161 protein-coding genes and 3 pseudogenes (1 of these 164 cut by a window edge) are annotated in these 230,686 nt (G+C 70.3%); 93 read left to right on the top strand and 71 right to left on the bottom strand.

Annotated features, from left to right (window positions below):
- Positions 1–5 precede the first annotated feature (5 nt).
- From ABZV77_RS12505 to ABZV77_RS12575, 15 genes are all read left to right on the top strand, one after another.
- On the top strand, positions 6–3,122 hold the full coding sequence (locus ABZV77_RS12505) for an amino acid adenylation domain-containing protein (RefSeq protein WP_356256011.1): 3,117 nt from the start codon (positions 6–8) through the stop codon (positions 3,120–3,122).
- Positions 3,119–7,765, top strand: a complete 4,647-nt coding sequence (locus tag ABZV77_RS12510) for an amino acid adenylation domain-containing protein (RefSeq protein ID WP_356254359.1) — start codon at positions 3,119–3,121, stop codon at positions 7,763–7,765. Before ABZV77_RS12505 ends, ABZV77_RS12510 begins: the two co-directional genes overlap by 4 nt.
- A 124-nt stretch (positions 7,766–7,889) precedes the next feature.
- Positions 7,890–21,743 (top strand): amino acid adenylation domain-containing protein, encoded by a 13,854-nt coding sequence (locus ABZV77_RS12515; RefSeq protein ID WP_356254362.1) that lies wholly within the window; start codon positions 7,890–7,892, stop codon positions 21,741–21,743.
- 52 nt (positions 21,744–21,795) lie between these two features.
- A complete protein-coding gene (locus ABZV77_RS12520; RefSeq protein WP_356254365.1) occupies positions 21,796–33,141 on the top strand; it encodes an amino acid adenylation domain-containing protein in 11,346 nt (3,781 codons plus the stop codon).
- A 143-nt stretch (positions 33,142–33,284) separates the two neighbouring features.
- Positions 33,285–34,490, top strand: a complete 1,206-nt coding sequence (locus ABZV77_RS12525) for a cytochrome P450 (protein ID WP_356254368.1) — start codon at positions 33,285–33,287, stop codon at positions 34,488–34,490.
- A 78-nt stretch (positions 34,491–34,568) separates the two neighbouring features.
- A complete protein-coding gene (locus ABZV77_RS12530) occupies positions 34,569–35,684 on the top strand; it encodes a cytochrome P450 (RefSeq protein WP_356254371.1) in 1,116 nt (371 codons plus the stop codon).
- A 9-nt stretch (positions 35,685–35,693) separates the two neighbouring features.
- Positions 35,694–36,899: a cytochrome P450 gene (locus ABZV77_RS12535; RefSeq protein ID WP_356254374.1), complete on the top strand. Its 1,206-nt coding sequence runs from the start codon at positions 35,694–35,696 to the stop codon at positions 36,897–36,899.
- A 44-nt stretch (positions 36,900–36,943) separates the two neighbouring features.
- Complete coding sequence (locus tag ABZV77_RS12540) at positions 36,944–37,156, top strand: ferredoxin (RefSeq protein WP_356254377.1); 213 nt, start codon at positions 36,944–36,946, stop codon at positions 37,154–37,156.
- Between the two features lie 69 nt (positions 37,157–37,225).
- A complete protein-coding gene (locus ABZV77_RS12545; RefSeq protein ID WP_356254379.1) occupies positions 37,226–38,788 on the top strand; it encodes a tryptophan halogenase family protein in 1,563 nt (520 codons plus the stop codon).
- 9 nt (positions 38,789–38,797) lie between these two features.
- Positions 38,798–39,355 carry a flavin reductase family protein gene (locus tag ABZV77_RS12550; RefSeq protein WP_356254382.1) on the top strand — a complete coding sequence of 186 codons (558 nt, stop codon included), beginning with the start codon at positions 38,798–38,800 and terminating at the stop codon, positions 39,353–39,355.
- A 5-nt stretch (positions 39,356–39,360) separates the two neighbouring features.
- Positions 39,361–40,725: a cation:proton antiporter gene (locus tag ABZV77_RS12555; protein WP_356254385.1), complete on the top strand. Its 1,365-nt coding sequence runs from the start codon at positions 39,361–39,363 to the stop codon at positions 40,723–40,725.
- Between the two features lie 169 nt (positions 40,726–40,894).
- A complete protein-coding gene (locus ABZV77_RS12560) occupies positions 40,895–41,488 on the top strand; it encodes a hypothetical protein (RefSeq protein ID WP_356254388.1) in 594 nt (197 codons plus the stop codon).
- The gene (locus tag ABZV77_RS12565; RefSeq protein ID WP_356254391.1) at positions 41,485–42,945 is read left to right on the top strand and encodes a peptidoglycan-binding protein; all 1,461 of its coding nucleotides are present in this window, start codon (positions 41,485–41,487) and stop codon (positions 42,943–42,945) included. Before ABZV77_RS12560 ends, ABZV77_RS12565 begins: the two co-directional genes overlap by 4 nt.
- Positions 42,942–43,736 (top strand): ABC transporter ATP-binding protein, encoded by a 795-nt coding sequence (locus tag ABZV77_RS12570; protein ID WP_356254394.1) that lies wholly within the window; start codon positions 42,942–42,944, stop codon positions 43,734–43,736. The genes ABZV77_RS12565 and ABZV77_RS12570 overlap by 4 nt, the downstream gene beginning before the upstream one ends.
- The gene (locus ABZV77_RS12575; protein ID WP_356254397.1) at positions 43,733–44,974 is read left to right on the top strand and encodes an ABC transporter permease; all 1,242 of its coding nucleotides are present in this window, start codon (positions 43,733–43,735) and stop codon (positions 44,972–44,974) included. The genes ABZV77_RS12570 and ABZV77_RS12575 overlap by 4 nt, the downstream gene beginning before the upstream one ends.
- A gap of 202 nt (positions 44,975–45,176) precedes the next feature.
- Here ABZV77_RS12575 and ABZV77_RS12580 read toward each other — a convergent pair whose 3' ends face one another.
- Positions 45,177–46,181 carry an LLM class flavin-dependent oxidoreductase gene (locus ABZV77_RS12580; protein WP_356254400.1) on the bottom strand — a complete coding sequence of 335 codons (1,005 nt, stop codon included), beginning with the start codon at positions 46,179–46,181 and terminating at the stop codon, positions 45,177–45,179.
- Positions 46,182–46,260: 79 nt separating this feature from the next.
- Here ABZV77_RS12580 and ABZV77_RS12585 point away from each other — a divergent pair, with 79 nt between their 5' ends.
- Positions 46,261–46,770 carry an HAD family acid phosphatase gene (locus tag ABZV77_RS12585; protein WP_356254404.1) on the top strand — a complete coding sequence of 170 codons (510 nt, stop codon included), beginning with the start codon at positions 46,261–46,263 and terminating at the stop codon, positions 46,768–46,770.
- A gap of 24 nt (positions 46,771–46,794) precedes the next feature.
- Here ABZV77_RS12585 and ABZV77_RS12590 read toward each other — a convergent pair whose 3' ends face one another.
- Positions 46,795–47,016 carry a dodecin gene (locus tag ABZV77_RS12590; protein WP_356254407.1) on the bottom strand — a complete coding sequence of 74 codons (222 nt, stop codon included), beginning with the start codon at positions 47,014–47,016 and terminating at the stop codon, positions 46,795–46,797.
- 305 nt (positions 47,017–47,321) lie between these two features.
- On the opposite strand from ABZV77_RS12590, the gene ABZV77_RS12595 reads away from it, so the two are divergent.
- Positions 47,322–48,527, top strand: coding sequence for an extracellular solute-binding protein (locus tag ABZV77_RS12595; RefSeq protein ID WP_356256013.1), 1,206 nt, complete (start codon positions 47,322–47,324; stop codon positions 48,525–48,527).
- Positions 48,528–48,551: 24 nt separating this feature from the next.
- Here the strand turns inward: ABZV77_RS12595 and egtD are convergent, their stop codons facing one another.
- From egtD to ABZV77_RS12620, 5 genes are all read right to left on the bottom strand, one after another.
- Positions 48,552–49,514: an L-histidine N(alpha)-methyltransferase gene (gene egtD / locus ABZV77_RS12600; RefSeq protein WP_356254410.1), complete on the bottom strand. Its 963-nt coding sequence runs from the start codon at positions 49,512–49,514 to the stop codon at positions 48,552–48,554.
- Positions 49,511–50,266 (bottom strand): ergothioneine biosynthesis protein EgtC, encoded by a 756-nt coding sequence (gene egtC, locus ABZV77_RS12605; protein ID WP_356254413.1) that lies wholly within the window; start codon positions 50,264–50,266, stop codon positions 49,511–49,513. The genes egtD and egtC overlap by 4 nt, the downstream gene beginning before the upstream one ends.
- Entirely contained in the window at positions 50,266–51,624 is a 1,359-nt protein-coding gene (gene egtB / locus ABZV77_RS12610; protein ID WP_356254416.1) for an ergothioneine biosynthesis protein EgtB, read from the bottom strand. The genes egtC and egtB overlap by 1 nt, the downstream gene beginning before the upstream one ends.
- Entirely contained in the window at positions 51,621–52,973 is a 1,353-nt protein-coding gene (gene egtA, locus ABZV77_RS12615; protein ID WP_356254419.1) for an ergothioneine biosynthesis glutamate--cysteine ligase EgtA, read from the bottom strand. The genes egtB and egtA overlap by 4 nt, the downstream gene beginning before the upstream one ends.
- A gap of 314 nt (positions 52,974–53,287) precedes the next feature.
- Entirely contained in the window at positions 53,288–53,764 is a 477-nt protein-coding gene (locus tag ABZV77_RS12620; protein WP_356254422.1) for a type II toxin-antitoxin system PemK/MazF family toxin, read from the bottom strand.
- A gap of 71 nt (positions 53,765–53,835) precedes the next feature.
- Between ABZV77_RS12620 and ABZV77_RS12625 the strand changes: the two genes are divergently transcribed.
- A complete protein-coding gene (locus ABZV77_RS12625) occupies positions 53,836–54,903 on the top strand; it encodes a glycosyl hydrolase family 18 protein (protein WP_356254425.1) in 1,068 nt (355 codons plus the stop codon).
- A 45-nt stretch (positions 54,904–54,948) separates the two neighbouring features.
- Here ABZV77_RS12625 and ABZV77_RS12630 read toward each other — a convergent pair whose 3' ends face one another.
- Positions 54,949–56,376: an amidase gene (locus tag ABZV77_RS12630; protein WP_356254428.1), complete on the bottom strand. Its 1,428-nt coding sequence runs from the start codon at positions 56,374–56,376 to the stop codon at positions 54,949–54,951.
- A gap of 171 nt (positions 56,377–56,547) precedes the next feature.
- Here ABZV77_RS12630 and ABZV77_RS12635 point away from each other — a divergent pair, with 171 nt between their 5' ends.
- Positions 56,548–57,582 (top strand): LacI family DNA-binding transcriptional regulator, encoded by a 1,035-nt coding sequence (locus ABZV77_RS12635; protein WP_356254431.1) that lies wholly within the window; start codon positions 56,548–56,550, stop codon positions 57,580–57,582.
- A 49-nt stretch (positions 57,583–57,631) separates the two neighbouring features.
- On the opposite strand, the gene trxA is transcribed toward ABZV77_RS12635, so the two are convergent.
- Complete coding sequence (gene trxA, locus ABZV77_RS12640) at positions 57,632–58,015, bottom strand: thioredoxin (protein ID WP_356254434.1); 384 nt, start codon at positions 58,013–58,015, stop codon at positions 57,632–57,634.
- A gap of 169 nt (positions 58,016–58,184) precedes the next feature.
- On the opposite strand from trxA, the gene ABZV77_RS12645 reads away from it, so the two are divergent.
- A complete protein-coding gene (locus ABZV77_RS12645; RefSeq protein ID WP_356254437.1) occupies positions 58,185–59,609 on the top strand; it encodes an NAD(P)/FAD-dependent oxidoreductase in 1,425 nt (474 codons plus the stop codon).
- A 247-nt stretch (positions 59,610–59,856) separates the two neighbouring features.
- Positions 59,857–60,059, top strand: a pseudogene (locus tag ABZV77_RS12650) (ATP-binding cassette domain-containing protein); the annotation flags it as partial.
- Between the two features lie 67 nt (positions 60,060–60,126).
- Here the strand turns inward: ABZV77_RS12650 and ABZV77_RS12655 are convergent.
- Positions 60,127–60,393, bottom strand: coding sequence for a hypothetical protein (locus ABZV77_RS12655; protein ID WP_356254440.1), 267 nt, complete (start codon positions 60,391–60,393; stop codon positions 60,127–60,129).
- A gap of 531 nt (positions 60,394–60,924) precedes the next feature.
- On the opposite strand from ABZV77_RS12655, the gene ABZV77_RS12660 reads away from it, so the two are divergent.
- Together ABZV77_RS12660 and ABZV77_RS12665 are read left to right on the top strand one after the other, a co-directional pair.
- On the top strand, positions 60,925–61,794 hold the full coding sequence (locus tag ABZV77_RS12660) for a hypothetical protein (RefSeq protein WP_356254443.1): 870 nt from the start codon (positions 60,925–60,927) through the stop codon (positions 61,792–61,794).
- Positions 61,795–62,032: 238 nt separating this feature from the next.
- A complete protein-coding gene (locus ABZV77_RS12665; RefSeq protein ID WP_356254446.1) occupies positions 62,033–65,221 on the top strand; it encodes a DEAD/DEAH box helicase in 3,189 nt (1,062 codons plus the stop codon).
- A 264-nt stretch (positions 65,222–65,485) separates the two neighbouring features.
- On the opposite strand, the gene ABZV77_RS12670 is transcribed toward ABZV77_RS12665, so the two are convergent.
- The 4 genes from ABZV77_RS12670 to ABZV77_RS12685 form a co-directional block, all read right to left on the bottom strand.
- Positions 65,486–66,514 carry an HNH endonuclease gene (locus tag ABZV77_RS12670; RefSeq protein WP_356254449.1) on the bottom strand — a complete coding sequence of 343 codons (1,029 nt, stop codon included), beginning with the start codon at positions 66,512–66,514 and terminating at the stop codon, positions 65,486–65,488.
- Positions 66,511–67,110, bottom strand: coding sequence for a class I SAM-dependent methyltransferase (locus ABZV77_RS12675; RefSeq protein ID WP_356254452.1), 600 nt, complete (start codon positions 67,108–67,110; stop codon positions 66,511–66,513). The genes ABZV77_RS12670 and ABZV77_RS12675 overlap by 4 nt, the downstream gene beginning before the upstream one ends.
- Before the next feature lie 276 nt (positions 67,111–67,386).
- On the bottom strand, positions 67,387–70,065 hold the full coding sequence (gene rph / locus ABZV77_RS12680; RefSeq protein ID WP_356254455.1) for a rifamycin-inactivating phosphotransferase: 2,679 nt from the start codon (positions 70,063–70,065) through the stop codon (positions 67,387–67,389).
- 339 nt (positions 70,066–70,404) lie between these two features.
- Positions 70,405–73,683, bottom strand: coding sequence for a cytochrome P450 (locus tag ABZV77_RS12685; RefSeq protein ID WP_356254457.1), 3,279 nt, complete (start codon positions 73,681–73,683; stop codon positions 70,405–70,407).
- Between the two features lie 217 nt (positions 73,684–73,900).
- On the opposite strand from ABZV77_RS12685, the gene ABZV77_RS12690 reads away from it, so the two are divergent.
- The 5 genes from ABZV77_RS12690 (at position 73,901) to crcB (ABZV77_RS12710) (ending at position 77,950) form a co-directional block, all read left to right on the top strand.
- The gene (locus tag ABZV77_RS12690) at positions 73,901–74,665 is read left to right on the top strand and encodes a PAS domain-containing protein (protein ID WP_356254460.1); all 765 of its coding nucleotides are present in this window, start codon (positions 73,901–73,903) and stop codon (positions 74,663–74,665) included.
- Positions 74,666–74,687: 22 nt separating this feature from the next.
- Complete coding sequence (locus ABZV77_RS12695) at positions 74,688–75,800, top strand: M20 family metallopeptidase (protein WP_356254463.1); 1,113 nt, start codon at positions 74,688–74,690, stop codon at positions 75,798–75,800.
- A 67-nt stretch (positions 75,801–75,867) separates the two neighbouring features.
- Entirely contained in the window at positions 75,868–76,980 is a 1,113-nt protein-coding gene (locus ABZV77_RS12700) for a glutamate--cysteine ligase (RefSeq protein WP_356254466.1), read from the top strand.
- A 179-nt stretch (positions 76,981–77,159) separates the two neighbouring features.
- Positions 77,160–77,579 carry a fluoride efflux transporter CrcB gene (crcB, locus tag ABZV77_RS12705; protein WP_356254469.1) on the top strand — a complete coding sequence of 140 codons (420 nt, stop codon included), beginning with the start codon at positions 77,160–77,162 and terminating at the stop codon, positions 77,577–77,579.
- Positions 77,576–77,950, top strand: a complete 375-nt coding sequence (crcB, locus tag ABZV77_RS12710) for a fluoride efflux transporter CrcB (RefSeq protein WP_356254472.1) — start codon at positions 77,576–77,578, stop codon at positions 77,948–77,950. Before crcB (ABZV77_RS12705) ends, crcB (ABZV77_RS12710) begins: the two co-directional genes overlap by 4 nt.
- A gap of 30 nt (positions 77,951–77,980) precedes the next feature.
- Here the strand turns inward: crcB (ABZV77_RS12710) and ABZV77_RS12715 are convergent, their stop codons facing one another.
- From ABZV77_RS12715 to ABZV77_RS12725, 3 genes are all read right to left on the bottom strand, one after another.
- A complete protein-coding gene (locus ABZV77_RS12715; RefSeq protein ID WP_356254475.1) occupies positions 77,981–78,910 on the bottom strand; it encodes a glycosyl hydrolase family 18 protein in 930 nt (309 codons plus the stop codon).
- 85 nt (positions 78,911–78,995) lie between these two features.
- Positions 78,996–79,559, bottom strand: a complete 564-nt coding sequence (locus tag ABZV77_RS12720) for a dihydrofolate reductase family protein (RefSeq protein ID WP_356254478.1) — start codon at positions 79,557–79,559, stop codon at positions 78,996–78,998.
- Between the two features lie 101 nt (positions 79,560–79,660).
- On the bottom strand, positions 79,661–80,080 hold the full coding sequence (locus ABZV77_RS12725; protein ID WP_356254481.1) for a tetratricopeptide repeat protein: 420 nt from the start codon (positions 80,078–80,080) through the stop codon (positions 79,661–79,663).
- A gap of 131 nt (positions 80,081–80,211) precedes the next feature.
- Between ABZV77_RS12725 and ABZV77_RS12730 the strand changes: the two genes are divergently transcribed.
- From ABZV77_RS12730 to ABZV77_RS12740, 3 genes are all read left to right on the top strand, one after another.
- Positions 80,212–81,177, top strand: a complete 966-nt coding sequence (locus tag ABZV77_RS12730; protein ID WP_356254484.1) for a pirin family protein — start codon at positions 80,212–80,214, stop codon at positions 81,175–81,177.
- A 181-nt stretch (positions 81,178–81,358) separates the two neighbouring features.
- Complete coding sequence (locus tag ABZV77_RS12735; protein ID WP_356254487.1) at positions 81,359–82,063, top strand: response regulator transcription factor; 705 nt, start codon at positions 81,359–81,361, stop codon at positions 82,061–82,063.
- On the top strand, positions 82,060–83,463 hold the full coding sequence (locus ABZV77_RS12740) for a HAMP domain-containing sensor histidine kinase (RefSeq protein WP_356254489.1): 1,404 nt from the start codon (positions 82,060–82,062) through the stop codon (positions 83,461–83,463). Before ABZV77_RS12735 ends, ABZV77_RS12740 begins: the two co-directional genes overlap by 4 nt.
- 21 nt (positions 83,464–83,484) lie before the next feature.
- On the opposite strand, the gene ABZV77_RS12745 is transcribed toward ABZV77_RS12740, so the two are convergent.
- A complete protein-coding gene (locus tag ABZV77_RS12745; protein WP_356254492.1) occupies positions 83,485–85,002 on the bottom strand; it encodes a sulfatase-like hydrolase/transferase in 1,518 nt (505 codons plus the stop codon).
- A gap of 170 nt (positions 85,003–85,172) precedes the next feature.
- Here ABZV77_RS12745 and ABZV77_RS12750 point away from each other — a divergent pair, with 170 nt between their 5' ends.
- Together ABZV77_RS12750 and ABZV77_RS12755 are read left to right on the top strand one after the other, a co-directional pair.
- Positions 85,173–85,862: a DUF4232 domain-containing protein gene (locus ABZV77_RS12750; protein WP_356254495.1), complete on the top strand. Its 690-nt coding sequence runs from the start codon at positions 85,173–85,175 to the stop codon at positions 85,860–85,862.
- A gap of 100 nt (positions 85,863–85,962) precedes the next feature.
- Positions 85,963–86,916 carry a hypothetical protein gene (locus tag ABZV77_RS12755; RefSeq protein WP_356254498.1) on the top strand — a complete coding sequence of 318 codons (954 nt, stop codon included), beginning with the start codon at positions 85,963–85,965 and terminating at the stop codon, positions 86,914–86,916.
- Positions 86,917–87,254: 338 nt separating this feature from the next.
- Here the strand turns inward: ABZV77_RS12755 and ABZV77_RS12760 are convergent.
- Positions 87,255–88,532: pseudogene (locus ABZV77_RS12760) on the bottom strand (class I tRNA ligase family protein); the annotation flags it as partial.
- Between the two features lie 596 nt (positions 88,533–89,128).
- Positions 89,129–95,503 carry an RHS repeat-associated core domain-containing protein gene (locus ABZV77_RS12765; protein WP_356254501.1) on the bottom strand — a complete coding sequence of 2,125 codons (6,375 nt, stop codon included), beginning with the start codon at positions 95,501–95,503 and terminating at the stop codon, positions 89,129–89,131.
- 491 nt (positions 95,504–95,994) lie between these two features.
- Between ABZV77_RS12765 and ABZV77_RS12770 the strand changes: the two genes are divergently transcribed.
- The gene (locus ABZV77_RS12770) at positions 95,995–99,033 is read left to right on the top strand and encodes an FG-GAP-like repeat-containing protein (RefSeq protein WP_356254503.1); all 3,039 of its coding nucleotides are present in this window, start codon (positions 95,995–95,997) and stop codon (positions 99,031–99,033) included.
- Between the two features lie 186 nt (positions 99,034–99,219).
- On the opposite strand, the gene ABZV77_RS12775 is transcribed toward ABZV77_RS12770, so the two are convergent.
- The gene (locus ABZV77_RS12775) at positions 99,220–99,402 is read right to left on the bottom strand and encodes a hypothetical protein (RefSeq protein ID WP_356254506.1); all 183 of its coding nucleotides are present in this window, start codon (positions 99,400–99,402) and stop codon (positions 99,220–99,222) included.
- Between the two features lie 51 nt (positions 99,403–99,453).
- On the opposite strand from ABZV77_RS12775, the gene ABZV77_RS12780 reads away from it, so the two are divergent.
- Positions 99,454–99,852 (top strand): hypothetical protein, encoded by a 399-nt coding sequence (locus ABZV77_RS12780; protein WP_356254508.1) that lies wholly within the window; start codon positions 99,454–99,456, stop codon positions 99,850–99,852.
- Positions 99,853–99,942: 90 nt separating this feature from the next.
- On the opposite strand, the gene ABZV77_RS12785 is transcribed toward ABZV77_RS12780, so the two are convergent.
- Both ABZV77_RS12785 and ABZV77_RS12790 read right to left on the bottom strand, forming a co-directional pair.
- Positions 99,943–100,410, bottom strand: a complete 468-nt coding sequence (locus tag ABZV77_RS12785) for a DUF4279 domain-containing protein (protein ID WP_356254511.1) — start codon at positions 100,408–100,410, stop codon at positions 99,943–99,945.
- Between the two features lie 129 nt (positions 100,411–100,539).
- Positions 100,540–102,510, bottom strand: coding sequence for a potassium transporter Kup (locus tag ABZV77_RS12790; protein ID WP_356254513.1), 1,971 nt, complete (start codon positions 102,508–102,510; stop codon positions 100,540–100,542).
- Between the two features lie 648 nt (positions 102,511–103,158).
- Between ABZV77_RS12790 and ABZV77_RS12795 the strand changes: the two genes are divergently transcribed.
- Positions 103,159–103,773, top strand: a complete 615-nt coding sequence (locus tag ABZV77_RS12795) for a DUF4331 family protein (RefSeq protein WP_356254516.1) — start codon at positions 103,159–103,161, stop codon at positions 103,771–103,773.
- Positions 103,774–103,863: 90 nt separating this feature from the next.
- Here the strand turns inward: ABZV77_RS12795 and ABZV77_RS12800 are convergent, their stop codons facing one another.
- The gene (locus ABZV77_RS12800; protein WP_356254519.1) at positions 103,864–104,208 is read right to left on the bottom strand and encodes an EthD domain-containing protein; all 345 of its coding nucleotides are present in this window, start codon (positions 104,206–104,208) and stop codon (positions 103,864–103,866) included.
- 331 nt (positions 104,209–104,539) lie between these two features.
- Here ABZV77_RS12800 and ABZV77_RS12805 point away from each other — a divergent pair, with 331 nt between their 5' ends.
- The 3 genes from ABZV77_RS12805 (at position 104,540) to ABZV77_RS12815 (ending at position 106,503) form a co-directional block, all read left to right on the top strand.
- Positions 104,540–104,935, top strand: a complete 396-nt coding sequence (locus tag ABZV77_RS12805; RefSeq protein WP_356254522.1) for a luciferase family protein — start codon at positions 104,540–104,542, stop codon at positions 104,933–104,935.
- A gap of 40 nt (positions 104,936–104,975) precedes the next feature.
- The gene (locus tag ABZV77_RS12810) at positions 104,976–105,170 is read left to right on the top strand and encodes a three-helix bundle dimerization domain-containing protein (protein ID WP_356254525.1); all 195 of its coding nucleotides are present in this window, start codon (positions 104,976–104,978) and stop codon (positions 105,168–105,170) included.
- Between the two features lie 313 nt (positions 105,171–105,483).
- Positions 105,484–106,503 (top strand): nitronate monooxygenase, encoded by a 1,020-nt coding sequence (locus ABZV77_RS12815; protein ID WP_356254527.1) that lies wholly within the window; start codon positions 105,484–105,486, stop codon positions 106,501–106,503.
- Positions 106,504–106,627: 124 nt separating this feature from the next.
- Here the strand turns inward: ABZV77_RS12815 and ABZV77_RS12820 are convergent, their stop codons facing one another.
- Positions 106,628–107,281, bottom strand: a complete 654-nt coding sequence (locus ABZV77_RS12820) for a hypothetical protein (RefSeq protein ID WP_356254529.1) — start codon at positions 107,279–107,281, stop codon at positions 106,628–106,630.
- 13 nt (positions 107,282–107,294) lie between these two features.
- Positions 107,295–108,809 carry an alpha/beta hydrolase gene (locus ABZV77_RS12825; protein WP_356254532.1) on the bottom strand — a complete coding sequence of 505 codons (1,515 nt, stop codon included), beginning with the start codon at positions 108,807–108,809 and terminating at the stop codon, positions 107,295–107,297.
- A gap of 226 nt (positions 108,810–109,035) precedes the next feature.
- Between ABZV77_RS12825 and ABZV77_RS12830 the strand changes: the two genes are divergently transcribed.
- The 9 genes from ABZV77_RS12830 to ABZV77_RS12870 all read left to right on the top strand — a co-directional run bounded on the left by ABZV77_RS12830 (position 109,036) and on the right by ABZV77_RS12870 (position 118,352).
- Positions 109,036–110,235, top strand: a complete 1,200-nt coding sequence (locus ABZV77_RS12830; protein ID WP_356254535.1) for a histidine kinase — start codon at positions 109,036–109,038, stop codon at positions 110,233–110,235.
- Positions 110,236–110,913 (top strand): response regulator transcription factor, encoded by a 678-nt coding sequence (locus tag ABZV77_RS12835; RefSeq protein ID WP_356254537.1) that lies wholly within the window; start codon positions 110,236–110,238, stop codon positions 110,911–110,913.
- Between the two features lie 326 nt (positions 110,914–111,239).
- Positions 111,240–112,601 carry an alpha/beta fold hydrolase gene (locus tag ABZV77_RS12840; RefSeq protein ID WP_356254540.1) on the top strand — a complete coding sequence of 454 codons (1,362 nt, stop codon included), beginning with the start codon at positions 111,240–111,242 and terminating at the stop codon, positions 112,599–112,601.
- Positions 112,602–112,939: 338 nt separating this feature from the next.
- Positions 112,940–113,248, top strand: a complete 309-nt coding sequence (locus tag ABZV77_RS12845) for a hypothetical protein (RefSeq protein WP_356254543.1) — start codon at positions 112,940–112,942, stop codon at positions 113,246–113,248.
- A 19-nt stretch (positions 113,249–113,267) separates the two neighbouring features.
- Entirely contained in the window at positions 113,268–113,897 is a 630-nt protein-coding gene (locus ABZV77_RS12850; protein ID WP_356254546.1) for a nitroreductase, read from the top strand.
- A 129-nt stretch (positions 113,898–114,026) separates the two neighbouring features.
- Positions 114,027–115,403 carry an aspartate aminotransferase family protein gene (locus tag ABZV77_RS12855; RefSeq protein WP_356254549.1) on the top strand — a complete coding sequence of 459 codons (1,377 nt, stop codon included), beginning with the start codon at positions 114,027–114,029 and terminating at the stop codon, positions 115,401–115,403.
- A 72-nt stretch (positions 115,404–115,475) separates the two neighbouring features.
- Positions 115,476–116,120 carry a nitroreductase family protein gene (locus ABZV77_RS12860; protein WP_356254551.1) on the top strand — a complete coding sequence of 215 codons (645 nt, stop codon included), beginning with the start codon at positions 115,476–115,478 and terminating at the stop codon, positions 116,118–116,120.
- Between the two features lie 16 nt (positions 116,121–116,136).
- Positions 116,137–117,144, top strand: a complete 1,008-nt coding sequence (locus ABZV77_RS12865) for an aldo/keto reductase (protein ID WP_356254554.1) — start codon at positions 116,137–116,139, stop codon at positions 117,142–117,144.
- A gap of 32 nt (positions 117,145–117,176) precedes the next feature.
- On the top strand, positions 117,177–118,352 hold the full coding sequence (locus ABZV77_RS12870; RefSeq protein WP_356254557.1) for an acyl-CoA dehydrogenase family protein: 1,176 nt from the start codon (positions 117,177–117,179) through the stop codon (positions 118,350–118,352).
- Between the two features lie 77 nt (positions 118,353–118,429).
- On the opposite strand, the gene cs1 is transcribed toward ABZV77_RS12870, so the two are convergent.
- From cs1 to ABZV77_RS12890, 4 genes are all read right to left on the bottom strand, one after another.
- Complete coding sequence (cs1, locus tag ABZV77_RS12875) at positions 118,430–119,404, bottom strand: clavaminate synthase Cs1 (protein ID WP_356254560.1); 975 nt, start codon at positions 119,402–119,404, stop codon at positions 118,430–118,432.
- On the bottom strand, positions 119,401–120,351 hold the full coding sequence (gene speB / locus ABZV77_RS12880) for an agmatinase (protein ID WP_356254563.1): 951 nt from the start codon (positions 120,349–120,351) through the stop codon (positions 119,401–119,403). The genes cs1 and speB overlap by 4 nt, the downstream gene beginning before the upstream one ends.
- Positions 120,352–120,434: 83 nt before the next feature.
- Positions 120,435–121,982, bottom strand: a complete 1,548-nt coding sequence (locus ABZV77_RS12885) for an asparagine synthase-related protein (RefSeq protein ID WP_356254566.1) — start codon at positions 121,980–121,982, stop codon at positions 120,435–120,437.
- Between the two features lie 3 nt (positions 121,983–121,985).
- On the bottom strand, positions 121,986–123,701 hold the full coding sequence (locus tag ABZV77_RS12890) for a thiamine pyrophosphate-binding protein (RefSeq protein ID WP_356254569.1): 1,716 nt from the start codon (positions 123,699–123,701) through the stop codon (positions 121,986–121,988).
- A gap of 538 nt (positions 123,702–124,239) precedes the next feature.
- Here ABZV77_RS12890 and ABZV77_RS12895 point away from each other — a divergent pair.
- From ABZV77_RS12895 to ABZV77_RS12905, 3 genes are all read left to right on the top strand, one after another.
- Positions 124,240–126,294 carry a BTAD domain-containing putative transcriptional regulator gene (locus ABZV77_RS12895; protein ID WP_356254572.1) on the top strand — a complete coding sequence of 685 codons (2,055 nt, stop codon included), beginning with the start codon at positions 124,240–124,242 and terminating at the stop codon, positions 126,292–126,294.
- A gap of 163 nt (positions 126,295–126,457) precedes the next feature.
- The gene (argJ, locus tag ABZV77_RS12900) at positions 126,458–127,621 is read left to right on the top strand and encodes a bifunctional glutamate N-acetyltransferase/amino-acid acetyltransferase ArgJ (protein ID WP_356254575.1); all 1,164 of its coding nucleotides are present in this window, start codon (positions 126,458–126,460) and stop codon (positions 127,619–127,621) included.
- 21 nt (positions 127,622–127,642) lie between these two features.
- Positions 127,643–128,218 carry a flavin reductase family protein gene (locus tag ABZV77_RS12905; RefSeq protein ID WP_356254578.1) on the top strand — a complete coding sequence of 192 codons (576 nt, stop codon included), beginning with the start codon at positions 127,643–127,645 and terminating at the stop codon, positions 128,216–128,218.
- On the opposite strand, the gene ABZV77_RS12910 is transcribed toward ABZV77_RS12905, so the two are convergent.
- Positions 128,173–131,073, bottom strand: coding sequence for a BTAD domain-containing putative transcriptional regulator (locus ABZV77_RS12910; RefSeq protein ID WP_356254581.1), 2,901 nt, complete (start codon positions 131,071–131,073; stop codon positions 128,173–128,175). The genes ABZV77_RS12905 and ABZV77_RS12910 overlap by 46 nt on opposite strands.
- A gap of 262 nt (positions 131,074–131,335) precedes the next feature.
- Between ABZV77_RS12910 and ABZV77_RS12915 the strand changes: the two genes are divergently transcribed.
- Complete coding sequence (locus ABZV77_RS12915) at positions 131,336–132,130, top strand: DeoR/GlpR family DNA-binding transcription regulator (RefSeq protein WP_356254583.1); 795 nt, start codon at positions 131,336–131,338, stop codon at positions 132,128–132,130.
- Positions 132,131–132,270: 140 nt separating this feature from the next.
- On the opposite strand, the gene ABZV77_RS12920 is transcribed toward ABZV77_RS12915, so the two are convergent.
- A complete protein-coding gene (locus tag ABZV77_RS12920; protein ID WP_356254585.1) occupies positions 132,271–132,831 on the bottom strand; it encodes a DoxX family protein in 561 nt (186 codons plus the stop codon).
- 738 nt (positions 132,832–133,569) lie between these two features.
- Here ABZV77_RS12920 and ABZV77_RS12925 point away from each other — a divergent pair.
- From ABZV77_RS12925 to ABZV77_RS12935, 3 genes are all read left to right on the top strand, one after another.
- The gene (locus ABZV77_RS12925; RefSeq protein WP_356254588.1) at positions 133,570–133,944 is read left to right on the top strand and encodes a hypothetical protein; all 375 of its coding nucleotides are present in this window, start codon (positions 133,570–133,572) and stop codon (positions 133,942–133,944) included.
- A 188-nt stretch (positions 133,945–134,132) separates the two neighbouring features.
- Entirely contained in the window at positions 134,133–134,498 is a 366-nt protein-coding gene (locus ABZV77_RS12930; protein WP_356254591.1) for a metalloregulator ArsR/SmtB family transcription factor, read from the top strand.
- A 312-nt stretch (positions 134,499–134,810) separates the two neighbouring features.
- A complete protein-coding gene (locus tag ABZV77_RS12935) occupies positions 134,811–136,442 on the top strand; it encodes a M4 family metallopeptidase (RefSeq protein WP_356254593.1) in 1,632 nt (543 codons plus the stop codon).
- An 80-nt stretch (positions 136,443–136,522) separates the two neighbouring features.
- Here the strand turns inward: ABZV77_RS12935 and ABZV77_RS12940 are convergent, their stop codons facing one another.
- Positions 136,523–136,861 (bottom strand): thioredoxin domain-containing protein, encoded by a 339-nt coding sequence (locus ABZV77_RS12940; RefSeq protein WP_356254596.1) that lies wholly within the window; start codon positions 136,859–136,861, stop codon positions 136,523–136,525.
- Between the two features lie 67 nt (positions 136,862–136,928).
- A complete protein-coding gene (locus tag ABZV77_RS12945) occupies positions 136,929–138,068 on the bottom strand; it encodes a helix-turn-helix domain-containing protein (protein ID WP_356254599.1) in 1,140 nt (379 codons plus the stop codon).
- Between the two features lie 87 nt (positions 138,069–138,155).
- On the opposite strand from ABZV77_RS12945, the gene ABZV77_RS12950 reads away from it, so the two are divergent.
- The 4 genes from ABZV77_RS12950 to ABZV77_RS12965 all read left to right on the top strand — a co-directional run bounded on the left by ABZV77_RS12950 (position 138,156) and on the right by ABZV77_RS12965 (position 141,849).
- On the top strand, positions 138,156–139,211 hold the full coding sequence (locus ABZV77_RS12950; protein WP_356254602.1) for a ferredoxin reductase: 1,056 nt from the start codon (positions 138,156–138,158) through the stop codon (positions 139,209–139,211).
- A gap of 7 nt (positions 139,212–139,218) precedes the next feature.
- Positions 139,219–140,349 carry an acyl-CoA desaturase gene (locus ABZV77_RS12955; RefSeq protein ID WP_356254605.1) on the top strand — a complete coding sequence of 377 codons (1,131 nt, stop codon included), beginning with the start codon at positions 139,219–139,221 and terminating at the stop codon, positions 140,347–140,349.
- 126 nt (positions 140,350–140,475) lie between these two features.
- Positions 140,476–141,168, top strand: coding sequence for a VOC family protein (locus tag ABZV77_RS12960; RefSeq protein WP_356254607.1), 693 nt, complete (start codon positions 140,476–140,478; stop codon positions 141,166–141,168).
- A 276-nt stretch (positions 141,169–141,444) separates the two neighbouring features.
- Positions 141,445–141,849 carry a hypothetical protein gene (locus ABZV77_RS12965; RefSeq protein WP_356254610.1) on the top strand — a complete coding sequence of 135 codons (405 nt, stop codon included), beginning with the start codon at positions 141,445–141,447 and terminating at the stop codon, positions 141,847–141,849.
- Between the two features lie 7 nt (positions 141,850–141,856).
- Here ABZV77_RS12965 and ABZV77_RS12970 read toward each other — a convergent pair whose 3' ends face one another.
- Complete coding sequence (locus ABZV77_RS12970) at positions 141,857–142,828, bottom strand: helix-turn-helix domain-containing protein (protein WP_356254613.1); 972 nt, start codon at positions 142,826–142,828, stop codon at positions 141,857–141,859.
- 127 nt (positions 142,829–142,955) lie between these two features.
- On the opposite strand from ABZV77_RS12970, the gene ABZV77_RS12975 reads away from it, so the two are divergent.
- The 3 genes from ABZV77_RS12975 to ABZV77_RS12985 all read left to right on the top strand — a co-directional run bounded on the left by ABZV77_RS12975 (position 142,956) and on the right by ABZV77_RS12985 (position 146,555).
- Complete coding sequence (locus tag ABZV77_RS12975; RefSeq protein ID WP_356254616.1) at positions 142,956–143,942, top strand: NADP-dependent oxidoreductase; 987 nt, start codon at positions 142,956–142,958, stop codon at positions 143,940–143,942.
- A 518-nt stretch (positions 143,943–144,460) separates the two neighbouring features.
- The gene (locus tag ABZV77_RS12980; RefSeq protein ID WP_356254619.1) at positions 144,461–145,999 is read left to right on the top strand and encodes an MFS transporter; all 1,539 of its coding nucleotides are present in this window, start codon (positions 144,461–144,463) and stop codon (positions 145,997–145,999) included.
- 58 nt (positions 146,000–146,057) lie between these two features.
- Positions 146,058–146,555, top strand: coding sequence for an FBP domain-containing protein (locus tag ABZV77_RS12985; RefSeq protein ID WP_356254622.1), 498 nt, complete (start codon positions 146,058–146,060; stop codon positions 146,553–146,555).
- Between the two features lie 27 nt (positions 146,556–146,582).
- On the opposite strand, the gene ABZV77_RS12990 is transcribed toward ABZV77_RS12985, so the two are convergent.
- The 8 genes from ABZV77_RS12990 to ABZV77_RS13025 all read right to left on the bottom strand — a co-directional run bounded on the left by ABZV77_RS12990 (position 146,583) and on the right by ABZV77_RS13025 (position 167,348).
- Positions 146,583–148,397 (bottom strand): hypothetical protein, encoded by a 1,815-nt coding sequence (locus tag ABZV77_RS12990; RefSeq protein WP_356254625.1) that lies wholly within the window; start codon positions 148,395–148,397, stop codon positions 146,583–146,585.
- Positions 148,390–153,651, bottom strand: a complete 5,262-nt coding sequence (locus tag ABZV77_RS12995; protein WP_356254628.1) for a hypothetical protein — start codon at positions 153,649–153,651, stop codon at positions 148,390–148,392. Before ABZV77_RS12995 ends, ABZV77_RS12990 begins: the two co-directional genes overlap by 8 nt.
- A complete protein-coding gene (locus tag ABZV77_RS13000) occupies positions 153,648–156,863 on the bottom strand; it encodes a hypothetical protein (protein WP_356254631.1) in 3,216 nt (1,071 codons plus the stop codon). The genes ABZV77_RS12995 and ABZV77_RS13000 overlap by 4 nt, the downstream gene beginning before the upstream one ends.
- Positions 156,860–158,029 (bottom strand): kelch repeat-containing protein, encoded by a 1,170-nt coding sequence (locus ABZV77_RS13005; RefSeq protein ID WP_356254633.1) that lies wholly within the window; start codon positions 158,027–158,029, stop codon positions 156,860–156,862. The genes ABZV77_RS13000 and ABZV77_RS13005 overlap by 4 nt, the downstream gene beginning before the upstream one ends.
- An 82-nt stretch (positions 158,030–158,111) precedes the next feature.
- Complete coding sequence (locus tag ABZV77_RS13010) at positions 158,112–162,881, bottom strand: DUF6603 domain-containing protein (protein ID WP_356254636.1); 4,770 nt, start codon at positions 162,879–162,881, stop codon at positions 158,112–158,114.
- 1 nt (position 162,882) lies between these two features.
- Positions 162,883–165,270, bottom strand: coding sequence for a hypothetical protein (locus tag ABZV77_RS13015; protein WP_356254639.1), 2,388 nt, complete (start codon positions 165,268–165,270; stop codon positions 162,883–162,885).
- A 433-nt stretch (positions 165,271–165,703) separates the two neighbouring features.
- The gene (locus tag ABZV77_RS13020) at positions 165,704–166,450 is read right to left on the bottom strand and encodes a phosphotransferase (protein WP_356254642.1); all 747 of its coding nucleotides are present in this window, start codon (positions 166,448–166,450) and stop codon (positions 165,704–165,706) included.
- 49 nt (positions 166,451–166,499) lie between these two features.
- Positions 166,500–167,348, bottom strand: coding sequence for a LysR family transcriptional regulator (locus ABZV77_RS13025; RefSeq protein ID WP_356254645.1), 849 nt, complete (start codon positions 167,346–167,348; stop codon positions 166,500–166,502).
- A gap of 70 nt (positions 167,349–167,418) precedes the next feature.
- On the opposite strand from ABZV77_RS13025, the gene ABZV77_RS13030 reads away from it, so the two are divergent.
- Positions 167,419–167,736: a hypothetical protein gene (locus ABZV77_RS13030; RefSeq protein ID WP_356254648.1), complete on the top strand. Its 318-nt coding sequence runs from the start codon at positions 167,419–167,421 to the stop codon at positions 167,734–167,736.
- 96 nt (positions 167,737–167,832) lie between these two features.
- On the top strand, positions 167,833–168,249 hold the full coding sequence (locus ABZV77_RS13035) for a hypothetical protein (RefSeq protein ID WP_356254651.1): 417 nt from the start codon (positions 167,833–167,835) through the stop codon (positions 168,247–168,249).
- 3 nt (positions 168,250–168,252) lie between these two features.
- Here ABZV77_RS13035 and ABZV77_RS13040 read toward each other — a convergent pair whose 3' ends face one another.
- Genes ABZV77_RS13040 through ABZV77_RS13050 form a run of 3 tightly spaced genes read right to left on the bottom strand, consistent with a single transcriptional unit; the run spans position 168,253 to position 171,526 of the window.
- Complete coding sequence (locus ABZV77_RS13040; RefSeq protein ID WP_356254654.1) at positions 168,253–168,708, bottom strand: HIT domain-containing protein; 456 nt, start codon at positions 168,706–168,708, stop codon at positions 168,253–168,255.
- Between the two features lie 35 nt (positions 168,709–168,743).
- Entirely contained in the window at positions 168,744–170,441 is a 1,698-nt protein-coding gene (locus ABZV77_RS13045) for a hypothetical protein (protein ID WP_356254657.1), read from the bottom strand.
- Complete coding sequence (locus tag ABZV77_RS13050; protein WP_356254660.1) at positions 170,438–171,526, bottom strand: TIR domain-containing protein; 1,089 nt, start codon at positions 171,524–171,526, stop codon at positions 170,438–170,440. Before ABZV77_RS13050 ends, ABZV77_RS13045 begins: the two co-directional genes overlap by 4 nt.
- A gap of 532 nt (positions 171,527–172,058) precedes the next feature.
- Between ABZV77_RS13050 and ABZV77_RS13055 the strand changes: the two genes are divergently transcribed.
- The 6 genes from ABZV77_RS13055 (at position 172,059) to ABZV77_RS13080 (ending at position 181,174) form a co-directional block, all read left to right on the top strand.
- Positions 172,059–173,270, top strand: coding sequence for an FxsB family cyclophane-forming radical SAM/SPASM peptide maturase (locus ABZV77_RS13055; RefSeq protein ID WP_356254663.1), 1,212 nt, complete (start codon positions 172,059–172,061; stop codon positions 173,268–173,270).
- Entirely contained in the window at positions 173,267–174,046 is a 780-nt protein-coding gene (locus ABZV77_RS13060; RefSeq protein ID WP_356254666.1) for a hypothetical protein, read from the top strand. The genes ABZV77_RS13055 and ABZV77_RS13060 overlap by 4 nt, the downstream gene beginning before the upstream one ends.
- A gap of 24 nt (positions 174,047–174,070) precedes the next feature.
- Complete coding sequence (gene fxsT, locus ABZV77_RS13065) at positions 174,071–177,994, top strand: FxSxx-COOH system tetratricopeptide repeat protein (RefSeq protein WP_356254669.1); 3,924 nt, start codon at positions 174,071–174,073, stop codon at positions 177,992–177,994.
- 28 nt (positions 177,995–178,022) lie between these two features.
- Positions 178,023–178,850, top strand: coding sequence for a hypothetical protein (locus ABZV77_RS13070; RefSeq protein ID WP_356254672.1), 828 nt, complete (start codon positions 178,023–178,025; stop codon positions 178,848–178,850).
- Positions 178,847–179,857, top strand: coding sequence for a hypothetical protein (locus tag ABZV77_RS13075; RefSeq protein WP_356254674.1), 1,011 nt, complete (start codon positions 178,847–178,849; stop codon positions 179,855–179,857). The genes ABZV77_RS13070 and ABZV77_RS13075 overlap by 4 nt, the downstream gene beginning before the upstream one ends.
- Before the next feature lie 114 nt (positions 179,858–179,971).
- A complete protein-coding gene (locus tag ABZV77_RS13080; protein ID WP_356254677.1) occupies positions 179,972–181,174 on the top strand; it encodes a hypothetical protein in 1,203 nt (400 codons plus the stop codon).
- On the opposite strand, the gene ABZV77_RS13085 is transcribed toward ABZV77_RS13080, so the two are convergent.
- The 4 genes from ABZV77_RS13085 to ABZV77_RS13100 all read right to left on the bottom strand — a co-directional run bounded on the left by ABZV77_RS13085 (position 181,146) and on the right by ABZV77_RS13100 (position 185,020).
- Positions 181,146–181,379 carry a helix-turn-helix transcriptional regulator gene (locus tag ABZV77_RS13085; protein ID WP_356254679.1) on the bottom strand — a complete coding sequence of 78 codons (234 nt, stop codon included), beginning with the start codon at positions 181,377–181,379 and terminating at the stop codon, positions 181,146–181,148. The two genes, ABZV77_RS13080 and ABZV77_RS13085, sit on opposite strands and share 29 nt — an antisense overlap.
- Positions 181,379–181,969 carry a DUF2975 domain-containing protein gene (locus ABZV77_RS13090; protein ID WP_356254682.1) on the bottom strand — a complete coding sequence of 197 codons (591 nt, stop codon included), beginning with the start codon at positions 181,967–181,969 and terminating at the stop codon, positions 181,379–181,381. The genes ABZV77_RS13085 and ABZV77_RS13090 overlap by 1 nt, the downstream gene beginning before the upstream one ends.
- A gap of 126 nt (positions 181,970–182,095) precedes the next feature.
- Positions 182,096–182,989: a hypothetical protein gene (locus tag ABZV77_RS13095; RefSeq protein WP_356254685.1), complete on the bottom strand. Its 894-nt coding sequence runs from the start codon at positions 182,987–182,989 to the stop codon at positions 182,096–182,098.
- Positions 182,990–183,445: 456 nt separating this feature from the next.
- Positions 183,446–185,020 carry an amidase family protein gene (locus tag ABZV77_RS13100; protein WP_356254688.1) on the bottom strand — a complete coding sequence of 525 codons (1,575 nt, stop codon included), beginning with the start codon at positions 185,018–185,020 and terminating at the stop codon, positions 183,446–183,448.
- Positions 185,021–185,522: 502 nt separating this feature from the next.
- On the opposite strand from ABZV77_RS13100, the gene ABZV77_RS13105 reads away from it, so the two are divergent.
- Positions 185,523–187,130: an AMP-binding protein gene (locus tag ABZV77_RS13105; protein WP_356254691.1), complete on the top strand. Its 1,608-nt coding sequence runs from the start codon at positions 185,523–185,525 to the stop codon at positions 187,128–187,130.
- 94 nt (positions 187,131–187,224) lie between these two features.
- Here ABZV77_RS13105 and ABZV77_RS13110 read toward each other — a convergent pair whose 3' ends face one another.
- Positions 187,225–187,875 (bottom strand): hypothetical protein, encoded by a 651-nt coding sequence (locus ABZV77_RS13110; protein ID WP_356254694.1) that lies wholly within the window; start codon positions 187,873–187,875, stop codon positions 187,225–187,227.
- Positions 187,876–188,132: 257 nt separating this feature from the next.
- Positions 188,133–189,653, bottom strand: coding sequence for an MFS transporter (locus tag ABZV77_RS13115; protein WP_356254697.1), 1,521 nt, complete (start codon positions 189,651–189,653; stop codon positions 188,133–188,135).
- Positions 189,654–189,815: 162 nt separating this feature from the next.
- Between ABZV77_RS13115 and ABZV77_RS13120 the strand changes: the two genes are divergently transcribed.
- The gene (locus tag ABZV77_RS13120) at positions 189,816–190,583 is read left to right on the top strand and encodes a TetR/AcrR family transcriptional regulator (RefSeq protein ID WP_356254699.1); all 768 of its coding nucleotides are present in this window, start codon (positions 189,816–189,818) and stop codon (positions 190,581–190,583) included.
- A gap of 165 nt (positions 190,584–190,748) precedes the next feature.
- Here ABZV77_RS13120 and ABZV77_RS13125 read toward each other — a convergent pair whose 3' ends face one another.
- Positions 190,749–191,921, bottom strand: a complete 1,173-nt coding sequence (locus ABZV77_RS13125) for an epoxide hydrolase family protein (protein WP_356254702.1) — start codon at positions 191,919–191,921, stop codon at positions 190,749–190,751.
- A gap of 103 nt (positions 191,922–192,024) precedes the next feature.
- On the opposite strand from ABZV77_RS13125, the gene ABZV77_RS13130 reads away from it, so the two are divergent.
- The gene (locus tag ABZV77_RS13130; RefSeq protein ID WP_356254705.1) at positions 192,025–192,600 is read left to right on the top strand and encodes a CGNR zinc finger domain-containing protein; all 576 of its coding nucleotides are present in this window, start codon (positions 192,025–192,027) and stop codon (positions 192,598–192,600) included.
- A gap of 44 nt (positions 192,601–192,644) precedes the next feature.
- On the opposite strand, the gene ABZV77_RS13135 is transcribed toward ABZV77_RS13130, so the two are convergent.
- Positions 192,645–193,574, bottom strand: coding sequence for an NADP-dependent oxidoreductase (locus ABZV77_RS13135; RefSeq protein WP_356254708.1), 930 nt, complete (start codon positions 193,572–193,574; stop codon positions 192,645–192,647).
- A 112-nt stretch (positions 193,575–193,686) separates the two neighbouring features.
- Here ABZV77_RS13135 and ABZV77_RS13140 point away from each other — a divergent pair, with 112 nt between their 5' ends.
- Complete coding sequence (locus ABZV77_RS13140) at positions 193,687–194,067, top strand: helix-turn-helix domain-containing protein (RefSeq protein WP_356254710.1); 381 nt, start codon at positions 193,687–193,689, stop codon at positions 194,065–194,067.
- An 82-nt stretch (positions 194,068–194,149) separates the two neighbouring features.
- Positions 194,150–194,665 carry a hypothetical protein gene (locus ABZV77_RS13145; protein WP_356254713.1) on the top strand — a complete coding sequence of 172 codons (516 nt, stop codon included), beginning with the start codon at positions 194,150–194,152 and terminating at the stop codon, positions 194,663–194,665.
- 111 nt (positions 194,666–194,776) lie between these two features.
- Here ABZV77_RS13145 and ABZV77_RS13150 read toward each other — a convergent pair whose 3' ends face one another.
- The 4 genes from ABZV77_RS13150 to ABZV77_RS13165 all read right to left on the bottom strand — a co-directional run bounded on the left by ABZV77_RS13150 (position 194,777) and on the right by ABZV77_RS13165 (position 198,212).
- The gene (locus ABZV77_RS13150) at positions 194,777–195,427 is read right to left on the bottom strand and encodes a BlaI/MecI/CopY family transcriptional regulator (protein WP_356254715.1); all 651 of its coding nucleotides are present in this window, start codon (positions 195,425–195,427) and stop codon (positions 194,777–194,779) included.
- Between the two features lie 255 nt (positions 195,428–195,682).
- Positions 195,683–196,063 carry a hypothetical protein gene (locus ABZV77_RS13155; RefSeq protein ID WP_356254718.1) on the bottom strand — a complete coding sequence of 127 codons (381 nt, stop codon included), beginning with the start codon at positions 196,061–196,063 and terminating at the stop codon, positions 195,683–195,685.
- 208 nt (positions 196,064–196,271) lie between these two features.
- Complete coding sequence (locus tag ABZV77_RS13160) at positions 196,272–197,216, bottom strand: threonine/serine dehydratase (RefSeq protein ID WP_356256016.1); 945 nt, start codon at positions 197,214–197,216, stop codon at positions 196,272–196,274.
- Positions 197,217–197,417: 201 nt separating this feature from the next.
- A complete protein-coding gene (locus ABZV77_RS13165; protein ID WP_356254721.1) occupies positions 197,418–198,212 on the bottom strand; it encodes an SDR family oxidoreductase in 795 nt (264 codons plus the stop codon).
- A 273-nt stretch (positions 198,213–198,485) separates the two neighbouring features.
- Here ABZV77_RS13165 and ABZV77_RS13170 point away from each other — a divergent pair, with 273 nt between their 5' ends.
- Together ABZV77_RS13170 and ABZV77_RS13175 are read left to right on the top strand one after the other, a co-directional pair.
- Positions 198,486–199,040: a hypothetical protein gene (locus ABZV77_RS13170; protein ID WP_356254724.1), complete on the top strand. Its 555-nt coding sequence runs from the start codon at positions 198,486–198,488 to the stop codon at positions 199,038–199,040.
- A 67-nt stretch (positions 199,041–199,107) separates the two neighbouring features.
- Positions 199,108–199,608, top strand: coding sequence for a MaoC family dehydratase (locus ABZV77_RS13175; protein ID WP_356254727.1), 501 nt, complete (start codon positions 199,108–199,110; stop codon positions 199,606–199,608).
- A 114-nt stretch (positions 199,609–199,722) separates the two neighbouring features.
- Here the strand turns inward: ABZV77_RS13175 and ABZV77_RS13180 are convergent, their stop codons facing one another.
- Positions 199,723–200,331: a TetR/AcrR family transcriptional regulator gene (locus ABZV77_RS13180; RefSeq protein ID WP_356254730.1), complete on the bottom strand. Its 609-nt coding sequence runs from the start codon at positions 200,329–200,331 to the stop codon at positions 199,723–199,725.
- Positions 200,332–200,460: 129 nt separating this feature from the next.
- Here ABZV77_RS13180 and ABZV77_RS13185 point away from each other — a divergent pair, with 129 nt between their 5' ends.
- From ABZV77_RS13185 to ABZV77_RS13195, 3 genes are all read left to right on the top strand, one after another.
- On the top strand, positions 200,461–201,108 hold the full coding sequence (locus tag ABZV77_RS13185) for a peroxiredoxin-like family protein (RefSeq protein WP_356254733.1): 648 nt from the start codon (positions 200,461–200,463) through the stop codon (positions 201,106–201,108).
- Between the two features lie 118 nt (positions 201,109–201,226).
- Entirely contained in the window at positions 201,227–202,069 is an 843-nt protein-coding gene (locus tag ABZV77_RS13190) for an alpha/beta fold hydrolase (protein WP_356254736.1), read from the top strand.
- 150 nt (positions 202,070–202,219) lie between these two features.
- A complete protein-coding gene (locus tag ABZV77_RS13195) occupies positions 202,220–203,533 on the top strand; it encodes a hypothetical protein (protein ID WP_356254739.1) in 1,314 nt (437 codons plus the stop codon).
- Positions 203,534–203,587: 54 nt separating this feature from the next.
- On the opposite strand, the gene ABZV77_RS13200 is transcribed toward ABZV77_RS13195, so the two are convergent.
- A complete protein-coding gene (locus ABZV77_RS13200) occupies positions 203,588–204,970 on the bottom strand; it encodes an SLC13 family permease (protein WP_356254742.1) in 1,383 nt (460 codons plus the stop codon).
- Between the two features lie 247 nt (positions 204,971–205,217).
- Positions 205,218–206,000 (bottom strand): IclR family transcriptional regulator, encoded by a 783-nt coding sequence (locus tag ABZV77_RS13205; RefSeq protein WP_356254745.1) that lies wholly within the window; start codon positions 205,998–206,000, stop codon positions 205,218–205,220.
- A 96-nt stretch (positions 206,001–206,096) separates the two neighbouring features.
- Here ABZV77_RS13205 and ABZV77_RS13210 point away from each other — a divergent pair, with 96 nt between their 5' ends.
- Together ABZV77_RS13210 and ABZV77_RS13215 are read left to right on the top strand one after the other, a co-directional pair.
- The gene (locus ABZV77_RS13210) at positions 206,097–207,263 is read left to right on the top strand and encodes an aminotransferase class V-fold PLP-dependent enzyme (RefSeq protein WP_356254748.1); all 1,167 of its coding nucleotides are present in this window, start codon (positions 206,097–206,099) and stop codon (positions 207,261–207,263) included.
- Positions 207,264–207,315: 52 nt separating this feature from the next.
- On the top strand, positions 207,316–210,348 hold the full coding sequence (locus ABZV77_RS13215; protein WP_356254751.1) for an FAD-linked oxidase C-terminal domain-containing protein: 3,033 nt from the start codon (positions 207,316–207,318) through the stop codon (positions 210,346–210,348).
- An 8-nt stretch (positions 210,349–210,356) separates the two neighbouring features.
- On the opposite strand, the gene ABZV77_RS13220 is transcribed toward ABZV77_RS13215, so the two are convergent.
- Complete coding sequence (locus ABZV77_RS13220) at positions 210,357–210,818, bottom strand: GNAT family N-acetyltransferase (protein WP_356254754.1); 462 nt, start codon at positions 210,816–210,818, stop codon at positions 210,357–210,359.
- 226 nt (positions 210,819–211,044) lie between these two features.
- Here ABZV77_RS13220 and ABZV77_RS13225 point away from each other — a divergent pair, with 226 nt between their 5' ends.
- The 3 genes from ABZV77_RS13225 (at position 211,045) to ABZV77_RS13235 (ending at position 215,375) form a co-directional block, all read left to right on the top strand.
- On the top strand, positions 211,045–211,878 hold the full coding sequence (locus ABZV77_RS13225) for a PIG-L family deacetylase (RefSeq protein WP_356254757.1): 834 nt from the start codon (positions 211,045–211,047) through the stop codon (positions 211,876–211,878).
- 187 nt (positions 211,879–212,065) lie between these two features.
- Positions 212,066–214,705 carry a serine/threonine-protein kinase gene (locus ABZV77_RS13230; protein WP_356254760.1) on the top strand — a complete coding sequence of 880 codons (2,640 nt, stop codon included), beginning with the start codon at positions 212,066–212,068 and terminating at the stop codon, positions 214,703–214,705.
- A gap of 100 nt (positions 214,706–214,805) precedes the next feature.
- A complete protein-coding gene (locus tag ABZV77_RS13235; protein ID WP_356254762.1) occupies positions 214,806–215,375 on the top strand; it encodes a hypothetical protein in 570 nt (189 codons plus the stop codon).
- 136 nt (positions 215,376–215,511) lie between these two features.
- Here ABZV77_RS13235 and ABZV77_RS13240 read toward each other — a convergent pair whose 3' ends face one another.
- A complete protein-coding gene (locus ABZV77_RS13240) occupies positions 215,512–216,426 on the bottom strand; it encodes a hypothetical protein (RefSeq protein WP_356254765.1) in 915 nt (304 codons plus the stop codon).
- Between the two features lie 32 nt (positions 216,427–216,458).
- Positions 216,459–216,893, bottom strand: a complete 435-nt coding sequence (locus tag ABZV77_RS13245; protein WP_356254767.1) for a peptidase inhibitor family I36 protein — start codon at positions 216,891–216,893, stop codon at positions 216,459–216,461.
- Positions 216,894–217,282: 389 nt separating this feature from the next.
- Here ABZV77_RS13245 and ABZV77_RS13250 point away from each other — a divergent pair, with 389 nt between their 5' ends.
- Positions 217,283–218,248, top strand: a complete 966-nt coding sequence (locus ABZV77_RS13250) for a winged helix-turn-helix domain-containing protein (protein ID WP_356254770.1) — start codon at positions 217,283–217,285, stop codon at positions 218,246–218,248.
- A gap of 81 nt (positions 218,249–218,329) precedes the next feature.
- Here the strand turns inward: ABZV77_RS13250 and ABZV77_RS13255 are convergent, their stop codons facing one another.
- Positions 218,330–219,775 carry an MFS transporter gene (locus ABZV77_RS13255; protein WP_356256018.1) on the bottom strand — a complete coding sequence of 482 codons (1,446 nt, stop codon included), beginning with the start codon at positions 219,773–219,775 and terminating at the stop codon, positions 218,330–218,332.
- 221 nt (positions 219,776–219,996) lie between these two features.
- Here ABZV77_RS13255 and ABZV77_RS13260 point away from each other — a divergent pair, with 221 nt between their 5' ends.
- The 3 genes from ABZV77_RS13260 to ABZV77_RS13270 all read left to right on the top strand — a co-directional run bounded on the left by ABZV77_RS13260 (position 219,997) and on the right by ABZV77_RS13270 (position 222,581).
- The gene (locus tag ABZV77_RS13260; protein ID WP_356254773.1) at positions 219,997–220,596 is read left to right on the top strand and encodes an XRE family transcriptional regulator; all 600 of its coding nucleotides are present in this window, start codon (positions 219,997–219,999) and stop codon (positions 220,594–220,596) included.
- Between the two features lie 145 nt (positions 220,597–220,741).
- Positions 220,742–221,620, top strand: a complete 879-nt coding sequence (locus ABZV77_RS13265) for a class I SAM-dependent methyltransferase (protein ID WP_356254776.1) — start codon at positions 220,742–220,744, stop codon at positions 221,618–221,620.
- Between the two features lie 148 nt (positions 221,621–221,768).
- Positions 221,769–222,581, top strand: a complete 813-nt coding sequence (locus tag ABZV77_RS13270; RefSeq protein WP_356254779.1) for an SAM-dependent methyltransferase — start codon at positions 221,769–221,771, stop codon at positions 222,579–222,581.
- A 46-nt stretch (positions 222,582–222,627) separates the two neighbouring features.
- Here the strand turns inward: ABZV77_RS13270 and ABZV77_RS13275 are convergent, their stop codons facing one another.
- Both ABZV77_RS13275 and ABZV77_RS13280 read right to left on the bottom strand, forming a co-directional pair.
- The gene (locus tag ABZV77_RS13275; protein WP_356254782.1) at positions 222,628–223,905 is read right to left on the bottom strand and encodes an alpha/beta hydrolase; all 1,278 of its coding nucleotides are present in this window, start codon (positions 223,903–223,905) and stop codon (positions 222,628–222,630) included.
- A gap of 97 nt (positions 223,906–224,002) precedes the next feature.
- Positions 224,003–224,938 carry an alpha/beta fold hydrolase gene (locus tag ABZV77_RS13280; RefSeq protein ID WP_356254785.1) on the bottom strand — a complete coding sequence of 312 codons (936 nt, stop codon included), beginning with the start codon at positions 224,936–224,938 and terminating at the stop codon, positions 224,003–224,005.
- 239 nt (positions 224,939–225,177) lie between these two features.
- Between ABZV77_RS13280 and ABZV77_RS13285 the strand changes: the two genes are divergently transcribed.
- Together ABZV77_RS13285 and ABZV77_RS13290 are read left to right on the top strand one after the other, a co-directional pair.
- Positions 225,178–225,783 (top strand): SigE family RNA polymerase sigma factor, encoded by a 606-nt coding sequence (locus tag ABZV77_RS13285; protein WP_356254787.1) that lies wholly within the window; start codon positions 225,178–225,180, stop codon positions 225,781–225,783.
- 326 nt (positions 225,784–226,109) lie between these two features.
- Entirely contained in the window at positions 226,110–226,664 is a 555-nt protein-coding gene (locus ABZV77_RS13290) for a GNAT family N-acetyltransferase (RefSeq protein WP_356254789.1), read from the top strand.
- Positions 226,665–226,683: 19 nt separating this feature from the next.
- On the opposite strand, the pseudogene ABZV77_RS13295 reads toward ABZV77_RS13290, so the two are convergent.
- Together ABZV77_RS13295 and eno are read right to left on the bottom strand one after the other, a co-directional pair.
- Positions 226,684–226,785: pseudogene (locus ABZV77_RS13295) on the bottom strand (metallophosphoesterase); the annotation flags it as partial.
- A 12-nt stretch (positions 226,786–226,797) separates the two neighbouring features.
- Positions 226,798–228,114: a phosphopyruvate hydratase gene (gene eno / locus ABZV77_RS13300; RefSeq protein WP_356254791.1), complete on the bottom strand. Its 1,317-nt coding sequence runs from the start codon at positions 228,112–228,114 to the stop codon at positions 226,798–226,800.
- Between the two features lie 216 nt (positions 228,115–228,330).
- Between eno and ABZV77_RS13305 the strand changes: the two genes are divergently transcribed.
- Complete coding sequence (locus ABZV77_RS13305; RefSeq protein WP_356254793.1) at positions 228,331–228,753, top strand: MarR family transcriptional regulator; 423 nt, start codon at positions 228,331–228,333, stop codon at positions 228,751–228,753.
- A 24-nt stretch (positions 228,754–228,777) separates the two neighbouring features.
- On the opposite strand, the gene ABZV77_RS13310 is transcribed toward ABZV77_RS13305, so the two are convergent.
- Positions 228,778–229,404 (bottom strand): helix-turn-helix domain-containing protein, encoded by a 627-nt coding sequence (locus ABZV77_RS13310; RefSeq protein WP_356254795.1) that lies wholly within the window; start codon positions 229,402–229,404, stop codon positions 228,778–228,780.
- 87 nt (positions 229,405–229,491) lie between these two features.
- Between ABZV77_RS13310 and ABZV77_RS13315 the strand changes: the two genes are divergently transcribed.
- Positions 229,492–230,385, top strand: coding sequence for an NADP-dependent oxidoreductase (locus tag ABZV77_RS13315; RefSeq protein WP_356254797.1), 894 nt, complete (start codon positions 229,492–229,494; stop codon positions 230,383–230,385).
- 11 nt (positions 230,386–230,396) lie between these two features.
- On the opposite strand, the gene ABZV77_RS13320 is transcribed toward ABZV77_RS13315, so the two are convergent.
- On the bottom strand, positions 230,397–230,686 hold the end of the coding sequence (locus tag ABZV77_RS13320; protein ID WP_356254799.1) for an Asp/Glu racemase. 355 nt of this gene lie beyond the right edge of the window; 290 of the gene's 645 nt are visible here — the last part of the coding sequence; its start codon lies off the right edge, out of view — the gene reads right to left on this strand; it ends in the stop codon at positions 230,397–230,399.

The raw sequence follows: 230,686 nt of genomic DNA on the forward strand, positions 1-230,686 counted from the left end.
CTGTGGTGGGTGAGCGGTCTGTGTCTTTGGTGGTGTGGTTGTTGGCTGTGTCGTTGGCGGGTGGTGTGTTCGTTCCGGTGGATGTGGGTTATCCGGTGGAGCGGGTGGGGTTTGTGTTGGGTGATGTGGGTGCGTCGGTGGTGGTGTGTTCGCGTGTGTGGAGGGGGTTGGTGCCTGGGGGGTTTGGGGGTCGGGTTGTGGTGGTGGATGACCCGGTGGTGGCTGGGGAGATCGGGGCGTGTGCGGCTGGTCCGTTGGGGGATGAGGAGCGGCTGGGGGTGTTGAGGGCTGCGCATGCGGCGTACGTGATTTACACCTCGGGTTCCACCGGCACCCCCAAGGGCGTCGCGGTCTCGCACCAGGGGCTGCGCAACCTCGTCGCGGAGAACGTGCGGCGCTACGCCATCGACCCCGACAGCCGCGTACTCCAACTGGTCTCGCCGAGCTTCGACGTCTCCCTCGCGGACATCTGGCCCACCCTGTGCGCGGGCGGCCGACTCGTGCTCGCCCCGACCCGCCTGGACATCTCCGGCGAGGAACTGTCCGGCCTCCTGCGCACCCGGCGCGTCACCCACGCCGCGATACCCCCGACCTTCCTCTCGCAGATGTCCCCGGAGGAACTGCCTGACCTGCGCCTGCTCATCACAGGAGGCGAGGCCATGCCCGTGGAGGTGCGCCGCCGCTGGTCGGCCGGGCGCGCCATGTACAACCAGTACGGGGTCACCGAGTCGACGATCATCTCCACGACCGCCCTGATCCGGGACAGCGAGGGCCCGCCCCCGATCGGGCGCCCGGTCGCCAACACCCAGACCTACGTACTGGACGCGTCCCTGCGGCCCGTGCCCGCGGGCGTGGCAGGGGAGCTGTACGTCGCAGGTGCCGGACTCGCGCGCGGCTACCTGGGGCGCGCGGCCCTCTCCGCGCAGCGTTTCGTGGCGAACCCGTTCGGGCCCGGCGAGCGGATGTACCGCACCGGTGACGTGGTCCGCTGGACCAGCGAGGGCGAGCTCGTCTTCGCGGGCCGCGCCGACGACCAGATCAAGATCCACGGACACCGCATCGAACCCGGCGAGATCGAGGCCGCCCTCGCGGGCTGCCCCGGAGTACGGCACGCCGCCGTGACGATCAGGGAGGACCGGCCCGGCGAGCGGCGCCTCGTCGGCTACGTCGCCGCGGACACGGAGGCGGTCGACGCGCGGACGATCCGGGAGTACGTCACCGACGTACTCCCGGAGTACATGGTTCCGGCGGCCTTGCTCGTCCTCGACGCCCTGCCGCGCACTGCCAACGGCAAGGTGGACCGGGCCGCGCTGCCCGCCCCCGACTTCGCAGGAAGCGCCACGAGCCGGGAGCCGCGGACCGCGGCCGAGAGCATCCTCTGCGATCTGTTCGCCGACATGCTGGGGCTCGACCGGGTCGGCGCCGAGGACAGCTTCTTCGAGCTGGGCGGCGACTCGATCAGCTCGATGCAACTGGTGTCCCGCGCCCGTCGTGCGGGCCTGGTCGTGACACCCCGGCAGGTCTTCGAGGAGAAGACCCCCGAACGCCTCGCGGAAGTGGCGGAGCCCGCCGGGCACGAGACCGCGGCGGCCGACGACGGCATCGGCGAGGTGCCGTGGACGCCGGTGATGCGGGCCTTCGGGGAGAAGGTCGCGGGCCCGGACTTCACCCAGTGGATGACGTTGGGCGTACCGGCCGGGCTCGGCCTCGACGTCCTCACTGCAGGCCTCGCCGCCCTCCTGGACGCCCACGACATGCTGCGGGCCCGCACCGTGCCCGGCGAGCCGAAGCTGATCGTGGGGGAACGGGGATCGGTCGACGCGGCGGCGTCGGTGTCCCGCGTCGACGCGACCGCGAACACTCCCGGAGCGAACACCCCCGGAACCCTGGACGAGATCGCGGGCAGGGCGGCAGAGGAAGCGGCGCGGCAGCTCGATCCCGCGGCCGGAGTGATGGTGCGGGCCGTGTGGGTCGACGCCGGACCCGAACGTACCGGCCGCGTCGTCCTCGTGGTGCACCACCTGGTGGTCGACGGCGTGTCCTGGCGCGTACTGGTCCCGGATCTGCGGGCCGCGTGCGAGGCGGTGGCCGCGGGGCGCACACCGCGGCTCGACCCGGTGGGGACGTCGTTCCGCCGCTGGTCAGAACTGCTGGCCGCGCAGGCGACCGACGCGTCACGGCTGGCCGAGCTGACGGACTGGCTGACCCTGCTGGGCGAGCGCCGACAGCCCCTGGCGTGGCGCGCGCCGGACCCGGCCGTCGACACCGCACGCACCCTGCGCCGCCGCTCGTGGACCGTTCCCCCGGAGCAGGTCGAGACGCTGGTCGCCCGCACCCCGGCCGCGTTCCACTGCGGGGTGCACGAGGTGCTCCTCGCCGCCCTCGCGGGCGCGGTGGCGCACTGGCGCCCCGACACCGCCACCGGGCTGCTGCTCGACATCGAGGGGCACGGGCGCGAGCCGATGGACGGGACCGACCTGTTACGGACAGTGGGCTGGTTCACGAGCGCGCACCCGGTGCGGCTGGAGGTGACCGGCGCCGACCTGGACGACGCTATGGCCGGTGGCAGGGCTGCCGGTACGTTGGTGAAGGCCGTCAAGGAGCAAGTGAGGGCGGTGCCCGGCGACGGACTCGGTTACGGCCTGTTGCGTCATCTCAACCCCGTTACGGCCCCGGTTCTCCGGACCGCACCGGCGGCGGAGATCGGCTTCAACTACCTCGGCCGGTTCGCGGCGGCGGCAGCGGCAGCGCCGGACACGGCTGGTGACGTCGGCGAGGTCGGCGCCTGGCAACTGGCGGGACCGGCGGGAGCGGGCGGCACGGACGGCTCGGACACACCGGCCCCGCACGCCATGGAGGGGATCGCGGTCGTCCGGGACACACCGGAAGGCCCCGAACTCACCGTCACGCTCAGCTGGCCGGGACGGCTCCTCGCCGAGGCCGACGTGGAACGGCTCGGCAGGACCTGGGTCCGCATGCTGGCCGGTCTTGCCGCCCACACCGACGACCCGACCGCGGGCGGACACACCCCGTCCGACTTCCACCTCCTCGACCTGGAACAGGACGAGGTCGACCAGTTCCAAGCGATAGCAGCGAAGCTCGAGGGAGGCCTGTCCCGGTGAAGTCTTCAACCGCCGCCCACGGCTCGGCCCTGGCCGAAGTGTGGCCCCTGTCGCCACTGCAGGAAGGGCTGCTGTTCCACGCGGACTTCGACGACCGGGGCCCCGACGTCTACGCCGTCCAGTTCCTGCTGGACGTGGCAGGCCCCCTGGACGCGGACCGGTTGCGCGTCTCCTGGGAAGCGCTGCTCGACCGGCACGCGGCACTGCGGGCCAGCTTCCACCGCAGGAAGTCGGGCGAGGCGGTGCAGCTCATCACCCGGAACGTGACGCTGCCCTGGCGCGAGGTCGACCTCTCGCCCCTCACCGACCCGGACATGACCGACCAGGCCGAGAAACTGGCGGCGCAGGAACGCGCCCAGCGCCTCGACCTGACGGCGCCCCCACTGCTGCGCCTGCTGCTCGTACGACTCGGCGCGGACCGGCACCGCCTCGTAGTGACGTCCCATCACCTCCTGATGGACGGCTGGTCGATGCCGGTCCTCCTGAACGAACTCTCACAGGTGTACGAGGCGGGCGGCGGCCCGTCCGTACTGAAGCGCGCGGCCTCCTTCGGTGCATATCTGGCGTGGCTGGGACGCCAGGACAAGGAGGCCGCGCGCACGGCCTGGCGGGCGGAGCTGGCCGGGGCCGACGAGCCGACGCTCGTGGCGCCCGCGGACCCGAGCGGCGCCCTCGTCCTGCCGGAGGAGACGCCCCTGAGCCTCTCCGAAGAGGACACACGAGCCCTGACGGAGGCGGGCCGCGCCCACGGCCTGACGGTGAACACGCTGGTGCAGGGCGCGTGGGCGCTGGTTCTCGCCCGTCTCGCCGGACGCACGGACGTCGTCTTCGGCGCGACCGTCGCGGGCCGCCCGGCCGAACTGCCGGGCGTGGAATCGATGATCGGCCTGCTCATCAACACGCTCCCGGTGCGCGTACGCCTCGACGGCGCGCAGCCCGTGGCCGGGATGCTCGCCGGGCTCCAGGAGCGCCAGTCCGCCCTCATCTCCCACCAGCACCTGGGCCTCGCGGAGATCCAGAAGCTCGCGGGCCCCGGAGCGGTCTTCGACACCCTCGTCGTCTACGAGAACTACCCGGCCCCTCCCGCCCGGCCGACGACCGCCGACCTCCCCACGTTCACCGCCTCCGCGGGACACCAGGCGACCAACTACCCGGTGACACTCGGCATCCTCGCCACCGACCACCACCTCCACATACGCGTCACCTCCCGCCCGGACCTGATCCCCCAGGAGCAGGCCGCCGAAATGGGCCGACGGCTCATGCGCGTCCTCCGGCAGATCGCGACCGACCCCTCGACACCGACGGCCCGTATCGACGTGCTGGGCGCCCCGGAGCGCGCACGCGTCGTGCACGAGTGGAACGACACCGAACGCCCGATGGCGCCCGGATCCGCTCTGCACGACTTCGAGCTGTGGGCGGCCCGTACGCCGGGTGCGGTGGCGGTGCGGTGTGGTGAGGAGGCCTTGTCGTACGGGGAGTTGGGGGCGCGGGCGAATCGTCTGGCCCGGTATTTGGTGGGGCTGGGGGTGGGGCCTGAGGTCCGGGTGGGGCTGTGTCTGCCGCGTGGGGTGGACATGGTTGTGGGGGAGTTGGCTGTGTGGAAGGCGGGCGGTGCGTTCGTTCCGCTGGATCCGGAGTATCCGGCTGATCGGTTGTCGTTCATGGTGGCCGACAGTGGTGCGCGGGTTGTGGTGGGTGTTGGCGAGTGCCTGGCCGGGGTTTCGGTGGGCGGTGCGCGGATCGTGCTGTTGGACGGGGACGCCCCGGTCGATGCGGAGTCCGACGCCTCGCTTGGCGTGCGGCTGTCCCCGGAGCAGCTCGCGTACGTGATCTATACGTCCGGCTCGACGGGCCGCCCCAAGGGAGTAGCCGTTGCGCATGGCGGCGTGGTGAATCTGGCGGCGGCGATGCGTCCGGTGCTGGGTGTGGAGGCGGGTGTCACGGTCCTGCAGTTCGCGTCGTTCAGCTTCGACGCGGCCGTGCTGGACGTGGCAGTGACGCTGTCCGGTGGCGGCACGCTGGCGATTGCTTCGGCGGCTGAGCGTGCGGAGCCCGCGGCGTTGGCGGAGATGATCGAGTCGGCGGGGGTGAGCACGGCCAGTGTCGTGCCGTCATTGCTGGGCGTGTTGGACCCGGCCATGGTTCCGGGCGTACGCAACTGGGTGCTCGGCGCCGAGCTGCTGACGGGAGAGCTGGCCGGACGGTGGGCGGCGCGGGCGCGGGTGTGGAACACCTACGGGCCCACCGAAGCCACCGTGATGGCCACCGCCGACCGGGTGGACGTCACGGCTGGTCCAGCGGACGCCCCGCCGCCGATCGGGCGTCCGCTGGACAACGTAAGGACGTATGTCCTGGACGGTTTCCTGCGTCCGGTTCCGGTGGGGGCGACGGGGGAGTTGTACGTCGCTGGGCCGGGGGTGGCTCGCGGGTATGTGGGGCGGCCGGATCTGACGGCGGAGCGTTTTGTGGCGTGCCCGTTCGCGGGTGGTGGCGGTGGCGGCCTCGGCGAGCGGATGTATCGGACTGGGGACCTGGCTCGCTGGACGGCCGAGGGGCAGTTGTTGTTCGTCGGGCGTGCGGATGAGCAGGTGAAGGTCCGTGGGTTCCGGGTGGAGCCGGGCGAGGTCGAGGCGGTGTTGGCGGCGCATCCCGAGGTGCGGCAGGCCGTGGTGGTCGCCCGTGAGGACCGGCCCGGCGACAAACGCCTCGTCGGTTATGTCGTGCCGGATGCGGGGCGGGTGGCGGATGCCGAGCTGCTGCGCGCGTATGTGGCCGGGGCGCTGCCGGAGTACATGGTGCCGACGGCAGTGGTGGTCTTGGACGTGCTGCCGTTGACGGTGAACGGGAAGGTGGATCGGGCTGCTCTGCCCGCGCCGGACTTCACCGCGCGGGTTGCGGGGCGTGAGCCGCGTACTGAGGTTGAGCGTGTGTTGTGTGGGTTGTTCGCCGAGGTGTTGGGGTTGGAGCGGGTCGGGGTCGAGGACGGGTTCTTCGAGCTGGGCGGGGACTCGATCAGCTCGATGCAGTTGGCTTCGCGTGCGCGCCGTGCGGGGTTCGTGGTCACGCCCCGGCAGGTGTTCGAGGAGAGGACGCCGGAACGCCTGGCTGCCGTGGTGCGGACACCCGACGAGGCGCGGCCGACGGTCGACGTCGGTACGGGTGTGGTGCCGTGGACGCCGGTCATGCGGGCGCTGGGCGAGCGGGCGGCGTGGCCTGGGTTTGCGCAGTGGGTGGTACTGGGGGTTCCGGGCGGGCTGGGGCTCGATGTCGTGGTGGCGGGCCTGGGCGCCGTGCTGGATGCGCACGACATGTTGCGGTCCCGTTCTGTGCCCGGCGAGGTGAGGCTCGTGGTGGGGGAGCGGGGCTCGGTGGATGCGGCTTCGCTGGTGTCACGTGTGGATGGCGTGGGTGCCGGACCCGGGGCGTTGGGGGAGCTGGCGGCCGGTGCCGCGCGGGAGGCGGCGGGGCGGCTGGATCCGGCGTCCGGGGTGATGGTTCGGGTGGTGTGGGTGGACGCGGGACCTGACTGCCTCGGTCAACTGGTCTTCGTAGCGCATCACTTGGTGGTGGATGGTGTGTCCTGGCGGGTGCTGGTGCCGGATCTGCGGGCGGCGTGCGAAGCGGTCGCGGAGGGGCGGGAGCCGAAGCCGGACCCGGTCGGTACGTCGTTCCGTCGCTGGGCGGAGTTGTTGGTGGCGGAGGCCGCCGGGCAGGCGCGGATCGCGGAACTCGACGGCTGGCTTGACCTCCTCGGGGAGCACCGAAACCCCCTCGCCCGACGTGAGTTGGACTCGTACATCGACACCGTGGGCACCTTGCGGCAGCAGGCATGGGTGGTGCCGCCGGAGCGGGCCGAGGTGCTGCTGAGCCGGACGCCGACCGCCTTCCACTGCGGCGTGGACGACATCCTGCTCGCCGCCCTGACCGGGGCGATCACACGCTGGCGGCCGGAGACGGCGTCCGGGCTCCTGGTCGACGTGGAGGGGCACGGCCGCGAGCCGATCAGTGGCGGGGACGACGTGGACCTGTCCCGCACGGTCGGCTGGTTCGCCAGCACGCATCCGGTCCGGTTGGACACGGCCGGGATCGATCTCACCCAAGCCCTGGCGGGCGGACCGGCAGCGGGCGAACTGCTGAAGACGGTCAAGGAGCAGCTGCGTGCGGTTCCGGGCGGTGACGGGCTCGGATACGAGCTGCTGCGCCACCTGAACCCGGAGACCGGCCCGGTCCTGCGGGCCCGGCCCGCTCCCGAGGTCGGCTTCAACTACATGGGCCGGTTCGCCGCCGCTGACGTACGTGACGTGGGTGACTCTGTTTGGCAGTTGAAGGGGGAGACGGCCATCGGTGGCTCGTCCGATCCCGACATGCCTCTGCACCATCTTCTGGACGCGGGCGCGATGGTCCGGGACACCGTGGCAGGTCCGGAAATGACGGTGACCTTGAGCTGGCCCGGGCACCTCGTGGCGGATGCCGAGGCGGAGTGCCTCGGCCGGACCTGGGTGGAACTCCTGGGCGGCCTGGCCGACCACACCGATGCCCCCGCCTCGGGCGGTCACACGCCGTCCGACTTCCCGCTTCTCGACCTTGCACAGGACGAAGTCGACGAATTCGAGGGGACCGGCCCCGCCGGATCCCCCTTCTGACCCACCGAATAGCTGACCCACCGAATATCTGACCCTGACCCGCTTGCGCCGTGAGCCGCCGCTGTCGCGCGGCCGACGGCGGGGCCCCGCACATCGCCGTTGCCGCTGTGAGGAGACAGAGACGATGACCCGATCCGTAGTCGAGGATGTCTGGCCGCTGTCGCCGTTGCAGGAAGGGCTCCTGTTCCACGCCGCCTTCGACGACCAGGGACCGGACGTCTACCAGGGGCAGCGGATGCTGGAGCTGGTCGGCCCCCTGGACGTGGACCGGCTGCGCAGGACGTGGGAGGCGCTGCTGGCCCGGCACGGCGCACTGCGGGCCAGCTTCCGCGGCCGCAAGTCCGGTGAGGCCGTGCAGGTCATCGCGCGCGAGGCGGCCCTGCCGTGGCGACTGGTGGACGTCTCCGGCCTCACGGAGAGCGAAGCCCTCGCCGAGACCGACCGGCTCGCCGCGGTCGAGCGTTCGCGGCGCTTCGACCCGGCGGTCGCCCCCTTGCTGCGGCTGCTCCTGGTCCGGCTCGGCGACAAGCGCCACCGGCTGGTCGTCACCAGCCACCACGTCGTCATGGACGGCTGGTCCATGGCGGTGCTGTTCAACGAGCTGCCCGCCGTCTACGCGGAGGGCGGCCACACGCGTGACCTGCCCCGTGTCACGTCCTACCGGGAGTACCTGGCCTGGCTGAACCGGCAGGACAAGGCGGCCGCGCGCGAGGCCTGGCGGGCGGAGCTGGCCGGGGCCGACGAACCGACACTCGTGGCACCGGCGGACCCCGGACGGACCCCCATCACCCCAGAGAGCCTGATCACCCACATCTCCGCGGAGCTGACGGAAGGCCTCGCGAAGGTGGCGCGCAGCCACGGAATCACGGTGAACACCGTGATCCAGGGCGCGTGGGCGCTGGTCCTTGCCCGCCTCGCCGGACGCACGGACGTCGTGTTCGGCGCGACAGCGGCGGGCCGCCCGGCCGAACTACCGGGCGTGGAATCGATGATCGGCCTGTTCATCAACACGCTCCCGGTCCGCGTACGCCTCGACGGCACGCAGCCGGTGTCGGAGATGCTCGCCGCCCTGCAGAGCCGACAGGCCGCGCTCATGGCGCACCAGCACCTCGGACTGCCCGAGATCCAGAAGCTCGCCGGTCCCGGATCGGTCTTCGACACGATCGTCGTGTACGAGAACTACCCGCGCCCCCCGGAGCGGGAGCCCGCCCCCGGCACCTTCGCCATCCGGTTCCTCGGCGGCGAAGAGGCGGCGCACTACCCGCTCACCCTGGTCGTCGCACCCGAGGGCGACCGCATGGGCTTCAAGCTCGACCACCGCCCCGACCTGTACGACCGGGCGGCCGCCCAGTCGGTCGTCGACCGACTGACGCGGGTCCTCGAACAGGTGGTGGCAGATCCCACGGTGCCGGTGGGGCGGGTCGACGTGGCGGGAGCGGCCGAGCGGTCGCTGGTCGTGGAGGAGTGGAACGCGACGCGGCAGCCGGTGGCGGCCGATTCGGTACCCGAACTGATCGTCATGCAGGCGGAACGCACCCCTGACGCGGTGGCGGTCTCGGCCGCGGACGGCGAACGGTCCCTCTCCTACCAGGAGTTGCAATCCGAGTCGGCACGCCTCGCCCTGCATCTGACGGCCGTCGGAGTGCGCCGCGGGGACCGCGTCGCCGTGGCGATGGAACGCTCCGTCGACTTGATCGTTGCGCTGCTTGCGGTGTGGCGGGCGGGGGCGGCGTTCGTGCCGGTGGATGTGGAGTATCCGGCGGAGCGGGTGGAGTTCCTGCTGAAGGACTCGGCGCCGGTGGCGGTGGTGTGCACCCGGAACACGAGCCGGTTTGTCCCGGAGCATGCGGCGGGTGGTCGGCGTGTGGTGGTGGATGACGTGGAGACCGCCTCGGCTGTTGCTGCTTGTCGGGTGGATGGTCCTGGGGTGGTGGTGGGTGGGGGTGATGTGGCGTATGTGATGTATACGTCGGGTTCGTCGGGGGTGCCGAAGGGTGTGGCGGTGCCGCATGGTGCGGTGGCGGGTTTGGTTGGGGTTTCTGGTTGGTCGGTGGGTGTGGGGGATGCGGTGTTGATGCATGCGCCGCATGCGTTTGATGTGTCGTTGTTTGAGGTGTGGGTGCCGTTGGTGGTGGGTGCTCGGGTGGTGGTTGCGGGGCCGGGTGTGGTGGATGCCGTTCGGGTCCGGGCTGCTGTTGTGGGTGGTGTGTCGGCGGTGCATGTGACGGCGGGGATGTTCCGGGTGCTGGCGGAGGAGTCCCCGGGATGCTTCGCGGGTCTGCGGGAGGTGTTGACGGGCGGGGATGTGGTGCCTGCTGCTGCGGTGACGCGGGTGCGGGAGGTGTGTCCGGAGGTGGTTGTGCGGCATCTTTACGGGCCGACGGAGATCACCCTCTGCGCCACATGGCACGTGCTCCCGGCGGGCGCGCCGATGGACAGGGCCCTGCCGATCGGCCGACCCCTGGCCAACCGCCACGCGTACGTCCTGGACGCCTTCTTGCGCCCGGTCCCGCCCGGAGTGACGGGCGAGCTCTACATCGCCGGGTCCGGTCTGGCGCGCGGGTACCTCGGTCGACCGGGGCTTTCGGCGGAGCGGTTCGTGGCGTGCCCGTTCGGTGAGGGCGGGCGGCGGATGTACCGGACCGGTGACCTGGTGCGGTGGACGGCGGAGGGTGAGCTGTTGTTCGTGGGGCGTGCGGATGAGCAGGTGAAGGTCCGTGGGTTCCGGGTGGAGCTGGGTGAGGTGGAGACAGTGCTCGCCGGGCACGAGGCCGTGGGGCAGGCGGTGGTGGTGGCTCGCCAGGATGTGTCGGGCGGGGAGAAGCGGCTCGTTGGTTATGTCGTGCCGGATGCGGGGCGGGTGGCGGATGCCGAGCTGTTGCGGGCGTATGTGGCCGGGGCGCTGCCGGAGTACATGGTGCCGGCAGCCGTGGTGGTCTTGGACGTGCTGCCGTTGACGGTGAACGGGAAGGTGGATCGGGCCGCGCTGCCTGCGCCGGACTTCGCCGCGCGGGCTACTGACCGCGGGCCGCGTACTGAGGTCGAGCGTGTGTTGTGTGGGTTGTTCGCCGAGGTGTTGGGGTTGGAGCGGGTCGGGGTCGAGGACGGGTTCTTCGAGCTGGGCGGGGACTCGATCAGCTCGATGCAGTTGGCTTCGCGTGCGCGCCGTGCGGGGCTCGTGATCACGCCCCGGCAGGTGTTCACCGAGAAGAGCGTGGAGCGGCTGGCGCTGGTCGTGGAGCCGGTGGGGCGCGAGGCTGCGGTGCCTGATGTCGGTACAGGTGTGGTGCCGTGGACTCCGGTCATGCGGGCGTTGGGTGAGCGGGCGGCGTGGCCTGGGTTTGCGCAGTGGGTGGTGCTGGGGGTTCCGGGCGGGCTGGGGCTGGACGTTCTGGCGGCGGGGTTGGGTGCTGTGCTCGACCGGCACGACATGCTGCGGGCCCGTGCGGTTCCGGGTGAGTCGAAGTTGGTGGTGGGTGAGCCGGGGTCGGTGGATGTCGGGGTTCTGATCGACCGCGTGGATGTGTCGGACGGCGGCCTGGATCTGGGTGAGCTGGCGCGGGGCGCTGCGGGGCGGCTCGATCCGGTGCGTGGTGCGATGGTGCGGGCTGTGTGGGCGGACTGCGGTCCTGATCGGCCCGGTCAACTCATCCTCGTGGCACATCACTTGGTTGTGGATGGTGTGTCCTGGCGGGTGCTGGTGCCGGATCTGCGGGTGGCGTGTGAGGCGGTGGCGGAGGGGCGGGTGCCGGAGTTGGATCCGGCCGAAACGTCGTTCCGTCGTTGGGCGGAGCTGCTGACCGCAGAGGCCACCGGGGAGGCGCGGGTCGCGGAACTCGACGGCTGGCTGAACCTCCTCGGAGAGCCTCAACAACCGCTCGGTGTACGGGGATTGCGGGCGGACGTTGACACAGTCCGGACCCTGCGCCAGCGGGCATGGGTGATACCGGCGGAGCGGGCCGAGGCGCTGCTGGGCCGGACGCCTACTGCCTTCCACTGCGGCGTGGACGACATCCTGCTAGCCGCCTTGACCGGGGCGATCACCCACTGGAAGCCGGAAACGACTGCGGGACTTCTGATCGACGTGGAGGGACACGGCCGCGAGCCGATCAGCGGCGCGGACGACGTGGACCTGTCCCGCACGGTCGGCTGGTTCACCAGCGCGCATCCGGTACGGACGAGTACGTCAGGGATCGATCTCGCCCAGGTCCTCGACGGAGGCCCCGCCGCGGGCACCCTGCTGAAAGCGGTCAAGGAGCAGGTACGTTCGGTCCCGGGCGGCGACGGACTCGGCTACGAACTGCTGCGCCACCTGAACCCGGAGACCGGCCCCGTCTTGAGCGCCCGGCCCGCCCCCGAAATCGGCTTCAACTACATGGGCCGCTTCACCACCGACACCCGCAACACGACCACCACCGCCTGGCAGTTGACCGGCGAAACCGCCATCGGCGGCACAGTCCCCCCGGACATGCCGCTCCAGCACACCCTCGAGGCGAACGTCACCGTCCGGGACACCCCCGGCGGGCCCGAGCTGGAGCTCCGGCTGAGCTGGCCGGACGGTGTGCTGGCGCAGGACGATGCGGAGCAGCTCGGCAGTACCTGGGCCGCCATGCTGGCCGGGCTGGCCGCCCACGCGACGACCGGCCCCGACGCGGGCGGACACACCCCCTCCGACTTCCCGCTCCTCGGCGCCGCCGCACTGACACAGGGCGACGTCGAAAGGGTGGAGGCGGCGGTGCCGGAGCCCGCCGACGTATGGCCGCTGTCACCGCTGCAGGAAGGGATGCTCTTCCACGCCACCTACGACGCGGACGGGCCGGACGCCTACCAGAGTCAACGCGTGCTCGCCATCGACGGACCGCTGGACGCCCGGCGGCTGCGGACGGCATGGGAGTCACTGGTCGCTAGGCACGAGGCGCTGCGCGCGAGCTTCCACCGCCTTGCCTCAGGCGAAGCCGTGCAGGTCGTTGCCGGGGCCGGAGTCGTACAACTGCCTTGGCGTGACGTCGACGTGTCGGGCCTCGATCCGGCCGACGCGCTCGCCGAGGCCGACCGCCGCGCCGAGAGCGAAGCGGCGGAACGGCTGGACCTGACGACCGCACCGCTGCTGCGCCTGCTGCTGATCCGCCTTGGCGCGGAGCAGCATCGGCTCGTCGTCACCAGCCACCACATCGTGGCCGACGGCTGGTCGACGCCGGTCATGCTCAACGAGGTGTCGGCGATCTACGCGGCGGACGGTGCCGCCCCCGCGCCCGTCAGGTCGGCCTCGTACGGGGACTACCTCGCGTGGCTGGACCGCCAGGGCAAAGAGGCCGCGCGGGAGGCCTGGCGGGCTGAGCTGGCCGGGGCCGACGAGCCGACGCTCGTGGCACCGGCGGACCTCCCCGGTGGCCTCGTCCTGTCCGAGGAACGCTCCGTCCGGCTGTCCGGCAGGGCGACGCGAGCCGTCACCGCACTGGCCCGCTCCCAGGGGCTGACCGTCAACACCCTCGTCCAGGGCGCGTGGGCACTGGTCCTCGCACGGCTCGCCCGGCGCACGGACGTCGTCTTCGGCACGACCGTGGCCGGGCGGCCACCGGAGATCCCCGGCATCGAATCGATGATCGGCCTGTTCATCAACACCCTGCCGGTACGCGTACGGCTCGACGCCCGACAGCCGGTACTCACCCTTCTCACGCAACTGCAGGAGCGTCAGGCAATACTGATGCCCCATCAGCACACAGGACTTGCCGAGATCCAGGCGCTCGGCGGACCCGGCGCGGTCTTCGACACGATGCTGATGGTCGAGAACTACCCACGGAACACCTCCCGGCTCTCCGGCCCCGCCCCCGTCACACTCACCCAGCTCAGCAGTCAGGCGGGAACGCATTACCCCTTGGCCATCGGCGTCGTCCCGGACGACGACCGCATCGAGGTCCGCGTGACGCATCGGCCCGACGTGTTCGACGGGCAGCGCGCCCTCCACGTGGGCCGTCAACTGACGCGAGTCCTCGAACAGTTCGCGGCCGACCCGGCGCTGCGGGTCGGCGACATCGACGTACTGGGCACGGCGGAGCGCACCGCGGTCGTGGAGCGCTGGAACGACACCGACCGGCCGGTCGGGGCCGGAACGCTCGGGGAGCTGTTCGAGGCGCAGGTGCGCCGAACGCCCGACGCATCCGCCGTGATCGGTGCGGACAGGAAGTGGACGTACACCGAACTGGGCCGGGCCGCCGACCGCGTGGCACACGACCTGCTGACGCGCGGTGTGCAAAGGGGAGACCTCGTCGGCGTGGTCATGGAACGCTCCGTGGACGTGGTCGCCGTGCTGCTCGGCGTGGCACGGGCCGGAGCGGCGTTCGTACCGGTCGACCCGGCCCACCCGGCGGAGCGGATCGCACACGTACTCGCCGACGCGAACCCCGCACTCGTGGTGTGCACGACCACGACCGAGCCGGTGCTCCCCGCGGAAACCGGACGCTGGGTGTTCGACGCCCCCGAGACGGTCTCCCCCCTCGTCAGCCGTTCACCCCGGCCGGGTGGGCCTGCCTGCCGCGTGTCGGACCCCGCGTATGTGATCTACACGTCCGGCTCGACAGGTACGCCCAAGGGCGTGGTCGTCACGCACGGCGGCATCGGCAACCTCGCCACCGGCCAGATCGAACGCTTCGCCGTACGCCCCGACTCACGCGTCCTGCAACTCGCCTCCTGGAGTTTCGACGCCGCGGTCTCCGAGATGTGCATGGCCCTGCTCTCCGGAGCGGCGCTCGTCGTGGTCGACGGCGACAGGCTGCCGCCGCACGGCTCGCTGGAGGAGCTCGCCGCCGAGTTCGGGATCACGCACATGACCGTGCCCCCGTCCGTCCTGGGGACCGTGGACGAGCTGCCGGACACCGTCGGGACACTGGTGGTGGCGGGCGAGGAGTGCCCGCCCCGGCTGGCGCGGCGGTGGTCGGACCGCCGCCTCGTCAACGCCTACGGCCCCACCGAGGTGACCGTCTGCGCGGCGATGAGCGAGCCACTGCGACCGATGCAGGATGACGGTCCTGTGCCGGTCGGCCGCCCCCTGGTCAACACCCGGGCATACGTCCTCGACGACTTCCTGAAACCGGTCGGCCCGGGAACCGTGGGCGAGCTGTACGTCAAGGGCCCGGGCCTGGCGCGCGGATACCTGCGGCGACCCGGCCTGTCGGCAGAGCGGTTCGTGGCGTGCCCGTTCGGTGAGGGCGGGCGGCGGATGTACCGCACCGGTGACTTGGTCCGCTGGACGGCGGAGGGCGAGCTGCTGTTCGTGGGGCGTGCGGATGAGCAGGTGAAGGTCCGTGGGTTCCGGGTGGAGCTGGGCGAGGTGGAGACAGCGCTCGCCGGGCACGAATCGGTCGGTCAGGCCGTGGTGGTGGCTCGCCAGGACGTGCTGGGCGGGGAGAAGCGGCTCGTTGGTTATGTCGTGCCGGATGCGGGGCGGGTGGCGGATGCCGAGCTCCTGCGCTCGTACGTGGCCGGGGCGCTGCCGGAGTACATGGTTCCGGCGGCTGTGGTGGTCTTGGACGTGCTGCCGTTGACGGTGAACGGCAAGGTGGACCGGGCCGCGCTGCCCGCGCCGGACTTCGCCGGGCGGGCTACCGGCCGCGGGCCGCGTACTGAGGTCGAGCGTGTGTTGTGTGGGTTGTTCGCCGAGGTGTTGGGGTTGGAGCGGGTCGGGGTCGAGGACGGGTTCTTCGAGCTGGGCGGCGACTCGATCAGCTCCATGCAGTTGGCCTCACGGGCTCGTCAGGCCGGGGTGGTCCTCACGCCACGCCAGGTGTTCGAGGAGAAGACCGTGGAGCGGCTGGCGCTGGTCGTGGAGACGGCGGGCCGTGAGGCTGCGGTGCCTGATGTCGGTACGGGTGTGGTGCCGTGGACTCCGGTCATGCGGGCGTTGGGCGAGCGCGTCACGAGCGCGCAATTCGCCCAGTGGGTGGTGCTGGGCACCCCGGCAGGGCTGCGCCCGGACGTCCTGACGGCGGGCTTGGGTGCTGTGCTCGACCGGCACGACATGCTGCGGGCCCGTACGGTTCCGGGTGAGTCGAAGCTGATCGTCGACGAGCCGGGGGCGGTCGACGTCGGGAGTCTGATCGACCGCGTGGATGTGTCTGATGGTGGCTTGGATCTGGGTGAGCTGGCGCGGGAGGCTGCGGGGCGACTGGATCCGGTTCGTGGTGCGATGGTGCGGGCTGTGTGGGTGGACTCCGGTCCTGATCGACCCGGTCAACTCATCCTCGTAGTGCATCACTTGGTTGTGGATGGTGTGTCCTGGCGGGTGCTGGTGCCGGATCTGCGGGTGGCGTGTGAGGCGGTGGCGGAGGGGCGGGTGCCGGAGTTGGATCCGGCCGGGACGTCGTTCCGTCGTTGGGCGGAGCTGCTGACCGCAGAGGCCACCGGGGAGGCGCGGGTCGCGGAACTCGACGGCTGGCTCGACCTGCTGGGTGAGGACGAACAGCCCTTGGCACAGCGGGCGCTGGACCCGTCCGTCGACACTGCCCGCACTCTGCGCCGAAGTTCCTGGGTGGTGCCACCGGAGCGGGCCGAGGCGCTGCTGGGCCGGACGCCGATCGCCTTCCACTGCGGTGTGGACGACATCCTGCTGGCCACCCTGACCGGGGCGATCACGCACTGGCGGCCGGACACGACACCAGGACTCCTGATCGACGTAGAAGGGCATGGTCGCGAGCCGATCGGCGGAGGCGATGTGGATCTGTCGCGCACGGTCGGCTGGTTCACCAGCGCACACCCGGTACGGACCAGCACGTCAGGGATCGATCTCGCCCAGGTCCTCGACGGAGGCCCCGCCGCGGGCGCCCTGCTGAAAGCGGTCAAGGAACAGGTACGCGCGGTCCCGGGCGGCGACGGACTCGGCTACGAACTCCTGCGCCACCTCAATCCGGAGACCGGCCCGGTCCTGAGCGCCCGGCCCGCCCCCGAAATCGGCTTCAACTACATGGGCCGCTTCACCACCGACACCAGCAACACTCCCACCACCGCCTGGCAGTTGACCGGCAACACCGCCATCGGCAGCACAGTCCCCCCGGACATGCCACTGCACCACGTCCTGGAAGCGGGAGCCGCGGTGCGCGACACCCCGGACGGCCCGGAGCTGACGCTCACCCTGAGCTGGGCGGGCGATCTCGTGCCGGAAGCGGAGGCCGAGCGGCTCGGCAGCACCTGGGCGGCCATGCTGGGCGGCCTTGCCGGGCACACCCTCGCCGACGTCACCGCGGGCGGACACACCCCCTCCGACTTCCCTCTCCTCGGCTCCGCACTGACGCAGACCGACGTGGAGGAGCTGGAGACCGCGGTGCCGGAACCGGCCGACGTATGGCCGCTGTCACCGCTGCAGAAAGGCATGCTGTTCCACGCCACGTACGACGAGAGCGGCCCCGACGTCTACGAAGGCCAGCGGGCACTGGAGCTGGAAGGACCGCTGGACGCGGCCCGGCTGCGCGCCGCGTGGCAGGCGTTGCTGCGCCGACACCCGACCCTGCGCGCGAGCTTCCACCGCCTCACCTCGGGCGAGGCCGTGCAGGTCGTCGGGAGCGACGTCGAGCTGCCGTGGCGCGAGGTCGACATATCGATCCACACCCCAGCCGATGCCCTCGCCGAGTCGGAACGCCTTGCCGAGTCCGAACGCCTCGCCGAGACCGAGCGGGCGCAACGCATCGACGTCACGAAGGCGCCGCTGATGCGGCTGCTCCTGATCCGCCTCGCCGAGGACCGGCACCACCTGGTCATCACCAGCCACCACCTCATCATGGACGGCTGGTCCCTGCCGGTCCTGATCGCCGATCTGTCCGCCGTGTACGAGGCGCTGGCGACGGGCGGCGACGAACGGGGCCTCCCGGCGGTGACGTCCTACCGCGAGTACCTCGCCTGGCTCGGTCGGCAGGACGGCGAAGTGGCGCGGCAGGCCTGGCGCGCCGAACTGGCCGGACTGGACGAGCCGACCCGCGTCGTGCCCGCGGACTCGGTGCGCGTGCCGGTCGTGCCGGAGCGGGTGCGGTTCGCGTTCCCCGAGGAGTTGTCGCGGGATGTCGCCGCGCTGGCCCGCGACCGCGGGCTGACCGTGAACACGTTGGTGCAGGGCGCGTGGGCGCTACTCCTCGCTCGCCTCGCCGGACGCGCCGACGTGGTGTTCGGCGCGACCGTGGCGGGGCGGCCCACCGATCTGCCGGGCGCCGAGTCGGCGATCGGCCTCTTCATCAACACCCTGCCGGTGCGGGTACGTCTCGACGCCCGGCAGCCCGTCGCCGAGATGCTGGCGGAACTCCAGGAACGACAGGTCGCACTGATGGCCCATCAGCACATGGGGCTTTCGGAGATCCGTCGGCTCGCGGGCCCCGGCGCGGAGTTCGACACCCTCGTGGTCTACGAGAACTACCCCCACCCGCCCGCCGGGCCCGAGGCGCCCAACTCCCTCACCATCCGTCCCACGGGCGCGCCGCAGGACATGGGCCACTACCCGCTGACCTTCGTCGTGTCGCCGGGCACGCCCATGCAGGGCGACTTCGTCCACCGGCCGGACGTGTGCGACCGCGCCGGTGCCGAGCGCATGATCGCGTCGCTGATCCGGATCCTCGAACAGCTGGTCACCGACCCGCAGGCCCCCGTGGGGCAGTTGGACGTGGCGGACGCCGACGTGCGCGAGACGGTCGTGCACGCGTGGAACGACACGGAGTCGCCGATGACCGGGGCGCCGCTTCCCGAGCTGTTCGGTCGGCGGGTGGGGTTGTCGGCGGGTGCGGTGGCGTTGGTGGCGGGTGATTGCCGGGTGACGTATGGGGAGTTGGGGGGTGAGGTGGGGCGGTTGGCTCGGTATTTGGTAAGTGTGGGTGTGGGGCCTGAGGTGCGGGTTGCTGTGGTGGGTGAGCGGTCTGTGTCTTTGGTGGTGTGGTTGTTGGCTGTGTCGTTGGCGGGTGGTGTGTTCGTTCCGGTGGATGTGGGTTATCCGCCTGAGCGGGTGGGGTTTGTGTTGGGTGATGTGGGTGCGTCGGTGGTGGTGTGTTCGCGTGTGTGGAGGGGGTTGGTGCCTGGGGGGTTTGGGGGTCGGGTTGTGGTGGTGGATGACCCGGTGGTGGCTGGGGAGATCGGGGCGTGTGCGGCTGGTCCGTTGGGGGATGAGGAGCGGCTGGGGGTGTTGCGGGCTGCGCATGCGGCGTACGTCATTTACACCTCGGGTTCCACCGGCACCCCCAAGGGCGTCGTCGTCACCCACGCCGGGCTGCACAACCTCGCGCGGGCCCAGATCGACCGCTTCGGTGTGCGGGAGGACTCGCGCGTCCTGCAGTTCGCGTCACTCGGCTTCGACGCGGCCGTCTCCGAGCTGTGCATGGCGCTGCTTTCGGGCGGCACGCTGGTCCTCGCCACGGCGGACGAACTGCCGCCGCAGGTCTCGCTGGACGCCGCCCTGCGGGCATCGCGGGCGACCCACGTGACCGTGCCGCCGAGCGTCCTCGCGGCCGAGGACAGCCTGCCGGACGGCCTCGAAACCCTCGTGGTGGCCGGTGAGGCCTGCCCGCCGGGTCTTGTCGACCGGTGGGCGTCCGGCCGACGCATGGTCAACGCGTACGGGCCGACGGAGACGACGGTCTGCGCCGCGATGAGCGAGCCGTTGACGCCGGGACGCGACATCGTTCCGCTGGGGCGACCCATGGCGAACCTGCGGGCCTACGTCCTGGACGAGTTCCTGCTGCCCGTGCCGCCCGGCGTGACCGGCGAGCTGTACGTGACCGGAGCGGGGCTCGCCCGCGGCTACCTGGCGCGGCCCGGGCTGTCCGCGCAGCGGTTCGTCGCCTGCCCGTTCGGCGCGGGAGAGCGGATGTACCGCACCGGCGACGTGGCGCGGTGGACCGACGACGGCGAGCTGGTCTTCGTGGGCCGCGCCGACGACCAGGTCAAGATCCACGGGTACCGGATCGAGCCGGGCGAGATCGAGGCCGTGCTCGCCGCGCACCCGGACGTCACGCAGGCCGTGGTCGTCGCACGCCGCGACGGCCCCGACGACGCCCACCGCCTGATCGCGTACGTCGTCACGGGCAACGGTGCGCTGCCCGGCGAGGCGGAGTCCCCGGGACTCCCCGCGTACGTACGCGACCGGCTGCCGGAGTACATGGTCCCGGCGGCGTTCGTCCCGCTGGAGCGGCTGCCGCTGAACCCCAACGGGAAGGTGGACCGGGCGGCCCTGCCCGCCCCCGACTTCGCCGAACGGGTCACGGGACGCGCGCCGCGGACCCCGGCCGAGCGCACCCTGTGCGAGCTGTTCGCCGAGGTGCTCGGGCTGGAGCGGGTCGGCGTCGGAGACAGCTTCTTCGAGCTGGGCGGCGACTCGATCATGTCGATGCAGCTTGCTTCGCGGGCCCGCAGGGCCGGGCTCCTGCTGACCTCGCGGCAGGTGTTCGAGGAGAAGACCCCCGAACGCCTCGCGGAGGTCGCGGAGACCGCCGAACCGGAGACCGCGCCCGACGACGTCGGCGTCGGTGAGGTGCCGTGGACCCCCGTGATGCACGCGCTGGGGGAGCGGGCCACCAGCCCCGGGTTCGCGCAATGGGTGGTGGTCGGCGCCCCGGCCGGGCTCGGCCTCGACGTCCTGGCCACGGGCCTCGCCGCCGTCCTCGACACGCACGACATGCTGCGCGCCCGCACCGTCCCCGGACAGCCCAAGCTCGTCGTCGGCGAACAGGGCTCGGTGGACGCGACGACGCTGGTGTCCCGCGTCGACGCGACGACCACCACCAACCCCTCAGCCCCCGCGGCCCGAACACTCGACGAGATCGCGAGCGAGGCCGCACGGGAAGCGGCGTGCCGGCTCGACCCGGCGGCCGGGACACTGGCCCGCGCGGTGTGGGTCGACGCAGGACCGGGGCGCACCGGGCGCATCGTGCTGGTGGTGCACCACCTCGTGGTGGACGGCGTGTCGTGGCGCGTCCTCGTCCCCGACCTGCGGGCGGCATGCGAAGCGGCGGCCGCGGGACGCGCACCCGACCTGGAGGCCGTCGGAACGTCGTTCCGCCGCTGGGCGGAGCTGCTGGCCGCGCAGGCGGTCGACGCCCACCGCGTCGAGGAGGCCGACGACTGGCTGGCCCTGCTGGGCAAGGAGCAACAGGCCGTCGCGGAGCGCGTGTTGGACCCCGCCGTCGATACCGTACGCACCCTGCGGCACCGCTCCTGGACCGTGCCGCCCGAGCACGCGGCCATCCTTGTGGGCCGCACTCCGACCGCCTACCACTGCGGTGTCGACGACGTGCTCCTCGCGGCCCTCGCGGGGGCCGTCGCGCACTGGCGGCCCGACACCGCGTCCGGGCTGCTCGTCGACATCGAGAGTCACGGACGTCAACCGCTCGACGGCGTCGACCTGTTGCGGACGGTGGGCTGGTTCACCAGCGTGCGCCCGGTGCGGCTGGAGGTGACCGGCGCCGACCTGGACGGCGCTATGGCCGGTGGCAGGGCTGCCGGTACGTTGGTGAAGGCCGTCAAGGAGCAGGCGCGGGCGGTGCCCGGCGACGGACTCGGCCATGAACTGCTGCGCCACCTCAACCCCGCGACACGGACCGGGTTCGAGGCCGCACCGGCGGCACAGATCGGCTTCAACTACCTGGGCCGGTTCGCCACCGGCGGAGGCCGTGCCGCGGGCCCGCCCGGCCCGTGGGAGATGGCCGGAGACACCGCGATCGGCGGCTCGGTCGACCCGGACATGCCCGCCACCCACGCACTGGACGCCGGTGCGGTGGTCAGGGACACCGCCGAAGGGCCCGCACTGACGATCACTCTGAGCTGGGCGAGTCGGCTGCTGGAGGAAGCCGACGCCGACCGGCTCGGCAGGACCTGGCTGGACATGCTGGCAGGCCTGGCGGACCACACCGCCGATCCCACGGCAGGCGGACACACCCCATCCGACTTCCACCTCCTCAACCTCGCACAACACCAGATCGAGGAACTCGAAGCCGGATTCTCCGGCGAGCAGCCATGACCGACAGGCACAAGCCGTTGTACAGGCACAGCCGTTGTGAGGAGACAGAGCGATGACGACCCGATCCCGATCCCTCGTCGAGGACGTGTGGCCCCTCTCGCCGCTGCAGGAGGGGATGCTCTTCCACGCCTCCTACGACGACCAGGGCCCGGACGTCTACACCGTGCAGTCGACGCTCGACGTGGCAGGACCCGTGGACACGGATCGGCTGCGGGCATCGTGGGAGGCCCTGCTGACCCGGCACGCGGCGCTGCGCGCCTGCTTCCGCCCGGTGACCGGCGCCCGGATGGTCCAGGTGATCCCGCGTGAGGTCACGCTGCCCTGGGGCGAGGCGGACGTCAGCGGGCTCGTGGAGCCCGAGGCGCTCGCCGAGATCGACCGGCTCGCGGCACGGGAACGCTCGCGGCGGTTCGACCTCGCCGTCCCACCGCTGCTGCGGCTCCTGCTCGTGCGCCTCGGCGAGCGGCGGCACCGGCTCGTCGTGACGTTCCATCACATCCTCATGGACGGCTGGTCGATGCCGGTCCTCCTGAACGAGCTCTCCCAGGTGTACGCGGCGGGCGGCGGCGCCTCCGTGCTGGGGCGCGTGGCGCCCTACGGCGAGTACGTGGCGTGGCTCGGCCGCCAGGACAAGGACGCGGCACGCGAAGCCTGGCGCGAACAGCTGGCCGGGGCCGACGGATCGACGCTCGTCGCGCCGAAGGACCCGGGCCGCGCCCCGGTGCTGCCCGACCACGTCCTCACCGAGCTCCCGGCCGAACTGACGGCCTCGCTGGCCGAGTTGGCGCGCACCCGCGGGCTGACGGTGAACACGGTGGTGCAGGGCGCGTGGGCGCTGGTGCTCGCCCGTCTCGCCGGACGCACGGACGTCGTGTTCGGCGCGACCGTCGCGGGCCGCCCGGCCGAGCTGCCGGGCGTGGAGTCGATGATCGGCCTGTTCATCAACACGCTGCCGGTGCGCGTGCGCCTCGACGGGGCGCAGCCCGTCGCCGAGCTCCTCGCGCGGCTGCAGGAGGCCCAGTCGGGGCTGATCGCCCACCAGCACGTGGGGCTCGCCGAGGTGCAGAAGCTCGCCGGGCCCGCCGCGGTCTTCGACACGCTCGTCCTGTACGAGAACTATCCGCTCCCGCCCATGGGCCCCGAGCCCGGCCCCGACGCCGTGACGATCAGGCCCGCGGGGGCGTCGCGCGACGCCTCGCACTATCCGCTCACCCTCGTCGCCGTCCCGGGCGGCGACCGCATGCGCTTCAAGCTGGACTACCGGCCCGACCTGTTCGACCGGGCCGCGGCGGAGTCCGTCGTCCAGCGGTTCGTGCGCGTCCTCGAACAGGTCACGGCCGACCCGTCGGCCCGCGTGGGCGACATCGACGTACTGGAACAGGCGGAGCGGACCGCGGTGACCGAGCGCTGGAACGCGACCGGACAGCCGCTGTCGGCCGGATCGGTCGTCGAGGCGTTCGAGGCACGGGCCCGCAGGGCACCGGACACGGCCGCCGTCCGCTGCGGCGAGAACACCCTCACGTACGGCCAGCTCGAACAGCGGGCGAACCGGCTCGCCCGCCATCTCGCCGGACTCGGCGTCGGCCGGGAACGCCGGGTGGGCCTGTGCCTGCCGCGCGGCACCGACATGATCGTGGCGGAGCTCGCGGTGTGGAAGGCGGGCGGCGCCTTCGTCCCCCTCGACCCCGACCACCCGGCCGACCGGCTGGGCTACATGATCGCCGACAGCGGCGCCGACGTCGTCCTGGCCACCGGCGGCACCCTCGCCGCAGTACCCGTGGGCGCCGCCCGCGTGCTCCTCCTCGACGAGCCGGAGACCGCCCGGACGATATCGGGGCAGTCCGGCGAGCCGCTGGGCCTCGCGGTCGGCGGCGACCAACTCGCGTACGTCATCTACACATCGGGCTCGACGGGCCGCCCCAAGGGCGTCGCCCTCGCCCACCGCGGCGTGCTGAACCTGGCCGATGCGATGAGGCCCGCGCTGGACCTGCGCGACGGCGTCGTGATGCTGCAGTTCGCCTCCTTCAGCTTCGACGGGGCGGTCCTGGACGTGGCCGTCACCCTGGCGGCCGGTGGCACCCTCGCCATCGCCTCCGCCGAGGAACGCACGGAACCCGAGGCGCTCGCGGGCATGATCCGCTCGACCGGCGTCGAGGCGGCAAGCGTCGTGCCGTCGGTGCTGCGGACGCTGGACCCCGAGACGGTCGCGGGCGTACGGAACTGGGTCCTCGGCGGCGAGTGGCTGACCGCCGACCTCGCGAGCCGCTGGACCGGGCGGGCCCAGGTGTGGAACACCTACGGCCCCACCGAGGCCACCGTCATGGCGACGGTGGGCCGCGTCGACGAGGGCATCAAGCCGGTGGACGCCCCGCCCGCCATCGGGCGCCCGCTCGGCAACATGCGGACCTACGTCTTGGACGGCTTCCTGCGCCCCGTGCCGCCGGGCGTGAGCGGCGAACTGTACGTCGCGGGGCCCGGCGTGGCGCGCGGCTACGTGGGGCGGCCCGATCTGACGGCGGAGCGGTTCGTGGCGTGCCCGTTCGGCGCGGGCGGGCGCATGTACCGCACCGGAGACCTGGCCCGCTGGACCGCGGAGGGACAGCTGTCGTTCGCGGGCCGCGCGGACGAGCAGGTGAAGCTGCGCGGCTTCCGCATCGAACCCGGCGAGATCGAGGCCGTCCTGGCTGCGCACCCGTCCGTCAGCCAGACCGCGGTGATCGCCCGCGAGGACCTGCCGGGCGACAAGCGCCTCGTGGCGTACGTCGTCCCGGCGACGGAGGGTGAGACGGACGCGGAGGCGCGGCGCGACACCGAAGCCTCGCACCGCCTCGACACCGAAGCCCTCCGCGCCTTCGCCGCCACGCGGCTCCCCGAATACATGGTCCCGGCGACGACCGTCGTCCTCGACGCCCTGCCGCTCACCGTCAACGGAAAGCTCGACCGCGCCGCGCTGCCCGCCCCCGAGCTGGCCGTGCGCGGCGGCCGCGACCCGCGGACCCCCGTCGAGGCCACCCTGTGCGACCTGTTCGCTGAGGTGCTCGGCATCGAACGGGCGGGCGCCGAGGACTCGTTCTTCGCGCTCGGCGGCGACTCGATCTCGTCGATGATGCTGGTGTCCGGCGCCCGCCGCGCGGGCCTCGCGATCACCGCGCGCCAGGTCTTCGAGTACCGGACCCCGGCAGCCCTCGCGCTCGTCGCCGTCCCCGCGCAGGCCGCCATTGCGGGGGGCGGTGACTCCGGCACCGGAGAGGTGCCGCTCACACCGGTGATGCACGAACTGCTCGACCGGGTCGGCGCCGATGCGGCGGGCCGGGTCGTCCAGACCGCCGTGGTCGAGGCCCCTGCGGGCCTGCGCACCGACACCCTGGCCGACGCGGTGCGTGCGGTGGTCGACCACCACGACGTGCTGCGGGCCCGCCTGGAGACCGAACCGGCGCGGCGCCTCGTGGTGTCCGGGCCCGGCACCGTACCCGCCGGATCGTTCGTACGCCGCTTCGACGCGACCGGCACGTCCCCCGAGGACCTGCCGCGGACCATCGCGGAGGAGACCCGCGCCGCGGTAGCGAGGCTCGACCCGCGGGCCGGAGTCATGCTCCAGGTGGTCTGGCTCGACCTCGGCCCCGACACCGCGGGGCGGCTCGTCCTGGTCGTCGACCACCTCGTCATGGACGCCGTGTCGTGGCGGATCCTGCTGCCCGACCTGGAGCAGGCCTGCGCCGCGACGGCGGCGGGCCGCACACCCGAACCGGAGCCGGTGCCCACGTCGTTCCGGCACTGGGCCCGCGCCCTCGCCGAACAGGCGGCGAGCGCGGAACGGACGGCGGAGCTCGACGCGTGGACACAGCTGCTCCAGGGACCCGACCCGCAGTTCACCGCACTGCCCCCGGACCCGGCGCTCGACCTCGCCGACACGGTGCGGCGGGCATCGGTGACCGTCCCCGCCCACGTCACGACCGCACTCCTGACCGGCGTACCGGAGGCGTTCCACGCGGGCGTCGACGACGTACTCCTGACCGGACTCGCCGCGGCCGTCGCCGAGTGGTGCGACGGCGGCGCGCCCGACGGCGGCTTCCTCGTGGACGTGGAGGGCCACGGCCGGGTCGCGCTGTCCGAGACCATGGACCTCTCGCGCACGGTCGGCTGGTTCACCGGCACCCATCCCGTGCGGCTCGACGCGGGAAGGCCCGACTTCGAGGACTTCCGGGAAGGCGGCCCGGACGCGGGGCTCGCCGTCAAGCGCGTGAAGGAACAGGTGCGCGCGGTACCCGGCGACGGCCTCGGCCACGGCCTGCTGCGCCACCTCAACCCCGAGACCGCCGGGGAACTCGCCGCCCTCCCCGCCGCCCGGATCGGCTTCACCTACCTCGGCCGGATCCCGCTCGGCCCGTCGGCCGGAGGCACCGACGCGCCGCCGAGCGACGACGAGAGCCCGGCGAGCGCCCCCGCGGACGGCAGGTTCCCGGTCGCCCACCCGCTGGAGCTCGCCTGCGTCGTCCACGAAGGACCCGGCGGGCCCCGGCTCACCCTGAGCCTGGACTGGCCCCAGCGTCTGCTCGACGAGACGGCGGCCCGAGCCCTGGTCGACGGCTGGGCCGCCATGCTGACCGGCCTTGCCGCACACGTCGACGAGCCCACCGCGGGCGGCCACACCCCCTCCGACTTCCCGCTGGTCGCCCTCGACCAGCCGCAGATCGACAAGCTGGAGACCGCGGCCCCGGACCTGGTCGACATCTGGCCGCTGTCACCCCTGCAGGAAGGCCTCCTCTTCCACGCCCTGTTCGACCGGCAGAGCACCGACGTGTACGTCGAGCAGATGATCGTCGGCCTGGAAGGGCCGCTGGACGCGGCGCGCCTGCGCGCCTCCTGGCAGGCGCTCCTGAACCGGCACGCCAGCCTGCGGGTGGGATTCCGCCAGGTGGCGGGCTCCGGACAGTCCGTGCAGGTCGTCGCGGACCGGGCGACGCTGCCGTGGCGCGAGGAGGACCTTTCCGAACTCGACGAGGACGCCGCGTGGGAGGAGTCCGAGCGGCTCGGCAGGGAGGACCGCGCCAAGGGCTTCGACCTGGCGAAACCGCCGCTGGTGAAGGTGCTCCTGGCCAAGACGGGCGAGGACCGCCACCGCATGATGGTGACGCTCCATCACATTGTCCTGGACGGCTGGTCGTTGCCCGTCCTCCGGCGCGAACTGTGGGCCTGCTACGAAGCCGGCGGCACCGCGGCCGGACTGCCCCCGGTCACCCCCTACCGCGACTACCTCTCCTGGCTCGCACGGCAGGACAAGGACGCGGCGCAGGAGGCCTGGCGCGCGGAGCTGGCCGGGGCGGACGAGGCGACACAGGTCGTGCCCATGGCCCCGGGCGCGGTCGCCGCGCCGGACCCGGACGCCGCGTCCGGCGAGGTCTTCGCCGTGGCGGGCCCTGCGCTCGACCGCAGGCTCGGCGAGCTGGCCCGAGCCCAGGGCGTCACCCTGAACACCGTCGTGCAGACCGCCTGGGCCCTGGTCGTCGGACAGCTGGCCGGACGCCAGGACGTCGTGTTCGGCGCCTCCGTGGCCGGTCGTCCCGCGGACCTGCCCGGCATGGAGAACATGCTCGGCCTGTTCATCAACACCGTCCCGGTACGGGTGCAGTTCGCCCCCGCACGGACCGTCGCCGAGGTCCTCGCGGACGTCCAGGGCCGCCAGTCCGCCCTGATGGACCACCAGTACCTGAGCCTGGGCGACATCCAGCGGGTGGCGGGCCGCGGCGCGACGTTCGACACCCTCATGGCGTTCGAGAGCTTCCCCACCGGGACCGACCCGTCCACGGAGAACGACGGGGACACCCGCGAGCCGGGGCCTGCCGGTGTCGAACTCACCGAGGCAGGCATGCGCGAGTCCATCAACTACCCGCTCGGCCTGGTGGTGGACCCCCTCAACGGCCTGCGGATGCGGCTGACCTACCGCCCGGACGCCTTCGACGAGCAGGCCGCCCAGGCACTCCTTGACCGGCTCCTGCGGGCGCTGCGACAGATGACCGCGGATCCCGGGGCGCCCGTCGGCAGGCTGCAGCTCTCCGACGCCGCGGACCGCTCCCGCGTCCTTGAGGAGTGGAACGCCACGGCCGTGTCCCACCCGGACACCCTGGTCCCCGAGCTGTTCGCCGCGCACGCGCAGAGCTCGCCCGATGTGGTGGCGGTGCGGTGTGGTGAGGAGGTTTTGTCGTACGGGGAGTTGGAGGTACGGGCGAATCGGCTGGCGCGGCTGTTGGTGCGGGCCGGGGTTGGCTTTGAGTCCCGGGTGGGGCTGTGTCTGCCGCGTGGCGTCGACATGGTCGTGGGGGAGTTGGCCGTGTGGAAGGCGGGCGGCGCGTTCGTTCCGCTGGACCCCGAATATCCGGCTGATCGGTTGTCGTTCATGGTGGCCGACAGTGGTGCGCGGGTTGTGGTGGGTGTGGGCGAGAGTCTGGCGGAGGTGGCGGTCGGCGGTGCGCGGGTCGTGCTGCTGGACGGGGACGCCCCGGTCGATGCGGAGTCCGACGCCTCGCTTGGCGTACGGCTTTCCCCGGATCAGCTCGCGTACGTGATCTATACGTCCGGCTCGACGGGCCGCCCCAAGGGAGTGGCCGTTGCGCATGGCGGCGTGGCGAATCTGGCGGCGGCGATGCGACCGGTGCTGGGTGTGGACGCGGGCGTCACGGCACTGCAGTTCGCGTCGTTCAGCTTCGACGCGGCCGTGCTGGACGTGGCCGTGACGCTCTCCGGCGGCGGCACGTTGGCGATCGCTTCCGCGGACGAGCGGGCGGAGCCCTCCGCGCTGGCTGACATGATCGAGTCGGCCGGTGTCACCACGGCCAGCGTCGTGCCCTCCCTGCTCACCATGCTCGACCCCGCCTCCGTGCCCGGAGTCGGAAACTGGGTCCTCGGCGCGGAACTCATGACCGCCGCCCTCGCGAGCCGTTGGACGACACAGGCCCGGGTGTGGAACACCTACGGCCCCACCGAAGCCACGGTCATGGCCACCGCAGGGCCTGTCGACGAGAACATCAGGTCGCAGGACAGGCCGCCCGCCATCGGGCGTCCGCTGGACAACGTATGGACGTATGTCCTGGACGGTTTCCTGCATCCGGTTCCGGTGGGGGCTACCGGGGAGCTGTACGTTGCCGGGCCCGGCGTGGCCCGCGGGTATGTGGGGCGGCCGGATCTGACGGCGGAGCGCTTTGTGGCGTGCCCGTTCGCGGGTGGCGGCTTCGGCGAGCGGATGTACCGCACAGGTGACCTGGCTCGCTGGACGGCCGACGGGGAGTTGTTGTTCGTCGGGCGTGCGGATGAGCAGGTGAAGGTGCGGGGGTTCCGGGTGGAGCCGGGTGAGGTCGAGGCGGCGTTGGCGGCGCATCCCGAGGTGCGGCAGGCCGTGGTGATCGCCCGTGAGGACCGGCCCGGCGACAAACGCCTCGTCGGTTACGTCGTGCCCGAGACCGAGGACCTGGAGATCCAGTCCGTGCACGACCACCTGGCGAAGGCGCTGCCCGACTACATGCGGCCCGCCTCCGTCGTGATCCTGGAGACCTTGCCGCTGACGAGCAACGGCAAGGTCGACCGCGGGGCCCTGCCGCGCCCCGACTTCGCCGGGCGCATCTCGGGCCGTGAGCCGGAGACCGAGCTCGAAGCGACCCTTTGCGCGCTGTTCGCCGAAGTCCTCGGCCTGGAACGGGTGGGCGTCGACAACAACTTCTTCGACCTGGGCGGCGACTCGGGCCTGGCGATGCGGCTCGCCGCGCGGATCCGCGAGGAGCTCGGCAGTGAGCTGAGCATGCGCCGGTTCTTCGGCGAGTCCACGCCGCTCGGCGTGGCCCGGATGCTGACGTCCAAGGAGCTTCCGGAGCTGCGGCCCGTCGACCATCCCGACGAAATACCCGTCACCGCGGGCCAGTTGAGCACCTGGCGGCTCGCCAGGGCCAACCCCGGTTCCGCGGCCCAGCGGGTGTCGATCGCGCTGCGCCTGGGCGGCAGGCTCGACCGGGAGGCGCTGGCGGCGGCGCTGGGAGACGTCGCGGCACGGCACGACATCCTGCGCACGGTCTTTGTCGGTACGGACACGGGAACCGGCAGCACTGACACGGGCACCGGCACGGACACCCGCGCCGAAGCCGCCACTCGCACCGAAGCCGACACCGCCGACGTGCGCCAATGCGTCCTGGAGCCCGACGCCGAAGCAGCCCGCCCCGCCCTCCCCGTGACCACGGCGACCGAGCAGGAGCTTCCGCGGCTGCTCGCCGACCACGCGGGGCACGAGTTCGACCTCACCCGTGAGACGCCGTGGACGGCACGCCTGTTCGCGGTCACGGAGACCGAACACGTACTGCTCCTCGTCGTGCACCGCATCGCCACGGATGACGCGTCGCTGATCGTCCTGCTCCGTGACCTGGCGGCCGCGTACGGCGCACGCAGGGAGGGGCGCGCACCCGAACGGGCGCCACTGCCGCTGCAGTTCGCCGACTACGCCCTCTGGGAGCAGGAGATGCTCCGGGACGAGGAGGACCGCGACAGCCTCATCGGCGAGCAGTTCGCCTACTGGAAGAAGGCCCTCGCGGACGCCGACGCCGAGCAGGAACTCCCGGCCGACAGGCCCCGGCCCCCGCTGCCGTCCCACCGCGCCGACGAGGTGCCGCTGGTCCTCGACAGTGCCACGCACGTCCGGCTGACCGAGATCGCCGAGGCCGACGGCGCGACCTTCTTCATGGTGGTGCAGGCCGCGCTCGCGCTCCTCCTCTCGGGGCTCGGCGCGGGCACCGACCTCAGCCTCGGCACGGTGCTGCCGCGCCGGGACGAGGAAGGCGACCTGGACGGCGTCGTCGGCCCGTTCGCCGATCCGCTGGTCCTGCGTACGGATGCCTCGGGCGACCCCACGTACCGCGAACTGCTCCACCGCGCGCGGGACACGTATCAGCGCGCGGTCCAGAACCCGGACGTCCCCTTCGGGCGGCTCGTCGACGCGCTGGGGCTGCCCGTGGAGCAGCGGCACCCCGTGTTCCAGGTGGTCCTCGAGATCCTCAGCGACTCCGCCGAGATGTGGGAGTCGCCGGAACTGCCGGGCCTGCGCACCACCCGGCTGTCCGTGGGCACCCCGGCCGCCAGGACCGACCTCGTGGTCGGCCTCACCGAGCGGCACGGATCCGACAGCGGTCCGGACGGAGTCGACGGCGCGATCCGCTACGCCGCCGAACTGTTCGACCGCTCCACCGCATCCGCGCTCGCCCGACGGCTCGTCCGTGTCCTCCAGCAGGTGGCGGACGACCCCGAACTGCGGCTGAGCCAGGTGGAAATCCTCCTGGACGAGGCCGAGCGCCGACAGGCCCTGGAGATCCGCGGCGCCGCGGAGGCGCCGATCCCGGACGGCACCGTCGTCGAGCTGCTCGCCGAACAGGCGGCGCTGGCCCCCGACGCCGTCGCCGTCATGGACCACGAGGGGCTGCTCACCCACGGCGCGCTGGACGCCGCGTCCGCCCGGCTCGCCCGGCGCCTCGCCGATCACGGCATCGGCGCCGAGGACGTGGTGGTCCTCGCCCTGCCGCCCGCCTCGGGCCTCGTCGTCGCGCTGCTCGGCGTGCTCAGGTCCGGCGCCGCCTGCCTGATCGCCGACCCGAACCGGCCCATGGAGGACGTGGCGTCCTGCCTCCGGCAGGTCACGCCCGCCGCCCTCGTCTGTGCGACGGCCATGGCCCCGCTCCTCGGCGACGGCGTGACGGTGCCCGTCCTGCTGCTCGACGACCCTCGGCTCACCGCCACCAACGGCGCCTCGCCGCAAGGGGGTTCGCCGCTCGCGGCGCCTCTGCCCCGGCAGGCGGCGCTCGTCCTCGGCGCCTCGGCTTCGGACAGTGCCGACGGCACCGTCACGGGCGCCGTCGTCGAGCACCGGACGCTCGTCGACCACGCGGTGCACCACCAGCACGCCGCCCCCACGCACCACGGGGTGACGTTCCTCGACGTACGGGCCCCGGTCTCCGACCTGGTGACACCGCTGCTCTCCGCCCTGTGCGCGGGCGGCGGCGTCCGGCTCGGCACACCCGGGGAGGACGCGATACCGGCCGCAGGGCCGGGCGGAGCACAACGACTGGTCACCGCACGCGAGTTGCTGCCCGAGGTGATCGAACGCGCCGCCGGGGAAGCGCCGTTCGCCGAGGTGACGGTCGTCGACCACGAGGGAACCGCGGACGTCGACGACACCCGGGCCTGGCTGGCCGCCCATCCGCGGGCCACCCTGGTCAGCGCCCTCGGCGCGGCCGAGACCGGGGGACCCTGGCTCGACCACAGGACCGGTCCCGGCGAGACCCTGCCCGACCGGGCCCCCACCGGCACACCCGTGCCCAACACGTACGCCTACGTCCTGGACGACTACCTGCGCCCGGTCCCGCCGGGCGGCACGGGCGACCTGTACGTCGCAGGCTCATCGCTCGCGCGCGGCTACGCCGAAGCCCCCGGGCTCACCGGCGAACGCTTCGTCGCCTGCCCCTTCGGCGTCGACGGCGAGCGGATGCTGCGCACGGGCGAACGCGCGAGGCGGACCGCCGACGGTCTGCTCACCCTGCACGGCAGGGGGCGGAGCGGAACCCGCGCGGCCGGGCGTCGCGCGGGCGGCGACCACGGCGACCTGGAGATGCTGCTGCCGCTGCGGCCCAAGGGCAGCCTCCCGCCGCTGTTCTGCATGCACACCGGCACGGGCCTGAGCTGGGCGTACGCGGCGCTGCTTCGGCACCTGCCGCAGGACCGTCCCGTGTACGGCGTGCAGGCCCGCGGACTCGCCGAACCGGAGCCGCTGCCGCAGAGCCTGCAGGAGATGGCGGCCGACTACGCGCGGCAGATCAAGACCGTCCAGCCCGAAGGCCCCTACCACCTGCTCGGCTGGTCACTCGGCGGCCTGATCGCCCAGGCGGTCGCCACCCACCTGGCGGAACAGGGCGAACAGGTCCAACTCCTCGCGGTGATCGACGGCTACCCGGAGGGCTTCGGCGGCGCCCAGTACAGCAACGTCCAGCCCGAGGCGGGCCAGGACGACGACGCCTCCGCGCCCAGGGCCAGTGACTTGGGGCTGCCGCCCGACGAAGACATCGGCCAGGACATGGACGAGGGACTCAGGGCGAACATGCGTCAGGTCATCGACAACGTGGGACGGCTCACCCCGCGCCACACCCCGCGCCGCTTCGAGGGCGATCTGCTGCTCTTCGTCGCGGCCGAGGACCGGCCCGCGGACACCCCGGCAGCGGTCTCGGCCGAGAGCTGGCGGCCCTACATCACCGGCGACATCGAGTCCCACGAAATCGCCGCGGGCCACTACACGATGCTGCAGCCCGCGCCTTCGGCACGGATCGGAGGCGTCATCGCGGACAAGCTCCGGTCCGCGGCCGACACCGGAAAGGAGTGAGGCGAACGGAATGCCTGGCACAGCGGATCGCAGCGCTCCAGGAATCGTGAATTGAATCGTGAATTGCTACGGATTTCGCGGACGGGGACGGAAAGGGGTGCTCTGTCGTCCCCGTCGCGCGGAAAGGGCGAAAGGGCCCCTGAATGTCGAAGGCAGTGAGCACGTCCGCGCACACCCGTAGGGACGGGGTGGAACCCGTGCCGGAACTCGTCGAACTCGGCACGCACACCCCACTCGTCGAACTGGACACGGGTGGGCGCTCCCCGAGCCGTCACTGGCTCGCGACCGGCTACGACGAGGTCCGGGCCATCCTCGGCGACGACAGGTTCAGCATGCTGCCGCCCGACGACGGCAGGGGCGGCGGGAAGCCCCCGATCGAGGTCGGCAACCTGCGCCAGTACGACCCGCCGGACCACACGCGGCTGCGCAGGATGCTCACCCCCGAGTTCACCCTGCGGCGGATCCGCAGGCTGGAACCCTTCATCGAAGAGATCGTCGAGCACTGCCTCGACGCGCTGGAGGGGGCGGGCCGCCCCGCCGACCTCGTCCGGCACTTCGCCTGGCCCATCCCCGGCCTGGTCGGCTGCGCACTCCTCGGCGTGCCCCGCGACGACGCGGCCGAGATCGCCCGCAACCTGAACATCAGCAGGACCGGCACCGGCTTCGGCCGGTACACCAGCCGCGAGGAGCGGGAGCGCCAGCGGGCCGCCGTGAACGCGTACATGACCTACATGGGCAGGCTCATCCGGCAGAAGCGCCGCGACCCGGGCGACGACCTGCTCGGCATGCTGATCCGACGGCACGGCGCGGACCTCACCGACGAAGAGCTGACGGGCATGGCCGCCGCCATCATGGGCTCCGGCCTGGAGGACATCGGCGGCATGCTGGGGCTCGGCCCGCTGGTTCTCCTCGACCACCCCGACCAGCTCGCCCTGTTCCAGGAGCGGCCCGACCTGCTCGACTCGGCGGTGGAGGAACTCATCCGCTACGTCTCGTCGGTGCAGAACGCCACGCCCCGCACCGCCCTGGTGGACGTGACCGTCGGCGGACACCTGATCAGGGCGGGCGAGTCCGTGATCTGCTCCCTGCTCGGAGTGAGCCGCAATCCGATGAACGGGACGCCGCAGGACACGCTCGACATCACCCGCGACAACTCCGGACACCTGTCCTTCGGCCACGGCGTGCACCACTGCATCGGCGCGGTGCTGGCCCGTGTGGAGCTGCGCATCGCGATATCTGCCCTGCTTCGCCGGTTCCCCAAGCTGTCCGTCGCGGTCCCGGCCGAGGAAATCCGCTTCCGCACCTGGACACCCAATTACGGCGTCGACGAACTCCTCGTGAACTGGTGAGCACGGCTATTTGGACATCCTTGACGGGTGTGCCGAGCCAAATTCAGACTCGTGACATAGCGCGAAAGGATTCCGAGAATGCCCAAGCCACTGGACGAAACCGAGCAGTCGCCGCTCGTCGAGACCACCCCTCCCGGGACGCTGGACCGTGCCTGGCTCGCCACCGGATACGACGAGGTGCGGGCGATCCTCGGCGACACGGACCGGTTCACCACACTGCCGCCCGCGGACAACATCGAGGACTCCCGGCGCCTCGTGCAGCCCGGCAACCTGCTGCACTACGACCCGCCCGAGCACACCCGGCTGCGGAAGATGCTCACGGGCGAGTTCACCCTGCGGCGGGTGCGCACCCTGGAACCCCTCGTCGAGGGCATCGTGACCGAGCGTCTGGACGCCATGGAGGGCGCCGGGCAGCCGATCGACCTCGTGCCGCACTTCGTGTGGCCCACCACCAGCCTGATCGGCTGCGCGCTGCTCGGCATACCCCGTGACGACCAGGCCGAGCTGGCCCGCCACCTCGACACCAACCGCGTCGACAACCCCGACAGGGACCAGCGGGACGCGGCAGGCAACTCCTACCTGGTCTACCTCAGCAAGTTCACGGCACAGAAGCGCCGCAACCCCGGCGAGGACCTGCTCGGCCGCCTCATCCAGCGGCACGGCGCCGACCTCACCCCCGCGGAACTGACGGGGACCGCCGCGACGCTCCTCGCCTCCTTCATCCAGAACGTGGGCGGAACGCTGGGGCTCGGCATCCTCGCCCTGCTGGAGCACCCGGACCAGCTCGCCCTGCTCAAGGAGCGCCCGGAACTCATCGACCACGCGGTGGAGGAGCTGATCAGGAGCGTCTCGATCATCTCGCACGCCTCGCCCCGCACCGCCCGGGAGGACGTCAGCCTCGCGGGCAAGGTGGTCAAGGCGGGGGAGCCCGTGGCCTGTTCCCTGCTCGGCGCCAACAACACCCACTCGCCGGGGGAGCCCACGGAGCCCATCGACATCACCCGCGACAACAGCAGGCACATGGCGTTCGGGCACGGCATCCACTACTGCCTCGGCGCACCGCTGACCAGGATGGAACTGCGTATCGCGATAGCGGAGCTGCTGCGCAGGTTTCCCGAGGTGCGGCTCGCCGCGCCGCGCGATGCACTCCGTTTCACGTCCAAGGCCGTGGAGACGCTGCCGGTGGCCTGGTAGGGGGGCGACATGCCGCACGAGACCGCACCGGTGCCGCTGCACACCCGCCGCACGCACTTCGACCCCGCCGACGACCTGCGCCACCTCGCCGCCGACGGGCCCGTCACCCGCGTCAGCCTGGCGCCTGGCGCGGGCGGCGAGCCCCTGTGGCTGGTCACCGGCCACGACGAAGTGCGCCGGGTCCTCGGCGACCACGTCCGGTTCTCCACCCGCCGCCGCTTCGGCTCGCGGGAGGCGGCCGACGGGGACGGCCCGCGGCCCGACGAAGGGGTCGGGCTCCTGATGGACTACGACCCGCCCGAGCACACCCGGCTGCGGAAGATGCTGACGCCGGAGTTCACCGTGCGGCGGATGCGCAGACTCCAGCCGCGCATCGAGGCCATCGTCGCCGAGCGCCTCGACGCCATGGAACGGGCCGGACAACCCGCCGACCTGGCCGAGCTGTTCGCGTCGGCGATCCCGGGCCCGGTGCTGTGCGAGCTCATCGGCGTGCCCCGCGACGACCGCGACGACTTCCTGCGCCGCTGCCACGCGCACCTGGCCACGGGGCGCGACCGCCAGGAGCGCACGGCCGCAGGGTCCTCGTTCACCCGCTACCTCGCCGCACTGGTGGCCCGGCAGCGCAAGAACCCCGACGACGGCTTCCTCGGCATGCTGGTGCGCGACCACGGATCCGAGTTCACCGACAAGGAGCTGCGGGGCATCTGCATCCTGCTGATGCTCGCGGGCCTCGACAACATCTCCGGGATGCTGGGCCTCGGCGCCCTCGCCCTCCTGGAGAACCCCGACCAACTCGCCCTGGTACGCGACGATCCCGCGGCCCTGGACCGTGCCGTCGAGGAGCTGCTCCGCTACCTGTCGGTGCCGCACGCCCCCACGCCCCGGACCGCCGTCGAGGACATCACGCTCGGCGGCAGGCTGATCAGGGCGGGGGACACCGTCGTCTGCTCGATCCCGCTGGCCAACCGCGACCCGGCACTGACCGCGGAGCCCGACCGGCTCGACCTGACCAGGGAACCCGTGCCGCACGTCGCCTTCGGGCACGGCATCCACCACTGCATCGGCGCGGCGCTGGCCCGGATGGAGCTGCGCATCGCGTACACGGCGCTGCTGCGGCGCCTGCCCGGGCTGCGCCTCGCGGTGCCCGCCCGGGACGTGGAGTTCCGTATCCGCTCGACCGCCTACGGGGTGGAACGGCTGCCGGTCACCTGGTGAGACCGGGGAGCCCGGCCAGCGAGGAGAAGGGAGAGGGCAGAGAGATGGAGGTACAAGTCGACCGCGGCAGGTGTGCGGGCTCCGGCCTGTGCATGAGTTACGTGCCCGCCGTGTTCGACCAGTCGGAGGACGACGGGAAAGTACTGCTCAAATCGGCGCGGCCCGGGGCCGGTTCGGCCGCGGCGGTGCGCGGCGCGGCCGCCAGATGCCCGTCCGGCGCGATCACGCTGAGCGGCCAGGACGCAAGCGGCCGGTAGACCGCCGCCGGTGCGTCGGCGCGCTCAATCATCACGATCGGTGCTCAATCATCAATGTGGGGTGGGGAAATGACGCATGCTCCCGTACGCGACGTCGTCATCGTCGGCGGCGGCACGGCCGGCTGGATGACCGCCGCGTATCTGACGGCGGCCTTCGGCGACCGGATCAACATCACGCTCGTGGAGTCGGCGGACGTCGGGACCATCGGGGTCGGCGAGGCCACGTTCAGCGACATCAGGCACTTCTTCGAGTTCCTTGGCCTGGCCGAGCGGGACTGGATGCCCGCCTGCAACGCCACGTACAAACTCGCGGTCCGCTTCGAGAACTGGCGCGAGCCCGGGCACCACTTCTACCACCCCTTCGAACAGCTGAGGTCGGTCAAGGGCTTCCCGCTGACCGACTGGTGGCTGCGCTATCCCACCAGCGACCGGTTCGACGTGGACTGCTTCGTGATGGCCTCACTGATCGACGGCAACCGCTGCCCCCGCTACCTCGACAACCGGCTCCTGGAACAGGACTTCGTCGAAGGGGAGGCGGCGCCGAACACGATCGCCGAGTACCAGGGCGCGCAGTTCCCTTACGCCTACCACTTCGAGGCGCACCTGCTGGCCAAGTACCTGACGAAGTACGCCACACAGCGCGGGGTGCGGCACGTCGTCGACAACGTCGTGGACGTCGGCCTCGACGAGCGCGGCTGGCTCTCGCACGTGCGGACCGCCGAGCACGGGGACCTGGACGGCGACCTCTTCGTCGACTGCACGGGCTTTCGCGGACTGCTCCTCAACAAGGCGCTCGAGGAACCGTTCGTGTCGTACCAGGACACCCTGCCCAACGACAGCGCGGTCGCCCTGCAGGTCCCCATGGACATGGACAAGGATCCGATCCGCCCCTGCACGACGGCCACCGCCCAGGACGCCGGATGGATCTGGACCATCCCGCTGGTCAGCAGGATCGGCACCGGCTACGTCTACGCACGCGACTACATGGACCCCGAGGAGGCCGAGCGCACCCTGCGCGAGTTCGTCGGCCCCGCCGCGGCCGACGTGCCCGCCAACCACATCCGGATGCGGATCGGCCGCAGCCGCCGCTCCTGGGTCAACAACTGCGTGGCCATCGGCCTGTCCAGCGGCTTCGTCGAGCCGCTGGAGTCGACCGGGATCTTCTTCATCCACTACGCGATCGAGCAGCTGGTCAAGTACTACCCGGCGGCCGACTGGGACCTGCCCCTGCGCGAGCAGTACAACAGCGCGGTGATGAACGTGATGGACGGCGTACGGGAATTCCTCGTTCTGCACTACCGCGGCGCGAAGCGGGCGGACAACCAGTACTGGCGGGACACCAAGACCCGCGCCGTGCCCGACGCGCTCGCCGAGCGCCTGGAGCTGTGGGAGAGCAAGGTCCCCGACACCGGCACGGTCTATCCCCGCTACCACGGCCTGCCTCCCTACTCGTACAACTGCATCCTGCTCGGCACCGGCGGCATCCCCGTCAAGCCGTCGCCCGCCCTCGACCTCGTCGACGAGAAGGCCGCGCTCGCCGAGTTCCAGGCGATCAAGGACAAGGCGCGGTCGCTGGTCCGCACGCTGCCGACGCAGAACGCCTACTTCAAACGCATGCGCGACGGGGTGTGACCGAGGCACATGGACATCGAGTTCCGCGACATGATGGCGTCTTTCCCGACCGGTGTGTCGGTCGTGACGGCCCGGGGCGGCAACGCGGAGCCCCGGGGGATGACGTGCTCATCGCTGTGCAGCCTCAGCGTGAACCCGCCGACGCTCCTGACGTGTCTGCGCAGCGGCAGCCCGACGCTCGGCGCGGTGACCGACAGCGGCGCATTCGCGGTCAACCTGCTGCACGGCGGGGCCGACTGGGTCGCGGCGCTCTTCGCATCGGGGGCGCCCGACCGGTGGGAGCGCGTCGCCTGGCGGCCGTTCGGCCGCACGCGCAGCCCCGCGCTCGTCGAGGCCGCGCACGCCGTCGCCGAGTGCACCGTGGAGCGCACCCACCCCTCCGGCGACCATGTGATCGTCGTCGGAGCGGTGCGGTCCGTCGAGCGCTACCGCCACGGGAGCGCCCTGCTCTACGGCTTCCGGCGGTACGGGGAACTCGCCCCGGGTGTGCCCGCCGTGGTGGGTGAAGGTGCGGTCGGCGCACGGGGCGTCGGTGTGCGCGGGGCCCTCTCCGAACGAGGCAGGTGACCTCCGTGCACAGTGCAGGCCCGCCCACGGCCGCCGACGTGCTGGCGGCCGCTCCCGTGCCGCCGATCGCGGCACACCCCCTGCTCCTCTTCCTGCTGCAGGTCGGCGTGCTGCTGCTCCTCGCCATCATGCTCGGCAGGCTGGCCTCACGGTGCGGACTCCCCGCCATCGTGGGGGAGTTGAGCGCGGGCGTGCTCCTCGGTCCTTCCCTTTTCGGCTGGGTGGCACCGGGCGCAGCGGCCTGGCTCCTGCCGTCGGACCCGGCCCAGGTGCACCTGCTCGACGCGGTCGGACAGATCGCGGTCCTCCTCCTCGTCGGGCTCACCGGCATCGAGATGGACCTGCGGATGATCCGCCGCCGGGGTGGCACGGCCCTGCGCGTCAGCCTCGCCGGGCTGCTCGTGCCCCTGGCCCTCGGGGTCGCCCTGGGCTATCCGCTGGCGCGCATGCTCGACATCGGCGCCTCCGACCGGCAGATGTTCGCGCTCTTCCTGGGCGTCGCCATGTGCGTCAGTGCCATTCCCGTCATCGCCAAGACGCTGATGGACATGAACCTCATCCACCGTGACGTGGGCCAACTGACCCTGGCCGCGGGGATGATCGACGACACCTTCGGCTGGCTCATGCTCTCCGTGGTCTCCGCGATGACCGTGGGCGGCCTGACCGCGGGCGTGTTCGCCGAGGCCATCGGTTCGCTCCTGCTGGTCCTGCTGATCGCGCTGCTGATCGGCCGCCCGGTCGTGCGCGTCGCCCTGCGGCTGTGCAAGGGGTCGGACGAGCGGACGGTCTCCGCGGCCGCCGCGATGATCCTGCTCGCGGCGGCAGGCACCCAGTCCCTCGGCCTGGAGGCGGTCTTCGGGGCGTACCTGTGCGGCATGCTCATCGGCTCCAGCGGGGAGTTCGACCGGGCCCGCACCGTGTCCCTGCGCATGGTCGTCCTCGCCGTCCTCGCCCCCGTCTTCTTCGCGACCGCGGGGCTCCGCATCGACCTGCGGGCGCTCACCGAACCCGCGGTGCTCGGGGCCGCGCTCATCGTGCTCGCGATCGCCGTACTCGGGAAGTTCGCGGGCGCCTACATCGGCGCGCGGCTCAGCAGACTGAGCCGCTGGGAGGCGCTCGCGCTCGGCGCGGGCATGAACGCGCGCGGTGTCATCGAAGTGATCGTCGCGATGGTCGGGCTCCGGCTCGGCATCCTCGACACCAGGACGTACACGATCATTGTGCTCGTCGCCGTGGTCACCTCCGTCATGGCGCCGCCGCTGCTCAAGGCGGCCATGAAGCGCATCGACTGCACGCCGGAGGAGCGGCGCAGGCTCACCGCGTGGCGCGGGGCACCGGCGCGGGGGAGCCCCGAGCGGGCCGAGACCTGACGGGTTTCCCCGGCCGGGTGTCCCACGGGGAAACCGGAACGGCCGCACACCTCGGGTGGGCGGCCGTTCCGGCCTGCCCCGGCGCGCATCCCCGCACCCTTCAGGGCACTGTGCGGACGCCCTGCTTTGTGTCCGCCGTGTGACCGCCCGCCGCGTAGAAGTTGGACCCATGTTCACCTCACACAAGCGAGCATTCGCACGCAAGCGAGCCATTGCACCCGCTCTCCTCGCCGCATCCGCCCTGGTGACCGGAACCCTCCTCACGGGCTGCTCGGGAGACTCCTCCGCGGCCTCGCCGGGGAAGGATTCGTCCGCGTCCCCGACCAGCCCCTTCGACCAGGGCCTCGCGTACTCCAAGTGCATGCGCGAGAACGGCGCGCCCGACTACCCCGATCCGCAGCAGGACACGGGCGGCGTCAGGCTCACCCCCGGCGAAGGGGCCGATCCGAACTCCCAGTCGTTCAAGAAGGCCGAGGAGGCCTGCCGGGACAAGGCCCCGCAGGGCCTGGGCGGCGGTGGGGGCGGTGGCGCCGCCCTCGACTCCGAGAAGGTGTCGGCCTGGGCGAAGTGCCTGCGCAAGAACGGGCTCCCCAAGTTCCCCGACCCGGAGATCGAGGGCAGCAACATGAAGATCGACATCAACGGCACCGGCATCACCCCGGGCGGCGCGGAGTTCACCAAGGCCATGGGCGCCTGCCAGAGCAAGTACCCCGGCGGCGGCATGATGATGAACAACGGTCAAGGGGGAGGCGTCCCGCAGTGACCAGCCGCGACGAGACCGAAGCGCTGCCCGTGGCCGGTGAGCCGTCCGGCGCGCTGGAACGCCACAGCTCCGGCGAGGTGTCGACGAAGCGGGCCGGAGCCGTCGACACGGCCGAGGAGCCGTCCCCCGACCCGGGACCGGCGACGCGCGACCTCGAAACCGCCCTGGCACCGGAGGCCGCCACACCGGACACCGCATCGGCCGAGGACCCGGACGAGGACGAGGCGCCGCCCGGCACCAGCCGCAGGCGCCGCCCGCTGCGCACCTCGCTCATCGCGCTCGCCGCGATCACGGTGACCGCGGCGGCGGGCGTCGCCGCCACCGGCATCATCGGCGGCGACGGCAGTGACTCGGCGGGCTCCGCTCCCTCGGGCCCGCCGGCCACGGCGAAGGTGGCACGGACGACGCTGACCAACACCGAGACCGTCGACGGCAACCTCGGCTACGGCGACGCGACCACCGTGCAGGCACCGGCCTCGTCGTCGGGCACGGGCGACGGACAGTCCGCGCAGAACGGCCAGTCCGGTCAGTCGGGCCAGTCAGGTCAGTCCGGTCAGTCCGGCTCCTCCGGGGCGACCGGGAGCGACGGCATCGTGACCTGGGTGCCCAAGGAAGGCAAGATCATCGAACGCGGCGACACCGTCTACCGCGTCGACCAGCAGCGGATCCCGCTCCTGTACGGCTCGTTCCCGCTGTACCGCACCCTCGCTTCGGGCAGCGAGGGCGACGACGTCACGATGCTGGAGAAGAACCTCCGCGCCCTCGGCTACAAGGGGTTCACGGTCGACGACACGTACGACTCCGCAACCGCCGCGGCCGTGAAGGAGTGGCAGGACGACCTGAACCGCAAGGAGACCGGCACCGTGGACGCCGGGGACGCCGTGGTCGCCTCGGGCGCGCGGCGCGTCGCGGACGTGAAGGCCTCGCCCGGCGCCGCACCGAGCGGCAGCATCCTCTCCTGGACCGGCACCGAGCGGATCGTCGCCGTCGACCTCGACGTGCAGTTCGAGGACCTGGTCGAGAAGGGCACCGAGGTCACCGTCGAACTCCCCGACAACACCACGGTCAAGGCCGAAGTGACGGACATCGGGACGCCCTCCACCTCCAAGAGCGGCGACTCCGCGGACAGTTCGGGCTCCGGGGACTCCGGCTCCGGCTCCGGCTCCGACGAGAAGGCGACCCTGCCCCTCGAGCTGACGGTGAAGGACCAGAAGGGCCTCGGCCGCTACCAGGCCGCCGCCGTCCAGGTCACGCTGAAGGCCGAGTCCCGCAAGGACGTCCTCGTCGTCCCGGTGAGCGCCCTGGTCGCCCAGCGCGGCGGAGGCTACGCGGTGGAGGTCGTCACCGCGGACGGCACCGAGTACCGCCCGGTCAAGCTCGGCATGTTCGCGGACAGCCAGGTCGAGGTGTCCGGGAAGGGCATCAAGGAAGGCACCGTCGTGGGGGTCCCCAAGTGACCCCGTCCACCCCCGAGCTCCCCGCCGCCCCCAGCACGGACCGGCCCGTGGTCGAGCTGACGGGCGTCTCCAAGGCGTACCAGGACGTCGTCGCCCTGCGCGGCGCCGACCTCGTCATCCGGCGCGGTGAACTCCTCGCCATCGTCGGCCCCTCGGGGTCCGGCAAGTCCACGATGCTCAACATCATGGGCACCCTGGACCGCCCGTCGGCAGGCCGGGTCCGCATCGACGGGCACGACGTGGCCGACCTGACCGACCGTGAACTGTCCGCGCTGCGGGCCGAGACCATCGGCTTCGTCTTCCAGCAGTTCCACCTGGCGTTCGGCGTACCGGCGCTGGACAGCGTGGCGGACGGGCTGCTCTACAGCGGCAGGCCGCGCGGCGAGCGCCGCCGCCTCGCCGAACGGGCGCTGCGCCGGGTCGGCCTCGGCCACCGGCTCTACCACGAGCCGCACCAGCTGTCCGGCGGCGAGAAGCAGCGCGTGGCCATCGCCCGCGCGGTGCTCGGCGATCCGCCGCTGCTGCTCGCCGACGAACCGACCGGCGCGCTGGACTCGCGGTCGGGAGCGGTCGTGATCGAACTGCTCCACGAGCTGCACGAGGCCGGGACGACCGTCGTGGTCATCACCCACGACCGGGACATCGCGGCGAACCTGCCCCGCGAGGTGCGTCTCAAGGACGGCCGTATCGAGCACGACTCGGTCGCCGCCGACGGGAGCGCTTCCTTCCCCGATTCCCGGGGCGCCCTCGTTTCCCGGGACGCCCTCGCCCCCCAGGAGGCCGTGCGATGACCGCGATCAAGGAGCTGGAGCCCGCCACGGCCCCCGAGCCCCCGCGGCGGCCCAGGCCCGCCCGGATGAACCCGGCGGACGTGCTGCGGGTCGGCGGCTCCGGGCTGCGCTCCCGCCCTATGCGGGTGTTCCTCTCGGCGCTCGGCATCGCCATCGGCATCGCCGCGATGGTCGGTGTGGTCGGCATCTCCACCTCCTCCACCGAGGACCTCAACCGCAGGCTGCAGGAGCTGGGCACCAACCTCCTGACGGTGACGCCCGGCCAGAACTTCAGCGGCGGCGAGGCCCATCTGCCCGCCGAATCGGTCGACATGATCGGGGCGATGGACCACGTCGAGTCGGTCTCGGCCCTCGGCAAGACCGACGCCAAGGTGTACCGCAGCGACCACACGCCCGTGCAGGAGACCGGCGGCCTCAACGTTTCGGCGGCCCGGACGGACCTGCCGAAGTCGGTCGGCGCCAAGATCGTCGACGGTCGCTGGCTGAACGCGGCCAACAGCCGCTACCCGGCCGTCGTGCTCGGCCCCAAGGCCGCTGAGCAACTCGGCGTGCACCAGGCGGGGGAGGACGTGAAGGTCTGGATCGGCGGGCGCTGGTTCACCGTCGTCGGCCTGCTCGCCGCCAATGAACTCGTGCCCTCGCTGGACTCGTCGGCCCTGGTGGGCTGGTCCGTGGCGGAGCGCGAACTGGCCTTCGACGGCTCGCCGACCACCATCTACACGCGGGCCGACGAATCGTCCGTCAACGACGTGCAGGAAGTCCTCGGCGCCACCACCAACCCCGAGAGCCCCAACGAGGCCAACGTCTCCCGGCCCTCGGACGCCCTGGCGGCCAAGGAGGCCACCGACGACACCCTCAGCGGACTGCTGCTCGGCCTCGGCGGAGTGGCCCTGCTCGTGGGCGGCGTCGGAGTCGCGAACACCATGGTCATCTCCGTCCTGGAACGCCGCTCCGAGATCGGCCTGCGCCGCTCGCTCGGCGCCACCCGGGGCCAGATCCGCACCCAGTTCCTGGCCGAGGCACTGCTCCTGTCCGCACTCGGCGGCCTCGGCGGCGTCCTGCTCGGCATCGCCGTCACCGGAGGCTATGCCTCCTACCAGGGCTGGCCCTCGGTCGTCCCGGTCTGGGCGATGGCGGGCGGTGTCGGCGCCACGCTCGTCATCGGCGGCCTGGCCGGCTTCTATCCGGCCGTACGCGCGGCACGGCTGCCCCCGACCGAGGCGTTGGCGACCACCTGAGGCCCCACGCCTCCGCCCCGCCGCCCGCGCCTGCCCGTCGACGTCGCAAGACCTTCTGAGAGGTACCCGCAAGGGCCTCCGGGACCGCGGTGCTTCCGCTGGAACCATCCCCCGTGCCACGGGGGCACCGCGCCCGTCCGCGCCGCATCCGGGCCGATCCCGGAACGCGACGCGGGCGGGGCCCAGGTCCGTCCCGACGGCGTCAGGCCGTCAGCCCCGCCACGTGGGCCAGCCGCCGGAAGGAGTCGAGGAGCCCGACGCGGTCGTACGAACTGGTCGTGACCAGCACCTCCTGTGCCCCGCTCTCCTTGATCACCCGCTCCAGCTCGTCGGCCACCTGCTCCTCCGTGCCGTGCACATGGCCGGTCAGCCCCGACTCGTAGAAGCCGCGCTCCTTCTCCGTCATGGCCAGGGACTCCACGCGCTCGGCAGGCGGCAGCGGCGGGAACGTGCCGTGCGTGCGGGAGTACGCCATCGACCAGGCCTCCGGCACGAGCAGCCGCCGGGCCGCCTCCTCGCTCTCCGCCACCGCGATGGAGCCCGCAATCATGACGTACGGCTCGGACAGCCAGGGGGAGGGGCGGAACGCGCCGCGGTACTGCTCGATGCCGCGCAGCATCTTCTCGCGGCCCCGGATGTCCCCGATGACCAGCGGCAGGCCCGCGTCGGCGGCGATCGCCGCGCCCTCGCCCACTGCCAGGACGTACGGCGGGACGGTCAGGCCCTCGGCGGGCCGGGCCCGCACCCCCGTGCCGGACGTGCCGCGGAACCAGTCGAGCAGTTCACCGAGCTGGGCCGCGAAATCCTCGGCGTCGTGCTTGTCGCGCCCCAGCGCCTTGCGCACCCCGTCGGTGAAGCCGACCGAGCGGCCGAGCCCCATGTCGATCCGGCCGGGAAAGAGCGATTCGAGCACCCCGAACTGCTCGGCCACGACCAGCGACTGATGGTTCGGCAGCATGACGCCGCCCGTGCCGACCCGGATGGTGCGGGTGGCCGCTGCGACGGCCGATGCGAGGACCGTGGGCGCCGAGCCCGCGACGCCGGGCACGCCGTGGTGCTCGGAGACCCAGAAGCGGTGGTACCCGAGCGCTTCGAGGTCCTGGGCCAGGCGCACGGTGTCGCGCAGGGCCGACGGACCGTCGTGCCCCTCACGGGTGCGCGATCGGTCGAGGACGGAGAACCGGGTTGCCGCGATCACTGAGCTCACACAGGGTTCAACGCACGGGGGCCGCCAGGATTCCCGGGCCGCCTCGCGGATCCCGTACGGCCGCTTCTACGCTGTCGACGTGACGGAAGACAGCAGATCTCTGACGGCGGACGACAGGCCCCTGGCCGTGTTCGACCTGGACGGCACCCTCGCGGACACCGCGCACCGGCAGCGTTTCCTGGAGGGCAAGCCCCGGGACTGGGACGCGTTCTTCGCCGCGGCCCCCCAGGACCCGCCGCTGGCCCGCGGCGTCGAGCTGGCCCTGGCGAGCGCGCAGGAGTGCCAGGTCGTCTATCTCACCGGCCGCCCCGAGCGCTGCCGCGCCGACACGGTGGACTGGCTGGCGCGCCAGGGACTGCCGAGCGGACGGATCTGGATGCGGCGCAACGACGACCGGCGCCCCGCACGCCGCACCAAGCTGGAGATCCTCCAGGACATCGCCCGCAAGCGGACGATCCGCATGCTGGTGGACGACGACGAGCTGGTCTGTGCCGAGGCGGAACGCGCGGGCTTCACCGTCGTCCGGGTGACCTGGGCGAACACGTCCGAGACCCTGAAGGACGCCCAGGAGCGCGAGGGCCGCACCTGAGCGCCCGCCGACCCCACGCCGCGGCTAGACCTCGGTGTCGTCCTCCAGGCGGAAGCCCACCTTCAGGCCGACCTGGTAGTGCTGGATCTCGCCGTCCTCGATGTGGCCGCGCACCTGCGTGACCTCGAACCAGTCGAGCGATCGGAGCGTCTGCGAGGCCCGTGCGACGCCGTTGCGGATCGCCTGGTCGACGCCCTCGTGAGAGGTGCCGACGATCTCGGTGACGCGGTACGTGTGGTTCGACATGAGGATGTTCCTCCGGGCCGTCGGATGAGGCCGTGCGGCGTGCTGCCGCACGGCGCCGAGAAGTGCCGTCACTCCACCGTGCCCCAGCCGCCCCGGTGGCGCGAGATGGCGTACCCCCTTGACCAGCTCATTGGTACGGACCAAAATCCAGCCAGTAACCCGTACGAGCCACGTGCTCACCCCCCGCGTCGGGCTGACCTTCCCCTGTCCGCAGGCAGAAAGTGACCCACGTGAAGCCGCACCACCGCGCCGCCGTGTCCCTGGCGCTCGCCCTCTCCTCCACCGTCCTGGTCGCCGGGTGCGGCATGCTGCCGGGCGGTGACGACTCGAAGACCGTCACGGTCTGGCTCATGAAGGGCAGCGCTTCGCCCGCCTTCGTCGAGCGCTTCAAGGCGGACTTCGAGAAGGAGCACGACGGCATCGACCTGGACATCCGCGTCCAGGAATGGACCGGCATCGGCACCAAGGTGAAGAAGGCGCTCAAGGAGGAGGGCGGCGACGGTCCCGACGTCATCGAGGTCGGCAACACTCAGGTCGCGCAGTACGTCGACGAGGGCGGCCTGTACGACCTGACCCTGGAGTCCGCACGCGACCTCGGCATGGACGACTGGCTGCCCGGCCTCGCCGAGCCGGGGCGCTACCGCGGAGCGCAGTACGGCATCCCCTGGTACGCCGCCAACCGCGTCGTCATCTACAACAAGGACCTCTTCGCGCAGGCGGGCATCAAGAGCCCGCCGCGGACCCGCGAGGAGTGGATCACGGCGACGGAGAAGCTCAACACCGGGGGCAAGCAGGGCATCTACCTCGCGGGCCAGGACTGGTACACCCTCGCGGGATTCATCTGGGACGAGGGCGGCGACCTGGCCAAGGAGACCAAGGAGTCCTCCGGCGACTGGCGCGGCAGCCTGCACACGGCCGCGGCGCTGCGCGGCATGGAGTTCTACCAGCAGCTGCAGGCGCTCGGCGAGGGCCCGCGCGACGCCGACGAGGAGCATCCTTCGCAGGCCGGGGTGTTCGCCGGCGGCGACGTCGCACAGATCGTCGCGGTGCCCGGCGCGGCCCGCGCCATCGAGGAGAAGAACCCCGAGCTGAAGGGCAAACTCGGCTACTTCCCGATCCCGGGGCTGAAGGCGGGCAAGCCCGCCGCGGTCTTCACCGGTGGCTCCGACCTCGTCGTGCCCGAGCACAGCAACGACCACAAGGGCGCGGTCGAGGTGATCGAGGCGCTGGCGGGCAAGAAGTGGCAGACCGACCTGGCGCGGACCATGAACTACGTCCCGAACAAGGCGAAGCTGGCCCCGGCGGTCGCCGACGAGGAGGGCTCCGCGGCGATGGCCGTCGGGGCGGCGAACGGCCGGGCGACCCCGAACTCCCCCCGCTGGGCGGAGGTCGAGGCGGACAACCCGATCAAGGGATACATGACGAAGGTCCTGACGGGCGGCGACCCGGCGACCGAGGCCCGCAAGGCCTCGGCCCGGATCACCAGAGCACTGGACGTCGGCGGGCTGTGACGGACGCCCGGTAGCGCCGGGGCGCTACGCGACCGTGCTCAGCGACAGCGCGAAGCGCCCCCTCTCGTCCGTCCACCAGTGCGTCAGCTTCAGTCCTGCGGCGTCCAGTTCGGCACGTACGCCGTCCTCCCTGAACTTCGCCGAGATCTCCGTGCGCAGCTCCTCGCCCGCGACGAAGTCGACCGCCAGGTCGAGCGCGGGGATCTTCACGGTCTGGTCGGCCGTGGAGCGCAGCCGCATCTCGATCCACTCGTGCTCGCGGTCCCAGACGGCCACGTGCTCGAAGGCGTCCGGGTCGAAGTCGCCGCCCAGCTCGCGGTTGATGACCGCCAGGACGTTCTTGTTGAACGCGGCGGTCACGCCCGTCCCGTCGTCGTACGCGGAGACGAGGACCGACTCGTCCTTGACCAGGTCCGTGCCGAGGAGCAGCGCGTCACCGGGGGAAAGGAGGTCGTGCACCGAGGAGAGGAACGCGGCGCGTTCGGCGGGCAGCAGATTGCCGATCGTGCCGCCGAGGAAGGCGATCAGGCGCGGCCCCGGCGTGCCGGGCAGCGCGAGGCCGCGGGTGAAGTCGGCGATCAGGGCGTGCACGTTCAGCGAGGGCCGCTGCGCGAGCAGGGTGTTCGCGGCGCCGGTCAGCGCGCTCTCGCTCACGTCCACGGGGACGTAGGTGTGCAGGGACGCCATGGCGTCGATGAGGTGGCGGGTCTTCTCCGAGGAGCCCGAGCCCAGCTCGATCAGCGTCCGGGCGCCCGTGACCTCGGCGATCCGGTCGGCGCGGGCGACGAGGATCTCGCGCTCGGCGCGGGTGGGGTAGTACTCGGGCAGGGTGGTGATCTCCTCGAAGAGGGCGCTGCCGCGCGCGTCGTAGAACCACTTGGGCGGCAGCGTCTTCGGGGTGGCGGTGAGGCCGTGCAGGACGTCGGCGCGCAGCGCGGCGCCCGTGGTGTCCTCGGGCAGGGTGCGGGTCAGCAGGAACGGGCTCACGCGGGGGGCTCCTTGAGCGGGGTCAGCAGTACGTCGGTGCGGCTGGCGGCGAGCAGGGTGCGGTCGGGCACCTCGCGCCAGTGCGGGTCGTCGTCGTAGGGCTCGGAGGCCACGACGGTGCGGCGGCCGGGCACCGCGAGATACCAGAGGGTGTCGCCCCAGGCGGTCGCGGCGATCGTGTCGCCGTTGGTGAGCAGGAGGTTCAGGCGCGACCCTGGCGCCGCCTCCGCGACCTCCAGGACGGTGTCCGCCAGGGCCTGCCCCTCCTCGTCGCCGCGGCGCAGCCGGTTCAGGACGAGCGCCCACACCAGCGCGGAGTCGCAGCGCGCCTCCATCGAGAGCAGCTCGGCGGGCGGCAGGCCGTGCGCGAGCGGGGCGAGCGAGCGGGGCCAGCCGGAGATCGCCCCGTTGTGGCTGAACAGCCAGGGCCCGGAGGCGAAGGGCGCCGCCGCGGCCTCGCCGTCCGCCCCTGAAAGGGTTGCGTCGCGCACCGCGCCGAGCACTGCCCCGGAGCGTACGACCCGCGCCAGATCGGCGAACGAGGCGTCGCCCCAGATCGGCCCTGCGCGGCGGTAGCGGGCGGGCGCCGGGTCACCCTCGGCGTACCAGCCCACCCCGAAGCCGTCGGCGTTGACCGTCCCGTGGCGCTGCATCCGCGGCGCCCACGACTGGCGGAACAGGCTGTGCGCGGGCGTCACGAGGAGGCTTCCCAGTGGCTCCGGCGGGCCCAGGAAGGCGAGATGACGGCACATCAGGCGGTCCCCGGAGCAGGCGTCTCGGTGGGTCCGGCGTCCCGCGCCGTGCGGAACCCGGAGAAGATCTGCCGCCGCACCGGGTGGTCCCAGTTGCGGAACGTGCCGCGGCAGGCCACCTCGTCGACGGAGAACGCCCCGCCGCGCAGCACCTTGTAGTCGCCGCCGAAGAACACGTCCGAGTACTCGCGGTACGGGAAGGCGGCGAAGCCCGGGTAGGGCAGGAAGTCGCTGGACGTCCACTCCCACACGTCGCCGATCAACTGCCGCACACCGAGCGGCGACTCGCCCGCGGGATAGCTCCCCGCGGGCGCGGGACGCAGATGCCGCTGGCCCAGGTTGGCGCGCTCCGGTGTGGGGTCCGCGTCGCCCCACGGATAGCGCGTCGACCGGTCGGTCACCGGGTCGTACCGTGCGGCCTTCTCCCACTCCTCCTCGCTCGGCAGGCGCCGGCCCGCCCAGCGCGCGTACGCGTCGGCCTCGTACCAGCTGACGTGCAGCACCGGCTCGTCGGCGGGCACCGGCTCGACCGTCCCGAAGCGCCGCCGCAGCCACTGGCCGCCCTCGCGCCACCAGAACAGCGGCGCGCACAGGTTGTTCCTGCGGACCATCGCCCATCCTGCCGGGTCCCACCAGCGCATCCGCTCGTAGCCGCCGTCCTCGATGAAGCGCTGGTACGCGGCGTTCGTCACCGGAGTCGTGTCGATGAAGAACGGCGGGACGAGCCGGTGGTGCGCCGGGCGTTCGTTGTCGAGGGCCCACGGCTCCGTGGACGTCCCCATCGTGAAGGGACCGCCGGGGACCAGGACTTCGGCGGGCCCCGTGAAGGGTTCGCCGGACGGCGGGTCCGGGGCGGTGAGGGCGGTCTGCCCCGACCGCAGCTGGTGCGTGATCAGCATCGTCTCGTCGTGCTGCTGCTCATGCTGCGCGATCATCCCGAAGGCGAAGCCCGCGTCGGTGAGCGGCGTGCCGCGGAACGGCGTCTTCTCCAGCACGTCGAGCGCGCGGCCCCGCACCTCGGCCGCGTAACCGCGGGCCTCGGCGGGCGCGAGCAGCGGCAGGCTCGGGCGCTCGGCGCGGGGATGCTCGAAGGCGTCGTACAGCGGATCGATCTCGGGGCGCATCGCATCGCGCCCCGCGACCGCGCGCAGCAGCCACTGCTCCTCCTGGTTGCCGATGTGCGCGAGATCCCAGACCAGTGGCGACATCAACGGAGAGTGCTGCGCGGTCAGTTCGGCCTCCTCCACACAGGAGGTGAGGAGGGTCGTGCGCTCCCGGGCTGCGAGGAGCGCGGCCAGCGCGCGCGCCCGCAGGGCCTCCGGGTCGGTGGCTTCCGGGTCGGTGGTGGAGCCGGTCATCGGCGGACATCCTTCCCAGGCGTGTTCCCAGGTGTGTCGTGGAGTGCGGGGTCGTCGCGCACCGCCTCCAGCAGGTCGTCGGCGGGGCAGCGGCCGTGCGCCACGTACTGGGCGGCGTACGTCGTCACGGCGTCCCGCACGGACGCGTCGGCGCCGAGCCGGGGCAGCGCGTCGACGGCGGCGGCGAAGCACGTGGCGGCCGCCTCGCGCAGTTCGGGGTCGGCGAGGCCGTGGCGTGCCGCGTCCAGCCAGAGCGGATTGTGGGGCGCCGCGGTCGATCCCGGCGGCCCGTACCGCTCGGCCAGCGGCTTCACGGCGCGGTAGGCGGTCTCGGCCGCCTCCGGATCGTCGAACAGGGCGCTCGTGACGGCGAGCGGCACGATCCAGCCGTCCTCGCCGGGCTGTGCGTCGACCATGCGCAGTTCCAGGTGGCCACGCGGGCGCACCGGCGGAAACAGCGTGGTCAGGTGGTAGGCGAGGTCCTCCTGGGTGGGTCTGCGCGACGCCCCGGCGCGGGCCCACGCCCGGAAGCTCATCCCCTCCGGAACGCTCCAGGGGCCCTCGCCAGGCTCTCTCTTGACGCACATGACCGGCGCGTCCAGGGCATGTCTGGTCCACGTCTCGCGCGGCTCCCCGTCCAGGGGCGGCGCGCCGGATCTGCCGGGTTCGATGCCCGCCCACACGGCCTGCCGGGTCGAGCGCCAGCCGGTCGGACGGCCGTCCTGGAGCGGTGAGTTGGCGAACGCGGCGACCAGAACGGGCCCGAGCAGGTGCGCAAGGCGCCAGCGGCGCGCGTAGCCGAGCGGGCCCGGCTCCTCGTAACCGGCGTCGAGGCAGATCTGCACGGACGCCGTCGAGCACATCATGCGGCGTCCGGCCGGACCCCCGCGGTCGAGGCACGACTCCAGCGCGTCGTAGCGGGGCTCGCGCAGGATCCGTGACGGCGGGCGCCACGGGTCGGCGCCGATCCCGCTGAGGGTGAGGCGGTGGGGGTGCAATGCGTCGCGTACGACGCCGAGATCGGCCTGCATGGCCGAGATGCACTCCGTCAGCGAGGCGGCGGGCAGCGAGCTGAGCTCCAGCTGGCCGCCGGGTTCGACGGTGACGGACGAGTGCAGGGGCAGGGCCCGCAGTGCGGCATAGGCCGCTTCGAGGCGGGCGGCGGGTACGGGCAGGTGGGGCAGGCCTGGCTCATGGACGAGCCATTCCAGTTCGACCCCGATGGTGCGGGGTGGGCCGGTCTTGAAGCAGATGCCTCGGACCAGCGCTTCCACTTCGGCTTCAGACACCGTGTCGCGCGCCGTTGTGCGGTGCGTCGTGCGGTGTTTCGTACAGTCTCCCTCAGGCATGCGGGGATCCTTCCATCCGGTGCTGCTCGTCACACCCAAAACCCTCGCGGGCGTTCGCACAAGAGTGCCCCTCAGGCCGTTCACGTACCGGGAATTTCTGTTGCGCCGCCCGACGCACGCGGCTCACCATGCGTTCATGAACGACACGGGGGTGTGGACATGAGCGCCCGGCTGCGCGGACCGGCGCGGGAGCGCTTCGAGGGTACGGACTTCGAGAGAACGCACTCCAATAGCATGCACGCCATCGGCACGCGCTGCGACAGCAAGCGCTTCGAGGTCACCGGGGAGAGCCGCAGGCTCCGCGCACGACGAGCTCAGCGCCAGCCGTAACGCTCCCTGAGGCGGAGTACGACCAGGTTGAACCGCATGCGGTCGAGCGCGCACGCCTCACGCCGCATCCCGCCATCGTGCACCCGCAGCACCCGGTCGATGAGCACCCAGGAATCTCGCCCCTCCCGGTCCCACGGCCCGCTCCCGATCGGCACCCGCCCGCGAGCGGCGGCCCCGTCCCGGTCGCCGTCGTGCCGCTTGCTCGACAACTGCACGGCGAGCAGCGTCCCCGAAGCCTCGCGGGCGACCACGAGCACCGGCCGGTCCTTGCCGCGCCCGTCGTTCTCCTCGTAGGGCACCCACGTCCAGACGATCTCCCCCGGGTCGGGATCGCCGTCGCGGTCGGGCGCGTACTCCGTGTGGACCCGGCCCACTTCGCGCGGCTCGACCTCGGCGGTCGCGGTGGTGCCCGAGCGGCCGGGCGATTCGGACAGGTGCGGGTCATCGGTGAAGGCAGTCACACGGGTCACCGTAGAACCTGACCGGCTCAATCCGCTGAGCGGGTCCGCGGGATGACCCGCAGGCTCGGTCCATGCCGCCACGAAACATGCGCAACGCCCGCTCCCTCGCCGTGCTCGCCGCCGTGGGCGCGGTGCTGGCCACGGTGCCCGCCGCGTCGAACCCCGGCGTCCCCGCCGTCCCCGCGCCACCGCCCCGCACGGTCTCCGCCTGGCTGCCGTACTGGGACCAGGACGCCGCGTACAAGAACGCCCTGCGCCACGCCGACCAGCTGCACACCGTCAGCCCGTTCTGGTACCGGATGCGGTCCGCCGGGCGTGTCGACCCGCACACCGGCGCGGGGGAGCGGCGGATCGTCGACGGGCTGCACCGGGCCGGGATCAAAGTCGTGCCGACCGTCATGGAGACCCTGCAGCCCGACGCGCTCGCGGGCGTCGTGACCGACCCCGGCCGCCGCGCCACACACATCGAGGCCCTGCTCCGCATCGCCCGCAGCCGCGCCTACGACGGCCTCGACCTCGACTACGAAAGCATCGCTCCGACCGGCGACGCCACGTACGAGAAGGTCCGCGACGGCTACGCGACGCTGGTCACCGACCTCTGCCGCAGGCTCCACGCCCTGCGCAAGCAGTGCATCGTCACCGTCTCCCCGAAGACCGCGGGCACCGGACGCGTCTGGGACTACAAGCGGCTCGGCGCGGCCGCCGACCGGCTGCGCGTCATGGCCTACAACCTGCACTGGGCCGAAGGCGCGCCGGGCCCGCTCTCCACCCCTGCCTGGTACGACGAGATCCTGCGCCGCGCCACCGCTGAGGTGCCCCGGAACAAGCTGGAGACGGGGCTGCCCGCCTACGGCTGGGACTGGGCCGTCGGCAAGCGCGAAAGGGCCCGGCACGTGACCTCGCGGGAGGCCGAGGCGCTGCGCCGCAAGGTCGGCGCCCCCTACCGCATCGACCCCCGCTCCAGCACGCCCCACTTCACGTACAAGGACGGGCGGACGAGCCGGACGGTCTGGTACCAGGACGCCCGCGGAACCGCCGCGCACCTGCCCGTGCTGCGGCGGCACGGGGTGCGCCACACCGTGCTGTGGGCGCTCGGCTTCGAGGACCCCGCGCTGTGGCGGGAGTTGGCACGTACATGAGCCCGCCACCATCGACAGCCCACCACCGTCGACAGCGCGCCGACCTCACGAGACCGCCACGTCCGGGAGGGGCGTCGGCCACTGCTCGTACCACCGCCGGTCCGCCTCCAACTGCGCCGCCAGGGAGACCAGAAGCGGTTCGCTCCCCGCGGGCCCGAGCAGCTGCGCGCCGACGGGCAGCCCGCCAGGGGTGCGCCCCGCGGGCACGTTGACGCCCGGCCAGCCGAGGACGTTCCACGGCCACGCGTAGGGGCAGGCGGCGATCATGGCCCGGTCGGTCCGCCAGCCGCTCATCGTGGCGAGCGTGCCGACGCGCGGCGGCGGAGCGGCCGTCGTCGGGGCGATCACGGCGTCGTACGTCGAGAAGACCGCCCCGACCCGGCGGTGCAGCGCGGCCTCCGCACGGCGCGCGAGCCGCAGCGGGGCGCCGCCCAACAGCCGCCCCATGCGCGCCGCTTCCTGCGTCCGCCGGTCCAGGAGGGAGACGTCGGGCACCTGCCGGGTCCACTCGGCGATGCCCGCCGTCGCGCGCGGCACGAACGCAAGGCCGATCTGCCCGTAGCGCGGGTCGGCCTCCTCGACGTCGTGACCGAGCGCGGCGAGCCGGTCGGCGAGCGCCACCACCCGGTCCCGCACCACGGGGTGCAGCTGCTTGGGCGTCGCCGTGAACGGCATCCGCAACGACAGGGCGATCCGCAGCCGCCCCGGATCACGGGTCGCCGCCTCCGCCGCCCGCACGGGCGCCGGTCGGTGCAGGTCACCCTCGTGGCTGCCGCTCGCCGCGTCGAGGAGCAGCGCGGCGTCCGCGACCGTCCTCGCGAGCGGGCCGTTGACGGTGATGCCCTGGAACGCCTCGGGCCAGGGCCAGGTCGATATCCGCCCGCGCTGCGGCTTGATCCCGACCAGATGGGTCCAGGCGGCGGGGATCCGCACCGAGCCCGCGCCGTCCGAGCCCAGCGCCGCGGGGACAAGACCCGCCGCGACGGCGGCCGCCGAACCGCCCGACGACCCCCCGGGCGTGTGTCCGGTGTTCCACGGGTTGCGGGTGTCGCCGAAGCCGGGCCCCTCCGTGAACGGCCACTGCCCCAGCTCGCACGTGTTGGTCTTGCCGACGATCACGGCCCCGGCCGCCCGGAGCCTGCGTACGGCCTCGGAGTCCGCCGATTTCGGCGGGAAGTCGCCCCTGCACCCGAACGCGGTCGGCTCACCCGCCACGTCCATGTCGTCCTTCACCGCCAGCGGCACCCCGAGCAGCGGCCGCCCGGCGGTGGCCGCACCCGCCGCCAGCTCCCGGTCGGCGGCGTCCGCCTCGGTGAGCGCGGCCTCGGCCCGCACCAGCTTGAAGGCGTTGAGCACGGGCTGAGCGGCCTCGATCCTGGCCAGCGTCCGCTCGGTCAGCGCACGCGAGGTCACCTCTCCCTCGGCCAGCGCGCGGGCGGTGCGCGCCAGGCCTTCGGCACGGTCGGCAGTCATGTGGGGGACACCTTCGTTCGACGACGGGTGCCCGAACGTTAACCGGCGAGTAGCTCGCCACGGAACGGGACCAACGCCGAACGACGGCAGGGAAGTTCACGCCACGGGCACGGCCCGGCTCCACCGCCCGCCTCAGGCGCCTCCGGCGCCGTCTGCAAAGATGCCCCTGTCATGGTGCAGATACCGAAGCAGCAGCCCACGCAGCGCTCCGTGCCGACGAGCGCCGACGTCGCCCGCCTGGCGGGGGTCTCCCGCGCGACCGTCTCGTACGTCCTCAACAACACCAGCGCCGTCCGGATCAGCGAACCCACCCGCCGCCGCGTCCACGAAGCGGCCAGGGAACTCGGCTACGTCCCGCACGCCGCCGCCCGCAGCCTCCGCGCCGGGCACAGCCGCATGGTCCTCATGCCCACGTCGGAGATCCCGATGGGCCCGCTCTTCAGCCGGTTCTTCAACGAACTGCAGTGGGCACTGAGCAGCTTCGACTACACCGTCGTCCAGTACGCGAGCCTCGGCCTGACCGGCGAGGACGCGGCCCGCGCCTGGGCCGAGCTGCGCCCCGTGGCGGTCCTGGCGCCCGACGCCTCCGCGCTCAACCCGCGCGGCGTGACGGTCCTGAAGCGGTCCGGCGCCAGGGCCGTCTTCACGCTCGGCCCGCACCGCGTCGAGGGCGCGCACGCCCTGCTCATGGACGGCCGCAGGGTCGGCGAGGCCGCGGCGCTGCACTTCCTGGCCCGCGGCCGACGGGCCATCGGCGTCGTCGTGCCCGAGGAAGGGGGCCTGGAGCACTTCTCGCAGCCCCGCCTCGAAGGGGTCCACCAGGCGGTGGAGAGGGCGCGCACCACCGGCGCCTCGGTCACCGAGCTGCCGCTCGCCTACGACGAGGAGTCCGCCGCCCGGCTCGCCGCACGCTGCCGCGCCGAGGGCATCGACGCCGTCTTCGCCTACAACGACGAGTACGCGATGCTCCTGATGCGCGCGCTCCAGGACGAGGGGATCGACGTCCCCGCAGAGATCGCCGTGATCGGCTCGGACGACCTGATGCTGGGCAGGCTGCTGCGCCCCCGCCTCAGTACCGTCCGCATAGAGCTGCCGTCCGGCCGCGGCCTCGCCGAACTGGTCGACCGCGTGGTGCGCGACCCGGGTGCGGAACCCGAGGTGCACGACGTGCTCGGGGCGGACGTCGTGCACCGCGAGTCCAGCTAGCTCACAGCCCCTGATACTCGTACTGCTCGTACTGCCGGAGCTCTCTGTCCTACTGCTCCTGCTGCTTGGCCTGCTCCTCGGCGACCTGGCGACGGACCTCGTCCATGTCCAGGTTCCTGGCCTGGCCGATGACGTCGGTGAGAGCGGCCTCGGGCAGCGCGCCCGGCTGGGAGAACACCGCCACCTGGTCGCGGACGATCATCAGCGTCGGGATGGACTGGATGTTGAAGGCCTGGGCCAGCTCCGGCTGGGCCTCCGTGTCGACCTTGGCGAAGACCAGGTCGGGATTGGCCTCGGCCGCCTTCTCGTAGACGGGGGCGAACTGCTTGCAGGGCCCGCACCACTCCGCCCAGAAGTCGATCAGGACGAATCCGTTGTCCGTGACCGTCTGGTCGAAGTTCTCCTTGGTGAGCTCCACGGTGGCGCTGCTCATGGTGTGTCCCTACTTCCTGTCCTGTATGGGGCGTGGCCGCTGTGCACAACGGCCGATCGTGCGGACGTATTCCGCCTGGTCGCACGCGGAACGGTGCCCCGCGCACATCGGCCTGTCTCGCGCGCGTACCCGTGTGGCCACGGCGCACACCTGCCGACACACTGTCCTCATGACGGATGCCATCACGTACGACGTTGTAGTCATCGGAGCGGGCCCCGTGGGGGAGAACGTGGCGGACCGCGCACGCGCCGCGGGACTGAGTGCCGCGATCGTGGAGAGCGAGCTCGTCGGGGGTGAGTGCTCCTACTGGGCCTGCATGCCCAGCAAGGCCCTGCTGCGCCCCGTCATCGCCCGCGCCGACGCCCGCCACGTCCCGGGCCTGCGCGACGCCGTGCGGGGCCCACTGGACGTCGCCGCGGTCCTCGCACACCGTGACGACTACACCTCGCACTGGAAGGACGACGGCCAGGTCGGCTGGCTGGAGGGGGTCGGCGTCGACCTCTACCGCGGCCACGGCCGCATCGCGGGCCCCCGCGAGGTCACGGTCACCGGGACGGACGGCACCGCGCACACGCTCCGGGCCCGCCACGCGGTGGCCGTCTGCACCGGCACCCGCGCGGCCCTGCCCGACCTGCCGGGCCTCGCCGACGTCAAGCCGTGGACCAGCCGCGAGGCCACCAGCGCCGACCACGCCCCCGACCGCCTCCTCGTCGTGGGCGGCGGCGTCGTCGCCGTCGAGATGGCGACCGCCTGGCAGGCGCTGGGGTCGCAGGTCACGGTCCTGGTACGCGGCGGGGGCCTGCTGCCCCGCATGGAGCCGTTCGCCGGAGAGCTGGTGCAGGAGGCCCTCACCGAGGCGGGCGCCGAGGTCCGCTCGGGCGTCTCGGTCACCGCGGTGCGCCGCGAGAACGGCACCGTGACGGCGACCCTGGACGACGGCTCCACACTCCAGGCCGACGAGATCCTCTTCGCCACCGGCCGCGCCCCGCGCACCGACGACATCGGCCTGGAGACCGTCGGCCTGCAGCCCGGCTCCTACCTCCAGGTCGACGAGAGCCTCCGCGTCGAGGGCAGCGACTGGCTCTACGCGGTCGGCGACGCGAACCGCCGCGCACTCCTCACCCACCAGGGCAAGTACCAGGCCCGCATCGCGGGCGCCGCCATCGCGGCCCGCGCCCAGGGGGTCCCGCTCCTGGAGACGGACCGCTGGGGCGCCCACTCCGCCACCGCCGACCACGACGCGGTCCCGCAGGTCGTCTTCACCGACCCCGAGGCGGCCTCCGCGGGCCTGACCCTCGCGGAGGCGGAAGCGGCGGGCCACCGCGTCCGGGCCGTCGACTACGACATGTCCGGAGTCGCGGGCGCGGGCCTCTACGCCGACGGCTACCGCGGCCGCGCCCGCATGATCGTCGACCTGGACCGCGAGATCCTCCTCGGCGTGACGTTCGTCGGCCCCGGCGTCGGCGAGCTCATCCACTCGGCGACGATGGCGATCGCGGGCGAGATCCCCCTGAGCCGCCTGTGGCACGCGGTCCCGGCGTATCCGACGATCAGCGAGGTGTGGCTGCGGCTGCTGGAGACCTATCGCGGTTAAGTGCAATCGGTGGGACTGCGGACGCATGGTCTGGCTCGCAGCATGATCGGACGTTCCCATGGCGGCTGTGCTCGATACCTCGTCGGCGTCCATCGCCTCTCCCGTATGTCCGCCGCGATCACTTCACCGGAGCGTCACGTGACAACGTGCTCGCCGCGGTCGAATCCGTCGGTGGGTACGTCATGGCCTGGGCCGACGACTGGGCAACGCCGGGTGTAACCAATCCGATCACCCGCGCGGAGCTTGGTCTGGGCTGGGCATCCTGTTGGCCAAGGAATGGTGGGGTGGCCAGGAGCTGTCCGGCGGGCAGCGGCAGAGGACCGCACTCGCCGGAGCGTTCCACCGTCCGGCCGGACTGCTCATCCTGGACGAACCGACCGACGCCCTCGGCCCGAGCACCGTACCTTCATCTTCACCGGACTACGTTGCCTCGCTGCCGACCGCGCGGTCGGCCGGGTACGTGAAGGCGCCGGCGATGCATACGATCCGCGGGGGACTCCAGTCGACCTCCTGGGAGTCATCCTCGCCGAGCTTGGACTGCGCCAAGTTCTCGAACTCGTGGTGGTGGTCCTGCAGCCAGCACAGGTACTGAAAGTCCTTGGACGAGGACCGCCTCGTCGCGCGTCCGCTTGAACTCCACGATGTCTGGCGTGCCGTTCTCGTCTAGCCCAAGCGAATCGATCCGGCTTCCATGGCGCTCGGTGCGGAACTCGGTGGCCAGGAAGCGGATGCCGAGCATGGTCTCCATGTTGCCCTCGATCAGCCACTGAAGCTTGGCCTCCACGCTGATGACCTCCCCGGGGCCTCTGTGATGTCCCGGCCTCTGACCTTGAAGACCTTCAGGTTGCTCATGAACGTCCCCACCCACCTCGATCACTGCGAACGCACAATCGACGGAGGGAGGCGTCTATTCCTGTCCAGCTCATAACGTGCCTCGACGCAGTGCCTCAGGTCGCAGATCGGCCTGCGAATGGATCGCCGCGCAATTCTTCCCTCTCGAGAAGGACCGCAACGGGCGAAGGTGGGGCGGCACTTCCTCTTGCTCCTGGGCACGATGGGGAACAGCCGGTTAGGCCTTCATGGCAGGCCTCGTATCGTGGCAGCGCGTCCGGTACGGACTCGTCGCCATCGCCCTGACCCCGCTGGTTGGCGGTGGTCGTGATCGGGCTGCGGCAGCACCGCAAACGCATCCGGAACAAACTGAGCGTGCCTCTTGAGGCACGACTCGGGCTGACAGCCGCGCCGGATCCCCTCCCACTTGTCATCGTCAAACACTCGTACGACGTATGGTGCTGTAGTGCGAGAGAGTCGATCGGTGATGTCCGGCACGCCGCTCGGGGTGGTTGCGGCGGCACTGAAGCACATCACAGAATCTGTGGACTTGTGCCCCTTGCCCCGATCGGACTCTCATACGCCCATCCGCGTATCCGGCCTCGAGTTGCCTGACGTGACAAGAGCTTTCGGCCGGGCACTCGTCGGTGTGCTCGCCGGAGCGGTACGGACGGACCTCCGGCTCGCGGCCCGGCTGCTGGCGACTGGAATTGACGGCCGAGCAGAATTCGTCGGCAATGTCCGCACGTTGATCGGTGTGGACAACGACTTCGGTACGGCCGAGGCCATCTTGTTCCGCGACACCAAGCGGAACGCCTGGATTGCTGAGGGCGTGCTGCACATCCTTCTCGCCGTGCAGGATCAGGCGTCGGCGGATCTCCTGGGCGGGCGTATTCAAGCGCTGCGCAAAGTGCACACCCGCCCCACCCAGCAGGGCTTCGACGCGGTGGCGTTGTATCAGAACGGCGACGAACTGTCCATCGCCATAGGGGAGAGTAAGGCGTCGCGCGAGGACGGCAGCGGTCAGCTGACCGAGGCCACGCAGATTTTCAAGCACATCGACCTGGGCGAATATGGGCTCCAACTGCGGCAGGAGTTGGAGGCACTCTCGGAGCACCTGTCCGACGACCTCGCGGCACAGGTCGCGAGCGCCGTGCTGAAGCGGCTCTGCTATGTTCCGTCCATCGTTCACGAAAAGGAATTCGATCCTGGAAAGAGACGTGAGACCTTGGCCAGACTACGGCCGGCGGTCGACCGTAAACGGCTCCTTGTCATACAACTCCAGGATTTCTACGGATTCTTCGATTCCGTCGCGGACACGATGCGTGACGCGGTGAACGAGATAGTGGTGTGACATGTTCAACCGTGGCATAGATACCCTGCTCGAGAGTCTCCCCCGTATCGGGCGGTTCGGCGCCGACGAGATCCGTCGCATGCTCACTCTGGCCTGGGCCGAGGTTGTGGAGGACCGGGACCTGTCCGGGGCGGATGGATCGTCGCCCGCCGTCCCCGGGGCGTTGGGCACGGCGGGAGCGTCTAACCTGGATGATTACCGAACCCCCCACGCAGCCTTGCGCCGACTGGCCACCGCTTTGGAAGTACACGCAGTCCTGGCCCCGGAGCTGGCGCCGAGCACGGTGCAGGCCTGCGCGTTCGTCGCGGCGGAGTCCCTGTCGATCTGCAATGAGCACCCGGATGTCCTAGCCGCGGTACCTGCTCCGTCACCGTCCCCCCTCGGATCCGTACGCCGTTACGAGCAGTTGGAGGCTGGTCTGCTCTACCGCATCGCCGGCTACGACGCGAACGCCGCGCGGTGCGCCGACGCGATCGGAGACCTGGACACGCCGCCCGATGTAGAGTCGCCTGTCTCGGAGTGGACGCTGCACACCATCCGCGACCTGTTGTCCACGCGGTCGGGCCGCGACCTGTCCGCGCCGCCCCCGGTTCCGGGTCCGGAGACGACTCTGGCACACCGCGTACGCGACGCGCTGTGGCGTCGTCTGGGCGGGGCGGTACAGCGGCACGCACGGTGGCTCACGTATCAGCCCGGCGGTGCTCTCGGCGCGATCGGTGAAGTCCGCGAAGTGATCGGTCTGTTGCGTGCCGATGCCGACGAGCCCGGCAGTCCCGACATTTGGCCGAGTCACGCCGCGCACTCCGACATCCACCACCTCGCGGTCCTGCTGGCCGAAGCCATGGGCGAGGGGGAGGTGAGGTCCCTTCGCTCAGTATCGCCGCCGGACGACGACGGGGACGGGCGCTTCGCCAGGTACGTACGTGAGCAGGCCGCTTCCAGGCCACTGTTGTGGCCCGCCGCACGGCTCTACGCCGAGTCGGTGTTGCCCGGGCCGGACGGGCACGCCGTGGTCTGTGTGCCGACCGGCGCCGGCAAGTCGTCGGTGGCGGAACTGGCCATCGCCCAGACCCTGCACCGGGGTTGGGTGCTGTACTTGGCACCCACGAACGCGCTGGTCGGGCAGGTGGAACGGCGACTCCGTGCCGTCTTCGGCGGCTTTCCGGGGGTGACGGTGCGTGGCTTCATCGGCGGCGCCGAGTACACCACCTTGGGCTATGAGGACCTGGGCCTCATCGAGCCCTGCCAGGTGCTCGTGATGACACCGGAGAAGTGCTCGCTGGCGCTGCGGCAGAACCCGGACGCCTTCGATGACCTCCAGCTGTGTGTCCTCGACGAGGCTCACCTCATCGACGAGCCGGGCGGGCGGGGAGCCCTCACCGAGCTAGTCATGGCCGAGGTGCTGCACCGGGCGCCGGACGTCCGGGCGTTGCTGCTGTCGGCGCTGATCGCCAACGTGGACGAGCTTGCCCAGTGGCTCGACGCCGCCACCGGAGTCGACGCCGTGCCGATCAACCACCCGTGGCGGCCAACCCGTACGCTGCGAGCCATAGCGGGCTTCGACCTGGTTGGGGATGCCGCGGCCCGATCCCGCGCGGGCGAGGCACTCGCCGTACTCCCCTCGCACCGCAAGAACATCGGCTACCAGTCGCCAGTCTCTCTGCTCGTAGGCCTTCAGGGGGCCTGGCGCACGTCCGCGCCCGCCGACTACGCGGTGGTGCAGACCTCGTTGCACTCCCCGCGCACACTTCACCGGGCGGATGGGCCGGTCTCCAGTGGTGTCTGCTTCCCGATGACGTCTGTCCTCGTGCAGGCCCTCGCGGAGAACGACCACCGTGTACTCGCCTTCCTCCCCAAGAACCGGCACGACAGCTTCTCCCAGGCCGTGAAGCTCCCCGGCGACACAGGCTGGGTGCCACGCGACAGGGATCCGGAGATCGACGCCCTCCTCACGCTGTCCGACGCCGAGCTTGGCGTGGCCTCCGAGCTACGGACCACTCTGGCGAAGGGCGTGGGGGTCCATACCGGGGCGCTGCTGAGGGAGGAACAGCGCGCCAGCGAGCTGGCCTTCGACCGGGGCCGCATCCGCGTGCTCTTCGCGACCGGCACCCTGTCGCAGGGCCTGAACCTCCCCGCCACGGCCGTAGTGATAGGCGGCACTGGCGTCGGCTACGACGCGGGGGAATCCCTCGCCGACCGCGAACGCCGATCGCGCACCCAGCTATTGAACGCCATCGGCCGGGCCGGACGCGCCTACACCTCGGCGAGGTCCGTCGCGGTCGTCGTACCGACGCATGCCGCATACGTGGCGCCGCACGTCAACGGCTCTGCCACGGCCCGAGCCGCTGAGGCCACGTTCCTCACCCATGAGGACGCCGCCAACCGCGTCACCAGCAGACTGGATGGGCTGATCGAGAAAGTACTCGGAGACACTCTCGAGGTCACCACGCTGGAGGCTGAGGAGCAGTCGGCCTTCTCCTTCCTCGCCTTCGCCGCCGACAGTGGGGACGCACCGGGCGTGGTGGGCCGGACCTGGGCGGTGCACCGGGCCGGAGCAGCGGACGAAGCCGCACCGATCGCCGCCGCCCTTGAGGTCACGGGGGCGAGCTTCCTCGCCCGTGAGGACGTGCCGCAGTGGGTGAGCCTCGCCGCGCACCGAGCCGGTCTCGGCCTTCCGGAGACCTCGCTGCTCTACCGGCTGCTCTTCGCCGAGCTGGGCACAAACGAGCCGCCCGACACGGTGACGGACTGGGGTCGGCTCCTGGTGGCCTTCCTCGCAGCGGCGCCGCCGGACGCGCGGGAACGGCTGCTCCCCCTGATTGACGTCTACAAGTCCACAGCCATCGAGGAGTTGTGGTCACCGGAGCCCGCGTCGGCCGGGCGTGGGCACCGGGCGCTGTGGGACACCCTCCTCGCCTGGCTGCGGGGCGAGGATCTGGCATCCGTCGCGGTCCACGCACTGGGCCTGGGCTCAGCGGCCGATGTGCCGGACGGACGCGGGCGGAGTGGTCTACTGCCCAAGATCATCGGATTGACCGACAAGGGATTCGGTTTCCGCTTGAGCATCCTGGCCGGCGCGCTGGGATCCATCGTCGCCACCGCCTGCGAGTCCGAACCGGACCCCGGCCGTTGGGAGTTGCCGGAGCAGAGCTACAGGGCGCTGGGGCTGCTGCCCTTTGGGATCCGCTGGGGCGCGGACGGGCCGGGGACAATCGCGTGGCTCAGGGCGGGGGTACGGCCCCGCGTATTGGCACACCTGCTGGAACGCCGGATGCCGCTGGCTTCCGATGGCTACTGGATGGACGACGAAGACCTGCGGCGACTTGCCACCCGCCAGCTCACGCAGAGACCCGAGCAGGTGTTGTGGGCTATGGCGGACGAGGGGGAACGACGGCTCGCGTCGGCGATGCTGCGCGTACGCGTGTGACATCGGGGTGCCCCAAGCCGCTTGGTGTGTCAGGCCCCTGATTGCGAGGGATTCTCAGGGATTTTCAACTCTGTCACAGGGGCTTTTCAGGGACGATCCGGCGTGCAGACCGGAAAGCCCGTGACAGGGCTGAAAGACTCAAGGTGCAGGGCAGAGTGTGCTTTCTCAGCACTCGATGACGTTGGCTGCGAGCCCGCCTCGCGCCGTCTCCTTGTACTTCACGTACATGTGGCCCTTGTCGTCTGTCAGTTCACCGGGGCGGTGTCAGATGCAGAGCTTCTTCACTTCCCGGATGACGTTCCACCAGTTCGCCGTCGGCGGGTGCCCCGATGCCACGAGTTCGCGGCGGAGCGTGACGGCCAGGGGGACCTTGGAGCTTTTGATCGCTTCGTTGCGGAGGGCCAAGCGCCGTAGCAGCTCGTCGCAAGGGACGGTGGCGCTCTTGTCCATGTTGCACGTCGCGTGCGTCGGCGCGAGGTTCCACACGGCGTCGAGGTCGGGGCCGGGCCAGCCGGACACGCTGCCGAGGCGTTTCATCAGGGCGAAGGGGAAGACGTGGTCGATGTGCACGGCGTCGTTGACGGCGATGACGTGCTGGCAGATGAAGCAACGGCCGTGCTGGAAGGGCGCGAGCGCCTCGCGGATGCCGGTGATGGGCTTGCGGCGGAGCTTGCCGGTCAGCTGACCGGTCTCGGCCAGCTGACCGGTCTCCAGGTCTGCGGCCATGCCGTGGTCGAGGAGGGAGCGCCCGATGCCGGTGGCGAACGAGTTCTCCACGATGTTCCAGCGCGCTTCGATTTCCGTGCCCAGTATCGCGGCCTGGCCGTGGGCCGCGACGGACAGCAGCTCGGGAGTGACCCGGACGACTTGTTCGCGTCGGCTGCCGGTCAGCTCGTAGAAGCGGTGCCACACAGGCCCGCCGCGCAGGTTGTGGAACTTGTCCATCACCATGTTGGGCATGGATCTCGCGGCCGCGTCCACGAGTGTGTCGGTGGGGTGGCCCAGGCGGCTCGACTCTTCTGCTTCGTGTGCCATGAGGGTGAGGAAGTCGCGGTCGCCGAGGGGCTGGGCCGCGCGTGCCTGCGGGGCGTGTGTCGTATGGGCGAGCAGGCTGCCCGTGTATGTGGAGGCGAGGTCGGTGAGCGCGACCTCGGTCTCGCCGCGTACGGCATGTTCCAGGAGAGCTTGTCCCAGGGCGAACTTGTACGTCCGGTTGTTGTCGCCCATCAGGATCGCCATGCGCCAGGACGTGCGGGGACAAGGGTCGGTGGCGAAGAAGTCGGTGCGGCTCATCCGGCTTGCTCCTTGTGCAGGATCAGCTGGCTCCAGGTCACGTCGGAGCGGCCGAGCCGGTCAGGACCGCCGCCCGAGACGTGGAGCAGGGTGAAGCCGCAGTGCTCGGCGAGGAGTACGGTCTGGCCGACTGGAACGTCGAACATTCGCCGGTCCGCGGGCGGTGGACCGTGCCGCAGCGACAGGGCGACGATGCCACCGGGTGCTGTGAGGTCGTACAGGCGTCGCATGGCGGGATCGCGCTCGTCCTCTTTCAGGTGCGTCCACACGGCGGAGAGCAGGATCAGGTCGAAGGGACCGGCGAGACGGGGGAGTGCGGGCAGCGCGTCGTCCAGCCAGGTCACCTCGGCTGCCGTGTGCAAGCGCTGAGCCCATGCCCGCAGTTCGGGCACTGGCTCGACGGCGACGACATCGAAGCCGCGAGCCGCGAACGCGGCGGCGTCCCGGCCCGTGCCCGCCCCGACATCGGCCACGCGTGCCGGAGCAGTGGGCAGGAACGGTAGAACCTCCCGGTGCACCGTCTCGAAGCGCACACTCTCATACCGCTCGGCCAAATCCTCGGCGGACCGGGCGTAGTACTCCTGCACTGCCTCCATGTTTTGCACCCTACGACCCGCCACTGACAGAAGGGTGCTCTGATCCGGGGGCGGGGCAGTGCGATCACGCAGCATGGCCCGACACGATCTCAGTGGTCTCGTCATGCTTGGGCCCCGGTGCCGATCACCGAAGGGGGCTCTGGGAACCCCTGGCCGGATAGTCGCTCAACTGGAGTTCTCAAGGCCTTGCCGACGGCTCTGGGGCGTCGGCTACGGTGTGTCCTTCGCGGCGGCTGCTGGAGACGTACAGGGGCTGAGCGCGGTCGCCGCGCAGGCTCAGTCGAGGATCTCCACGTACCCGTCGGTCCCGTGGACCCGAATCCGCTGGCCGTCCCGGATGCGGCTGGTGGCCCGGTCCACGCCCACGACGGCCGGGAGGCCGTACTCGCGGGCGATCACCGCGCCGTGGGTCATGAGGCCGCCCGCCTCCGTCACCAGGCCCGCGATCGCCACGAACAGGGGCGACCAGCTGGGGTCGGTGTAGGCGGTGACCAGGATGTCGCCCGCCTCCAGGTCGGCCTCCGCGATGTCGTGGATGACCCGGGCCCTGCCCTCGACCGTCCCCACGGAGACGGGCAGGCCCACCAGGGCGCCGTCCGGCAGGCCCTCGCGACGGTACGCCCCGGTGATGGCCTCGCCGTCCGACGTGAGCACCCGGGGCGGTGTGAGCGCCTCGTAGGAACGGAAGTCGTCCTTGCGCTGCCGGATGAGCCCCTCGTCCACCTGCTGTGAGACCACGGCCTGGCGGACCTCCTGGAAGGTGAGGCAGTAGATGTCCTCCCGCTCGGTGAGCACCCCGGCCCGCACGAGGCGGTCGGCCTCCTGCAACAGGGCCTGCTTGTAGACGAAGTAGCGGCTGACGATGTTGTACTTCGGGTACTCGCGGTAGCCGACGAAGGTGCGGACCCGGTCGATCATCCGCTTGGTCTCTTCGGCCTTGTGCTTCCCGTCCGGCAACAGCCGCAGGCGGGACAGCACGTCCTGTTCCTTCTTGTACGCCTCCTGCCGCCCCTGCTCGAAGCGCCGCTCGGCGGCACCGGGCGCGAAGTTCCTGACGTTGTCGAGGATGACGGGCACGAGCGCGGAGGGGCGCTCGCTCCAGCGGGGCCTCGTGATGTCGATCTCGCCGACACAGCGCATGCCGTAGAGGTCGAGGTACGACTCGATGGCGTCGCGGGCTTCTGTCCCGCCCGGCAGCTTGGCCATCCCCTCCAGGAAGCCGATGTCTTGGCCGTCCCCGGTGTCCCCTGTGTCCCGGGTGTCCCCGAGGTTCCGCAGGAACGCGACCACCTCCGGGTGCGGGCGGACGGCGTCGGCGACGTCGAGCAGCGCGAGGCCCATCTCCGAGGTGATGTTGTCGGGGGCCGAGAGCGTGAGCGTGTCAGCCGCGTTCTTCTCGCCCAGCCACTCCTGCAGGTGGTCATTGAGCCACCACGTGGCCTCCATCCCGGCCATGATCGCCTGCATGCTCAGCGGATCGCCCAGGACCCGCTTGTGCTCGTCGAAGGCCTGCAGCAGGTACTCGAACAGCGCGGGTCCGGACTTCGACCCGATGTCGGACCGCAGCGCGGCGAGAGACGTCCGGCTGCGTTCGATCAGTTCGGTGACGACGGCGGAATCGGTGGGGATGGGGGTGGGCGCGCCACCGGGCCGCGCGCCACCGGGTCGCGGGCCGCCGGGGCCTTCGTCCGGGAGCGAGGGGACGAAGTCGCCGCGGTCGAGGACGGTCTCCAGCGCGTCCCGGATCAGCGGATCCCCCTTCCCGATGAGGTCCAGGAGTCCGGCGCGGCCGGCGGGCGAGCCCAGGCGCCGGATGACGTCGACGAATAGCCGTCCACCTGCGTGGTGCATCGGCACCATGGCCGTCAGCTGCCACATGGAGAGCCCCAGCGGCTTCATGGCGTCGGTCATCATCTGCTGGTGACCGGTGGAGACGTAGAGGTGGTTCTCCTGGTCGTCGGTCTCGGGCACGGGGAACAGGGTCGTGATCGGCCGACTCTGCACGACCCGGAACCCGGCGGAGTCATCCTCCCCGTCCTCCTCACCCTCCCCATCGACCAGGCACCACTCGATGTCCTGCGGCCGCCCGAAGTGCGCCTCGATCCGCCGCCCGAGCCGCACGAGCTCCACGACCTGCGCGTCGGTGAGCGCCGGGTCCTCCTGCCGCGCCGCGTCGACGGCCACTTCCCGCGTTCCCCCGCCCGGCAGGGCGTACAGGGCGCGCTTCTTCGCGGCGATGGTCCGCTCGACGATCTCGCCGTCGCGCACCCGGTGGACGTCCGGGTTCACCAGGCCGGAGACCAGGGCCTCACCGAGACCGAATCCGGCGTCCACGGTGGCGACCTTCCGGTTGCCCGTGACGGGGTCGGCCGTGAACAGGATGCCGGAGGCGTACGGGGTGACCATGCGCTGCACGACCACGGCCATGTGGACCGTACGGTGGTCGATGCCGTTGCGCCGACGGTAGGTCACGGCCCGCTCGGTGAACAGCGAGGCCCAGCACCGGCTGATGTGCCGGAGGATCGCCTCGGGCCCGATGACGTTCAGGTAGGTGTCCTGCTGGCCCGCGAAGGAGGCGGTCGGCAGGTCCTCGGCCGTCGCGCTGGAGCGGACGGCGTAGGCGCCCTGCTCGCCGAGGCGGGTGAGCTCGGCGGTGATCACTGCCGCGAGATCCGTCGGGACCGCGACTGCCTCGATGATCCGGCGGATCTCCGCGCTGAGCGTGCGGATCGCCTCCCGGTCGTCCGGGTCCAGGCGCGCCAGCCGGTCGAGGCGGTCGCCGAGCGGAACCTGCGCCATGATCCGCCGGAAGGCGTCCGTCGTCACGCAGAAGCCGTCCGGCACCCGGATGCCCTCGATGCGCGACAGCGCGCCCAGGTGCGCGCCCTTGCCGCCGACGACCGCGATCCGCGCCTCGTCGATGTCCTGCAGACCCACCACGTACTGCTCGGTCACTGAGCAACTCCCCATGCGTTCTCGCTCCACCACAATCACCAGGTTGTGGCCTCGGCCGAGGATTGTGCGCCACGACCGGGGCCTTGCCGCAAGGCCCCCGGGGCGCTATAAGTTAAGAGTGGCAAGGAGAGCAATTCTCCTTGCCCTTGTTGTTTTGCGGCCCACGCCGCCCGACTGGCCGTCACGGGTACGTCACTGCGGCCGTGACCGCCGTCCTGCTGATCGTCCTGGTCACCGCCATCCGCCGCCACGGTCATCGCAAGCGGCTGCTCGCGGACCGCCGAAGGTATTGCAGGGATCAATGAGGTCGCATCCAGCAGGTTCCGGGGGATCTGCTGCCTATGCGCTCACATACACGTCCTCCACATACCGCCCCTCGGCGACGAGCCCCTGCCACCACGCCTCGGCCTGCTGGGGCGAGTCGCCGCCCGCGTGCTTCATGTGGAGCTGGCGGAAGGCCTCGCGGACGCCGGGTGCCATGCGGCCGCCGTCGCCGCAGACGTAGACCCGGGCTCCGGACTCCAGGAGGTGCCAGATCTCCTCGGACTCGGCGGCGATGCGGTGCTGGACGAAGAGGAGTTCGCCCTCGGGGGCCCGGGAGTACGTCGGGCGCATCGACACCGCTCCCGCGCGTTGCGCCGCTTCGAGTTCCGTGCGGTGGAGGTAGTCGACGTCGGGGTGGTCGCAGCCGAAGTAGCAGAGGGCGGGGGCGAGGGGAGTGCCGTTGCGGAGGAGGTCCAGGCGGTCGGCGATGGTGCCGCGGAACGGGGCGAGGCCCGTGCCCGCGCCGATCATGATGACCGGGGTCCGCGCGTCCGCGGGGATCCGGAACGCGTCGCGGCAGGGCTGCACGCGCGCGTGGAGCGTGTCGCCGGGCCGCAGGCGGTGGAGGTACGAGGAACCGGTGCCCCGGTACGTACCGCGGCCGGAGCGGTCCGGTGCCGAGAGGAGCGACACCATCAGGTCGGCATGGTCCGGAGAGACGGCGGGCGATGACGAGATCGAGTAGTGGCGGGCGCGGATCGGCGGCAGCAGATCGAGCAGGACGGGCCAGGGGAGTTGACCGCGCAGGGCCGGGTGGTCCTCGACCAGGTCGAGGAGGCTGCCGGGCCGTGCGGCCAAGGTCTCGGGGGAGGCTGCCAGTTGCTCCAGGGCCGCGCGCTCGGGCGGGCACGGGTTGTGCTCGGCGAGCAGGGTGACCTGGGCGGCCGTCGGGGCGTCCCGCAACTCGACGTAACGGGCGAGGAGTTCGCGTACGGCCACGGGGCGGTCCAGCGGCAGGGTGGTGCGGCCGGGCCGGTGGGCCCGGATGTTGAGGACCGCGTCCAGGTCGACGCCGAGCAGTGTGGCCGCGCGCTCGATCACTCCGGGGTCGTTGACCGGAAGCACCGCGAGATGGTCGGCGGTGCGGTAGGTGACGCCGTCGGGGAGCGCCACCTGCAGGAACCGCTTCGCGCGGGCGAGCGGATCGGTGAGGTCGGCCAGGTCGGCCGCCTCCGTGACGGTCATCGGCACCGTGCCGTGCCGGGCGTCCAGCGCGTCGAGCGGCCCGCCGGAGACCTCGACGACGTCGTACGTCCTGGTTGCCGGTGCGGGAGCGGTGGCCCCGGCACTCTCCGGGTCCCCGTACCGCCGCAGCAGCGTGTGGCGGAGCGTCGCGGTGAAGCGCTCCACCGACCCGGTGAGGTCCCCGGAGGCGTCGGCCTCGGCGCGCTCCAGGAGGCGGGTCGCACCGGCAGCGGCGAGCCCGTCGTCGATGAGCGTGGGCACCTTCTGGTAGGTCGCCGCCCAGTTGCGGTCGCCGACGCCGAGGACCGCGTACCGCACACCGGCGGCCGCGTCCGGCGCGGCGCGGGACAGCCAGGAGACGAACTCGCCCGCGTCGTCGGTGGGCCTGCCGTTGTAGGAGGCGGTGACGATCACGACGGGGGAGTCGGCGGGCAGCGAGTGCAGCGCACCGGCGGCGTCGTCGAGCGGGGCGACGCGCGCGTCGAAGCCGAGGTCGGCGGCGAGGTCCCCGAGCTGCTCGGCGTACCCGCGGCAGGTCCCGAAGTTGGAACCGTGGAGCAGGGTGAGGGCGGTGCCCGGCATCGCGCGGGTGGGGAGGCCGTCCGCCGGCTGGTCGGTATGGGGCCGCGAGGTCCGGGAGAGCCGCGAGGTGCCGCCCATCGTGTCGCCCCCGGCACCGGCCCCGCCGCGCGCACGGTCCGCGGTGGTCCGCGCCGCCAGCGTCATGGTGAAGCCCTCGGGCTTGAGGGTGAGGGTTTCCTTGACCTTCAGGCGGTAGTCGGCGCGGTTGATGAAGCGGTAGCGGTGCACCAGCATGCCGAGCAGCATCGTGGCTTCGTGCAGCGCGAACTGCCGCCCGATGCAGGCGCGTTCACCGGTTCCGAACGGCTTGTACGCGTGCGGGGAGCGGGCCGCCTCCGTCTGCGGGGCGAAGCGGTCGGGGTCGAACTCCTCGACGTTGTCGCCCCAGACCGGGTCCCGGTGCAGCATCGGGGTCAGCACGACCACGTACTGTCCCGCTTCGATCGGGTGCCCGCCGAGGGTCGTGTCGGCGAGGGCCCTGCGCTGGAACGCGGGCGCGGTGGGCCACAGCCGCAGTGCCTCGTTGAGCACTTGGCGCACGTAACGCAGCTTGCCCACGTCTTCGTACGTCGGCTCGGGGTCGGGATCGTCGCCCCACAGGGCGTCGACCTCGGCCTGCGCGAGGTGCAGGACCGCCGGGTTCTTCACCAGGTGGTGGAGGGCGAAGGCGAGCGTGCCGGACGTCGTCTCGTGTCCGGCGATGAGGAACGTGATGACCTGGTTGCGGATGTTCGCCTCGTCCAGTGTCTCTCCGCTGCTGGGGTGCGGGGAGTTGAGCATCAGGCCGAGCAGGTCGTCGGCGGAGGTGTCGCCCGACGCCTTGCGGGTCTCGATCACCTCGTCGACCACCTGGGCGAGGAAGGCGGCGTCGGCCTCGAACGCCGCGTCATCGGCGGCGTAGTCACCGGCCGGGTTCCGGGCCAGCTTCGCCTGACTGTGCGCCAGACCCCGTACGAGAGCCTGCACGAAGGGGTGCGGATCGGTGCGGCCGAACGACTCGAAGTCGTAGCCGAAGCCGGACAGGCCGATGGTGTCCAGCGTCATCCTGGTCATGTCCTCGGAGACCTCCACCGGCGCGGACTCGGCCGCGCCCGGCGCGAACCGGCCGTCCCAGGAGGCGATGAGGCGCCGGGCCACGCGCAGCATGTGCGGGTGGTACGTCCGCATCGAGTTCATGGCGAACGCGGGGAGCAGGATGTCGTGCGCCTTGGCCCAGTTGGGCTCGTCGTCGTACGCCGTGAACAGGCCGTCGCCCGCGATGCCGCGGACGTTCCGCAGCGCGGGGCCGACCCCCTTGGCGAACCGCGTCTCGTCCGACAGCTCCTCGACCAGCTCCAGGGAGCTCGCCCAGACGGTCTCGCGCCCGTGGTACCTGCGGACGAACAAGGGCCCGTGCACCCGCGCGAGCTCCACGGTCTGCTGGATCGGAGTGGCGGTCGGCCCGGCCGCCGTCACGTCGACGGTGGGCAGTACGAGGTCCGGATGGTCCTTGAGGCCACAGACCTCGACGGTGTGTTCTTCGCTCATGGCGGCAGTGCCCCTTCCCTTGGACACGAGGGAGTCGAGCGCCCGGCAGGTGGGGCGCGGTATCCACGGTGGCCTTCGTCGAGGGGCGGCTTCGGGCGAGAACTACATATTCTTGTAGGGGTCTTTTCCGCCCCGGCACTTGCGCGGTGGGCACGATGCCGTGGGCGCGACGGACGAGGGTGCGAACGTGAAGGGAGCGAGGCGCGTGGGTGGGGAAATGAAGCGCGGAGGTGAAGCCATCGGGGACGAGGAGCGGGGCGCGGCGGCGGAAGAGGCGGACGCCGCGGTGTGGCGCGGCCGGTTCATCACCCTGCTCGACCGCTCCCCGACGCCGACCGCGATCGCCCGGACGAACGGCCTCGTCACCGTCGCCAACCCGGCCTTCGCCACTGCGCTGGGACTCCAGCCGGGCCGGGTGGCGAACCGGCTCCTGCTCGACCTGCTCACCCCCACCAACAGCGAACAACTCCGCAAACTCGACGAGGCCATGCGCTCCGGCCGCCGGTCCCGCTACCCGGTCGAGGCGTGCTGGGCGGCAGGCGGAACGACCCGCCACGGACAGGTCACCGTCGAACCCGTCACCGACCCGCTGAAGGACACCCCGCCGTTGATGGTGACGCTGCGCGTGGCGGAGGAGCGGGACGAGCCCGCGAGGAACGGCGCCGCCGCCCGCACCGGCCGCCCGGGCGCGGTGGACGCGGGGGAGGAGCTCGCCCACCCCGCCGTGAGCCCCCAGGAGGCCCGCATCCTGCGCCTCGTCGCGGGCGGCGCCACGACGTCGGTCGTCGCGCGCACGGTCGGCATCGGCGCCGACGGCGTGAACTACCACCTGACACGGCTCTGCCGCCGCTTGCAGGTCCCGAACCGGACGGCGCTGGTGGCGCGGGCCTACGTACTCGGACTGCTGGACCCGGAGGCGTGGCCGCCGCAGACCTCGGGCCCTGCCGGGCGCCGCGGAGGTCCCACCAGGGGCGGTGCATGAACGCGCACGTACCCTTGCCGACGTGACGAAGCGCGAAGCGGTCGACGTGAAGGTCGACGCGATGATCGAGGACCTCAGGACACTGGTCGAAGTCGAGTCGCCGTCGCGCGACCTCGACGCCCTCACCGAGTCGGCGAAAACCGTCGCCGAGGTCATCGAGAACCGGCTCGGCGGGCACGCCGTCCTCATCGCGAGCGAGGCGGGCCCGCACGTCCACTGGTCGGCCGGCGGCGACCCCCGCGTACTGATCCTCGGCCACCACGACACGGTGTTCCCGCTCGGCACCCTCGCGCGCCGCCCCTTCGCGGTCGCGGACGGGCATGCGACCGGCCCCGGCGTCTTCGACATGCTGGGCGGCCTGGTGCAGGCCGTGCACGGCCTGGCGGCGCTCGACGACCTGTCGGGCGTCGAGATCCTGGTGACCGCGGACGAAGAGGTCGGCTCCCGCTCCTCCCGGGCCCTCATCGAGGAGCGCGCCCGGGCCTGCGGCGCGGTCCTGGTGTTCGAGGGCGCCGCCGACGGAGGCGGAGTCAAGACCGGCCGCAAGGGCTGCGGCACGTTCGATGTCACCATCACGGGCCGCGCGTCGCACGCGGGCCTCGAACCCGAGGCGGGGATCAACGCCCTGGTCGAAGCGGCGCACCAGGTTCTGGCCATCGCCGCGCTCGGCCGCCCCGACATCGGCACGACCGTCACCCCGACCGTCGCGTCCGCGGGCACCCTGGACAACGTCGTCCCCGCGGAGGCGACCGTCGTCGTCGACGTCCGGGTCGAGTCGGCCGAGGAGAAGGAACGTATCGAAGCCGCGTTCGCCGCTCTGACCCCCCGTCTCGCCGGGGCGCAGATCACCGTCCAGGGAGGCGTCGGACGTCCGCCCATGCCCGAGTCGGCGGCGGCCGGGCTCTTCGCGATGGCCCGGCAGCTGATCCCGGGCCTGGAGGGCAGGGCGGTCGGCGGCGGCAGCGACGGCAACTTCACGGCCGCGCTCGGCGTGCCGACGCTCGACGGTCTCGGCGCGGTCGGGGGCGGCGCGCACGCCGATCACGAGTACGTGGTGGTCGAGGCGATGGCCGAGCGGGCGAACCTCGTGACCGGCCTGGTGCGCGCGATCCGGCACGCAGGGGGCACGTTCTAGCCGGTCGGCCCGGACGGCGGCGTCGTCTCCGCCCGCCACCGCCGCCCGCCGTGAGAAGCTCGCGCTCATGACGGGTGAGGGGCGGCTCTCCGTAGGGGTGGAGGAGGAGTATCTCGTCGTCGATCCCGTATCGCGCACGGTACGGCCGTACGGCGATCGAGTGGCCGCGCTGGCCGCCGGGCGGCTCGGCAAGGAGCGGGTGGGCGATGAGATCACCCGCTTCCAGGTGGAGGCGAGAACGGAGCCGCACACCTGTCTGGGCGCACTCGCCGACGACATCATCGCGATGCGCGGCGCGGTCGCGGATGCGGCCACGCGCCAGGGGCTCGCGGTCGTATCGTCCGGGGCGCCGGTACTGGGGGAGGTGCGGCCGCTCCCACTCACCCCCGGGCCGCGCTACGCAGGCAGTCTGGCGGCGTTCCGCGCCCTGGACGACGAGCAGTGCGCGGCCGCCTGCCACGTCCACCTGGGCATCCCGGACCGGGCGCTCGCCCTCAAGGTGAGCAACCGGCTGCGCCCGTGGCTGCCGGTGCTGGTGTCGCTCACCGTGAACTCCCCTTACTGGGCGGGCCGGTGGACCGGGTATGCGAGCTGGCGGACCCTGTCCTGGGCGCGCTGGCCGGTGGCCGGACCACCGCCGTACTTCGAGTCCGTGGCGCACTTCGAGGAGTTGGTGGGCCACCTGCACACGGCCGGGGCGGTCATGGACCGGGGCGGCCTGTACTGGGACGTACGCCCCTCGGCCCATGTGCCGACGCTGGAGATCCGCGTGGCCGACGCACAGATGACCGCCGGGGAGACGGTCCTGCACGCGGCGCTGGTGCGGGCGTTGGCGCTGACGGAGCTGCGCGCCGTCCGGGCCGGTGAGCCGGTCGTGAACCCGGCGCCGGAGGTGCTGCGGGCGGCGTACTGGCGGGCGGCCCGTGACGGCCTGCGCGGCTACGGCCTCGATGCGCACACCCAGCGGCTCCGACCGGCACCGGTCCTGGCCGAGCGGCTCTATGCGCACGTCCGCACGGCCCTGGAGGACAACGGGGACGGTGCCCGGGTCCGGGCGGCCTGGGCGCGGCACCAGGCCCGCGGCACGGGCGCCGAGCGGCAGCGGGCCGCCCACCGCAGGGACAACCGCCTGGAGGACACCGTGGACGCGCTGACCGGCTGCTTCGACAGCGTGGGGTGAGATGCGGGGCCACACCCGCGCCGGTTAACCTTGAGGAAGCGGCGATCTTCCGGGCTGCCCCGGACGCGCCGCACGGCGGTGGGGCTCGCCGTACCCGAACCGCGGCAAAGGCAGCCGCCAACGGTCCCTACTTGCGAACGAGTGCGCCCGGCGACGGGCGACGGCGAGTAGGAGGAACGTTGACGCGGCACGAAGGGAAGACCGTCGCGGCGGTGGCCGTGGGCGGCGGCATCGGCGCGGTGGCCCGGTACGCGGCAGCCACGTGGTGGCCTGCCGCCCCCGATGCATTCCCCTGGACGACCCTCGTGGTGAACGCCGCGGGCTGCGCCGCGATCGGCGTCCTCATGGTGCTGGTCACGGAGGTGCGGACGGTCCACCCCCTGGTCCGGCCGTTCCTGGGCACGGGCGTCCTCGGCGGCTTCACCACGTTCTCGACGTACGCGGTGGACATCGAGCGCCTCGTGCGCGGCGGCCACGCCCGCACGGGCCTGGCCTACCTCGCCCTGACCCTGATCGCGGCGCTCCTCGCGGTGTGGGCCGCGGCATGGACGACGCGCCGGGTCGCGGCCGCACGTATCGGAGCGGGGAGGCGGGCATGAACTGGCTGCTCGTGGTCGTCGGCGGCATGATCGGCGCCCCGCTGCGCCACCTGACCGACCAGGCCCTGCGGAAGCGGTACGGAACCGACTTCCCCTGGGGCATCCTCACCGTCAACGTCGCGGGCTGCCTGATCCTCGGCGTGCTGACCGGCGCGGTCACGGCGGGCGCTGCGTCGTCGCAGACCCAGCTGTTCCTCGGCACGGGCCTGTGCGGGGCGCTGACGACGTACTCGACCTTCTCGTACGAGACACTGCGGCTCGCCGAGGGCGGCATGCGGTTCTACGCGGTGGCCAACGCGCTGGGGAGCGTCGCGGCGGGCCTCGGCGCGGCCTTCGTGGGGGTGGCCGCTGCCGAGGCCCTGTGGCTGTGACGTCTCCGGGGCGGTCGCGTCGGCCCGGCGTCAGCGCTTGAGCGCCGCCGACACCTCGGCCGCCCACTTCCAGGGCGCGGACGTGCCACCGGGCTCGGAGTTGAAGTACTCCCACCCGGCGACGCCACCGAACCCGGGGTGCTTCGAGGCGAGCGCGCCCAGCGTCGATTTGAGAGTCGCCATGTCGACGAATCCGCTGCCTCCGTTGGCGGGGGAAGTCAGGGCGCCCGCCACCACCTTGTCCGCGGGAATGAGCCCCCGGGCGATGATGTCGTCGTAGTCGGACGTCGAGTCCATCGCGCCCCAGCCGTTGTAGAACTGGGCGTTGAACCACGAGATGTCACCGCCCCGGCTGCGGTAGAGAGCGTCGTAGTCGAAACCGGAGAGATTTCCGCCGCCACTGAGCGCGCTGCCCACCGGCGCGAGCGTAATGAGGAAATCGGCACCGAAGTCGGCGCGCAGCGCGCCGATGACGCGCTCGATTCCCGCGAGCGACATGCTCTCTTCGACGTCCAGGTCGACGCCGTCGAGTTCGAAATCGCGGATGAAGTCCCGCAACAGCGGGTAATACGTGTCGAATTCGGTGTCGAGCCGCGTGAAGCTGCCGGGCGCCGCGCCGCCGATCATCGCCAGTACGTGCACGCCCTGACCGCGCAGGGTCTTGAGATCGCGCCACATCTGCTCGTACTTGGCCGCGCTCGGCGGGTCGTCGTTCAAGTGAATCGGGGCGTTCGGGCCGTTGAGGTCATTGATGTGCACGGCGGCGACCAGGACGTCCGTCACACCGGTCTTGTTCTCGGTGAGCGCAAGCGGCGACACATACGTGCCGTTCGCGTACTGCGTCTGGTAATAGACGACCACGCGTTTCCCCGCCGCCGCCGGTTTCCGTGCCGCCATGGCCGTACCGCCCGACGTGGCGGTGAGCGCCAGTGCCGCGAGCAGTACGCTGCGCCTCTTCATGCTCATCTCTCCCCTGGTTCGAAGTCGCCGCAATTCTTACGGTGGACGGCCGAGAATGGCTAGGGAGAGACGGAACTAATGCGTATTAGTTCGTGAGCTCATAGCGGAGCAGGACGACACCGTTGCCGAACGTCCGCGTTGCGGCGAGCTTGAGGTCGGCGGTGACGTCCGACGCCTGGAACATGGCCTTGCCCCGGCCGATCACGACCGGATGGACATAGACGTGGATCTCGTCGATCAGCCCGAGCCGAAGGAAGGCCGCGGCGAGATCGGCGCCGCCCACGCCGAGGTCCCCCTTCGCCGCCTCCTTGAGCGCCCGGATCTCCTCGGGCACCACGTCGCGCATGATGGTGGTGTTCCATCCGGCCCGCTCCAGCGTCCGCGAGAACACGTACTTGGGCATGGAGCGCCAGATCCCGGCGAACTCCCGCACCGGCCCGGTGCTCGCCGGATCGGAGTCGGCATCCGGCCAAAAAGCCGCCATGAGCTCCCAGCTGACCCGCCCGTCCAGGAACGCGCCCATGGCTGCGGCCTGCTCATTGAAGTGGCGGTGCAGCTCGTCATCGACCAGATGCCAGTCGATCTCGCGATGCGGCCCCTCCATATAGCCGTCCAGGGACATGGACATCGCCCAGATGATCTTCCGCATTGCGATCCTCGCCGTCGAAGGGGTGGCCGGAGGGAGGGGGCACCCTTACGACGGGCGCCCCCTCCCCGCATACCTACCTCTTCCTACCCACCCCCGCGCGCTCAGACTTGCGCGAATTCCCCGTCCAGCGCGGCGGCCATGCGCAGGTGGGGCGCCGCGTCGTCGGCGCGGTTCTGCCGCTGCAGCGTGCGCCCGAGCATGAGCCGGGCGTAGCTCTCGACCGGGTCGAGCTCGATCACCTTGCGCAACGCGGTCTCGGCGCGGCGCAGTTGGGCCGAGTGGTAGTAGGCGCGGGCGAGCAGCAGACGCGGGGCGACCTGCTCGGGCACCTCGTCGGCCAGGACGTCGAGGATGCGGGCCGCCGTGGCGTACTCCTTGGCCTCGAAGAACAGCTGCGCGCGAGACCAGCGCTCTGCGGCGGTCCCGTGGCCGAGGTAGTCCGTACCCAGGTTCTGCTCCACGCCGATCTGCTCGACGTCGATCTGCTCCACGTTCATCTGCTCCACCTTGTTCTGCTCCACTGTCTTCCTCCTTCGAGGCCTGTAACGAGGTCATGTAGTTGAATATTCCACGACTCTCGTACGGGGCACGTCCGGCCGGTGGCGGATAGCCGACTGCCCTCCGGAGGGCCCACAGGGCTAGGTTGTGCGGCATGAGCAATCTTGATCGCGAAGCGGTTCCTTCCTTGTGCGGAGGCCGGGGATTCGTCGTCGCCGAACCGGTACGGGAACTCCTCAGCCCGCGTCGGGTCAAACTCGGCGAGTCCACCGAGGTCCGTCGCCTGCTGCCGAACCTCGGGCGCCGGATGGTGGGCGCCTGGTGCTTCGTCGATCAGTACGGCCCCGACGACATCGCCGACGAGCCCGGCATGCAGGTCCCGCCCCACCCGCACATGGGCCTGCAGACCGTCAGCTGGCTGCACGACGGCGAGGTGCTGCACCGCGACTCCACGGGCAGCCTGCAGACCATCCGCCCGCGCGAGCTGGGCCTGATGACGTCGGGCCGCGCGATCTCCCACTCGGAGGAGAGCCCGCGGTCGCACGCCCGCTTCCTGCACGGCGCGCAACTGTGGGTGGCCCTGCCCGACAGCGACCGGCACACGGCCCCGCGCTTCGAGCACCATGCGGAGCTGCCCCAGGTCACGGCCCCGGGCCTGACCGCGACGCTCCTCCTGGGCGACCTGGACGGCTCGACATCGCCCGGCACGACGTACACGCCCATCGTGGGCGCGGACCTCGCACTCGCCCGTGGCGCGGACGTCCGCCTCCCGCTGGTGCCGGACTTCGAGTACGCGGTCCTGTCCATGTCCGGCGAGGCACACGTCGACGGCGTACCTGTGCTGCCCGGCTCGATGCTCTACCTGGGCTGCGGCCGCACGGAGCTCTCCCTGCGCGCGGAGTCGGAGGCAGGTCTGATGCTCCTGGGCGGCGAGCCGTTCGACGAGGAGCTGGTGATGTGGTGGAACTTCGTCGGGCGGTCCAACGAGGAGATCGCACAGGCCCGCGCGGACTGGATGGACAGCTCGCGCTTCGGCGAGGTGACTGGCTACGACGGCGACAGGTTGTCGGCGCCGAAGCTGCCGCCTGTGCCGCTGAAGCCGCGGGGGCGGGTGCGCTGACCTGTGCGGTTGCTGTGGGCAGGGGCGCGGCATGGGGCGGTCGCGGGTGTCTTCTTGCCTCATGCGTCCCGCGGGGCCGAAGTCCGACCGCCCTCAGCTGACGTCCGCTGAGCCCCCGAGCAGCACCTGTCCCGAGGGGCCACGCTGTCCGATCCGGGAGGCGTGATGCCAGGATGCCGGGATGAGCGCATCAGAGGTCCCGGCCGGTACCCGACTGCTCGTCGTCGACGACGAGCCGGCCATCCTGGACGTCCTGGCCACCTCCCTGCAGTTCCTCGGGTACGAGGTGGCGCAGGCGGAGACCGGCAGGGCGGCCCTCGCGGCCGTTCGCGCCCATGCCCCGCACCTCGTGCTGCTCGACGTGATGCTGCCCGACATCGACGGATTCGAGGTGGTCCGCCGATTGCGACAGGCCGGCTCGACGACCCCGGTGATCTTTCTGACCGCCCGGGAGAGCGGGCAGGACATCGTGGGCGGCCTCGACCTCGGCGCCGACGACTACATCACCAAGCCCTTCAGGCTGGCCGAGGTCGCCGCCCGGGTGCGGGCCGTGCTGCGCCGGGGCGAGAGCCGCGCCGAGTCGCGCCTGCTCGTCTGCGGCGACGTCGAGATGAACACCGAGACGTACGAAGTGCGCCGGGCCGGTGTCCTGGTCGAGCTCTCGCCCACCGAGTACCGATTGCTGCACCATCTGCTGCTGAACCGCGACCGCGTCCTGACGCACGAGCAACTGCTGGCACACGTCTGGGAGTTCGGCGAGGGCGACCACGGGGTCGTGAAGACCTACATCTCCTATCTGCGCCGCAAACTCGACGCGCTGGGCCCCGGCCTGATCGAGACCCGGCGCGGCGTCGGCTACATCCTGCGCGACCAGAGGACCGCGTGAAGCCTGCCGGGGCCCGACGCCGCTCCCTGCGGCCCCGCTCACTGCGCGGCCGGCTCCTGCTGGCGCTGCTCACCCTGGTCGCCGCGGCCCTGCTCGCCCTGGACACCGTCGTGTACACGGCGCTGAGCAACGACCTCATGCACCGTAGCGACGTCACCCTGCGTGCGGTGCGCCAGCGCGTGGCACAGCAACTGGAGCAGGCCGGGCCGGACGGGAAGCTCGGCAACGACGTCCGGTTGTTCGGGGCCTCGGAGTTCTACCTCCAGCTGCGCCGTCCCGACGGCACCGTGCGGGACCTGGTGCCGCGGCTTCGGGACCCGGACGACGCCGTGCCGCGCCTGCCGGACCCGCTGTCACGGGCGCGCGGCACCGACCCGGTCACGGTGGGTCCGGCGGCGCCGGGCGGCCCCGACTACCGGCTGCTGGTGCAGCGCGTTCCCGGGCGCGGCACGCTGGTCGCGGCCGTACCGCTGGACCAGGTGCAGGGGACGCTGCGCCAGGTGCTGATCGTCGAGACGGCGGCGACCGGCGGAGTGCTTGCCCTGCTCGCGGGGGCGGGGCTGTGGGTCCTGCGCCGGGGCTTGCGCCCACTGGAGTCGATGGCCCGGGACGCGGACGCCATCGCGGACGGCGACCGTGCGGGCCATGTCGCACCGGCCGACGACGACACGGAGGTCGGGCGCCTCGGCCTCGCCCTGAACACGATGCTGGCCGTCGAGCGCACCACCCAGGACCGGCTGCGCCGCTTCGTCGCGGACGCCTCGCACGAACTGCGCACCCCCGTCACGGCGGTCCTCGGCTACGCCGATCTGCACCACCAGGGTGCGCTGGCCCTCCCCGAACAGCGGGAGCGGGTGATGCACGGGATCACCACCGAGGCGCTGCGGATGCAACGGCTCGTCGACGACCTGTTGCTGCTCGCCCGCCTCGACAGCGCTCCGGTGCGCGGACGGTCGTCAGTGGACCTGTCCGCGATCGTGCGCGACGCGGTGTCCGCCGCGCGTGTCATGGCCCCCGACAGCCCGGTGACGGTGCGGGCCGAGGGCGGTGCGACGGTGTACGGCGATGCCGAGCAACTGCGGCGCGTGGTCGACAACTTGCTGTCCAACGTGCGCCAGCACACGCCCTCCGGGACCGCGGCGCAGGTGATGCTGAGTACCGCGGTTCCGGACGCGCCGCACATCACCCTCACGGTCGCCGACGAGGGCCCGGGCATCCCGGAAGAGGCGCTCCCGCGGGTCTTCGACCGCTTCTACCGGGGCGACCCGGCGCACAGCGGCGACGGCAGCGGCCTGGGCCTCGCCATCGTCGCGGCGGTGGCCGATGCCCACGGCGGCAGCGTGGCCGCCACGCCGGGGGAGGGGACCCGCGTCACCGTCCGGCTCCCGGCGACGCCGTGACGTGCCGGAAGCCCGGTGCCTTCAGCCGTCGACCCGGGCCGCCGCGGAGCACTCCTTAGACCCCTTGCAGTCCTGCAACTTCGCAAGGGAAGCGGCGAGTTGACTCTTCGTGTCCGAGGACAGCCCCGCATAGACGTTGTGCAGCATGTCCGGATCCTTGCTGCGGTCGTAGTACTCGTGGGAGCCGTTCTTGTACTCGACATACGTGTACTGCCGGGTGCGCAGCGCCTCGTAGGAGGGCGGATTGCCGCTGTCCTTGCGAGGCTTGTCGGGATCCTGTGGTGAGGTGTTGGGCCCGTGATGCTCCACCAGCGCCGTTTGCGGCCAGTCCTTCGGAGTCTCCCCCTTCAGCAGGGGCACCAGGCTGCGGCCGTCGGTCGACGGGTCGGGCGTGCCGCCGCCCAGTTCGGTGAAGGTGGGGCAGATGTCGATGTTCGAGGCGACGGCCCCGGTGGTGGCGCCTCGTTCGACGCCCGGTCCGGTGACGACCAGCGGGACGTTCACGTCCGTGTCGAACGCGGTCTGCTTGCCCGGCATCAGACGGTACTGGCCCATGTGGAAGCCGTTGTCGGAGGCGAAGGCGAAGACGGTGTTGTCGTAGACGCCCTCCTTCTTCAGCTTCTCCTGGAGGTCACCGATCATGCGGTCGACCGCCTGCACGGCACGGACGCGTTTCCGGTACGTCTTGGTGATCTTCTCGATCTGCTGCGGCGTGAAAGCCTTCTTGTCCTTGAGCCACTGCGGGGCGTCCGTCGGCGTCCTGTCGAAGGCCGGCGGCTTGGGGAGCTTCAGATTCTTGTACTTGCCCTCGTCCTGCGGCGCCGGGGTGGCCGGGCCGTGCGGCGCGAACGTGGAGATGTCGAGCACGAAAGGCTTCTTGTCCTGCACCGACTTCTCGATGAAGTCCTGGCCCTTCGCGTTGACGACGTCGGTCAAGTAGTCCTTCGGGTCGTGCCCGTAGTCGACCGTCCTGCCGTTCTGGTTGAGCGTGTAGTCGTACTCCTTGTAGCCGTTCCCGGCCACGTCCCACTCGTCCCAGCCGGGGGGTACGTAGTTCTTCTCGCCGTCCAAGGTCATGTCCGGCTGGTAGCCGTTGAGGTACTTGCCCATCATCGCCGTGCGGTAGCCCTGCTTTTTGAGGGCGGTGGCGAAGGTCTTGTCCTCGTTGCCCTTGTCGTGGAAGGTCTGGAAACCGCCGTCGGGCGGTGTGTTGGTGAACACCCCCGTGTTGTGGGGGAACTTGCCCGTGAAGATGGACGAACGGGAGGGGCAGCACAGCGAGTCCGTCACCGTGTAGTTGGAGAAGGACAGTCCAGCCTTCTGCATGGCCTTCACGTGCGGCATGTAGTTCACCAGGTCCGACGAGAGATCGTCGGTCAGGACCCACACGATGTTGGGATGCCCGGACGACGCGCCCACGCTCTCGTCGGCCGGATGCGCCCCACTGCCTTCGCTGTTGCATGCGACCAGTCCGGCCGCCGCGAGGGCGACCGTGGCCAGCCACAGCGGAACTTTCCTGCGAGCGCCTGCGATGGTCAACGGTTCTCCTCCTGGACGGCGTGACGGAACGACTCACTGCCCTTCGACCCTGACGCAGAAGGGTGGGAGAACCGTGTGAACACGGCGCGCAACGCGTGGGAAAGACTCCGGAACCCGGGCCGCGGGCGCATGCCTGCCGCGAAGACGGACAGCCGATACGTATGAATGCCATGAGGAGGAAAGGACAGCGAGAACGTGTCTGCGCGGCCGCACTCGTGGCGGTCGGCGTACTGGCGGCGACCGCGTGCGCCGCGCACGATGACCAGGCGCACACGACAGCACAGAGCGTGTCGTCGGAGGCCACGGCCAAGGCCAAGGACAACACCAAGGCTGCCCCCAAGGGCGATGCCAAGAAGGACGCCAAGAAGGACGCCAAGAAGGACGCCAAGCCCAAGAACGACGCGGCACCGGTTGCCAGCTCCGCTGCCGCTGCCCGGCCCGCCCACCGCAGCAACTGCACCACCGGCGACCTGAAGGTCGGCCTCACACCGACGGGTCGGGAAATGAACAGCAAGTACTTCGACCTCACCCTGACCAACACCACCGGCGGCACCTGCACGCTCAGGGGCTATCCCGGACTCTCCCTGACCGACGCCTCCGGCCGGCGCATCGGCGAGCCCGCAACGCGGTCGCACAACGGCGACAGGCAGGACGTCGTACTCAAGGCCGGGCAGAAGGCCCACGCGGTGGTGCAGACCCCCGACCGGGGGGTCACCGACGGCAACTGCTGGGCCAAGCCGGCCCGCGTCAAGGTCTATCCGCCCGACAACACCGCGTCCCTGACCACGGCCGCGCCGCGCACACTGGAGGTGTGCGGGGACACCTTCACCGTCGGACCCTTCACCTCACACGCGCTCTGAGGCCTCCGAAGACGCGGAGCCCGGCCACGATGTGCCTTTACACTGCGCCATGGCACCAGAGGTCACACAGTGACTGGCCGAAAGCGAACGGGGGAGTGGCATGGCTACGGGGGGATGGGGGCCGGGTAACGGCCCGGGTCAGCCTGGCGGGAACGGACCGGCAGGCCAGGGCGGCTGGGGCGCTCCCTACGGACCACCGCAGGGCGGCCCCTACGGTCCGCCGCCACCGAATCCGGGCCCGAACCCGAACCAGCCGCCGTACCCGAACCCGTACCCCTACGGCCCCCAGCCCACGAGGCCCGCCGCCCGGCGTCGCTTCGGGCTCATCGGCGCGCTGCTGCGCTCCGCGCACCGCGCCGCCACCAGGCTCTTCGCACAGGAAGGTGCGGGCCGGATAGAGGACCGCACCGTGGACCGCGTCCAACTGGCCCGCACGGTGCTCGGTGTTGCTGCCACCATCGGCCTGATCCTCGCCTACAACGTGGATCCGAACCGCTGGGAGGACGCGGCGTACGGCGGTGCGGCCCAACTGGTCTTCGCGCCGTTCGTGCTGATCATCGCTGCGCCCTTGGTCATCATCGGATTCATCTCCTACGCACCCCCGCACCTGAGGCCCCATCTGCGCTCCCGGCTGCGCGCTCCACTCAAGGCGGTCGGCTGGTACGTGCTGACGCTGGTCGTGATGGGCGGAATCCTCGTCCCGACCGCGCTGACGGTGAACGCCGACGACGGGAAGAGCCTGTGGGAGTACGTACTGGTCGTCGCCTCGATGTTCGTGTTCGTGTGGGGTTTCCCTTTCTTCTTCATGGCGTCGCTGTACTCGGCCCGCAGCGCCTTCAACAGTGCCCAGGTCCACCCGATGCTGCCGCCCGTCCTCACCATGACGCTGGTGTGGGTGTTCGCGGCCTTCAGCCTGATCGGCGACGGCATGCCGGGAGGTCCGCCCGTCGTCCAGTTCTGCTCCACGCTGGGTGGGCCGCTGTCAGTGACGGCTGTCTCGCTGTGGGAACTGCGGCGGATGAGGACCCGTTTCGGCGTCACCCTGCGCGCCTGATCCGGCCGACGCCTCCCTGCTCCGAACTTGCCGCCTGTGCCGCTGAAACCGCGGGGGCGAGTGCGCTGACCAGTGCGGTTGCTGTGGGCAGGCAGGGGCGCGGCATGAGGCTGATATTGAGCCCGGTGTGGGGCTCGCGAGGAGAGATAGGGCCTTGGGGGTCCGCGTTCCGTGGCGCGCGGGCGTCGCGAACGTTTGTTGGGAGTCGACAACTGCTCATAGCGCGTGCCACCGCTTGCGCTCGAGCGCGCATCCTTCCGAAGTACGGAACCTATGGGGCGGTAGGCGTGCGGATGTCACGCCGAACCTTCACAAGGAGCTGCCCGCCACCCAAACCCTGGAACTGTGAACGCAGTACCCGCAGGCACGGTGTTGAGGGTCTTGGCCTGCTCCGCGCTCACCCAGGTTGCGGTGTCGCCGTCGAGTGCGAAGGCGGAGCGCATGGCCTTGGCAGAGGAGGGGATGAAGGGCTCGGAGGCCACCGAGCAGAGGTGGATCAGGTTCGTTGCCGTGCGCAGGGTCAGCGCGGCGCCGTCCTTGTCCGTCTTGATCTCCTGCCAGGGGGCCTTCTCTTCCAGGTAGGAGTTGCCTGCCGACCACAGGGCGCGCAGTGAGGCGGCCGCCTTGCGGAACTGGAGGGACTCCATGTGGCCCTCGTGCATGGCGAGGTCCTTGTTGACTGTGGCAGTGAAGTGCTCCCACGTGAACGACGTGTCGTCCGACTCCGGGGCGTAGGCCATCATGAAGTAGCGCCAGAAGTCGACCGGCAGGATCTCCAGCGCGTCGTGCGTGAAGACGCCGCGGCGCTGCGAGGTGGAGAGCTTGCCGCCGTAGTAGTTCAGCCAGTTGAAGGACTTGACGTAGTCGACCTTCTTCCAGGGCTCGCGTACGCCGAGCTCAGTGGCCGGGAACATCACCGTGTGGAAGGGGACGTTGTCCTTGCCCATGAACTCCGTGCACCGGACGTCGTCGGCCTCGTACCACCACGATTTCCAGTCGCGGATCTCGCCGTCAGGGGCGGCGTCGGCCCACTCCTTGGTCGCGCTGATGTACTCGATCGGCGCGTCGAACCAGACGTAGAAGACCGTGCCCTCGGTCGCCAACTCCGGCCATTCGTCGCCGACCGCGTCGATCCATGCCTCCACCTCGCCCTGCAGCTTCGACTGGAGCAGGAAGAGGTGCTTCGTCTCCCGGACCTCGAGGTCCGTGGAGCCGCTGATCGCCGAGCGCGGGTTGATCAGGTCGGGGTCCAGGACGCGGGTGCAGTTTTCGCACTGGTCGCCGCGGGCCTTGTCGTAGCCGCAGTGCGGGCAGGTGCCCTCGACGTAGCGGTCGGAGAGGAGGCGGCCGTCGGTGGGGGAGTAGACCTGGTGGATGGCCCGCTCTTCGATGAAGCCGTTCTCGTTCAGCTTTCGTGCGAAGTGCTGCGTGATCTCTACGTTCTGCTGCGAGGAGCTGCGCCCGAAGTAGTCGAAGGCCAGCTCGAAGCCGTCGTACGCGGCCTTCTGCGCGTCGTGTGCCTGAGCGCAGGACTCCGCGACCGGTAGTCCCTTTTCTTTTGCCGCCAGATCGGCCGGGGTGCCGTACTCGTCGGTGGCGCAGATGTAGAGGACGTCGGGCTCGAGGGGTCGGCGGGCCCAGGTCGGGAGCCCGTACGGTTGAGGCGACGTCGAGGTCGCGCCGCGACGTCAGGGTCTGCGGGTGCTCGCCATGCTGTCGAAACCGGGAAATGCGCCCGCCACCAGTTTTCGCTGCGGGGCCGACCCTCCAGATGGTCGGAGCTGCTGGCGGGCAGGAACAACGCTTGGCCGCACAGGACAGGCGGCCAAGCGAGTCCCGTACGGCCAAGCGGAGCCCATATTAGGGTCCGCGATCGCGCCCTTTCCTCAAGCTTCGCGTTTCCTCCACCGCAGATGGACGATCGCTATGCATGATTTATGAGGTGATCCCCATCCGAATCTCAACAATCAGGCCGATGAGGGAGACGAATGTGATCATTCCACCGGCAAAGCGAAGAGATCGCGGTGACGCCCTGTCGACGGGCCCGGGAAGCACTGTCGAAAGGAACACGTAGGCTCGATCAGCCAGATCGGCGATATTGAACGCAAGAGGGATACCGATAGCGAGCATTACCGCATAGAAAATCAATCCTCCTACGCTCATCTCGGACGAGACTCGACCGGCGAACTCAATTTGATTCAACTTGCACCCACTACCACTTGAATATGTCGCCGATTCGACCGACCTTCGTGCCGTGTGACGTTGTCACACCTGCCTCGGCGCCTATGCCGCCGATCAGCCCGAAGCTCGTAGTTCCAACGGGTTCGCCCCGGCTGTTCGTAGCCCCGATGGCTCTCTCATGGCTGACCGTCCCGCCGATGCCGTAAGCACCGCTCAGCGTACCGCCCCAGCCGTCTCCTCTGAGCTGCTCGAAGTCAGTGGCATTGCTGCTCATGAAGGAGATACCGCCGTTGAAGCCGACAGATGGTGTCTCTGATCCCTTGCTGAGGCTGATTCCGAAGTCGCTCTTTCCGTCCGGCCGCCGTGTTCCGACGAAGCAGACAGAGGCCGTCCCTCCGAAGCCAATCCCAGCCGACCCGCTGAGGCACATACCAGTCGTGTCCCCACTGAAGCTCTGGGCCAGCTTCTTACTCTTGTCCGTGATCCAACCGCCCGCCTTCTTGTACCAGGGCTGGGACGCCTTCTTGGCCTGGTCCGCCTTACGTCGTTGTTCGTCCGCGCGCTTCTGGGCGGCGCGGGCGGCGGCATCGGCGCGTGCCCTGGCCTTCTGGGCTTCGTAGGCTCGGCTGCTGGATTTGTTATAGGCGGAGTACGAGAAGCTGGAGCGGCTGCGCTCCGCACGTGACTGCTTGCTGTATGCCCGTCCGAAGGGGGTTCGGGTCCAGGCGATGTATTTACGCACCGTCTTCACCACGTACTTGACGGCTCGTATGACCCTGTTCATCAAACCGAAGAAGAACTTGCCGTCCGGATCGGCATGGACGAGCGGGTTGTTATTGCCGTAGGTATAGCCGTGCATCTGCTGCGGGTCAGCCGTGTCGATGACGGGGTCGACCGAGATGAACCTGCCAAGTGTGGGGTCGTATTCGCGAGCCCCGAGGTGCGTGAATCCGGTGTTGTCGATCGTGCCGCCGACGAAGCCGCGGTTGCCGGGCCAGTTGACGTCCCGATCGCCGCGCGGTGCGCCGAAGATGTTCATCTTGCGGCGGGTCACCGCCTGGCCTGCGGCCAGGAGGACAGCCGCCGTGGCGGTGCCGGTGTGGTCGTTGAGGAGGATGCTGGTCTGGTTGCTCGCCTTGACCGCGACCGTTTCGCCGCCCGCTTCGTAGTAGCGGGTCGATGACTTCGTACCGTTCGCTTCGGCGGTCAGTTCGTTGCCGCCCGGCAGGTAGAGCGTGTTGCGTGCCGGTGTCTTGGCCAACAGGCGGTTGCCGTCCGCGTCGTAGACGTATTCCGTCTTCTGGCCCGACTTGGTCGCCGTCTCCAGGTGGCCCTCGTCGTCCCAGGTCATGTCCTGGGCGGTGCCCCCGACGGTGCGCTTCGTCGTGTTGCCGGTCTTGTCATAAGCGTAGGAGTCAGTCGTCTTGGCCGGGGTCTTGGTCCTGGTCTTTGCGTCTGCCTCCTCCGTCTCGATGCCGGTCAGCTGGCGCTTGGTCGCGCCGTTCTGGCCGTACTTGTAGGTGCGGGTGACGTCGTTGGCCGTCAGCACGCTGCCTTCGACCTTGTGCTGGGTCTCGGTCTGGCGGTTGCCGATGGCGTCGTAGGTGTAGGAGTGCCAGTAGGCGTCCGGGCCGCCGACCTTGGGCTGCTCGCCGCCTGTGCCGCCGTTCGCATCCGGCTGAGCCTTGCAACTGTCCGTCGCGGTCCAGGCGTTGGTGATGCGGCGCAGTGCGTCAGTCGTGAAGCACTGGGTGTCGGTCGAGCGTTCTTCGTCCTGGCCGGAGGTGGTGTTGAGGCGGGTGATGTTGCTCGCGAGGTCGAAGGTGTAGTGGATGTCGTCGATGCGCGACGGGCCGGTCTCGCGGTCGGTGGTGGTGCGGGCCACGTTGCCCGTGTGCTCGTCGTACTCGTTCGTCTGCCACACCTTCTGGCCCTTGCGGCCGTACTCGGTGCGCAGGACGTGGCCGAACGGGTCGTAGGTGCGGTTGTTGATGAGGACCGAGGCGGTGGTGCCTGCACCGACGAGCTGGTCCTGGGGGCCGTAGCGGTAGGTGAGGTTCTCGGATATCTGGCCGGGCGTGGCCGGTTGGCGGAGCCAGTCCTGCAGGCCGGTCTGTGCGTTGTAGCCGGAGGTGAAGGCGTACGTGCCGGCCAGAGTGCCCTCGCGGGCGGGGACGGTGACCTTGGTGCCGGTCGGCTGGTAGCGGTCGTTGAGTGCCGTGATCTCGTTGGTGTAGTCCTGACCGGCCTCGTGACGGACCGACTTCGTCAACTGGCCCTTCGCCAGGGTGTCGTAGGTCCAGGTAGATCGAGTCGTGTCGCCCTGCTTGAGGGTCGTCTTGCGGCCCAGCGCGTCGTAGCCCGTCGTCAGGGCCTTGCCTGCGGCGTCGGTGACGGTCGTGGGGCGGTCGAGGTTGTCGTAGGCCGTCGTGTAGGGGCCCCTGTCCGGGTCCTCCACCTTGGTCGCGCGGTCGCGGTGGTCGTAGTGGTACGTCCACTTCGCGCCGGTCGGGTCGGTGACCGTCTTCTGCTTGCCCGACGGCGTGTACGTGTACTTCGTCGACTGGGACTTGGTGCGGTCCGCGTTCGTGTACTGGAGTAGCTCCGTGGTGCGGTCCCGTACGTCGGTCACTGTCGTCGTGGCGGTGTCGCCCTTGGGCGGGATCACCGTCACCCGGTCGCCGCCGTACTGGGTCGTCGTGCGCGAGACCTCGTCCCCGTACTTCTCCCTGATCTGCACCGTGGGTCGGCCTGCGCCGTCGTAGGTGGTGCGGGTCGCCTTCGGGGTCTTGGTGTCGTCGCCCGTCACCAGTTCGCCGGAGGCGTCGCCGTTGGCGTAGTAGCCGTCGTAGGACTTCCACTCCAGGCCGCGGGAGTCGTACAGCTTCTCGGCGATGATCCGGCCCTGGCCGGTCGCCGCGGGTGCCTGCGACTCGCGTTCGCGGCCGAGGCCGTCGGCGATCGCGTAGTCGGTGCGGTAGCCGCCGTTGCGCTGGAGCGTCTTGGTCTCCGTGACGTTCGGGGCGGTCTTGGTGACCGCGTAGGCGAACTGACGGCTGGGGGAGTCGGCGTGGTCCTTCTTGGGCCAGCCCGGCTCCCATACCTTCACGGTGCGGCCGAGGCCGTCCAGGATGGCGTCGGTGCGCTTGCCGTTCGCGTCGACGGACGCCACCGGCGCGGTGCGGCCCGGGTCGTTCTCCGTGGTCTCGGTGTGGCCGAGCGCGTTGGTGGCGACCTGCTTGGTCGGCGCGTACAGGGTGGTGGGGGTGTAGGCGGTGGTGGTCTTCTGGTTGGCTGCGTCGAGGGTTTCGGTGACGCGGCCGTGCTGGTCGACCTTGTTCCGCTCCGTCGTGACGAATCCGGTGCCGGCGGCGTTCTGCTCGTCGACCCGGGTGACGTCGCCCTTGTCCGGGGCCGCTCCCAGGGCCTTGTTGTCGAAGTAGGTGCGCGTGTCGGAGATCAGGTCGTCGGGGAGCTTGGGGTCCGTGCCGCACGCCTTGGCCACGGTCTTGGCCGCCGAGGTGAACTCCAGCATGTTCTCGCCCGTGTTGCGGGCGTAGTTGGTGAACGTGCAGGTCTCGTCACCGGACTTGGCGGTGTCGCCCAGGTCGGACTCGCGGGTGAGCATGCCGTAGGAGTCGAAGGTCCGCTCGACCTTGTTGCGCTGCCAGGACGTGCCGACCTGGGTGCGCCCGGCCTCGATCCGGGCCTCCTGGACGTGGAACGCCTCAAGGTCCGGCAGGCCGTTGCCGCGCTTGTGGGTGGCTGTGGCCGCCGACCTCCACGGAGTCGACGCGGACGACTCGATGATCTTGCTGTCGTTGAGGGTGGCCTCGTCGCGGGTCATGCCCGCGAAGGAGGGGTGGTCGTCGACCTCGTTGCCCTCGCTGTCGGCGACCTTCGCGCCGGGGATGCCGCGGAAGTAGCGGGCCTCACTGACCTGCTTGGCTCCGTCCGTGCCCGTGCCGACCGAGGTCTTCACGCGGGCGTAGCCGCGGAAGTCGGAGTTGGTGCGGTACTTGGCCTCGGTGAAGGCGTCATCGCTCTTGGCCCATGCTGCGCCACCGGTGTACGTGTAGTCGGTCTGCTTCGCGATGGCTCCGCCGACCTTGTCCTCCTCGCGGACCTGCGTGACGGCGTAGGTGTGGAACCAGTCCTTGACCGGCTTGTAGTCGTCACCGGGGGAGTCCGGAGAGGACCAGTACACCGGGTAGCAGCGCTTGGTGTTGCCGGAGTCCGACGGGAGGCTGCTGCGGGTGCACTCGGGAGCGCTGTAGGTGGCCGCGATGGTGCCGCCCATCTCGTTGTTGATCGCTCGCACCCGGTAGCGGATCAGCGGCGGGATGCCGTCCCCGGTCGCGTCCACGCGGTTAGCCAGCTGCTTGCCGATGAACGTGATCGGCGGCAGCGCCGTCGCCGTGCCGCCCGTGTAGCCGGTTCGCTTGATCGATTTGAGCCACAGGGCGGGCGAGGAGCCATCGCCCGTGGAGGGGAAGCTGTGATCGAAGGCCCAGGTGTCGACCTTCTGGTACGAGCTGCCGACGCGGACCTCGCTGGTGATCGACGCGATGCGCTTGCGTGACCAGAACGAGGGGCTGTAGCGGTTCTTGCACTCCGTACCGGGTGCGCAGTACTGGTCGAACGGCACGTCCGGCCAGTGCTTGGCGTTGGCGGCGGTGAACTTGGTGGTCGCGCAGTCGAACGAGCCGGACTTCACACACCGCTCCGCCGCGCTGAAGTTGACCTTCGCTGCGGGGGTGCCGGTGTAGAGGTTGTTGGAGCGCAGCCCGTACTCGATGCGCTTCAGGTAGCCGCCGCGCGTGTACGGGGTCGCCGTCGATTTGCCGGTGGAGAGCTGGACGTTGCGGCCGTAGTGGTTCTGCACCTTGGCCCAGTAGTAGGCCATGGCGTCGCCGTGCGGGTTCACCACGTAGTCGAGGTTCCAGCGCCATGCCTGCTGGCACCACGCGGAGGCGAAGTCGGCCTTGTGGCAGGGCTCGCCGGAGTGGTTGCCGAACACCGGGACCGTCCAGGTCGAACCGGTGGTCTCCTTGCCGTCGGCGTAGCCGGGAAGCTTGTGGCGGCCGAAGAAGTACTGCACGCCCGCGGTGTCAGTGACCTTCCAGTACTCCCCGTCATTGTCGCCGTTGCCGAGGGAGCTGTCCTTCAGATGCTCGACCTTGCTGCCGTCGTCCTGCTTGAGCTTCCAGGCGCCGGTCTTATCGTCCTTCACCAGCTCGTTCGTTGAGCCGCCGAGGGAAAGGACGGCGTTGTCGCCGCTCCAGCACAGGTCGCCGTTCTTGGCCTTGTTGGTGCCGCCCGTCATGTCGGCGCTGCAGGCCTTGTAGCGGCGCTCGATGAAGCCGGGCTCCAGGGTGAAGCCGTCACCGACGTTGTTGGCCTGGTTGTTGGTGGCCGCGGTGCGTCCGTCCACGGCGGTCGAGGAGTAGGCCAACGACAGCTCCGGGCCCAAGTCACCTGCGGCGCCCGGGGCTTCGAGGTCGTAGGTCCAGGTGAAGGCGCCGGAGGAGTCACCGGCCTGCCAGTTGCCTGACGGGGAGAGGGAGGTTGCTTTGTAGTCGCCGCTTGAGCCTGACGGCTTCGAGGTTACGGCGAAGAGGGTGCGGGCCTTGAGTGTCTGGGGCGTCGGCTGTGCGGACGCCGACTGCTTCTTCGACGGCTCGGCCTTCTTGTCCGAGTCTTTGCCTGAGTCCTTGCCCGATTCCCTGTCCGAGTCCTTGGGCGTCTCCGAGGCAGAGCCGCCCTCAAGGGTCACCCGGGCTGTCAGCTGGGACTTGTCGTCGTCGTTGTCGACTGCCTTGATCGGGGTGGGTGTGCAGTCACCGGTGCCCTTGCCCTTGTACCCGTCCTCGTCCTTTCCGGTCTCGGACAGGGCGCACTCGGGCAGCTCCGCGAGGGTCAGGCGGGAGGCCCAGTCGCCGCCGATGGCATTACGGAACGCGGCGTAGTCGACGGACAATTGGGCGTCGCCGCCGGTGGAATCGACGCCCAGGACCAGGCCATCGATTCCGGCACGCTCGGCGGCTTTTCGATCCAGGACCTCGACGCCGACCTCGCCCGTCACGGTCCCGGCATTCTGGCTGCCACGTGGGGCGGGAGCCTTCGATATGCGCACCGGGAGTGCTCCGGCCTTCACGTCGGCGGTGCTCTTGCCGGCCATGTTTGCCGCAGCTTTACCAGGCTTGGGCCAGGCGGCTTCAGGGATGGACTTCCATTCCTTGCCCGCCGTGTCGTCCTTGGCGGCCCCCGACGCCGTCGCCTTGGGAGCGCTGCCCACCTTCGAGACCGGTACCGGCGGAGTCTTCTGTAGATCCGGCAGCGCCAGCGGCGAGAAGGCCAACGCCTCGGCGGAGACCAGACCCACCAACAGAGTTGCCGCGGTCAACGAGGTGACCGTCCGTACAGCACCCCGGCGCCACCATGCCCGTTTAGAGGGCCTGAATGTCGAGGACGTGCCTGGTGGCTCGTCAACTTCCCCACGGACAGCAGTACGTGACACGGCGCAGACCTCTCCCCAAGGCGTAAGCAAATGAACCGCGCCGACATTACACAGGCTTTACCTAGGTGCTTGACCAATTCTTAGGGAATTCTCACCTGTAAGGACCTTCGACTGCCGGTAAGTGACCAAAGTCCTGATGAGTAAGGACCAAAGGCACCTATGGCATCCGTATTGCAGCTCGGGGAAGGGGATGTGACGGGTTTACGGGTGTGGGGTACGTTCCGCTGTGCTGATCCCAGGAATCACGCCCTGGTCGAATTTCTGTGAAGGGACCCCTGTTGAAAACGGGCCGTCAACCCCGAAACTCCCGGCGTACGTTGCCTCGTATATCGTTGGTCTGCGCTCTGGCCGCAGCCCTCGCCATCCCGGTGCTGGCCGTGTCGCAAGCCTCCGCGGAGCCCGAGCGCACCGGGCAGGAGCAGGCGAGGCAGGCAACCGACGCGGATCCGGAGACGGCCGCATCGCGCAAGGCCGCACGGACAGGTGAACGGGTCGAAGTGCTCTCGCATCGAACTCAGTTCGACACTGTCTACGCGAACCCTGACGGCACCTTCACGGAAGAGGCTGCTGCGGCGCCGGTCCGCGTGAAGCAGGACAACACTCTGGTCGACGTCGACACCACTCTGCGCCTGCGGGACGGCGCGGTCCGGCCCAAGGCCGTCGATGTCGGCCTGGAATTCTCCTCCGGCGGCGACGCGCCGCTGGTGACGATCACCCGCAACGACCGGCACCTGACAGTCGATTGGCCGGGTAAGCTGCCCGCCCCTCGCCTGGAAGGCGACACGGCCGTCTACCCGGAGGTGGCACCGGGCATCGACCTGCGCATGCAGGCGGGTGTGGACGGCTACCAGCAACTGCTCGTGGTCAAGACCCGCGAGGCTTCCGACAACCCCCTGCTCAAGAAGGTCCGTTACGGTCTAGACGCCGACGGAGTGAGCGTCAGCACCGACCATACCGGCAACCTCACCGCGGTGAACCCCGCCGGGCAGGCGGTGTTCACCGCACCAGCGCCCGAGATGTGGGACTCAGCAGGTGTCCCCGATACACAACTGGCCGCTGCCAAGAGCACGAAGAGTACGAAGAGCGCCAAGATCAAGGACGTCGGCGCCCTCCTGGACGAGCAGGGCGACAAGCCCGCCACCCCCAACGAAGACGTCTTCGAGCCCCGCTACGGCGCCGCCACCACCCGTATGCCCCTCAAGGCATCCAGTGACGAACTGGTCGTGACGCCGGATCAGAAGGTGCTGTCCGACCCGGACACCGTCTTCCCCGTCTACATCGACCCGACCGTCTCCAGCCCTCGCCTGGGCTGGACCGCGGTCAGCAAGAAGCACCCCAGCACCTCGTACTGGAACCACTCCTCCAAGGTCGCCCGGGTCGGGCACGAATCGGAGACCAGCGGCACCTGGCGTTCCTTCGTCCAGTTCGACCCGCGCAAACTGCACGGCAAGCAGATCACCAAGTCCACCCTGCGCATCAAGAACACGCACTCCTGGTCCTGCACCAAGAAGCCCGTCGAGGCGTGGCTGACCGGCGCGATCTCCTCGGCCACCACCTGGAACAAGCAGCCGGGTTGGGGGACGAAGTACGCCACCGTCACCGCCGCCAAGGGCTGGTCGTCCTCGTGCCCGGCAGGCAACCTGGAGTTCAACGTCAAGGGAGCCACCGCGGACGCCGCGGCCAAGAAGTGGACCAAGGTCGCCTTCGGGCTGCGCGCCAGCGAGAGTGACGTGCACGCGTGGAAGAAGTTCGACGCCTCCACCGCGGTGCTCTCCACCGAGTACAACTCGGTGCCGAACAAGCCATCGAGCCTGGACACGGTGCCCAGCACCCGTATCAACAACTCCTGCGGTGACAAGGGCACCTACGTCACTGTCGGCAACACCGACGTACAGCTGACCGCGAAGGTATCCGACCCCGACGGAGGCAGCGTCACCGCGCGCTTCCACCTGTGGCCGACCGGCAAGCACGACACCAGCCCCGGCATCGTCGTCAACCGGGACGTCAAGGTCACCTCCGGCGGCATCGCCCGCACCACCGTGTCCAAGAGCCTGCTGGCCAAGCACCTGGGCGCCGCGAACGGCAACTACTCGTGGAAGGTCCAGGCCCGCGACGGCAAGGCCAACTCAGACTGGAACCCCACCAGCGGAGCCCCCGGCTGCCGCTTCGCCTTCGACCCGAACCGGCCCAGCAACCCGCCCGGCATCACCTCCACCCAGTTCCCCGACGGACAGGACGGCTGGCCCGAGAACACGTCACCGGCCCGCACCGAGGGCACTTTCACGCTTTCCTCCGCGGGTATCAAGGACGTCGCCAAGTACGAGTACTGGACCGACTGGGACCCCAAGGCGCGCTCCGTCAAGGCCCCTTCCGCAGGCGGCAGTACGAAGGTTGAGCTCACCCCGCCCTCGACCGGCCCGCAGCGTGTCTTCGCCCGCTCCCTGGACAAGGCGAACAACAAGTCCGACACCCGCACCTACCTCTTCTACGCCGACCCCACCGGCAAGACCGACGAGCCCGGTGACCTCAACGGCGACGGCAACCCCGACCTGCTCGCCCTCCACAACACCGGACAGCTGCGCATGTACGCGGGCCAGGGCAACGGCCGGATCGGCACCACAAGCGACGCCAGCACACAGGACTTCACCGGCTCCCTGATCACCCGACGCGGCGACTGGACCGAGGACGGCTACGAAGACCTCATCGCCACTTCGGGCACCAAGGGCAGCCGACAGCTGCACATCCACCCCAACAACGGCTTCGGCTACGCCTGCACCAACTACGGCGAAGAGGCGAACGGCTCCGCGTGCGGCGACGGACGCCACGACCTGAGCCTGTACGACCCGGCCAACGACCACTTCAAGAACGCCGACCAGATCCTGGCCATCGGCGACGTCGACGGTCCCACCGACCTGGACGGCAACGGCAAGATCGACGAATGGGACCTGCCCTCCTTCCCCGATCTGCTGGTCAAGGAAGGCAACCACCTCTGGCTCTACTACGGCCACGCCACGGGCTACCTCGACGAATACGCCGAACCCATCCTTATCGGCGACGGCACCTGGTCTGGCTACGACCTCGCCGCCCCCGGCGACGTCACCAAGAACGACCACGTCGACCTGCTCGCCCGTAAGCGCAGCACCGGCGAACTGTTCACCTACGAAGGCACGGGCCCGGCTGGCGAAGGGCTCGGCTCCGGGTCGCGCAAGCTGACGGCCACCGGCTTCACTCCTGCCGCCCGCCCCCTCCTTACCTCGGCCACCGACGCCGACAACGACGGTGTCCCTGACCTCTGGGCGACCACGAACAACACCAGCCAGGGACTTCACTTCTACCCGCGTCTGACGGCTGGTGGCCTCGGGGCTCCGGTCGCGATCGGCACTGGTGGTTGGGACAAGATGGCTGCGCTGGGCTGACGCCCGACGCGCAACTGCGTGGGACAGGTGGGGAGGCCCGGCCCGTATAGGGCCTCCCCGTCTCCCCGCGCACAGCGCGCCGTCACGCCCTCCCCGTATCCCGGGTTCCACCTCGCACGCCTTCGCACCACCACGACTCAGGACTTCACCCCGTGCACCACCGTCCCCGCGAGGGTGGCCACCGCCTCACCCGTAGGGGTTGCTGGGCCGGTAGCGAACGGTCACGGGGTAGCCCTGGACGAGGACCACGGCGTCCTCCTCGAATTCGATGTACTGGCCGTCGAGCGTGGTGAAGCCGTGGACATGGTGCCAGTAGGTGTTGCCGCAACCATCGCCCTGATCCTCGCCTACAACGTGGATCCGAAGCACTGGGGGTACGCGGCGTAGGGCGGTGCGGCCCAACTGGTCTTCGCCCCGTGCGTGTCGATCATTGCTGCGCCCCTGGTCATCAGCGGAATCCTCGTCCCGACCGCGTTGACGGTGAACGCCGACGACGGGAAGAGCCTGTGGGAGTACGTGCTGGTCGTCGCCTCGTTGTTCGTGTTCGTGTGGGGTTTTCCCTTCTTCTTCATGGCGTCGCTGTACTCAGCCCGCAGTGCCTTCAACAGTGCCCAGGTCCACCCGATGCTGCCGCCCGTCCTCACCATGACGCTGGTGTGGGTGTTCGCGGCCTTCAGCCTGATCGGCGACGGCATGCCGGGAGGTCCGCCCGTCGTCCAGTTCTGCTCCACGCTGGGTGGGCCGCTGTCGGTGACGGCTGTCTCGCTGTGGGAACTGCGGCGGATGAGGACCCGTTTCGGCGTCACCCTGCGCGCCTGATCCGGCTTCGGCGGGCCGACCCTCGCCGGGTTTCTGCCGAAGTACCGGCAGCGGACCAGATCGATCGAGCACCTGCGCTCGCGAACCTTCTCAGCTTTCGGCGGCTGCGCTCGAAGTCATGTCGTATTCGTCGACATCCAGGACCGTGCCCGTGCTGGTGAGGAAGTCCAGCACGTCGCGATCGAGGTGCCAGCCGAAGAGGTTCGGTCCCGCGGTGGTGTTGCTGTCTGAGTCTGCTGGTTGGCTGAAGTAGCGGACGATCTGCAACACCGCGGCGTTGCCGGGCTCGGGCTCTTGCTCCAGCTGTCGTACGAGTTCGGTGATGCGGGCGGTGTGGGGCCGGAGGCGGCCGACGATCTGAGCGATCTGCTCGTCGATGCGCAGACCCGACGTACGGCACACGACCTTCCAGCTGTGGCAGACCGGCAGCATCGGCTCCGTGGTGCGGCTGCCGCGAACCGCTCTCTCATCAGGCTCGACGCCGAGGAAATCGGTCATCTCACGGGTGCTGGTGCGCTCACTCGACAAGGCGAAGTAGGCGTACTGGTCGACAGGCATCCCCGGACAATAACTGAGTATGCCTCCGGGGAAAGCCTGGTTCTGACCCTGCAAGTCGCGTTGGGCAGGCCTACGACTCGCCCGGACCTTCCGGCCTCGGCAACCTCGTAGGGGACAACGGTGTTGTTCCTACACCTCGATGTGCGAACCCATGATGACCGTGCGGTCGCGGGGCAGGCCGAAGTGCTCGGCGGCGTCGGACGTGATGTAGGAGGTCGCGATGAACAGGCGCTTGCGCCAGGGCGGCATCGTCGGCGCCTTCCCGCGCCGCAGCTCGATCTTCGACAGGAAGTAGGACGCCTGCTCGAGCTGCAGTGGCCCTTCCGTTTCCGCCGGGTCGAGCATCGCCAGTGTGCCGGGCACGTCCGGTGTCTCCATGTAGCCGAACCGGGCGGTGACGTGGATGATCCCGTCGTCGCTGTATCCGAGGTCGTCCACGACGATCCGCTGGTCCACCGGGATACGGGGCACCGGCTCGGTCTGCAGGGTGAGGATCACGACCTGCTCGTGCCGTACGTGGTTGTGTTCGACGTTGGCTCGCATGGCCAGGGGTGCGGTCTCCTTGCCCCGGTTCAGGAAGACGGCCGTCCCTGGGACCTGGCGGGTGGCAGCCTCGCCGCTGCGCAGGTCGTCGACGAACTCGGGCAGCGACCCTTCGGCGCGCGCCCGTTGCTCGGTGACCAGCTCGCGGCCGCGCTGCCAGGTCGTCATGACGGTGAACGCGGTGAGGCCGATCAGGAGCGGCAGCCATGCGCCGTGGACGAGCTTGGTCATGTTGGCCGCCACGAACAGCAGGTCCACGAAGAGGAGCAGGCCGCCGCCGATGGCGAGCAGCCAGCGGGGTGTGCCCCACTTGGCGCGGGCGACGTAGAGGAACAGCAGGGTGGTGATGGTGATGGTGCCGGTGACCGCCATGCCGAAGGCGTAGGCCAGCTCCGCGGAGGAGCGGAAGGCGAAGACGAGGGTGAGGACCGAGACCATCAGCAGCCAGTTGATCCAGGGGACGTAGATCTGACCGACGGTGGATTCGGAGGTGTGCGCGATGCGCAGCCTCGGCAGGTAGCCCAGCCGGGCCGCCTGGGAGGCGACCGAGTACGCGCCGGTGATCACTGCCTGGGAGGCGATCACCGTTGCCGCCGTCGCGAGGAGCACCATGGGCCAGCGCCCCCAGTCGGGCACGAGCAGGAAGAACGGGCTGCTGATGTTGGCCGGGTCGTCGAGGATCAGCGCGCCCTGGCCCAGGTAGCTCAGGACACAGGCGGGCAGCACCAGGAAGAGCCAGCCCCGGGTGATCGCCCGTCGGCCGAAGTGCCCCATGTCGGCGTAGAGCGCCTCGGCGCCGGTGACCGCGAGCACGATCGCGGCCAGGGCGAAGAAGGCCGTACCCCAGTGGCCGAACAGGAAGCCCAGTGCGTACGTCGGTGAAAGCGCCCTGAGGATGCCCGGGTGGTCGACGATGCCGACGACGCCGCACGCCCCGATGGCCACGAACCAGGCGATCATGACTGGCCCGAACACCCGGCCCACCGCCGCGGTTCCCCGGCGCTGCACCAGGAACAGCAGCACGATGATCACCGCGGTGATCGGCACGACCGCACTGTCCAGCGACGGCTCGACGACCTTGAGTCCTTCGACCGAGGACAGCACCGAGATCGCCGGGGTGATCATGCTGTCACCGAAGAACAGCGACGCACCGAAGATGCCGAGCGCGGCAAGTACGATCGCGGCTCGACGCCCACGTTGTGCACTCCACCGCCGCAACAGGGTGATCAGCGCCATGATGCCGCCCTCGCCCTCGTTGTCGGCGCGCATCGCAAGCAGCACGTAGGTGACCGTGACGATGATCATCACCGACCAGAACACCAGCGATACCACCCCGTACACGTTGTCCGTGGTGACCGGGACGGGGTGCGGGTCATGGGGGTTGAACACCGTCTGGAGGGTGTAGATCGGGCTGGTACCGATGTCACCGAAGACCACGCCGAGAGCACCGATGACCACCGCGAGTCGCACCGCGTCGTGTGTGCTCGCCCGGCGAGCCTCCGGCGCCCCCGACGCGGATCCGTCGTCCGACTCGGTTCCCTGCCGACGATCGGCCATGGTGCTCCTCCTCCGTGCCGTCCGCTGAGTCGTGGAACAGGGCATCGGGGCGGACGATACCCAGCCCTTCGACGGGGGCGGGACTGTAGGGCCGCTTGCGACCCGGACGCTGCGGATTATGCGGGACGACCGGCGGCAGCGGCTCGATGCGCGCCCGCAACGATGTCACCCGGCTGATCCCACTCCTCCAGCCGCGCCTTCAACGGCCAGAGCGGGGCGGCTCCGACTGCTGCGAATACGTCGGATGACGGATATACAGCCGCTGGCGTCAGGCAGATCGTTAATCTCGACGCTCCTCAAACCATGACGGATGCGACGACCTGCACGTAGGTCGGCAACGGGTGATCGTCCCGGGTCCTGGACGGGAGGGCCCGGTGGGAGTCGCGATATGGCACACCACGTCTCCGGCCTGGGCATCAGCCCCACGAGCATGGACCCCAGGAGCCACATCACCGACCTCTACGTATTTCAGAAGCCAGGCGATGCGAGCAAGACCATCCTGGTGGTCAACGTCAATCCGACCTCGCCTTCCGCATCCGCTTCTCCCCGGTACGGGACGACGCGCAGACCGCGAGCCTGCAACTGGCGACCGGCCGGGAGGCCGCGGCCAGCCTCGACGCGGGGGACACGATCCTTCTCGACGCACCAGTGACCTTCGGCTCCGGGCCGCGGATCACTGCTGTCGGCGACTTCAGGTTCTTCGCCGGGATGCGCAGCGACCCGTTCTTCGCCGACCCCGTCGGCGCGACCGACAAATTCCAGTGGACCGGCCAGGATCTGTTCGCCGACAAGAACGTGTTCGGCATCGTGCTGGAAGTCCCGAACCGCGCGCTGGGCCCGAACTCGCAGGTCGGTGTCTGGGCCAGGGTCCTGGTTCCGCACGATGGCCGACTGGTTCAGGGCGACCGGGCCGGGCGGCCCGGGATCGATGCCAACTTCAACCAGGACGACCGCGACAAGCGAGTCTGGAACCAGCAGGGGCCCGCTCATGATCGCGAGGGTTTCCTCGACAAGTTCGCGCACGTCTTCGAGGGCGCGGGCCACCCCAAGGACCGGGCTACCGCTCTCGCGGAGAGCTTGCTTCCCGACCTTCTGATGTACGACTACGCCAGCGCCGAAGGGTTCCCCAACGGCCGCAACCTCACTGACGATGTCATCAACATGGGGATCGCCCAACTGAGCAACGGTGCTGTGCCCCACGACGGGCTGCGGCCTCACACCGACCTCCGCATGGACTTCCCCTTCCTCGGGGAGCCGCACTAGGCGCCCCTTCCACCTCACGTCACTCAGCCGCGGGTGGCTCCCGGCCCGGAGCCGACGGAGAAGCAGCTCGGCGCGCGGGGACTGCTCCGCTCAGCTTGTGATCGGGGTTTCGGTGGTGTACAGGAAGCGGGTCTGGGAGCGGTCGAGGAAGTTCTCCTCGTCGGCGGCGACGGTCGTGGTGAAGACCTCGGAGGTGAACCAACCGGTCGCGTCGGCGAGGTCGTCGAACCAGGCCTCGACGACACCGTCGTAGTAGGCGGTCGGTAGGCCGGGGATCTCGTCGCCGGTGGGAAAGAGCAGGACATGGCGCCGGAGCGGTACCGCTTCGTCCACCACGCTCGCGATCAGCGGCAGATGCTTGTCCGTCCAGTACGCCACGAACTCCTCGTGGGTGAGGTCCGCACGCCGGGTAAGGAAGATGCTGATCTTGATCACCGGACTCCTCAGGGCAGGTTGGGGTTCCTCGATAACGCCCATGCTAGGCCGATGAGTTGAGGGACGTATGAGGCGACGGTGCCCACTGGTAGGCGGTCATCGTCGGCAGGCTCCGGCCGTTGCGGCCCGTACGGCGTAGTCCTCGAAGGTCCGGGGCGCCCGTCCGAGGACGGTGGCGAGCGTGAGAGTTACACGAGGGGCTGCCCAGTACTCCGGCGAGGGGAATGGCTGTCTTCGCCCGCGGCGTGTATTCGGACACTCCTGCGCTGGGGCACGGTTACAGCCTCCCCAAGGCTTGGTAGCCGCACGGTGAGCGGGCCATGATGAAGTCATGACGTTGGCCTTGCGTGCCATGACGCGACTGGCGAGTTGGCCGGACCTCTCCGAGACCCTGCCCAGCTGCGCCACCGGCCGGGCGCTCTGCTCGGCCCGGGGTGAGATCGCCCATTTCCATTCGGACCGGGATGTTGACCTGCACCTTACGGCCGGGGCGATTCGGCGGTTGGGCGATCAGTTGAAGGTCTGTGCTGCGGTCCGGCTGGTGCCGGGCTCTTCTTGGGTGTCCATACGCCTCGAAGCCGACACGGACATCGAACTGCTCATGACCTTGGTGAGTATGGCCCTCCTGGCCCACCATGCGTGGCCGGTTCCGCTCGATGAGATGTCGGCGGGATGCAATGAGCAGCGCGGCGCGGTGTTCCCGCGCGAGAATGCATACGGAGGCTGAGGGAACTTCGTCCAGGTCGGGGGGCATTGTGGCTATCGACATGCGCGAGGAAGACGCGATCCAAGGCGTCATCGAGCGCCTCACGCAGGCCTACCGCGCATTGCGTACGTCCGAAGAGATCGAAGCTGCCGTATCAGCAGCTCACGCCGACTTCAGCGAGCGGCCCGTCCGTGATTTCGTTCCTGTGCTTGTCGAACGCAAGGCCCGGGCGCTGTTGGGCAAGTCTTCTCACTGACGATCCAAGGCCGCATCGGCCAGCGGTGTGCCCAAGTTGCTGAGAGGGGGCGCGCCCTCCGGTCAGACGTTGGTGCCTGCAGGGACGCCCCGTACTTCGAGGCCAGGCCGGGCCAGGCCGGGCAGGCTTCCCGTCCGATCGGATCCGGGGCAGGGCCTTAGCCCCGGTGTGGTCACCTGCCCTGCGGTGCCGTCTGGTTGATGTCGGAGCTGTGCAGGATGTGTCGGCCCGCACCGGCCTGACCGGCGGCAGAGCGCGGCGCGCGACAGAGTCCCCGACTCCCCAGAAGGCACCGACTCGAAAGGAAGTCGTCATGAGCGTGCTGTCCACCAGGCTCACCGACCGGTTCGAGATCCCGTACCCGTTCGTCTGCGCTGGGATGGCCTTCGCGGGCGGTACCGCGGCATTGGCAATGGCCGTCTCCCAAGCGGGCGGTATCGGTGCGGTGGGGGCCGGACTGATGACCCCTGACAGGCTGCGGCAGATCATCCACGAGATCCGCACGGGCACGCGGAACGAGCCGTTCCACATCAACCTGATCACATACTTCGACAACTCCGAGCTCGTGCGCGTCTGCGTCGAGGAGCGGGTACCGATCGTCTCCTTCCACTGGGGCCACCCACCGGCCCACCAGCTGAAGGAGCTCCGTGAGGCCGGTATTTCGGTGTGGGAGCAGGTCGGCTCCGCCGATGCGGCACGGCGCGCCGTCGACGGCGGCGTGGAGGTCGTCGTCGTCCAGGGCTGGGAGGCGGGTGGGCACAACTACGGCGGTCTGCCCACGATGGTCGGTGTGCCCGCCGTCGTGGACGCCGTGGGCGAGCACGCGCTCGTCCTCGCCGCGGGCGGCATCACCGACGGACGCCAGATCGCCGCCGCCCTGTGTCTGGGCGCCGATGGCGTGTGGGTGGGGACCCGGCTGGTCGCCTCGCGCGAGGCGCAGGTCCATCCCGAACACCACCGTCGGCTCATCGCCTCGCTGGGCGAGGACACGGTGCTCAGCGGGATCTTCGGTCCGGAGTGGCCCGACTTCAACCCGATGCGGGTGCAGCGTGACCGTGTGGTGTCCGAGTGGAACGACAGGTCGGCCGAGGTGCCGACCGACCGTGACGAACTCGAACAGGTCGGCACCACGGTCTTCCAGGGAGAGGCGACCGTGCTGCGCAAGTTCAACGTGCTGCCGCCCGTGCCCGCGACCGAGGCCGACTGGGAGGAGATGCCCTGGCTGATGGGGCAGGGCGTGGGTCTCGTCCACGACATCCGGTCCGCCGGAGACATCGTCCGAGACGTGATGGGGCAGGCCGAGCGAGTCCTGACCACCCGACGACCGCAGTGAGAGGCCGACCGGCAGGCCGCGCGACAGCCGTGACGGCCCCCCACCCGCTACCGGCCGACTGCCGGTCTCTCCGGCCTTCTGCTGGCCCGGTGCCGCGCGTCCATCTCAGGCACATGATTCCCGATCAGCCCGCTGCGCCGTCCAGCAGGTGGCTGTGGCGTAGCCGCAGTGCCCGTTCTGTGCTGGCCGCCAAGGTGGCGATGCCGATCGCGAAGTTGCCCCACATCGGCATGTCGATGGGCGAGGTGAAGGTCCCGGTGTGCTGGGCGATTCCCTCGGGCTTGGTGAGCTGTTCGGCAAGTTGTGGGATCAGCACGGCCAGGGCGGCGACGAGCACGCACAGCGAGAGGAGACTGATGGTGCGGCTCAGCGCGGGGTGTGCGCGGTCGAGGCGTGCCCGGAGCCCCTCGGCGGAGTCGGGGTCCGGGACCAGCTGGAACTCGTGGCCTTCGTCGGTGACGTAGTGGCAGCGCTTGAGGCCGAATCCGCTCATCTTCACTTCGACGGTGCCGCCCGGGACGGGGAAGACGGCAGGGAGCTTGGACACGGCGTGCAGCCTGCCGTCGAGATACAGGTGGGCCTTGACGTCGCCGGACGACTGGTTCTGCCAGTGCCTGACGTCGACGGCGTAGATCGTTCCGCGGCCGTCGTCGCCCGTCAGCCGCAGCTGGAACAGCGCGCGGAAAGGCAGTTGCCACCATCGGAAACGCTTCAACGCTCGCCCGTCCCCGGGCACGACCCGCTGCAGGGCACGACGGTGACGCCACTCCTTGATCATGCGTCCGCTCCCGTTACTTGTTCGGCTCGGCCGCGCAGGCGAGGTCCTCGGCCGGGCGCTGTCCGTTGGTCAGGAACGCTGTCACCGAGTTGTTCGCGCACGTGTTGCGGCCGAACGGGTAGACACCGTGCCCGGCCTGGTCGGCGGTCACCATCGTGGCCCGGTCGCCGAATGCCCGCCGCAGCTTCATGGCGCTGACCAGGGGGGTTCCGGGGTCGCGTTCGTTCTGCACCATCAGTACGTTCGACGGGCCGCGGTCACCGATCCGCACCGGCGGCTCGACCCGGCTGTCAGGCCAGTACGCGCAGGGCTTGATGCTTCCGGTGCTCCCGCCCAGCATCGGGTACTTCAGCCGGTCGATGGCCGCGTTGCGCTGGTAGTCCCGGACCTTGCCGGGCCAACGCGAGTCACCGCAGGTCACGTAGAAATGACTGGCCAGGAAGTTCTCCGAGATCTGCGGCGGCGGAGTCGTCAGCGGTTTGCCCTTGTCCAACGCCTGCCAATCCTTGGCCAGTCGGGGCAGGAGGCCCTCGACGTAGAGGCTCTCGAAGGTCACTCCGCGGAACACGGTCCCGTCGACGCCGCCGACCGGTTCGGCATCCAGCCGCTTCACGAGTTCGAAGAACTTGGCGGTCACGTGCTTCGGCGTCGTGCCCAGACCGTACTCGGGGTGCGCCGCCGCGTACGCCGCGAAGTCCGGGAACCGGTCCTCCATCCCGCGGCCGAGCAGGCGGAAGCTCGCCAGGTCGTAGCCGCCGGGGCCCAAGTTGCTGTCGAGCACGATCCGGTCGCTGCGCCCGGGGAACAGCGTCGTGTACACCGCGCCGAGGTAGCTGCCGTAGGAGGCACCGAGGTAGGAGGCCTTCGGCTCGCCCAGCGCCGCCCGGATCCGGTCCATGTCGCGCGCGGTGTTGGCCGTGGTGGTGTGGGGCAGCATCCATGCCGTCCGCGACGTCGCGCACTGTTCGGCGATGGCCCGCGCGTGCGGCGCCTCCTTGGCGACGTCGGCCGCGGTGCGCGCGTACGGCGGGAAGTTGCCGCGTGCCTGCTGCCGCGGTGTCAGGTCGCAGGTGACCGGCGTGCTGCGGCCGACACCACGCGGGTCGAAGCCGATCACGTCGTAGGAGTCGAGGACGTCCTTCGGCAGCCCGGCACCGGCGAGAAGGGCCGGGTAGTCGAGCCCGGAGCTGCCGGGGCCGCCCGGGTTGGTCAGCAGCACGCCACGGCGCTTCGAAGGGTCCTTGCTTGCCAGCCGGGAGACGGCGATCTCGATCTGGTGGCCTTCGGGGGCGCGGTAGTCCAGCGGGACGTCGAGGGTCGCGCACTCGAGACGGTGCGCGTCGGTGTTCGGCGCCCCTCCCTTCTGTGACCCTGCCTTCGGCGATCCCGCCTTCTTCGGACACGGGCCCCACCGCAGGGAGTCCGGCGCGGCCGTCACCGTGTCCGGAGCCGACGCCGCAGACGCTCCCGAGATCGTGGCGGCGGCGACAGCGGTGGCGGCGAGGGCGAGGGACAAGGTTTTGCGCATCTGGTGTCCTCCTGAGGGGGCGTACGAGGTCGAGAGGGCGCACGACGTCACGTTCCGTAACGGCCCGGTGGCGTGATCAAGTCTGTTCGTCCGGCGACACCGGCGCATCGCCCCTGCGGTCGGGTCGCCTTCGACCTAGGTCGAAGTGGTGCTCCGACTCAGGGTGAGGGTGGGGGTGTCCCCGCGGCCGGTGCACCGGCCGCGCGATTTCGCGACAATGATCGGCATGAACACGGACGTCGCACCACGGCCCGGAGGGTGGCAGCAGACATGGCGGTTGGTGGCGGCCGCGGCCCTGGGCATTCCCTTCTGGGTTTCCACCAGTGCGGCGTTGCCGCGGGGGTGCGCGGCCGACACGTGTTCCTGGTTGGTCACCGGTGATCCGCTGGTGGCTCTCGGCTGCCTGACGGTGCTCCTGTGGCGGCAGCGGTTCCCGCTCGCCGTCGCCATGGCGGTCGCCGTCGCCGCGGGCGTGTCGACGCTCGCCATCGGTGCCGCGCTGCTGGCTCTGTGCTCGATCTCCACTCGTCGCCGTCCGGTGGAGATCGGAGTTGTCGCGCTCGTCTACGTAGCCGCGTCACAACTCGCTCTCGTGCTCTACCCGATTAAGACCCCGCCGGGCTCGCTACCGCTCCAACTCGCACTCCCGGCGCTGAGCGCGGGCATCGCGGCGGCCATGGGCGTCGCCATCGGCGCACGGCGCGTCGAGGTGCGGTCCTTGCGGGAGCGCGCGGAGAGCGCGGAGCGGGAACAGGCCGCACGGGCGGAGCAGGCACGGGCCCTGGAACGGAACCGTATCGCCAGGGAAATGCACGACGTGCTCGCGCACCGGATCTCCCTGGTCGCCATGCAGGCGGGAGTCCTCGACCACCGAGGCGATCTCCCCACCGAGGACAACCGCATGCTGATTCGTGGCATCGCCGAAGGATCCCACCAAGCGCTGGAAGAACTACGGGACGTCCTCGGTGTGCTCCGCGCCGACCCAGGTCGGCCGGAACCGCCGCAGCCCTCCCTGGACCGCGTCCCGGAGCTGGTGGCCGACGCCCGCTCTTCCGGACTGGACGTCACGCTCACCACCACGGTGACGGGAAAGCCGTCCGACGTCATGGGACGAACCTGCTACCGGGTCATCCAGGAGGGACTGACCAACGCCGCCAAACACGCCCCAGGCACCCGCGTACACATCACCGTCGAAGGAACACCCGGCAACGAACTGTACGCAAGCATCCACAACTCCCCGGCCACCGGGCCGACGACCACCCAGCCCCCGGCCTCAGGATTCGGCCTGCTCGGCCTCGCCGAACGCATCACCCTCGCCGACGGAGAACTCAACCACCACCCCACACCCGGCGGCGGATACGTCCTCACCGCGCAACTACCCTGGCCGAACCACGACCACGACCACGACCACGAGAAGAGAAGCTGAGTGCAGAGCGAGCGGGAGCCGGTGCGTGTCGTCATCGTCGACGACGAACAGCTGGTGCGCCTTGCGCTACGTCTCGTCATCGACGGCGAACCGGACCTGACCGTCGTCGCGGAGGCGGCCGACGGGGACGCCGCGCTCACGGCGGTGGAAGAACACCGGCCGGACGTCGTGCTGATGGACATCCGGATGCCCGGCCGCGACGGTCTCGACACGACTCGGGAACTCCTCGCCAGGCCGACGCCGCCCCGGGTGCTCATGCTGACCACGTTCGACTCCGACGACCTGGTCCTCGGCGCGCTGCGCGCCGGAGCCCTCGGGTTCGTCCTGAAGGACACCCCTCCGGCCCGGATCCTCGACGCGGTGCGAACGGTCGCGGACGGGAACCCCGTGCTGTCCTCGGCCGCCACAGCACGAGTGATCGCCGCGGCCACCGGGCCGCAGTCCTCCGAGACCCGCCGTTCGTCCCGCCTGGCCGCGCGGAAACAGCTGTCCGCGCTGACTGAACGGGAACTCGACACCGCCCGGGCCATCGCGGACGGTCTCGGCAACCCGGAGATCGCCGAGCGGCTCCGCATCGGCATCGCGACCGTCAAGGCGCACACAGGCAACCTGTTCGCCAAGCTGGGCGCCGAGAACCGGGTGCAGATCGCACTCCTGGTCCGTGACGCCGAGGACTGACCGGCCGCACGGCCGTCGTCAAGCGTGTCCTCCGTGTCGCTCCGCGAGCCATCGCAGTGCCGACAAGCCGGGCAGAAAGAGGTAATCGCCGCCCCGCAGCACATTGAAGGTCTCGATGCCGTGGACGCGGCGTCCGTCCGGCATCCCCGATGCGTGCACGGCCTGCTAGACGGATGAGTGATTCCTGATGGAGGGCTGAAAGGGTATTCAAGGGGCGGCGATTGAGGTCCTAACGTAGGCGTGATTCACATGACACGGACGTTTGTCGTTTCCGCTTCGGCCTGTTTCGGACATCCGACACCCGCCATCCGGAGAAGGAGATTCCGATGAGCGCGCAGGAGAATACGGGTCAGATCAAAGCTGGCCGTCGACGATTACTCGGACTCGCGGTTGGCGGCGCCGTCGCAGCCCAACTCGGTTTCCCCCGCAAGGCGCAGGCCGCAACGGCGGAGAAGCCGACAGCCGACTCCGTGCCCGAGGCAGCGGGCTCAGCTGCCGCCTTGAAGCACATCGATGGCGTCCGCCCCTTCCACATCAAGGTCCCGCAGAACGAGATCGCCGCGCTCCGACGCCGACTGCGGGACACGCGCTGGCCTGAAAGAGAGACCGTCGACGACCGGTCCCAGGGCGTCCAGTTGGCGAAGCTCCGCCCTCTGGTCGAGTACTGGGGCGCCGACTACGACTGGCGCAAGGCCGAAGCGAAGCTCAACGGACTGCCGCAGTTCATCACCGAACTGGACGGCCTGGACATTCAGTTCGCCCACATCCGCTCCCCGCATGCCGATGCCCTGCCGCTCCTCATGACCCACGGCTGGCCCGGCTCGATCATCGAGTTGTTGAAGGTGATCGGACCGCTCACCGACCCCACGGCTCACGGCGGACGCGCCGAGGACGCCTTCCATCTCGTCCTGCCGACGCTGCCGGGATACGGCTTCTCGGCCAAGCCGACACACACCGGTTGGAACCCCGCGCGGACGGCACGGGCATTTCACGCGCTCATGCGGCGGCTCGGCTACCGGAGATACGTATCCCAGGGGGGCGACTGGGGCGCCGCCGTTTCGCACCAGCTCGCGATGCAACGGCCCCACGGCCTACTCGGCATTCACATCAACATGCCCGGAACCGTGCCACCGGCCATCATCCGGCACCTGCGCAACTTCGACCCCGCACCCGCGCGGTTGTCGGAGCGCGAGAAGGCCGCGTATGACCGGCTGCTGCACTTCTACCGCGACGGCTACGGATACGCGGCCATGATGAATCAGAGCCCGCAGACGATCGGCTACTCACTTGCCGACTCTCCGGTCGGAATGGCGGCATTCAACTACGACAAGTTCGCGGAATGGACCGACAGCGGCGGCGAGCCCGAGAAGGTCCTCACCTACGACGAGATGCTCGATGCCATCTCCCTGTACTGGCTGACCAATACAGGGGCGTCGTCGTCCCGGCTCTACTGGGAATCCGCGCACGCGGGCGGTGGTCCCTTCGACGCCGTCGACATTCCTGACGTCCCTGTGGCGGTCACGGTGTTCCCGGCCGAGATCTACCCCGCGCCTCGGAGCTGGGGCGAGCGGGCCTACGGCAACCTGATTCACTGGAACGAGGTCGACAAGGGCGGCCACTTCGCCGCCTGGGAGCAGCCGCTTCTGTTCTCACAGGAGATCCGCGCGGCCTTCAGATCACTGCGCTGAAGGACGTGCCGACGGAGCGATCGGGCCGGGGGCACGAAGCCCTGTGTGTGAACGAGTCCGGCCGGTTCAGCGACGGGAAGAACTGGACCGATTTTCTGGTCGAGTGGTCCACCGGCGATGCGCTCATGTGGGGGAACAGCGACCTGACGATTCACAAGTCGGCCGACTCCGTCCCCGCGGCAGATCAGATACGTCAACTACGCCATGGGAGGGTGCGTCGTCAGCCGGGACCGGACGTTCACCCGCGGGCTCGGATCTCTCAGCTGTCTCAGGGGACAGGTGGAGGACTACCTGGCCCAGCGCAGCTTCCTGGGTGAGGAGTTCGACGGGCCTAGTGGATGGACCACGTCGGCCGGAAGCCGACGAACTGGCGCCTGTCGGGCGAGTCCCAACCGGCGGGGGTCCGGCCCTTCTACGACGCAGGCATCCCACAGGTACCGGACCGCGACCCCGTCCCGGCGGAGGTCCGCCGGTGTGTCACCACCAGCGACCCGCGCCATCCGACCCAGGCGGTCCACAGCCTGATGGCCCGCTACTTCGTCGCCACGCTGCTGAAGAGCGGGCATGCCCTGGGCAGGCTGGACAACGACACCTGCCCCCTCGAATCACCCCTCAGCGCCCTGCCCCTCGACATCCCCACCACCTGAGCCCGGGAGGCGGATCACCGTGGACGTCTACGAAGCGGTCAGGAGCCGACGGGCGGTGCGGGGGTTCACCGGCCGCGAGGTTCCGAGAGAGACGCTGGAGCGCGTGCTGTCCGCCGCGGCCTGGGCGCCTTCCGGATCGAACCTCCAGCCTTGGCACGTCTACGTGCTGACCGGTGGACCGCTGGCCGAACTCAAGAAACGCGCCGGTGAGCGGCTGGCCGTCGGCGACCTCTGGGACAGGGCGGAGTACGAGATGTACCCGCCCGCGCTGAAGTCCCCGTACCGCGAGCGCCGGGCCGCCTTCGGCGCACAGCGCTACGGATCACTCGGCATTCCGCCGGGAGACGTGGAAGCGCGACAGAGGGCCGCCTCGGCGAACTGGGACGCTTTCGGTGCGCCCGCCGCGCTCTTCTGCTACATCGACCGCACCATGGGGCTGCCCCAATGGTCCGACGCGGGCATGTATCTGCAGACGGTCATGCTGCTGCTCCGCGCGGAGGGGCTGCACAGCCGTACGCAGATGGCCTGGGCCAAGTTCCACCGGACCGTCGCGGGATGCGGTCGGCGGACACGGCTTGCAGCCCGCTCGGTGCTTCGCTCGCGCTCCGTGCCAGCCGCTTGCAACCCCCGGCTGCAAGACTCCCCGTGATCCAGCCGCTCGACGTGGCTGCGCCCCTCCCGTGTACCTCCTGGTACCTCCCGAGGGCTTCCTTCCCCGGGCATCGCCACATGGCAGACGTCGGCGTGCCGAAGGACCATCCGCAAAGGAGCTTGCCTCATGCCCGCATCATCATCGGCGGTATCCATGTCCGGCTCGGACCGGACGGCACAGTGGGTCCGGTCCGACCGGGACCGGCTCATTCATCCCAATCTCCCGAGCACATGCACGGACCGCATCGTCATGGTCGAGGGCCGCGGCTGCTACGTACGGGACAGTTCGGGCAGGCGGTATCTGGACGCCGCGGCGGTGCTCGGCATGATGCAGGTGGGGCACGGGCGGAGCGAGATCGTGGAGGCCGCCGCCACCCAGATGGGCACCCTGGAGTGCTTCCACCTCTGGGAGTCCATGAGCAACGACAAGGCGATCGAGCTGGCCGTGCGGCTGACCGACCTCGCCCCCGACGGTCTGGACCGCGTGTTCTTCACCAGCGGCGGAGCGGAGGGCAACGAGATCGCCCTGCGCATGGCGCGGTACTTCCATTACCGCAGGGGGGAGTCCGAGCGGACCTGGATCCTCTCGCGGAAGACGGCGTACCACGGCATCGCCTACGGCGCCGGAAGCGTCTCGGGGCTGCCCGTCTACCACGAGGGCTTCGGCCCCCAACTGCCCCACGTACACCACCTCACCGCGCCCGACCCCTACCGGACCGACGCGTTCGCCGGCGAGGACGTCACCGAGTTCTGCCTGCGCGAACTGCGGGAGACCATCGAACAAATAGGGCCCGACCGGATCGCGGCGATGATCGGCGAGCCCGTGATGAGCGTCGGCGGCGCGGTCGTCCCGCCGCCCGACTACTGGCCCCGGGTCGCCGAACTGCTGCGTTCCCACGGCATCCTGCTGATCTTCGACGAGGTGGTCACGGCGTACGGACGGACCGGGCACTGGTTCGCCGCCGAACACTTCGGAGTGCGACCGGACGTGCTGGTCACGGCCAAGGGCATCACTTCCGGCTACGTACCGCACGGCGCGGTGCTCGTCACCGACGAGGTGGCGGCCGCGGTGACCGGCCCGGCCGGTTTCCCGATCGGGTTCACGTACACCGGGCACCCCACCGCCTGCGCGGTCGCACTCGCCAATCTGGACCTGATCGAGCGGGAGAAGCTGCTCGACAACGCGACGGCGACCGGGAGCTACCTGGCCGACAGGCTGGCCCCGCTCTCCGACCTGCCTGTCGTCGGCGACGTCCGTCAGCTCGGTCTGATGCTGGGCATCGAGCTCGTCGCGGACAAGACGGAACGAACCCAACTGCCCACCGGCACGGCCCCGGTGGCCCAGGCGCTGCGGGAGGACGTCGGCATCATCCTGCGCGGCAACCCGAGGTCCCTCCTGATCAACCCGCCCTTGGTGATGGACCGTGCCGCCGCCGACGAACTGGCCGAAGGACTGCACGCGGTCCTGTCCCGCGTCGAGCCGGACGGCCGGATCCGCCCCTAGTCCCGAGCTGAGCCCCCCAGGCCAGTCACCGTTGCCCCCCGCCCTTTCGCCCACAGACCGGAGGAACACCTCATGCCTCTCATGGATCTCACCCCGGACGAACTCCTCACGACCACCCGCTCCGTACGCAAACGGCTCGACCTGACCCGGCCCGTCCCGCTGGAACTCGTCGAGGAATGCGTCCGCGTCGCCCTGCAGGCGCCGACCGGCAGCAACCGGCAGAGCTGGCACTGGATGGTCGTGACGGACCCCACGCAGCGCGCCGAGATCGGCCGCTACTACCAGCGTGCGGTCAAGGAGTACCTGCGTTCCGAGGGAAGCTGCGGGTCGCTGTTCCCCGAGGATCCGGCACGCCACGCGGTGCAGCAGCGCGTAGGGGACAGCGTCGCGTACCTGGGCGACCACCTGGCCGAGGTGCCCGTGCACGTCATCCCCTGCCTCGATGTGAACGAGGCTCCCGAGTACAACGAGGCGGGCAAGTGGGGATCGATCATCCAGGCCGCCTGGAGCTACATGCTCGCCGCCCGGGCGCGCCGACTCGGGACCGCATGGACCACCTTGCACCTGATGTACGAGAAGGAGATCGCGGAACTGCTTGGCCTGCCCGACGGCGTCGTCCAGGCGGCACTGATCCCGACGGCGTTCTCCGTCGGTACGCGGTTCAGGCCCGCCGCGCGCCAACCGCTCGAGCAGGTGCTCCACATCGACTCCTGGTAGGCGGAGGAGAAGACTCATGAGAGAGGACGACGGCTCGCCTCTGCCGACGCGCAGACTCGGCGAACTGGCAGTGCCTGCGCAGGGGTTGGGCTGCCTGAGCATGAGTTCCTTCTACGCACGGGCCGACCCCGCCGAAGCCCTGGCCACCGTGCATCGCGCGATCGACCGGGGCGTCACCCTGCTGGACACGGCGGACGTCCAAGGGCTCGGTGAAGGTGAGCGATTTCTGGGGAGGGCCGTCGCAGGCCGACGGGACCGCGTGCTGATCTCCACGAAGGTGGGCCTGGAGCGCGACCGAGACGGAGAGTTCCTGGGAGTGCGGGGCGACCGCGCCTACATACGGGAACGCTGCCACGGTTCGCTGCGCCGCCTCGGCGTCGACCACCTCGACCTCTACGTCAAGCACTGGGCGGCTCCGGGGGAGCGGATAGAGGAGGCGGTCGGCGCCCTGGCGGAACTCGTGGCCGAGGGCAAGGTGCGCCATGTGTGCCTGTCCGAGGTCTCCGCCGACACCCTGCGCCGCGCCCACGCCGTGCACCCCATCACCGCCGTTCAGAGCGAGTGGTCGCTGTGGACCCGGGGCGTCGAGGCCGAAGTGGTGCCTGCCTGCCGGGAGTTGGGTATTGGGATCATCGCGTCCTGCCCGCTGGGGCGCGGTCTGCTGACCGGGCGGATCACCTCGGCCGCGGACCTCGGCCCGGCGGCGGACTTCCGGCACTCCCTGCCGCGTTTCAGCGCCCCGAACCTCGCGCGCAATCAAGCGATCGTGGCGGCGTTGCGGCCCGCGGCCGCGCGTCACGGCCTGACCGTCGCCCAGCTCGCCCTGGCGTGGCTGCACCACCAAGGCGACGACGTCGTCCCCATCCCGGGCACCTGCCGTCGCGACCACCTTACGGAGAACCTCGGCGCGGCCTTCGTCGAGCTGGCCGCCGAGGAGCGGCAAGCCATCGCGGACGCGGTGCCTCCTGCGGCCGTCCACGGCGAGCGGTACCCGCCCTTCCTGATGCGGCTCGTGGACAACTGAGCCGCCCCGGCACTAGCAGAGGACGAGAGAGCGTGAAATTCCTGCAACTCGACTACGACGTCTGCGAAAAGCTCCTGCCCGGCCTGGCGGGCCGTCTGTCGGATGTTCCGTTCGAGCAGTTGGAGTCCCCGGAGAGTCCCGCCATCGCGCTGTTCAAGGACTACGGGGGCACCAATCTCCTGATCCCCCGTGATCGGGGCGGCATCGGCGCCTCCGCGCTCGAAGCCGTCCGGGTGATACGCGCACTGGCGTCGCTCGCGCCATCCCTCGCGGTGGCCACGGCGATGCACCACTTCTCGGTCGGCATGCTCTTCTCCGTCGGCCCGTACTACGAGAACAACACCGGCTACGAGAACAACACCGGCCACGAGAGCAGTACCGGCATCCGTACGTCCGTGCTCGACACCGTCGCGAAGAATCGGTCACTCATCGCGTCCGGCTACGCGGAGGGGCGCTCCGGACGCGGCATCCTCACCCCGACGGTAGAGGCCCGTGAGACGGCCGGGGGCTATCTCGTCAGCGGCTCCAAGAAGCCCTGCAGCCTCTCGCGTTCGATGGACCTCCTCACCGCGAGCGTCGCGCTGCGCGGGGACGACGGTGGCGCCGAGATGGGGCTCCTGGTGCTCCCCGCGGATACTCCCGGCATCTCCGTACACGACTTCTGGTCGACGTTCCCGCTGGTCGGAGCGGAGAGCCACGAAGTCCGCCTCACCGACGTGTTCGCAGGGGCAGAGCACATCCTCCGCGCCCCGGCGAACGCCGCCGAGAAGCTGGACGAGCTGAACGAAGCCGGTGTGATCTGGTTCCAGATGATCGTGGCCGCCTCGTACACGGGGGTGGCCAGCGCGCTGGTCGATCTCGTTCTGCGCAAGGAGCGCGGGTCAGCCGACGAACGCGCCCGCCTGTGTCTGCTCATCGACTCGGCGGCGTCCCTCGTGGAGGGGGTCGCCCGCCGGATCATGGACGACGATCTCGGCAACGACTGCGCCGCGGCTTCCTTGTTCACCCGCTTCTCCGTACAGGACATCCTCACCAGGGCCGTCGGCCAGGCGGTGGAGATGCTGGGAGGCATGGCCTTCATCACCTCCCCGAAGATCGCCTACCTGGCCTCCGCCGCGCAGGCCGTCGTCTTTCATCCCCCGTCGCGGCTGAGCATGAGCGAAGCGGTCGTCGACTACTTCGTGGGGAAGCCACTGTTCTTCGCCTAGCGACCGACAGCCACCGACCATCACCAACAGGGGAAGGGGGCCGCCTGGGTAGGCGGCCCCCACACCCATGCACCCGATCAGCGACGCGGCACGAAGTCCACCACATCACCGGCCCGTTCCCCGCCGGACAGCTGGCCGCCCCGGTCGGTGCGGATGTAGGCGCGGTGCAGCCACCGGTCCTTGCCGTCCCAGCGCGGCGCGAAGGGCGTGCGGGCGTGGGTCGTACGGAAGTTGTCCACGATCAGTAGGTCGCCGGGGACCAGATACACGGCTTCGCGTACCTCGTCGAGGGCCTTCGAGAGGGCGGAGACGGCCTCGACGTCGGCGGCGTCCCGGGGCGCGAGCAACTCGCGGTCGTAGCCGAGGAACGGGTCCCGCGCGTCGCCGTACAGGGGCTTGACGTCGGCTATCGCGCCCGGGTCCTCGACGCCGCCACGGAAGGCGACGTCCACGCGACACGGCAGGGGCCTGTCGAAGAGGCGGATGCGGGTGTCGTCCGAGAGCAGTGGGAGCGCCTTGCGGACCGAGCCGACGAGGGTCGCCGCCTTGCGCTCGTGATCCGCCCGGGAGCAGGCGAGCAGCACGTAGTTCGGCTGGCGCACGTGGTAGGCCATCTCCGTGTGGAACTCCAGCAGGGTCTCGGAGGTCTCGGAGGAGAGGTAGTGCGCGCCGGGTGACGGATAGACGTCGTGGAACACGGTGGCGGAGCGCAGTTCGCGGTAGCCGGTGTGCAGGCCGAGGCGGCGGCCGACGACGGCGAGCATGGCCTCCTGGTTGAGCAAGGGCCGGGCCACGGGCGCGGGTGTGCTGTCGGGAGTGCGGGGCAGGGCGTCGTCGTCCTCCACCGGCAGGCCGCGCAACAGCAGGTGTCCGTCCTGGTTGCCGTCGGCGTTGAAGTCGTCGAGCGCCGCCGCCAGGGGCGCCGGGAGCGCGTCGGCGGCCGTGCGCGCCGCGTCCAGGAATCCATGGAGGTCGGAACGGGGAATCCGCGGCAGCCGTCCGGCCAGCGCCAGCAGGTCCGCGGAGTGCGCGGAGCAGTCGAGCACGGTCATGAGGAAGTCCTTTCTCGGGAGTGGGCGCGGGCGTACTGGTACAGCAGCTCTGCGCCGATTTCGGTGGCCAGGACGGAGGTGATGCCGCCGTGGTCGTACAGCGGCGAGACCTCCATGACGTCGAAGCCCACGGGCCGCAGATCGCCGATGCCGCGCAGCAGGGCGAGCACCTCGCGCGAGGTGGGGCCGCCAGGGGCGGGCGTGCCGGTGCCCGGCGCGAACGCCGGGTCCACGACGTCGACGTCCACCGACACGTACACGGGCCCGTCACCGACGCGGGCGTGCACCAGGCGCTGAGTGCTCTCGGTGCCGAGTCGGCAGAACTCGTCGGAGGTGACGATCCGTACGCCGTGGCCGCGGGCGTAGTCGAGTGAGTCGGGTCGCGGGTTGTGGCCGCGGATGCCGATCTGCACCATGCGCTCCGGGTCGACGAGCTTCTCTTCGATGGCGTGCCGGAAGGGCGTGCCGTGGTGGTACTCGCCGCCGTAGAAGGCGGGGTTGGTGTCGGAGTGCGCGTCCAGGTGCAGGACGGCGACAGGACCGTGCCTGGACGCGACGGCGCGCAGCGCGGCCAGGGTCAGCGAGTGGTCGCCGCCGATCATGAGGAACGCCGCGTTGTCGGCGAGGAGGCCGCTCAGCCGCTCCTCGGCCGTGGCCATGGCGATGTGCATGTTGAACGGGGTCAGGTCGATGTCCCCCGCGTCGACGCAGTCGATCAGATCGAAGGTGCCGGGTCCGCGGTCGATGCCCACGCCGTGGATGAGCCCGGACTCGTTGCGTACGGCGCGTGGCCCGAAGCGTGCCCCGGGCCGGTAGCTGGTGCCGCCGTCGTAGGGGGCGCCGATGACCACCACGTCCTTGCCGCGTGGTGTGGGGTCGTGCGGCAGGCGCATGAAGGTGGGGATCTGTGCGTAGCGCGGCGAGACGGTGGTGTCGATGCGTTCCACGGTGCGGTCTCTCCCTTTCTGCACGGACCGTCGCCCAGCGGTGGGGCGGTGCGTTCGTGCGGTTGATGCGGTCGTGGGTGGGGTCATCGCAGGGCCGGACGGGCCTGGTGCGTCAGCCGTCCGGCGACCAGCTCGACGGCCGCATGGACCGCTACCTCGTCCGGATGCCGTCCGTAGACGACGACTTGGTCGAAGATCTCCTCGACGACCAGGCGCTTGGCCTGGTGCACACGGCTCCGGGGGACATCGGCGTCGGCCAGGAGCCGGGAGAACGACGACGTGGTGCCCGACCCCTCGTGCACGCCGAGCTTGGGGCGGACGACGACCTCGTGCGGCAGGGCATCGTCCAGGGCGGCGCGCAGCACCCACTTGTCGCGTCCGTGGCGTCGCTTGAGCCCGGCCTCCAGCGACACCAGGACGTCGAGGACATCGCGGTCCCAGTAGGGGTGTGTCGACCAGTGGCCCGCCACCGTGGAGAGCGTCGGCGTCATTTCGTTGAGGCCGTCGAAGGTGGCCATGTCGTGGCAGACGGCCGTGTCCAGCTGCGGCAGCCGGTTCTCCCGGTGCATGCCGCCGAGGGGGATGTCTGCGCCGTAGCCGGTGAGGATGCGTCGGCCGGTGTAGCCGTCGCCTTCCTCACCGCCCAGCCGCAGGTACAACGCGATCAGCGGCAGCAGGTACTCGATGACGTCCGGGTCGAGGCATTCGGCCGCCCAGACCGCGTGCGGCAGTCCGCGCAGCAGGTCGGCCGTCGGCACGGTGATCTCCCGGTGTACGGAGCCGACGTGCCGGGCGACGACGCGTGCCTGCCGGAACTCGTCGGCTTCGTCGGTGCCCATCGAGACCGTGTCGATCGGCCCGGCCGACCGGTCGGCGGCCAGCGCCGCGACCGCGGAGGAGTCGATGCCGCCCGAGAGCACCACCAGCGGTGTGCCCGGATCGATGCGCGTCCGCACCGCACGCTCCAGCGTGTGGCGGACGGTGTCGACCGCCTCGTCCTCCGGCAGGATCCGGCGGGCCAGCGGTGGCGCCCACGTGCGGTGGGGGATGCACGTCCCGGTGGACACCTCGATGTCGAGGACCGAACCGGCCGGGACCTGGTGGGTGCCGGGCAGTCGGCGCACCGGCCGCCCCTCGGGGACGGGCCGTCCCCGAGGGGCGGCCCGCAATGCCTTCGCCTCCGTCGCCGCCAGCACCCGGCCAGGAGCGACGGAGACGTACAGCGGCACCGATCCGGCGTGATCCGTGGCGAGCACGGCCCGTCCGGGGTCCGCGAGCAGCGCGGCGAACCGGCCGTTGAGGAGCCGGAAGGCATGGATGCCGTAGACGTCGAAGAGGGCGGCGACGAGCGCGGCGTCGCTGCCCGGCAGCACGCGGCCGGGCAGCAACCCGATCAGCTCGCCCTGGTTGTACAGCTCCCCGGCGAAGACCAGCGTCCTGCCCCGGTCGCGTGCGTATGCCTCGTCCGGGGCCCCGGAGTGCACCAGGGCGGTGTGCAGACACCGGTCGGCCGTCCGCTCGTGCCACCGCGCCAGGGAGCCGTGGGCCGCGAAGACCGGTTCGAGCGGCCGGGCGCCGTCCTGGCGGACCTCGGCCAGGAAACCGATGGCGGCAGGCAGGTTCGCCTCCATGGCTCAGATGGTCAGGGCGGCGAAACCGCCCGTCTGGAAGTCGTAGCTCACCGGGACCTCGATCAGGAACGGCCGTCCCAGACCGGCGCCCTTGCGCAGCGCGGCGAGCAGTTCCTCGCGGCTGGTGGCCCTGGTGGCCTCCACCCCGTTGGCGCGGGCCAGCGCGGTGAAATCGACGCCGGTGAACTTCACCGCCGGGTCGTGGGAACGGTGGTGGCCGATGTTCTGGTACAGCTCGATCAGGCCGTTGGCGTCGTTGTTGACGACGACGGTGACGATGGGCAGGTTGAGCCGGGCGATGGTCTCCAGGTCGGCGCTGTTGGAGTGGAAGCCGCCGTCACCCGCGATGAGGAACGTCGGCTGTCCCGGCCGGGCGAGCTGGGCGCCGATCGCCGCCGGGATGCCGTAGCCGAAGCTGGAGCAGCCGGCGGAGGTCAGGAAGCCGAAGGGCTGGTCGGCACGGGCGAAGAGCACGCCGTAGTGGCGGAAGAATCCGATGTCGGAAACGATGGTGCCCTCGCCCGCCTCGGCGGTCTCCGCCATCACGGTGTTCATGGAGTCCATCACCTGGTGCACGCGCAGGCCGTCGTCGTAGCGACGGGGGTCGGCCAGGAACTCCGCGATCCGCTCCCGCAGCGGTGAGATGTCGTGCGGGGTCTTCGCGGCGAGACCCGCGGTGTGCCGGTCCAGTTGCTCCACGAAGGCCCGTACATCGGTGACGACGTCGAGGTCCGGGCGGTAGACGCGCGGCACCGGGTTGGCCGTGGGCGACACCCTGACCGTGGTCTTGTCCGAGCCGCGCTGCCACATCGAGGGGCGCAGGTCCTCGGCGTAGTCGTAGCCCAGCGTGAGGATGAGGTCCGCGGGGCCGAACAGGGCATCCAGGGCGGGGAAGGACAGGATGCCGTCCATGTAGCCGGTGACCGCGCCGTAGTTCAGCTCGTGACCGTGCGGCAGCACGCCCTTGGCGATGTACGTGGTGATGACCGGGATCCGCAGCCGCTCGGCGACAGCGCGCAGCGCGGGCACGGCCCCGGAGCGGATCGCGGCGGCGCCGACGACCAGCACGGGATGCCGCGCCGACCCGACCAGCTCGGCCGCCTCCAGCGCGGCCTGCTGCCAGCCGTCCTCGACCGCGCCGACCGGCTTGGCCGGGATCCTGGCCGGGGGCCGCGGCCGCGAGGTGTCGACCTCGCTGCCGAGCAGGTCGACGGGCAGGGAGATGAAGCTGGGCCCGACCGGTTCGGTCATCGCCGCGCTCATCGCCGAGTCCACCAAGTCGCCTATGTCGTCGGGTCGTTCGAGCTCCACCGCGTACTTGGTCATCGGGCGCATGACCGACACCGAGTCGAGGCACTGGTGCGTGTCGTTGGGGAAGATGTCGTGCGACTCCGACTGGGCGGCGAGCGCGACGACCGGCGACCGGTCGAGGGCGGAAGTGGCGACCCCCGTGGCCAGGTTGGTCATGCCGGGGCCGAGCGTGGCCCAGCACGCCTGCGGTCGGCCGCTGATGCGGGCCAGGACGTCGGCCGCGACACCGGCGGTGAACTCGTGCCGGGTCAGCACGAATTCGATGCCGTCCGCCTCGTCGAAGAGGATGGACGCGGCCTCGCGGCCGACCACCCCGAACACGGTGCGCACGCCGTGGTCGTGCAGGCGTCGCAACAGGGCGTGGGCGGTGGTCGGATGGGTGCTGGGGCCGGTGGAGACTCGGGACATGGCAGTTCCTCTGCGTCAGAACGGATGATGGCGGCGCCTGGAGTGCTTCCGGCATGCGGACTGTGCGGGGCCGAGGAGGTTCTTCGGCGGCCAATGGCCACTGTGCCGACCGTGCCTTGCAGGGGAGTGGGTGCTCCTCTTGCACGGTCCCTGTGGACGGCTGAGGCGTTGCCGGTACGCGTTGCGGTGGCGCCGCCCGCGTCCGTCCGGCGGCCTTGCGGGCATCAGTCGGGCGCCGACGGACCTGTTCCGGGCACGGATACGTGCGTACGTGTCGGCTCGACGGCCGGACAGGGGGCACCAGGGCCACCGGCACGGGCAACTGGAGCACCAGATTCAGGCAAGGGCAGGCACAAGACACCCCGATCCGGGCAAGGAGGGTGCCACTCCACCGGGTGAAGGTGGGTGCACCCCAGGTCAGCCGCGCGCCACGCAGAGAGGACTGGATGACGCAGTGAATCCGATGAGCCATGAGTCCCGAGCCGGTGTTCGTGAAAGGACCGGACCGCCGTCGATCGGCGCGCTGGGTGCCCTGTCCGTGAGCGTCGACAGCCGGCCTCTGGAGCTGGGACCACCACGCCAGCGAGCGGTCCTCGCCCTGCTGCTGATCGGCGCGGGCAGTGTGGTGTCGGTCGATTCGATCATCACGCAGATCTGGGGAGACACACCACCGGCGACCGCCAACGCGACCTTGCAGTCGTACGTCTCCCGCCTGCGCAAGCTCCTCGCCGACTGTGTGCTCCCCGACGGGGGCAGCCCCCAACTGCTCTACCAGCAACCGGGGTACGCGTTGGTCATCGACCCCGAGCACGTGGATGCCCATCGTTTCGAGAGGGCCGTGCAGGTCGGCGGCCGACTGGCGCAGACGGGCAGCGTCGAGGAGGCGCACGCCGTGCTGAGTTCGGCCCTCGGCACCTGGGTCGGTACGCCGTACGAGGAGCTGAGCGCGTACGACTTCGCCGTGCAGGAGGCCGGGCGGCTCGAACAACTGAGGCTGAGCGCGGTGGAGTCGTGGGCGCAGTGCGCGCTCCGGCTGGGACGCGAGGAGGACGTGCTGCATCCGCTGGCCGTGGAGGCGAAGCGCCATCCCTTGCGCGAGCGGCTCATCGGGCTGTACATGCACGCCCAGTACCGGCTCGGCCGACAGGCCGACGCCCTGTGGACGTACGAGGACACGCGTCGTGCCCTCGCCGACGAGATCGGTGCGGACCCGGGCAAGGCGCTGGCGGCGCTGCACGCGGCGATCCTGCGGCAGGACTGCTCTCTGGACCGTGCGCCCGAGGTGCCCGTGCCGGACGCGCGGGCCGATGCCCCGGGCGATCCCGCACCACGCGTCGCGGGCCCCCACCCGGGGACCGCGGCCGAATCCGGCCGCATCACCATCCCCCAGCCCCGGCCGCACACCGGTCAGTGGGGAGACACGGCGGTACGGCAGCGGAGTGAGGAAGCCGCGCAACCGGTGTTCGTCGGGCGTGACGACGAGCTGCGGGCCCTGCTGGACTGCGCCGCGGGCGCGTTCCACACGTCCGGCCGGGTGGCGTTCGTCGTCGGTGAGGCCGGTATCGGCAAGACACGGCTGGTGTCCGAACTCACCCGGACGATCACGGACGGCGTGCATGCCGTCTGGACTTCCTGCTCGGAGAGCGAGGACAAGCCGGACTACTGGCCGTGGACGATGCTGCTCCGTCGGCTGAGCGTGCTCTGGCCCGAACGGGTACGCCGATTACCCGACTGGGTCCGGCACAGCCTCGCGCGGCTCCTTCCCGAAATGTGCTCGGACATCTGCGATCCGGCGGACCACGAGCCCAGCGCGCGGCCGGTGACGGCCCCGATGTCCAAGGGCGACCGATTCACGCTGCATGACGCGGTGTGCCAGGCGCTGCTGCGTACCGTCCGGGAGCCGACGGTCCTGGTCGTGGAGGACGTGGACCGGGCCGACGCGCCGTCATTGGCCCTGCTGAGGCTGTTCGTGGAGCAGCTGCGCAGTGTCCCGGTCCTCCTGGTGGTCACCACACGCACGTTCCAACTGGCGCACGACGCCGAGCTGCGGCGGGCCTCGGCCGTGATCCTCCAGTCCTTGGACGCGCGGCGGATCCTGCTCAACCCGCTGGACGTCTCGGCCACCGAGTCGCTCGCGAAGCGGACGCTGGGCGACAGCCCGGAGCCGCACCTGTTGGAAATGCTGCACCGTCGAACCGCCGGGAATCCCTATTTCCTCGCCTACTTGCTGCATGCGCGGATGCAGGAGCTCGGCGGGGATCCGGACGCCGGAATCCCTCATGAGCTGGCCGGTGTCGTGCTGCAACGCCTGTCGGGGCTGCCGCCCGGAGTGCGCCGTGTCCTCGAACTCTGCGCGGTCATGGCGGACGGGTGCGAGCAACGTGCGCTGGAGGAGGCGCTGCGGCACGAGGGAATCTCCACGGACTCGGTTCTCATGGCCCTGCACGGAGGTCTGCTGGAGCCCGACCCGTCCGGTGCCGAGCGGCTGCGCTTCGTTCATCCGCTGGTGCGCGAGGCGGTCCGCCATGACCTGGCGAACCCGCGTCCTGCGCTGTCGGCCGCCGACGACGTGACGGCGCCGTCCGTCGGCTAGCCGCTGGGAGCGGCGCGACGCAGGGCTACGCCAGGTCGAGCCGTCCCTCGTTCAAGGGGGTTCCAGCGGATGGCGCAGTGGGTGACAACCAGGGTGTGTCACGGTGGCCGGGCAGGCGCCGGGCTGGCCGGTACCAGCGATTCGAGAAGGGAACTCCGGTCCGATGTACGCCTCTTCTCCTCAAGGTTTCCTCGTTCACCACGGCCGAGCAGGCATCAAGGACACACGCCCGGACTTCGCCGTGATCGCCTCCGAGGTACCCGCGGCCGTGAGCGCGGTGTTCACCCGCTCCCGCTTCGCAGGGCCGAGCGTCCAGATCAGCCGGGAAGCGGCCGCGGACCGGATCGCACGGGGCGTCGTCGTCCTGTCGGGCAACGCCAATGTGGCCACCGGGGCGGAGGGCCGCCAGGACGCGGAGGAAATCCGCCGTCAGGTGGCCGAGGCGATCGGGACCGACCCGAACGACGTGCTGATCGCCTCGACAGGACTGATCGGCCACCGCTACCCCATGCCGCTCCTGCGCCGCCACGTCGCCTCGCTGCTCTGGCCGTTCCCCGGTGCCGACTTCGAAGCGGCGGCGACCGCCATCATGACGACCGACACCCACCCCAAGGTCCGCCGTGCCCGCTGCGGTGACGCGACGCTGGTCGGCATCGCCAAGGGAGTGGGCATGATGGAGCCCGACATGGCGACGCTGCTGACGTTCTTCTGCACCGACGCCGAGGTGGGGCCTGTCGTACTCGATGACATCTTCCGCCGCGTCATGGACCGGACGTTCAACGCACTGAGCATCGACACCGACACGTCCACGAGCGATACGGCGGCCGTGTTCGCCAATGGCCTCGCGGGCCCCGTGGATCTGATGGAGTTCGAAAGGACTCTGGGAGCCGTCGCGCTGGACCTGGTCAAGGACATCGCCCGCGACGGTGAGGGTGCCACCAAGCTCATCGAGGTACGGGTCACCGGGGCCAGGGACGTCGCACAGGCCAAGCGCGTCGCCAAGGCCGTGGTCAATTCCCCGCTGGTGAAGACCGCCGTGCACGGAGCGGATCCGAACTGGGGGCGGGTCGCCATGGCGGTGGGGAAGTGCCAGGACGACCTCGACATCGTCCCGGAGCGCGTGACGATCGGCTTCGGGGGCCAGGAGGTGTACCCGGGAAGCCCGGGCCCCGAAGAACTGGCGCGGGTCGCGGAGCACCTCAAGCAGGCAGAGGTCGGGCTCCGCGTCGATCTCGGTGTCCACCCGCACTCCACCGCCGAGTTCACGGCCTACGGCTGCGACCTCACCGAGGGATATGTGCGCCTCAACGCCGACTACTCGACCTGACAGCACTGGACCGGTGACGTCATGACGCACGCCTCCGACTCCGTAGGCTCCCTGCACACGGAACACGCGCCGGATCTCCGTACCGTACTGGGGCGTTGTCCCACAGGAGTCGCCCTGGTGACCGCACCCGCTGGGCGTTCAGGGGCGGACCCGGTCGGGATGGTCGTCGGCACCTTCACCTCGGTGTCCCTGGACCCGCCCCTGGTGGGCTTCCTGCCCGCACGCACATCGACGACCTGGCCCCTGATCCGGGCCGCGGGCCGATTCTGTGCCAATGTGCTGAGTGCCGGGCAGCGGGACGTGTGCGAGGCGTTCGCCGCGAAGTCGCCCCGCCGCTGGGAGATCCCCTACGGCTGGTCGCCCTCGGGCTGCCCCCTCCTGACAGGCTCCGTGGCCTGGGTCGACTGCACCCTGCACGGGCAGTGCGATGCGGGTGACCACTGGTTCGTCACAGGCTCGGTTCAGGCGATGGGCATGGGGGTTCAGGGTCCGCCGCTGGTCTTTCTGGGCGGCCGCTACGGAACGTACGCGCCGCGAACCGTTGGCCCTTCTCAGGGCGGATCCGTCGCTGCGTCGTGCAACTTCTTCAGCAGATGATCGGTGTCGGGGTGGCCAAGACCGGCGAGGATCGCCGCGGCCTGCCCCCAACTCGACTGTGCAGCGGTGTGATTGCCCTGCTCGTGCAGGGTGTCGCCGATGTGGCCGAGGGTGTCTGCCTCAAGGGTGCGGTCGCCGATCTCCCGGAAGAGGACGAGGGCCTGGCGATAGCAGGCCAGGGCATGGGTGTGCTGCCCGAGATGGTGATGGGCATATCCGAGGCTGTCCCAGGCGGCGGCCTCGCCGTTGATGTCCCCGGTCTTCTGGTGCAGGGCGACGGCTGAGGTGCACTGCGCCAGGGCCTCGTGGTGCTCGCCGCGCAGGATGTGGGTCCAGCCGATCTCGTTGAGTACGTCGGCCTGCCTGCCGACGTTGTCCGTCGCGCGGTAGTGGGTGAGGGCTTGGGCGTAGTGCTCCAGGGCTTCCTGGTGGCAGGCGCGGCTGTTGGCCAGGAAGGCGAGGCTCCGTAGCGTCCGGGCCTGGCCGTCGCGGTGGCCGAGGGCGGTGAACCGGTCAAGGGCGTGGCCGAGGTGTGACGCGGCCTCGGGGTCCGCGCTGATGCGGTGCAGGGCGAAGCCCAGCGTGCGATGGAGGTGGGCTTGCCCGAGCCGGTCGTCGCGGCGCTCGGCCGCGACCAGGGCCACACGCTGCACGGTGATCTGTTCCTCCCTGAGGCCTCGCCGGTCCAGGAAGAGCTCCAGAGCCAGCGCCAACTGCCAGGCATGGGTGGGGTATCCGAGGGTTGCGGCGCGTTCGACCAGCGACAGCAGTCCCGGAAGTTCGACGGTGAGCCATGCGGCGGCGGACTCCCGTCCGGTGAGGGGCTCGGGTGCGCTGCCTGTATGGCACGAGGGCGGCGTCTCGCGTTCGACGCGATGCGGGAAGAGCAGGTCCACGGCGGCCTGAGTGGTACGCAGGACATGGTCGAGGAGTCGCCCGAGTGCCTCCCGGCGCCCTTGCTCGCTCTCCTGTGCGTGGAGGAGTTCGTCCGCGTAGGCGCGCAGCAGATCGTGGCTGCGGTAGCGGCCCGGCGCATGCTCGATCAGGAGGTGGGAGCGGGTGAGCGCGGTCAGGGCTGTGCGGGCCTCGCCCGGTCTCAGGGCGGCCAGGTTCGCCGCGGCGGAACGGGAGACGTCGGGGCCGGGATGGAGTGCCAGGAGGCGGAACAGCCGGGTGGCCACGGGGGTGAGTGCCCGGTGGGACCAGGAGAACACGGCGCGGACGTCGGCCTCGTCGCCGGAGAAGGCGTCCAGACTGCCGTAGCCCTCGCGCAGTTCGGCGGCGATCGACGCCAGCGGGAGGCCGGGGCTCGTCGTGGCGCGCGCTGCCACGATGGCGAGGGCCAGGGGTAATCGGCCGCACAGGGAGATGACGGCGTCGACGGCGGCCGGTTCGGCGGCGATCCGCTGTGCGCCGATCCGCTGGGACAGGACCTGGCGCGCTTCCCCGTCACCGAGCGGACCCAGGGCGAGGGAGCGGGCGCCGTCGGCGGCGATCAGGCCCTGCAGTCGGCTGCGGCTGGTGACGATGACGAAGGAGCCGGGCGCGCCGGGCAGCAGAGGACGTACCTGCGCGGAGTCGCGGGCGTTGTCGAGCAGAACCAGTACACGCCGATCGGCCAACAAGCTTCGATAGAGCGCGGATTGGGCGTCGGGCCCCGCGGGCATGTCGCGCGGATGCACGCCGAGGCCGTGGAGGAAGGCACGTAAGGCATCACCAGGATCTACGGCGGCTCCAGCGGGATCGAAGCCCCTCAGGTCCGCGTAGAGCTGACCGTCCGGGAAGCGGTGGGCGACGCGGTGGGCCCAGTGCACGGCCAGGGACGTCTTGCCGACACCTGCCATCCCCTCGATCGTGGTGATCGCCGTCGCCGGGGGAGTGGTAACGGGAGAACCGGACTGGGGCAACAGGTCCATGGCGAGCGTGAGTTCGGAGCGTCGACCGGCAAACACCGGCAGATCGGCTGGGAGTTGCGCGGGACGGGCCGCGGGGGTGCGTGTTCCGGACGGTGGTGCTGCGGGTCGCGGGCCGCGGAGGGCGGCTGGCGCGTCGCCGCTGCCCGGACCCGGGGGCGTACGAGATCGTCGTACGCCGGAGGGGTCCTGGTCGAGCACGCGCCGATGCGCCTCCGTCAGCTCGCGCCCGGGAGCGATGCCCAACTCCTCGGCCAGCCGGTCCCGCACGGCACGGTACGTCGCGAGAGCCTCGGCCTGGCGCCCGGCAGCGGCGAGAACGAGCACCAGGCGTGCTTGGAGCGGCTCGTCCAGAGGGTGAGTGGCGGCGGCCCGGCGCAGCGCGGCAAGGACGCGATCCGGCACACCGGCCGCCAGGGCGTCGGTGGCGGCGTCGCGTACGGCGCTGACGCACTCCTCGTCCACGGCGGTGAACACCGGGTGCCCCCGGACGTCCGCAGGGACGCCGTCGGCGATCGGCCCGCACCACAGCTCCAGCGCTTCGGCGTACAGGCCGGTCGCGGCTTCCGGCGAGCCTTCGCTCGCCACTTGCCTGGCCCGAGCCGTCAAGTGGCGGAACACCAGCAGGTCCAGGCCGTCGGCCTGGGCGTCGAGGCGATAGCCTCCGGAGCAGCGCACGACCGCCCCGCCTTTACGGCCTCCGGCCTGCGGCGGCTCCGGGATCAACAGGCGCCGCAGCGAGCCCACATGATGGCGCACGACGTTCGTCGCGCTCTTGGGCGGACCCTGCGGCCACAGTACGTCGATCATCTCACTCAGACTCACCGGTGAGCCCGCCCGTACCAACAAGAGCGCCAGCAGCGCCCGTTGTTTGGGAGGCCCCAGAGCGAGCTCCATGTCGCCCCGCCATGCCCTTACCGGTCCGAGCACCGTGAACCGCATAGTCAGAGACTAGTCGGACCTGCGGTGACCGCCCGGTCACAGCGGCGGCCGAGACCGCCACGAAGCTGTTTTCGACACCTTTTCGACACGCCACCTCATCTACGCTCGCGCTGATGCGGCGGCCGGAATGCCATGTGTGCCCAGCAGCCGGCTGAACCGGCTGGCCGCGCGCCCCGTACAGGTGTGATGCGCGGGGGAAGAGCGGTCGGCCCGACTGATCGGTCATGGGTCCGGCTGAAGTTGACACGGGGGAGGGCCACACATGACAGAGACGCTCATCGGCCGTACGGCCGTCGCGGAGGGCGAGGAACGGCGTCGCCGCATCGTGACCAGTGCGCGCCGGGCGGGATCCGTCGACGTCACCGCTATCGCCGCCGACCTGGGAGTGTCCAAGGAGACGGTGCGGCGCGACCTGAGCGCGCTGGAGCGGCGCGGCCTGGTGCGGCGCACGCACGGGGGCGCGTATCCGGTGGAGAGCAGGGGCTTTGAGACGACGCTGGAGTTCCGCACCGGGATGCACGTCGCGGAGAAGGAACGCATCGCGGCGGCCGCCGCGGAACTCCTGGGGGACGCCGAGACGGTCTTCATCGACGAGGGCTACACGCCGCAGCTGATCGCCGAGGCCCTGCCCGACGGCCGACCGCTCACCGTGATCACCGCGTCGCTCGCCACGGCTCAGTGCCTGGCGGCCAGGCCGCAGGTCACCGTCCTGCTCCTCGGCGGCCGGGTCCGGGGCGGCACGATGGCCACCGTCGACCACTGGGCGCCCCAGATGCTGTCCGAGTTCGTCATCGACCTGGCCTACGTGAGTGCCAACGGAATCTCCCGCGAACACGGCCTCACCACCGCCGATCCGACGGTCGGCGCAGTCAAGCGGCAGGCCATGCGCGGCTCGCGCAGGCGGGTCTTCTGCGGGGTGTACTCCAAGTTCGGCGCGGTGAGCTTCTGCCGTTTCGCCGACGCGCACTCCTTCGAGGCGATCGTCACCGACACCCGGCTGTCACCGACCGAGGCCCGGCGCTACGCGCTGCTTGGACCGGAGGTGCTGCGGGTGTGACCGAAGGGGGTGCTCCCTTCTGATTGACGGGTGGCGCAGTCGCAGTCGGCCATGACACATCGTGAGCTGACGGCGAGTCCGCGGAACAGTGGGACGCCGCACTGGCTGGTGCGGCGTCCCACGGCCTGCCTAGCGGCGCGTCATGAGCGCAGTGTCACCAGGACGATGCCGGCCGCGGCCGCGCCGAGTGTCACCGCGGCGACGCAGTGCGAGAGCCGGTGCGTGCGCAGTACGGGCAGTGGCAGGAGCCGGTCGGCCGCGAACCTGCCTGGACCGGCCAGTGCCAGGCTCACGGCCGCGATCAGGAGCAGCAGCTCGAACTCGATTCCGGCCGGGCCGAAGAAGCCGCCGCCCCACTCCACGGCGATGACGTTGAGCATGATGCCCACGATGCCCGCTGCGGCGAGCGGGGTGAGCAGGCCGATGACGAGGCCGAGGCCGCACAGGGTTTCGGTGAGCCCGGCCACCACGGCCATGGACTTCGCGGCCGAGTAGCCGTTGCCCGCGAAGAACTCCGCGGTGCCGTCGAGGCCGTTGCCGTCGAACCAGCCGAAGAGCTTCTGGCTTCCGTGGGCGGCCATCGTCAGACCGACGCCCCAGCGCAGGGCCAGCAGGCCGAGGTCGCTGCCGTGCTGGGTGGGCGTGGGCAGGGAGGCGGCATCGCTGTGTGAAGCGGTGCGCGTACTGGTGGAAACGGACATGGATGTCTCTCCTGTACGTGAAGGTGGCGGCTGCGGAGGTGGACACGCAGCCCTGCGGAACCGCCCGGCTCGTCTGACCGGGTCGGCCGTGGACGGGTGGAGAGAGCCCGTCTACGTTCTGCAGATCTGGATTCTGTGCAGGTCGACCGATGTGGCGTCCGGGTGTGAGGCGACGGCAAGGGCCGAGACGTCATCCTGAGGTCCGGATGCGGTGGGGGTTGGCTTGGGTGTGTGCGACCCCGGCTGGTCGGGGCTCAGAGCGTGTGCGCCGAGCGGCGCTCCCGGCTGGCCTTCGTGGCAGCCGGGGTCTTCGGCGCGGGTATCCGCCCGAGAGGGCGATGCGTCAGCACTCGCGCTGTACTGGGCTTTTGTCGCGGCGAAGGATGAGTCTCCCGTTCCTCCGCTGCCGGACAGCGCAACGAGGCAGAGGAGTACGAGGGTGAGCAACGCCGCACGGACGGTGCCGCCCTGGGGTCGCATCAGCCGCGTCGTCATGTTCCGACCGATGGTAGCGGGGCCCTCAGCGGACGCGGTAGCAGATTGAGACACCCGCCATGCGAGCCCGTTCGGGCCTGCTCGACGGTGGCCCGGTCGAATACGGCACGCAAGCGCATCCGACCGATCCGAAGGGGGCAACTGCGGCTGCTTTCGACTGAAGTCGCATCGGGCGGCGGCGTGACTCCTAGAGTCCCCGCCAGGGCTGGACGACCAGCCTTTACATCCCTCGCAGGAGGACCTGTGACCAGTGTGGAAGTGTCCCTCAAAACCCTGCTGACCGAGACCGAAGGAGCACTCGGAGCCGCCGTCGTCGACTACACGAGCGGCATGGCGCTCGGCACGCTGGGCGGCGGCAAGGACCTGGATCTGAACGTTGCGGCGGCCGGCAACACCGACCTGATCCGCGCCAAGGTGCGCACCATGGAGCTGCTGGGCCTCAAGGGCCAGATCGAGGACATCCTCGTGACTCTGGGCACCCAGTACCATCTCATCCGTCCGGTGACCGGAAGGTCGGGGAACGGACTGTTCATCTATCTCGTCATCGAAAAGGCCCGGTCGAACCTCGCCATGGCGCGCCGTCTCCTCAAGCGCACCGAGGAGCAGATCGAGGTGTGAGCTCCGGCGTTTTTTCTACGCCCGCTACTTGAAGACTTCTTCAAGCCACTACCTCTGCATCTTCCGAACTCTCGGCTCGGGTGACCCCCGGCCGGGGAGGATGGGACGTCACGCCGGGCGCGGCGGCGGTCAGGGCCGCCGCGCCCCCATCTCAGGGCCTCATCCGCGTCAGGAAAGTGAGAGATCCCGTGCAGGCGCCTCTCTACCAGGTCAAAGCAGAGTTCTTCCGCATGCTCGGGCACCCGGTCCGCATCCGCGTCCTCGAACTCCTCCAGAACGGGCCGGTATCGGTACGGGACCTGCTCATCGAGATCGACGTCGAGCCCTCGAACCTCTCTCAGCAACTCGCCGTACTGCGCCGCTCCGGCATCGTCGTCTCCACCCGCGAAGGCACGACCGTCACGTACGCCCTGGCCGGTGGCGATGTCGCCGAACTCCTGCGTGCGGCACGCCGCATCCTCACCGAACTCCTCGCCGGCCAGACCGCCTTGCTGGCCGAACTCCAGGACTCCGAGCAGCCCGAACAACCCACCGTGCACTCGCCTCAGTCCTGACGGAACGCTCTACTCGCTGAAGCGGACCAGCAGTTCGGACCCCGCGGATCTCTTCGGCGCGGCCGCCACGTTGCCGATCCCGACCGCGCTCGTCATCTGTTCGCATTGCGTATGTCGACTATCGTTCAACGGACTATTTCCAGCCAACATCCAACCAACATCCAGTCAAAATGCTGACATGTACCTGGTTGAAATGACACGCTCCCCCGCAACACGCTGCACGTACAGCAACAAGCTGTACGCCTGCATCGCGTCTTTTTGCTGCTCCGGGCGGCCCTCCATGCCTCCCGGGTCCCCACAGATGGAGCCCGCGTGACCTCTCACATATCCCGTAAGCGTTCGATGCTGGCGATCTCCACCGCGGTTGCCGCAGGAGCGCTGCTGGCCGCCGGACTGACCACCGGCGCCTCCGCCCAGCCGGGCAACGACACCGAGCCGTCCGGCGCGCCGGTCGCCCTCTCGGCATCGGCCCGCGCGGACCTCCTCCAGGACGCGAACGCCGAGAGATCGGCGACCGCCGGGAAGATCGGCCTGGGCGCCAAGGAGAAGCTGGTCGTCCGCGACGTCGTCAAGGACGCCAACGGCACCACCCACACCCGCTACGAGCGCACCTACGAGGGCCTGCCCGTCCTCGGCGGCGACCTCGTCGTGCACACCGCCAAGAGCGGCAAGGTGAAGAGCGTCACGAAGGCCACCGAGGCCACGGTGAAGGTCGCCTCCACCGACGCGAAGCTCGCCAAGTCCTCCGTCGCCACGTCTGCCGAGTCGACCGCCGCCAAGGCCAAGACCGCCAAGGCCGACGCGCAGTCGCCGCGCAAGGTGATCTGGGCCGCCGAGGGCAAGCCCGTCCTCGCGTTCGAGACCGTCGTGACCGGCGTGCAGAAGGACGGCACGCCGAGCCGCCTGCACGTCATTACCGACGCCGCGACCGGCAAGAAGCTGTACCAGTACCAGGCCATCGAGAACGGCACCGGCAACAGCCAGTACAGCGGCAAGGTCACGGTCGGCTCCAAGAAGGGCACGAGCGGCTACGAGCTGACGGACAAGGCCCGAGGCGGCCACCGCACCTTCGACCTGAAGCACGCGGAGAGCGGCAACGGCAAGCTCTTCAAGGACGCCAACGACGTCTGGGGCAACGGCAAGCCTTCGAGCGCGCAGACCGCCGGTGTCGACGCCGCCTACGGCGCCCAGCTCACCTGGGACTACTACAAGTCCGTCCACGGCCGCAAGGGCATCAACGGCGACGGCAAGGGCGCGACCTCGCGCGTCCACTACGGCAACGGCTACGTCAACGCCTTCTGGGACGACAGCTGCTTCTGCATGACGTACGGCGACGGCGAGGGCAACAAGAAGCCCCTCACCTCGATCGACGTCGCGGCCCACGAGATGTCGCACGGCGTCACCTCGGCCACCGGCAACATGGAGTACAGCGGCGAGTCCGGTGGCCTGAACGAGGCCACCTCCGACATCTTCGCGGCGGCCGTGGAGTTCAAGGCCAAGAACCCCAAGGACGTCGGCGACTACCTCATCGGCGAGAAGATCGACATCAACGGTGACGGCTCGCCGCTGCGCTACATGGACAAGCCCTCCAAGGACGGCGGCTCCCTGGACAAGTGGAGCTCCAACGCCGGGAACGTCGACGTCCACTACTCCTCGGGCATCGCCAACCACTTCTTCTACCTGCTGTCCGAGGGCAGCGGCAAGAAGCGGATCAACGGCGTCAACTACAACTCGCCGACCGCCGACGGTACCAAGGTGCTGGGCATCGGACGCGGCAAGGCCGAGAAGATCTGGTACAAGGCTCTGACGACGTACTTCACGTCGACCACCAACTACAAGGCGGCCCGTAAGGGCACGCTGAGCGCCGCGAAGGACCTGTACGGCGCCAATTCCACCGAGTACAAGCGCGTGGCCGCTGCCTGGACCGGCGTCAACGTCAAGTAACCCCCGGTCAGTCACGTAAGGGGCGGCGTCCGCAACGGACGCCGCCCCTGTCGCGTTCACCGCATCGGCGCCCCGCCCGCTCAGAGGTGGTCGTCCAGGAACGTCCGTACCTCGGCGGTGGTCATGGGCCCCGTGCCGTGGGCCACCGCCTCTCCCTCCTTCAGCAGGACGCAGGACGGGGCTCCGGTGATCCCGTATCGCTCGGTCGCGGCCGGACAGCGCGTGATGTCGGCGCGAACGGCCGTCAGGCGGCCCGTGTAGTCGTCGGCGATGCCACCCACGACGAGGTCCATCACCCGGCAGGGCTCGATTGCCTTGGGCCAGGTCCCGGCGAAGTACGCGAGGACCGGAACTCTGCTCATCCCGAGGATGAAATCGAACTCCGCGTCCTCACGGGGCCGGTGAACCCGCTGCGCCATGGAAGCTCCTGATCTCACGTTCGTCATTCCATCCCCATCATCCCTCGCGCGGTGTGCCAGGTCGGCGTCAGCCGCCCCGGAGACCGACCGCCAGGGTCAGTTCAAGGACCCGGTGCGGTGATGCGAGGTCCGGAAACAGGTCCCGCAGCTGCGACATCCGGTACCGGACCGTCTGGGGATGGACGAACAGCGCCGCCGCCACCTCGTCCCGCCTGCCCTGGTGCAGCAGCCACGCCCGCAGCGTCTCCTCCAGCCGCCGTGCGGTCGACGCAGGCAGGGTCCGCAACGGTGCGAGGGCTCGGGCACGCAGATCCGCGAACGCGTCCGCGTCGGCGCTCAGCACCAGCTCGGGCAGGTGGTCCTCGGTGTCGCGAATATCGGCGGAGAGGGAGCGCGCGCGTACGGCGCGTGCGTACGAGGCGGACGCACGAGTCCATGGCCGGGCCGGGCCGACCACGGCGGTGCGGTCGGTCAGCTGCCGCAGGAGACGTGATCGGTCGGGATCGGGGACGAGCAGCACACCGGTGGCGTCCGGCAGATCGTCGAGGACGAGGGTGCTCGGGTCGAGCGTGCGGTAGGCGGGCCTGGCCTGGGGGGCGGGGAGCAGGACCGCGGTCAGTGAATCCGGGGGCTGCCACCCGGCCCGTTGTGCGGAGGCCAGCAGCACGTCCGGGCTCGCGCCGGCGAGGAGGTCGCGTGCCAGGTGTTCCAGGTGGCGCTCGTGGGCCCTGCCCCGGGCGGCCAGCTCGTCGGCGTGGCCCGCGGCGCTCGCGGCGGAGAGCTCGTCGATGTAGGCGAAGGTCAGCTCGGCGAACTTGGCGACCTCGGCGGCGGGCAGCCCCGCGGGTACGGCACCCGCTGCCAGGCAGCGCCAGGCCACGCGGGCGCCCACGCGGTAGGCGCCGAGCAGGGCGTCCATCGAACGGCCGTCGCGCACCTCGCCGCGGCCCAGCTCATATGCCGCGTCACCGGCGTCGCCGCCCGTGGCCTGCCCGCTCGCGAGGTCCAGGTAGTGCCCCAGGGCGGTGCGGACGGCTCGGCGGATGGTGGCGCCCATACGGCCCGAAAGGGCGTTGGCGTAGGGCGGGACCTCGTCGATGATCGCCTGGACGATCTCGTCGGCGGTGGTCCTCAGCGCGGCCCGCAGCGCGGTGACCGTCGTCTCATCAAGGGTCAGCTCGCTGGCCCTCCGGATTGCATGGCTCACGTTTTTGTTCCCTGCGAACAATTCGGTCGACCAGATTTACGTCCTGCGGTCAGGACTTTACGCCTTGAGGCACAGCAAGCTGTAGCCATGACGAGTACAGCCCTCCGCAGCAGGGCGTGGAAACTACTGGAGATGGTCACGACGCCGCTGCTGCCGTCGGACTACCTCGACCTGGTCAGCCCGCTGCGCGCGGGCGCTGACCTGCGTGGGCGCATCGAGGCCGTGCACCCCGAGACGGGTGACGCCGCGACCATCGTGATCAGGCCGGGACGGGGCTGGCGCGGCCACACGGCCGGTCAGTACGTACGGATCGGGGTCGACATCGACGGGGTGCGCCTGTGGCGTGCCTACTCCCTCACCTCGCCGACGCACCGCCAGGACGGCCGCGTCACGATCACCGTGAAGGCGATCCCGGACGGCAAGGTCAGCAACCACCTGGTCCGCAGGGCGAAACCGGGCACGCTGATCCAGCTCGACCAGCCGACCGGTGACTTCGTGCTGCCGCAGGCCAAGCCCGCCAAGGTGCTCTACCTGACGGCGGGCAGCGGCATCACGCCCGTGATGGGCATGCTGAGAAACACCGAGTTCGACGACGTCGTCATGATCCACTGCGCGCCACAGCCGCAGGACGTGATCTTCCGCAGCGAACTGCACGACCTGGTCGCGGACAAGAAGCTGCAGCTCACCGAGGTGCACACCGACACGGACGGCATGCTCGACATCGCCCGTCTCGACGAGCTCGTGCCCGACTGGACCGAGCGCGAGACCTGGGCCTGCGGGCCCGCGGGCCTGCTCGACGCTGCCGAGGAGCACTGGACCACGCACGGCGTACTGGAGCGCCTGCACACCGAACGCTTCCGCCCCAGCATCGTTGTCGCCGGTGACGGCGGCGAGGTCACGTTCAGCGCCACGGGCAAGACCGTCGACGCGGACGGCGCCACGCCGTTGCTGGACGTCGGCGAGGAGACCGGTGTGCTCATGCCCTCCGGGTGCCGCATGGGCATCTGCTTCGGCTGTGTCACGCCGCTCAAGGCGGGCGCCGTCCGTGACCTGCGCACCGGCGAGATCACCGAGGCCGAGCCGGGCGTCCTCATCCAGACCTGTGTGTCCGCCGCGGCGGGCCCCTGCGACATCGAACGGTAGGAGCACCTTGACCGCCATCGACCCCACCGCCCACCTGACCGCGGAGCAGATCGAGGAGCTCGGCCGCGAGCTGGACGCGATCCGCGACGAGGTGATCGCCGACCGCGGCGAGAAGGATGCCGCCTACATCCGCAAGGTCATCTCGGCGCAGCGCAAGCTCGAGCTGGCCAGCCGGGGCGTGCTGCTGTTCTCGATCTTCCCGCCCGCCTGGCTGATCGGCACCGCCGGTCTGTCCGTGGCGAAGATCATGGACAACATGGAGATCGGCCACAACATCCTGCACGGCCAGTGGGACTGGATGCGGGACCCGAAGATCCACTCCACCACCTGGGAGTGGGACCACGTCTCGCCGTCCGAGCAGTGGAAGCACTCGCACAACGAGCTGCACCACACGTACACCAACGTGATCGGCAAGGACAACGACCTCGGCTACGGCATCATGCGCGTCGACGAGGACCAGAAGTGGCACCCGCTCCACCTCGGCCAGCCGCTGTGGAACTTCATCAACGCCTGCTTCTTCGAGTACGGCATCGCGGCGTACGACCTGGAGCTCGGCAGGAACCTGAGCAAGCGCCGCCGCAAGAACCCGGAGTTCCGCGCGCGGGCCAAGGCCGTGGGCCGCAAGATCCGCAAGCAGGTGCTCAAGGACTACGTGATCCACCCGCTGCTCTCGGGCCCGTCCTTCCTCCCCACGCTCGCCGCCACCTTCACCGCGAACCTGGTCCGCAACGTCTGGACCCACTCGGTGATCATGTGCGGGCACTTCCCCGAGGGCGTGCAGGTCTTCGAGCGCCGGTCGATCAAGGGCGAGACGCGCGGCCAGTGGTACCTGCGCCAGATGATGGGCTCGGCGAACATCAGCGGCAGCAAGGCCATGCACTTCATGACCGGCAACCTGTCGCACCAGATCGAGCACCACCTGTTCCCGGACCTGCCCAGCAACCGGTACGCCGAGGTCGCGGTGAAGGTGCGCGCGCTCTTCGAAAAGTACGAGCTGGAGTACGTCACCGGGCCGCTGCCCAAGCAGGTCTTCTCCGCGTGGCACAAGGTCTTCCGACTCTCGCTGCCGAACAAGAAGCCCAAGGTCACTGGCAAGGCCAAGACGCCGGACCGCGAGCGGGAGCTCGTCGCGGCCTGATTCTCGGTACGGGTTCCGATCTTCTAGGAACTGGGGGCTTCTGCCGCGCGCAGTGTCGCCGCGACGCTGGACACCCCGTCCGGGCTCACCGCGCTGCCCGCCGCAGCCGACTGCAAGGATGCAGTCATGGACCAGATACTGAGTCGGCAGGAAGCGTCGGATGCGGTCCGGGACCACGGGTGGCGCTACATGCTGGGCGCCTTGCAAACGTCGGTTCCGGTCGGGTCGTTGGCTCAAGCGGTCGGCCTGGCGGCGGACGCTGTCGCAGTGTGTGGCGATGATGCCGATCTCCATCTCCGCGTTGATGCCCGCCCTGATCTGGTCGTCTTCACTCTGCAGTCGCTGAACCACGCAGCGGTGACCGGTCGGGACGCCGAACTTGCGCGTCGGATCTCTGCCGCTGTTGAGAAGTCCGGTCTTCTGCCGGGGCCCGGACTCGGAACGGGGGCACCACGATCGGTGCAGGTTCTGGAGATCGCCATCGATGCCCTGAGCATCTCCGGGATTCGGCCGTTCTGGAAGGCGGTGTTGGGCTACGCCGACGAGACGGGCGCCGAGGGGCCGGAGGATCCGCTCGTCGACCCGGTCTGGCAGGGTCCTGCCCTGTGGTTCCAGCAAATGGACCGCGCGCGTCCGCAGCGCAATCGCATCCACATCGACATCTGTGTTCCGCATGACGAGGCACCTCGGCGGATCGAAGCCGCGCTGGCGGCGGGCGGCCGCCTCGTGTCCGCGAGCCGCGCGCCCGCCTTCTGGGTCCTCGCCGACCTGGAGGGGAACGAAGCCTGCGTCACCACATGGCAAGGCCGGGACAGTTGAGAGGTCGTTTGCTCTCGATGTTTCATTCCGTCTCGGAGTTGAATTCCCTGGTACGGCAGTTGTACATCGAAAGATGTACCGGACCTTGTACTTGGGAATGAAATTCCCACTGCCGCGTTGAGATCGTATCTCTCCCTGCTTCTCGCTTGTATGGTATTTCTGCAACTTCGGTGCAGTGTGAGCGGTGAGGGGCATGGGAGCAGGAATAGTAATGATTTCCCTGGGCGTCGGATCCATTCCATTGTCACGAATGCCGAGGGGGAAGGTTATGTCCTGGTGCAGGGAGTTCAAGAGCAAATGATGAAAAAATTTGTCGCCTCTGGTGTCGCGATCATGGGAATGGTCATCATGACTGCCTGCGGCCCGACCGATGGCGAGTCCGGCTCATCGGGCCAGGTAACTACCGGCACCTCCAGTGCCGATGAACTGAGCGGAGCCAGGAAAAAGATCTTCTTTGATCTCCTTGAGAACACCAAGAACAAGCCCTCCGGGGTCAGCGACGAAGAACTCGTCAGGCAAGGCAACGCGATCTGCGCCGTCGACGGCAACGGTGGTGTGGGCGGCGTCATAGGCAGCGCCTTCGATGTCACCCGAGAGACCAAGAAGAAGCTCGATATCTCATTCAAGGATGCAGTCGTCGTGGTCGGCGCGGCTCGCGCGGCCTGCAAGGCGCAGCCCTGACCTCCGATCAGCGAGCTGCCTGTCGGGGGCGGAAGGTGCGGCGGTACGCCTGGGGGCTGACACCGGTGGTGGCGTGGAGGTGTTGGCGCAGGGAGGCGCCTGTGCCGAATCCGGCCCGGTGGGCGACCAGGTCGATCGGCCAGTCGGTGGTCTCCAGGAACTGGCGTGCGAGGTCGACGCGTTGCCGGGTGAGCCACTGTCCGGGCGTGGTGCCGACCTCGTCGCGGAAGCGGCGGCTGAAGGTGCGGACGCTCATGTTGGTGTGGGCGGCGAGGTCGGCCAGGGTGAGCGGTTCTGTCAGGTGCTCCATGGCCCATGCCCGGGTGGTGGCCGTGCTGCCGGTGGACGGATCGGGGAGGGGGCGCTGGATGTACTGGGCCTGGCCGCCGTCGCGCCACGGCGGTACGACGCAGGAGCGGGCGACCTCGTTGGCGATCTGGCTGCCATGGTCGCGGCGGATGAGGTGCAGACACAGGTCGATGCCCGCGGCGACTCCGGCGGAGGTGAGGACGTCGCCGTCGTCGACGTAGAGGACGTCAGGGTCGATGCGGGTGGTGGTGAACATCCGCTGCAGCCGCTCGGCTTCGCGCCAGTGGGTGGCGGCGGGACGGCCGTCGAGCAGTCCGGCGGCGGCCAGGACGTAGGTGCCGGTGCAGATCGCGACGATCCGCGTTCCCGGGCGGATGGCGGCCAGGGCGTCACGCAGCGGGCCGGGCAGGCGGCCCTCTTCCCGGATCGGTCCCAGTCGGTGGGAGGGCGGGACGACGACGGTGTCGACGGTGGCCAGTAGGGAGGCGTCGTGGGAGACGGTGAGGCCGTAGTCGCCTTCGGCGCGCACGGAGCCGCCGTCCAGGCTGCAGGTGGCCACGGAGTACAGCGGGTTGCCGTCCTTGTCGTGGGCGGCGTTGAAGATGCGGGCGGGGATGCCGAGCTCGAAGGGGACGACGCCGTCCAGGGCCAGAACGCCAACACGATGCATGGCCAGATCTTTTCAGTACGTGGCCATCACGCCGCCACCGGGAGCGTTGCCGACCGACCAGTGTTGAGCCGTGCCGGGATCACCGGCACGAGAACCCGATACGCACTCCCGGAGAAGGAACTCCTTCATGCCCCAGCTCATCACCGGCCTTCCGACCATGCGCGCCGTGTCCCAGGACAGGGCCGGAGCCCCCGATGTCCTCAAGGTCGTCAAGACCGAGCGGCCGGAGCCGGGCCGGGGCGAGATCCTCGTCCGGGTGCGCGCGGCGGGCGTGAACCCTGCCGACTGGAAGACCCGCGAGCGCGGCGTGTTCGCCACCGGGGCGACGCCTCCCTTCACCCTCGGCTTCGACGTGGCCGGAGCCGTCGAGGCCGTCGGCGCAGGCGTGACGATCTTCCAGCCCGGCGACGAGGTGTTCGGGATGCCTCGCTTCCCACACCCGGCGGGCGCGTACGCCGAGTACGTCACCGCACCGGCCCGCCACTTCGCCCCGCGCCCCCGGGGCCTCGATCCCGTCCAGGCCGGTGCCATGCCGCTGGCCGCGCTCACCGCCTGGCAGGCCCTGGTCGACACCGCTCATGTCCGGCCGGGGCAGCGCGTGCTGATCCACGCCGCGGCCGGTGGCGTCGGTCACCTGGCCGTGCAGATCGCCAAGGCCCGCGGCGCACATGTCATCGCCACCGCGAGCGCCGCCAAGCACGACCTGCTGCGCACGCTCGGCGCCGACGAGCTCATCGACTACCGGACCCAGGACGTCGCCGACACCGTCCGCGACGTCGATGTCGCCCTCGACAGCATCGGCGGACCCAACTGGACACGCTCTCTGCGCACCCTGCGCCGGGGCGGCACCCTCGTCTCCCTGCTGCCGCCGGACGACACCTTCCCCGTCCAGCAGGCCGAGAAGGCCGGGGTGACAGCGGTGTTCATGCTCGTCGAACCCGACCAGCAAGGGCTGCGCGAGATCAGCACCCTGGTCGAGGACGGCCGCCTGCGGGTCATCGTCGACGCGGAGTTCCCTCTCGAACAGGCCGCCCAAGCGCACGCACTGGGTGAAACCGGCCGCACCACGGGGAAGATCGTCCTGACAGTGGCACCTGCCCCCGAGCAACCCTGAGGCCCCACCCATGCGCGGGCGGTCGGAAATTCCGGTCGCGCGGTGGCGCTGATGGGATAGCCTGTCCAGGATTTCGCGCGGCAGGTCCTCTGCCGCCCCACTCGGCGCGCTCGGCGTCGACACGCACTGCGTGCCCTGCCCGGAAGGAGGCGAGAGACATGGACCGTGCTGAATGCGTTGCGGCCATAGTTGCCTCCGGCCGTGTGCCCTCCCTCCTCTGCGGCGCGCGGTAGTTCTTCCCCCTTCCTGTTTCTTGTCTTCGGCATCTTCCTGAGATGCCGCGTCACGAGATGTCCTGGCCTGCGCGGTTCGTCGCCGCGCGGGTGGCGGGGGCGCGCGCCCGAAGACGGGCCCTTCTTTTGCTGGTCACCGTGATCTCGGCACTCTCCGCCGCACGACCGGCAAGAGCGCCGCCATGCCGTGTCCCCGTGCTGCGTACACCGGCCCGTCGTCACCACCGCGACCGTCCCTGGCCGGCTGTCTCGACAGCACTTCGACACGGAACATGTGTGATCGCCATGAGCAAGAAACGTCCCGAACATCCCGGAGGGGAATCCTTCCCGTCCGCCCCTTCCACGACCACTGACCGGTCGACACCGGCATCGGCACCGGCACCGGCACCAGATCCGAAGCGCTGGTGGGCGCTGGCCGTCATCGCCCTCGCCCAGCTGATGGTGATCCTCGACGGCACCGTCGTGAACATCGCGCTGCCCTCCGCCCAGCACGCCCTCGGCATGTCGGACGCCGACCGGCAGTGGGTGATCACCGCCTACACGCTGGCCTTCGGCGGGCTGCTGCTGCTCGGCGGCCGGATCGCCGATCTGGTGGGCCGCAAGCGCACCTTCGTCATCGGCCTGGCCGGGTTCGCCGCGGCCTCCGCGCTGGGTGGCGCGGCGGCCGGTCCCGGGATGCTGTTCGCGGCGCGGGCCCTGCAAGGCGCGTTCGCGGCGCTCCTGGCGCCCTCGGCCCTGTCGCTTCTGACGACGACGTTCACCGACCCCAAGGAGCGGGCCAGGGCGTTCGGGGTCTACGGCGCGCTGGCCGGCGGCGGCAGCGCGGTCGGGCTGATCGTGGGCGGTCTGCTGACCGAGTACCTGAACTGGCGCTGGTCCCTGTACGTCAACGTGCCCATCGCGCTGGCCGCCCTGCTCGGCGCACCGGCCTTCCTGCGCGACCGCTCAGGCCGCCGGGGCGGGCACGTGGACGTGCCGGGCGCGCTCCTTGGCTGCAGCGGGCTCGTCGCCCTCGTGTACGGCTTCAGCGAGGCCGAACCTCGCGGCTGGACCAGCCCGTCGGTGCTCACGCCGCTCGTGGCCGGTGTGATCCTGCTCGCCGCCTTCGTGTGGTGGCAGAGCCGCGCGGCGAGCCCGCTGCTGCCGCTGCGCATCGTCAAGGACCGCGTCCGGGCCGGATCGCTCGCGACGATGGGCCTGGCCACCATCGGCATGTTCGGCGTCTTCCTGTTCCTGACGTACTACCTGCAGGTCGTCCTCGGCTACCCGCCGGTGCGGACCGGGCTGGCCTTCGTGCCGATCTCGGCCGGGATCGTCATCGGCGCGACCCAGCTCGCGGCCCGCCTGCTGCCCCGCACGGCGCCGCGCATCTTGATGTCGTCCGGCATGGTGCTTGCCGCCGTCGGCATGGTGCTGCTCAGCCGCCTGACCGTGCATGCGCAGTACGTTCCGCACGTACTCCCCGCCCTGCTGCTGCTCGGTCTGGGCATGGGCCTGACCTTCATGCCGGTCTACGCGACGGCCACCGCAGGCGTGCCTGCGCAGGACGCCGGTGTGGCCTCGGCCGTCCTCAACACCGTTCAGCAGATGGGCGCTTCGCTGGGCACCGTACTGCTCAACACCATCGCCACCGGCGCCACCAGCCGTTACGTCCACGCGCACGATCCGGCTCACGACGGCTCGACCCTCGACGAAGGCATGGTGCACGGCTTCTCCGTCGCCTACTGGTGCTCGGCGGGTGTCCTGCTGCTCGCCGCCCTGGTAGCGGGCCTCACCGTACGGCACAAGACGCCGAAGCACGCCGAAAACGACGCACCGGCCTAGCGAGCCGGGCTCGTACCCCGCCACCGTCCACCCCACCCCATCCCTCGAAGGATCCTTCATGAAGCCCCTGACCGAGCACGACATCCGTACCTCGTTCGTCAACTGCTCGAAGGGCGAGGCCAAACGCCTTCCCCTGCCCAAGAACCTGGCGGACCTCGACCACTGGGACGACCTGGACTTCCTGGGCTGGTTCGATCTGTCCGCGCCCGATCGGAAGTACCTCGTCGTCGAACGCGCCGGTGAACTCGTCGGCCTGTCCCTGCGCTCCGCCTCCGGCAACCGCGGCTTCCTGCGCCGCAGCCTGTGCTCGCTGTGCCTGACCACGCATCCCGGCAGCGGCGTCTCCCTCATGACCGCCCCCAAGGCAGGCCCGGCCGGTCGCCAAGGCAACTCGGTGGGCCTCTACATCTGCTCCGACCTGGACTGCTCGCTGTACGTACGGGGGAAGAAGAAGGCGGCACCGGGCGCTCGCATGGAAGAGTCCCTCACTGTCGAGCAGCAGATCGAGCGCCTGCGCGGCAACCTCGACGCGTTCGTGGAGCGGGTCTTCCACTGAGGCCGACGGGCGCAGACCAATGGATGATCAGACGGAGGTGTCGGTCAGAACGTCGAACGTGAGGCCGCTGGAACGCTCGCCGTGGCCGGTGCCGCGCTGCGCCGAGAGCCAGACGACGACACGGCCGTCCCGCCACCGGGTCCTGTTGAAGGCGACGGTGACCCGCGTGCCGGTGCGTGCGACCTCCTCCTCGTTGATGAAGTACGGCCGCCCCGCGTCCAGTCCCTCGCGCAGGAGAGGTGTGCGTGGCCGGACCGGGGTGCCGTCCACCTCGCTGGGCATCGCCGCACGCTGGAGCTGCACGCTCCGGGTGTCCCCGGGCACGTGTACGGGGATGAAGGGGATCCAGTTCTCGGGGACGGGGCTCGCGATCTTGTAGGCGACGTCGGCGTGCGGTTCGTCGACGGGACCCGGTGGGTGCAGCCTGCGCCGCTGGGCGAGGTGCTCGGCGGCTGCCTCGTCGCCGTTGCGCCGCCCGCCGTCCGCCAGTTGGACCGTCTGCTCGATGCCCCAGACGAGGTTGGCGTTCTCGTCCCGTACGAGCGCCACGTCCTGCAGCGCAGGGCCCGTGGCGACCTTCGGGGTGCCGGGCGGCAGGAGCAGGCCGGTCCCGCCGTCGGCGCCGAGCGTGAACATCGACCAGCGCTGCCAGTCCTGCCGCTCGCCCGTACCCGCCGGGGTGATCCAGCGGCGCTGCCCGAAGACGTCGGTGACCGCGAGCCCCTGGATGGTGGCGAGCGTTCCGGCGGGCACGTCGCAGGGGAGCTGGTACCAGTCGTTGCTGAAGACGAGTGCGAACTCCAGGAAGATCAGGCGGGCGAGGTCGGTGCTGTCGGGGGTGACGGCGGCGAAGTTCGTGTTCCCGTCCTCCAGCGCCCACCAGCGCGGCAGGGGCATCCCGGCGTAGCCGACGGGTGCCGGGAACACGGTGCGTCCCGCCGGTACGGGCGTCGGGCCCGTACCGCCGAGCGAGCCGCCGGGATCGGTGGAGAAGGCGTACCAGTCGAGCTCACCGCCCGGGTACTCGGCGGCCGTGAGGACCTGCTCGCCGCCGCCGGGGGCGGGCGCGGAGACGGCGAAGGAGTGTTCGAGGCGCCTGGCGTTCCAGGTGGCGTCGCCGTCGGGCCGCTCCATGGTCGCCCCGGTCGGCTGGTCGATCAACTGGTCGAACCAGGACGTCAGCCTGGGCGCGAGCGCATCGAGGGCCGCGCGGTGCGGGCCGGGCAGATCGATGCCGTCCGAGGCGCGTCCGCCCGCCTTGAGGTGCTGGTAGAGCAGGTAGCCGTCCATGCGGCGCCCGGCGAGCGCCTGCATCGTCGCCCAGACCTCCGGGTGCGCGACCAGCGCGCTGTCGGCCTCGTCGGCGGGATCGGGCAGCGCCACCGGATAGCGCGCGGCGAACTGCTCCGGCACGTCGTGCGCGCGGAAGACCGGCGGGTCGGACACCAGCTTGCGCCAGCGGCGGCCCAGCGCGAGACGCAGATCGAAGGAGGTCCGCTCGGCGCCGGACACGAAGGGCAGCGGACGGCGTTCGGCGACCGTCTCGAGGGGCCGGTCGGCGGGCAGCGGCTCGGACGGCCCGCCCTCCGGACGGAACCGGCCCGGCGCGCTGGTCGTCACGGCGTACCGCGCGGTCACGGGCGAGCCCGCGTCGGCGCCCTGGAACTCGCCGAGCTGCCACTGCCGGGTCAGCAGCCACAGCGCGTCCCGGACCTCCGCCCGCAGCGCGCGGTCGAAGTCAGTGGTGCGCGGCCTGCCTTCGAGCCGGTTCCAGACGCCGACGGCGGGGTGCGCGCGGTCCCGGAGCGCTCCGGCCAGATCCGCGATGCGTGGCTCAGTCATGGTCGGCCTTCCAGCGCACGTTGGCGATCGAGAGATCGGTGCTGATGGTGATCGGCTGCGTGGTCGCCGACATGAGCGTGGCGGGCAGCAGGTGCCCGTACGCGCTGTCCTCCAGATGTACGGGCTCCACGGCGCGGGACCTTGCCATGTCGAAGGTCTCGTGGACCGCCGCCACCAGGTCGGAGGTGTCCCAGGTGCCGGTCCGTACGGGCGGTACGACGAGCAGCATCGCCTGGGGCGGTTCGGAGTCGGGACGGTCCACGTCGGCGGTGATCGCGGTGGTCTCGAGGTCGGCGGGAATCACTTCGGTCCACTCGTCGAGCAGGAGTCCGCAGTGCGGCTCGTCCTCGTCCGCGCCGCGGGCGTAGTGCGCCGTGAACAGCAGCCTGTCCTCGGTGATCGCGGCGTCGGGGGCGAACTCCATGCCGAGCCAGTGGTCGTTCTGGCGGAACGGGAGCTGGACGGGGGTCAGCCCGGGCTCGTCCTCGTCGTCGCGCAGCGCGGAGCTGAGCAGCACGGCACGCTCCCACAGCCGCGGCATCTCGCGGACCCGGGCGAGCCCGTGGATCCAGTCGTCCAGCGGGAAGTCCCGCTTCACGGGCGCCCGGGTCAGGTGCTCCACGAGCTTGTCGCTGTCCCTGCGCGCCTTGGTCCACTCGGCGGTGAGCGTGTCGGGCGGCGCGAACTCGGGCACGGCGAGGACTTCGGGGCCGAGCATCGCCCGGAGCGCCTCGGTGGCCGCCGCGACCCGGTCGGGCCCGGTGATCGCCTGGTCGTACTCGGCGAGCGCGGCATCGGCCGAGGCGAGCCGGACGGCGATGTCGGCGCGCAACGCGTGTGCCCGATCGAGGAGTTGCCTGCCGAAGGCGACGACCCGGTCCTCGACGGGCGTCAGGTCGAGCCCGGCGGGGTCGAAGCCGGTGAGTGGCAGCAGGTCGCTGACATCGTCGAGCAGCGCGCTGAGCGTGCTCCGCGTCGTCCGCGCCTGCTGGTTCAGTGCCTGGAGGCGGTTGCGGAAGCTGGTGCGGCGGTTGCCGACGATGCTGCGCAGTTGCCCGGGGCTGTTGGGGAGGGTGGCGGTCGGTGTGGTGGTGAGGAGCCGTTCGGCTTGCTGGAGCACACGGAAGCGTTCGCTGACGGGGGTGTTGGACGGCAGCGTGTCGTACTGGGCGAGCAGTGCGTCGGCGTCGGCCAGCGCCCTCGTCATGCGTGCCGCGGTGGCGGCGACGGCGGCGAGCACGTCGGCGTACGCGCTGCCGCGCCACTGGACGAGCTCGCCCCAGCCGCTGCGTACCATCCCGAACCCGCTCGCCGTGGTGGCGAGGTCGGCGTAACGGGTGAGGAACCCGTCGATGGCGGCGAGCACCGCGGCCCGTGACGGCTGCGCCGGCGGGTCCGGGTAGAGGGGGGAGAGGTCGTGGACGAAGTCGGCCGCCTCGTCGTCGAGTTCGGCGAGGGAGTCACGGACGGCGGCGGGCCGTGCGCGGGACAGGGACACCGCGTCGTCGGCGGCGCGGTCCACGGTCGCGGTGCCCGCGGCGGGCACGAGGTCACTGGTCCGCAGGGGGCGTGAGGTGGTCAGCAGGGTGCGCAACGCGCCGATGAGCGGGGAGAGTTCGAAGAAGGTGACCTTGCCGGGGACGCGGACGGTGTGGCCGATGGTGAGGGCGGCGTCGGGGCGCGGATGGTCCTTGTCGACCACGGTGCCGATGATCCGGTCCTCCAGGTCGGTCATCGCCTCGGCGCCCGCCGAACGGACCGTCCACAGCAGGTCGATCGGATCGAGTCCGAGGTCGTCGAGGGCGACGACGCGGCTTCGGGCCTGCCCGTTCACCGGGTCGGTCCAGGTGACGCGCGCGACCACGTCGTCGGCGTCGGGAAGCAGCCCCTCCAGCCAGTCGTCGACGGCGGGTTCGGCCTGTGCCCTGGGCGTGGCGTGGCTGTCCGGGCGCAGCCCGGGCCGCAGCCGCAGCCCGAAGCGGTGGGTGAGGGTGGTGCCGCTGCGCGGCGTCTCGACCACGGAGGGCTGAGGCGGGAAGCCTGCCTTGGCATAGGCGTCGAGAGTCGCGGAGGCGCGCTCGGTGTTCCCGGCCAGCGCCTGGTGGGCGCTCTCGGCCACGGCGAGGTCGGCGAGGGCATCGTGCACGTCGAGGAGCGCATGGACCTCGGCGGTGATGGCCGCGGCCTGACCAGGAGTGGCGGGCGGCAGCACGTCACCGAGGCCGAACGGGTAGGTGTCCGGCACTCCGGTGCGGGTCACGTGCCGGACCAGGGCGAGGCCGTCGACGACGTTACGTGCCTCGACCTGCTCGATGGGGACGGCCTCGGAGGGGTCGGTGGCCGTCTGTGCGATCTTCCCCGCGCGCAGCGGGAACCGTTCGCGCAGCGCCGTGATGAAGCGGTCGACCTCCGCCTCTTCGTGCCGGTCGTGGAGGCCGCGCTCGAGGCGGTAGCCGAGCAGTGCGCCCAGCGGCTGGCCCTGCCGCAGCCCGTCGAGGAGGCTCAGCGCGATCCGTACCCGCTGCGAGCTGAGGTCCACGGCGAAGGTGCTGGGGCTTTCGGGGGCCGCGTTGGCCGTGTATCCGGCGCGCAGGACGGCGGCGGTCCTGGCGTGGCCCGGCGAGGGGGCGTGGACGAAGCCCGCGTTGTCCGGGTCGTGCAGGAGCGGCGTGCCGCCGCTGAAGATCTCCGCGAGCTTGCCGGTCAGCTCGACCGGGGTGAGCTGCGCCGCCCGGGGCCGGACGTCCTCCAGCCAGCCGTACGCGCCGAGGTGCAGGCCCGGACGGGGCGCCCCGCCGCCGTTCGCGCCGAACCGCAGCTCTTCCAGGCGTGCGGTGGCCAGACCGATGCGCCAGGCGTCGAGCCGGTAGGTGGCCAGGTCGAGGTGTTCGGCGAGCAGCCGCTCGAGGCGGGCCGTGGGCAGGTCGGCGAGGATGCCGAGTGCCGTGATCTGTTCGGCGAGTTCGGCGGTGGCGGGGGTGCTGCCGATCGTGCCCGGGATGAAGTCGGCCAGGAGCTGGTCGGGGCTGCCCGTCACGGCGCGCTCCGGCGAGTACAGCCTGCGGAAGCGGCTTTCGCTGGGCAGGGCCTGGCCGGGATCCGGTATGCGTACGTGCACGAACGGCGGGTCGGCCGTGAGCTCGTCGGGAGTGGCCACCCCGGCGGCGACGGCGAGGTTGCGGGCGGCGTCGGCCCAGCCGACGAGCACCGCGTGCCGCAGCAGCAGGTACAGCAGTGCGGAGGGCGGGGTGTCGTCGGTGAAGCCGAGTTCGAGTCGGACCGTGTCCAGGCCGTGGGCCGCTTCCTGGGCGAGCCAGCGCAGGTAGTTGCGGCCGTCGGGGGTGCTGGCGTGCACGGGGTCCGTCTCCGACAGGGGCCGGTCGTCGACCAGCGGCGCGAGGAGCGGCTGTTGGAAGTCGGTGAACAGTTTGCGCAGCAGGTCGGGGTCGTGGTCCGGGCTGCCGTTCCGGTGCCCGAGCCTGGCAAGGAGCGCGCGCAGCGGTCCCGGCATGTTCAGCCGGTCCAGGGCGGGCAGTACGGCGGAGCCCCGGCCGCCGAGGTTCTCGCGGTTGAAGATGTCCTCGACGCTCTGCGCGTACCGCTGGTGGTACTCGGCCGAGGTGGGGTGCAGGGCGAGGATGTCCAGGAGGAGCTGGTGCGGGTCCTGGGCGTCCCCACCGGATGGAGGGGTCCTGCCGAGACGGGCGACCTTGTCGGACGCTGCCCGCCAGTCCTGCGCCGCCGCGCTCAACAGCTGGTTCAGGCCGCGCAGATGGACGGCCGATGCGGGCCAGGTGAGGCGGGAGAACGCGGTGGTGGGCAGGATGCCGTAGGGCTGACTGCCGACCCGGACGGCCGGGACGGGGCCACGCCCGGAGACGTAGCGCAGGAAGAAGTCCCTGGTCTTGCGGACGGTCTCGGCGTCGAGGACCGGGTGCATGGCGGTCGGCAGGAAGGAACCCCACGTCACCGGCCACAGCGCGGTGTTGGCGGCTCGTGCCTCGCGCTGGTCGGTGCCGTCCGCGTGCGGCATTCCCTCGATGACGGCGGGCGGCAGGCCGAGCAGGTCGGCGAAGCGCCGCCCGTCGGTCCCGGTGGTCCAGTCGGCGGCCTGTGCGCCCTGCGCCGCCCCGGGGCGCAGGGCCGACTCCGCCTCGTCGGCGTCGCTCTGTCCCGCGGGCAGCCGTTCGGTGTTGTTGGTCGGGGTGCCCTGCGGCAGCAGCGCATAGCCGTCGGGGCCACGCAGCTGCTGAGTGATCAGGCCGGAGAGCTGCTGTGCGGACTTGACCGGGTCGGGCTGTGCGCGCAGGCCGAGGACGAGCAGCTGGTCGAGGCCACCGCGCGTCCGGTCGTCCAGCGGGACGCGCAGTCCCATCCCGACGGCGACGGCGCGGTCGAAGTCGGTGAGCCAGCGCAGTTCGTCGGGGACGTGCAGGGCCCCGGTGACCGGGTCCACGGAGACCTGGTCGGTCGCGGCGGGGTCGGGGCTCACGGGCAGCGTCTCGGGCACGGCCGCACCGGTCGCGGACAGCACCTGAGCTCCACCGACGTAGCCCAGTGCCTGGAAGCGTTCGGGCAGCAGACGGGCGCGCGCGGCACGGGTCCAGGAGTCGGGGTCCGTGGACCCGGCCGCGGGCGGCGGAAGCACCAGGAAGGCGACTTGTACGGCGTCGCCGGTGGCGACGGGTGCTCCTTCGACACCGGCGGGGCGCAGGGCCCGGATGGCGGCCGCCCGGGTGGTGCCGGTCGCGGTCCGCAGCGCGGCGTCGGCCTGCCGGAGCAGGCGACGGTCACCGTGCGCGCGCCAGACGGCGGTCCAGTACGTCACCGTCGGCAGGCGGTCCGCGGCGGCCACCGGCTTGGGGCCGACGACCACGAGCACCGTCGTGCCCGCGGGGACGGCGACCGGCTCGTCGGCCGGGTTGGCGGGAACCCGCTGGCCAAGGAGCCACGCGGCGCGTCCCGGGGCGATCCGGCCGGCCAGTTCCTGCCGGGCGGCACGGAGCGCCGCGGGGTCCCGCGCCGCGGCCCAGCGCGCCGTCCAGTAGGCGTCGAGGGCGGCGATCTCGGCCGGAGTGGGCCGGGGTTCGAATTTGTCGACGGCCCATTCGTCGGGGAACACCCGGATCAGGAGCTCGGTCGGGGTGAAGCGGGTCTCGATCCGTACGGGAGCGAGGAGGACGGGAAAGTCGTCGCTGAGCTGCGTCGTGGTCTTCGGGGCCGACGTGGCCTGGGGCGTTGTCGAGTGCGTCATCGCGGCAGCATTTCCTGTGCGTGGACGGCCACCAGGACCGGAACCTGGAAGAGGATGTAGGCGAGGTCGGCGGAGCTGAGCCCCGCGTGCCAGAGCGGCAGGTTCTCGTCCTCGGCGCGCTGTTCCCGCTTCTCCTGGTCGTCCTCGGAGCCGTCGAAGCCGACCAGCGGAACGGTGACTTGGGGATCGAGTTCGAGGAACCCGCGTGCGTGCGGGTCCACGTCGGTCCACGACAGGTCGTTCCAGACCTCCACCGGGGTGGGCGCCGCGTCGTCGACCCCGAACCTCGGGTCTCCGGGGCGCTCCTTGAGGATGAAGAACCAGCCCGCGTCGGCGGGCGGATCACCGCGCGCCTCGTCCGCGTCGAGGTCGAACCCCAGGAGCGTGATGTCGGGGTCGATCTTCGCCTCGTACAGCGGCAGCCGCACCAGCGAGTGGGGTGGCCTGTCCTCGTCGGGGAGGGTGACGGGGACCCGTTCCTGGGTGCGGTCGGGCAGCCCGTCGGCACCGGTCGGCCACTCGGCCCGCTGTGCGTAGACGGCGGCCGTCGGATACCGCTTGAGCAGCTCGCCCCGCACGACCAGGACCAGGTCCTCCTTCTGAGGGCCCGCGCCGACAGGGTGGTTGGCGTTCTGGCCGAGCCGTGCGGTGGTCGGCCAGGTGTGCAGCGGCGGGATGTCGTAGCACCGCTCGCGTCGGCGTTCGGCGCTCTCTCCCGGCCTGAGCTGCGCGGTCCTGGGGTCCCAGAACTGCCGGAAGGGGCTGCCCCGCTGGTCGGTGGGGTACTCCCGCCAGAGCAGCTCGCGGGCCATCTCGTGGTTGAGTCCTGCGAGGTAGGACTCGATGAACTCGCGGTTGTTGGCGAGCAGGGTGATCGAGTTCTGCGGAAGGAGGCCGAGGTTCGGGACGAACGCGTCCACCGACTGGTCGATGATCGCCTGGTAGGTGGGCAGGTCGAAGACCGGATACGCCATCGCCTCGATGAAGTCGTCGGCGAACGGGCGCAGCCGCTCGGGCAGTCCGACCGATCCAAGGAGCGTCCTGGGCACCGTCGTGTCGGCGCGCAGCGCGGTCAGCACCGACCCGGTGGCGAGGGCGACTTCGAGCCGCAAGCGTGGCGGGGTCCTTCCGACGGACGTGGCGAGGTTCAAGCCCTGGTACAGCTCGCGCAGCGCACCCTTGAAGCGGGCCGCCTCGGGGCTGTCGGTGGTGCCCTGCCCGGGCACCACCGGGTCGCCCAGATCCCGCAGCCGGAAGTCGGGGCTGTGCGGCAGGCCGTCGACCGGATCCGTGGCGGGAGCTCCGGGGTGCAGCTCCTCGGTGAGCCGTTCTGCCGTGACGATCCCGGTCGGGGTGGCCTTGGCGGGCGCGGCCGTCACCGCCGCCGAGGGGTCGTCCATACGCGGCACGAGCGCGTCCGGCGGCCGCTCCGCGGTGAAGGGCAGCGTCCGCATCAGCCGCGATCCGGGCCGGGTGATCCGCCGCATCGCCGGGGAGAGCGGCGCACCCGCCACCTGGCTCGCGGCCACCCGGAAGCCGATCGCGACCTTCTCCGCCTGCCCGTTGAGCGCGGCGACCGCCTCGGCGGGGGCCCCGGCCACGGCGGCCGTCACCCGCGAGTGCGCGGGCGCCGTCAGCCGGAGCGAGCGCCCCGACGGCGCGGCGGCCAACTGCGCCACGGAGGCGCCGCCCACCGGGTCCAGATGCTTGGTCTGGAGTACGTGTCCGACCTCGCGGGCCAGTTGCGCGGCGCGGATCCGCGCGTTGGCGGCCAGCACGTCGCCGACCTGCGCCCAGGCCGCGGCCATCAGCTCTTCCTGGCGTGCCCGGACGGCCTGCGTGCCCAGCTGTGCGGCGACACGGAAGCGCGGGTCGAGGTTGAGCCTGTGGACCCAGTTGCGGTTCTCCGGCGAGGGGACGGGCGTGCCGTCCTGACGGGTCAGCAGCCTCGGCGTGAGCGCGTGCCACCTGCCGTACAGCGAGGGCGTGAGGAGGGGATCGGACGCCGCTGCGCGTGGCAGGGCGGCGATCGGCGGCGCTTCGAGCGTGGCGTGCGCCGCGGCCGGTGCGTGGCGCTGGTATTCGTCCGCCAGGTTGATCAGCGCGGCCAGGGCGCTCTGGAAGGGGTGCGGGTACGGGGCCGCGGGGGGTGGCCGGTCGTGGAAGTTGTCCCAGTTCTCCGCGTCGTCGGGCGGCGCGCCCGGCGGCTGCGGCACCTTGAGGGCGCCGCCCATCGGCAGGACGCCGCCGAGTGCGGCCGGTGTCAGGATCCCGGGCAGGCCGAGGCCGGGCGAGCGGTGTACGTCGATGTCCCTGCGCCCCACGCGCGGGTCGGGCCGCTGGGGACGCAGCAGGCGTACGAGGGCCTCGAAGTCGCCGGCGCTGCCCGTGGTGAACTGCCAGCGGTGGTAGTACGGCAGGTGCCCCGAGGCCGGTCGGCCCGCGTAGGGCGGGCCCCACGCCAGGTACAGGGCGCCGGGCGAGCCCGTGGGATCGAGGCCGAGCCCGGCAAGACGGCCGGTCTCAAACGCCGGTACGAGGAAGGCCTCGTACGCCGTGTCCGGGCGCAGCCTGCGTGGACACATCAGCCGCGAGCAGGCGTTGTCCGCGTTGGCGCGGAGCACCTCGGCGAGCGCGGCAAGGGCGGGCGCCGTGCTGTCGGAGGCGACCGGACCCGTCAGCGAGCCGTTGACGTGCACGTGCGCCCAGGCGCCGAGCTGTTCGGGCCGGGGCAGGGTCGCGGCGGTGTCCCGTACGGCGATCACGGGCAGGGGCCCGCTGCCCTGCGGGCTCTCGGTGAACTCCGGGGCCGCACCGTTCGCCGCACCGGTCCCGGCGGTGAGCACGACGAGGGCGAGCCAGGGGGCGAGCCGCTTGGTGGCGTCGTCGGGCGGGGCCGGGCTGTAGCGCCAGGGGAAGTCCTCGTCGCAGAACTCGATGTGGGCGAGGTAGTTCGGCTCGTAGTTGGTGGTGGCGGGCCGCGGTTCCGTACGGGAGATGGCACGCGGGTCGATGCCGGTGACGTCCCCGGGGCCGTAGAGCTGCACGTTCCGCTCGATCTCCTGCACCAGCGGCCCGCCCTTGAGGGGCTCGCCGGAGACGCGGAGCCGGACCGGGACGGCGGCGCGCGCCGAGGTGCCGGGGTCACCCGTGATGCGGGTGGCGATCCCGGCACGCAGCCAGGGCAGGAACGAGTACGCGTTCGCCGTCACGAGGAACCACCCGCGGTGAAGATCTCCGTGCTCGCCGTCAGTTCGGGCAGGCCGGGGTCGGCGGCGGCCGTCCCGGTGCGGGCCGTGCCGCCCGTGACGAGGACCTTCCCGCCGGGCAGCGCAGCGGCGGCGAAGGCCCACCGGCCCTCGGCAAGGCCCGCGGCCGGGGTCCAGGCGTCCGCGTCGGCGTCGTAGAGGACCGCGCTGCGGTAGCCGGTCTCGTCCTTGTCGTCGGCGGCGCCCCCGATGACGAGGACCCCGTGCTGACCGAACGGGAGCGCGCGGTGCAGGGCCCGCCCCGACGGCATGTCCTTCGCCGGGCTCCACGTCCCGGAGGTGAGGTCGTACAGCTCGGCCGTGCGCTGGCTGAACGGGTCGAACGGGCCGCCGCCCGGTGCTCCGAGCGCGGTGCCGCCGGTGACCAGGACCTTGGTGTCGGAGAGCTTCGTGGCCTGGTGGTGGCTGCGGGGCGCGCGCAGGCTGCCGGTCGGTGCCCACTTCTTCGTGCCGGAGTCGTACAGCTCGCAGAAGGCGAGGGACGGGTCGTCGGCGCCGCCGACCGGTGCGGTTCCGCCACAGACCAGCACGGCACCGCCCGCGAGGGGCACGGCGGTGTGTCCCGTACGGGCCTCCGTCATGTCGCCCGCCGCCGACCAGGTGCCCGCCGCCGGGTCGTACAACTCGGCCGTGTGCAGCGCCTTGGTGGTCTGTGCCGACCGGACGGTGGTGCCTCCGGCGACGAGTACCTTGCCGTCGGCGAGCAGGACCGCGCTGTGGCCCGCGCGGGGCCCCGCCATGCTGCCGCTGGGGGTCCAGGCGTGCGTCGCCGGGTCGTACAGCTCGGTCGTCGCGAGTGCGGGCGCGCCCCGCGAGGCGCCGCTTGTGCCGCCGGTGGCGAGGACCTTCCCGTTGGCGAGGAGGGTCAGGGTGTGCAGCCGCCGGGGGGTGTTCAGGGCTCCGGCCAGGACCCACGTCCCGGCGGTGGCGTCGCGGACGGCGCTCTGGCTGACGGCTGCACCGGTGCTGTCGGCACCTCCGGCGACCAGCAGGGCGCCTGCGGTGGAGATGGGGACGGCGTTGTCGTGCTGCCCGTACCAGGTGACGGCCTCGGGCAGGCCCGGCGCGGACGTCCAGGACCCGGTGGCCCGGGTGGAGATGGTGGTCATCGAAGCTCCTCGGGTACGCCGTCCGTCGTACGGGTGGTGGTGTCTGCGGGGTCGGGGCGCTCCCCGGGCCTGATCCGGGAGGTCATGGGATCAGCGCCTCCCCGGTGGCGGCGAGCTGGAGCGGCCCGGGTCCTGCCGCCGCGGCGCCTGCCGCCGCGATGCCGCCGGTCACCAGCACGCGGTCGTCGGCGAGTTCGGCCACCGCGATGGACCAGCGGCCCTGGGAGAGGCCCGCGATCCTGGTCCAGGTGCCCGCTGCCGGGTCGTACGCGAGCACGCTCCGGAAGCCCGCGGTGAAGCCGGGGCCCGTGGTGCCGCCGATGACCAGGACGTCCCCCGCGCGGGTGAGCAGCGCACGGTGCCGGGCGCGGCCGCCGGGCATCGGGGCCGCGGGAGTCCAGGTGCCGGAGAGCGGGTCGTACAGCTCGGCGGAGGCCAGGGCGCGCGGACTGAACGTGCCGTCCGCCGCGGTGACCGCCTCGCCGCCCGTGACAAGGACTCGGCCGTCGGGCAGCAGCGTCGCCTGGTGGCCTTTGCGGGCCGTGTGCAGGCTTCCGGTGGGGCTCCAGGCGCCACTGGCCGGGTCGTACAGCTCGCAGTACGCGAGCGCCGCGTCGCCAGGGCCGCCCGAGGGCAGCGCGCCACCCACGACCAGGACCCGGCCGTCGCGCAGGAGAACGGCCTGATGGCTGGTACGGGCGTCGTTCATCGGCGCCGTGGCGGTCCAGGCGCGGGTCGAGGGGTCGAACAGCTCGGCGGAGCGGAGCGCGCCGAAGCCCTGCCCGCCCCGGGCTCCACTGCCACCGGCCGCAAGCACCCGGCCGCCGGGCAGCGGTGTCGCGGAGTGCGCGAACCTGGCCGTGCCCATCGGCCCCGACGCCGTCCACGTCACGGCGGGCGCGTCGAACACCTCGGTGGAGGCCAGGGGAGTGCCGTCCGCGCCCCGCCCTCCGGCGGCGAGGACCCTGCCGTCGGAGAGCCGCGTGGTGGTGTGCAGACGGCGGGCCGCCGCCATCGCGACCGACGCGGTCCACGCACCGGCCGTGGGGTCGAAGAGCGCCGTCGCGGCAACTGCCGTACCCGTGGCGCCGGTTCCTCCGGCTATCAGCGCCTTGCCCGTGGCGAGGAGCACCGAGTCCACCTGCGCCACCGGGGTGGGCAGCGTCCCCGTGTCCGCCCAGGTGCCGGGGACGAAGGGCGCGACCGCCGCCTCGGAGGCGGGGATGACGTGCAGCAGCCCGTCAAGCGTCGGGTCGGCGGCGACGAAGTCGGCGAGCGCGTCGGCCGCCGTGGCCTGGTTCCGGAAGTCCACCGGGGCGCCCGCGGGCCCGCGGCCGAGCGTGCGCGGCGGCAGCGCGGGCACGTTGCTGCGTACGTACGCGACGACGAACCGCTGGTCGGCGACGCGCACGGTGTCGGCCGTCGCGAACGGCTGGCGCAGCAGCGCCTCCCGCCGGGACAGCGGCGACCTGCTCGTACTGCTGCCCTGGAGCAGCCCGTCGAAGACGGCGGGGCTGACGCTGTGGAACCGTTTGGTGCGCCCGGCGGACAGCCGCGCGGGCGGCTGGGCGCTCTGGCTCTCGGCGCGGTCCGCCACCCGTACCCCGCTCTCGGCGGGCGCGCTGTCGAGGATGTGCAGCTCGTAGCGGGCGCTGCGGCGCACGACGCGTGCGGACGCCAACGTGCCCGCGGCGGCGGTGAGTTCGAGACCGGTGTCCTGGGTCTCGTACGCGGGACTCGACAGCTTCGCCGCGTCGCTCATGTCCTGGTACTGGGCCATGGCGAACTTGTCGCCGGTGTCCGAGACGCGTACGAGCCCGCTGCCGGGCGCGGGCGCGACGGTGAACCGCCTGCCGTCGGCCGTGCGCCGCGTACCGACCTTGTCGAGGCGGACGTTGAGCGGCAGCGCCCGTTGCTGGACGGACAGCGTGCCCAGCGGATGCAGCACGAGGTCGTCGGACGGGGGGAGTTGGCGGAGGCTGACCAGGGGCTTGCCGCTGCCGGTGGGCAGGCGGGTCTGCCAGCCCTCGGTCTTGCGCAGCTCGTCGGCGAGAAGCGGCAGGACCAGGACGGGCGGGAGGGTGGTGGTGAGGCTCTCGCCCCAGGTGATGTCGAAGTTGGCGGAGATGGAGAAGAACAGGAACCCGATGGATCCCCTTCCGTGCGCCCGCCAGGGTGCGGGCCCTTCGAGCCGGAACCGCAGGTCGATGCTGAACACGCCGACCCCGAAGGCCTTGAGCGAGACCGAGGCGCTGATGGCGATGTCGAACCGGAACGGGTTGAACTGGAACAGCGCGTCGAAGCTGAGGTGTCCCTCGATGCCGAAGCTGCCGAAGCCGAGGCGGAGTTCCGCCTTCGAGCCGAACTGGACGGTGTTGCTGGTGATGGCGAAGTAGCCCGAGATCCTGATCAGTTGCTTGTCACGGTGCAGGATGTCGACGGACACCCGCTCGGGTACGGCGAAGGGCAGTGGTGGTGCCTTGTACGAGGGGTGGAAGCCGCCGACCGTGAGCACCAGGTCGGGGTTGTCGCCCCACGCCACCAGGATGCCCATGCCGCCGTCGAGAGGCATGGTCAGTACGTGTGAGTCCACGAGCCGCGCCTCGAACCACAGCCGGTTCTTGCCCGGTTCGAGGGCCCCGAAGAAGTCGACGCGGAGGTCGAGGAGGGGCAGCTTCAGGTTCGGCAGGGTGGCGCGCAGGGTGCCGAGGACGGCGATGTTGCCGGGGATCTCGATGATCAGCCCGAGGGAGATGCTCACCAGCGTCGGGGTGGCCCAGCCGATCTTGGCCATGGGGCCGATGAGGAACGTGCCCTGCTCGGGCGGGAAGAACGCGTTGAGGTCCGACAGGATGCGGGGCGCGTTGGCGATCACGTCGTGCGGGAACATCACGGACTCGATCGAGCCCGTCCGTATGCCTTCCGCGAGCGCCTGGAGGTTCATGCCCCGGTTCAGTCCGATCAGGCCGCCGACCGCGAGCAGGGTGAAGCCGTAGCCGAGCTGGATGCCCTCGCCGAAGTCGGCGGTGAGCACGACGAGGAGCGAGAACCCCTTCGAGCCGTCCGGCATCCTGGTGCTGACCAGGCCGATCGCCTTCAGCGCCAGGAAGTCGGCGAACTCCAGCTCCATCGCGCCCGCGTACTCGCCGCGCGCGGAGTCGAAGGCGAGGAAGCCGCCACCGCGCACCACGCCCGCGTCGATCGAGAGGCCCGCGCCGCCGGGCGGTTTGAAGCCGAGCGAGACGTCGAGCGGGCCGAGGTTCCCGTCCTGCCCCGGGCGCCCCTCGAACAGGGCGATGAGGCCGACCTTGTCCACCACGGCGGTGACGGGGCCGAGTTGTGCCTTGAACGTCGCGCCGAGACTGACCGGCACGGCACCGCCCGAGGGCGACACGGAGATGCTCAGGCTCTGGACCTCGACAGGACCGATCCGTTGCCCCACCGGGATCTGGAGCTCCAGATTCGAGGTGCCGCGGAAGTACACGCCGTCGCGGTGCGAGACGCCGAGGGTCAGGTCGCCGCCGATGCGGAACCCGTCGGCGGGCAGGACGGCGGCGAGGAACCCGTCCGCGTCCTGACCCGCCTTGAACACGAACTCAAGACCTTGCAGGTCGAATTCGGCGAAGACGTCCACCGGGTCGCCCTGACCGGCGTCGATCCGGACGCCGCCCGTGCCGGAGAGCGCGCGGAACTGGAGCCGCGTGCCGTCCGGCGTGCCCAGGAGCAGCACGGGCTGCCCGTCGGCGGCCATGCTCTCGGCCGTGACCTCGATCGCGCCCTTCGCGTGCACGGGAGCGCCACCCGACTCGAAGCCGGTGAGCACGTCCACGCCCTCGCCGGGCCTGGCGATGAGCGCCACTCCGCCCTGGAGGTCGAGCCCACTGCGGACCGTGACGGCGATGCCGCACGGCAGCTCGAAGCGGAGCCCGAGCGAGCCGGTCAGCGAGGGGAGCAGAGCGAGCCCCGGCGCCCCGCCGGGCACAGCCGGCGGCACCCGTACGAGCCGGACCGCGCCGCGCGCCCGCCCCTCGCCCTCGTCGCCCCCTACGGACTGGTCGAAGGCGGCGAAGGTGAGCGCGGTCGCCGTGGGGCCCAGCGGGTCCTGGCGCGGCCCCTGCACCGCGGTCTCCGCACCGTCGGACAGCGCCGCGATGCGCACGTCGAAGCCCATGGCCAGGAAGAGGTTGTCGAGCTGGGAGGCCAGCTCGTCGAAGTCCAGGTCGGGTCCGCCCCAGCCGTACGCGTTCTTCAGCACGAGCGACGGATCGTCGAGCACCTTGGGTACGTCGGTCACATCGAGCGTCATGCGGGTGTGGGAAGGACGGCTGCCCGTGGGCGGCACGTAGGCCGCTTTGATGACCCCGAACGCGCGCAGCCCGAAGCCCACGGAGGGGTGGAAGCGCTGGAGGTAGGTGATGACCAGATGGTCGAGGAGCTGCCGCGGGAACTTCTCGCGGAACCCGTCGGCCCGCAGGTGCGCGGGTATGGCCGAGTCGGGGGCGTCGGCGATGGCACGGATGGCGGTCACCAGGCGCTGGACGGCGGCGAGTACGCGGGCCGCGTCGTCGGCGGAGACATCGGCGGCGCTCTCCGGCTTGGCGGGTGCCGAAGCGCGGAGTCCGGGCGCGCCCTGGTTGAGCCCGCCGTCGCCGAGGAGTCGGCGCAGGCTGTCGAAGAGCGTGTCCACGCTGGTGCCGAGCGCGCGCAGCGGGGCCGGGGGTTCGGCTGCCGTCCAGCCGAGTTCGTTGAGGAGGCCCACGAAGGCCTCGGGGGAGGCGACCGCCTCGCGCAGGGGCAGCAGTGCCTGCCCGACCTCGGCGACGAGCTTGTCGAAGGTGCCCTGTTCAGCCATGTCACGCCCTCGGGTACTGGTGAGCGTCGAGCGGGGCGTGCTGGGCGGGATCGATGAGGTTGACGATCAGCCACTTGCAGAGGAAGCAGAACATGCCCCGGAGGTCCGCGTCGTTGGTCGTGCCCTTGTCCTGGCCGCGCATCTTGCACTCGCCCGACGCCCGGTAGAAGCCGCCTGCGAAGTGGTTGCCGCCTTCAAAGATCCCCACCATCTGGTACGCGAACTTCGGTGGCACGAAGCCCGGTACGCCGATGGGCAGGTCCGTCTCCTCTTCCCGCTTCCCGAACGGCTTCGTGGTGTCCCGGTTCCTGTTCAGCGGGCCGTGGCTGCGCTGGTTCGCGGGGGAGGGGTCGGCGACGAAGTCCCGTACTGCCTTGTCCACCACGAAGACCGGAAGCCCCGAGAGGTCGGTCCGCTGGACGAAGACCACCGAGCCCTTCTTGAAGACCGGGAGCTGCGGGACGGCTCCCGCGGTCTGCAGGAAGAGGGTGCCGAGCTTCTCGTCGGGCCTGGTGGCGATGGTCAGGTTGGTCAGCACATCACTGGGTGTCGTCTTCAGCGGAAGCTGCCGGTTGTCGGCACCCGTCGAGAAGTCGCGCACGGTCACCTTGGCGTTGTCCTTCCACGCCTGGACCCATTTCGCGATGTCGGCGGTGCCGACCGTGACTTCGAAGATGTCGGACACCAGCGGCACCGAGGGCACCAGGAGTTTCCCGGACACGCGCATCCGCGGCACGCCGAACCATTTGATCTTGTCGGGGTTGAGCTTGCGGTCCTGCGGGGGCGCTCCCTGGTGCAGGAAACTGAGCTTCGCCAGATTGTCGAACAGCAGGTCGTGGGTGGGGTCGTTGTCCCCCTGCCGGTCGCCCCCGAAGTCCTCGTACTCGTCCCCCAGATTGAAGGAGTGGGCGAACTCATGGGCCACCTTGTTGACGAGGTGGTCGATGTCGGTGACGCCCAGGGGATGATTCGGCAGGACGGGCGGCGGGGTCCTTGTCCGCACCGGCCTGGCCCCCGGCACGGCGGAAAGCTCGACTTTCCCCTGCCGCCCCACCGTTGAGGCCGTCAGAGTGCCCTGGTTGAAGGCCGTGCCGCCCAGGAGCGGGTCGTACGCGATGATCGCCACCATCCCACGGCTCTTGCGGAATTTGGTGTCGTCGGGAATCCAGTTCTTCCCGATGGGAAGGTTCGGCGGCTCGGAAAGACGGAGCCCGTCCAGATATCCGAGAATGAAGTTTCCCGGGTTCGTCGCGTTGCTGCTCGCGTACACCTCGGGAGCGTGCCTGCGGGGATCGAGTTCCAGTGTCTGATGACCGTCGACCCGGTAGAACTCATAGACACGGTCGATGAATTGCTTCAGGTTCGGCGCGTTCGGCGTATCGCTCGCGGGAGGCTGGACCGCGGGCTCTCCCTGGCCGTTGAACCTGCCCCGGTCGGCCCGGCGGCGTCCCAGATACAGTCCGTAGAAGGTGTCCGACGCCTCGATGAATCCCTCCGCCTGGTGCTCCTTCCAGGTCGCGATCACCAGGTCGGTCGCCTTGCCCTCGACGAAGTCGGTCAGGCCCTGGCCCTTCCAGAGATCCCGCAACTGCTGCGGATTCCGGCTCTCTCCACGCGGGGGAAGGCCCACGCGCTCGACCAGTTGCTGGACGCTGTAGCTGTTCTCCGGAAATCCGCTCGTATCCGACTCGGGAATACGTCGGCCGATGAAGTCGCGTCCCGCCTGTCCGGCCTTGTCCACGACGCGGGGGCCGCAGGTGACGAGCTGCTGCTCGGACGCCTCGAACGCGGTGAAGACGTTGAAGCTCTTGCTCAGCAGCCCGTACGGCTGGTGCCGCGGCTTCTCGAACATGTCGCGCACGGTGCGCTGGATGATGTTGTCGAACAGCTGGGCGTCCTTGGCCTCGAACCCCTCCGCGACGAAGACCATGTTGACCTGGTCCTCGTGGTGCACCACGTCCGTGGCCCTGACCCGGGTGAGCGTGGTCCGCGGCTTCGCGTGGTCGACCACGCGCACCGGCAGGGTGTTGCTGATGGCCGTGCCCTTGAGCGTGCCGGAGACGGCCACCGGAGCCGCCGTCTCCGCCGTGCCCCGCAGCCTTCCCCGCGGAGCGATCACGACGCTCGGACTCGGCGACGTCAGATCGATGTAATCGTGGCCCGTGATGTCGCCGACCGCGTCGGTGCCTGCCGCCGGGTGTTCACTGAAGCGGGCGTACAGCGAAGGCTGTGCATGTGCGAAATTGCTGTCCTTCGTCGTCGTGATGGATTTGTTTCCGAACCACCAGTCCTCGATCTTCTCGTGCACCTGGAGCCTGCCCACCACCACCCCGAAGCCGCCGCTGACGGTGATCTGGAAGAGATAGACACCGGGCTCCGTGGCCGTCACGATTCCGGAATTGCTGACCGAAGGAAGATTCGTGAGCCGACTCCCCGTCGGGTGATACGGCGCAAAGAAATGGAAGACGCTGCCGTTGGTCCGGTCCGTCAGCACGAACGGCTTGGGTGCGGCCTCGGTGAAAGTGCGGCTGAACACCTGAATCTTGAGCGGGAGATTGCCGGTAAGCACGAGATGCAGATCAAGGTGCGGAAACACCGGAAGATCCGCAGTGATGGGAACCGTACTTGCCATGATCGCTCCCGTCGGTCGATCTTCAGGACGGCGAAGGATTCCGATCCTCCCACCGCCCCCAGATCAACAGAAGAGCGAATGCAACACGGTTTGAACAATTCCATGGTGAGGCCGGTGCGTCTTTGCCTGGAATTTATCGCTCCAGTCGGAACGGGGCACTCATTCGCCACCGGCAGTGGGCCCCGACTCCTCACATCCGGGATTTGAGCACGTCGACCTCACAGCCCGGCGCGAATGCGTCGAAGCCGTGCTCGACCAGCCAGCGAACTCCCAGCAGGCTTCGGAGGGACCACCACGCGTGGATCACGTCGAGGTCGACGTCCGCGCCGTAGCCTGCGATGACGTCGCCGAGGTGATTCTCGTGTCCGAGGGTGAAGGTGGCGAGGTCGTACAGGGCGTCCCCCTGTCCCGCTTCGGACCAGTCGATGATGCCCGTGATCTCGTCGCCGTCGGCGAAGACGTGGGCGATCTGCAGGTCGCCGTGTGTGAACGCCGGGGTCCAGGGCCGGAGTGCGGCCTCGGCGACCTGGCGGTTGCGGGTGACCAGGTCGGCGGGGAGGGCGCCGCTCGTCACGAGCCACTCGCACTCGCCGTCGAGTTCCGCCGCCAACTCGTCGAGGCTCCGTCCGGCCCTGCCGGGACGGGACGGCGCGGGCGCGTCGTGCAACTTCCGGAGGGCGGCGCCCGCCGCGGCCCAGGCTGTCGGGGAGGCGGTCGACGGCTCGCCGAGGCGGCCGAGCGTCGCCCCTGGCACCGCGGCGATCGCAAGCACGGGCGGCTTGCGCCACAGGACCTCCGGGGTCGGGACCGGCGCCATGGCCATCGCCTCGACCTCGACGTCGATGCGTGCCTGATCGGCGTCCACCTTCAGAAACACGTCGCCGACGCGCAGTGTCGCGCGCTCGGAATGGGCGACTACGACCTTGACTTCATCCATGGCGACCAGCATCCCGGACGATCGTCGACGGCGCCGGGAATTATTTCCGTCAGGAGTCCGAGGGCTTCGACTCCAGCGCCGCAGCCACGAACGAAGCGACCAGCGGCCGCCGTTCCTGCTCGTTCCAGGCGAGCACCAGGCGGCTGGGCGGCGCGTCGGTCACCGGTACGCAGACCAGGCCCTCCGGGACCGGTTCGACCAGCGAGCGGGGCAGCACCCCGACCATCCGGCTCGCCGTGATCATGTGGAGCATCTGGGTCACGTCCGCGACCTCGGGACCGGAGCCGTCGCCCCCGGGCACCCCTTTCCAACGGGGCAGCGTCTCACCCGCCAGGTCGGCCATGCGCACGGAGGCGTGCCCGGCCAGCCGGTGCCCGGACGGGACGATCGCCACGCGGTCCTCGGCGTGCAGCGTCTCGTGGGCCAGTCCTTCGAGGTCGTCGAACGGCGCGTAGAGCAGGCCGACGTCGGCCCGGCCGTCGTGCAGGAAGTCGGCGCGGTCGGCCGGACCGCTGAACAGGATGTCCACCCGCCGGGCGTCGGGCCGCCGGGCGTACTCGGCGAGGATCCCGGACAGCAGCCCGGCGTCGCCGCCCGGCTTGAGCACCAGCCGCAGGTGGTCGTGGGTGTCTCCGGCGCGCCTCGCGTGCCGGACGGCGGCGCCGACGGCGTTGAGCGCATGCCGCCCGTGTTCCCGCAACGCCTCCCCGGCGGGGGTGAGCTCGACGTGCCGACTGGAGCGGACGAACAGCGGCACACCGAGCCGGGTCTCCATCCGCCGGATCGCCTTCGAGAGCGCGGGCTGGGCGATCGACAGCCGGACGGCGGCCCGGCCGAAGTGCAGCTCGTCGGCGAGTGCGATGAAGTATTCGAGCTCGCGTGTCTCCAGTTCGACCATGCCTCCAGGTTATCGCCGGATGCCGAACGGGTCTTGGACGCGAAGGGCGGTCTCCTTCAAGAATTGCGACATGATTCACCACACGATGATCGTCTCCTTCGACAAGACCCTGCCCGCCGGAGAGCTCGACCAATACCTGAAAGACATCGAACGGGTCATGCTCGACTCCGACGCGGTGCAGTCGGTCGCCGTCCGGCACCACATCCCCCTCCCCGGCGAGGAAGCCATTGCGGCGCTCGTCGCGACCGCGGTCGTGCAGGTCGCCGTGGCCGACACCGATGCGCTGGCGAAGGCGTCCGCCACACCCGACTTGCACGAGGTCATCGAGCACTGGCAGGCGCGGCACCCGTACAAGGTCGTCTGGGTGAACCACGAACCGCTGGCGTGAACCTGCGGGAACCGGCGTGAAGTGGCACGAACGCCGTTGGCCCGACCGGAAGCACTGACTAAGATCCCCAGAAGGCCAGTTGTCACGGGGGGACACATGTCGGCGGGGCTGGACGAGGGCCGGATGCGGCATCTGGAGCTGATCCAGACGATCGTGACCCGGATGGGCAACAACTCCTTCCTGATAAAGGGGTGGTCGCTGACGGTCACGGGCGCCCTGCTCGCCTACGCCGTCGGGAACGACAAGAGCGCGATCGCGGTGGTGGGGTTCGTACCGGTGCTCGCCTTCTGGGCCCTGGACGGCTACTTCCTTTACCAGGAGCGGCTGTTCAGGCGCCTCTACGACCGGGTGCGCCGCGCCACTTCCGCGAACGCGATCGAACCGTTCGCCATGGACGTGACACCGGGCAGGGAGAAGGCGGGCGTACTGAAAGCCGCCGCCTCCTTCACCCTGTCCGGCTTCTACGGAGGCCTCGTCCTGGCCCAGGCGTTCGCACTGCTCTTCGTGCTGTGAGCGCTATTGCTGTTCTTCGTGCTGTGACTCCAGCGCCGTACGCAGGCGCCGCACCGAGTCGTCGAGGAGATCCGCGTCCGGCTCGGCCGCCTCGGGCCACAGCTGCGGCATCCTGTCGCCCGTGTAGCGCGGCACGACGTGGACGTGGAGGTGGAACACGGACTGGGTGGCGACCGCGCCGGACGACTGGATGACGTTCAGTCCCTCGGGGCGGTGGACCGCCCGGACCGCGTGGGCGGCCCTGAGCACCGCCGTCCCGACGGCCGCCGCCGTCGCCTCGTCCAGTTCCCAGATGTCCGCGACATGACGCCGGGGGATGACGAGGACGTGCCCGGGGTGGACCGGATTGAGGGGCAGGAAGGTCAGGGTTTCCGCGGTCCCGGCGACGATACGGGCCGGTCGGGTCCCTGCGTCGACCCCGCAGAAGACGCAGTCGGGATCGTGTTGTTCGGCACTCATGGTGCGAACGATAGGCGCGAGGGGCGGGGTGTCCCTCAGACGGCGCCGTCGTTGACGTCGCGGAATGCCAGCGGGAGCCTCTTCACCAGATCCCTGTCGAGGTGGGGCAGGTGTGTCTTGTACTCGGCGACCATGGACTGGGCGAGCGTGGACACGTAGTTGTTGAGCTCGGCCTCCTTGTTGTCCGCCACCAGGTCGTAGACGTCCCCGTCGTACTCCGGCCTGCCTCCCGAGTGCACGGAGTGCTGGTACGGCCCGAAGTCGGCGGGCATCTCCCAGTCCCCGAGGGGCCTGACCCAGAACACGGGCAGGATGGCGATGGGCTCCTGGCCAGGGACGGCGTTGAGGTTCGCCATGCGCTGCACCATGACGGCCCACTCGCGCCTGCACCACTCCCGCTGGAAGTACCCCTCAGTGATCAGGGGGACCATCAGCCGCGTGGTGCGGATCGCCTCGATCAGCTTGGGCTCCCACGTCGCCCCGTGCTGCATCATCTTGTCGAAGAAGCCGGACTTCGTCACCCGCCCCCCGAGCTTGGCGGTCACCCGCCGCTCGAGCAGGTTGTGGAACTTGAGCGCCTCGTCGAGGTCGACGTCCCTGTTGTGCCAGCTGGTGAAGAAGAAGCAGGAAGGCGCCTCGGCAGGCTCCGTCGGCGACGCCTGCCGGTCCCCCTGCCAACGCCTGGCCAACTCCTCGGCGATCCCTCGTACGCTGTCGGCCATCTGACGGCCGGTGCCTGCCGCATCGGTCGCCGCCGCCACCGTGTCGGCCAGCGCCCGCACGAATTCGGGATCCTCCTGCTCGAACACGGTGTCGAGCAGCAGGTCGACGCGCTCCGCCATGGACAGGTCCACGGTCGCAGCTTCGGGCAGCACGGTCGTGGTCGGCCGCGACCGCAGGTCCGCCATCCAGCGCCGGTAACTGCCGGAGTCCCGGCACACCGTCGAACGCAGCAGGCTGGACCGCAGACTCGTGCGCGCCCTGTCGGGCACGTCGGCCCGGTGCTGCGCGGGGAGCGCGGGCGACGGCGTCTGGCGCTCGGGCGGCGGGGGCGCCATGCGGGCTATCTCCGTCACGGTGGCGACCTGCTCCACGGTGACCCTGCCCGCGAGGACGGCCTCGCCGGCGCGCACGATCTGATGCGGATGCCCGTCGAAGGTCTCCACGAGCCGTGCGGCCTGCCGCTGGTCGAGACCCATGTTCTCCATGAGGAGCCGGACCGCGTCAGGCTCGGCCAACGGGCCCACGCGCACCCGGGCGTTCGGCTCCCACGCACCGGTCCTGCGCGACGTCACCAGGATGCGCGCGTTGCCCTCAGGGAAGTGCTGAAGGAGGCCGTCCGGGTCCTCCGCATTGTCGAAGATATAGAGCCAGTCGGCGGCCGTGGGGCCCTCCAGCGGCCGCCCCAGGTCCTGCTGGAACGCCGCGCGCAGCCGTTCCGTCTCGTTCGCGACGCGGTCCGCGAGCCGGTCGGGATCCGGGTCCCTGCCGCAGTCGAACACCCACATCAGTTCGTAGTGCTGCGTGTAGAGATGGCCGTAGGAGATGGCCAGCTGCGATGTCCCGTACCCGTACCGACGGTCCTCCGGGTCGTGCACGAGCACGGCGCGGTGGTCCATGAGGAGCCGGTGGGCGTCCGCGATCTCCTCGTCCCTGCCGACGAACGGTGCCGGCAGCGGCGGGAGGTTGTTCATCTGCGGCAGCTGCCGGGGCGGGCGACGTGACGGACTCACCGGCCGCTCCCACGGTCCGCCGACTGCTGCGGGGTCTCGGGCAGTACTTGTTCGATCAAGTGCTCGGCCTCCGCCGGGTCTGCCCCGGCCAGTACGACGACGTTCGCGTCACGGACGAGCAGGGGCCGGGGGGCCGCGTCGATCTGCACCAGGACGGCCTGGGACGGTCGGCCGGGGGAGCCGACGAACGTGTCCGCCCATTCGGTGGGGTCGGTGTTCCCGGCGGCGAAGTAGTTGCGGGAGAAGATGACGAGCATGCGCTCGGCCGCGGCCCGCGCCTGGGCGACCGCGTCCTGGAGGCTCTCGCGGCTGGCCCGCCAGCGGCGCAACCGCACGTCGTGCCCCCGCTGACCCAGCACCTCCGACATCCAGTCGGCCCAGGGCTGGTCGGCGCCGACGTAACTGATGGCGACCGAGCCCGGCTCGCGCTGCAGTGGCTCGGTGTCCAGGATCTCGCGCCGCCGCGACCAGCTCTCCCCGCCGGCGTCGGCCGACTGCCCGGCCTGCGCCGCGCTCGCGCTGCCGAACGCCGGAGCCAACTCCCGGGCGTCGGCCAGGTCCAGTCGTTCCAGCTCCGTACGCCCCGCCTCGGCAATGGTTTTGGCCAATTGTTCGAGCAGCGCGTAGTACCGTACTTTGTCCTCCGCACGCGGTGAGGCCGCCAGGGACTCCAGTCCGTACTGCCGCAGCCAGTCGAAGGCTCCGGGGCCCTCCACCGATGTGCGTACGTCCTCCGGCGCCTGGCCGTCGGCCACCGGCTTCCAGCACAGCGGGACGAGACAGCCACGCGCCGGGACGCCCCGGATGTCCTCGTGGTGTCTCATCCGGGCGTCGAAGACCGCCCATTCGAGCCCCGCACCGCGGTCGGCGAAGTACCTGGGGGAGTACAGCGCGATCATGACTCCGGCCCTGGTCACGCCGCCCTCGCGGGCCGACTCGGGCTCCGTCGTCGCACCGAGTACGCCGCTGACGCCGAACCCCTCCTGGATCCGCAGCTGGTACTCCAGGTGGGTGTGGAAACGCGTCAGCGCAGGCCAGCCATCAGCACGTACACAACTCGTATAGAAGAAAGCGGCTGGATCCACGCGCCCCTCACAAACTTCCGCCAACGGTCCGGCGTGATGGACATTCGCGCAGACTCGGTGAGAACGGATGGCCGGTCGGTCAGCGGCGGCTCCTCCGAGGCCGGTTCATACTCCCTCAATACCCCAGAGGATAGGCTTACTTGGCCCCGGTCGATATACTCACAGGCATCTGGTGGGAGCGCTCGGTGAGCGCACCGACGCATTCACGAGCGGGGGGACGACCGGTCCGAGGATGCACGAGCCCCGGACTGTAGCAGGAGCCGCACGATCCCCCTCGGCACCACATCTGTTCGACCGTGGCATGTTGGTCGGCCTCCGCGCGTCGCGGAGCCGAAGCAGTCGGGGGGAGCCTGCGTTATGGGACGTGACGCGGCACAGCACACGGCACATGGAGTCGAGTTGTCCGCGGACCACTCGCCCCACGGCCCACCCGACTCCCTCGCCCTGAGCCGACTCCCACGCAGCGCGCTCGTCGAGGCCCTGCTGCGCAACGCCGGCCGAGCCGCAGGACCCGTGCGGCCGAGGTGGGAAAGTGCGGTGTGAGACCGCACCCCGCGCCGCATCACCACCCGACGAACCCGCGGCGACGTTCACGCAGTTCGTCGTAAAGCTCTACAGCCGCTGCAACTTCGGGTGCCCCGACTGCTACATCTACGAGCATCGCGACCGCGGCTGGACCGATCAGCCCCTGGTCATGGGCCCCGCGGTGATGAGACGGCTGTCCGGCAGAATCACCGAACACCTGCGCCGCCACCGCCCGGAGCGGGCCCAAGTCGTCCTGCACGGCGGCGAACCCCTGCTGGCCGGGACCGCGATTCTGGAGCGCTTCGCCCGCAGCCTGCGCGCCGACTGCAAGGACCTCGCCACCCAGGTCGAACTGCTCGTCCAGACGAACGCCTCCCGGCTCGACCGGGCCTTCCTGGAGATCTTCCGGCGCTACGGCGTCACGGTCGGCGTCAGCCTCGACGGCACCGCCCGTTCGCACGACCGACGGCGCCCCGACCGGGGCGGCCGGGGCACGTACACCGAAGTGGCCCGCGCGCTGTCCCTGCTGCGCATGCCGCGCTACCGGGCCCTGTACGGCGGCCTGTTGTGCGTCGTGGACATCGAGGCCGACCCCGTCGAGACGTACGAGGCGCTGCTCGAACACGAGCCGCCCACCGTCGACCTGCTGCTGCCGCACGCCACCTGGCAGTTCCCGCCGCCCCGGCCCCCGGACGCGGACGACGCGCCGTACGGCCGCTGGCTGGCCGCCGTGTTCGACCGCTGGTTCGACGCCCCTCGGCGGGAGACCTCACTGCGGCTGTTCGACTCGCTGCTCGACCTGCATCTGGGCGGCACGAGCACCAGCGAGATGTGGGGCCCCTACGGCTCGGACGTCGTGGTGATCCAGCCGTCCGGACTCATCGAGTACAACGACATCCTCAAGACGGTGAGTGCGCGGGCCGCCCGGTCCGTACTCCACATCGGGGCCCATGACTTCGACCGTGCGGCCGCCGACCCGGGATTCGCCGCCGAGCGAGCCGGGCTGAACGGGCTCTGCGCGCAGTGCCGGTCCTGCCCGGTCGTCGACATCTGCGGTGGCGGTCTGCGCGCCCACCGCCACCGCCCGGACAACGGCTTCGACAATCCGTCGTGCTTCTGCGCCGACCTCCGGTTCCTCATCGACCACGTACGGGAGCGGCTGACGCACGGAGTCAGCGCGTTGCGGACGCGCCCTGACCGAGAGGGGTGGAGCGCATGACCGCGCACCGCAGTCCAGACGCTCCCTACTACTACATAAGCCACGCCCTGCCGGTGCCTTCGGACCCCTGGCTGCGGTCGTTCCACCACGACGTCCAGGCCGAGATGCACCGCCGCCTGGGCCCCGGCCCCGGCCACGCGGGCCTGCTGGCGGAGCCCTGCCGCGACCCCGTGGGCGCGGAAGGCCCCGACTGGACGCCCGCGATGCGCTGCCGCACGCTGCTCGTCCTGCTCACCGAGCGCTACTACAAGGAGCCGCGCACCCTGCGCGATCTGGAGGTGTTCCGACGGCGGCTGCTGTGGGGGCAGCACCAGACCGGGGAGCGGTCGACCGCCCTGGTGCTGGTGCCGTGGAACACCCAGGGGCTGCCGTCGCGCCGGGAACCCGACACCCTGGCCGTGCCGGTCGGCGACTACACGAGGTCCGGCCTCGGGGGACTCGTAAGGGCTCCGCACGCCCGCGGCGGCTATCTGAAGGTGCTGCGGGCGGTGGTCGAACGAATCCTCACCGGCGCACGTCACTCGCCTCCCGTCATGACGCCCGAAGACCTGTACTTCACTGTTTCCTCAGGTGTTTCTGGAATGCCGAGAATTCCGCTCTCGGCCAGGAAATTCCTAGATAGGCAGTTCGCGCCGGTGCGGGTACCGTGGGCGCCAACGCACGCCGCACCACCGTCCCGCCCTGCCGAAGCATGGTGGGAGGCAGCCCCTCACCGTTCGTGGTTCTCCACTCCGGAGAGCGACGAGCGGCCCATCCTCCGGGGGCCTCACAGCTGACGCACCCACGCTGGAGCGACATCGATGAGCAGTGCCGAGCCGTCCGGTTCCGTACGTGGTGGAAACCAGGCGACCGTCGTCACCTTCTACTCGTACAAGGGCGGAGTCGGCCGCACCATGGCGCTGGCCAACGTCGCCTGGCTGCTGGCCGACGCCGGTCACCGCGTCCTCGTCATCGACTGGGACCTGGAATCACCCGGGCTGCACCGGTATCTGCGCCCCTTCCTCCGGGACCCCGAACTGGCCGAATCCACCGGTGTGGTGGAGATGGTCCAGGACTACGGCCGCGCCGTCGAGGCGCTGGCGGCCGAGGACGTCCCCGATGCCGAGAAGGAGGCCAGACTGGCGGAGCTCCTCGAACGGCACACGCAGGTGGGCATCCACACCGACTCGCTCGCCTACCGCTTCACGAGCCCCGCGGGCAGGATCGACTTCCTCGGCCCCGGCTGCCAGGACGGCCTCTACGGCCGACGCGTCGCGACCTTCGACTGGGCCCGGTTCTACCTGGAGCAGAGCGGACGGCTCTTCGCGGAGGCGCTGCGGGAGAGCCTGCGCGCCGATGACTACGACTACGTGCTCATCGACAGCCGCACCGGTCACTCGGACAACGCGAGCCTCTGCACGCTGCTCCTGCCCGACGTGGTCGTCGTCGGCTTCAACTTCAGCAACCAGTCCATCGAGGGATCCGCCGCCGTCGCCCGCCAGGTGCGGGAGCAGTCCGGTGGCCGGATCAGGGTCCTGCCGGTCCCGATGCGCGTGGACCGCTCCCATCCGGAGCAGGCCGAGCGCCGCCTGTCCCGCGCCAGGGACCAGTTCGCGGGCGCGGCCAGCCCGATCCTGCTCACCAGCGAGGAGCAGTACTGGCGCGAGGTCGAGGTGGCCCACCTGCCGAACATCGCGTACGAGGAAGTCCTCATCCCCTTCGCGCTGCAGAACTACGAACCCTCGCTCCAGAAGCAGGCCTACGAGCGACTCGGCCAGGAGATCAGCGGCGACGCCGAACTGCGCTTCGCCTCCGTCGCGGCCCACGTCCGCGAGACCTACGCCGAGGTGTTCGCCGGGGTACCGGCGGCCGCCCGTGTCGTACGACTCGTGTTTGAGCCGCAGGAGCGCCGGTGGGCGGACTGGATCCGTGCCGAGCTCTTCGCGAACGGCGTGATGTGCGAGTTCGACCGCGGATCCGGCGAGCGGGCCGCCCGGGGCGACACGACGGTCACGTACCTGGTCCTGATGTCCTCCGTCATGGTCGGCTCCCCCCGCCTCGCCGGTCTGACGGCACACCTGAATCCGGACGGGCTCGTCGGCCAGCCGAAGGTCGACGTGGCGTGGCTCGAGGACGTCGAGGTGCACCCGCCGTTCCGGGACCGGCCAGGACCCCGGCTGTACACGCTGGAGGAGGAACCGGCGCGCAACGCCCTCCTGTCGCACTTCCTCCCGGGGGACCGCCGCGGTGTCCCGTGGGCGGACCGGTCCGCCCACGGGCCGCGCTTCCCCGGCAGGCACCCCCGGATCTCGCACGTCCCACCGCTGCGCCAGGGCGAGTTCCTCGGCAGGGAGGACTGTCTGCAGGAGGTGCGGAACGCGCTGCCTCCCGGCCAGGCGGCGAGGAAGCCGGTCGTGCTGTACGGCCCGCCGGGGGTGGGCAAGCGGACCTACGCCCTGGAGTATCTGAACCGGTTCCGTGCCGACTACGACATCGTGTGGTGGATGCCCGCCGACAGCTCCGAGAGCGTCGTGCGCGAACTGGTGCTGCTGAGCGAGGAAGTGGGGGCCTCCCGGCGCGCGTCGCCCCGGGCCGTGGACGCGCTCCGCGAGCTCCTGGAGGGCAGGCGCGGCGGACCCGAGCGGCTGCTTCTCGTCTACGAGGACGCCAGGCACCCCGATGAGATCGAGAGCCTGCTCTTCTCCAGCAACCAGGTGCACGTACTGATCACGTCCGAGAACCCGGACTGGGGCACGCTGGCCCACCCCATCTGCATCGAGCCGCCCTCCGTCGAGGAAGCCGTGCGGTACCTGCGGCGCAAGGCGCCCCAGTTGACCCGTGAACTCGCCGAACAGCTCGTGGAGTTGGGGGAGACCCTGCCGCAACTCCTCGACCAGATGGCCGCGTACCTGCAGAGCACCGCGCGCCCGCCGGAGGCCGCGGTGGCGGAGTTCGTGCAAGAGGTCGGCAACCGGCAGGCCCTGGGTCTCGAGCTCCCCTCGGCGGTGTGGCAGAGCGTCGTCGAGGACCTCGGCAAGGAGCGCCCGGCTTCGCTCGATCTCCTGAGGATGCTGACGGCCCTGTCGCCGGAAGGCGCGGGCTGGGACCTGCTGGAGTCGCAGGCCTCCCTGGAGTTCCTCGGGCTGCCCGCGGGCGTGGAGGGGCGGCGACAGCTCGGCTATGCGGCCCGCGGACTGCTCAGCAGGTCCCAGGCGCGCCGCGGTCAGGACGGCAGGCAGCTGACGGCGTCCCGGATGATCCTCGCGGCGCAGCTCAGGGAGCTGGAGCCGACGGAGGCGGCGGAGATCGCCGCCGGGGTCCGCCGCGTCCTTGCCGCGTACGCGCCCCCGGACGACCGGGTCGACGACCAGGACATGTACCCGCGCTACGCGGAGCTGGACCTCCATGTCGAGTCCTCGGGAGCGATGCGGGACGACAGCCCGGAGGTGCGCCGCTGGCTGGTCAACCAGGTGCGCTACCGGCGCCGCACCCAGTGCCTGGAAGCCGCGTTCACCCTGGCCCAGCGGCTGGAGCAGGAGTGGACCGCCGGGGCGGCCACCGACGACGAGCGCCAGCTCCTGCTGCTGCGCCTGCGGGTGGAACTGGCCAACATCCACACCGACGCCGGACGGTACCCCGAGGCCAACCGGGTCAACGGCGCGGCGCTGGGGGAGCTGCGCAGGCTGCAGGATCTGGACGGCGAGTTCGCGTTGCGCAGCGCGCTCGGGCGCGGCGGAGAGCTGCGGGCCCTGGGACGCCCGCAGGACGCGCTCGCCGAGGACCAGTCCACCCGGGACATCCTGCGCTCCAAGTACGGCCCGGAGAACCACTTCACCCTCATGGCGGGCAGTAACCTCGGGCTCTCGCTGGACATGGTCGGCCTGCCGAACGACTCCCTGGAGCAGCACCAGGAGGTGCACGAGCGGCGGGTGCGGGTGCTCGGCGAGCAGCATGAGCTGACCCTGCTCAGCTCCGTGCATGTGGCCAGCAGGCTGCGCGAGATCGGCCGTTACGACGACTCGCTGACCCGGCTGCAGGAGATCTACCGGCACACCCAGAGCAGCGACGGGCTCGGCCGGGCCCATATGACGACGCTCCTTGCGGCCTGTTCGCTGGCCTCGACCCTGCGGCACATCGCCACGCTGTCCCCGGGGCTGTCCCTGCAGACGCGGAAGGCGAAGGCGGACTCCGCCCGCATGCTGAACGCACGGGCGAGGGACGCCTTCGTGGTGTACGGCGGCCCCCGGCACCCCGAAGCCCTCGTCTCGGGCGTCGGACTCGCCGCGGACCTGCGGTTCCTGGGCCGGATCGACGGGCCCCAAGGAGCGAGGGCGCTGGCCGAGGAGCACCTCGCGGCGTTCCGTGAGTGGGGGGAGGACCATCTCTTCACCCGGATCTGTGAGGTGAACCTCGCCCTGGTGCTGCGCGACATGGAGGACGAGACCGCCGCCGAACTCAGCGAGCGGGGCCTGCGCGGCCTCAAGGAGACCCTCTACGTGGACCCGCATCATCCGCTGATCCTGACCGCGTCTCTCTGCCACGCCAACATGCTCGTCTTCGCGGGCGATTCACGGGCGGCACGGCAGCTCGACGAGGTCACGCACCAGGGCTTGTTGGAGAAGTTCGGCCCCGACCACCCCCTCACGCTGACCGTGGCCGCGCATCTGGGGCTGCGGGGCGACGCCGGGGACCACGCGAGTCCGGACCACCGGATCAGCATCGAACTGGACGTACCGAAGATCTGAGCGAACAGCACGGAGCAAGGAGGATCCGATGGCGTATCCGTGGACGGGGTCGATCGGTGTCCCGCACGCGGTGGCGGTGCTCTCCACGGCACGCGGCTGCGGCGCGACGCTGCTTACGGCCGCGGCCGGTCTGATCGTCGACGACGCGGTCGGCCGCGTCGGGCAGACCGTGGTCCTGATGGACGCCGACACCGACGGCGGCGGGCTGACCGACCTGACCCGGTACTGGAACGCCACCTCCGAGGCCGGGGTCGACGGCCTCCTCGGGTTCGCCACGGACCCCATCGATCTGGCCAACCGCTCCGTGCACGGCTATCTGCGGCACGTGCACACCGGAGACGTGCGGCGCCAGGACATGGCCGTGTTCCCCCTCGGCCCCGGGGACAAGCCGGGAGAGCACCTGCCGACCAACGGGACGCTCCAGGAGACCGTCGGTGCCGCGGTCGAGCGGCTGATGGAGCTTCAGGGCTGTCTGTTCGTCGACTGCGGTGTTGTCCGTACCCCGGTCACACTTGAGGTGTGCCGACGGGTCCAGCACATCATCCTGGTCGGGCAGTCGGAGCCGACGAGCGATGTGGAGACCGCCGATTTCATGACGTGGCTGACGGAGCGTGGCCTGAGCGAGAAGGTCCTCGGCTGGGTGTGCAACGCCCCGAACGGAGCGCGGTCCGGGGCGGCCGAACCCACTGGGGTCCCTCCCGCACTGATGCGACTGCCGTACGACCGGGGCGGCGCGGCCACGATCGCCCTGGGGCGACTGCCGGGCCCCGGCAGTCCGCTGGTCCGGGCACTGTGCGAGCAGATGCTGGCGCTGTGGCCGGACGTCCTCAACGACGGGGCCATGGGGGCGAGATGAGCGATGACAGGACCGTGCCACCCGACCGGCCGCCGGAGGTGCGCCGCGCCACACATGTGACGGACGACAGCGACGCGTTCGTGGACCTGTGCGCGAACGCGCTCAGCGAGACCGGGCTCCATCACGTGGCCCAGTACCGCTGGGGCGTCTTCGGCTACTCGGTGGACATCCTGGACCGGCTTCCCGAGGCCCAGGGCGGTGGGTTCGGCGGGCCCGGCGGCAAGGAACAGGAGGTCAGGCGCGAACGGTTCGTGCGCCTCGGGCGTCAACTCCATTACGTCCTTGGCCGGATGGACCACGTGCTGCGCTCGGTCGACAGCGGCAAGCTGATCCGCAGCGTGCTCCAGGTCGGCGACGGCGCCGTCTTCCACTACTACTTCCGCACGGACGACTGCCTCACCGGGGTCTCCCTGGGTGCCGACACCGTGGACGCGGGCGACCGCGCCATGGCCGAACTGGTGGGGGCGTTCCGCCGCGAGATCGGCCTGCCCCTGATGAATCCGGGCGGCTTCGAATCGGAATCGTCGCTGCCGGTGGTGGAGCGGTCGAGCGGGAAGGAGCCCCACCGCGTCGTGGAGGGGCACTGGGGGACGACGGAACCCGAGCTGCTCGAACGCTGCGCCGAGGCGGTCTCGCCGCACGGGCTGCACTACGCCGGATACGTCGCTCCGGGCATCGGACGGCTCAGCGCGGACGTCTTCAACGACCCGCAACTGTCCCGCTTCTTCGGCGGCGGCCTCACCCGGGACGAGCGGCGCACCCGCTACACGGAGCTCGGTGAGCGTCTGCACTACGTCGTGGCGCGGCTCAATCAGTCCTTGCGTGCGGTGATGCCCGGCCGACTCTCACGGGTGGTCCTTGACGTCGAGGAAGGCGCCCTGTTCTATGTCGACCGGCCCGAGGACCACTTCCTGCTCGGCGTCACCCTCGACCAGAGCCAAGTGGCCCGGGCCGACCGGCGGATGAACCAACTGGTGCACCTCGTCTCCGCCGCGACCGACGGGTGACCATTCACTCACACGGGTACAGCGCAGGTACGAACCGCGGGCATTCGGTCCCGGCGCGCGCTCCACTGCTGGGATGCTCGTCGCCGTAGGCAGTCGGCCGGACGGGAGCGGGTCATGGCAAGGACGCTGAGAGCGGCGTGCCACTTATGGATCATGCTGGCCGTCCTGGGCTTCGGCTGGCTGCTCTCGACCGTCACGGGCACCGACCTCGTGACCGACTCCGCGGCCTACCCGTTGATCGTGTCGCTGCTCCTCGCCGTCGGACTGTACGGCTCGACCTCAGGCATCGACCTCGCCGAGGCGCGCGGTGATCTGCGCACGCTGCTCCTCGCGGTCACCGTCGGGGTGCTCGCCAAGGCCGCACTGATCGTGCCGGTGCTGTGGCTCGCGGTCCGGGAACCGGCGTATCTGATTCTGGCGATCGCGGTCGCCCAGATCGACCCGCTCTCGGTGGCGGCCCTGCGCTCGCGCAGCCGTATGTCGGAGCGCGGCAAGACCGTGCTGTCCGTCTGGTCGTCCTTCGACGACCCGGTCACCGTCCTGCTCACGGCCTATCTGGCCCCGGTGGCGCTGAGCGCGCTGAACGGCGCGGCGGACTCCTCCGCACTGCCCGTCACCCCGGACGCGTACGCCCTCACCATGCTGGGGAACGTGGTCCTGGTCGCCGTGGCCGCGCTCGGCTGGTTCCTGCTGAGGCCGCGGCCGCAGGCGCAGGGGTGGGAGGGCGGGGGAGCGGATCTGCTGCGTGCCGTCGGCTGTCTGCTGGTGCTCGGCGGTGTCCTGGCCGTGGCCACCGCGTACGGCCTGATGCTCGGTGTGGCGATCGTCGGCCTGTTCTACCGGCCGCCCCTGCTGCTGCCGGTGCTGGGCCCGGCCCTTGCCACCGCGTACTACCTGGCGCTGGTCGCGCTGGGACTGCTGCTCGTCGACGGTGTTGAGTTCGGGCCCGGGATCGCCCTCGGGGCGGCGGCTTTCGGCGCGCAGATGGTCGTCGGATGGTTCATCGCCCGGAACCTGGACCGCTCCGACCGGGTGTCCTTGGCGCTGGGCCAGCAGAACGGCGTGACGGCGGTGGTCCTCGCGCTGTCCCTCCAGCCGGCCTTCCCGCGCACGGTGGCGATCGTCGCGCCCGCCGTCGTCACCGTCAACGTCCTGCACTTCCTGACGAACGAGCTGTGGAACCGTCGGCAGGCGACCCGGCCCGCCCCGCCCGCCCCGTCCCCGGCCGGTGCTCGTGTCCTCCTGGCCGCCGACGAGCCCGTCGCCGTCGTCGTTGGACATCCCCTGGTCAGGCCCGCTCTTCGCCGTCGTGTGTGATCAGGTCCCCCGGCTGGCACCCGAGGACCTCGCAGATCCGTGACAGGGTCGAGAAGCGGATGGCCTTGGCCCGCCCGTTCTTGAGCACGGACAGATTGACGACGGTGATCCCCACCTTCTCCGACAGCTCGGTGAGCGTCATGCCGCGCTCGGCCAGGAGCCGGTCGAGGTGGATCCGGATCGAGTGAAGTTCCTCTTCGGGCATCAGATGGTCCCTTCGAGATCCTCTCGCATGCGTACGCCCTCACGCATGATCTTCCCCATGATCACCGCGGCGAGACCGGCGAGGATGAGCGCCTGCGGCCCGGAGACCGTCGGCCCCGAACCCACGATCGGCGCCATGCTCGAGACGAGCCAGGAGTGCGACCAGCCGACGACGAGACCGGCGAGCGGTGTGCCCACGGTGACGAACCAGCCGAGGGCGGTGAGCCGTCGCGACACCGCGTCGGTGAACGGTCCCTGCAGCAGGACGGCGTCGAGCAGCCGTGAGAAGAGCAGCAGGGCGAGGGCGCCGAACAGCAGCCAGGGCAGTCCGTCTCCGAGTTCGGCGGCACGCTGTCCCACGGACGGGCTGTCCTGGCAGAGGCGCACTGCGTTGCTGGAGGCGTCCACGCCCTTGCTGATCGGCAGGGGCTCTCCCGGCGCCAGCGAGGCGTTGCGCCAGAAGCCCGTCTCCACGCAGATCGTCCCGTCGTCGAGCATGTGTGTGACCGCCTTGCCGGCGAAGGCGAGCCCGCAGAGCAACGCCAGCCAGAAGGTAACTGACGCCAGGGTCCTCGTAAGTCGCGTGTTCACTGCATCCCTTCCCATCGATTATCGATATGCCTCAGAGTAGAGGACCATATCGATAATCGACAAGTTCATCAGTGGGGTGGGATGCGCGTCGCTGTGCCCGGGCGGTCGCGGCTGACGCCGGGGCGGTCAGGGCAGGAGGTTGCGGCCGCTGTCGTAGAGGTACTGCGCGAGGCTGTCGGTCGCGTGCCGCCCCAAGGTCTCCGTCAGCCCTTCCAGGAGCCGCCGCACCCGGCTCGGTTCAGCGGCCGGGCTGGTGCTCTCCGCTTCGAGCGAGGAGGCGTCGCGGATGATCTGGTCCCGGAGCTCATCGGTGGTGCCGACCCGGGGCGCTGCCGCGAGGACCTGGCGGGCGAAGTCCGCGAACTGGGAGGGATCGAAGCCGAACGTGTTGTTCTGCGTGTTGCCGGAGCCGACCTGGGCCGTGCCGCCGTGGATGTTCGTGGTGTACGTCGGGTGGTGGCCGTTCTGCATGAGGAAGTCCTTCACGGAGAGTGAACTGCCGGCGCACTGGATACCCACCTGAGTCAGCGTCAGGAGGGCTTGGAGCGGATGCTGTGCATCCCCTTCATGGAGGGTGGCGAGACCCTGTTCCGACAAGTAGACCGCCGCTGCACGCACTTCGTCGAGGGTGAGAGGGGAGCCGTACGTGAACGACTGGGGCAGCGCGAGAAACGCTTCCAGGACGACCGTGGGGCTGTATGACGCCTGAGAGGCCGTGGCCACCAGGCCGTTGCGGGCGTGCTGCTGACGCCCGTCGGTATCGCGGCGCAGGTGCAGGAGACGCTGCGCCTCCAGCTCGCCTGCGTGTGTGAGGCAGTACAAGTGGCCCTTACCGAAGGCGAAGACCCGTTTCAGCTGGTCCCGGCGGACCAGCTCGTTCAGGTCGCTGCGGAATCTGAAGCGGGAGCTGCGTCTCCATTCCTCCGGGAAGTCGTTCGGGCTCACCGGATCACCCTGCCCCCGTCGGCCGCGCTCGTACATCCAGACGAGTAAGTAGGCGTCCGCCCCAGGGTTCCTCATGGGCCGATGCTAGGGCCCTGTGCTGGTTTGCCACAGTTGCTGGAATGCCACAGTGCGACCGCGAGCCAGGCCAGGGTGGCGCCCCAGGTTCGTGACGTAGGCCGTTTCCCCGAAGCGGCCGGTGACCGCGGCCTGACGCCTGTGCAGTGCGGCGAGCAGCGGTAGCGAGAACGCGGGGGACAGGGCAAGGAAGAAGCTGCGTCTCCCGCATCTTGGGACGCCTCGGGCTGCGGGACCGCACTCAAGCGGCCCTGCGCGCCCGTGACTTGGGGGTGCTGTAGGTGGGGAGATGCGGGAGGAGACGGGAGGCGGGGGTGCCGGTTCGTCCGCCCCACTGGCAAGCCGGTACCGACCCCACCGGCAAGCCGCCACCGGCCCCACCCGCACGCCGTCACCGGCACCACCCGCCCACCAGATCAACGCCCCGCGCTCACCGTGTCGTGCCGGACCCCGTCGTCACCCCGTCGTCGGCAGATAGCGCGGGGCCCGCCAGGCCTTCAGGCGCTGCTCCACCGAGGCCCCCAGGGACAGCAACTGGGCGTCCTCGTGGTTACCGGCCATCAGCAGCAGGCCGACGGGCAGTTCACCCACGGAACCTGCGGGAACCGAGAGGGAGGGGTATCCGGCGACCGCCGCAGGGGTGGAGGAGGGGATGACGTCGTTGTCGCCGCGTGCGCAGTCCGTCGTCCAGGCGGGCGGGTTCGTCGGCGCGGCGATGGCATCCAGGTGGTGGGTGGCCATCGTCTCGTCCAGGGAACGCTGAGACAGGTCCTTCAACTCGGCCCGCATCGCACGGTACTTGGGGTCAGTGGTGGGCGGCGCGGCGAGCGCCTGCTCGAAGAGCTCCTGACCGGCGAAGCAGCTCTGCTCCTCGGGGTGGGTGCGGTTGAACTCGATCAGTTCGGCGAGGTTTCGCGGACCCTTGCGCGTCGCGAGGTACGCGTCGATGTCCCGGTGGAACTCGCTGAGCAGCGCCGGGAATTCGAGCTCGGCGAGCCGCGCCTGGTACGGGGGAGTCACTTCGACGACCTCGGCTCCGGCCTTGCGGAGCTTCGCGGCCGTGCGCGTCATCAGCGCGTCCACGTCGGTTCCCAGTGAGGGCAGCCGCCACAGGCCGATCCGCTTGCCGCGCAGCCCGGAACCGTGGTCGCCCGCGTCGGGCAAGCCCTTGCCGCCGTCGCCCTCGCTCAGCACGGACAGCGTCAGCGCGGTGTCGGTCACATTGCGGGCCATGGGCCCGGCGGTGTCCTGCTCGGCGGAGATCGGAACCACGCCCGACTGGCTGACCAGGCCGAGGCTGGGCTTGTGGCCGACGACGCCGTTCATCCCGGCCGGGCACACGATGGAGCCGTCCGTCTCGGTGCCGACCGCCACCTGCGCCAGCGACGCGGCCAGCGCGGCCGCGGACCCGGACGACGATCCGCACGGATTCCGGTCGAGGACATAGGGGTTGTTGGTCTGCCCGCCCACCGCCGACCACCCCGAAGTGGGCTTCGCCGAACGGAAGTTGGCCCACTCGGACAGGTTGGTCTTGCCGAGGATCACCGCCCCCGCCCTGCGCAGGCGAGTCACCAGTACGGCGTCGGTGTCGGGCGGGCTCCCGGCGAGCGCGAGCGACCCGCCCGTCGTCGGCATGTCGCGGGTGTTCACGTTGTCCTTGAGCAGGACGGGAATGCCGTCCAATGGCCCGAGGGTCTTTCCGTTCCGGTGCCTGGCATCACTGGCGCCCGCCTCGCGCAGGGCCGTCGGACTGGTGCGAAGGACCGCGTGGATCTTGGGGTCCACCTTCTCGATCCGCCGGAGGTAGGTCCGGGTCAGCGCCTCGGAGGTCAGCGACCCCTTGGCCATGCGTGCCTGTAACTGCGGAATGGTCACGGTGTCGAGGTCGACCCCGGGCAGACGAGCCGACCCGGGCGGCGACGCGTTGTCGGCGCCACGGTCGGCGCCTTGCGCACCCGCACTCGGTACGCCCGTCAAAAGGGACCCCGCGACAAGGGCGGCGGTCATCGTGGCAATGCTTCTCTTCCCCATGCGGATCAGCGCACTACATGGGCACCATCCGACGCAAGGGGGGTGAGGTGACCGCGACGTGAATCGCCCTGGGCGGCGGCCCCGTTCGCGCGATCGACTTGCCCCCTCGTATCCGCGGAACGCCGGGGCGGCGCATCGAACAGGTCAGAGTGCACGAATGCAGGAAGAGCTCGCGGCGCACCCGCGAAAGCACAGCTCAAAGTGCACACGCGAAGGCTCGGGCGCGTGGCGAGCCCAGCGGCCTGACCTGCGGCTAGAACCTTTCATACGCAGGGACACATGTCTGTACGCGACGGAATGCAAGGCATCTCACGCTCTCGGGTGTGGGTCGGCGAGGTCCGGAGGGGCAGCATTCCTTGCCTCCCGGGTCACCTCAGACTGCGCACATAGAGCATCGAGAGCTGATGACCGACACAAAGCGGGTCATAGTGCGCCACCCGGTAATGGCCGAAGGCGCCCCCTGCGCAGCCGCGGCCGCCGAGTCCCGTGTTTGCATGTGTCCATGATCGTTAATGCGCAGCAAACATCCGAGCCGCGGACGTACGTGGACCGCATCCTGGAGCAGTGGCACAAGGACGAGGACGCCGAGGCGCTCGTCCAGGGTGCGCAGCGACTGACCCGGGGAGAGGCTCGGCAACGGCTGTTCGGTCTGGGGCAGGCACTGCGTCGGCAAGGGCTCGAACCCGGCGACGGAGTCGGACTGTTCCTGGCCAACCGCGTGGACTCCGTGCTGGTGCAGCTCGCGGTCCACCTCATCGGCTGTCGCGTGGTGTTCCTGCCACCGGAGCCGGGGCCCGGCGAACTCGCCGCGCTGGTCGAGCAGTCGAAGGCGCGTGCCGTGGTCACCGACCCGCTCTTCGCGGAGCGGGCCGCCGACGCGGCAGGCCGCAGCGTCCACGCCCCCGTGCTGCTCAGCCTCGGGCCCTGCGCGGAGCAGTGCGCCGACCTGCTGGCCCTGGAGGCCGAGTGCCCGACGGTACGCCCCGAAGGCATCCGCGCCCCGGCAGCGGACGAGGCCGTCACCGTCCTCTACACCGGCGGCACCCTGGGCCGCCCCAAGCTCGCCGCGCACAGCCACCGGCTCTACGACGCGCTGGTGGGCCTGGTGGACGACGACCCGCTGGACCCCAACCGCGGGCTCTTCCCGGCGATGGCCCCGGGCGCGGACCGGGTGCTCGTCTCCACACTGCTCACCCACGGCAGCGGCCACCTCGTCTCGATCCAGGCCTTGGTGGCCGGAGCACCCCTCGTCGTACTGCCCGAGTTTGAGGCGGGCGCGGCGCTGACGGTGCTGCGCGAGGAGCGGATCACCGCCACCATGTTCGTACCGCCCATGCTGTACGCGCTTCTCGACCACCCCGAGTGCGTGCCCGGCGCTCTCCCCGAGCTGAGGCGTGTCGTCGTGGGCGGCGCGGCCTCGTCGCCCAGTCGGCTGCAGCAGACGGTCGATGTCCTCGGGCCCGTGCTCAGCCAGGGCTACGGCCAGTCGGAGGCGCTCGGCATCGCCGCGTTCGGCGCGGACGACCTCGCGTCGGAGGGGGCCCGGCGGCCGGAGCTCTGGCGCAGCTGCGGTCGCGCGATAACCGACACCGAGATCGAGATCCGCGGCGAGGACAGCACGGTGGCACTGCCCGCCAGGCAGGTCGGCGAGGTGTGCGTACGCGGCGAGACGGTGATGCTCGGCTACTACGAGGACCCGGAGCGCACCGCGGAGGCGCTGCAGGACGGCTGGCTGCGCACCGGTGACGTGGGCTACCTCGACGCCGAGGGCTACCTCTATCTCGTCGACCGGGCCAAGGACATCATCGTCACCGGCAGCACCAGCGACAACGTCTACTCACGCGTCCTGGAGGACTTCCTGCTCACGCTGCCCGGCGTGCGCAACGCGGCGGCACTCGGCATGCCGGACGAGGAGTTCGGGGAGGCCGTACAGATCTTCCTGGCCACCGCCGAGGGCGCGGACGTCGACCCGGCCGCGGTGGGCGCGGCGGTCACCGCCGAGCTGGGAGACCTGTACACGCCCCGGAAGACGATCCTGCTGGACCAGCTGCCGACGACGAAGGTCGGCAAGGTGGACAAGAAGGCGCTGCGCGCCGCTTGGTCGAGCTGATCGGGCGCTTGGGGGGGGGCGGTCATCGACGACAGGGGTCATCGACGACGGGGGTCGTCGATGACCGGGGCTGTCGACGGTCGCTGCGACGTGTTCAGCAGCCTCCCCGCTCGGTTTCCGAATAGCGCGTCTGCCACACGCCCTGTGACGTCTTGGCGAGCCGGTTGCGGTACTGGACGCGCGCCTTGGCGTCCTGGGGCGTGCGCACGACCTCGCCGGTCCTGGTGTTCCTGGTGGAGCCCTTGCTCTCGTCGACGCAGTAGAACAGGACGCCGCTGCCGTCATCGGCGATGCTCACCTGCGGCTTCGACACGGTGGTGCTGCCGGTCAGAACCAGGTCGTCGTCGACGAAGCCCTTGATCCATTTACGGGCGGACTGTCCGGCGGGCTCACGGGTGTAGTAGGCGACCGCCTTGGAGCCCGGGTTTCCCTCGATGATCGCGGCGTACTCGGCCAGCAGCTCCTGCCTGCCGTCATTCATGATCGCCTGCTGCTTGGGGTCGGAGTTGGTCCACCCCTGGAAGTCGGCGTGGAAGTGCTTGGGCAGAGTGATCTTGGGGCGGCCCGCTGCGGTGTCGGAGGGAGTCGCGGAGCCCGACGGGCTGCCGCTCGATCGCGTGTCCGCCCCGGCGCTCTTCTTGTCGTCCTTGCCGTCCTTGTTGTCGTCCGAGCCGCCGCAGGCGGTCAACAACAGGGCGGCGGAGGTCGCGAGCGCGGCCGCCGCGAGCCGGGTCGAGCGGTTCACAGAGGTCTCCGGTGAGATGAGAGTTAACGCGAGCGAAGCAACGCTATCCGTGACTGCTTGGTGCGGGTGAGGGGGCTGGGCGCTGGAGGGTGCTTGGCCGGTGACCTCGGTGCGGTCACCTCACCCATGCGGCGCCCGAACGAGGCTGCGAGGCTGGCGGCATCGGCGGTGAAGGCGCGCGGGAAATGGCTCAGATCGGCGAACAGCGGTGACAGTCGTGGTGGCGGGACAGGTGATGCGGCGAGCCCGGTTCTGGGTCAGGCGCGGGTCGCCGGGGTCTCGGCGGGCATGGCGTCGGGCTGGTCGGGCTGGTCGCCCGGGAGAGTCGCGGCAGGGCGTGTGCGGCGCATCGCCCAGGCGACCAAAGTCGCGGATACGAGGGTGAGGACTGCCCCCGAGATGGTGACCGTCTCCCGGAACTGCCCGGTCTGCTCCGGGCTCCAGTGCCCCGCGGCGACGTTCCCGACGAACACGGCGGCGAGCACGGTGCCGACGACGGCGACCCCGACCGCGGCGGTGACCTCGGTGGCGGTGTCGATCAGTGCCGCGCCGGTGGAGGTGCGGTTGCGGGGGAGGCCGTTGAGCACGTTGACCGCGGCGGCGGCACCGACGACCCGCATCCCGGCGGCCACGAGCACCAGCGCGACCGCCACCCACGGATAGCCGAGGTTGCCGAACAGGGTGTAGACCGCGAGCCCGGCCACGACCGAGCCTGCGCTGATCCAGGCGGCGCGGTCGATGCCGACCCACGCGACGAACCGGTGGACGAACGGGCCGCCCGCGATCAGCACGACGACCTGGGGCAGCATGCCGAGGGACGCGAGTGCGGGCGCCCACCCCCAGTCCAGCTGCAGTTGCAGCGTCACCAGGTAGGCGAGCCCGGCGTTCGCAAGGCCCGCTGCCGCCTTGTAGGCCAGACCGCCGGATACCTGGGGCCGGGCGACGAGCGCGAGGTCGAGCAGCGGGTGCCGGGCCGTTCGCTCGCGTACGACGAACAGGGCCGCCGCCACGACGACCCCGGCGACGGCGGCCCACGGTGCCCACGATCCCGCGCCCAGGTCTTCGAACAGGGTGGGCGCGACGAGAGCGAGCACGATGGTCGCGGTGCCCAGCACACCGCCCGTCAGATCCGCGGGCGCCCGGTGCAGGTCGGCGGCGTCGTCGGCCGGGACGCCGGTCCGTATGCCGACGATCGCGAGCGCCACGATCGGCACGTTCACCAGCAGCAGGACCTGCCACGGGGCGAAGGAGAGCACGAGGCCGCCGACGGTCGGGCCGATCGCGAGACCGGCCATGCCCACGGTGGAGATCAAGGTGATCGCCCGGACCCGCAGACCCTCCTCCTCGAACAGCCGGAAGGCCATGGCCATGGTCCCCGGTGTGGTCATCGCGGCCGCGAGACCCATCACCGCGCGGACGGCGATCAGCTCGCTCGTGTCGGTGACGGCCACCGCCGCCAGGCTCGCGACACCGAGCAGGGCCAGCCCGGCGAGCATCACCCGGCGACGACCGAGCCGGTCGGCGACCACACCGAACACCAGCATCAGTGCGCCGAACACGACCGAGTAGCTGTTCGTCACCCACTGCAGGGCAACCGTCGGGGCCGCGAGCTCGCGGCCGATGGTCGGCAGGGCGACGTTGAGGACCGTGGTGCTCATCATCTCGAACAGGAAGATCGCCGAAAGGCCGATCAGGGCCACCCACGCCTCGCGCAGGGAACGGAACGGCCCGGACGGCCCGGGCGCCGGGCGCTCCTGGCTGACACGTGGGGATGACATGGGATTCCTCTCGGGAGGATTCAGTGATCCAAGGGGGGAGTGGTGCGTGAGGGATGCCTGAGGCGCACATCCGAGGTCGCACGAGACCAGCACGAACACTGTTCGTCGCACGAACACTGTTCTACCTGGGAACGCTGTTCGGGTCAAGCTATGCTTGTCGGCATGGTCAACAGACGGGCTTCGGATCGAGCCGAGATGCGTGACGAATGGGCCGCGAAGGTCGCAGCGCTGGCCGAGCCCAGCAGAGTCGAGCGGTCCGGCAAGGCGCCCATCACGGTCGCGCGGATCATGGACGCGGCGTTCGGGCTCGTCGAGACCGAGGGCTTCGAGGCCCTGACGATGCGCCGGGTCGCCGCCGCGCTGCAGACCGGTCCTGCGTCGTTGTACGCGCACGTACGCAACAAGGCCGAGCTGGACGAGCTGCTGATCAGCGATCTGTGCGCCAGGGTGCCGGTGCCGGAGCCGGACCCCGCGCAGTGGGCGGAGCAGATGCTGGCGATCTGCCGGGCGCTGCGCGACGAGTATCTGCGCTACCCCGGCATCTCACGCGCCGCGCTGGCCGCCGCCCCGAACAGCCTGGACGCACTGCGGCTGAGCGAGGGCATGCTGACGATCCTGCTGGCGGCCGGGGTGCCGCCGCAGTCCGCCGCGTGGGCGATCGACGCGGCGTTCCTCTACGTATCGGCGTACTGCTTCGAGGTGTCGTTGAGGCACGACCCGGGCAGTGGAGTCGACCAGCGTGTCCTGGACCGGGACGCTCTCGTGGAGCGGTACCGGATGTTGCCCGGCGACACGTTCCCGAGCACCGTCGCCCACATCCGCGAGCTGACCTCCGGCGAGGGGCACGAGCGGTTCGAGTTCACGCTCACGGCACTGCTCGGCGGACTGTCACCTGGCCCGCGGCGCACACCGTCGGCGACCGACGCGTAGGCCGCCTCGGGGTCCGCTCCGGGTGTACGTGGGGGACATCCCGGATGGCACCGCGCGTCGGTGTCGGCAGGATGACGGACCATGACTGTTAGGGCCACATCAGGCGCCAAGTGGAGCTCGACGACCCCATCGGCAGGCACCTTCGGGGCCATCTCCCAGCCGCGATCACCGACTGGCGGCCAGCACTGCCGCGAGTCCCTCTTGCAGATCTTTGACGAAATACTCGGGGCACTCCAGCGACGGGAAATGCCCCCCGATCTCGGGCGACCTCCAGCGCACGATCTGTCGGTACCGCTCCTGTGCCCAGGGGTGCGGGCTCTTCTCGATGTCGCGGGGATACATGCTGATGGCCGACGGGACGTCGACCCGGAGTTCCGGGTCGAGTGAGTTGTGGCTTTCGTAGTAGATGCGGGCCGCCGATGCGCCGGTCCGCGTCAGCCAGTACAGGGTGACGTCGTCAAGAATCCTGTCGATGGAAATCGTCTCGAACGGGCTGTCCTCGGTGTCTGACCACTCGGCGAACTTGTCGAGGATCCAGGCAAGAAGCCCGACAGGTGAGTCGACGAGCGAGTAGCCGATGGTCTGCGGTCGGGTCGCCTGCTGCTTCGCGTACGCCGCGCGATGGCGCCAGAAATCGCGGGTTTCCTCGGTCCACTTGCGTTCGACCGCCGTCAGCCCGTCCGTCGTCAGCCCGGGCGGCGCCTCCGCGAACAGGGTGTGGACGCCGAGAACGTGCGCCGGGAACCTGCCGCCGAGGACCGTGGTGATATTGCCTCCCCAGTCGCCGCCGTGGGCCACGAACTTGCTGTAGCCGAGCCGTCCCATCAGTTCCACCCAGGCAGCCGCGATCTTTTCGGTTCCCCACCCGGTGGTGGTCGGCTTGTCGCTGTAACCAAAGCCCGGCAGCGACGGGACCACGACGTGGAACGCGGGCGCGTCCGCATGTTTCGGATCTGCCAGCTCGTCCACCACATCGATGAACTCGGCAATGCTGCCGGGCCAGCCGTGCGTCATGACCAGCGGAGTGGCATCCGCGCGCGCGGATCGACGGTGCAGGAAGTGGATTCCCAGATCGTCGATGGTCGTACGGAACTGGCCGATCCGGTTGAGGCGCTCCTCGAACGACCGCCAGTCGTATCCAGTGCGCCAGTAGTTCACGACATCGACGAGGTCGGCGAGCGGAACGCCCTGTTCCCATCGGCGAGGACCGGGCGCGGCGCCATGGACCGTCTCGGCCTCCGGCAGTCGCGCCGCGGCCAGCCGTGCGCGCAGATCGTCGAGGTCGGCGTCGGTTGCACGGGCTTCAAACGGTTGCACGTCGCTGGTCGGACGGGACATGGGACCTCCTGGCCGTCGTGGAACCGGCTACGACCCATCGTGAACCGGCTAAGACGGTTCTAACAGTCCTTTGAGTCGGGCCGCAACCCGCTAAGGTGGTTCCATGCGTGCTGCGTTCCCTGACTTCCGCCTCGGCAAGGTGCTGGCGACCAGCTTCACGGGGACTCTGTCGGAGCGTCATGGCGACGCCGTGGAGCGCATTCCCGTGCCGCACCGACTGGTCGACTGGCTGGCAGTGAACGGCCTCGCGGTGGACTCCTGCACCACCGACCAGCTCGACCTCGCCCGGGAACTGAGGGAGTCGATTCACGCCGCCGCGACAGCGGCCGCGATCCAGGACGCTCTCCCCGCGTCTGCCGTCCAAGTCATCAATGACTGCAGCGCTCAGGGGCGGGCCGCGGCGATTCTGACGCCCGAGGGCGAGCGGCGATGGCAGCTCGGCTCTCCCCCCTGCGTGGAAGACGCCCTCAGCGTGCTCGCCGCCGACGCGGTCAGCATCATCGCGGGCGAACGCGACGGGAAACTGGCTTTGTGCGCATCACCGACGTGCCAAGCCGCCTTCTTTGACACCAGCCAAAGCCGCACCCGCAAATGGTGCGACATGAACACGTGCGGGAACCGTCAGAAGAAGGCGCGCTTCAACGCCAACCAGCGCAAGAACGTCAGATCGCCGGAGTGACCGTTCCCTCGGTACATCCGAGTGAGCCCGTTCTTATGACGGGTTCAGAGGGTGAGGACGAGTTTGCCTTGGAGGTGACCGCTCTCGAGAAGCCGGTGTGCGTCGGCGACGCGCTCGAAGGGGAGCGTTTCCTGCACGTGGACCCGGAGCCTGCCCTGTTCGACGAGTTCGACGAGACCTCCCAGGCCGACAGGATCGGGGTCGACCGCGATGCCGCTGAAGCGCATGCCGGCAGCCTCGAACTTCGCGATGAGCTTTAGATCCTCCTCGGCGACCGCCGTCACCAAGTGACCGCCCGGGCGCAGCACTTCGAGCGACCGCTCGACGGTGTCGCCGCCGATCGTGTCCAGCACGACGTCGATGTCGCGGACCGCCTCAGTGAAGTCGCCCGCCGTGTAGTCGATCACCTCGTCGGCACCGAGCCCCTCGACGAACTCCCGCTTGCTCCCGCTGGCGGTCGCGATCACGTGCGCGCCGAACGCTTTCGCGATCTGGATCGCGACGTGGCCGACCCCGCCACCACCGCCATGGACCAGGACACGGTCGCCCTCGCCCACACCACCGAGGTCGACGAGGCCCTGCCACGCCGTCAGCCCGACGAGCGGCAGCGCCGACGCCTCGACGTGCGAGAGCGACGCCGGCTTGCGCGCCAGATGCAACGCAGGCGCCGACACGACCTCGGCGTACGCGCTCGCCGCCCGCGGGAACAGCGGCATCCCGAACACCTCGTCCCCGGGCCTGAACCGCCACGCCTGCGGCCCTTCCTCGACCACGCCGCTGATGTCCCAGCCGAGGACGAACGGCGGCGGGCCGAGCAGCGGGAACTCACCGGCGCGCAGGCGCGCCTCCAGCGGGTTCAGCCCGATCGCCTTGACGCGGACGAGTACCTCGGTCGGGAGGGGCCGGGGCTCGGGCGCGTTCACGATGGTGAGCACTTCGGGACCGCCGAACGTCTGCTGCGTAACAACTCGCATGACTCTCCTGGCTTCGGACATGACTCCCCTGGCTTCGGCACGGGGGAGAAAACCCAGGCTAGGTTTCCGATAGGAACTGGCAGGTACCTGCAGCGCGGGTACGTTGGGTGCCATGAGCGGTTTCGGTCCCGGCGATCCCTTTCTCGCCGACTGTCCAGCGCGTCTGGCGGTCGATCTGATCGCCGACAAGTGGACGGTCGTCGTGCTCTACGGCCTCAGCAAGGGCCCGGTGCGCCATGGCGAACTGATCGAGCTGATCGGCGGCATCTCCCGCAAGATGCTCACCCAGACGCTCCGACGGCTCCAGGCGCACGGACTCGTCCGCCGCCACGCCTACGCTGCGGTGCCGCCCCGCGTCGAGTACGAGCTCACCCCGCTCGGGGCGACCCTGATCGATCCGATCCACATGCTGACCGAGTGGGCGAGGGCGAACGGCGACGCAGTACTCGATGCGCTCGACGCCCATCGCGACCCGGTCGCCCATAGCGACTGAGGCGGACATCGGCCGAGGGACTCTTCTGCCCGGAGCCCAGCCGCGGTTCCCTCGCCTCCACGCGCCGTGCGATGTTGTGAACATGGGGATCTCTGGTTTCGAGCCGTGCTTCCTGACCGGCATCGGCGCGATTCGGCAGGCGCACGGACCACGCCTGGCGGCGCTCGCCGGTAGGCGGTTGACGGGGCTCGCACTCGTGCGTTTCGCCGAGGACGGGGACTGGTACGCCGACTGCCCGGTGGTGCTGGACTTCGACGGCGTTCAGGTGGAGGTCTGCCATTGGAAGTTCGACGAACTCTCCATCGGCTGGGACACGATCGACACCGCGGCGACGCTCACCGGGTGGGAGGAGTCCGAGTTCACGCCCGAGTGGTCTCACAGCGACGAACGCATGGAACCGTTCGTCGGTGAGGAGTTGCGCGAGGTCGCACTCCTCGAATGGCGGCCGTCGGATCGCGACCTGGCGGTGGGAACCGTGGCAGTGGAGTTCGCCTTCGCCAGCGGCGGCTGCCTGCGGATCGTCAACGGCCTCGACGAGAACAGCATCGAGGTCGGCACGGCCCATCCGGATTACGTCCGACATGGGCTGGTCCGCTGAGTCCTCGGCGTCCTGCTCCACCGGCTGCGCTGATGGCATGGCATCTACACCGCCTGCGGCCGAGCCGTCACCGGTCGGCCGCAGGCGGTTGGCTGTCACCTGCGGGACAGTTCAGCTGGCGGAGGCCTCTGGCTGTGGTGAAGCGGACTGTTCTGCTGGGGCTGCTGCGGTGTAGAAGACCGAGGAACCTTGCTTGGTTCGCTGGACTCGGCCCTTGGCGACCAGGCCTTCCACCGTGGTGCGCACGACGGTGGTCTTGATGGTGCGGTCGGGGACAGCCTGGGTGAGTGCGGTGGTGATCTCGGCGGCGGATCGCGGTTCGTTGTGCTGGCCGAGGTGGTTGTCGATCAGTTCGACCAGCGTCGGCACGGCAGGTTGCTTTCCGGAGGCCTTGGGCGCGGCGGTGGTTGCCTTGTCCTTGCCCTTGGCCGCTACGGGCGTCTTCGATCGGGCCGTACGGGATTTCGCCGTACGAGCATTGGCCCCACGGGCATTGTTGGCACTTGCCCGTGGGGCTGGCACCGCCTTCTTGCGAGGGGCTGCTTTCTTGGCGGCGGTTGCCGGGGTACCGGGGGAGCCCAGTGCCTGCTGCATGCTCAGCAATACCGCGTGGTCGTTCTCCAACGCCTGCAACTGCTCCTGCAGCGCTGAGACCTCAGCTCCGACGCGCTCCTGTTCCTTGCGGTTGATCTCCAGATCCGCGGCGACTCGGGCCGCGTACTGAGCCTGCACTCCGGCAGTTTCCGGCTGAACGTCTGACATGGCGATGACCTCATCGTGAATGCACGCGTTTGTGCGGGTGGCGGGTCGTGCTCGGAACGGAGCACTTTGGCGAGGGCGCACCTGAGAGCATCCCTGAATGCTGACTGCCCAACTGCAACGGCAGTAACTCATGCGCGGTCAGTGGAGACTACGGGCTTATATCCAGGGGCGGATGCGCTGCGTAAAGACTCTGACTGAAGACGGGTTCCCTGCCGCGTAATATCGCAGTTCAGCATGTGTCGCCCTCGCTCTCGCTCAGACTCGCGGGTCCCCGAGACGCTCCACGGCGGTGCGGGCGGCGAGATAACCGGCGACTTTGAACGCCAGTTCGTGGGAGCCGAACGTATCGGCGCGGGCGCGCCGCAGCACCACCCGCGTGGCGATCACGAACTCATGCTCGGGCGAGCGCAGCAGTTCTTGGATTCCCGTGGAGGCGGCCGCGAAGAAGCGCGGCAGATCCTCGGCAGGTTCGTACTCCACCGTCAACCCTTTGGCCACATCGAAGATGAAGCCCTCGGTGGCGGGCTCGAAGTCCACCTCGATCTCCGCGAAGTGCGGCGCGCAGTTCTGCTTCTGGTGCAGCACGCGGACGCCACGGATCGGATAGGGCGGGAACCGGGGCAGCGCTGGCGTCATACCGAAACGCTACTCCCAGGCCCGGCCCCCCGTCTCCGCCGCCGACCTGGGCAACAGGACCCTGCCTTTGTCGCACCAAAGCGAGATAGGGGCACGGGACGGCGTGTGGTCGGTCATGCAGACCAGTGCAACGTGATGCTGCCGTCGGCGTTGATCTCCTCGCGTACGGTCGCGACGTATTGCTTCCAGGCCACTTTGACGACAGCCCCTAGCCCGCGTACGCGGTCACGTCATCCACCGAGGCGTTGCCGCCGCAGATCACCAGGCCGAGCCGCGTCTCGTCCCCGGTCTTGGCGAGGACGCGGCGGGCGGCCGGGAGGAGGCAACCGGCCGCGGGCTCGGCCCACACCTTGGCGTGTTCGGCCAGCTCCCGGACCCCGGCAAAGGCGTCCGCCTCGGGTACGACCAGTACCTCGTCGACCAGGTCGCGCACCATGGTGTACGTCAGCGGTGACACGGTGGGCGCACCGAGCGTGGTGATCCGGGAGTCCACGTCCACCTGTACCGGCCCGCCGTGGGTCAGTGCCTGTGACATCGCGTCGGCGCCGGTGGTCTCCACACCCCACACCCGCACATCCGGTCGCCGCACCCGCAGTGCCGCCGCCACACCGGCGATCAGCCCACCGCCGCCGATGGAGACCAGCACATCCGTCAGCTCACCGGCGTCCGCGGCGAGTTCGAGTCCCACGGTGCCCTGCCCCGCGATGACCACCGGGTCGGCGAAGGGATGCAGGAGCGTGAGTCCGTCGGCCTCCAGCTGCTCCATGAGGGCGAACGCCTCGGCCATGGTGGGGGCCAGCCGGACGTCGGCTCCGGCGGCACGGGCCTTTGCCACGGAGTCTGCCGGTGCGGCTTGCGGCATGACCACCGTGGCTCGCACGTCCAGTGCGGCCGACATCTCCGCCACGGCGATGCCGTGATTGCCGCCGGACACCGCCACCACGCCTGCCGCGCGCTGTTCGCCGGTCAGCGTGAGCAGCTTGTGGACGGCACCTCGCGCCTTGAACGAGCCACTGCGCTGCAGCAGTTCGAGCTTGACCGTGACCGGCACACCGAGCAGCGCGGTCAGGCCCGGACTGGGCAGTGTGGGAGTACGCACCACATGACCGGTGATCTTGGCCGCTGCGGCCTCCAGCTCCTCGATACCGATCATGGCGGTCCCTCCGAGTTGTGTCGCGTACGCCGTCATCGTCTGCACGATACGTGGGTGTTCTCCGGAGCTGGTGTGCCAGCCGTAGATCGTGCCCGGGCGCGTCCGAGCCCGTGGTCGGCCTGCAGCTGAGTGACGATCCGGGCCCACAGGGCATGATCAGCAATGATCAAGATCAACTTTCGCAGACAGGCCCCAGGCGGCCTACGCGGTTGTGGCGATGCCGCCGTCTACGGGGATCACGGCGCCTGTCAGGTATGCGCCTGCCCGGCTGGCGAGGAACACGGCGACACCCGCCATGTCGTCGTCGCGGCCGATCCGGCGTAGTGGGGCCGACGCCGCGATCGCCTCGCCGAACTCATCGAGGGTGGCAGCCATCATCATCGACGGGAACGGTCCCGGCGCCACGGCGTTCACGGTGACGTGCTGCGGTCCTAGTTCCTTGGCGAGCACTCTGGTGAGTTGATGCAGTGCGGCCTTGCTGCTGGAGTACGAGTAGTTGGGCCGCTGCGGGATATGGATGGCGGCGATGCTGCCGATGTTAATGATCCGCGCGGGATCGTCGGCAGTGCCCGCCTTGCCAAGTGCGGGCAGCAGCGCCTGGACCAGCCAGAACGGCGACTTCAGGTTGAGGTCGACGACCGTGTCCCAGGCCGCGTCCGGGAACGACGCCAGCGGCTCGTCCCACATGGCGCCCGCGTTGTTGACGAGGATGTCGAGACGTTCCGAGTCGGCGGTGACGAGGTCGGACAGTCGCCGACACTCGTCGTGGCGGGACAGGTCGGCGGGGATGGCCCGCACCTCACCGAATCTGGACAGCTGTTCCTGCGCCTGAGCGCACGCTTCTGCGTTGCGCGAGCTGATGACCACGCGGGCGCCCGCCTGGAGAAGGCCACGCGCGATCATCATTCCGATGCCTCGGGTGCCACCGGTGACGAGCGCGCGCTTTCCACGCAGATCGAAGAGTTCTGCATGCGTTGTGAACTGATTGTCTACCACTTGCCGCCATTCTCGTTGGTCGTGCGGGACGATGCTTCGACGCGTCGGGTGTTCGGTTCAGCTGTCTCCACGCTATGAGCTTGGAGTGCACATCAAGCAAGCGGATCCCGGTCCCGACGGACCGCGTCCGCAACCGGCACGCGGTCGAGTGCGGGAACAACCGCCTCAAGCGCCAGCGGGCTGTAGCCACGCGGTGCACTTTCACAACAGGCCCTGGACGGCTGGATCGATATTGGATCGCGTGAGGTGGTCGCGCGCTGGCACTGTGCCCCCATGGATCATGCGGAAGTACTGCTCATCGGGGGACGTGCCGGTGTCGGCAAGACGACGGTGGGGTGGGAGGTTTCGGCGCTGCTGCGGTCCGAGTCGGTCGCTCACGCGATCATCGACGGTGACTTCATGGGGCAGGTGCATCCAGCACCCGTGGGGGACCCTCACCGCGCGGAGATCACCGAGAGCAATCTGACCGCGGTGTGGGCGAACTTCGCCCGGCGCGGCTACCGGCGCCTGATCTATACGAACACGGTGAGTGTGCTGCCGGAGGCGGCGGGCATGTTCGAGCGTGCATTGGGGACCGGAGCGGGGATCGTACGAGTCCTGCTCACCGCTTCCGACGCCACGGCCCGCGAGCGGTTGGTGGGACGAGAACTCGGCTCGGAGCTGGAGCATGAGCTGGAAGGAAGTGCCCGCAAGGCGCGACTTCTGGACCAGCGGGCTCCTGTGGAGACGGTGCGTGTGGCTACGGACGGACGGTTCGTCGTTGACATCGCGCGGGAGGTGGTGGCCGCCACCGGGTGGGCCGGGCCGCACTTCGCCCGCAATTCTTGATCGTGTCGGCGGGCCGGGTTCCGGGGCGGATCAAGGCTGTGGAATCGAGCTCACTATGGTGTCGTCGATGACGACACCACCGACCTCCGCCCTCGGTCTTGATTTCAACACCCCAGTCCAAGAACGCTACTTCGAGGACTACACGCCAGGTTCCACGTACACCTATGGCAGTGTCACCCTCACCGAGGAGGACATCCTCAGGTTTGCCGGTGAGTTCGACCCGCAGAGCATCCATACCGACCCGGCCGCGGCCGCGGAAGGCCCGTTCAAGGGGCTCATCGCGAGCGGTTGGCACACGGCGTCCGTGATGATGCGGCTGTACGCCGATCACTACGTCAGCAAGGTCGCCAGCCTGGCCTCACCGGGTGTCGACGAGCTGCGCTGGGTTCAGCCGGTGCGTCCCGGCGACAGCCTCTCCATCCGGACGACGACCCGGGCGGCCCGCCTTTCGCGTTCGAAGCCGGATCGCGGCCTGGTCCACACCGACATCGAGGTCCTCAACCAGCGCGGCGAGGTCGTGCTCACGCTCACCGCGATGAATCTGTTGCGTCGGCGGGACGCGGACTGAGAGCCGGGGGATCGCCTCGGGCGCGCTGAACTCCGCAGGGCTGACGGGGGCAGTGCTGGGCGTGGTGGTCCGGTCGCCGCGAAGTGCGGTCCGTCGCTCTCAGTCCCGGTGCTCTCAGTCCCGGCGTTCTCGGTCCGGGTTCCGGATCGAGTCGAGAGCCGCATCGACGGTGCGGTTCAGGGAACGTGCGTCGCCGCCCGCCCGCGACCGCATGTTCACCCCGTACGCGAGCAGCGCGAGCAGCTCAGCGACCGAGGCCGGATCGCAGGATGCTGTCAACTGCCCGTCCCGTCGCGCCGTTTCGAGCGCGGAGCGCATTGCGTCGCAGAGTTCCTGGTGGTGCCGGTCCAGGACGGCCCGCACTCCCGGGTCGTCGCTCTGCGCGCCCGTGTGCGCGTTGGCGACCAGGCAGCCCCAGCGCGCGTGCTCTCCCGATGTACGCACGCTGATCAGGCCGTGGAAGAAGTCCGCGGCAGCGGGCAGCCCTCGCTCGTCCTCGGCGATCTGCCGGAAGGCGGGCTGCGAGCGGGTCGCCACATAGCGGTTCAGCGCGGCGAGGTAGAGCTGCTGCTTGCCGCCGTACGTGGAGTACAGGCTGGAGCGGTTGAGCCCCGTGGCGTTCACGATGTCCTGGATGCCGGTGGCCGCCACGCCCTGCTTCCAGAACAGGCGAAGAGCCGTCTCCAGGGTCGCGTCCGGGTCGAAGTGCTTGATGTCCGCCATGCCTCACCTCACCACCATCTTGGAACAGGGGTTTCAAGATATCGCCCCGACCACTATCTTGAAACGAGCGTTCCAAGTTCTTGGGGTGGTCTTTCACGCCTGCCCCCATACGGGAAGGGCACCAACCTCATGACCCTCAACGCGGAACTGCGCGCCTTCTATGAAGCCCGTCGGCATCAGATCCCTGCCGAGATACGGGAGATCATGCAGCGGGCCGACGCCGAACTCGCCGCGTCCGGCCAGGTCGACCGCGCTCTCGCCACCGGCGCGCAGGCCCCGCACTTCGCGCTGCCCTCCGCGACCGGCGAGACCGTCGCCCTCGATCGGCTCCTCGCCGAGGGTCCGGTCGTGCTCACCTTCTATCGCGGCGCGTGGTGCCCGTTCTGCAACCTCGCGCTGCGCTCCCTCCAGCAGCACCAGGCCGCCATCACCGACCGCGGCGCCCAACTCGTCGCCGTCTCCCCGCAGATCCCCGACGAATCACTGTCCCTGACCGAGAAGCACGACCTGGACTTCGCCGTCCTCAGCGACGTCGGCTCCGACACCGCCAAGGCGTACGGTCTCGCCTTCGACCTGCCGGACGACCTCGCCGCCGCCTACGACAAGCTGGGCTTCGACCTCCACCGCGTCAACGGCGGCCACCGGCGCACTCTCCCGCTCCCCGCGACGTACGTCATCGACCGGACCGGCACCGTCCGCTGGGCGTTCGCCGACACCGACTACATCAAGCGCGCCGAGCCCGCCGACATCATCGCCGCGCTCGACGCCCTGCGCTGAGGGCCCGTCCGTCCTCGCCGGGGTGATCACCACCCGGTGAATGCTCGTGGCAAGAATGTACCCCCAGATGTCTTTTCGGACTCTCGGCAGAGACATCGACTCCGGCCACAGTGGTCCCATGAGTGAAACCACCGAGACGACAGTGGTCAGGCGCGCAGTTCAGGTCGACGGCGAGGCGGCCAGCTACCTGACCGCCGGGCGGCAGGACGGGCGCCCCGTACTGCTGCTGCACGGAACGTACTGGAGCCGGGTCTGGCTCCCGGTACTGGACCACCTCGCCGACGCGGGGCTGCGGCCGATCGCGGTCGATCTCCCCGGACTGGGGCGTTCAGGAGGTGAGCTCACCCCGGAAACGGCGGCGGTTCCGGCCCTCGCGGACTGGGTGACGCGTTTCGCATCCGCGCTGGAGCTCTCCGGACCGATCGCCTTGGCGGGCCATGACATCGGCGGCGCCATCGCCCAGCACCTCCTCGCGCACGACCGCTTCGCCCACCATCGCTTCGGGGTCTCCCGCCTGGCCTTGGTCAACTCCGTCCTCTACGACTCCTGGCCCGCGCCCCACGTAGCCAGTTTCCGGGGTGCGAGCACGGCTGAGGGCGTGCTCGACAACCGTCGGCAGGCGGTGGCAAGAGTGCTGGACGGTGTCGCCACCGAGTCACTGATCGCGGACTACGTGGATCCGTGGACCGATGCGCGGGTTCGCCGCTCCTGGGTGGCCCTGGCGGGTGCGGCCGACAACCGCTACACCCGCGACCTCGTCCCCGCGCTGCAGCGGTCCACCACACCCAAGCTGCTCGTCTGGGGTGAGGACGACCTCCACGAGACGGTGGAGTTCGCCGAGCGGTTCGCCTCGGAGATCCCGAACACCACGCTCATCCGCATCCCTGATGCGGATCACATCCCCACGGAGAATGCGCCTGACCGGATCGGTCGCGCGCTCGGTGATTTCTTCGCAGAGTAGAGACGGTTACGGCCCGCCCAGTTTCCGGCACCCCCGCACCCCGAGAACCTTCCCCAGGCATGACAGGCTGCAGGTGCTGACGCATCCGGTCCGGCTCACGTGACGGTCGGACGGTCGCGCAGCGATTCGGTACAAGGGGAGGGATGACGCGTGCACCGCGCTCGCGAGAAGGACACGGACCGCCATGTCTTCCGGCGTCACATCGGACCGCCCCACGACTTCGGCGGCGACCTGATCTGCTGGAAATGTACGGCCCCCTTCGGACCGGTGCGAGCCCACTCGCCCAAGGGCCATCCGGTGCAGGCGCAGTACCGGCTCCTCGGGGCCGAGCACGACGAGACGTGTCCGCTCAACCCGGACACGACCACCGCACACATCGCCCATGGTTCCCACGGCCTGGCCGACGTGGATTCGAGCGGGGTGCTGCGGCTCGACCTGCCCCACCGACTGGACGAAGTGCCGTCCCCCGGGCCCGACGCCGAAGTCGGCAGCAGGGACGACGTCGTGCGCCATCCGGTCACCACGGTCCGGCCCCTGCTGCCGCCCGCGGTCGGCACCGCGGCGAAGATCGCCCAATTCCTCCAACTGCACGACCACGACCCGGAGATCGCCTCTCGGTTCCGCGTCCGAACGCACGACGGCCGGCTCATTCCGTGGGCGGACTTCTGTTACGGCCCGCAGCACGACTCCTACGCGCGGCTCTTCGCCCGCCTTCGGGCCACCCCCGTCCTCACCCACCCGATCGCCGTCGTGGGCACGGTCGAGAGCGTCAGCCGGGACAGCAACTACAGTCCCTTCGCGCTGCTCGCCGTTGACGTTCCGTCCCAGGCCGGACAGTTCCACGTGACGATCCGCTCCGGCTTCGCGAGCCTCATGGAACCCCTGACCGTCGGCACCCACGTGCTGGCAGTCGGCGGATGGGAGATCTTCGCCCGCGGCTCCACGCCCGCCCTGCGCCTATGGGCCGACGCGCACTGGCAGCTGGCGTTCTGGCAGGAGGACGAAGCCGGAACCGCTACTCCGCCGAGCTGTCCCGCGCCAGTGAAATCCCAGGAGCAGGCCCTGGACCGCTGGCGGAAACCGGCCCCGCGCACGGCACGCCCCGAGGCACCCCAAGCGCCGCCCCAACCTGAGCCTCCCCACCCGACAACAGCGCTTCCCGATCCTGCGCCGGAGCCAGTGCCTAAGCCAGCACCGACGCCAGTACCGGACGCCCTCGCCCCGCCGTCCGACGACGAGCCCCAAGAACAGCACTCCCCAGCCGAAAAAGAAGAAGAGGAGGAACGGCCTTCTCCGCACGTGCCGCCTATGCCCAGCCCAGCACCTGCACCTCTCCCCGCTGAACCGGCCGCGGGCATTGCGGGTGATGCGGGCGGTGCGGGCATCGCGGGTGCTACGAACGGTGCCCCGCAGCCGCGCCGAGGCTTCCTGCCGTGGCTCCGCCGACGACGACACCACACCTGACCCCGTAACGGGGTACGGGCCCCACAGGCCGTCGTCGTGCCTACCCGCGCCTGTTCACAGCGAGCTCGGCACGACGAACAGCCCCCAGGTGACGAGCGGGCCGACCAGACTGATGCCGAGCCCCCAGACCATGAGGCGACGGAAGACGAAGTCGCGTTGTTCCGCCGGGGTGTTGGCGGTCACGAGTGCCCCGCTGGTGGAGAAGGGGGAGGCGTCCACCACCGACGCGGAGATGGCCAGTGCGGTGATGAGTCCGACGGCTCCCACCTCGCCCGCGAGCAGGAACGGCACGGCCAGCGGGATCAGCGCGCCGAGCATTCCGGTGGTCGAGGCGAAGGCGGAGACCAGGGCGCCGATGAGGCAGATCAGGAGGGCGCCGACGAGCGGTGCGTGGATGGACGCGACCTGCTTGCCGAGGTAGTCGATGGTGCCCATGCGCTCCATCTGGCTCACGTACGTGACGATGCCGCAGACCAGCAGGACGGTGGACCATGCGCAGCGGTCCACGGCACCGGTGACCGATTTCGGGGAGACCAGGGACAGGACGACGGTGATGGTGAGTGCCATCAGGCCGACGTCGAGGTCGAAGAAGAGCGCTCCGGCGACGAGGCTGAGCAGGCCGATGAGGGTGAGCGTGCGCGGGCCGTCGAGCCTGAGGGGCACTTCCTGTGCCGTGGGTGCGGCGGTCGCGGTTGCGGCCCCGGTGGCGGCGAGGGTGCGGCGGGGCGCTGCGCCCGCCTTGAGGAGTTGGCCGTCGGGCGGCGCCGAGGCGTCCGGGCGCGCGCCCTCGGCGTAACCGTTGCCACCGCCTTTGTGGTGCCCCGCGCGTTGCCCGAGCAATTGTCGGCCGCCGAAGGCGAAGAAGACGATGACGCACAGCGCCACGTTGAACAGGAACGAGGCGGTGAACAGGAGGGTCGGATTGCCGGGCAGGTCGTTCCGCTCGACGACGTTGTTGGTGATGCTGCCGAACACGCCGATCGGCGAGAAGCCGCCCGCACTGGCCCCGTTGGCGATGAGCAGGCCCATGAGCACGGGGTTGATGCCGTACGCCGCGGCGAAGCCGAGGCCGATGGGGGCCACTATGCCGACCGCGGCCGGGGTGACCGCGCCGACCGCGGTGAGGCCGGCGGTGACGAGGAACATGACCCAGGGGATCAGGGCGATCCGGCCTCTGACCGCCTTCACGGCCGCGTTGACGAGCCAGTCCACCGTGCCGTTGTTCTTCGCTATGGCGAAGAGGAGTGTGACGCCTACCAGGACGACGAACAAGTCGCCGGGGAAGCCGGAGAACAGGTCGTCCGTCGACTCGTCCGCCACGGTGGCGCCGACGATGAATGCCGCCACGAGCGCGAGGACGCCCAGGTGGACGGCGGAGAAGGTGGCGACGGCGAAGACAAGGACCAGGGCGATGATGGAGATGACTTGATCTGACACGAGGGCTCCCTTGCCGTCGGCCGATGGTCATTCGCGGAGCGCCGTGGCACATGACGAAGGGTGCGCGTGGCGCGGGGGAGTGCGCGGCGGATGGCGGCGCGCACGGACGTCCGCCCATGGGCCGAAGGAGCCCAGGGGGATAGGGAATTCCGCCTGACGGAATCGTGCTTTCGCAATGGGGAGTATTGGAGCGGGCTTCCGGGGCGTCAAGGGGGGCGCCCGAATGCGTTGCGGAGGGCGGAGGCTGCTAGAGCCCGGGTCTCGGGGTGGTGCTCGGGGTGTGTTCCAGAGCGTGTCCCAGGGCCGCGCTGACCTGTCGCGCCGTCTCGCTCACCAGGGTTCCGTACGTGGCGCTCGCCTCCGGCGTCATCCGGCTCGTCGGCATGTTGACGCTGATGCTGGCGACCGGCGTGCCCGACTCGTCCCGCACGGCGGCCGCGACCGCGGACACGTCGTCCCGCCACTCGCCGCCGTTGGTGGCGTACCCTCGCTCCCTGATCCGCGCGAGCTCGGCGAGCAGCCGGTCCTTGTCGGTGATGGTCGAATCCGTGAACTCCTCGAGGCCCGAGTCCAGGTGACGGCCGATCACTTCCGGCGGGCTGGCCGCGAGGACCGCCTTGCCGTTCGCGGAAGCGTGGATGGGCAGTTGGGTGCCGAGCGCCAGGATGATCCGTACCGGCTTGGAGGTCTCCAGGCGCTCGATCAGCACCACCTTGTCGCCGTCCGGCACGGTCAGATGGACCGTCTCGTCGATGCGCCGCCGCAGCTCCTCCATGAGCGGCAGGGCGACGTCGCGCAGGCTCAACTCGCCCGTGGCGCGGCGCCCGACCTGCAACGCCTTGGTCGTCACGACCCAGCGGGTGACCTCCCCGGCGGCCGGACGGATCCAGCCCGCCTCGTGCAGTGTGCGCAGGGCGCGCTGCGCCGAACTCTTGGGCAGCTCAAGGCTTCTGGCCAGGTCGGCGACGCCGATCGGCTGCCGCGCGGCGACCTCTTCCAGTACGCGAAGTGCATTGAGAACGCTCTGCATCCGTTGACTCCCCACCGGGTCGGCCCTACGCTCCCCGTGCCACCTTACGACACACCGTGCCACTATGTGGCACGAATTTCAAGGGAGTTGGCCACTGTGACCTCTCGACCCGGGCGGCACTTCCTGCAGATACCAGGCCCCACCAACGTCCCCGACCAGGTGCTCCGCGCCATGGCGGCGCCGACCATCGACCACCGCGGCCCCGAATTCGCCGCGCTCACCACGGAGTTGCTCGCCTCGCTGAAGCCGGTCTTCGGCACCTCGGGCCCGGTCGTGATCTTCCCCGGCTCCGGCACCGGCGCCTGGGAGGCGGCCCTGGTCAACACGCTCAGCACCGGGGACCGGGTGCTGCACGTGGAGACCGGCCACTTCGCCACGCTCTGGCAGCAGATGGCGACCAGTCTCGGGCTCTACGTCGACTTCCTGCCCGGCGACTGGCGCCACGGCGCGTCCCCCGAGGCCGTCGCCGAACGCCTGGCAGCCGACACCGCTCGTACGATCAAGGCCGTCTGCGTGGTGCACAACGAGACGTCGACCGGCGTGACCAGCAGAGTGCCCGAGATCAGGCAGGCGATGGACGCGACCGGCCACCCCGCGCTGTTGCTCGTGGACACGATCTCCTCGCTGGGTTCGATCGACTACCGGCACGACGAGTGGGGCGTGGATGTCACCGTCGCCGGGTCCCAGAAAGGGCTGATGCTCCCGCCGGGACTCGGCTTCAACGCGGTGAGCGAGGCGGCCCTCGCCGCCTCCCGCACGGCACGGCTGCGCAAGTCCTACTGGGACTGGCAGCCGATCATCGAAGCGAACCGGCGCGGGTTCTTCCCGTACACCCCCGCCACCAACCTCCTCTACGGTCTCGCCGAAGCGCTGCGGATGCTCCGGGCGGAAGGCCTTCCCGCCGTCTTCGCCCGGCACGACCGGCATGCGGCGGCCACCCGGACTGCCGTACGCAGCTGGGGACTTGAGGTGCTGTGCGCCGACGACCGCGAGCACTCGTCCTCGCTGACCGCGGTGCTCATGCCCGAGGGTCAGGACGCCGACAAGGTACGCGAGATCGTCCTCGAACGGTTCGACATGTCCCTCGGCGCGGGCCTCGGCAGGCTCGCCGGACGGATCTTCCGCATCGGCCACCTCGGCCACTTCAACGACCTGACGCTCGCGGGCACGCTCGCCGGGGTGCAGATGGGTCTGCAGCTGGCGGGCGTACGCATCGACCCCGGCGGTCTCACCGCCGCCCTGGACGTCCTGCGCGCCGAGTGACGGCGGCCGCGCGCCCGCCGAACTCCCCATCCCGCCGAGGAGGCCCCCGAACATGACCGTCACCGAGGGCGACAGCCCCACGCACGACAGCCCCACGCACGACAGCCGTGCGCATGAAAGCGCCGAGTCGGCGAGCGCCGAGTCCGAGGAGCAGGCCCGTGGGCTCCGGCGGGACCTGGTCCGGGATCTCGACGGAGAGGTCCAATTCGACGCGTACACACGGCATTTGTTCGCCAGGGACGCGAGCATGTACGCCATTACGCCGATGGGCGTGGTCTTCCCCCGGCACGCCGACGATGTCGCCGCGGCGGTCGCGGCCGCGGCGGCACACGGGGTGCCCGTCGTGCCACGCGGGGCCGGGACCAGCCTCGCGGGCCAGACCGTCGGCCCCGGCCTCGTCCTCGATCTCTCCCGCCACATGAACCGCATCGTGGAGCTCGACCCGGGCAGCGGTACGGCTCTGGTCGAGACGGGCGTCGTACAGGACCAGCTCAACCGCGCCGCGGACCCGTGGGGCCTGATGTTCGGCCCGGACACCTCGACCAGCAATCGCGCCACCATCGGCGGGATGATCGGCAACAACTCGGCAGGCAGCGGGTCGGTGCGTTACGGCATGACCATCGACCACGTCCGCGAACTCGACGTAGTGCTCGCGGACGCCAGCCGGGTGCCCCTCGGCCAGGTCGGCGAGGCCGAACGCGTCCACCGCGCCGAACAGCCGACCCTGGAGGGCGCCCTCTACAGGGAACTGCCCGAGATCGTGCGAGCCAACGCCACCGCCATCGCCGAGGGGTTCCCGGAGCACTGGCGGCGGGCCTGCGGCTACCGCCTCGACCGGCTGGCCCGCGAGGGCGCCGCCTTCGACCTCGCCAAGTTCGTCGTCGGCTCGGAGGGGACCCTCGCCGTCGCGACGAGCGCCCTCGTCGACCTGGTGCCCAAGCCCCGCCGCACGGTGATCGCCGTCGGCCACTTCGCCTCGGTGGCGGGAGCCATCGCGGGTACGCAGGATGCGCTGGCCTGCGATCCCGCCGCCGTGGAGCTGATGGACCGTACGATCCTCGAGCTGTCCCGGCACAAGATCGAGTACGCGGCGCTCGGCGACATCCTGGAAGGGAAGCCCGAAGCCCTGCTCTTCGTGTCCTTCACCGGCGACGAGGAGGGCGAACTCCTGGACCGGATGCGCCGCCTCACGAAGCTCTGGGCCCGGCACGGGCACGGCTATCACACCCTCCAGGCGGTCACCCCGGCCCAGCAGTCGTCCCTGCTGAAGGTCCGCAAGGCAGGGCTCGGGCTGCTCATGGCGGCCAGTGAGGGCACCCGGCGCCCGCTCGCCTTCGTCGAGGACACCGCCGTCGACCCGGTGCATCTCGCCGACTACACCCGCAGGTTCAAGGACGTCCTTGACCGGCACGACATGACGGCGGGCTTCTACGGCCACTGTTCGGTCGGCTGTCTGCACATCCGGCCCTACCTCGACCTCACCGACCCGGCCGACATCGGCCGGATGCGGGCGGTCGCGGAGGAGATCAAGGATCTGGTTGCCGAGTACGGAGGGGTGAACTCCAGCGAGCACGGCGACGGACTCGCCCGCAGCGAGTTCAACCGGGAGATCTTCGGCGAGCAGCTGTACGAGGCGATGCGCCAGGTCAAGCGGCTCTTCGACCCCGACGGCGTGCTCAACCCGGGCAAGATCGTGGACGCGGCGCCGATGACGGAGAACCTCCGCGACGCGGCCCTGCCGCCCGCCGAGCCCTTGCGCACCCGGCTGTCCTTCGAGGTCATCGGCGGTGGTGCTGGTGCTGGCGCGGGTGCTGGTGGTGGCATGCGCGCGGCGGCCGACCGGTGCATGAACATCGGCCTGTGCCGCAAGTCGGGCAGCGGCGCCATGTGCCCCTCGTACATGGCCACCCGCAAGGAGGAGGACTCCACCCGCGGACGGGCGGGGGCCCTGGTCAAGGCCCTCTCCGAGCCCGACCCGAAGTCCGCGCTCGGGGACGAGCGGCTGCACGAGATCCTCGACCTGTGTCTGATGTGCAAGGCATGCAAGAGCGAGTGCCCGCTCGGCGTCGACATGGCCACCCTCAAGAGCGAGACCCTCTCGCACTACCACGACACCCACGGAGTGCCGCTGCGCACCCGCCTGTTCGGAGCGATCCGACTCCTGAACCGCCTGGGATCGGCGACGGCACCGCTGTCCAACCTCCTGGGCCGCATCGCACCGGTACGTCGGCTCCTGGACCGCGTCGTCGGCATCGCTCCCCAGCGCCCGCTTCCGGTGTTCGCGCGCCGCAACCTGCTGCGCTGGCACAAGCGTCGGCGCCGGACGCCCGCCCCGCACCCGGTCACCCAGGGCACGGTCACGTACCTCGCCGACTCCTTCACCACGTTCACCGAGCCCGGCATCGGCCGCGCGGCCATCCAGCTCCTGGAACGGGCGGGGTGGCAGGTGCGCCTGGAGAGCGGCGGCTGCTGCGGCAGGTCCAGCCTCTCCAAGGGCCTGGTCGACGACGCGAAGAACAAGGCGCGCCAACTCGCCCACGCCTTGCGGCAGTCGACGGAGTCCGGCTCGCCGATCGTGGGCTGCGAACCCTCGTGCCTGATGACGCTGCGGGACGAACACCGGTTGCTGCTGCCGGACGACACCGCAGTCAAGGACATCGCCAGGAGGGTGCGCCAGGTCGAGGAGCTCCTCGTGGAGGCCATCGACGAGGGGCGGCTGCGACTCCGCGCCGACTCATGGCTGGCCGGGCGCAAGCTGCTCTACCACGGTCACTGTCACCAGAAGGCAGAGGTGGGCACGGCCGCGACCGTCGCGCTCCTCAACCGCATCCCGGGCGTGACGGTGTCCGAACTCGACGCCGGGTGCTGCGGGATGGCGGGTTCCTTCGGCTTCGAGTCCGAGCATTACGAGGTGTCGATGACGGTGGGTGAGGACCGCCTGTTCCCCGCGATCGAGGCGGAGTCCGCCGACACGGTCGTGGTCGCCACCGGTGTCTCCTGCCGCCAGCAGATCTTTCACGGGACCGAGCGGAACGCTTGGCATCCGGTGGAGTTGTTGTGGGAGGTGGTGGAGGGGGTGGGGTGAGCGTTTCGTCAGCCTGGAATCCTGCGTAGGTACTGGGTGAGGGTTCGGCCAGGAATCGACCCGGAGGGAACGCGGCTTATGGTGACGCCCCCCATGGCTTCGTAGAAGGGCTCAGCGTTCGGGTCCGCGTCAATGGTGAACTGGGTGAACCCCAGCGCCTCAGCCGTCTCGACGGCATGAGTGAACAACAGACGGCCGATGCCCTCCCCGATGGCACATGGGTCGACGAACATCATGCCCAGCACGCCCTGCGGCGGCGCACCCTCCAACGTCGCGAAGCCCACGACTCTGCCGTCCCGCTCGGCCACCGCCGTTCGGCGCCCGGCAAGTTCCGCGTCTCTGAGTGTGAGTTCGTCGCGGCACGACTCAAGGAACTCGGCGTCGTACCCCCAGTGCCCCTTGGAGCGCAGCGCCAGATCGGACAGGAGGCTTGCTTCCCCGGGCCGAGCCGGTCGGATTGAGATTGTCACCCATGACCTCCACAGAGCCTTCGCCGTCACGCCATGATCCGCGCAGGGGCGGCTGAACGACAAGGCGATATTTCGAGGAGAAAGCTTTGGGGACGAGCGGGAACAACCGATCCTGCCAGCACTGTTCATCGACCGGGGGACCGGCGCGGGCCCTCGGGACCGCGGTGCCCCCGCCGCGTACTCATATCGAACGTTTGTTCACTCATTGTCCACAGGAGGACTTTTCATGGCTGACCGGCCTTTGACGCTCATGGCAGTGCACGCCCACCCCGACGACGAGGCCACCGGAACCGGAGGGATCCTCGCCCAATATGCGGCGGAAGGCATTCGCACGGTTCTCGTGACGTGTACCGACGGCGGTTGCGGTGACGGGCCGGGGGGTGTCAAGCCCGAAGACCCCGGTCACGACCCCGCGGCCGTCGCCTCGATGCGCCGTCAGGAACTGAAGGCGAGCTGCGAGGTCCTGAAGATCAGCGACCTGGAGATGTTGGACTATGCCGACTCCGGGATGATGGGCTGGCCGAGCAACGACGCCCCCGGTTCCTTCTGGCAGACCCCCGTGGAGGAAGGCGCCGCCCGACTCGCGGAGCTCATGCGGCACTACCAGCCGGACGTGGTCGTCACCTATGACGAGAACGGCTTCTACGGCCACCCGGACCACATCCAGGCCAACCGCATCACGATGGCGGCGCTGGAGATGACGGGGCTGACGCCCAAGGTCTACTGGACGACGATGCCCCGCTCGATGATGGAGCGGTTCGGGCAGATCATGCGCGAATTCCACGAGGACATGCCGGAGCCGGACCCTGCCGAGACCGCCGCCATGGCCGAGATCGGCCTCCCCGACGACGAGATCACCACGTGGGTGGACACCACCGCGTTCAGCGGCCAGAAGTTCGACTCGCTGGCCGCGCACGCCAGCCAGGGCGAGAACATCTTCTTCCTCAAGATGGGCAAGGAGCGGTTCGGCGAGCTGATGGGCATGGAGACCTTCGTGCGTGTCCAGGACACCACGGGCGCGCCCGTACCCGAGAGCGATCTCTTCGCCGGACTGCGCTGATCCGTCCCACCCGAGCGGGAGCCGGGCGGTGCCCCCGAGCGTGCGGCCTCAGCCGTCGTCGACGCGGTGATGCCCTGCTCCTGTGAGGGGTGGTTTCCTCCCGGCGTCTCATCCCGTGCTGCGGATTCGATCCTGCGCAGTGACGTTCACCGGCTAGATTCGTACGGTGATCCAGGGGGCAGGGAACGTGGATCACGAGGCGAAGGGGGACGCCGTGCTGCGTGTGCCGCTGACCCGGGACTTCCGGTTCATCCATGAGCCGCTGCCGGTCGGCGACACCTCCATACCGGTGCTCGGGAACGAGGAACTCGTCGCGGCGCTGCACGAGCGCTTGATGTACTCGCACGGCGGCACCTTCTTGGTCACCGGATTCCGGGGCGTCGGGAAGACGACACTGGTGATGCGCGCGCTGGCGCAGGCGGCGTCTCGAACGGGTAGTAGTGAGGGCGGTCCCGGCGGTCCCGGCAGTCCCGCCAAGGACGGCGAGCGTGTCGCGCTGCTCGCCGTGCATCTGAGCGTCGCCCGCAGGATGGATCCTGACCAGCTGCTCTTCGCCATCGTGCGCCGAATCTTCGAGGCGCTGGATGACGAAGGGCTCTTCGGACAACTGCCGCCCGACGTACAGGAATCACTGCTCCTGGCCTACACCCGAACCTCGCTGTCCTTCACCCAGACGCAGTCCGAGGGCAGCGAGCGCGGCGCCACCCTCGGCGTGGCTCCTCAGGGGCCTCTCGCGTCGGCCGCCCCCACGCTGGGCCTGACCGGCCGACGCACACGGACACGTACGACCGAGGCCGCGTTCCTGGCCTACTCGGAGACGGACGTCGAGCACGACCTCATGCGCATCGTCCAGCTGCTCTGCGGCCACCGCCCCCGGCCCACCCGGGGGCGCCTGTTCCGCAGTCGCCCGCGGTTGAGGGTCCATCCGGTCATCGTGCTCGACGAGGTCGACAAGCTGACCGACAACGACGAGGAAGCGATCGCGGACCTGGAGCGGCTGCTCGGTTCGCTCAAGAACGTGCTCACCACGCGTGGAGCCCACTTCATCCTGGTCGCGGGGCCCGACCTGCACGACCGGGCGCTGACGGACGTGGACCGGGGCAATGGTCTGTACGAGAGCGTGTTTGCCTGGCGTATGTATGTGCCCTGCCTATGGGCGGCGCCGAAGCGGCTGGTGCGGGAACTGTCCGAACGGGGGAGGACGGAACTCGGGTTCACGCCGGAGCCGACCCGAGCCGTGGGCCTGGCCCCGGCCCCCACCATCCACTTGAACGTCCCCGAAAGTGAACCGCCCCAACTCGCCACCTTGATAGCCCACTTGAACTTCAAGTCGCGCGGTGTCCCGAGGCGGCTGCTGCAGGAGTTCAACTCCCTGGTGACGTGGGACGACACAGGACTTCCCTGGCTGCACATCGGTGAGCGGGACTGGCAACGGGTCCAGTTCTACGACCACTTGAATGCGCTCCTCTCGGACACCATCTCCTCCGACACGACGAATCCGCTGTCTCCCGTGCCCATCAACGAAGACCGGTGGCGGCTGGGCGCCTATCACGTGGCGGACTGGGCATTACGCAGCCGCGGCCGCGTCTTCGCGACCCAGGACATCACTGCGGATGGTCAACTCGACCCGCTGTTGAAGGTGGACGGACCCACGGCGGAGCGGCTGCTGCGCGATCTCGTACGGGGCGGTGTCCTCGAGGTGGTGAGTGAGCCCGGCCGGGCGGATGCCACCCTGTACGGAAACGCGGCGGACGCTGCGATCACGTACTACCGCCTCACCGACACCTACTCCCGGAAGATCGCCGGACTGGCTCTCCACAATGAGGACGAGAGAGCCGATCTGGGCCTTTCGCCGCCTGTGTCGCCGAGCGGATGGAGTGCCCCGACCACCGTGCTCCTGCGCGCGCGGCCGAACGGCGAGGCCGTCATGGTGCCGCAGCAGTCCGCCCGCCCCGCGGACCCCCAACCCTCCCTCCCTCCGGTCACCCGGCTCAACGATCGGTACGAGGTGCAGCGGATGATCGGGGCCGGAGGCATGGGCGCGGTCTATCGCGGTCGTGACCTGCGCACCGGGGGAGCCGTGGCGATCAAGCTGCTGCACGCCTGGTTGGCCGACGACGAGGCCGCCGTGCTGCGCTTCCGGCGGGAATGCGAGATCGGTCCCCGCGTGCGCCATCCCAACGTCGTACGGTCCTTCGAGGCCATCGAGTCTCCGGAACCGGCACTCATCATGGAATTGATCGAGGGACAGTCGCTCAGCCAGTTGCTGGAGAGAGGGCACCTGTCCCTGGCGGATGTCGCCGGGGTTGCGCGCGGGGTCGGTGAAGCACTGGACCATCTGCACTCCATGGGCATCTCCCGTATCGACCTCAAGCCGTCCAACATCATCGCCCACCCGACCCGCGGCCCGGTGATCATCGACCTCGGCCTCGCTCACCCCCAGGCCCCGTACGACCGCAGGACGCAGTCCGGGGACGTCGTGGGCACGGTGTTCTACATGGCACCCGAGCAGATCCGCTCCGCACTCGCTGCGGACATCAGGTCGGACCTGTATTCCCTGGGCACGGTCCTCCACGAGTGCGTCACGGGGCAGCGGCTCCGCACCGGCACCAACGCCCTGGACGTGGCCTTTTCCATCTTCCACGATCCCGTGTACGTCACCGACCTGCCCGTCTCCACAGCCATGCGCGAGGTCATCGGCACCTGCCTGGCCCACGACCCGGCGGACCGCTACCAGGTACCCGGCGACTTCCTGCGAGCCCTGGCCTCCACACCGGAAGCACAGGAGGCACCGGCATGGCAGCGGCGCGGTCGTGAGGGCGGGTGAAGGTGTGGTCGGCGGACCACCTGGTCTGGGTGCTACTGCTCAGACCGGCTGAGTAGCAGAGCGCTGCCCCGCATTCCGCCCGGCGGCTTTGATCGACGGCATGAAGTCGAAGATCGTGGTCCCCGTGCTCGGTGTCGCCCTGGTGGCTCTCCTCGGGCTGACGGCCAAGGCGTGCGAGGCGATTCAAGGCGGGCCCGTGCACAGCACCGAGGAGTTCCGTGACCATGTCCGGGCCACCGCCCGGGCCGGTGAGGATACCTACCGCGCGCTGTCCCCGGCACCGGCCAAGGCGCCGTACGCCTCCCGGCAGGGCAGTTCCTCGTGTGTGGACGACTTCGGCTTCGACGACACCGGCGTCAGCCGGGACGAGCCCATCCTCACCTGGGACCTGGACTTCGCCGCCGACGACGACTACCGCGCGGCGCTGACATCCCTCCGAGCCACCTGGCGCAAGGACGGCCGCACCGTCGAGAAGGTCGACAACGGCATCGCCACCACCCTCGATGACGGCATCCGGGTCACCCTCCACCTCGACTACTACGACGGCGAGCCCGAACTGCGCGCCGAGGGCACGTGTATGCGCTACCGGCACAACTACGGCGATGCATACGACTACATGTACGACGACAACGGAGACGGGACGGTCGACGAATACGAGCGGCCGAACTGAGCACGTGGGAGCACGCGTGCGGCAGCCCAGGTCCTCATATGGGCCGCCCCGAAACAAAGTATTCCACTGCCACTCCGGACTCGGGCAGATCCCCGCCCTTCGACCGCGCCATAGGCCCCGCCACCGCGAGTTCGAGTCACCGGCCGAGGGTCGCCTCCGCCCGTTTCACCGCTTCGCTCTGGTAGCTCGCCAGCTCGGCCAAGGCTGCTCGGTCCTTCTTTGGAAGAGTGGCGATGAGTGCCTGTCGCACCCGCACAGCTGCTCCGGGGACATCGGCCTCGATGGCGCATTCTCCGTCGGCAACGGCGACCCTTTTCTCGCGCTTACGGAATTCTTCCTTCCACTCCCCCTTTCGGTGTTTGTTCTCCAGGAAGCGCCGGGTCAGTGAATCTCGCGCCTTCTCCGGAGTTCTGTACGCATACCCGCGTTCCAGCATGCACGCCTGCCAGGCAGACATTGCGGCCGTGTACTCCCGGGCTTTGGGCACCTTGGCGTCGAGGCGGCCGTTGAGGGCTTCAGGCGTGTAGTACATGCGGGCCCACACCGTGACGTCACCGGTCAGATCGCGGCGGGCCTCGGCGTCGCAGCCCTGCCGCTGTACACGTACGGTCCCGGTGCCCGTCGAGACGTCGTCGCCGGAATCCGCAGGGCCGGAGAAGGCCAGGTCGAAGTTGCGCTTCCGGTCCGGTGACAGGTCGGTGTAATACGGGGCCGGTGGCGGTCCCGACTGCCGGGGCGTGGTGGCGATGGCGTAGCCGTGCCTCCTGCGGCCGGGGAGGTCAACGACTGCGGTGGTGTCGTCGAGCGACGTGGGCAGCGCGGCCCGTGTTGCGGGGTAGGTAAAGCCCTTGTCCTTCATGCATCGATGGACAAGCGCGTTGACCGCCGTATCCAGGGTCTGCTGGGCTCGCGGCCAAGTCCCCGACCGAGTCACCATGTCGAGCGCCTCAGGGCTCAACCGCCCGCTGAACGCGGGCGGCTTCGGCAGCGGTGTTGCCGCGGTGTCCGGCTGCGCCGAGGCGCAGCCGGACACCGCGGCAAGGGCGGCCATGGTGAGCCACGGCACCCTTGGGGGTCGCCTCATCACCGCGGCGTGCACCAGTGGTTGGAGCTGATCGTGTCGTTGAACGCCGGGTCGTTGTATCCGACGGGCGGCGCCGCCCCGAAGTCAGGAACCTGGTCGTTCCTGCCGAGGCTGTGATACCGGCCGTTGTAACTGGCGTCCGTCCAGTAGTAGACAGTGCACTCCCTGCCGCGGTTGGCGATGGAGCTGATGCAGTCGTTCCAGGTGCCGCCGTGGCACTGACTCTGCGAGAAGCTCCTGAAGTTGGGGTTGTCGCCCGAGACGCGGCCCCGGGCCCCGCCGTAGTTGCTGTTCACCCAGAAGCACGTATCTCCGGCCGCACAGGTGATGAGCGCCTCCGTGTTTTCGTCGGAGTTCGCTGTGGCGGGCGCTGCGGTGAGACCACCGAGCACCAACAGCGTGGATCCTGCGGCTGCGGCCAGTGTCTTTCGCATGGCTGTCCTCTCTTCTTTTGTGGAGGCTTGGGGTGGGGTTCTCGTGCGGCCGGCTCCGCCGTCGCGCAAACGCGCCCAAGCGAGCCCTACGAGGTGCACCACGTTCTGGAACGGGTGGTGTTGTCGAGGGCAGGGTCGTGTGAGTCCGTGGTGCGCGCGGAGACCTGAGCGACGAGCCCGGCGGATCGGCTCTTTCGTGCCCGCAATCTGGCTGGGCAGCCCCTTTTGACATGACGGGGCCACCGAGAACATCGGTCGTGTTCGTGCGCTCCATGCTCGCCACTCCAAGCCGGAGGCTGCGATGGTTTCGGCTGTAGCCGAACTGTCCTGGCAGGCACAGCAGTTGAAAGTCGCACGGGCCGTTTGACCAATGGGGGGGGGGAGGACGCTTGCTGCGGCTGCACTTCACTGCCGAAGACCTGCTGCAAGTGACGTTCGCGGCCGATCCCGCGCCGCTGATGGAACTGGGCTTCGCCGTGGCGTTGCTCCAGCACGGGACGGTCGCGCAGTTCGCGCGCTGGCAGCGGAAGACACGGGCGGCCTTCCCCCGGGAGGCGACCGCCCTGTTCGGTCTCGTGCCTCCCACGGCGCGGGGCCCGATGTTCCTCGATCCGCTCAGCAGAGGGCTCGAGGAGGGGCTCGACCGAATCCGGGCGACACCCCCCGCCCGTGTGCGGGCCGAACTCGGCCGGGTGTGCCCCACGCACCGGCCGGTCACCCCGTGGATCAAGGATCTCGCCGCTCAGGAGCGGGAGGCCTGGCAGACCCTCGAACACGCACTACGTACGGCCCACTCAGCGCTGGTCAACGAGTCCTGGAGCCGTATCGAGGCCGGGTTTCAGGCTGAACGCGCCTGGCGTACACGGCTTCTGGCCAGAGATGGCATCCGTACGACACTGGCCGGACTCGCGGTCGGCGCCAGATGGGAAGGAACGACGCTCGTCTTACCCCGACCCGATGACGCCGAGGTCGCCCTGGCGGGCCACGGGGTGGTGCTTCTGCCGTCCGTCCTGTGGCCCAGGCCGATGGTGGCTCTGTACGACGACGCGCCCAGCATCCTGATCTACCCGGGCGTCACCGCGCTCCCGTTGCTGGAAGAGGTCCCTGCCGATCCCCTGGGAGTCCTGCTGGGCCGGACGCGGGCAGCGATCCTGGACCTTCTCCCGCGTGCACACAGTACGTCGGACATCGCCAAGGAGCTGGGCATCAGCAAGTCCTCCGCCTCCGAGCACACCAAGACCCTCCGGGACGCCCGCCTCATCGTCACCCAGCGCGACGGCAAGGCCGTCTGGCACTCCTGCACACCGCTCGGCCTGGAACTGCTGCGGGGAGCAGGCACCTCCGGGTTGAGATGATGCTTGCTGCCCGGCCGTGCGCGGTCGACCGGGATGGGCCCTCCTTTGGGCCCCGTCGGGCGGCCCGAGGGATAACCGCGCCTATGAGCGTGTGTTCTTGGGGCCGCGCAGGGCGATGCAGACGGACAGGACGCCCATGATGGCGGCGCCCGCCCACATGGCCTGCTGCCAGCCCTCGACGAAGGACTGCTGGGCCGCGTGGAGCAGGTCCGGTGCGTGCGTCCCGGTGCTGCCCGCCACCTCGACGGCATTGGCGACGCCTTCCCGGGCGGTGTCCGCGGCTTCCTGGGGGATGCCGTGCAGCCTGTCGTCGATGGCGCCGCGGTAGCCGTTGGACACGAGCGCGCCGAGCAGGGCGACGCCGAGTGCGGTCCCGAACTCGCGAGTGACGTCGTTCAGGGCGGAAGCGACACCCTGCATCGCACGCGGCAGCGAGGAGGTGATGGCCTCCGTGGACGGGGTCATCGACAGGCCCATGCCGACGCCCATGGCGAGCAGGCCGGGCAGGACCGACAGGTAGCCGCCGCCGACGGAGACGAACAGGGCCATGAGCGCCATGCCGACACCGGCCAGCGCGACGCCCACCACCATGGTCGAGCGGGCGCCGACAGCTGCGGCCAGCTTGGGGGCCAGGCCGGAAGCCATCATCATGGCGACGGCCATGGGCATCATCGCGACGGTGGACAGCAGGCCCGACCAGCCGAGTACGGCCTGGAAGAACGGGAAGAGGACCACGCCGATGCCCGCCTGGACGCCGAAGACGACCAGCAGCGTGATCGAACCGCCCGCCAGCCCGCGCTCCCGGAACAGCCGTACGTCCAGCAGCGAGGCGTCGCGGCGGTGCAGCTCCCACGCCACGAAGCCGAGGGCGGCGATGAGGCCGACGGCGAGGCCGATCAGCGTCCCGGGGGCGGTCCAGCCGCGTTCGGGGCCTTCCTGCAGGACGAATATGAGGCCGACCACGGCGACGGTGGAGACCAGGGCGCCGACGGTGTCGAATCGGTGGCCCGAGGCCTCGCGGGAGTCGGGAACAGCCCTCAACGTCATGGCCAGGGCCACGAGGACCAGGACCACCGGCAGGGCGAACAGCCAGCGCCAGTCGGCGACATCGACGAGGAGCGCGGCGAGGAACATGCCCAGAATGCCGCCGCCTCCGGCGACGCCGGTCCACACGCCGATCGCCTTGCCGCGCTGCTCCTCGGGGAAGGTGGAGGTGATGACGGCCAGCGTGATCGGCATGATCATGGCGGCACCGATGCCGCTGGCCGCGCGGGCGGCGAGCATCACCTCTGCCGTGGGGGCCAGGCCCGCGACGACGGTGGCGACGCCGAAGACACTCAGCCCGGCGACGAGCATGGGCCTGCGGCCCAGCCGGTCACCGATGGCGCCGAGCGGCAGCAGCAGGGCGGCGAGGGCAAGGGTGTAGATGTTGATGATCCACAGCACCGTGCTCTGGGAGGCGTCGAATTCCACGGCCATGTGGGTCTGGGCGACGTTCAGCCCGGTCACCGAGGCGATGACCGCCATCAGGGCGATGGAGACGGTGATGAGGATGGTGCGCAGCTGACGGGGGTCGGGGACGTCTTCGGTGGGGGCTTGGGCGGCCTGTGCGGTCTCTGAGGCTTGGGCGGCCTGGGCCGGGTGTACGGCCTGTGCGGGCTCGTTGGTACTCATGGGCTTCTCTCCAAAGAAGGGCGGACCAGCTGCATGCATGCGACGCTAAGCCGCCCTTGCTGCAAAGGCATACGATGTTGCCCATGAGGCAAGACGATGGAGATCTGGACAGCCTCGTACGCAAACGCATCCGCGCCTTGCGGGTCGCGCAGGGATGGTCGCTGGAGGAGCTGGCCTCCCGCGCCCACCTCAGTCAGTCCTCACTGAGCCGCATCGAGAACGGCCAGCGCCGTCTCGCACTGGACCAGCTGGTCACCCTCGCCCGCGCCCTGGACACCACGCTGGATCAACTCGTGGAGACCGCCACCGACGACGTCGTGACCAGCCCGACGGTCGACGGCGCCCACGGCCGACTGCGCTGGACGGTCAAGGCCGACCCCGGGATGAGCGTGGTGCGCCAGCGCATGACCGAACCGCCGCCGGAGAACCCGGCGCGCATGCGAGCCCACCCGGGCCGCGAATGGCTCGTCGTCCTGTCCGGCACGGCGATCCTCATGCTCGGCCACCGCCGCTTCCGCCTGGAGACCAACCAGGCCGCCGAATTCCCCACGATGATGCCGCACGCGATCGGCGCCGAAGGCGCACCCTGCGAGGTCCTGGGCATCTTCGACCGCGACGCGCGCCGCGGCCACCAGCGAGACGGTGACGGCGAAGCCCAAGGCGCTCCCGGCTGACGGCGCTGCCGACTGACGGCGCCGGGCCGCATGACGGCCTCCCCGGTGGTGCCTTCTTGCGCGTCGGGCAGCGCTCCCGACCATCATCTTGCGTAAACGGGGACGCTTCGCGCCGCAGACGCAAACCCCTCGTAACGTGACGAGCATGAACCACACTCACCCCCACACCCACCCTCACGCATCCGCATCCGACGACCAGGCGGAGATCCTCGACCTGGATGCCGAAGTACTCGCCGAGCACATCGCCTCGATCACCGCGTGGCTGCCGCTGCAGACCGCACCGCGCCACATCGTGGACCTGGGCTGCGGCACGGGCACGGGCACGTTCGCTCTCCTCGACCGCTTTCCCGACGCACACGTCACCGCCGTCGATGCGTCCGCCGAACACCTGCGGCGCCTGCGCGCCAAGGCCTGCTCCCGCGGCCTCCAGGAGCGCGTACGCACGGTGCAGGCCGACCTCGACGAGGCTGCTTGGCCCGACCTCGGCTCACCGGACCTGGTCTGGGCGTCGGCGTCGATGCACCACATGGCCCACCCCGACCGCGCACTGCGCGCCGTCCACGACTTGCTCGCGCCCGGCGGCCTCTTCGCCGTCGTCGAACTGGCAGGACACCCCCGCTTCCTCCCCGAGAACGCCCCCGAGGACCGGCCCGGTCTGGAAGAGCGGATCCACGCGGAGGTCGACCGCCTCCAGGTCGAACACATGCCCCACCGCGGCGCCGACTGGAGCCCGCTGCTGACCGCCGCGGGCTTCACGGTCGAGGGCGAACGCATCATCGCCGTCAACATCGAAGGCGCTCGTACTGAAGGCACCCACACCGAAGACGCCCGCACTGAAACGATCGGCCGCTACGCCCTGAGCGTCCTGCAGCGGATCCGCACCGCCGTCGCCGACACGCTCGCCCCCGACGATCTCGCCGCGCTCGACCGGCTCCTCGACACCAGCAGCTCCCACAGCATCCTGCGCCGCGACGATCTGACGGTACGCACCGAGCGCACCGTCTGGGCCGCCCGCCGCACCTGACGTCATGAGCCACCCCGCCGGGCTCTCGCGCGGGTCAGCCGGATTCCCGGACACCGTGATCCAGGACCACCACAATGGCAGCACGGTCCGCTGTCGCCACGGTGACTGCGTACCAGGACATCGTGTGGGCGCGTGGAAAGGGGAAGACGTGAGTGCGAGACAGCACCCGTCAGATGTGTCCGGCAGACTGAACACCCGGCTCGCGCACAATGCACGGGTGTGGAACTACTGGATCGGCGGAAAGGACCACTACGAGGTCGACCAGCAGGTCGGTGACCAGGTCTCCACGATGTTCCCGGTGATCCGGGACGTGGCCCGCGCAGACCGCGGTTTCCTGGGCCGCACGGTCCGGTTCCTGGCCGCCGACTGCGGAGTGCGCCAATTCCTGGACATCGGCACCGGATTGCCGACCCTGGACAACACCCACGAAATCGCCCAGCGGATCGCGCCCGACTCCCGGATCGTCTACGTGGACAACGACCCCATCGTGCTGGTCCACGCCCGCAGCCTGCTGGTCGGCACCCCTCAGGGAGCCACCGACTACATCGATGCCGACATCCACCACCCCGACCGCGTCATAGCGGGCGCCTCGGCAACTCTCGACTTCGAGCGGCCCGTTGGCGTCATGATGCTGGGCATCCTCAACTTCATCCTCGATACGGAACGGGCCCAGGAAATCGTGCGCGAGGTCATGGCCTCGGTCCCCTCGGGCAGCTATCTCGCGGTGACGCACCCGACCACCGACACCGACCTCGGGGGTGAGGGCAACGTCGAGGCCATGAAGTTCTGGAACGAGAACGCCACGCCACCGATCACTGCCCGAAGCCGTGCGGAGATCAGTGCGTTCTTCGAGGGGATGGACCTCCTCCCGCCCGGACTGGTGTCGTGCTCGCAATGGCGCGTCGAGACGGAATCCGCGGACGTGACTCCCCAGTTCGGCGCAGTAGCGGTGAAGCCCTGACGGGACGCTGCCTACGGAGCAGTCGCGGCTTCTCCTCGGCTGCCGTTCAGTGAGCGGCGGTGGTGACGTCCACATCCGTGATGGCCGCGTCGGGATGCCGCGCCCCCGTCAGTATCCGGTCCTGCCCGGTGTCGCCGAGGAGGTAGCGGCGGAAGAAGGCACCGAGGTACGTGTCGGCGACATGGCGCTGCTGCGGCTCGGTCAGCTGCCTGACCGGCGTCGATCCCTCACGGTCGGTGCACTGCCCGGGGTGCTTCTTCACCGGCGTGGCGTCGTCGAAGGCCGCGACCTGACGGCTCTGAGGCGACCACTGCGTGTTGAAGTAGTTGTGGTTCGCCCCGTGGATCGCGAACTGGTGGAAGCCGCTCCGATTCCCCTTGGCCGCGTCGGCCGCGAACGACAGTGCCTCACCGCCGACCTGTCCGTCGCACGTTCCCCGGAAGGCGGCGAAGGGGGTCTTGGTGATCGTGTAGTTGGCCATGTCCTCCGTCATCACGTTGTAGGCAGGCGCCAACGCCGCCACCGCCTTGACGTCGACGCCCTTGGGCCACTTCCCCCGATGCTTGTCAGCCGCCTGCCAGGTGACCCCGGCCCCTGCCCTGGAGTGCCCCATGATCCCCACGTTGCCCATGTCCACGTGGTGGGCGAAGCCGACGCGTCGCGCCGCTCCGGTCGCCGGGTCGGTGAACTTCCCTGCGAGCTCACCCCTGCCCTTGGAGCTGAGCTTCTGCCACATGCGCAGATGCCGGTTGATGAGATCCGCCCGCGCGGCAGCATTGTCATCCCCCATCACGGAGGAGGCGTTGATGCCGTTGGCTCCGGCCGAGACCACGACGAACCCCCGAGCGGCCAGCTTGCGGCCCAGGTAGTCGTATCCGCGCTCGCTCGGCAGGGCGCGCGTTCCCGGCGCACACGGCCAGGCGGAGAGCTTCGCGTTGGCAGCTTCGTACGCGGCATCGTCCCCACTGGCTTCGGCGGCGGTGCGCGCCGCTTCCGCCTTCCGGTCGGCGCAGGTGTCGTGCAAGCCATGCAGCATCACGATCAGTGGATGCCGCCCCGTGCCCAGGTCGGCGGGGTAGTGCACCACCCCGGCCAGCTCGCCCGGTTGGCCCGTCTGCGGCAGGTGCCAGGCCTTGTCGCCCAGGTCGTAGCGGACCGTCCTGGTGGCCCCGGACGAAGGCGCCGCGCTCTGTCCCGTCGCCTCGTTCGGTGCCGCGGCACCGGTTGCGGCCGTATACGTGAAGGCTGCTGCTGCGGCGGACAGAACCGCCGCCGACAGGCCCAGCAGACGAGCCGAAGTCCTCGTGCGTCTGTGTCGCTTCATCATCATGTCTCCCTTGGTGAGTTCGGTAAGTGCAGGGCTGGCCCGAAGCGTTCGGTCGCGCTCGTGGCCGTTGCCCCGGGAGGGGGAAGGGGCGTCCTCAGTGGGCGGCAGCGTAGGAATCCACCACGAACTTGATGACCCGGTCCTGCAACGCGGCCCCTGACGCACCCGCCCGCTTGATCATGCTCGTTCCGTGCCATTCGCCCTTCTGGATGACCAGTTTCTTCTTGCGGGCAACGGAGGCCGCGTAGACCTCACGGACCTGCTTCTCCGCGTTGCCTTGCATGTCACCGGGCGACACCACGAGAAGCGTGGGAACGCTCAGCTTCTTGACCGCCGCCACACCGTCCACGCCGCCGCACCGGGCAGGCGAGGACATCATCAACAGGCCCACCACCCGCAAGGGCGTATCGACCCCGGCGACCGACGCCGTCGTGCCCCCGCACGACGCCCCCGCCAGAAACACCCTCTTCGCGCCGACACGCCGCAGCTCCGCCAGTCCGGCACGGGCATCCCGGTCGATGTGCTCGTTCTCGGCCACTTCCTCGGACGCACCGTGATTGCGGTACTCGGGAATCATCACGTGGTAGCCGCGTTTGGCCAGCTGTCGCCCGATGTCCACGAACGAGCAGATGCTGTAGCCCTGCTCGTGATCCAGAAGAACACCGTCGGGCCCGTCCCCCAGGACCAGCGCCGACAGGTGCACCTTGTCGCTGGTCGTCAGCGTGGTCGCTTTGTTCCTCAGGTCCTTGGGCACGCACGTATTGACGCGGTGCCCCCGTGCGGTGCGCACCGTGGTGTCGGGCCAGCTCGGCTCGTACGAGACCGGCTCATGATCCGGCGGCGCCGCGGGAGCGCTGCTTACCGCCTCCCGCGTCCCTCGTGCCCCGGAGGGCACCGGCGCGGTGGACGTCGCGGCTCCCGCTTTCGAGTCGTGCCCGGACTCGTCGGCCGGGCTCGCACAACCCGACACCAGGCCCAGACACACCAGCGCGGCGGCAGCGGCAACTCTGACTTTCAGCACAGTCTTCACGCCTTGACAGACGTGCGGCCCTACCCGAGGTTGCAGGCCGCGACGATCAATGTTCCGGAAGCGGCTGTTGAAGCGGAAGCGACTGCAACCTGCCGGGACCCCACACGTCCTCCCTAGTAGAGGACACCCCTTGAAAGCCCTGAACCGCTCGATCAACGCAACAGGTTGACGCATATGCCAGAAATGACCCGCTGGGAAACCATCCGCGGCAGCATCCAGCCCGTGGGGGAAAGGCGCTGATGGCTGCCGTTTCCGCCTGTGAAGGTGCCTTCCCGCGCAGCTGGTGGCGATTGCTGCTGGCCCGCCTCTTCCAGGACCGCAACAGATCGGACCTCAAGGGCCAGCTGTCCGGCACGGCGTCGGAAGAAGTCGACAGGCTGTACCGCCACCGCAGGCTCGACCTCGTGCGCCTGGCCGTCCTCCTCGTCGACGACATCCCCACGGCCGAGGACGTCGTCCAGGAAGCCTTCGCAGCCCTGTACCGACGTCACGGCGAATCGCTCGACAATATCGCCGACCCCGAGGCCTACATACGGCGCAGCGTGGTCAATGCCTCCAGGGACGTGCTGCGCCGGAGACGCACCGTGCGCGCCTACATCCCCCCGCGCATCCTCCCCGCACCACCACCGGAGGACGAGGTCCTCCTCAAGGAAGAACACCAGGAAGTGCTACGAGCGCTGAGGCTGCTCACCGTGCGCCAGCGGGAGGTCCTCGTCCTCAGGTACTGGTCGAACATGTCCGAAGCCGACATCGCAGCGACCTTGGGCCTGTCCCGGGGTGCAGTGAAGTCCACCGCGAGCCGGGCACTCACGGCGCTGGCCAGAAGACTGAAGGAGACGCCATGACAGCCATCGAGGACCGCCTTCGTGCCACACTGAATGCCCGGGCCGACCAAGTCACCGCCCTCCGCCCGGACTTCGCACCATCGGCCCGCGCGCGCACGGACATCCACCCCCGACTGCGCAAGGCTGCGGTAGTCCTTCTGGCCGCAGCAGTGACAGTCCTCCTCCTCATGCTGCCGCGGCTCCTCTCGCAGGACGCCCCATCGGCCCCCGTCGACACTCCACCGCCTGCCAGCCCGAGCAGCAGTACGTCGTCGCCTTCACCCGCCCCTTCCCCATCTGAAGAGGTGCCTGGACCGGTCACTCCGTAGAGCGCTAGGTTTCCCGCCATGCCCGAACTCGGATCCGTCGCCTGGCCGCCCGCCCCGATGAGGACCGAACGGCTCGTGCTCCGCGAGTCCCAGGCCGGGGACCGTGCGGCGTTCATCGAGCTGTTCGCATCGCCGGAGGTGCGTACGTATCTCGGTGGGCCTCGACCGCGTGATGAGCTGGAAGGCGCGGTGCCGGAGGTGCCCGGGCGCCGGCCCGGCGTCTTCGTGATCGAGCTCGACGGCGCGCTGATCGGCACGGTCATGCTCGACCGGCGCGCCGCGGAGCGTCCGGGGCACCTCCGCCCGGATGTCGAAGAGGCCGAGCTCGGCTACATGTTCCTGCCGAACGCATGGGGACGTGGGTATGCCGTCGAGGCGTGCTCGGCGGCACTCGACTGGTTCGCCGACGTGCTTCCCGGTGAGCCGGTGGTGCTCTGCACCCAGACCGCCAACGACCGCTCGATGCGGCTCGCGGCGAAGCTGGGGTTCGCCGAGGTGGAACGGTTCGAGGAGTACGGCGCCGAGCAGTGGTTCGGCGTGTGGTCCTCGACCGCGCCGTCCGATCGAGTCTGAGCTCGAGCCTGCGCTCGTGCCCCAGGAGCGCCCAGTGGGCTCCGGTGCGCCCGTAGGGCATGCCGACGCTGCCGGGCTTGACGACGAGTCGGCCGTGGGCGAGGCGGACGGACGGCAGGTGGCCGCCCGCCGCTCACGCCCGGCGCAGCGCGGAGCGGCCCGCGTACCGCGCCGAGTCGCCCAACTCCTCCTCGATGCGGATCAGTTGGTTGTACTTTGCCGTGCGGTCGGAGCGGGAGAGTGAGCCGGTCTTGATCTGGCCGCAGCCCGTCGCCACCGCCAGGTCCGCGATCGTGGTGTCCTCCGTCTCGCCCGAGCGGTGCGACATGACGGCCGTCCAGCCCGCGTCGTGGGCCGTGGCCACCGCGGTCAGTGCCTCGGTCAGGGTGCCGATCTGGTTGACCTTGACCAGGACCGAGTTGCCGACGCCCGTGCGGATGCCCTCGCGCAGCAGCGTCTCGTTGGTGCAGAACACGTCGTCGCCGGTGAGCTGGCAGCGGTCGCCGACGCGGGTGGTGAGCTCGCGCCAGCCGTCCAGGTCGTTCTCCGCCATCGGGTCCTCGATGGAGACGATGGGGTAGGCGTCGATGAGCTTGGTCAGGTAGTCGGCGTTCTCGGAGGGCGTGCGGCGCACTCCCTCGCCCGCGTAGTCGTACACCCCGTCGCGGAAGAACTCCGACGAGGCAGGGTCCATGACCAGGCCGATGTCGGCGCCGGGGCGGTAGCCGGTGCGCTCGATGGCGGTCATCACGAAGTCGAGCGCCTCCTCGGCGGTGCGCAGCGCGGGCGCGAAGCCGCCCTCGTCGCCGACGCCCGTGGAGTGCCCGGCGGCCAGCAGGTCGCGCCGCAGGGTGTGGAAGACCTCGCTGCCCATGCGGACCGCTTCGGCGAAGGTGTCCGCACCCACGGGCACGATCATGAACTCCTGGAAGTCCAGCGGATTGTCGGCGTGGGCGCCGCCGTTGACGATGTTCATCATCGGCAGCGGCAGGAGGTGGGCGTCGGCGCCGCCGAGGTACCGGTAGAGGGGCCGACGGTGGGCGGCCGCGGCGGCCTTGGCGGTGGCGAGGGAGACACCCAGGATCGCGTTGGCGCCGAGCCGGGACTTCGTGGCGGTGCCGTCGAGGTCGACCAGTGCGGCGTCGAGCCCCGCCTGGTCCGTCGCGTCCCGGCCGCGTACGGACGCCGTGATCTCCCCGTTGACGTGGGCCACCGCGCGGTCGACGCCCTTGCCGTGCCAGCGTGCGGCATCTCCGTCGCGCAGTTCCACGGCCTCCCGGGCGCCGGTGGATGCGCCGGAGGGGACCGCCGCGCGGCCCAGGGATCCGTCCGCCAGGACGACATCGACCTCGACCGTGGGGTTGCCCCGGCTGTCGATGATCCGGCGGGCGGTGACGGTCTCGATGGTGGTGGCGGTGGCCTCGACGGGGTCGACTGCCTTTGCGGACATGGGAGGTCCTTCCCTTTGTCGTATGCCGCGGCCCCGGCTGCGACAACGCTGGCGCTGGCCCCGACAGCAGCAAACCCTACAGCAATGCTGATCAGTTTGGCTGTGCAGTGTTGCTGCGCAGCATTGCTGTGCAGTGGTGCGTTGCGCAGGGACGTCGTGCGGGGCGTCGTGCCGTGCAGGTACGTGGCTTTGCTGGTCAGCGGGGTAAAGTGCCCTATGCCCACCTCGGAAGCCGCCGTCATCGCCGCTGAACTGCGCACCGCGATGGGCAAGCTCACTCGACGCGTCAAGCACGAGGACAGCATTCCGCTGGGGCAGGTCGCCGTGCTCGGTGCGCTCGACCGCGACGGCGCCATGACCACCAGCGACCTCGCCGCCGATCAGCGCGTACGCCCCCAGTCGATGGCCCGTGCGGTGGGGCTGCTCATGGAGCAGAACCTGATCACGCGCCGGGCGCATCCCACCGACGGCCGCAAGTCGTTGGTCGAGCTGTCTGATGACGGGCGCGCCGCGCTGGAAGCGGAGCGCGGCCGCAGGGTCGGCTGGCTCGCGCAGGCCATCGAGGACGAACTCACCGATGAGGAGCAGGCGTTGCTGGCGCGCAGCGCCGCCCTCCTTGAGCGGCTAGCCGCTCGCTGAAGGGGCTTGACCGGCCCCTCGTCATCAATGGAGCCGAGGCCCGGCCTCCCACGCCGCCTCGATCATCAGGAAGATCTCGTCCACCGCCGCCTGCGGATCAGCTGCCTCGCGCGCCAGTGAAAACGCGTCGATCGTGAACCTTGCGATCGTGCGGCAAGCCGTCGTGGTCCGGGGCGGGTCCGAATCGGGATTGGGGTCGGAGCCGGAGCCGGAGTCGCGGGCGGAGTCCGCGGCGATTGCCGTTGCCAGTGACTCCGCGTGGCGCAGCCTCATCGACACCTCGTACTGCCGCAGGGCGGGTGACGTGTCGATCATGTGCCAGGTCGGGGCCGCGCCGTCCGCCGTGCAGTGGCGCACCAGCGCGTGGATCTCGCGGCGCAGCGCGGGGATGAGTGATTCCTGAGGTGCCCTGCCCGTGACCGCCTGCACGAGGCGTTGCTCGAAGTCTTCGTCCAGCTCGAACACCAGGGCCTCTTTCGAGGCGAAGTGGGCGAAGAGCGTGGTCACGGCGACGTCGGCCTCGGCGGCCACGTCGCGGATGCCGACCGCGTCGTACCCGCGTTCCTGGAAGAGCCGCATGGCGGTGTCGGCGATCTTCTGGCGGGTCGCGGCCTTCTTGCGCTCGCGGCGGCCGGGCTGCACGGCGGTCATGCGCTGACGCTATCAAATACGAAGGTGTAGCAGTTCTGAAAAGCTAACGGATACAAAACACTACCCGTTAGTGTTACGGTCGGTCGCATGAAGAGAGTGAGCTTCGCCGAGTTCGGCGGTCCCGATGTTCTGCAACTCCTGGATGCCGAGGAGCCGCATGCGGGTCCCGGCCAGATACGCATCGCAGTACGGGCGGCGGGTGTGAACCCCGTCGACTGGAGGATCCGTGAGGGTCAGAAACTGGGGGCCCATCCGACCGAGCTCCCCGCCGGGGTCGGGCTGGACGCCGCCGGGATCGTGGACGAGGTCGGCGACGGCGTCGAAGGGGTCGAGGTCGGCGAGCACGTGTTCGGTGAGGGCCTGGACACCTACGCCGAGTTCGCCGTGTTGTCGGCCTGGGGCCGGATGCCCGCGGGCCTGACGTTCGAAGAGGCGGCCGGGTATCCGTCCGTGGTGGAGACCGCGCTGCGCATCATCCGTGAGGTCGGCGCGCAGCCCGGGCAGACGCTGCTGGTCAGCGGCGCGTCCGGGGGCGTCGGATCAGCGGTGCTGCAGATCGCCCGCGGCCGGGGCATCGCGGTGATCGGCACGGCCGGAGCCGCGAACCAGGATTACCTGCGGGGCCTTGGTGCCCTCGCCACGACGTACGGCGAGGGGTGGGCCGAGCGGGTGCGGGAGCTCGGTCATGTCGACGCGGCTCTCGATCTGGCGGGCTCGGGCGTGATCCGCGAACTCGTCGAGCTCGTCGGGGATCCGCAGAAGGTGGTCTCCATCGCCGATCTCGGTGCGCCGGAGCTCGGAGTCCGCTTCTCCGGCGTGGCCGGGAGCGTGCCGGACGCGCTCGCCGAGGCCGCGGACCTCATCTCCCGGGGGAAGCTGCACATCCCGGTCGAGAAGTCGTACACGCTCGCCGAGGCCGCGGCGGCACACGTCGACAGTCAGGCCGGTCACACGCGCGGGCGCCGGGTCATCATCGTCTGAGGGGCGGTCAGTCAGTCGCGCGGGTGATCGGTGCGGGCGCCGTCGAGGAGGCTCTGGCCCGGGCCGTGCGCCCGTTCGCCCACCGCCTCCAGCAGCGCCCACGCCGTGGCCTGGTTGGCGCTGATGACGGGCTTTCCCAGGCGCTGTTCGAGGCGGGGGAGTGCGTCGTACGTGGGCAGGGCCGTGCAGCTGATGAAGAGGGCGTCGGCCTCGGGGTGGTCTCCGGCGAGGACGGTGTCCAGTACGTCCTGCTCGGCCACCTCGTGGACGTCCTCGACCGTGTCCAGGCCCAGTGGCGTGA

Origin of the sequence: Streptomyces sp. NPDC004732, assembly GCF_040609235.1 — a bacterium.
Classification (GTDB): domain Bacteria; phylum Actinomycetota; class Actinomycetes; order Streptomycetales; family Streptomycetaceae; genus Streptomyces.

Bases quoted from the DNA above. Each gene is read 5' to 3' on its own strand.
- ABZV77_RS13145 (WP_356254713.1), top strand. From the start codon at position 194,150: ATGGGGATCTCTGGTTTCGAGCCGTGCTTCCTGACCGGCATCGGCGCG.
- ABZV77_RS13030 (WP_356254648.1), top strand. From the start codon at position 167,419: ATGATTCACCACACGATGATCGTCTCCTTCGACAAGACCCTGCCCGCC.
- ABZV77_RS12905 (WP_356254578.1), top strand. From the start codon at position 127,643: ATGACGCACGCCTCCGACTCCGTAGGCTCCCTGCACACGGAACACGCG.
- ABZV77_RS13040 (WP_356254654.1), bottom strand. From the start codon at position 168,708: ATGAGTGCCGAACAACACGATCCCGACTGCGTCTTCTGCGGGGTCGAC.
- ABZV77_RS13315 (WP_356254797.1), top strand. From the start codon at position 229,492: ATGAAGAGAGTGAGCTTCGCCGAGTTCGGCGGTCCCGATGTTCTGCAA.
- ABZV77_RS13020 (WP_356254642.1), bottom strand. From the start codon at position 166,450: ATGGATGAAGTCAAGGTCGTAGTCGCCCATTCCGAGCGCGCGACACTG.
- ABZV77_RS12525 (WP_356254368.1), top strand. From the start codon at position 33,285: ATGTCGAAGGCAGTGAGCACGTCCGCGCACACCCGTAGGGACGGGGTG.
- ABZV77_RS12630 (WP_356254428.1), bottom strand. From the start codon at position 56,376: ATGACTGCCGACCGTGCCGAAGGCCTGGCGCGCACCGCCCGCGCGCTG.
- cs1 (WP_356254560.1), bottom strand. From the start codon at position 119,404: ATGACCGTGCTCGACTGCTCCGCGCACTCCGCGGACCTGCTGGCGCTG.
- ABZV77_RS12755 (WP_356254498.1), top strand. From the start codon at position 85,963: ATGGCTACGGGGGGATGGGGGCCGGGTAACGGCCCGGGTCAGCCTGGC.
- ABZV77_RS12860 (WP_356254551.1), top strand. From the start codon at position 115,476: ATGCCTCTCATGGATCTCACCCCGGACGAACTCCTCACGACCACCCGC.
- ABZV77_RS13190 (WP_356254736.1), top strand. From the start codon at position 201,227: ATGAGTGAAACCACCGAGACGACAGTGGTCAGGCGCGCAGTTCAGGTC.
- ABZV77_RS12815 (WP_356254527.1), top strand. From the start codon at position 105,484: ATGAGCGTGCTGTCCACCAGGCTCACCGACCGGTTCGAGATCCCGTAC.
- ABZV77_RS12980 (WP_356254619.1), top strand. From the start codon at position 144,461: ATGAGCAAGAAACGTCCCGAACATCCCGGAGGGGAATCCTTCCCGTCC.
- argJ (WP_356254575.1), top strand. From the start codon at position 126,458: ATGTACGCCTCTTCTCCTCAAGGTTTCCTCGTTCACCACGGCCGAGCA.
- ABZV77_RS13150 (WP_356254715.1), bottom strand. From the start codon at position 195,427: ATGTCAGACGTTCAGCCGGAAACTGCCGGAGTGCAGGCTCAGTACGCG.
- ABZV77_RS13120 (WP_356254699.1), top strand. From the start codon at position 189,816: ATGGTCAACAGACGGGCTTCGGATCGAGCCGAGATGCGTGACGAATGG.
- ABZV77_RS12885 (WP_356254566.1), bottom strand. From the start codon at position 121,982: ATGGAGGCGAACCTGCCTGCCGCCATCGGTTTCCTGGCCGAGGTCCGC.
- ABZV77_RS12735 (WP_356254487.1), top strand. From the start codon at position 81,359: ATGAGCGCATCAGAGGTCCCGGCCGGTACCCGACTGCTCGTCGTCGAC.
- ABZV77_RS13235 (WP_356254762.1), top strand. From the start codon at position 214,806: ATGAAGTCGAAGATCGTGGTCCCCGTGCTCGGTGTCGCCCTGGTGGCT.
- ABZV77_RS12910 (WP_356254581.1), bottom strand. From the start codon at position 131,073: ATGCGGTTCACGGTGCTCGGACCGGTAAGGGCATGGCGGGGCGACATG.
- ABZV77_RS12985 (WP_356254622.1), top strand. From the start codon at position 146,058: ATGAAGCCCCTGACCGAGCACGACATCCGTACCTCGTTCGTCAACTGC.
- ABZV77_RS12715 (WP_356254475.1), bottom strand. From the start codon at position 78,910: ATGAAGAGGCGCAGCGTACTGCTCGCGGCACTGGCGCTCACCGCCACG.
- ABZV77_RS13215 (WP_356254751.1), top strand. From the start codon at position 207,316: ATGACCGTCACCGAGGGCGACAGCCCCACGCACGACAGCCCCACGCAC.
- ABZV77_RS13010 (WP_356254636.1), bottom strand. From the start codon at position 162,881: ATGGCTGAACAGGGCACCTTCGACAAGCTCGTCGCCGAGGTCGGGCAG.
- ABZV77_RS12530 (WP_356254371.1), top strand. From the start codon at position 34,569: ATGCCCAAGCCACTGGACGAAACCGAGCAGTCGCCGCTCGTCGAGACC.
- ABZV77_RS12865 (WP_356254554.1), top strand. From the start codon at position 116,137: ATGAGAGAGGACGACGGCTCGCCTCTGCCGACGCGCAGACTCGGCGAA.
- ABZV77_RS12545 (WP_356254379.1), top strand. From the start codon at position 37,226: ATGACGCATGCTCCCGTACGCGACGTCGTCATCGTCGGCGGCGGCACG.
- ABZV77_RS12595 (WP_356256013.1), top strand. From the start codon at position 47,322: ATGCTGCCGGGCGGTGACGACTCGAAGACCGTCACGGTCTGGCTCATG.
- ABZV77_RS13225 (WP_356254757.1), top strand. From the start codon at position 211,045: ATGGCTGACCGGCCTTTGACGCTCATGGCAGTGCACGCCCACCCCGAC.
- ABZV77_RS12575 (WP_356254397.1), top strand. From the start codon at position 43,733: ATGACCGCGATCAAGGAGCTGGAGCCCGCCACGGCCCCCGAGCCCCCG.
- ABZV77_RS13105 (WP_356254691.1), top strand. From the start codon at position 185,523: ATGATCGTTAATGCGCAGCAAACATCCGAGCCGCGGACGTACGTGGAC.
- ABZV77_RS12690 (WP_356254460.1), top strand. From the start codon at position 73,901: ATGAAGCGCGGAGGTGAAGCCATCGGGGACGAGGAGCGGGGCGCGGCG.
- ABZV77_RS12950 (WP_356254602.1), top strand. From the start codon at position 138,156: ATGACGAGTACAGCCCTCCGCAGCAGGGCGTGGAAACTACTGGAGATG.
- ABZV77_RS13075 (WP_356254674.1), top strand. From the start codon at position 178,847: ATGAGCGATGACAGGACCGTGCCACCCGACCGGCCGCCGGAGGTGCGC.
- ABZV77_RS12790 (WP_356254513.1), bottom strand. From the start codon at position 102,510: ATGGCCGATCGTCGGCAGGGAACCGAGTCGGACGACGGATCCGCGTCG.
- egtB (WP_356254416.1), bottom strand. From the start codon at position 51,624: ATGACCGGCTCCACCACCGACCCGGAAGCCACCGACCCGGAGGCCCTG.
- ABZV77_RS12635 (WP_356254431.1), top strand. From the start codon at position 56,548: ATGGTGCAGATACCGAAGCAGCAGCCCACGCAGCGCTCCGTGCCGACG.
- ABZV77_RS12700 (WP_356254466.1), top strand. From the start codon at position 75,868: ATGACGGGTGAGGGGCGGCTCTCCGTAGGGGTGGAGGAGGAGTATCTC.
- ABZV77_RS13140 (WP_356254710.1), top strand. From the start codon at position 193,687: ATGAGCGGTTTCGGTCCCGGCGATCCCTTTCTCGCCGACTGTCCAGCG.
- ABZV77_RS13005 (WP_356254633.1), bottom strand. From the start codon at position 158,029: ATGACCACCATCTCCACCCGGGCCACCGGGTCCTGGACGTCCGCGCCG.
- ABZV77_RS12560 (WP_356254388.1), top strand. From the start codon at position 40,895: ATGTTCACCTCACACAAGCGAGCATTCGCACGCAAGCGAGCCATTGCA.
- ABZV77_RS13265 (WP_356254776.1), top strand. From the start codon at position 220,742: ATGAACCACACTCACCCCCACACCCACCCTCACGCATCCGCATCCGAC.
- ABZV77_RS12675 (WP_356254452.1), bottom strand. From the start codon at position 67,110: ATGGAGGCAGTGCAGGAGTACTACGCCCGGTCCGCCGAGGATTTGGCC.
- ABZV77_RS13080 (WP_356254677.1), top strand. From the start codon at position 179,972: ATGGCAAGGACGCTGAGAGCGGCGTGCCACTTATGGATCATGCTGGCC.
- ABZV77_RS12960 (WP_356254607.1), top strand. From the start codon at position 140,476: ATGGACCAGATACTGAGTCGGCAGGAAGCGTCGGATGCGGTCCGGGAC.
- ABZV77_RS13035 (WP_356254651.1), top strand. From the start codon at position 167,833: ATGTCGGCGGGGCTGGACGAGGGCCGGATGCGGCATCTGGAGCTGATC.
- ABZV77_RS13245 (WP_356254767.1), bottom strand. From the start codon at position 216,893: ATGCGAAAGACACTGGCCGCAGCCGCAGGATCCACGCTGTTGGTGCTC.
- ABZV77_RS12845 (WP_356254543.1), top strand. From the start codon at position 112,940: ATGGACCACGTCGGCCGGAAGCCGACGAACTGGCGCCTGTCGGGCGAG.
- ABZV77_RS13180 (WP_356254730.1), bottom strand. From the start codon at position 200,331: ATGGCGGACATCAAGCACTTCGACCCGGACGCGACCCTGGAGACGGCT.
- ABZV77_RS12750 (WP_356254495.1), top strand. From the start codon at position 85,173: ATGAGGAGGAAAGGACAGCGAGAACGTGTCTGCGCGGCCGCACTCGTG.
- ABZV77_RS13125 (WP_356254702.1), bottom strand. From the start codon at position 191,921: ATGTCCCGTCCGACCAGCGACGTGCAACCGTTTGAAGCCCGTGCAACC.
- ABZV77_RS13260 (WP_356254773.1), top strand. From the start codon at position 219,997: ATGTTGCCCATGAGGCAAGACGATGGAGATCTGGACAGCCTCGTACGC.
- ABZV77_RS12785 (WP_356254511.1), bottom strand. From the start codon at position 100,410: ATGCCTGTCGACCAGTACGCCTACTTCGCCTTGTCGAGTGAGCGCACC.
- ABZV77_RS13135 (WP_356254708.1), bottom strand. From the start codon at position 193,574: ATGCGAGTTGTTACGCAGCAGACGTTCGGCGGTCCCGAAGTGCTCACC.
- ABZV77_RS12515 (WP_356254362.1), top strand. From the start codon at position 7,890: ATGACCCGATCCGTAGTCGAGGATGTCTGGCCGCTGTCGCCGTTGCAG.
- ABZV77_RS12645 (WP_356254437.1), top strand. From the start codon at position 58,185: ATGACGGATGCCATCACGTACGACGTTGTAGTCATCGGAGCGGGCCCC.
- ABZV77_RS13115 (WP_356254697.1), bottom strand. From the start codon at position 189,653: ATGTCATCCCCACGTGTCAGCCAGGAGCGCCCGGCGCCCGGGCCGTCC.
- ABZV77_RS13155 (WP_356254718.1), bottom strand. From the start codon at position 196,063: ATGACGCCAGCGCTGCCCCGGTTCCCGCCCTATCCGATCCGTGGCGTC.
- ABZV77_RS12825 (WP_356254532.1), bottom strand. From the start codon at position 108,809: ATGCGCAAAACCTTGTCCCTCGCCCTCGCCGCCACCGCTGTCGCCGCC.
- ABZV77_RS12590 (WP_356254407.1), bottom strand. From the start codon at position 47,016: ATGTCGAACCACACGTACCGCGTCACCGAGATCGTCGGCACCTCTCAC.
- fxsT (WP_356254669.1), top strand. From the start codon at position 174,071: ATGAGCAGTGCCGAGCCGTCCGGTTCCGTACGTGGTGGAAACCAGGCG.
- ABZV77_RS13275 (WP_356254782.1), bottom strand. From the start codon at position 223,905: ATGAAGCGACACAGACGCACGAGGACTTCGGCTCGTCTGCTGGGCCTG.
- ABZV77_RS13205 (WP_356254745.1), bottom strand. From the start codon at position 206,000: ATGCAGAGCGTTCTCAATGCACTTCGCGTACTGGAAGAGGTCGCCGCG.
- ABZV77_RS12995 (WP_356254628.1), bottom strand. From the start codon at position 153,651: ATGACGCACTCGACAACGCCCCAGGCCACGTCGGCCCCGAAGACCACG.
- ABZV77_RS12940 (WP_356254596.1), bottom strand. From the start codon at position 136,861: ATGGCGCAGCGGGTTCACCGGCCCCGTGAGGACGCGGAGTTCGATTTC.
- ABZV77_RS12830 (WP_356254535.1), top strand. From the start codon at position 109,036: ATGAACACGGACGTCGCACCACGGCCCGGAGGGTGGCAGCAGACATGG.
- ABZV77_RS12810 (WP_356254525.1), top strand. From the start codon at position 104,976: ATGCGCGAGGAAGACGCGATCCAAGGCGTCATCGAGCGCCTCACGCAG.
- ABZV77_RS12820 (WP_356254529.1), bottom strand. From the start codon at position 107,281: ATGATCAAGGAGTGGCGTCACCGTCGTGCCCTGCAGCGGGTCGTGCCC.
- egtC (WP_356254413.1), bottom strand. From the start codon at position 50,266: ATGTGCCGTCATCTCGCCTTCCTGGGCCCGCCGGAGCCACTGGGAAGC.
- ABZV77_RS12920 (WP_356254585.1), bottom strand. From the start codon at position 132,831: ATGTCCGTTTCCACCAGTACGCGCACCGCTTCACACAGCGATGCCGCC.
- ABZV77_RS13130 (WP_356254705.1), top strand. From the start codon at position 192,025: ATGCGTGCTGCGTTCCCTGACTTCCGCCTCGGCAAGGTGCTGGCGACC.
- crcB (WP_356254472.1), top strand. From the start codon at position 77,576: ATGAACTGGCTGCTCGTGGTCGTCGGCGGCATGATCGGCGCCCCGCTG.
- ABZV77_RS12720 (WP_356254478.1), bottom strand. From the start codon at position 79,559: ATGCGGAAGATCATCTGGGCGATGTCCATGTCCCTGGACGGCTATATG.
- ABZV77_RS12975 (WP_356254616.1), top strand. From the start codon at position 142,956: ATGCCCCAGCTCATCACCGGCCTTCCGACCATGCGCGCCGTGTCCCAG.
- ABZV77_RS12730 (WP_356254484.1), top strand. From the start codon at position 80,212: ATGAGCAATCTTGATCGCGAAGCGGTTCCTTCCTTGTGCGGAGGCCGG.
- ABZV77_RS12535 (WP_356254374.1), top strand. From the start codon at position 35,694: ATGCCGCACGAGACCGCACCGGTGCCGCTGCACACCCGCCGCACGCAC.
- ABZV77_RS13085 (WP_356254679.1), bottom strand. From the start codon at position 181,379: ATGCCCGAAGAGGAACTTCACTCGATCCGGATCCACCTCGACCGGCTC.
- ABZV77_RS13100 (WP_356254688.1), bottom strand. From the start codon at position 185,020: ATGGGGAAGAGAAGCATTGCCACGATGACCGCCGCCCTTGTCGCGGGG.
- ABZV77_RS12970 (WP_356254613.1), bottom strand. From the start codon at position 142,828: ATGCATCGTGTTGGCGTTCTGGCCCTGGACGGCGTCGTCCCCTTCGAG.
- ABZV77_RS12670 (WP_356254449.1), bottom strand. From the start codon at position 66,514: ATGAGCCGCACCGACTTCTTCGCCACCGACCCTTGTCCCCGCACGTCC.
- ABZV77_RS12805 (WP_356254522.1), top strand. From the start codon at position 104,540: ATGACGTTGGCCTTGCGTGCCATGACGCGACTGGCGAGTTGGCCGGAC.
- ABZV77_RS12990 (WP_356254625.1), bottom strand. From the start codon at position 148,397: ATGACTGAGCCACGCATCGCGGATCTGGCCGGAGCGCTCCGGGACCGC.
- ABZV77_RS13025 (WP_356254645.1), bottom strand. From the start codon at position 167,348: ATGGTCGAACTGGAGACACGCGAGCTCGAATACTTCATCGCACTCGCC.
- ABZV77_RS12550 (WP_356254382.1), top strand. From the start codon at position 38,798: ATGGACATCGAGTTCCGCGACATGATGGCGTCTTTCCCGACCGGTGTG.
- ABZV77_RS12840 (WP_356254540.1), top strand. From the start codon at position 111,240: ATGAGCGCGCAGGAGAATACGGGTCAGATCAAAGCTGGCCGTCGACGA.
- ABZV77_RS13170 (WP_356254724.1), top strand. From the start codon at position 198,486: ATGGATCATGCGGAAGTACTGCTCATCGGGGGACGTGCCGGTGTCGGC.
- egtA (WP_356254419.1), bottom strand. From the start codon at position 52,973: ATGCCTGAGGGAGACTGTACGAAACACCGCACGACGCACCGCACAACG.
- ABZV77_RS13070 (WP_356254672.1), top strand. From the start codon at position 178,023: ATGGCGTATCCGTGGACGGGGTCGATCGGTGTCCCGCACGCGGTGGCG.
- ABZV77_RS13160 (WP_356256016.1), bottom strand. From the start codon at position 197,216: ATGATCGGTATCGAGGAGCTGGAGGCCGCAGCGGCCAAGATCACCGGT.
- ABZV77_RS12520 (WP_356254365.1), top strand. From the start codon at position 21,796: ATGACGACCCGATCCCGATCCCTCGTCGAGGACGTGTGGCCCCTCTCG.
- ABZV77_RS13310 (WP_356254795.1), bottom strand. From the start codon at position 229,404: ATGACCGCCGTGCAGCCCGGCCGCCGCGAGCGCAAGAAGGCCGCGACC.
- ABZV77_RS12855 (WP_356254549.1), top strand. From the start codon at position 114,027: ATGCCCGCATCATCATCGGCGGTATCCATGTCCGGCTCGGACCGGACG.
- ABZV77_RS12915 (WP_356254583.1), top strand. From the start codon at position 131,336: ATGACAGAGACGCTCATCGGCCGTACGGCCGTCGCGGAGGGCGAGGAA.
- ABZV77_RS13240 (WP_356254765.1), bottom strand. From the start codon at position 216,426: ATGGCCGCCCTTGCCGCGGTGTCCGGCTGCGCCTCGGCGCAGCCGGAC.
- ABZV77_RS12890 (WP_356254569.1), bottom strand. From the start codon at position 123,701: ATGTCCCGAGTCTCCACCGGCCCCAGCACCCATCCGACCACCGCCCAC.
- trxA (WP_356254434.1), bottom strand. From the start codon at position 58,015: ATGAGCAGCGCCACCGTGGAGCTCACCAAGGAGAACTTCGACCAGACG.
- ABZV77_RS13095 (WP_356254685.1), bottom strand. From the start codon at position 182,989: ATGAGGAACCCTGGGGCGGACGCCTACTTACTCGTCTGGATGTACGAG.
- ABZV77_RS12540 (WP_356254377.1), top strand. From the start codon at position 36,944: ATGGAGGTACAAGTCGACCGCGGCAGGTGTGCGGGCTCCGGCCTGTGC.
- ABZV77_RS13060 (WP_356254666.1), top strand. From the start codon at position 173,267: ATGACCGCGCACCGCAGTCCAGACGCTCCCTACTACTACATAAGCCAC.
- ABZV77_RS13290 (WP_356254789.1), top strand. From the start codon at position 226,110: ATGCCCGAACTCGGATCCGTCGCCTGGCCGCCCGCCCCGATGAGGACC.
- eno (WP_356254791.1), bottom strand. From the start codon at position 228,114: ATGTCCGCAAAGGCAGTCGACCCCGTCGAGGCCACCGCCACCACCATC.
- ABZV77_RS12685 (WP_356254457.1), bottom strand. From the start codon at position 73,683: ATGAGCGAAGAACACACCGTCGAGGTCTGTGGCCTCAAGGACCATCCG.
- ABZV77_RS13305 (WP_356254793.1), top strand. From the start codon at position 228,331: ATGCCCACCTCGGAAGCCGCCGTCATCGCCGCTGAACTGCGCACCGCG.
- ABZV77_RS13285 (WP_356254787.1), top strand. From the start codon at position 225,178: ATGGCTGCCGTTTCCGCCTGTGAAGGTGCCTTCCCGCGCAGCTGGTGG.
- ABZV77_RS13185 (WP_356254733.1), top strand. From the start codon at position 200,461: ATGACCCTCAACGCGGAACTGCGCGCCTTCTATGAAGCCCGTCGGCAT.
- ABZV77_RS12625 (WP_356254425.1), top strand. From the start codon at position 53,836: ATGCCGCCACGAAACATGCGCAACGCCCGCTCCCTCGCCGTGCTCGCC.
- ABZV77_RS13175 (WP_356254727.1), top strand. From the start codon at position 199,108: ATGACGACACCACCGACCTCCGCCCTCGGTCTTGATTTCAACACCCCA.
- ABZV77_RS13255 (WP_356256018.1), bottom strand. From the start codon at position 219,775: ATGGCGGTCATCGCCTCGGTGACCGGGCTGAACGTCGCCCAGACCCAC.